This window comes from Desulfovibrio psychrotolerans, from assembly GCF_013340305.1.
Lineage (GTDB): Bacteria > Desulfobacterota > Desulfovibrionia > Desulfovibrionales > Desulfovibrionaceae > Halodesulfovibrio > Halodesulfovibrio psychrotolerans.
In genome coordinates, this window is sequence record NZ_BLVP01000007.1 from 1 (window position 1) to 230,686 (window position 230,686).

Below are 230,686 nucleotides of genomic sequence, written 5' to 3' on the forward strand. Positions count from 1 at the left end.
CCCCGTTCAGGGCAAAAACCTTCCCGCCGAAGCGAGAGGCAGCTTCTACCCGGCTTCGTGGCATCCGTCAAGCAGTTTTCGCAAACTTTCTTTCCGGTGTCCCTTCCGCCGTGCCAGCCCGATCAATGATCGTTTGCCAACTATATTAAGGGGATGCAAAACCCGTCGTGTCAATGAGCAGTCCCTTCCGAAGCAGGGAAGCGGGTTCTACGCAAATCCCACCCACCCGTCAACTGGTTTTTTGCGCGATTCTTTGCGCGATGAGCACATTGGTGGATTCTTTTTTTACACCACCCAGCAACATGCTGACTTATTTAGATTAACCACGCCACAACCTCAGCGTTCTCTCCGAACGACATTGCCACCGGGCAGCGGCATGATATACAGACCCACCACAAGATAAAAGACAAGCTGCCCAAGCACCTTACTGGCACCTGACGGGCGTTCGCCAAACATCCGGCAAACATCCGGCAAACTCCATACAACAGCTCTATGTTGAATGGGCATGGGCACAACGCAAAGGGGTTTTTTCATGACCATGAGCAAACAGGAATTGCAGGACATAGCAAGGCAGGTTCAGGAGGGGCGCTACGTAACCAAGGGTACGCTGTACACTGCCGTTATCATTGCGCTGGCGCTGGGCCTTTATATGGGTAACCTGCTTACCAGCGTCTACGCCCCCACGCCGGTATCATCAACATCCGCACCGCAGCCCGGCCAACCGATACAGCCGGCGCAGACGCAGGAAGTGGACCCCGGCCTTGCCGCCGCCATTCTCAAATACGAGAAGATGACGCGCGAAGCACCGGACAACGCCGATGCCTGGGCCATGCTCGGCCACGCCTACTTCGACACCAACCGCCCCAAGGCCGCCATCACAGCCTATACGAAGGCGCTTGAGCTGGCCCCCGGCAACCCCGATGTCATGACCGACCTTGGAGTCATGTACCGTCGTGACGGCCAGCCCGAGCGCGCCGTGGAGCTGTTTAACGAGGTTATCCGCCAGAATCCCGCCCATGAGCAGTCGCGTTTCAACAAGGGAATCGTCCTGTACCACGACCTTGACCGCAAGGATGAAGCCATTGCCGCATGGGAAGACCTGCTGCGCATAAACCCCAAGGCAACCGCCCCCGGCGGGCAGCCACTCTCTGCCATGATACAGCAGCTTTCGCGCTAACAGCGGCAGGATGCTCCCGCAGGTGAAGGACCACTGTTCCGGGAAGCATTTGCCGCCGGGCATATCCTCCGCAGCCTCTGCCCGTGCCACTGCACGCCTTTGCGTGCCGCCCCCGGCCATGCACTTATGGTCGGGGGCGGTGTTTTACCACCGGGGACGCACTGCGCCCGGCATATCGCCAGCATGGACAATTACGTGACAACCTTCTACAAACGACTATCTTCTCTCACGTAACCGAGACAGGAACCACATGACCGACCTTTACCCCTGCCGCAGGCTTGCCCTGATCCTCTTCCTGCTCCTGTTCCCATGGAATCAGCAGGCGCAGGCAACCGTTGCCAGCCAGCCGGTAGCCCTGTCTACCGTTCAGGATTCGTTGCGCCTCATTCCGCATCTGGATGCCCTCTCAGACCCCAAGGGGCTGTTCACTCCTGAGCAGGTAACTTCCGCAGCCTTCATCCGCAGTTTCGCCCCGCTCGCCCTGCGCGATGTAAACGCCAACTCCGGTGCCACATGGCTTCGCGTAAGGCTGGAGGCGGACAAAGGCGGAAGACTGGCGCAGGAAGGCCTGTACCCTGTCATGGATATGGGCGGCGCGCAGCCCGGCCCAGTAACGCTCTTTGTTCCTCAATACGATGACGACGCAGCCGCATGGCCCACGGGCTGGAAGGAGTTCTCCTCAGACGGTTCAAAACTGCTGCCGCTTCCCGCTCCGCAGTCCGGCTCTATAGTTTGCTACATTCGCATACCCGGCCCGCCCACACCGTGGTTCCACCCCACCCTGCACATGCGCAAGGCAGCCGAACCTGTACGGGAAGAACCGTTTATGCGAACCACCGTGGTGCAGGGCGTCATGGCGGGACTCATTCTGCTCAATTTTCTTCTCATGGCCATGGGCCGGGGCGAAAGCCGCTTCTGGCTGGCCCTGTACGGCGCGCTCGGGCTTATCCATTCCATAGCGGGCCCCGCTCCCGCCCCCGCCGGAGGCCTGCCCTTTTCCGCCGCGTGGTCCATCCTTACCCCCGGTCTTGCGCTTGTTCTGCTCCCCCACGTGGGAAGGCACATACTCGGCACATGGAAAAACAGCCCCGGCAATGACGAAATCTTCCGTGCCCTCTCCCTGCTGGGGGCGCTGCTTGTGGTTCTTCCGCTCATTCCCGGATGCGGCAGCCTTGTGCGCCTGCTCCCCCTGTGGCCGCTTCTCGCTCTCCTCGCGGCTTTTCCCGCTATTTCATGCAGCCTGCAACCCGTTCCGGGAGCCAAGCGATTCCTCCTTGCCTGCCTCATTACTGCATCGGGAGCCGTGCTTTCGCTGCTGCCCGCAGATTCACCGGATCAGGCGCGTCTGGCGTCGCTGCTGCCCCTGTGCGGAGTCGCTGCCGGACTGCTCCTGCTCACGCCGCTGGTGGGCATTCCCCGGGTAAGGGAGTCGGGCAAGCCCCTCCCCCTCTTTGCTGCACCTGCATTTTCAGAGCTTGACGATCTGCCGCCTGTGTTGCAGGGCATTCCCGCCACAGCCGCCACCCCCCAATCCGCGCCTGCTTCGGCTGCAGCGGCAAAAGCTCCTGCCCTCCTTGGCCAGAGCACTCCTAAGCAGGCTATGCCCGCCGCTGTTGTTCCCAACGTTCTGACAACTCCGACCAAGCCGAGTAAGCACGTGCCCCCCTCCAACTCAAACGGCTCAAGCGTCACGACCGATACAACCGTTCCCGCCGCCCGGCCCATGCGTGCAGCGCAGAACGCGCACACCGCGCAGCCTTCTGCCCCCGCTGCGTCACCCGGCCGGGAGCAGTTGCGGCAGGAGGCCATTCGGGAACTGCTTGCCCGTGTAAGCCACGACCTGCGCACCCCGCTGAACACCATCCTGCATGTTGCAGAAAACCTCACCCTCTCCGCACTGAACCACACCGGGCATGAACAGCTCCGTACGTTGCAGGCGGCAGCGGGCAATCTTTCCACGCTGGTCAACGACCTGCTGGACCTGAACCGTGCGGACAAAGGCCGCCTGCGGCTGCGCCACAAGCCTTTTGACCTGCAACGTCTGCTCATAGAAACCCATGACATCATCCTCCCGCAGGCAGAGCAGAAAGGGCTGAGTCTTATATGGTATATGGCCCCGCATCTGGGCATCCGCTACAGCGGCGATGCCGACCGGCTGATGCAGATTCTTCTGAACATCCTCGGCAACGCCATACGGTTTTCCGACAAAGGCACCGTCTCCATCCGTGTTACGCGGGTGCCGGATAGCGCGAACCCCGGGCATCTGCTGTTCCGCATACGGGACAACGGCATCAGTATTCCCCTGCAGAACCAGTACGACGTGCTCGGGGAATTCTGCCTCGATCCCGGCACGGGAACGGGGCGCTATGGTGCCACCGGACTGGGCCTGCCCATTGCCCGCGACCTTATCGGGCTCATGGGGGGCTGCATCTGTCTGGACTCCCGCCCCAATCAGGGCACGGAAGTATCCTTCTCTGTCCGGCTTTCGCCGCTGCCCGGCGACATGGTCGCCCCTGCCCCCGGCAGGCTTATGTCCGCTGTGAATGAAGAGGACGAAGCGCATCCCTTTGCCAAGCCTCCGAAACAGTTTGAAAATCATCTCCTCGTTGCGGACGATGTAGCCAGCAACCGCCAGCTTGTCCGCTTCTTTCTGGAAGGACTGCCGCTGGTCATGATAGAGGCGCGAACCGGTGAAGAGGCCGCAGCCCTGTATACCGCGCACCCCTGCGGCGTCGTTATGGTCGATGCCGACATGCCCGGCATGGGCGGCCCCCGCACGGTAAAGGCCATACGCGAATTCGAATCACGCAACGGACTCGACGCCGTGCCCATTCTGGCACTCACCTCCCGTCCGGAAGAGAGCGGCTCCATGCATGAGGCGGGCTGCACCGCCACGCTTCCCAAGCCCATTTCGCGCACACGGCTGCTGGAAATGCTCACGCGTCTTGTTCCGCCGCACATCCTGCGCCGCACGGCACAAGCTTCTGCAGCGCACGACGCGGAGACGGAGACGGAGACCGGAAACGCCGCCCCGCAATCCGCAGAACATCACATCCAGCCCTCTCCTTCCCATGCCACGCAGCCGGAACGCACCCGCTCCGGAAGCGCATACGCCCCCGGCCACCCGCACACCCCCGGCCCGGTGCATCCTCATACGCACGACAGCAGTGCACGCGGCGTTGCCCATACGGCCGGGCAGCAGATGCCGTATTCCGCCTTTGGTGGCAACGGAGCGTCAGAAACGCCCGTGTCATCGGAAACATCGGGAACATCGGAAACACAGGAAGCCGCAGCGGCCCGATTCAACCCGCCTTCTTATGCGCCCCCCCTCCTGCTCAACACTTCTGCCTCGCCAGAACAGCAAGGCGCACCAATGATACAGGCGTCTGAAGCAGCCATCCCCCCTGCCGCTTCTGCTCCCGCGCCCACTCCAGAAGGCACATCCCCCGCAGCTCTGGTGCCCAATCTGGATACCAGCCTCATTCCGCTGATACCGGGCCTGCTGGAGAGCATCGCCTCGGCCCTGAACGATGCGCACAGACACGCCTCTGCCGCCAACACATTCGGCGTGCAGGAGGCCACGGGCAGAATAGGCGGTTCAGCCGCCAGTTTCGGCCTGCGTGCCCTTGAACGCATGGCCCGCTGCGTAGAACGTGCCGCAACAGCGGACGATCTGGAAGCGGTTACCACTCTGCTGCCCGATCTGGAAAACATGGTCAGCCGGAACAGCCGGGCACTGGCAGACATCCACCGCATGCACCAGACTATGACGAAGCACTGATGCCGCGCGCCCGTACCGAAACCCCACAGGGCGCGCCTGGAGCCGATTTTTCCGCATGCGTTGACAACAGCAAAAGATGAAGGTATCCCTCACTGCGTGAGTGAACACTTAGAAATAATGGATTACCGCTGCTCGATATAACACTCGCAATCCGACACAGTGATTCAATCATACCACCCTGTTGCAACGGTATTTTTCAGCCTCTTCCGGCACTGCGGCACAGCCTGCGGAGTTTTGGCAGCGCGCAATACATGCTCGTTCAGGCTCGCGGCAGCCACACTAACCACCGGGCGCAACAGGACAAGCCATAAAAAGGGATAGCATATGAAACGCGATGTGATTCTCGACACCGCCGCCCGCCTGTTTGCGGAGCGGGGTTTCAACAACACCCCCACCAGCCTGCTGGCAAAAGAGGCCGGAGTTGCAGAAGGCACCATATTCCGCCACTTCCGCACCAAGGACGATATTTTTCTCACGCTCATCAACAACGTGAAGAACCAGCTTATCAGCGATATCGAAAAGTATCTTGAAGTACGCGGACCGGAAAACGCGCTGGAAAAGCTGGAATCCGTCATCAAGTCCTTCTATGTGTTCGTCAAAAAGAACAACATGGAGTTCTGCCTTATCTTCCGCGATGCCCCTACGCGGTACGGGCAACGCAATGATGATGTTTTTCTGAACATCAAAGAGATATACACGTACGTCACAAACTATATGAAAGACGCCATAGACGAGGGGAAAGCGGAAGGCACCATACGGGCCGATATCACCTCGCAGGAATTCGCCGACATGCTCATGAGCACCATGGTCGGTCTTGTCCGCGCTATGCACTTCGGATTCATCGAATCCTCTGATGACATTTTGAAAACTGTCATCGAAAGCTTCTCAAAACTGCTCACCAAGTAATCCGCCGTATGCCGCAACACAGGGCCGTGCTTCACGCACGGCCTTTTTTTTGTGCTCTGCTTTATCATACCGTAACGCCGTTATTATCATTTCAATATCTCGATAATTGAAGTACATGCATCTTTGAAGAACGCAACGATCCCGCATCTTGTATACTCTGGAGAAAGTGCATGAACTGGAAGGATATTACCCTGAAGGGCAAGTTCGCCGTTGGCTTCGGCAGCGTGCTCATTCTGCTCCTCGGCCTTGCCGCATGGTCTGTAACGGGCATAGGCACCATTGTGGGCAACGCCAAGGAAGTTATCTCCGGCAACAAATTGCGCGGCGATGCCGTGCAACGGACTGTCGACCATCTGAAATGGGCTGAGCAGGTACAGCTGCTGCTTTCTGACGATACAGTACATACTCTTACCGTGCAGACCGATCACACACTCTGCGGTTTCGGCAAGTGGTACTACGGCGAAGAACGCAAAGAGGCCGAACGGCTGGTTCCCCAGCTGATACCCGTCTTGCAGAAAATAGATGAGCCGCACGCCCGGCTGCACAAATCCGCCGTTACCATCAAGGAACTCTACCGCCCTGCGGATAATGCCCTGCTCAGCTTCATGTACGTTAAAAAACTTGACCATCTGGAGTGGATGAACAACGTCCTTGCCACCATTACAGATACGCAGGCAACCCAGTTGGGCGTACAGCTGGACCACACCCAGTGTTCACTGGGCCGCTGGATGTATTCTTCGGAAACACAGGAGCGCGCCCAAAAAGACCAGACCCTCGCCTCGCTGCTCACTGCCGTGCACGACCCGCATAAGCAGTTACACCAGAGCGGTTCACAACTGAACGACATGCTCCGCGCCGGAAGAAGGGATGAGGCAGTTCAACTGTACCATGCGGACACGCGCCAGTATGCGGCTGCCACCCTTGCCGCGCTGGATACCCTCATCCACGAATACGAAGCCCGCAACGAGGGCCTGAACAAGGCCAAAAGCGTGTTCGTGAACGAAACCACCCCCGCCCTGAACATGGTGCAGGCAAGCCTTGCCGAACTGGTAGACGTGGCCGCAAAACATGTCATGACGGATGAGACCATGCTCCACGCCGCCTCAGATACCCGCATGGTCGTGTTCGCCGCCAGCGGCGTGGCTCTTGTCATCGGCACCTTTCTGGCCTTCGTCATCGCGCGCGGCATCATCGGCCCCCTGCGCAAGGGTGTGGACTTTGCCGAACTCGTAGCCACCGGCGACCTCACCGCCCGGCTGGATGTGGAACAAAAGGACGAGGTAGGCACCCTTGCAAACTCCCTGCGCAGCATGGTCGTCAAGCTCAAGGAGGTGGCAGCGTCCATTGAGAGCGGCGCTTCCAATGTGGCTGCGGGCAGTGAGGAGCTTTCCGCCACAGCCCAGACCCTGTCGCAGGGTGCCACGGAGCAGGCGGCAGCCATAGAAGAAATCTCCGCCTCCATGGAAGAGATGACAGCAAACATTTCCCAGAACGCCCAGAATGCCACGGAAACGGAACGTATCTCCCGCGCTGCTGCGCAAAGTGCGGCTCAGGGCGGGCAGGCCGTGAGCCAGACCGTTGCCGCCATGAGGCATATTGCGGACAAGATCTCCATTGTGGAAGAAATTGCCCGCCAGACCAACCTGCTGGCCCTTAACGCCGCCATAGAGGCCGCCCGGGCCGGCGACCACGGCAAGGGATTCGCCGTTGTCGCGGCAGAGGTGCGCAAGCTGGCGGAACGCTCCGGCAACGCGGCGGCAGAGATAAGCGAACTGTCCACAAACAGTGTCAGCGTGGCGGAAAACGCAGGGTCCATGCTTGCCGCGCTGGTGCCTGAAATACAGCGCACCGCAGAACTGGTTCAGGAGATAGCCGCAGGCACTTCCGAGCAGTCCAACGGGGCACAGCAGGTGACCAAGGCTATCATCCAGCTGGATCAGATTATTCAGCAGAATGCCTCCGCCTCGGAGGAAATGGCTTCCACGTCAGAAGAACTTTCGGCACAGGCCATTCAACTGCAGCAGACCATCGGCTTCTTCAAGGTGGACACAGTACCGGGCCGGAGCACCCCGCAGGGCCCACGCAAAGCCGCCGCCCGCGTGAATACGGGATCTGCCCGCAAGGCACTTCCCGACAAGACGCAGGCTTCGCGCGGCAAGGCCGATTCGCTGCGGTTGGACATGAGCGACGACGACAGCGAGTTTGAACGCTTCTAGCCATCTGAAAGCACACAGGCCCGGAACGGAATACCCGCTCCGGGCCTGTTCTCATTTGCAGGCAGGTAGATCCGTTACTCTCCCGGCTGAACACCGGCAGGCGTTCCCCCTGTCCCCCCGACCACAAAGGCAGAGGCATCCGGCGTAACGCCTGAAGGCGCATGGGCAGAGTGTTCCGGCCCGTACGCCGCCACAAGGTCATCCACCACATTGCCCTCGCGCCCCTGCCGCAGCAACGCAGCCGGGTCTTCTCCTTTGCGGCGTGCCGCCGCCACAACGCCCAGCAGGGTACGCACGGCCTCGTCAGCCTTTGCCGCCCACCGGTTGCGGGTATCATCACCGCGTATACGCCCTTCCCCGTCTGCGCCCGCAGGGGAATACCCCTCGCCCGTTGCACCTTCTTCTGCGCTGCCCACCGCACTGCCTGCCATTCTGTCTGCCGCACCGTCCGCCGCACCGCCTTCCGCATCGCGCAAAAAACCTTGATACTGTGCTTCGCGCAGCTCCCGTATCTCTGCATGCGCCTCATCCCGCGCGCGCATCCGCAACCGCTCGGCATGAAACGCCATGCTGCCGCCCACCTGTCCCACAAGGGCGGCCTGCTCCAGCGGGTCTCTGGAATGTTCCAGCACGGCACGCGGCACATTGCCAAAGGCAGCCGCTGCGTCCTGCATCCTGCCGGGCTTGGATTCGTCCACAATGCTCCGCAGCCGCCCTTCAGCCTGCACGGCAAGCCGCAGCACGCCCGCCGCCCGCTCCGCATCGGAAACATCCCGGCGTCCGGCTCCGGCCGGTCCATGGAGACCCCCCGGTCCCGCGTCCAGTATCATGCCGCCTGCCCGCGTTGCACGCCCACCGCGAAAAGACGTGTCCACATCGCCCTGCCCGCCTCCCGCAACACCTTCCCGCTGCGGGGGAATGGATATGCGTTTCTGAAGACCTCGGTCCTCAGAAACTCCTCCGTGCTCATGGGCGCGGTCGCTGCCGCATACGCTCCGGGCTGTGCGGAAAAGGCATCCTCGCTGATGGATTCGCCGATCACGGCCATCATCTCCGCGAACACCCCGTTATTCCCCAACCCCGCCGCAAGCAGCGGACGCAGCCTGCCCCCCATCTGCCTGTCCAGCACATGCGTGGCATAGTTGGCCTGCGCCAGGCGTTCCTCAAACCGCCCCGCCCATGCTCCTTCGCGCAGCGAGCGCAACGAACTTTCCCGTTCCTCGCCCATGCGGCGGGCCTGTTCGGCAAGGTAGAAGTCCGCCGCCTCCTGCGCCTGCCGCGCGTTCAGCCCGCAGTCCACGCAGAACTGGCGGTAGCTGTTCAGCATGGACTCATCCACCGGCATCCCTTCGGGAAAGACGATGGAAACCGCTTCAGGATCAGCCAGCGGGGCCTCCTGCTGCGTGCCGTTTTCCGCCCCTCCGGTTCCCTGACCGGGCGTCCCGCCAGCGGCCGCGACAGCCTGCGTGGCACCCTGTTCGCGCCCCTGTTCGCTCCCCTGTTCGCTTCCCTGTTCGCTCCCCTGCCCAACGCTCCCTCCGCCGCTCTCCCCGCTGCCCGATACGGCACCCGACCCGGCTCCCGACCCGGCTCCCGACCTGTCCGCAACGGTGCGCACGGCCAGTTGCCTGTCAGCCAGGTGCTGCATACCACCGGGCAACTCGCCGGAAACCAGCGGGGCTCCTGCACTGCCCGCATCTTTCGTCCCGCTTCCCGCAACCCCGCCTGCCTGAGCAGGCACGCCGGGGGCGGAGCTTCCCTGAGCGGTGCCCTCCTGCCCGGCCATGCCGGAAAATGGATTCTTCATACGTTCTTCTCCCGTGTATGCACGCGGTCCGGCCCTTCAGGTTCCGAACCGCCGTTTTCCCGTCCCCGCGCCACATTTCCGCGCGCCGCTTCGTTTCCCGTCCTGCAAACCGGCGCAGGCTGCATCTTGGACATCGACCGGCAAGCCCACTGCCGCGCCCCCTCAAGCTGCATGCGCACGTGGCTCACGGGGTCGGCAAGGGCAATGTCTCCCATACGGTCGCGGGCGTAGTCATACAGAGCCGTTGCCCCGTAAACGGAAGCGTTGGTGCGCGAAAGCCTCTCGTTGGCGCACGCGCCGTCCAGCCAGTGCCGCAGCACCCGCACCCCCGCGCCCGAATCCACCCGCAGCACCTCGCGCAGGTCCGCCAGATACGAGAGCATCCTCGCCTCCTCGTCCCGCGCCTCCCGGCGCACCCGCTCATAATCGGTCGCCAGCAGGTCGGTCAGGGCCTCCTCGTCCAGTTCCAGCAACGCTCCCAATTCCCTGTCCTTGGCCATGTCCGTCATGCACCCTCCCCGCGCCGCGCAGCCAATCCCGCCTGACGCAGCACAATATCCACGGCGTTGCCCTGCTCCGTTTCCACGCCGGAAAGTTCCTTTGCCCCCCGCACCAGCCGCAGCATCTGTTCCTCCTGCGCCCGTTCCAACTGGGCCGCCTCGCGCGCCTCACGCACCCCGCGCACCTCGTCGGCAGAGCGGATAATCCGCGCAGGCGCACCCGCAATGGCAGCAAGCTGATCCACGCACTGGTCAAAATCCAGCTTGTCCAGCACCTGCGGTGCAACGGCGGCCATACGCTCCACATCCCCCGCCAGCTGCCGTATGGCATGCCCTGCGGACTGTTTCTGCGCCTGCGCCAGAACGGAAACGTATTCTATGTTCATCTCCTCCCCGGCCAGTTCCGGCGGCACGGGCGGCAGCGCCCCTGCACGGGAAAGAATCCCGAAGCTGCGCGAGATGAGCGGGTCCAGAATCTCGGTCTGATAGCGCTCAATGACAGGCCCGAGCATGAGCAGCTTCTCCTGACTGCGCTCCATCACCTCGGCCGCCGTCACGTTAGACCGCGCATCCCCGGCGAACATGAGAAACAGATCGTTGAAGAACCCCTCACGGATGGCCCGGCGCACGTCATCAATCTTGTAGCTCACCGCTTGAATATCGGGGTTTATCTGATACAGGGGTGCCAGCGCGTCCGGCTGGTTGGGGTTCACATAGTTCTGCGCACCGGGGATAAGGTTCAGCCGCTGCTTATACCCCGTGGGCACCCGCATGGGCGGATTCACCACCTTGTGCACGGCAAGCAGCTGACTTTTGGCCATCTCCTGCAGCATCTTCACATCGGGCAGGGCATCCATGCCCGGAGACCGCCCGTACACATCAGAGCCGTTTACGTCCCAGCGGGCGCACAGGTGCGGAAACTCCTCATAACCACCCTCATGCAGCAGGTCCGCTCCCGGCCCGTCTCCTGTCCGCGCCGCCTCAAACACCACCGATGCCCACGGCATATTCAGCCTGTCCCGTTTGGCAACATCACGTTCCCGCCGGGGCATGACCAGATGCACCACCTCCATGAAACCGTAAGGTTCCTTGCGCAGCATCCTGCGTGCGGCGGCGCTCATGGCCTGTTCCCCATAGCGTTCCGCCACCTGCCGCGCGGTCATTACGGAACGGCGGGCCACCGTATCCACCCTTCCGTGGGCGTTGGCGGCCCATGCGTATTCCCCGCAGGAAAGACAGGAAAAATTCATACCCCGTTCGGCATCATGCGCATGGTACAGGTCGGCAGAGCCGAACGCTCCCAGTTCCGTGTACATGCCGTGGATGGACTGGTAGAAGTTGGATCGCGCAAGCGCGTTGTAAACGCGCCCTTCCACGTCATCCAGCCACACGCGCACCGGGCCGAACTCCATGAGATCCCGGTCCGCCAGACGCAGCCGGAACCACGGGCGCGCGGGCGACGTCAGCCCGCCCTGCATGCCTGCCGCCAGCACACGCACGGCTCTGGTGGCCGTGGAATCAATAATTCTGGCTCCGCGCCTCTCGCCCCTGTCCGGCTCGCGCGAGGAAGCGCTCCCGAACCGCCCCTTGTAGGGCACCACATATTCCGCAATATCGCGCCACAGCGGTTCCCAGCCGGACCTGCGGGATTCCAGAAACGCCACAGTCTCACGGGCCATTTTCAGTCGGGTGGATTCCATACGTCACTGCCCCAGAAGCTGTTTTCTGTGTATGTTGGCCTGCGATGTATCGCCCAGCGCACCGGTAATGATGGTCGATTCGCGCCCCATAGCCGCAAGCTGCGCCTTGCGCTCGTCCTCACGCGCCTTGCGTGATGCCTCGGTCTCCCCCTGCGTCTCCGCCGGCGGGTCCGGCGGGGGTGGCGGTGCCACCGGTGCCGGGGGACTGTAGGATTTTCCGCCTCCGCCCATGCAAACCTCCTTTGCGTGAACCATGTGCCCGGCCCGCCCGGCCCGCCCGGTCTGCCCGGTCTGCCCGGTCTGCCCGGTCTGCCCGACCTGTCCGACCTGTCCGGTCAAGAACGCTGCCCGGCTACCAAGCCAGCCCGACTCAAGGCCGCCCTGTTCAAGGCCGTCCTGTGCATTACAGTACGCAGCGCCCCATGCGCCGCGCCGCCTCATGCGTGAACGGACCCTACACGGCCAGTTTTTTGTAAAACGGCGTCAGGCATGTCCCAAGGGGGTGTACGATGTGTCCCGGCACGGTGAGGATGGGGGTGGACGCCCTGTGCAAAACGGACTCATGTCCGTGCTGCGGGAATGTAAGACCGTGCAGATACGGGCATGAACCCTCTTGCAAAGCGTCATGTCCCACCCACCCCGGCGGCGATACGGCAATAATGATGATAGGATGGGAGAAGGAGGCGGAGAGTCCGGAAAAACGGGAATCGGCTGCCATATCTGACCGGACAAGACCAGGTCAGGCCAGACCAAATCAGATCAGATCAAACCAGATCAGGCACGACAGCACCCCAAAGCCCGTGCCCGTACCTCCCTGTGGCGCATAAAAGAAAATGCCCCCCGCAGAAAACTCTGCGGGGGGCGCGGTCATCGTGTCACGGCACAACAGCGCACAGCAGCGCACGCAGGGGCACGCAGGGGCACGCTGCGGCACTCTGCGTGCGCAAAGGCAGGTACAGAACTACAGCAGCGAGCCCAGAATATCGCCGAACTCCCTGCAGCCCACGGTCCGTGCGCCTTCCATCTGCGAGGCAAGGTCCACGGTCACGGACTTGGCGGAAATGGCCCGGTTCATGGCGTTATGGATAAGGGCAGCCGCCTCGTGCCAGCCTAAATGGTCCAGCAGCATGGCACCGCACAGGATAAGACTTCCGGGGTTCGCCTTGTCCTGCCCCGCTATGGTGGGCGCGGTGCCGTGGGTGGCTTCAAAGAACGCCAGCGTGTCAGACATGTTCACGCCCGGAGCAAGCCCCAGACCGCCCACCTGCGCGGCAAGCGCATCGGAAATGTAGTCGCCGTTCAGGTTGGTGGTGGCAATCACGCTGTACTGTTCGGGGCGGATGAGCACCTCCTGGAACATGGCGTCGGCAATGCGGTCCTTCACCACAATGCGGTCCGTGCCGGGAGCGGCGTCCTTTTCCGTCACCGTGCGGTCGCCGAACTCATCGCGCGCCACCTCGTAGCCCCATTCACGGAACCCGCCCTCGGTGTACTTCATGATGTTCCCCTTGTGCACAAGGGTCACACTGGATTTACCCTGCGCCACGGCGTATTCCAGTGCCTTGCGCACCAGCCGCTTGGAGCCTTTGGGCGTCATGGGCTTCAGCCCCACGCCTGCGGTAACATCCACATTCACACCCAGTTCGCTACGGAAAAAATCAATTATGCGCATTGCTTCCGGCGTACCGGAGGCATACTCAATCCCCGCGTACACGTCTTCCGTGTTTTCGCGGAACACAATCATGTCCACCTTTTCCGGGTGCTTCACAGGCGAAACAATGCCTTCAAAGTAGCGTATCGGACGAATGCAGGCATACAGGTCCAGCGTCTGCCGCATGGTCACGTTCAGGCTGCGGAACCCCTTGCCCACCGGGGTAGTCAGCGGTCCCTTTATGGCAAGCTCGGCACCGCGCAGGGCATCCAGCGTGCTCTGGGGCAGGTACTCGCCTGTCTCGCGGAAAGCCTTCTCCCCCGCCAGCAGTTCCTTCCACTCAAGCGAACGCTCCGATCCGTATGCCTTCTCCACAGCCCTGTTCACCACGGGCTGGGCAACCTTCATCACCTCGGGACCAATCCCGTCACCTTCAATAAACAGTACAGTCTTGCGCATTCGAGCGTCCTCCAGTTCAATATCCCCGCGCAAACGGGTCACGGAACCTAGCAAACGTTACCGAATTTGTAAAACGCGGAAAACGCCCTCTCCCCCCGCCCTTGCTTCCCCTTCTCCTTCTCCGTCGCCGCATCCGCACTGCATAAACCGGGCGCTAAAACGCTGCCGGAAATGCATCGCATCCGGTATCGCATTGCCTTTTTTCCCGCATCACGGTAAGCACCAGCACGCGCTCAACGTCCATGCTTCCTTCCCGCAGCCCGTTCCGACTCCCATTCCGCCGGAACGTCCGCCGGAAAATCAGCCGGAACGTCCGTCATACAACCCGGCAAAGCATGGCAACCGCGCAACGGCATTTTCCGGTCTGCTCCCGATAACATGAGTATACCGCGCCAACGGGTCCCCGCCTGCCCCGGGCAATACGCCAGCCGCCGACAGGCAGCGGGTAACGCACGGGGGGGCGCCTCCCCGTCACCGGGCGCGTCACGCGGAAGAGTTGCAATGCACGTAACGCTCACGGGAGGCGACGCCTCCTTCTTTACGACCGAAGCTGCTCCGCTTCTGCGCGCCATGCGCGAGGCAGGTCACTCCGTCACCGTCATGGCTCCCCGGTTCGATGCCCGTACCACCGCCGCCCTCACCGCCATGGGCGTTGATACGCACACCTTTGCCAGCCCGCGCGAGGGCATCATCCCCCTGCGCAACGCGGTTTCCGTCTTCTCCCTGTGGCGCGCCTTCCGCGCCCGGCGGTCAGATACGGTGCTCAACTGCGGCGTCCCCTGCATCATCCACGGTTCGCTCGCGGCGCACCTCGCCGGAACCAGACGCATCTTCGCGCTGGTAAACGATGCCGCCTCGGCGTTTCCCGGGCACGCCCGCACCCTGCTTGCAGACCGCTCCATACTTGCCGAAACGTCAAGCCAGTGCCCTGCCGGGAACAACGGCAGCACAGCGGAAGACGTTCCGGCAGCACGGCGTTCTGCGGAAATGACGCAGGCGGCAGCAAAAACCGCTCAACCCTGGGCAGATGACACTACGTTACGCCCGGCACAACCGTCCGCCGCAACCCCGTCTTCGCCCGACGGACCGTATGGGACGGGCGGCACGGGCGAGACGGACGGGACGGGTAACACGGGCGGCACAGATGAAACCAATGGGACGGAACTAAATTTACAGACACAACAGACAGAACAGGCAGAACAGACGGAACTCGAAGGACAGACCGAACCTGCAGGACAGGCAGACTCAGCGTTCGCCAAGCCCTTACGCCGTGCCCGCAAGGCACTCATCACACGGGCGGATAAAACCGCAGCCGAATCCGATACCGCAGCAGACCCCCATGCCCCGCTGGACCCGGATGCCCTTGCGGAACAGGCAGGCTATGCCGGGCGCGGGCAAAGCTTCGTCCGCCTTGCCAAGGCAACCTTCGCACGCCTTGCCGCCCATCTGCGCACGCGCTTCCGGGTTGCCTCCTGCAAGGCAGCCCTCAGCGCCAACCGCACCGTTTTCTTCCTGAACAGTGACGACAGAACCATCTTCACCAAAGGGCGCATCCTGCCCGTACATACCCGCCATTGCCTGACCAGCGGCTTCGGTGTGGACATACAGGCCCATGCCGCCACGCCGCTGCCGGACACCTCCCCCGGCATGGAATTTCTGTGCATAGCCCGCCTCACCCGTCTTTCCGGCGTAGAAGAATTCGCGGAAGCCGCGCGGCTGGTGCGGCAGCAATACCCGGAATCCCGCTTCCGGCTCATCGGGCAAACGGTAGAAGACCCCATGGCCCTTTCTCCCAGCGATCTCAGCCTGTGGAAGATGTGGCTGACCATTGAACCGCCGGATTCCGTCGCACCGGACGCGTCGGTCATGGAACGTGCCCTTGCCGGGGCCACGGTGTTTGTCCTGCCTTCCGTGCACGAGGCCATGCCCGCCGCCACCCTGCGTGCGCTGGCCGCAGGCCGTCCGGTCATCACCACAGACGCTCCCGGCTGCCGCGAAACCGTTCTCCACTGCGCAAACGGCTACCTCGTGCCCCCCCGCAATGCCCAGTCTCTGGCAGAAGCCATGCTGCGCTGCATCCGCGAACCCCAAATCCTTCCGGCCATGGGAGAAGCCTCCCGCCGGTACGCCGAGGAGCGGTTCGACATGCACAAGGCCACCCGCCCCCTGCTCAGGGAAATGCACCTCGCCCATGCCGGTCCGGAAACGGTGCTGCCGCAGACAGTCCTTTCCAGCGCGGTCAAACGCGCCTTCGACCTTGTTCTCGCCGTTCCCCTGTGCGTTCTGCTGCTGCCGGTCATGGCCGTCGTAGCGTGGAAGGTGCGCACCCGCATTTCCAAAGACGTTTTTTTCCGTCAGGAACGCCCCGGCAAAGAAGGCAAACTGTTCCGCATCCTCAAATTCAAGACCATGACCGATGCCGTGGACGAACACGGCGCCCTCCTGCCCGATGCGGACCGCCTTCCCCTGCTGGGCAAACGCCTCCGGGCTGCCTCGCTGGACGAGTTGCCCGAGCTGTGGAACGTCATCCGGGGCGAGATGAGCCTTGTGGGACCGCGCCCCTTGCTGCCCTCCTATCTGGAACGCTACTCCCCGCGTCAGGCCCGGCGGCACGAAGTGCGGCCCGGCATCACCGGATGGGCACAGGTAAACGGACGCAACAGCGCATCATGGCAGGAACGTCTGGAAATGGATGTCTGGTATGTGGACAACCACTCCCTGTGGCTGGACATGCGCATCCTCTTCCTCACGGTGTGGAATGTACTGCGGCGCAAGGATATCTCGGCCCCCGGCCATGCCACCTGCCCGGAATTCATGGGCAACGATCCCTCCGCCGCCTGCCCCGGCATGCCGGAAGAGGAACAGACAACCGGCACCTCCCCCGCTTCCGGAGCTTCCAGTGCTTCCCCGGCTTCAGATGGTTCCGGCAGCCACGGCAACTCCGGCGGCACGCAGCCCCAGCCTGCCACGCCGGAGGATACAGCCACGCAGGCCGCTGCCGCAGCGGACAGCAAACACCCCCCGGAGAAACCCTGACCAAAAACCGTCACGGCCTGCACGGGCCTGCCCCGGCCTGCCACGGCTTGCCCCGGCTTACCACGGACAGCACGGTCGTGCCCGGCCTCGCATGTCAATTCACGGCACCGCCCCGACACAAACTGCTGCTGGCCAAATCCGGTCCACGCTGCCGTATCTGCCGCGTCCCAAAGGGCAATGCCAACCGTTCCGCCCCGGACCGTGCAGCTCCCGGATGCCCCCGCTGCCCACCGTTTCCGGCAGCGATTGTGCGATTGCGATTTATCGTCTATAAGCGCGGGAAAAACTGCGGTCACACGCGGTTTTTCGCAAAAGGACAATACACATCTGCTGCTAGCGTGATGCGTTTCGCAGGCAGCACGTCACACAGCATGCCGGGCACCGTGCCAGGAAACATGCCGGGGAACGTGCCCAAAAACATGTTAGACAACATGCTTGGCACAGCAGAATACGCAGTACGGAATAATTCAGGGTCTCCATGCAGATAAACAGGCGCGGGATTCAAAGCACCCCGCAACAACACGATAATTCACCCATTTTCAACAGCCGGACACCGTTCACCCGGCAACAGGCGCAGGTATCCTTGTGAAATCAGTGCAGCCGCAACAGCGCGTCTATCTCTCCCCTCCCCACATGTGCGGGCGGGAACTGGAATTTGTGCAGCAGGCATTCGCCAGCAACTACATCGCCCCCCTCGGCCCCATGGTCACGGGGTTTGAGGAAGACTTCGCCGCCCATTCCGGCATCTCCCATTGCGCGGCCCTTTCCAGCGGCACTGCGGCCCTGCACATTGCCCTGCGTCTTCTCGGCATAGGCCGGGGAGATATCGTGCTGGCATCCAGTCTCACCTTCATCGGCAGCGTCTCGCCCGTCACCTTCCTCGGCGCGGAACCCGTGTTCATAGACAGCGACACCGCCACATGGAACATGGACCCCAACCTGCTTTCCGATGCGGTCAAGGACTACTGCCGCCAAGGCAAAACCCCTGCCGCCGTTGTGGTCACAGACCTCTACGGGCAATGTGCCGACTACGACGCCCTGCGCGAGGTGCTGGACAGAAACGGCATCCCGCTGGTCATAGACGCCGCCGAATCCGTAGGTGCCACCTACAAGGGCCGCCACGCGGGCAAGGGCGGCATCTGCGCCGCCTATTCCTTCAACGGTAATAAAATTATCACCACATCCGGGGGCGGCATGCTCGCCGCAGAAGACGGCGACTTCATCAGCCGCGCGCGCTGGCTTTCCCAGCAGGCACGGGAAAACGCCCCCCACTACGAGCATGTGGAGGTAGGCTACAACTACCGCATGAGCAACATCGTGGCCGCCATCGGGCGCGGGCAGCTCACGGCCCTGAACGAGCGTGTAAACGCCAAGCGGCAGCTTGCCGCACGGTACGAGCAGGCACTGAGTCACCTTCCGGGTATATCCTTCATGCCGGAAGCGTCTTACGGACGCAGCAACCGCTGGCTCACGGTCATGCAGGTGGACGAGCAGGCCTTCGGCGCAAGTCCGGAGACCATCCGCCTTGCCCTTGAGCGGGAAAACATAGAATCCCGCCCGGTCTGGAAGCCCATGCACATGCAGCCGGTGTTCCGTCAATGCGCCGTCTACGGCGGGCGCGTCTCCGAATCTCTTTTCGCCAAGGGCCTGTGCCTGCCTTCCGGCACCGCCATGACGGATCAGGACTTCGAAAGAGTTATTGCGACCATCCATTCCTGTGCCGGAGAAGGTGCCAAGTGACACTTTTCAACTTCCGCTCCCTGAACTTCTACATCATGGTGGGCATAGACCTGCTGTGCTTTGCGGCTGCACTGTTCTTTTCCTACTGTATCCGGTTCGACTTCAACATACCGCATCAGTACCTCGTCCAGTACATGAACCTGCTCATCCCCACCCTGCTCATCAAGTTCAGCGTATTCCTTGCGCTGGGCATGTACCGGGGCATGTGGCGCTACACCAGCCTGCACGATACATGGAAGCTGCTCCAGGGCATCGTCCTGCAAACGGGAATGCTGCTCATCTTCATCTTCTACATGTACGGAACACCGGGTTTCGCTCGCGCGGTCTTCATTCTGGACCCCTTCGCCACCTTCATCCTCACGGGCGGCGTGCGCCTCGCCATCCGCATGGCCTTCAGCCTGCGCGAAAACGGCACCCTGCCCTTCTGCGGCCCCCGGTGCCTGCTTTCCAAAGATGAACGCAAGCGCGTGCTGATCATCGGCGCAGGCAGGGCAGGCGAACAGTTCGCCCGCGAACTGCAGTCCGCTCCTCATCTGGGATACGAAGTTGTGGGCTTCATCGACCGCGAACCGGAACTCAAGGGCCGTACCATCCACGGCAAAACCGTGTTCGGCGGTCTGGATCTTCTGGCGTCCACCGCCCAGCTCACCCGCGCACATGAAGCGATCATCGCCCTCACCGAGGCCAGCGGCGATTCCATCCGCGAAATCGTCTCCGCCTGCAAATCCACAGAGCTTGCGCACAAGATTCTGCCCCCCATGAACGAGATTCTGGACTGGAAGCGGGGCATCAAGGCACTGCGCGAGGTGAACTACCTCGACCTCCTCGGCCGCACGCAGGTAGAGCTTGATACGCAGGCCATCGCCGCCTATCTGGAAGGCAGAACCATCCTCGTCACAGGCTGCGGCGGTTCCATAGGCTCGGAACTGGTCCGCCAGATAGTGCGCTTCCACCCCGCCAAACTGGTGCTTGTGGATTCCGGCGAACACAATCTGTACCAGATAGAGATGGAACTGCTCCACCGCATCGGCTTTAAAAGCTACGTCACCGTGCTCGGCAACATACGCGACAAGGCCCTCATGCAGTCGGTGTTCGCCGTCAACCAGCCCCACGCCGTATTCCACGCCGCCGCCTACAAGCACGTGCCCATGCTGGAACGCAATCCGTGGCAGGCCGTACACAACAACGTGTTCGGCACACGCACGCTCATGCAGGCCGCCGTAGATGCCGGGGTAGAACGCTTCGTGGTCGTCTCCACAGACAAGGCCGTGCGCCCCACCAACGTCATGGGCGCCACCAAGCGCATCACGGAAATGCTCATGCAGTCCTTCTCCGGCGGTGCCACCCGCTTCATGGCCGTGCGCTTCGGCAACGTCCTCGGCTCCTCCGGCTCGGTCATTCCGCTGTTCCTCGACCAGATCAGCAAGGGCGGTCCCGTCACCGTCACCCATCCGGAGGTTACCCGCTACTTCATGTCCATACCGGAAGCCGCCCAGCTCATCCTGCAGTCGGGCACCATGGCGCAGGGCGGAGAAATCTTCGTGCTGGACATGGGCGTGCCCGTACGCATCGCCGATATGGCGGCAGACCTCATCCGCCTTGCGGGTCTGGAACCCGGCAAAGACATAGACATCATCTTCACGGGACTGCGCGAAGGCGAAAAGCTGTACGAAGAACTCATCACCGACGGCGAAGGCATCCTGCGCACAGAGCACGACAAGATCATGGTTCTCGGCTGCTGCGATTCCCCCGTATCGGCACCGCACGAACGCAAGGCGTTCTACGGCGCTCTGGAAGAACTGGACAAGGCCGCAGCAGCGTATGATCCGGTCACCATCCGCACCATCCTCAGGCGTATCGTTCCGGAATACATCCCGGCAGACGAACTACGAAGGGGCAAGGCGGACTGACCTGCCCCGGCCCTCCCTGCCACGGTGCAGCCGGGCGCGCAGCCTTTTCGCCGCGCTTTTTCCTTGAATATTTTCGTACAGTTGGATACCTAATCCGTACATTTTTCCACCTTTCCCATTCAGGAGGCGTCATGTCCGCAGAAAAAATCGGGGCCCGTGTCCGCAAGTACCGCGAAGAAAGAAAGCTGACCCGCGAAGAGCTGGCCGGGACGGCAGACATATCCGTATCCGTGCTCACCGCGCTGGAAGAGGACAACCTCTGTCCCTCCATCGCCCCGTTGCAAAAGCTTGCCCGGGCCATGAACGTCCGCCTCGGCACCTTCATGGACGATCAGGTCTCCACAGACCCCCTCATCGTCCGCGCCTCCGCCCGTCAGGCGGACCTGACCATGCAGAAGGCGGGCAACAAGCGCCCCGCGGTCCGCTTCCACTCCCTCGGCAAGGGCAAAAACGACCGCAACATGGAACCGTTTTTCATAGAAATGTCCCCGGAACCGGAAGAAGACCGCAAACTCTCCTCCCATCAGGGCGAAGAATTCATCGTCGTGGTCTCCGGCTCGCTGCAGGTGGTCTACGGCAAGGAAGAATACGTCCTGCAACAGGGCGACAGCATCTATTACAACTCCATCGTTCCCCACTATGTGGGGGCTGCAGCAAACGCCCCGGCGCAAATCTACGCCGTCATCTACTACCCGTAGGATTGCGCCATGGAACAGTTCGAGATCCGCGAAAAAACGCTGGGGCAGATACTGGACGACACCATCGCCCTGTATCCGGACAACGATGCCGTCATCTACGTAGACCGCGACTACCGCCTCACGTACAGGGAGTTCGGTCAGGTGGTGGACGACCTCGCCCGGGGCCTCATGGCGCTGGGCGTGCAGCACGGTGAAAAGGTGGCAGTCTGGTCCACCAACGTGCCCTACTGGGTCGCCCTGCAGTTTGCCACGGCAAAAATCGGCGCCATCCTGCTCACGGTAAACACCAACTACCGCAAGAGCGAGGTCCAGTACCTGCTCAACCAGTCCGAGTGCGAAAACCTGTTCATCATGGACGGCTTCCGCGACCACGACTACGTGCAGACCATCTTCGATCTCATCCCGGAGCTGAAAACCCAGCCCCGGGGCAAACTCCAGTGCCCCAACTTCCCGCACCTCAAGCGGGTCATGTTCCTCGGCGCAGAAAAGCACCGGGGCATGTATTCCGTCCCGGAAATCATGTCCATGAAGGCCATGGTCTCCGGGCAGGAATATACGGAGAGGCAGACCATGCTCTCCCCGCACGATGTGGTGAACATGCAATACACCTCGGGCACCACGGGCTTCCCCAAGGGGGTCATGCTCTCGCACCTGAACATCGGCCTGAACGGCTACTGGATCGGCAAAAACCAGAACTTCACCAGCAAAGACAGGCTGTGCCTTCCCGTGCCGCTGTTCCACTGCTTCGGCTGCGTTCTGGGCGTACTCGCCGCCGTCAACCACGGTGCCGCACTGGTCATACTGGAAACATTCAGTCCGCTGCACGTCATGGCGTCTGTGGATCAGGAAAAATGCACCGCCCTGTACGGCGTGCCCACCATGTTCATCTCCGTGCTGGAACACAAACTGTTCGACAAGTTCGACTACAGCTCCCTGCGCACGGGCATCATGGCCGGGTCCATCTGCCCGGAACCGCTCATGCGCAAGGTCATAGACAAGATGAACATGCGCGAAATAACCATCTGCTACGGCCTCACGGAAGCCTCTCCCGTCATGACGCAGACCCTCCCGCACGACAGCTTCGAACGCCGCACCCAGAGCGTGGGCAAAAACATGCCCGGCATAGAGGTCAAAATCGTGGACCCCGATACCGGCCTTGAATGCCCTCCCAACACGCAGGGCGAGGTGGTCTGCCGCGGATACAACGTCATGAAGGGCTACTACAGCATGCCCGAAGCCACAGAAAAGGCCATCGATGCCGAAGGCTGGCTGCATTCCGGCGACCTCGGCACCATGGACGCGGAAGGCTACGTGGTCATCACCGGACGCATCAAGGACATGATCATCCGTGGCGGCGAAAACATCTACCCGCGCGAGATAGAAGAATTCCTCTACCGCATGGAGAGCATTCAGGACATTCAGGTGGTGGGAGTGCCCAGCCGCAAATACGGCGAAGAGGTGGGAGCCTTCATCATCCCCAAAGAAGGCTGCGAAATAGCCCCCGAGGATGTGCGCGACTTCTGCCGCGGGCAGATAGCATGGCACAAGGTCCCCCGCTACATCGCCTTCGTGAAGGAATACCCCATGACCGCCAGCGGCAAGATACAAAAATACAAGCTGCGCGAAATGGCTCAGGAGCTTTTCCCAGAAGCCATGCGCTAACCGCTCCGCACACAAACGCAGAAAGGCGGCCTCCGGTTCCGGAAGCCGCCTTCTTTCGTTCCTGCATCGCCTGTTGTCTCTGCAGCGGCAACGCGGTGCAGCTACTCGCCGCGCCCGTTCTGCCGGGTAAAATAGTCCTTCGTCTCACGCACAATGACCGGACTCAGACAAATAAGCCCTATCAGGTTGGGAATGGCCATCATACCGTTAAAGGTGTCCGCCAGTGCCCATACAAAGTCCAGCTTCACCTGCGTGCCCACCAGCACCGCGCACACAAAGAGCAGGCGATAGGGCTTCACCGCCTTCACCCCGGCCAGATACTCCACCGAACGCTCGCCGTAGTAGCACCAGCCAAGGATGGTGGAATACGCAAACAGCATAATGCCTATGGTCACCACATACTTGCCGCCCGCAAACCCCATCTCGAACGCGCCTGTGGTCAGCGGCGCACCGTTCAGGCCGGAATCCCAGTTGAACATAATGATGACCAGCCCGGTCATGGTGCACACCACCAGCGTGTCAATAAACGTCTGCGTCATGGAAACAAGGGCCTGATCAACGGGATGCTTGGTCTTGGCGGCAGCGGCGGCAATGGGCGCGGAACCCAGCCCCGATTCGTTGGAAAACACGCCCCGTGCCACCCCGAACCGTATGGCCATCATAATGGTGGCTCCCGCAAACCCGCCGGAGGCGGCAGCGGGGCTGAACGCATACTCAAACACCAGCGCAAGGGCGGCAGGCACCTTGCCCGCGTTCATAACCAGAATGAACAGTGCGCCGCTCATATAAAAGAGAATCATCACCGGAATAAGCACAGAGGTCACTTTGCCTATGCTTTTAATCCCGCCCAGCACCACCATGGCAGTCAGGGCAGAAAGGACAATGCCCACCACCAGCTTGTCCGCTCCAAAGGTGCTGTGCATGGCGTCCGCCACGGAATGCGACTGCACCATGTTGCCTATGCCAAAGGCGGCCACCGCCGCCAGCACGGCAAAAAGACTGCCCATACGCTTCCAGCCCAGCCCGCGCGAAATATAATACATGGGCCCGCCCGCCATCTCGCCGTTCTCGTCGGTCACGCGGTATTTCACGGCCAGCACGGCCTCGCCGTACTTGGTGGCCATGCCTACCAGCCCGGTCACCCACATCCAGAACAGCGCTCCGGGGCCGCCCAGGGCAATGGCCGTGGCTACCCCGGCAATATTACCCGTGCCCACCGTGGCGGAAAGGGCCGTCATAAGCGCCGCAAAGTTGGAAATATCCCCCTCTCCGGCATCCTTGTCCTTACGCTTCACCAGCGCCAGATACAGCGCGTGGCCCAGCTTGGTAAACTGCAACCCGCGCAGCATGATCGTCAGCAGCAGCCCTGTTCCCACCAAAAGCACCAGCATATACGGTCCCCAGACAAGGCCGTTCAGCCAATCCACTGCCGTGGCAAGCGATTCCATCAACTCCTCCCGTGTGTTTGCACAATCCATCGAAAGAACGTCTTTCCGAAAAATAATGTGCTTTTTCCATCATTATACATGTCATAAAATGACCTTAAATGCAGGAAAAACCACAACAGACCATACTGATCCGGGTTGGAAAAATACGCACATGCGCCCTTCATGGCAACCCAAAAAGCCGCCACGGCTTCAACCGCCACTTCCCGGCCATCCAGCGGCCACAGCATCAATGATTATTTCATCATTATTTTTTTAGATATTAATGAAAAGTTCACTATATAAAAAATATCTGAAGAAAAACTCCGGCACAGCATCAATGCGTTGCCGGAGTCCTGTCGTCATCTCCTCCCCTCAGGTGCCTGCTTCCCGCAAGCCACTCAGGCGCTCCCCGCGGCGCAGGCGTCACAGCACCAAAGGTCCAAGGCTTTCCCGCGTGCACACAGAAAGCACTCCCGCCTCAAAACGCTGCCCTCCCTCCGGGCGGCGCAGCGCAACTGCACCCGGTATCGCCCCCTGCACCCGAAACCCCAGCCGCCGGATAAACCGCAGCACATGCACGTAGGAGCCGGGCGTCATTCCGTACAGGGCATCCAGACAGTACCCGCCACCCGCCGTTTGCCCGTGCAGCATAAACCCCACCACAATCCGGCCTATGGCAGTCTTCATGGGCAGTCCCGCCCGCAGCACGGCAAAATGCACCATGGCAGCCCTGCCGGAAAAATTGTTCAGCCACGCCAGCGCAACGGGTTCCGGCTCTCCGCCCCCGCCCGCACCGCCGTCCGCACCGCCTGCAGCGGCATACACCGCATAGCAGTACACGTCGGGTGCCGTCATAAACGCCGCAAATCCCGTAGCGCAGGTTACGCCGCCATCATAGAACAGCCGCTCCGCAATATTCTCTGCAGCCAGCCTCTCCCACAGGCGGGCAAGCATCGCGGGGGTCAGGGTCAATGCACCGGGCACATGCGCCCGCACCACAAACCGCCTGTCGTCTCTGTCACACATACAATGCATACTCCATGTTTCCCACCGCTTCCTGCCCCTCTTCCTCCTCCCGTGCCGGAAACTCAGCGCACAGCGCCGGGTCCACAATACGCGCCATGCAATCAAGCATGTCGTCATGCGCCGCCACGGGAAAAGCCAGATACTCATCCTGCACAAACTCCCTTGTCAGGTCACGCCAGCGCCCCTCATGATCACGAAACGGGGCACGCACGGGCAAAAAGAACCTCCTGCGCTCGAACAGGGGCACCAGCTTGCGTATGCGGTCGTTCTTGGGCACACCGCCGCCCAATTCCAGAATCTCAAACCGGTAGTTGCGCCCCTGCATCTCGTAGCGGATATGCTCTATGTCCGCCTGCACCCCGTAGCGTTCATACCCCACGGCAAGCGGTGCATACCGCCTGTGCAGGCGAAAAAGCCATTCCGCGCGCTCGGTCAGGTTCAGCCTGTCGCGCACGCCGTCTATGAGGTAATAGTTGCCGTCCTCCCCCAGCCCGATAACCAGCATCACGGTATAGTCGCTGCGGCTCTTCTTCTCGCCCGCCGGGTCCACCACAATGTAGCGGTTCATGCCCTGCCAGTGGGCAGGCGACCGCACCTCCCAATATCCCAGCCACTCTTCCCGGAACCCCTGCGCCGCGTCCGCCCGCGGGTCCTGCAACATCTGGCAGCCGAACACATACGGCCCCATCTGCCTGCGCTTTTCCTCCACCTCCCCGCGGCTCAGCAGCACGGGCGGACCATCCGGCGTTCCGTCCGCCGTGGCGGCATGCACCCTCGGCACAGCCGCCTTACGGTCCATAATGGCTCTGTAGGTATCGTTGTAGTGGTAGCGGGTGCCTATGTACCGCCGCCTGCCGCCCCGCGCTCCCAGATTCAGCGAAAGTGCCCAGCAATCCGTCACCTTGGCGATCATTTCCGGCGTGGTCACGCTCTCGCGGGTTACCACATCGTCATAAACCAGCACGCTGAAGTGCTTGCCCGTGGGCTGTCCGTCCACCAACCCCCACGCCTCCACAGTGGCTTCCTTGGGGTTGCCGCTGCGCCGCACCACAATGCCGTGGTCCAGCGACCAACGCGGCGCCTGCCTCCGCGGCTCCTCCCACAGCACGTCCGGGTAGCACCGCCGCAGCAGGACATTGTTTTCAAATTCGTATTTGATCTGCGCCAGAAACCCCTTGGCTATGGGGCGTGAATGGGAAAAGATGCCGAAGGTCCGCTCCGGGTCATTCAGAATATCCTGAATGGTCAGGCCAAACGTGATGATGGTGGATTTGTAATGCTCACGCGCCCACAGGTCGAGCATACCGTCAGGGCGCGCCTGCACCTCCGCGCACCGGGCATGGTGCCAGTCTGTTTCCAGGTCCTTTCTGCCAAGAATGTGCGTCATCAGAAAATACAGATCACGCCTGCCCAGTTCCGCCATAACCGCCAGAACCGCCCGTTCGCCCTGCGCCTCTGCCATGCGCAGCACCTCGGCATACCGCGCCGCGTCCTCAAGTCTGCCTGTGCCTCCCAAAACCTGCCTCCCGTGTCATCCGGCTGTTGAGAATATCCTTCGCCGCAGGCCGTTCACTACCGGCCAGAAACAGGGCGCACAGCCCATGCAGCCCTGCGTCCCTGCACACGTGTTCAGGGCTGAACGAGCCAGTCACGCAGCGGCATGGTATGAGCCACGCGGCAGCATGCCGTTTTTCCATAACGGCACACCCTGCGCGTGCTGCCCCTCGCACGGCAGACGCTATCACGGGATTTCAGGGCATAACGATGAGAAGGGGGTCCTGACGGGGTGCCGGCACGGTCCCGGCATGGTCTGCGATACCTTGACGGCATTTCAGGACATTGAAAAAAGGGAATGCGTTGTGGCGCAGCGCAGTGCTCAACCCTGCATGCATGTCTCCATGCGCGTCCGCTGACAGCAGGACCTGAACGCTTTGTGCGTCTTGTGTCTCATGATCGTCTGATTGGCCCGCGATTCAGCGGCACCGTCCGGTCCGGGCATCGTAATCCAGCCCCACCTTCTGGCAGGCGAACACCCGCTCGCGGTGCGCAGCCTCACTGCAGGCTGTTTCCCGGCTGGCAACGTCCTGACCGGCAGCTTCCTGTTTGGCAGCTTCCTGTTTGGCGCAGGCATTGTGCCGTGCAAGCCACAACCCGTGCACCTCTTCCGCCATAACACCGCGCAGCAGGGCGAATTCGTAGTAATATTTATAAAAATACGGCAAATCCAGCCTGTCCACCTTCTCCCGGTCCGGCAGACGGCTCTCCGCCAGCAGGCCGGATACCGCCTCAAGCGTCCCCGTAGCACCCGCAGGGTCCGCTCCCGCCTCAAAGCGGGTCATGGCCGCCTCCGCCACCGCCCGCGCAACGGGAATAAACAGCTTGGTCACATGCCCGTGCTGTTTGCGGGCAATGGCCCTTACCTGCCGCTCCGCATCTTCCGGCCACGCATATCGCTCCGCAGCCATGCGCGCCATTTCAAACCCGAAAGGATGATCGCGAAAGTGCTCCAGCAGCTGCGCCATAAACCGCACATCCCCCCCGGCCCGCTTCACGCCGTCCAGCATATTCACGCGGAAAATAAACTCACTGCCCGGTGTGCGCAGGGCCCATTCCGCCAAATCCCCCAGATACTCCGGCGCAAACTTGTCCGGGTAGTCTGTGGTGCACACACGGCAGGCATATGGCCGCGCGGCATGGGCAAGGGGCATGGCCTCAAAGCAACAGTGCTGGCAGGGTCCGGCCACCTCACGGTGTGCGCCGTGCTGGTGTCCGTCTCCTCCAAGATGCAGAAATTCATGAAAAATAACAGACAGGACATACTCGTCCGGCTCGCCCTTCAGAACAGGGCTGAGAATAATGTACGGCGACCGGGCAGGGTCCTCGCTGCGCAGGCCCACCCCCTTCATATGGTCGGAGTAAAGCTCCCGGCATAAGAACACAGGCTGGGGAGCGCTCTGCTTCCCCAACACATGAGCCACCTCACGTACCAGACTCCGCGCCGATGCCGTGCCGTAGCCCCCCATGCACCGCACGCCCCGCGCCAACGCTTCATGCACCAGTTGGGGCAACTTGGGGCCAAAGACCGTCAGGCACTCTCTGTGCAATGCCACTCCGGTATCCAGCGCCACATACTCGTTATTCTGGGCCACAACCAGCCCCTGCCCCCGCAGCAGCCGGTCCAGTGCCCGCGCCTCCTCCGGGGAACAGTCGGGGCACAGCGCACCGGGCGTTACGCCTGCGGCAATGGCCGGGACAAGAACCAGCAGTGCGGCAAGCCAGCCACGGAGCACATGAAAAAACATTCCGCCTCCCGCGCGCGGCACTAAACCACAGCCGGACTACCCGTCCGAACGATAGCCGGACTATGCGTCCGAACCACAGCCGGACTATACGTCCGAACCACCAACGGCTTGTCCTCCCGGCCTTGCCCCGGCAATGGGAAACGCACCTATGGATGCATCGGGCACAATGCGGTTTCTGCCGTCCAGCTTGGCCAGATACAGCAGGCTGTCGGCCCGCTCCAGCAGTGCCGGAGCATCTTCCTCTTCGCGCAGCAGCACCATTCCCCCGCTCACGCTCACCGGCCTGCCCGTGCAGGGCACAAGCTCCTGTGCAAGCCGCTCGCGGAACCGCTCCATAAGCAGCCACGCCTCGCGCAGCGTCATCCCCGGCACAATAACCAGAAATTCCCCGCCTCCAAGTCGCGCGTACTCATCCTCCTCGCGCACACACGCAGAAAGGGTTTCCGCCACATGCAGCAGCACCTCATCGCCGCACGACCTGCCAAAGGCCTGATTCAAGCGCTTGAACATGTCCAGATCCAGCAGGCATACCGCCAGCGGAACCATCCGGTCACGCGCCTCCACCACGGCCCGGGCAAGCAGCGCATGCGCCTGCGCCCGTCCGCACACCTCGGCCCTGCCGGAAGACACATCACGCACCTGCGCCCGCCGTTCCCGGTCATGCAGTTCCCGCCGCAGCCGCCGCTCCTCAGAAGCCTCCTCAAGAGACACCACCACCCAGTCCGTGCCGGTTTCATCCTTAACAGGGGCAGCCTGCACCCGCAGCCATACAGGGGCATGCCCGGCAGACCGCTGCACCCCCAGCACACGCCACCCGCTGGCACGCCGTTCCCTCAGCGCCACCGCCACAGGGTGCTCGTCAGCGGCAACAGTGTCTCCGCATTCAGAAAGAAAAAAGTCCAGCGGGGCTGCCACCTCGGCCACAGCACCAAGCAGCACCCGGGCCGCAGGGTTGGCGTACACGGCCGAACCGTCACGGGAAAAAACCATGGTCCCGGAGGGCATCCCATCCAAAAATCGGTATATTGCGCGGGGCAGTTGCATACATACTCCTTACGTCGTCACGGCATATCATCAGCACATACTATCAGCACATAGCAAACGGTACCCTCTGAGTATCATCAGATACCATCGTGTATCTTCGCCCACCATCGGGTATCATTGGGTACCACCGTGAATCATCGGGCATCTTCGTCCATCATCGGGTTTCATCCGTATACCGGGAGAAACGCTGGCATGGCGACCGTTCCGCCCTGAGCGCATCATACGCCTTTTTCACAGGGCAGCATACCCTAAACCCGCCCGAAGCAACAGTCCGCAAGAAAAATTCGCAAACCGGGATGAACCGCAAACTTTTTATTGACAATGATTCCTGTTATCATGCTATAGCTGTGTTCACTCACTCACATCAAACGATTCCTTCAGGAGGATTCCCATGGATATCAAGTTTCCCCTCATCGGCGATGCCCTGCCCCGTCTTCAGGTCCGCACCACCCACGGCCCCATGACCCTGCCCGACGACATGCGGGGCAAATGGTTCGTCCTGTTCAGCCACCCGGCGGACTTCACCCCCGTATGCACCACCGAGTTTGTGGCGTTCCAAAAGCGCATAGAAGAGTCCGCGCCCTCAATTGCGAACTCATCGGCCTTTCGCTGGATCAGGTTTTCTCCCACATCAAATGGGTGGAATGGATCAAGGAAAAAACCGGTGTCGCCATCGAATTTCCCATTATCGCAGACTTCGGTGAAGTGGCAAACAGCCTCGGCATGGTGCATCCCGGCAAGGGCGGCAACACGGTCCGTGCCGTCTTCATCGTGGACCCGGAAGGCATCGTGCGCATCATCTTCTACTACCCGCAGGAACTCGGCCGCAACATCGATGAAATCCTCCGCGCCATAAAGGGCATGCAGACATCAGACGCCCACGCCGTCGCCATCCCCGCAGGCTGGCCCAATAACGAACTTATCGGCAGCCGCGTGATCATTCCTCCGGCCCAGAGCGTCCGTGACGCAGAAGAACGCCTGAAAAAATATGAAGGTTTTGATTGGTGGTTCTGCCACAAAGATATATAATCCGTTCCGTCTCCTGCCCCGCGCCGGTTCATGCAGCCGTCGCGGGGCAGGCTTGCCGCACGGGGCACTTCCCACTGATCAGCAAACCAAAGGAACGCACATGCGCTGGAGACAATTCCTCACCCCCGTTGAATCCATAGACTCCCATCAGGCCCGCTCCATGCTCGCCTCCGACCCCGCAGTGCAACTGCTGGATGTGCGGCAGGCCAAAGAGTATGAAGAAGGCCACATTTCCGGGGCCAAATTCATTCCGCTGGGCTCCCTCGGCGACATGCTCGACGATCTCGACCCCGCCCGTCCCGTGGTGGTCTACTGTGCCATCGGCGGCAGAAGCCGCATCGCCGCACAGATGCTCGCAGGCAAAGGCTTTGACAAAGTCTTCAACATGTCCGGCGGCTTCAAGGCATGGAACGGCTGGAAAGGCTACGGAGAATACGAACAGGGCCTGCATCTCTTCATGAACACGCAGGACCTCCGCGAAGTGCTGGAAGTGGCCTACGTCATGGAAAAGGCCCTGGGCGATTTCTACCGCACCATGTCCTCGTCCGTGCGAGACCCCAAAGCGTCCGACCTGTTCCGCAAACTGGCGGACGTGGAAGACAGGCACAGCGGCGCAGTGGCAGACCGCCTGCGTGCGGCCACAGGCAACGCTCCCCTGCCCGATGTGGGACCGGATGCCGCCCCGGAAGGCGGCCTGACCACAGAAGAATACATGCGCCGCCTCGGCACGGACACGGAATCCCCGCGCGACATCGTCGATTTCGCCATGGCGCTGGAGGCGCAGGCCATGGACCTTTACGCCCGCGCTGCAGAAAATGCCCCCGACGATGCCTCGCGCAAAGAACTCGAACGCATGGCGCAGGAAGAACGCGGCCACCTGAAGCATCTGGGCGTACTCATGGATGCCCTTATGGCCTGAACCGCCCGAATCACCCGATTCGCCGCCAATCCGCACACTTCCCGCCAACACCGCAACACGGAGAACGCCATGTCCAAACTCGTACTCGTGGGCGCAGGCCACGCGCACATGACCATCATGGACAACATCCCCGCCATCAGGGCCAAGGGGCACGATGTCGTGGTCATCGGCCCCGGCGAGCGCCACTACTATTCCGGCATGGGCCCGGGCATGCTCGGCGGCGATTACAAGCCGCAGGACATCAGCTTTCCTGTCAAGCGCGCCTGTGAACAGGCCGGAGCCACCTTCCTTGTGGACAAATGCGTCAGCGTCCGGCCCGATGAGAACATCGTGGTGCTGGAATCCGGCACAGAAATTCCCTACGATGTCGCCTCCTTCAACACGGGCAGCTCCATTGTGGACGATGTCGTCCGCCCCGGCAGCGAAGATATCTACACCGTCAAACCCATCGAGAACCTGCTCAAAGGGCGTGAACGCGTCCTTTCCCTCGCCCGCAGAGACCACGTGCGCATCGCGGTCATCGGCGGCGGTCCCGCCGGGGTAGAGGTCGCAGGCAACGCATGGGCCTGCGGGCAGGAAGCGGGCGGCAACGTCTCCGTCACCCTGTTCCACGGCCGAAATTTCATGTCCAAGGCTCCGGAAGGCGTGCGCCGCCGCTGCCGCGAAACCCTGCTCCGTCAGGGCGTGGAACTGGTGGGCAACGCCTACGTCACCGCAGTGGAAACCCGCCGCATCACGCTGGAAACAGGCGAACGCCATTCGGCAGATGTCATCTTCATCGCCATGGGCGTCCGCCCGCGCCCGCTTTTCGCCCCGTCAGGCATCCCGGCAGGTCCGGACGGCGGCCTGCTGGTCAACAAATACCTGCAAAGCCCCGCCTATCCGAATATCTTCGGCGGCGGCGACTGCATCTGGTTCGAACCGCGCCCGCTGGATAAAGTGGGCGTCTACGCCGTGCGGGAAAACCCCGTGCTCCATCACAACGTGCTGGCGCAACTGGAGGGTACCCCCCTGCAGGAATTCGACCCCGGCGGCGATTACCTGCTCATTTACAACACGGGCGGGCGCACCGGCGTCCTGCACAAATACGGCATCATCTTCGGCGGCAAGCCTGCCTTCTGGATCAAGGACCACATTGATTCCGCCTTCATGAAGGCGTTCAAGCCCGAATATGAGCGCACAGGCCGCTACGCCTGATATGATTCCGATATCCCGCACCCGCGAACGATGATGCTCACCGCATCCGCCACGCGCAGCCCCGCAAAGCACTATCAACGCTGCTTTGCCGCCGAATTCCAGCCGAAGTTTCTTCAAAGACAACACAAGGGCCGGGAAATCCTCCCGGCCCTTGTCGCGCCTAGCTGCCTCCCCCTCCGTCCGGCTCCGCACCGCGCAAGGGCGGCACCATGGCGGCATACACCGCGTCCAGCCGCTCCCGCAGGGCGGGCGGTATCGCGTCCTTCAAGTTTCCGTCCTCGTCCGTCCCGTGCAGCCGCTCCTCATACAACCCCACATGTCGGGCCAGCATCTCCAGCGCCTTGAGCTTGGAATGCAGCTTCACCCGCACCGTTCCCCCGCGCGATGTAGTTGTCTCCGTAATCTCGGCAATGGCCGCTGCCTGCTCCGTTGTCAGCAACGCCGAATCCAGCAGCTCCAGACTGTCGCCGGACCAGCGGCACACATCCGCCATAGAGGCAAACCCTATCGCCGCCAATTCCTGCACCACCCTGTCCTGCGTCACCCGCAGCCTGCATGCGCGCTCCTTCTTGGCCTCTTCTATGGCCCTGCGCACTTCCGGGCAGGCCATAATCCTCCGGGCATCACGGCGCACGTTGCACTTGTCATATCCGGCCCGCAGAGCAGCCGCCACAGGGTCCATATCCACCAAAAATTCTTCAACAAACCGTTCGCGTGCCGGGGTCATCCCGCTCATCGGCGCTCCTCCCTGCGCTGTCGCAACTCAGCCTTTATCTCCTCCAGCATCCTGTGCATGGCAATAATCCGCTCATCAATGCGTTCCACCTGCATGGCCGTGCGGCGCGATTCCTGCGCGTCCTCGCGCATCTGCCCCACCTGCCCCTCCACCGCGTCCAGCCGTGCCGCAAGCGATGCTATCATCCCCGCCGCAATGGCCAGACTGCTCAGGGCAGAAACAACCGTCCCCACGTTCACGCGGCGGTCAATGCACCAGCGCCCGCCTGCCTCACAACGCTCCATTACCGCCTCCCGGCTTCCTGTATGTGCCTGCCCGGTCGCCGCCCTGTCCTCCCAAACTGGCCAACCCGTCCTTGCGGTACGAACCAAGCGATGATCCCAGATAATAGTTCACCACCGCCCCAAAAGCGGTTCCCAGCGAACCCAGCAGCAACAGCGCAGGCTCGTTAACCGTCTGCATGGAAACCACCGCATGCAGCATCCAGAAGAATCCGGCAATCACCACCAGTGCCACTACTCCCGTCACCCACGCCCCGCCGTGCCCCAGCGCGGCAAGCGAAACCTCCCGCGCCCTCGCGTCCCGCACATTGGTAAGTTCCGCCTCCAGTTGCGTAGCCTGCCAATGCAGCAACTGCGTCATGCGCTCCTGCTCCAGTTCACGCATGCGCAGTGCCGTCTGCGGATCACGCAACGCCTCTGCCACAGCCTCCGGCTCCGCCTTCACTCCCAGAAACGACCCCAGCAAAGACCCCGCCGCCCCTGCCACCGCCCCCACCGGACCGCCCAGCACCGCGCCAAGCACAGGCGCCACCTTTGCAACCGTCCCGGCCACATCCCTCCATTCCATGCCACAATCCTCCTCTGTTACGCGCCTCCGCCTGCCGGAGCACGCTGTTCTGCACATGCACAGGCTCATACCACCCCCTTTTTTCCAAAACTCGCCATCGCACCGTCCCGGCTATGTCTACGCAGGGTCCCAAGCCCCTCTCCCACGGGGTGGACGCCTTTTCCAAAACACAAAAAAAAGACCGGACACCTCTCTGGCGTCCGGTCCTAATCGTCCGGTCCATCGTATTCTCACAGCACGTTCTTTACCCGTCGCAGCCCATATAGCGCGCATGCATCGGGCCTAGTAGATGCCGGGTACATGCCTAGTACATGCCTAGTACAGGCCGGTTACATGGCGGGGACATGGCGCGGGCATACCATACGGTCCGCCGCTATTCGCACCACCGTTCCTTTTTCGCGTTCTCCAGCCCCGTGCAGTCTCCCGCCTTGCAGCCCCGGGCAAAATCCTCACACGCGCCCGGCACATTACCGTTCAGCAATTTCGTGGCAGCCCGGAAGTTCCATGCCCGATGATAGCCGGGATTCATCTCCGCCGCCGTGGTCAGGTCCTGCTCCGCGCCAAGGTAGTTGCCCAGCCGCATCTGCACCAACCCCCGATAAGCATATGACTCCGGCGTGGGCGCAAGCCGCACCGCCCGGTTCAGGTCTTCCAGCGCAAGGTCGTACCACCGCTTATCAGAATAGGCCAATCCCCGCCGCAGCCACGCCTGCGCATATTCCGGCTCCAGTTCCACGGCTTCGGTAAGCAGGGTTACAGCCAGATCAGGATCAGAACACGTCTCGCCGCGCCACAGAATATGCGCCCTCGCAAAGGCGCGCTCCGCCTGTTCGTTGTACCTGCCCGCCGTGCCGCCCGGATTAAACCGTCCCAACTCAGGCTCCTTGCCGCCGCAGGCCGCAAGTCCAAGCAGCAGCACCGCGCACAGCATGCCCGCCGCCACCCTGCGCAACCGGCAGGCCCGAAGGTGCGCATGGCAAACCGGCCCGCCCCGCAGGCGCATCATCGTCATCATCATGTAAAACTCCTTGTGTGCATCTGCCCGATGGTAGCCTTATCCGCGCCCGAAGAAAAGACACCACTCCCAAAAAGCGCACGGAAGCGCAGTGGCACAATCAGAGAAAAAGCGGCGGGAGACACTTGTTCTCTGAACCGGGGACCACAGGCTTCCGTGCCGATTCATGCATGAAGCCCCTGCGGGAGACACTCCCGGTCACGTGCCGGAAGAATCAGGACTCCGATACAGACGAATCGTGCTCAAGCCATACCGTAACTGAATAGCTTTTCAAAGCTAAAAATAGCATTTCCCCTCACCCGCACTGTATCTTTGCCGAATCGTTTCTGTAAATCTTCAGGAAATTGCCATTTCATGTACCATCAGTACAAATCAACAGGCAGATACCGCAATACTGGCCCGCAGGGTAGAAATCCCGTTGCGTCAAACCGTGCAATGTTTTCCCTGCAACGCTCACATCGTCGCTTTTGCTGTAGCTGTCAAAACGCCAAACCAATCTGCGCTACGCATCACCCGGACAAAACGCCTCATCAGCATCGGGAACATGGAATACCTGAATCCCTTGACATAATCTCAGAATGCACATATCAAATATCACATTACTTATATAGATCAATGGAGAGATCGCCATGTCGTTCACCCGTCTGCACAGCCACATGCTCCGTCATCTTCAGGCACTCACAATGCATCTCGAAGAACAGACCCCGGCACACCTTTCGGAACATATCCCGGAACATATCCCGGAACAGAGCCATGCACAGCCGGTGCACATGCTGCACACCGCACTCTCGGCACTGGCCGGTCATGCTCCCGTCTACGATCTGCTCTGCACCCGGAAAAGTCCATTTTTCAGCCATTTCTCAGGCACGGTCGTCCACCCTGCCCTCAATGAAGACGATATCTTCAGCCTGCTTGAAGATTCGCTTATCTTCATCCGGGAAAAAACACTGCGCACATCACTGCTGCATGCCACCCCGTTCGAATCAAAGCTGCTGGAGTGGATGGAGTGCAGTGGTCACTGGTCTCCGGGAGACGGAACCCTCTTTTCCACCTCCTTTTATTTCGACATCCCGTTGCAAATCGTGCGGGAAATCATGTCGCAGATGCCGCTGGTCTTTTCTCCCTCCTGCTACCCGGTTGAAATCACAGCCTCCAGCCAGCAGTAATTCCTGCCACCGACGCAATCCCGCCGCTACGCCACATTGCCCAATCGTTCACTGCGGGCACGCCTCGCCTGTTTGCCTTCCTCGCCGCTTGTGCTAGGGTCTGCCCACAAACGGAAGCGCATTGTCTGCGGGAGCGGAGGCCATGACCCCAAAAATCAGACACTCCACGCGTCACCGCATCTCTGTGGTGCTCGTGTTCCTGCTTGCCACCCTCGGTGCCACAAGCCTGCAATTTGTCGCCCTCTCCGTGCTTCCGGAAGGCTCTCCCCTGCTGCTCGCCCTGCCTCTGGCAGGCGGTGCCCTCTTCACGGCGTTCATGCTGCTGCTCATCCGCAAGCAGTGCGCGCGGTGTCCGCTGCCGGAACGCAACGACCATCTTGAACACGCAAGAAACGACCGGCACGAAGAAATCCTCCGCCTGCGCCGGCAGGCGGCAGAAGCCGAGCGACAGACTCTGGCCCTGCAACGGCAGATAGCAGAGTGCACGCCGGGCGACTATTCCGAACGGCGCATCGAATCACGCTTTCAGGCCGCCTTCCATGCCACCCCGGACCCCATCCTCTTCATCAACGCCGCCACCGGACTGGTGGTGGAGGTAAACGAAAGCTTCCTGCGCCTGCTCCGCATGAGCTGGCGCGAGGTACTTGGTGCCCCTGTGCAAACCATCCTGCACTGGCGCACCCCGGAAGATGCGAAACGCTTCCGCAATGTCCACGCCACAGGAACAGCGAGCAACCTGCGCGCGGGCATTTCCGCCGGCAACGGTACACACAGGGAATTTCTCATCTCGGTACGCCGCATGGATCTGGAAGGCGTGCGGTGCGACATCATTATCGCCCGCGATATCACAGATATGGAACTGCTGCGCAGCGAACTGGCCGACAAAACGGAACTGCTCGAATCCATCCTGCGCCACATCCCCTACTATATTTACTGGAAGAACCCGCGCCACCGCTATGCCGGAGCAAACGACCTGTTCCGCAGGGCACTGCTGGGAGACCGCACCCTCCCGCTGGAAGGTCTTACGGACGATGAGATTCCGATTTCCCCGTTTGCCGGAGATGTAGCCGGAACGCCGCCCAACGCAATGGCGGGTGCAATGGCGGGCGCAATGGACGGAACACAATCCCGGGCAGAGGACGCACGTGTTCTGGAAACAGGCCAGCCCGTCATCCATGAAGAGCGGGCCATGTGGCTCGGCGGCAGGCTGGCGGACGTTCTGGTCAGCAAGGTTCCCCTGCGGGACAAGGCGGGCAGCATTTCCGGCCTGCTGGGCATCATGGCAGACATTTCCGACCTGCGCCGCTCAGAACGCCAGTTCGCCATGCTGCTCAACGGCATCCCGGACCCCGCGTGGATCAAGGACGCCGAAGGACGCTACATCGTGGCCAACCGCGCACTGTCAGAACTTACAGGCGTTCCCGCCGCAGACATTCCCGGCAGAACAGACGCAGATATCCTCCCGCCGGACATGGCCCGCCGCTGCATGGCCAATGAACGGGCCGTGGTGCAGCAGGGCGTCCCCCTGCGCAACGACGAACCCTGCGAGATAGCCGGACGCACAGCGTGGTACGAGGTCATCCGTCAGCCTCTCACAGAAACGGACGCGGACGGCACCGTGCGGGTGACGGGCACCATGGGCATCGCTCGCGATATCTCCCAGCGGCGCAAGGCCGAGGATGAAATACGCACCCTCTCCCGCGCTCTGGAACAAAGCTCCGCCGCCGTTGCCATCACCTCGCGTGAAGGAGACATAGAATACGTCAACCCCCGCTACACGGAAATCACGGGCTACCTGCCCGCAGAGGCAACAGGCCGTCCTCCGCACTTCCTGCGCAGCTTGCCGGACATGGAGCCGCAGGAAATATGGCAGCGCATCCATTGCGGCGACCAATGGCGCGGAGAGGTCAGAACCACCCGCAAGGGGGGCGAGCAGTGCTGGATATTCGCCTCCGTCTCCCCGCTCATGGACGATGCAGGCACCATTCTTCAGGCATTGGTGGTACTGGACGACATAACCGGCAAGAAGGAGCAGGAAGAATACATCCGCTTCATGGCCATGCACGACGGGCTCACCTCGCTGCCCAACCGCCGCCTGTTCATGTCGCAGCTGCGCCATGCCGTGGCCGTGCACCAGCGGGATGCAACACCCTTCGCCCTGTTGTTTATAGACCTCAATGACTTCAAAAAAATCAACGATACGCATGGGCATGATGCGGGAGATACGGTCCTGCGCACCGTTGCCCGGCGTCTTGTGGATTCCCTGCGCGAGGTGGATACCGCCGCACGGCTCGGCGGCGACGAATTCGTTGTGCTGCTGCACGGTGTGAGCGGACGGGAAGAGGTGCGCACCGCCAGCCACCGCATAGCGGAAGCCATATGCCGTCCGGTCAGAATAGGCGCGGAGCCGTGCGTGGTCACCCCGGCCATAGGCGTGGCCATGTGCCCGCAGCACGGCACAGACCCGGACGAACTTCTCAGCCTTGCGGACAAGGCCATGTATCTGTGCAAAAACGAACGGAACTGCCCTTACGTGGAATGCGGTATACAACCTGAAGGGTAAGCCCCTTCACTGCCGCCTTCAGCCATGCCCTTTCCAGCACGGCTCCGCTCCCGCCTTAGTCCGGTGGGCACAGGCAGGCTACAGATACAGGTCGGGGTCGGGCGGCATCCTGTCCCACTGAATCTTGCCCCGGCTCTTCTTGAACTTCCGAAGCATCACATACACCGCCCCTGCGCCGCCGTCCCTCGGCTGCGCCGTGCAGAAGGCCAGCACCACCCGCTTAAAAGGGTCGCGTGTCAGCCAGTGCTGCAAGTTCTCCCGCAGCACCCCAAACCCTTCCGGCGAGTTCTTCCCCCTGCCGGGAATAAGCAGCACGGTGCGCAGCCCTTTCACATACGCCCCCCGCATGAACCCCGTAAGCGCTTCATAGGCTTCCTGCGCCACCATGCCGTGCATATCCAGATGCGCCTCGGGACTGAACTGCCCCGCCCGCAGCCTTCCCAGCACCATGGGGTCAAATCCGCTCACGTGGCCCTGAATAAATTCCTCGGAATACTCCAGATGAAACTCCGCCCCGCCGTCCAGCACATCCTGTAACGCATCGGCAGACCGCGCCGCCTGCTGCACTCTGGCCGGTCTTTCCGGCTTTTTCTGCACATCCCGGCCCCCGGCGGTAATCCCCTCCACCCCCTGCATGGCGCGCAAAAAGGCTTCCGCATCCTCGTCACCGGCTCCTTCCACGTCATGGAAGGCCTCCCCGTCCATCCCCCCCCGGTCCGCCCCACCGGAACGGGCGGCGCTGGAAAAAACACCGGAAACAGCGCGTGCAGTGCCTGCAGCATTTTCCCTGCCCACGGGGGCGGCACGCATGGCCGTTTCCGGCTTCGCCTCCGTGTCATCCACCTTGCCCCGCTTTGCGGCAGCCTTAAACGCGTCCAGCTCCGCCATGAACAACAGAGTATCCTCTTCATCCTTTGCCGCAGAACGTTCTCTGCCGCCGTGTGCCCCATGAGAAGCCTGTCCCGGAGCACCCGCAGCCGCGCGGGGAACACTCTTCCCTCCGGGCGGGTCCTGCCTGCCGCGTCCGCCCACGGGAGCCACCCCGGCCATGGCGCGCAAAAAATCCGCCGCTCCCTCTTCTGGCCCGTCCAGATCAGGAGCCGCCATATTGCGCCCCTTTCCCTTACCGGGCGCGGCACTGCAGGGCTTTACCGCAGGCATCTCCGCCGGGTCAGTCTGCCCTTCTTTGCGAAACAGGGATTTATCTAATTTTTTAAACGGATTGTTCTCATCTGAAGACATGTGTTCCCACTCCTGCAAAAAGAAGGCGCAGCAGCCCGAGCGGGCGTATCCCGCTCTGAAAATTGTGCGCGCTGCGCCCCTGTCTCCCACACTCCCGCCGCAACCGCAAGCGCGGCACAGAGCATGGCATTGCTTGCGCACGCCACAGTCCCTTATCATGCGCTCCATGTCCGTAATGCGGTAACTCAGGCTTCCCGCCGCAGCGTCAGCACAAAGCCGGGCTGAAGCAGAATGGCGTCAGGCTCGGCAACTGGCTTGGCAACTGGCAACATACCGGGGTCGGATCAACATCCGGCATGGGGGCCGCCATAACGGGCCTGCTCTTGCTGCGGAAAAAAAGTTGCCGCGCGCAACGCCGTTCATGGGGCATACGCCGGGAATGCCGCTACCCCACAGGCAGGGTGATGATGAAGGTGGAACCTTTCCCCTCTTCAGATTCCACGCGTATGGTGCCCCCGTGCTTGTTCACCACCACATCGCGGGCAATGGCAAGCCCCTGCCCTGTTCCTCTGCCCACTTCCTTGGTGGTATAGAAGGGGTCAAAAATCATCGCCAGCTTGTCCTTGGGTATCCCCGTCCCGGTATCGGCAATACGCACCACCACATGCTCGTCCTCCAGACGGGTAGATATGGTTATGCGCCCCTTCTCTCCGGTCACGGCAAGCGCTGCACCGTCATGCCGCACCTGTGTCCGGCTCAGTTGCTCGGCAATGGCGTGGGCGGCATTGACGATGACATTCATGAACACCTGATTCAGTTCAGCGGGCAGGCACTGAATTTCCGGAATATTGGGAGCCATATCCAAATCCACATCGGCCACATATTTCCATTCGTTGCGGGTGACGGTCAACGTGTTCCGCAAAGCCTTTCCCAGGTCAGCGGGCTGTTTGTCTCTTCTCCCCGGGTGCGAAAATTCCTTCATGGCCCTGACAATTGTTGTAATCCGGGCCACCCCCTCTTCCGCCTGCGCAATGGCCTTGGGCAGTTCCTCATGGACAAAGTCAAAATCCGCCTCAGCCAGCTTTTCCAAAAAATGTTCCGACAGGTCACGCACACCGGCAGCCCCCTGCGCCTCCTTCCCCGCTTCCGCCAGCCCCCTGCCCGCCACGGCAACCTCCAGCAGCGACCGGAGCGCCTCATCCACAAACCGCAGATTATCGCCAACAAACTGAACGGGGGTATTTATCTCATGGGCAATACCCGCCGCCAACTGGCCTATGGATTCCAGCTTCTGTGCCTGCAGCAGGGTGGTTTCCATGCGCATCCGTTCGGTTATGTCGTTCTGCACAAACACATACCACGCCACCGCCCCGGATTCGTCATGAATGGAGGATATGGATGCCTCGGTTTCGTAGGCAGTACCGTCCTTGCGCATGTTTACCAGCCTTCCGGCCCACATGTTGCGCATGGCCACGGTCTTGAGCGTTTTGTGGAAAAACTCCTCACCCTGCCCGGAGCCGATAATCAGCAGAAACGGCTTGCCCACCGCCTCTTGGCGTGAATAGCCGGTATCCTCCTCAAAGGCGCTGTTCACATACTGTATGGTTCCTGTAACCGCATCGGTTATGCAAATGGCGCTGCTGGCCCTTTCCACGGCCCGCTCAAGTAAGGCTCGCGCCTGCTCTGACCGTTTGCGCTCCGTAATATCCACCATTACGCCTATTATGCCCGCCACCTTGCCATCCGCATCGCGGTACACGCTTTTGTCCACCACAAAGTCGTGCGCCGCCCCGTCCGCACACAAGATATGCATTTCCATTTTAGTCCGCTCGCCGGTGCGCAGCATGCGGGCGTCCAGTTTCTGCACCTCCCGTCGGAGCGCGGGAGAATACAGGGCAGGAAAATCGTCCATGCCCCTGCCCGGCACGTTGTCCGGGTCCACCCCCAGCACATCACGGGCGTAACTCCTGTTGCAGCCCACAAAGCGCCCGTCCAGCCCCCGGTAAAACAGCGGGCTGGGTATGGCGGACATAAGCGAATCCAGAAGCGCCACCTGCTGTTTCAGCAACCCCTCGGCTTTGGCCTTCTCGTTTATCTCCCGCAGATATTGCGTATTCAGCCGCGCCAGCTCCTCTGTCCGCGCATCCACCGCCCGCTCCATGCGCTCGGCGTGCTCCTGCAACTGCTCCATGAACCGGTTGAAGTACTCGCCCATCCTGCCCAGTTCATCCCGGCTGCTGCGCGTGCTCCGCACACTGTAGTCGCCCGTGGCTCCGGCCCGGAAACAGGTGACCAGACTCTGCAAGGGCTTCAGGAACGAGGTGCCTATAAGATGCGAGAGCAGGACAAGCACCGTGATCAGCAGGGCAAAAAAGACGGCTATCCATTTCCACAACTCGCGCAAAGGGCCTTCCATCTCGTCCTTGTAGCCGCATGCCGCCACAATCCAGCCCAGCTCCGGCAGGGAGCGGTAGACCACAACATGATCGCGGAACGCACCGGTTCCCGGCGCGTTCCAGCGGTATTCCAGCCGCCCGCTTTTCTTTTCCAGCATTTCGCGCATAAACAGATGGCCGGGGTGGGTGCCCTGTTCATGTTCCGCACCATGGGCGATCACGGTTCCGTCCTCACTCATCAGAAAGGTGAACCCGGAGGGGCTCAGGCGTACTCCTGCCAGCGCCTCCTTCAGGTCGTCCATCTGCACAAGGGTCAGAAACTCCTCAAGGTAGCCGGACACGCCTATAACCCATTCCCACGGCTGAAAATAGACCATGTATATGGCCTTATCGCGCGGAACGGTCTCACCGGGGTTCATCCAGCGGTATTCCATATACCCTGTCCGGCGGCTTATCACCTCCTGCACCACCTCCATGGCGTGCATGTCCTTTCCCACAAGATTGGGATTGGGGTGAGCCACCACGGTACCGGTTCTGTCCACGCTCAGCACATAGCCTGTCTCGCCTACCCTTTGCGACAGCAACAGATTCCCGGCCCGCCGCTTCGCCTCTTCCATGTCCGCACCGGCATGCAGGGCGTCACGGTATATGGCGTGCACCATCTGCAGGCTCGCTTCCGCCTGCCCCCGCAGATGGTTGCGTACGGAAATCTCCACAGCCAGATGCACGGTCTGTTCAATACTGTCGGTTATGCGGGCAATGTCCTGCTCCACGCCTCCGGCGATTTCCAAGGCATAATGCCTGTAGGCCAGACTGCCGCCGGCAAGAAAAAGTGCCATCAGCACGGTGGTATATGCGAGAAGCAGTTTGGCCCTCAGCCCCATGTCCCTGTACCATTGCAACATGAATATCACCCGAAATATTGAAGATGCGCTCCAGCAACACCCGCCATGCCCCGCCTGCGGGAAAACGGCTTTACAACGTCAATCGCCCGCCGTAGACTGTCTCCCCAGATTACCTTGAGGAGCATTATTCTTTCATGTACACGTTCACCCCTTCCGGCGTCTGCGCAAAACAGATTCTCTTCGAAATCACCAACGGCAAACTCCATAACCTGCAATTTGTGGGCGGCTGCCCCGGCTCCCTCAGTGCCATTACCCGCCTGCTGGAAGGGCAGGACATAGATAAGGTCATCGATGCGCTTAAGGGTCTGCCCTGCGGGAAGAAAAACACCTCCTGCCCCGACCAGCTCGCCCTTGTCCTGTCAGACATTGCCGACGGCAAGGGCGAAATGCACCGCCGCCACACCGGCCTTGCGGGCGCGTTCCGCTCGCTGAATCCCTTCGGATAGCGGTCCCCGCCTCCGTCTCCATCGCAACGCGACCCCCGCCCGCCGCAGCACCTCGCCTGCGGGTCTTCCGCCCTGCGGTTCCGGCAGCACCATAGCGGAATGCGCACGCACATGCTCCGCGCACGGCGTTACATCCGGCTCCTCATGCCCCCGTTGCGCCATTGGGCCCGTCCGTTCCGGAACCACGTGTGCCATTGTTACCCGCCGCCACGGAGCCTTGCTCACCGTTCCGCACCGTCATACCTGAATCATGCGCGCCGGTCTGCACCGTCATACCTGAATCATGGGCGCCGGTCTGCGCTGGCGTACCTGGATCATGCGCGCCGGTCTGCGCTGGCGTAACAGGACCACGCGCCCCGGAACCACGCCCGGCCATAGGCAGCAGGATGGTAAACCGCGTGCCGCTCCCCGGCTCCGATTCCACCTCCATGTGCCCCCTGTGGTTTTCCGTGATGATAAAATAGGAGACGGAAAGCCCCAGCCCTGTCCCCACTCCGGGGTCCTTGGTGGTAAAAAATGGCTCGAACACCCGCATCTTCGTCTGTTCGTCCATGCCGGGTCCATTATCTTCCACCTCCACCAGCACATGACGGCCGCTCACACCGGGCGTTCCATCCCCCTCATACATGCCCGTACGCAGCACAATACGCGGCCCCTCGCACGCCACCATCGCCTGCGCAGCATTGCGCAGCAGGTTCAGCAGCACCTGCTCAATCTCCGTGCGCGAACAGGTAATGGGCGGCAGATCAGCCGCGTACTCACGAACAATGTCTATGTGCCTGAAGTCAAAACTCTTTTTCAGGTCATAATCCGTAGATGCCAGCCGTATGGTGCTGTCCACAATTTCATTTATATCATGCGTGCTGTGCGCTGTTTCGCTCTTGCGCGAAAAACTCAGCATATTGGCCACGATATCCGCCGCGCGCACAGCAGAATCACGTATGCCTTCCAGCATACGCATAATCTGCCGTTGCTGCATGTAGGCGTGCACGGAATCCAGCGGGCATCCCACTGATTCCGCCGCCTGCACGTTGGCGGGCAATTCCGGCGAAAGCCTGCGCAAAATGTTCTGGGCACCCTGCAATATGCCGCCCAGCGGGTTATTTATCTCGTGGGCCATGCCAGCTGCAAGCCCCCCGACTGACATCATTTTTTCCGTCTGGATCATCACCTGTTCCAGCCGCACCTGCTCTGTCACATCATCCAGCCGCACCACCGCCCCGGCTGGCGCGCCACCAGCCTGCGCAGGCAGTGGAAAAATAGTCACATTCTCAAAGCGCAACCTGCTCCCGTTACGCACCTGATTCCGCGCAAGGCTTACCGGCTGGTCTGTCTCCATGGCCCGCCACACATCGTCCATCAGATGCGCCACCCTGGGCATCACCTCCGCCAGCGGTCGTCCCAACGCGGTCCTTGCGTCCGTGCCCGTCTCCACCGCTGCCTGCCTGTTCCACTGCACCACGTGCCCCTGCGGGTCCACCCCCACAAGAACGGAAGGCATGGCGTCCAGAATATTGGCCAGCAACAGGCGCAGCGAACGTTTCTCTTCCATATCCTCCAGCCGCTGACGTATGTCGCGCGCCACGATCACGGCATATCCCACCCCGTCCAGTTCATGCAGGCTTGCCGTCACCTCCACCGGTATCTCCGGGCACCCGAAGCGCGGCAGCATGGTCTGAAAGGTCACATGCTCCGTACGTTGCCGATGCGCGGCAAACAGGCGGATCTCTTCCGCCATATTCCAGCCCAGCACAGACTCCACATCCAGCATGTCCAGCGGAGTGCTGCCCTGAAAACACCCCATGGCCGCGTGGTTTGCATGCACCACACCGGGCGGGTCCAGCCGCATAAGAAAGATAAAGTCCATGGCGTTGTCCACCAACACCTGAAACCGCTCAAGCTCCGCTATCTTGCGGCGCAGTTCTGGGTAATAACTCTTGCGCAGCGAGCGTTCCCCAAGCCCCATAAGCTTTTCCAGTTCGGCATGGGAATCTTCACCGCCTGCGTCTGCTTCCGGGGTATCTGCTGCCTCCCGCCCTCCCGCCTGAAGGGCAGACGCATTTGAACCGGGTGCACCGGACAAGACAGGCTTTGCGGACGGGACAGGCACATCCTCCCCGCTCGCGTCGCCGGACGCAACCAGCGCATCCCCTTCAGGGTCTCTGTCCGGCCCGGCGCCTGCCCCGGAAAGTCGCCCCGGCAGAAGCGGTCTACCACGCCTCTTCATACAGACCTTCCACTTCCCGCTGCGTGAACACACGCGGATTCGTCAACATACAGGCGTCTGCCATGGCGGTCCTCGCCAGCCGGGGAATAACCTCACGGCTCATCCCCAGCGCACGCAACCCCTGCGGAATATCCACCTCTCTGCCCAGCGCGTCTATGGCCCCGCACAGGGCTTCTTTCACGGCGCGGTCATCCCTCTTCCTCACATCCACCCCGAATGCCTGAGCTAAGGCACGGTATCTGTGCGGCGCGGCATCAAAATTGGCCTTCACCACATACGGCAGCACAATGGCATTGCACTCACCGTGCGGGGCGTCCAGCACCCCGCCCAGGCTGTGCGCCATGGCGTGCACCGCTCCCAGTATGGCATTGGAAAAGGCATATCCGGCGTGCATAGAGGCGCGCATCATGCCCTCGCGGGCCACTGCGTCCAGCGGGTTATGCACGGCCTGAGCCAGATGCTCCCGCACAAGGCGCACGGCATCCAGCGCAAAAAGATCGGTGGTGGGCGAAGCAACGGTAGAGGCGTAGGCCTCAACGGCGTGCGTCAAGGCATCCATGCCCGTGGCGGCGGTAAGGGCGGGGGGCATGGAATAGGTGCATTCCGGGTCCACCAACGCCACATCAGGTATGGCGGCCTGCGCCACAATGGCGATTTTCACCTTCCGCCCCGTGTCGTTGATGATGCAAAACTGCGAAATATCGGCGCTGGTTCCGGCGGTGGTGGGTACGCAGATCATGGGCGGCCCCGGCACCTCCACCTTGTCCACGCCCTCGAAGGAAAGCACATCCGCTCCGTTGGTGGCCATAAACCCCATGGCCTTGGCGGCGTCCATGGGGCTGCCGCCGCCTATGGCAATAACGCCGTCGCAGCGGGCTTCCAGAAACGCCGCCGCACCACGCCGCGTCTGGCTGTCACGGGGATTGGGCGCAATGTCGTCAAACACTGTGGTCCGTATACCCCGTTCATGGAGCGGCGCAATAAGGGCATCCACCAATCCTGTGTCCCGCACGCCCTTATCCGTCACCACAAAGCAGTGCCCGAGGCTGAGGTTTTGCACATATTTGGTTAACATGTGTCGCGCACCGTTACCGAAGATGACCTCCGGCGCGGCAAATTTCCGCAAATCATGCACAGTGTCAGACATCCCCGCAACCTCCTGCGCTGATGGTTACCCTGTCACAACGCTAACACAATCTTCGCGGCTGTGATAGACGCAATATCCCAAACTTCTTTATAAGTTGCCGCCAATCTCCTTGCATCCCTCATGCTCCGGCACTTCATTGGCATACCGTTGCACCTCGTCCAGAAACCGCAGCAACGCTGCGGACTCGCCCGCCTTCTTCCACACCACCCGCAGTTCCGGGCGCGGCAGGTCTCCCACAAGCGGACGATATGTCACCCCAGGCCGTCCGGCAGCACTCACGGAAGCCGGATGGATGGAGCAGCCCAGACCTGCAGCCACCAGTGCTTTGCCGGTTTCTATGCGCGCCACGCTCTGCACCACATCTGGCACCACTCCTACGGCGCGAAAGCTGGCAATGAGCGAATCATGCAGCAACGGGTGCGCCTTGCGCGGGAAAAGAATGAGCGGCACCCCGGCCAGGCGCTCAAGGGGAATCGCCTTCTCCGCCGCCAGCGGATGTCCTTCCGGCAGGCACAGCATGAACGGCTCCTTGCGAAAAAGCATACTCTCCAGATGCATGGGCACCCCGCGCACGCAGCTTATGAGCCCCACGTCCAACTGGTCCGCTGCAATCATCCGCAACTGGTGCGCCGTGGAGAATTCCCACAAATCCATGCGCACCTGCGGGTACCGCTGCCGAAAAGCCCGTATGGCCTGCGGATACCCGGTCATGAGCGCGTACCCCATAAACCCCACGCGCAGCACGCCCTCCTCACCTCTGGCCACCGCCTGTACCCGTCGCACCGCCGCATGAACACGGGCTACAATGTCCCGCGCGTCCTCCAGAAACGCCACGCCCTCAGGCGTCAGCGCCACCCGGCGGCTGGTGCGGCTGAACAGGCTCACGCCCAACTCTTCTTCCAACTGCCGTATCTGCTGACTGAGCGGCGGCTGCGACATATGCAGCCGCTGAGCCGCCCGCCCGAAATGCAGTTCCTCTGCCACCGCGATGAAATAGTTCAGATGCCTCATTTCCATAATTGATACGTATAACATATCAATTATGAATTAAAGCGGTATTAGACATATCAATCATCAGGGCGCATTGTCCGGCAAGCCTCATGTACTTCCTAAACGTCCGCCGTGGACACAAGGAGCCCCCTCATGGCAACCCCTGCACTGCCCACCTTCACCCGGCTTATGGCTTTGATGGATAGGATGGCTGCGCCAAGCGGTACCCTCCGCGGCAGGCGTATTTGGCCCCGCCTGCTCTGCCGCATGGGCATTTCTGCGCTCATGCTTATTGCCCTTTCCTGTCCGGCAGCTTTTGCCGCGTCACCGGCTGACATGAAGAAGGGAACGGAAGATATGGCAGAGAAGACTGATACCACATACCTCCCGGCTATGCCCGGAAGCGCAACCCACGCCGATACACGGGACGGGAAGCGAGATGAGACAAGAAGTGGAACACGAGGTGGGACAAGGGATAGGGTGGACAAGGCGCAGCAGCTGAAAACGCTGCCTCCTGTCTCCGTTGCGTCCAAAGGAGATGAAGCGGACGGCCCGCATGCTCCGGCCATGTGCCTTGCGCTGGATGCCCACGGCGTGCTGTACCTTGCTGATGAGGGCACGGGCACCGTCCGCTGCATCACCCGCGATGGTGAATCTGCCGTGCTTGTACGCGGCCTGCGCGGGCCCAGCGCCGTGGCCGTGGACCACAGGCGCTGGCTCATGGTGGGTACCCGATACGGAGAAATCTGGCGCATAACGCCTAACGGAGAGGCCACACTGATTGGCAGCGGTCTGCCTGCAGTGCTCTCGCTCGCCATAGACCGCGACGGCGCTGCCCTGGTCGCCACACCGGAAGGCACTGTGGTACGTATTCCGGCGGACTGACATCCGAACCGGGCAGAAACCATTCGCCGTCCGCTCGCACTGCACGGCAGGCGGGAGAAATTATTTTTTCAGGCCATCCGGATGTGTCAGGAGGCAAGACCGGAACATGTTCAGCCCTTATACCCGGAAATGCCTACAGAGGCTTGACGTGAAGGCCTGACCGTCTGAAGCAGTGCGGCAGATGGCCGATCTGCATCCTGCGGGCGGACAGTCTAATCAGGCCAATCAGTCCAATCAGCCATCAGCCTGATCAGCCCAGTCCGGCAAACACGGTCCCGGTCATGGGCATGCCCCGTTCACGGTATGGCCGCCCTGCGGCGTCCATACCTGCCTCGGTTCCGGAAGCCCCAGCAGCATCCGCTATGCGGTCACTGTAGGCGTCCATGGCCCTTCGGAGCAACCATGGCGGAGCGGGCCGCGTTGCCGCTGCTCCCTGCGTCCGTTCCCCGGCGTCAGCCATCTCCTGCGTAATGTATGCCGTGTCCGTGCCCGGCGAGCTTCCGGCATTGCGCCCGCGATGCCCTGTGGTACCTTTGGCACCGTTCCGGCTGCCCGTACTTACGGCTCCGGCAACACCAGTCCCTGCGGTGTTACCCGGCCCGTTTGATTCGCCCGGGCCTCCCACGCCATCGGGTGAATCGGGCGCAGCAGGCGCACTGGACACATCTGCCAGCCCTACACGCTCAAACCGCAGTTCACCGCTGGCGGCCATGGAACGCGCCTTGGCAAGGCCGTGCTCCAGAACAGCCTGCATCTCCTCGGCGGAAACCACGCCGTCCCCGTTCAAATCCTGCGTCACTGAAGGACCGGAAGCCTTCTTCCGTTCTTCCTCACCAAGCGGATACGTTCCCTTGCGGTCGTCTCCTTCCGGCGGACTGTCCCCGTCCGCGGCGTTGCGCATGGCCGCTTCCAGCCCGCCATCGCCGCCGCCCATGGCCTGAACAAGTTCATCCTCGGTCAGGAAGCCATCGCCATCCTTGTCGCAGGCATCAAACTCCTCGTCGGAGAAAGAAGACTCCGCACGGGAAATCTTGCCGTCCCCGTCCGCATCCTGCTCCTGTATGATGGCGGCAGCCATGCGGCGCAACGCAGGGTTATCTCCCTTGCCGCTTTTTTCCAGATGCGCCGCCAACTCTTCCGGAGAAACAACTCCGTCGCCGTTGGTATCCAGATCGGCAAACCGCCTGCGCGACATGCCCAGTTCAGACGCGCTTAACGCACCGTCCCCGTTCTCGTCACGGTCCGCCAGCAGGTTGCGGGCCATCTCCCCGTAATCCGTCTCCCGTGACAGCCCGCGGGAAAGCCCGGACTGCCAGGTTCCGGTAAATCCTTGCGATACATCTATTCCGCTTACACTCATGGCATCCTCACGTCGTTGCCCCTTCCGGGTCACCGTTTCCATGCGGCAGAAACTGCCGATATCGGACAACGTGTGAGAATAAGCAAAAAACGGTCCGCAAGGGACCGTTCCGCATGATGGCTAAGAGTTTTTTGAATTGTTTCGCCTCCGGGGTGCAGGGAGCTGAGCCCCCTGCACCCCGCATAAGCGAGGTAAATCCGTTAGTTGACTTCAGATTCGGCTTTACGGAAATACAGTTTTTCGAAAAACAAGGTTTTTCAGCTAACTGGAACGGTCCGCAAGGGACCGTTCCAGTTCATGTTCAGTGAATTTTGCCACAAAGGGCGGACGCGCTACTCGGGCTTCCAGTCCTTGATGCGCAGATCCACGGTGGCTCCGCCGTTGTAGCGGTCTATGCGCGGGGAGTAGGCAAGGCGAATACGCCGTCCCTCAATCTGCGGCGACATCTCGTCCGCCATGCGCCACGCCTTGGCATGCAGGCTGATACCACTGCGCGTATCCAGCAGTTCCAGCTTGAGATGTTTACCCGCAAACACGCGCCGCGACTTGACCACAAGAGGAGGCGAGGCAAACACGGGTTCGCTGTTGCCCATGCCGAAGGGCTGCATCAGCTCCAGCTCTTTCAGCAGGGTGTAGTCGGAAGCCAGCTCAAACCCCATCTCGCCGTCCACACGCAGGTGCGCCGCCAGCGGCTCCGTGCCGATGGTCTTCTCCACAATGGCTGCAAACCGCTCACGGAAGCTGTCCAGATTGCCGGGCGGCATGGACATGCCCGCCGCAAGCCTGTGCCCGCCGAATGTCGTGAACAGGTCTGCGCATTGAGTGAGCCCCTCGTGCAGATGAAATTCGCCTATGGACCGCGCAGACCCTTTCACGGCCTCCCCTTCCCGGCACAAAATGCAGGTGGGCCGGTTATAGGCATCCACCACGCGTGAAGCCACAATCCCTATGACCCCGGAGTGCCACTCATCGCCATAGAGCACCAGCGCATTGCGGTGCAACTGCGCCTCTGCCTGCCGCATGGCCTCGGCCTGAATGCGCTCTTCGGTATTCTTGCGCTCCTCGTTCATGCCGTCCAGCAATGCGGCCAGCCGGCGCGCCTCTGCCGGGTCCGTGCACATGAGCAGGTCCAGTGCCAGATCGGCGCGCCCCATACGCCCTGCGGCGTTAATGCGCGGCGCAAGGCCAAAGGCCACCTGCCCGGCTCCCACAAACGCGGCGGGCGCATAGCCGGAAACCTCTTTCAGTGCCGCCATGCCTACACGCCTGCCTTCTGCCAGCACCAGCAAACCATTCTTCACCAGCACGCGGTTTTGCCCCGCAAGCTCCACCACATCGGCAATGGTGCCCAGCGCCACAAGGTCCAGCAATGGCCGCACATCCAGCCGCATGCCTGTTCCCTCGGCCAGCCGCGTATTCAGCGCGCACATGAGGAAAAACGCCACGCCCACTCCGGCAAGGGCGGGGCAGGGGCACTCGCGCAGCCGGGGATTGCATATGGCGTGGGCATCGGGCAGGCTCTCACCGGGCAAATGGTGATCGGAAACCACCACCAGCATGCCCAGTTCCCGTGCCCGTGCCACCGGGGCAAAATCCGAGATACCGCAGTCCACGGTCAGCAGCATACGCGCGCCCCTTTCATACAGAGCTTCCACACCCGCCACGTTCATGCCGTACCCCTCGGCCATGCGGTTGGGCAGGTGGTGCATGACAGGTATGCCGTGTCCCGCCAGAAAGCTCTTTACCAGTGCCGTGGAGGTAACCCCATCCACGTCATAGTCTCCCCACACGGCAAGGGGGCGGTTCTCGCGCAATCCCTGCGCCAGCACGTCCGCCGCCTCTTCCAGTCCGGGCCACTGGCACAGGGGAGCAAGAAGCCGCAGGTTGGGACTCAGATATCCCTGCACGGCCTCACGGCCCTGCATGCCCCGCTGCCATAGCAGACGGGCAAGAAATTCTGATATTTCCAACGATTCCGCATAGGCGGAAATATCCTCCGGGACAGGGTCAGATGAGCGGGAAAGCCAGACCTTGGGCAAGAATAACTCCGTTGCGCATACCGCGCCATCAGGTGCAATCGGGTGCAATCGGATGCAATCAGGTGCAGTCAGGCACCATCAGCCACCATCAGGCGCAGGACAGGTTACAGAAGGTGGGAAACAAGCGCGCGGATGTGCTCGGCATCCAGCCTGCTATCAAGCTGCTGTTCAAACCGCTGCGCATCACGCACAAAGCGCCTGAGCAGCGCAGAAGCGTTGTCACTCAAAGCTATACCTCCGTCCTGCCTGCTGTGCAACAGGGCGTCGGCTGTGTAGAGTATGGCCGCACCACGCTTATGCGAGGCGGCCAGATGTGGCTGATGATGCCAGCTTATGGGCTCGGTAAGCGCCTCAGGCAGATTCCAGTAGGAAAGCACATGGGCGGCGATGACCGCATGGTCCACGCCCCAGTAGCGGTCTTCAGCCTGCACATCCGAAAGACCATCGCGCTCCCGCATGTTGCGGATGGCAGCCCATGTGAGCGGCCTGAATGCGGCGATAAACAGTTTGCCGAGATCATGCAGCAAACCGGCAGTGTACAGGGTGTCCGGGTCCACCTGCTCGCCTGCTTCCATGGCGTGACGGGCGATAAGCCGCGCGGCTTCGCCCACGCTCACCTGATGCACCCAGTAATCGGCAAGGGCAAACTGCCGGGGCAGCTTTCTGCTTGCCGTCACATCAGAAATACTCAGTGAAAGCACAAGGTTGCGAACTTCTTTCATGCCCAGAACAGCCACGGCACGGGAAACGGAAGACACCTCGGACTGCAGGCCATAGTATGCCGAATTGGCCATGGAAAGCACCCGCGCCGCAATGCCCTGCCCGCGCGATATCGTCTGTGCCACCGCCTCCAGCGAGGCGGGAGAGGTATCGGATGTCTGGGAAAAAAGCTCACGCAACTGGCCCGCCTCGTAGGGCAGTTCCTGCATGCTCTGCAGCAGATCGCTCAGAAATTCCTGCGCTTCAAGATGATGCTGCATTATTCACCCCGCTCCCGATAAACCACAGAAAATCGCTCTCCTGCCTGCCCTTATGTTTCTCTGCACAGCGGCATCCGTTCATGCCAGCCCGGTGCGGGCATTCGGATACACGCAGAGTACGCCTGAACATTCACAAAAGCGCAGTTTCCTCCCCCTGAGAAAACGCCTTAATCGATGATAATGGGAGCGGATTTCCCGGCCTTCTTCTCAGCTTCCTGTCCGGCCTGCGCTTCACCTTTTTCCGCGGCAGATTTGCCGGGCTTTGCAGCGGCGTCTGCATCGGCGTGCGCGTTACCCTGTTCCGGGTCCTGCACGGTCGCCTCTGCGCCGGAAGCCCCCTCGTCCTGCGCCTTGCGCGCCTTTATGGCCTGTGCACACTTCACCAACTGGGCGTCCACATCGGCTGCCTTGTCTCTGGGCACCAGTTCCTTCTGTTTGAGCCACATAAGAAACTTCACAGCGGCATCCAGCGCAGGATTCAGGGCAAGGCAACGGAAAAGATAATCCACGCAGGCGGCGTAGTCCTGCTTGTCCAGACATACACGGGCGATATTGTAGAACAGGTTTTCGTCTTCGCCGGAAAGTTCCAGCGCCTTGGCATAGTAGTCCATAGCCTGCGTGTGCATCTTGTTCTTGCGCAGGTTGATGCCGAATTCGTTGAAAAGATGCTTGTGCTCCTCGTCAAACGCGGCCTCCAGCTTGACCAGCCGCTCAAAGATATTGTCCGCCTTGTCCGTCTCGCCCCTGTCCAGATAGGTCAGGCCGAGCCCGAAGTTGGCGCGCACGTTCTCTTCGTCCACCTTAAGGGCATTTCCGTATTCGAACTCGGCGCTGAACCCCTCGCCCCGCTGGCGATGCCGGTCGGCACGGGCAATGGTTTTGTTCAGCTCCTTCATCTTGGGGAACACGGTCTGCACATAAAATTCCGGTTCCGGCTGAAACTTCTCGATAACGTCTTCCAGCGTCACGGTTCGTTTGGGACCGGAGGGAACATAATTGGCATTCAGCGGCTGTATCATGATACTGCCATCCGACTCCTCCACAAACCAAAAAGCCTTCTGCACGGTTTTCCGCACAGTGGTGCCCGCGCCCACCTTTTTGACTTCCTGCGTGGAGAAAATGCCCTTGATGGGCTCGCGTCCCTTGCCCGCCTCAGAGTGCCCCGCTTTTGCACCCTGTTCCTTCCGGTCACCCTGTATTTCCTGCCCGGTCAGTTCTGCCATATCCGCTCCCAAGGGTCTGCGGGCCTGCTGCCCGCCGTTATTCCGCCACCCGCATGGCCTCCAGAATCTCCCGCGCCGCGCGGGCAGGGTCTTCGGCACCCGTTATGGGCCTGCCTACCACAAGAAAGTCCGAACCCGCTTTCACCGCCTCGCCCGGCGTCATGGTCCGCCGCTGGTCATCACCTGCGACATGCGGCCGTATTCCCGGAGTAAGACAAAAATATGATTTTCCACAACTCTTTTTTATTTCCGCCACCTCGTGCCCGGAACAGACCACACCGTCCAGACCCCAGGCGTGCCCCGAAACAGCCAGTTGGCGTACGGTGTCATCCAGCGAACCGAAACCGGCGGACAGGTCTTCCTGCGCCATGGAGGTAAGCACCGTCACCCCAAGCAGCAGGGGCCGGGGCCCTGTTTCCATAGCTCCCTCGCGCAATCCCTCCACGGCGGCGCGGGCCATGCGCTCTCCGCCCATGAGATGGATGTTCAGCATATCCACGCCGTGCCGCACGCCGGAACGCACCGCACCTCGCACGGTGTTGGGTATGTCGAAGAACTTCATGTCCAGAAAAACACGGAAGTCCATATCCTTCAACCGGTCAATGAGGTCCGGCCCCGTCGCCGTAAACAGCTCCAGCCCCACCTTTACCCACACACCGGAACCACGCAGCCTCCCGGCCATGGACAGAGCCTCATCAGCACCGGGATAATCCAGTGCCACCACAAGCTCAGACATCGTCCCTCCAATCCTTCATAATGCGCCCCACAAGGCCGGGATGACACGCTGGCGAGAGGGTTGCCGCAAGATAGGCGCTGCGCAGTTCGTCATACGCGCGGTCCAGTTCATCGTTCACAATCCAGGCGTTGAACCAGTGAGCCTGCTGCATTTCCTTTTCCGCATTGGCCAGCCGCTTGGCGATAACCGCCTCCGAGTCCGTGCCGCGCCCGCGCAGACGCCGTTCCAGCTCGCTGCGTGAAGGCGGCAGGATAAACACATAGCAGCCCTGCTTCAGGCTGCCCTGCAACTGGCTTGCCCCCTGCACGTCTATATCAAAGATGATGTCCCGGCCCTCTGCCAGCTTCTGCAAGGTGGCATCGCGCGGGGTGCCATAGTAGTTGCCGTGCACCTCTGCCCATTCGGCAAAGAATCCCTCTTCACGCTTTGCAAAAAATTCCTGTTCGGAAACAAACACGTAGTCCCGCCCGTGCACCTCTCCCTCCCGGGGCTGGCGCGTGGTGTGAGAAACGGAAAATTCAAACCGGGGAAACTCCGCAAGCAGCCGCTTGGTGAGCGTGGTCTTGCCCGTGCCTGAGGGGGCGCACATCACCAGTACGATGCCGGTGCGCTCGGCCTCCGCGCGTTCGCGCCGCGATGTCGGGCGCACGTCCGTGGTTTCCGTCGCGTCAAGCGCCATTATGCATCATCCTCCTGCGTGAATCGTTGCCCTACGGTCTCCGCCTGAATGGCGGACAATATGACGTGGTTGGAATCCGTGACCAGCACGGAGCGGGTCTTTCTGCCCTGCGTGGCATCTATGAGCCGCCCTTCCGCCCTTGCGTCCTCGCGCACGCGGCGCATGGGGGCGGATGTGGGGCTGTATATGCCCACAATGCGGTTCGCCACCACAAAGTTACCGAATCCTATGTTCAGAAGCCTGTTCGCCTTCATGCCGTCACTACTCCAGATTCTGCACCTGCTCGCGGCACTTTTCCATCTCGTTCTTAAAATCCACCACAAGGTGCGAAATCTGGGCATCCTGCACCTTGTTGCCGCAGGTATTTATCTCGCGGAAGCACTCCTGCAGGGTAAAATCCAAACGCTTGCCCGCATCGCCGCCGGACCGCATAAGCTCCTTCAGACGACCAAGGTGCGTGTTCAGACGGGTTATTTCCTCACTCACATCCAACTTGTCGGAAAGCAGGGTTATCTCCTGCAGAAAGCGCTGTTCGTCCAATTCCGACTCGTTGCGGGCAAGCACTTCACGCAGCCGCTCACGTACCTGGGCAAAGCGGTCTTCCTTTATCTGGGGCGCGCGCTCCTGAATCACGGCAGTCCATTCTTCCAGACGGACAATGCGCTCCAGCATGTCGCGCTCCAGCGCCACGGCCTCCGCCTCGCGCGAGCGGTTCCAGTCTTCAAGAGCATCGGCAAGGCCTTCTTCCAGACGGGTTATAAACGCCTCGTCCAGCTCCGCCCCTGCGTCATCCCACAAAAAATTCATGGACAACAGCCGGTTGTAGTCCGGAGAAAACGCATCACCCCGCGCCTGTGCAAACAAGGCAAGCCTGTCCAGCATGGCTGCAGCCTGAGGCGCATTAAAGGTCACGGCCATAAGCCCTTCGCGGTGCACCTGCAGGTTGAGCGAAATATCTACCCTGCCCCGCGAGGCAAACCTGCGCACTACTTTTTCGAACCGTGCCTCGGCAGAACGCACCATCACGGGCAGACGCCACTTCACATCCAGATGTCTGCTGTTCACGCTTCTGGCTTCCCATGTCATGGTAAAGCCGTCCCCTTCCATGAAGCTCCGTCCGAAACCCGTCATACTTCTCAGCATCGCACGCCTCGCAATATGGCAACGCCCCGCATCAGGCAGGGCGGTAAAAGGCTTGAATTAGGGGATATCCGAAATCCCGTTGGGGGCACCGCGTCCGTGGTGCATGTGTTTGTCCGCACATCTGCGCGGGCAATGGCACACCCAATGGTACGCCCAAAGGAATGCTCCCATACGCTACAACAGCCTGTTGTTCAAGCCGTACCCTAGCACACACCGCCTTTGCCGTCCGCTGTTTTCTCATGCCGCGCGCAGCGCAGCCGGGAACCTCCGGGCATGGCATCCGGTGCCGCCGTACCTGCGTTGCATTTTTACCAACCGTGCCAGCGTTACTTCTGCCAAACGCGCCAGCGTTACTTCATGCCAAGCGCGCCAGCGCTACTTCATGCCGGACGCACCAGTAACACCCCCTTACGCACGGCAACAGGCAAAGCCGCGCACATGCCGCGCGCACGGGCACCGGGGGGAAGTTCCGTAAACAGACACTCGGTATACATCTGCGAAATACCGCCCCGCACGCCGCCTGCCTGCGTCCGCGCAGCGTCTGCATCTTCACCCTCCCGCTCGCCCTCATCCCCGGTACCGGAGGCCTGCAGCACCACGTTCTGCGGCACACCGGCCGACACAAGCTCCTGCAGAAACGCGGCCTTCTTTTCCGCCACCAACTCCCGCAGCACTCTGGCCCGCGCCGTCTTCACGGCACGTTCCAGTTGTCCGGGCATGGCCGCAGCAGCCGTGCCGGGGCGTCTTGAGTAGGGAAACACATGGGCATAGGTCAGCGGCATGGTCCGCACCGCTTCCAGCGTGCGGGCAAATTCGTTTTCCGTCTCTCCGGGAAATCCGGCGAGAATGTCGGCTCCCAAGCCGAACAAGGGCCACACGCCACGCAATTCTTCCAGAAACGTCTGCAGAGAATCCACGGCATAATGACCGCGCCCCATACGCTTCAGCACCGCGTCATCGCCGGACTGCATGGAAATGTGCAGATGCGGTGCCACAAGACGCGATGCCGCCAGCGTGTCCAGCGCGTTGCGGTCCAACTGTCCCGGTTCGAGGGAAGAAAGACGCAGCCGCGCCCTGCCCGCCCACTCCCCGCCAAGCGCGTGCTCCAGCGTGCGCACAAGCATCCAGAAATCCGGCCGCCCCTGTCCGTTTCCCGTTTCCGGCAGGTCTCTGCCGTACTGACGCAAATTCACTCCAGACAGGATTATCTCGCGGAATCCGGATTCCAGCAGCGCACGCGCCTCGGCCACAATCTCCGCCATGTCACGGGAGCGCGACCGCCCGCGCGTGAGCGGAACAATGCAGTAGGTGCAGCGGTGGGAGCAGCCGTCCTGCACCTTCACCACGGCGCGGGCCCGGGAATACCCTGTAACGGCAAAGTCGGGAAAGCTGCTCGGAGTCGCAGGCGTTACAGACGGTGCACAGGAGCCTTCGATAAGGCGACCGACATCAGCCGATTCAGGCAATACAGGTTCCATGGCCGCCGCCCGTTCCGCAGCAGCACCGCCGGGCCATGCCTTAAGGCTGGCCTTTTCTTCCTGCGGCACCACAAGCGACACCCCCGGCAACGAGGCCAGTTCCTTGCGCATAACCTGCGCGGCACAACCAGTGATGACAATGCGCGCCTGCGGATTGTCTCTGTGCATCTTGCGCACAGCCGCCCGCAACTCACGCACCGCCTTGGCGGTCACGGCGCAGGAGTTTACCAGCACCACGCCGGCATCCTCTGCCCGGTTCACCTCGCAAAAGCCCCGGCGCAGCCATTCCTCGCGCAGGGCCTGCGTTTCATACTGATTGATCTTGCACCCGTGGGTAGACATGAAAAAGGAGAACGCTTCACGCATGCCGACTCCGGCTCCACGCCTCCATTGCCGTGCCCGCACGATGCGCTGTTACGCGCCTGACACATATAGTTCGGAATAACATTGTATCCTGCATACTTCACACGGTTCAAAACACAGCACGGCCAGATGCACGCACTGGCTGCCGTTCTGGCTGCCACTCAGATGACTGCACCGGCTGCCGGAAATCCTGCACCTCCGCATCGGTTCAGAAACGGAGTATGCACAACGAACAGCTAGCGGCGCTGTCCGCCGAAAGGCAGCACCACAAGCCCCATCATCCTGTCATAAAACCAGTCACGGCTCACGTCCGAGCGTTCCTCGGCAAAACGTACGGTGGTAATGACGGTTCTGCCCACCACAGCTCGGCCTTCCCTGCCTTCCCACTGGGTGCGTGCGCCCCATACGCTATGCAGCAGGAGCGGTTCCCCCGTCTGGGCATCCTGCCCCAGATACAGCCCTATGTGCCCACGGAACCAGATGAGGCTGTAGAACGGAATGCCCTGCTCCAGAATGATGTCCCGCTTGCCCGCCACGGTCATGCCTTCCAGCGAGACCAGCGTTCCGCCGCGCCTGCCCTGCTGGGCAGAATTACGGGGCAGCCAGACGCCAAAGACGGTAAGCATATCGCGCATGGCTGCGGAGCAGTCTCTGTTTTCCAGCATCCCACCCCAGCCGTACAACTGCCCCATCATACCGTTGGCTATGGTCGCCACGGCCTGCGCTGTGAGACGCAGCGGCAGACGCCCGGCAGCAGATGCCGAGAGCTCAGCCAGCACCATGACAGCGTTGCCGGCCACATCACGAGCAGGCACAAACACCGTGAGCGGAGCGGCCACAACACCGGAAGCGTCCGCCATCCCTTCCCGCGTAGTGCCTTCCGGGCTGCTTCCTGTACTGTCGATGCCACCAGACAACTGCTGGCCACCGCTTTCCGTCCCCGGCACCGCCTCTGCGGCTGGCACCAGCGGGAACACCGCGCCTATATGCGCCACGCCGGCAAAGGCTCCTTCCCGTGTACGCAAAAGCGTGCCGTCCCGCACAACAGCGGCGTACGCGCCGTTCCTGTAGGCGATGCAGAATGCCTCATCCGCCCAGCCGAAGGCGTCTGCGGGCAGCCAGCCGGAAACATGTCCCGCTTCCGCAAAGTACCATGCGCCATCCGCCGAAACGTGTGTCACCAGTACCGGAGTACCTATCCACACAGCAGAATTTTGCATGTAATCAAAGGGATACCCTTCGCCCGCATTGGACGGATTATAGAAAAAAGGCTTGTCCGTGGGCATTACCCGGAAGCTGGCATTGCGGGTCACAATGGCGCGGCGCGACAGGGAAGGATATGCATCGCTCCGCTGCATGGCCACCAGCGCCTCCCAACGGGCCAGCGACCATGGCTGCAGGTTTTCCGCATACCCTGTGCGTGCACCGAAAACAGAGGTGCCCCAGAAGGCGTCCGCCGCTGTAAAACTGGGACCGGTAGCCAGCCACGGAGCAAAGAACCGTTGCAGGAAACGGGTATACATTTCCTGCTGCGCTTCAAGGGAAACCAGTGGTTCAGTGGCCTTCGGCGGCAGATACGCCGCCGCGTTCTGGGGCAGGCGTTGCAGGTCGGCCACGCCATCCAGACGCACCGGCTCCACATCCCTTGCCGCACCACAACCGGAAAGCACTCCAACTCCCGCAGCAAGCACCATACACGCAATGAACCGCCCGCATATCCGCCATATTCTGGTCATGCTTTTCCTTCCATCCTCTTGTATACTTCCGCACCGGCAGGGGGCCGCTCACGTGCCGCCCCATACGGCATTCATTATTCCCGCACCGACAGGCCACGCCCATGGCCCCGTGTGCAGCACTACATACGGGCAGACTGTGCGGGTGGCAACCAGTCCGGGGGCGGCATGCTCCCTGCCCGGCTCCTTTCCCATACCATCTCCGGCTGCAACGCACCCCGCTCCCACGCTCCGTTCACGCCGCAGGCACACACAGCACGGCGCAACGGTTCCTTCTCCGGCTGCCTCTCCGCTGCCTGCGGGTACTCCACCGCCAGCAGGCCGTATACGCCCGCCTTGCAGTCACCGTCCCGCCGTGCATCAGAAGCCCAGGCCCGTGCCTCGCGCTCACTCGCACAAAGATGGAATTCCACATCGCCGTCAGGCCATACGCACCGCACCAAAAATTCGTTCATCTTCAGGCATTCCCCATACATTTCCGCCAACTGCACACTCCCGGCCCGTTCTTGCAGTCCGTCACTGTGCTTCTTCTCCACCCGCTGCAAAACCCGAAACACCGCGCCCGTGCAACAAGCCCCTTCCGCAGCAAACCGCGATACGGCATCGGCCCCACATAGCGAACAGACATACCAACGTCCTGCTTCGCACAAAATGTGCAAAACCTTCCGTGCCGCATCCGGACTCAGAACTCCTTGCCCGCCCAGATGACACGTCCGATTATCTCCCAGCTCAGGGATTCATCCGTCACATCCACCTCTATATCCTGATAAGCCAGTTCACGGTTGTCCCCCCGGAACAGATACCGCCCCGGAGCCCGGGAAAAACGCTTCACGTATATCTCGTCATGCACGCGGATAACGTAGATACGGTCCTCCACCAGCTCCCGGTCACGCTCGTTCACCAGACACATATCGCCGTTATGCAGGGTGTTTTCCATGGACCGTCCCATCACCTCCATAATTTTCAGGCGAGTGGTGTCCGTTGTTTTCTGCATTACCCAGTCCAGCCGGAAGGCATAGGCTCCCTCGCGTTCACCGCTGGTTTCCAGCGAACCGCCGCCTGCGCTGGGCCGGGCACGGGCCTTCTCCACCAGAACAAAGTCCTCGGCGAACTGCTCTTCATACGTCCGCTCAACGCGCTTTGCCCCGGCAGACCGACCGGGCAGAAGCGGCAGACTGCTGCGGTCCGCAGAAGCTGCCCGTCTGCCATCCATGCCGTCGGCATAGCCTGGCTCGTATGAGAATGGTCCGCCGCGCGGGCTGCCACCCACGGAACCGGCAGCCGCGGGGGGAGAAGCGGGAGAAGCGGGAGAACCACCGGGGTACCTTCCACCGGCAGGCGGTTCCGCGCCCCGTTCGCGCAAGCCTGCCCAAGGCGGCACAGGTGCCGCCTGCTGCAGCCACGCCTCATCCGCCATGTCCTCCAGATACTCTGTCACCCTGCCCAGATTAGCCCTGCTCGGGTGGCGTTCTCCGTTTTTCCAGGCGTACACGGTGCGCTCACTTACCCCGGCAATGCGCGCCAGTTCGGCAATACCGCCCACCAAGCCTATGGCCTCAACAATGAATTCCTGAATGCGCCAGTCAGAGCTAGCAGTATGCGTTGTATTCATATGCAGAAATAATAGCACATTAAGTGGAAAAGTAAATGCTTTTTTTGCACATTACGAGGTGATGCCTTGACGTTTATGTGCGAACATGAAATATTTGTTCAAACAATACAGACTAGACGTATCCGGTCGCGCCTGCCGGAAATTCAGGCGCACACCCCTTCGGCAGGCCGGGACGAAGTGCGGCAAACGGTCATTCCGGCAGGATTACAAGAAGTTCAGGCAAGGCTTTCCAGAGGAGTCCGAATCCCATGACACAGCAGTACCACACCGAACACGAGCACGCCGCCTGCGCCATATGTGGCCGCATGTTCCCGCACCCCCGCCCTGCGTTCAGCAGGCAGGCGCGCGCATGCCCCTCGTGCAGCAGGCCCGCTCCCGTAAGGGGCGGATACGAACCCATGGTGCAGATAGAGGCGGGCGAACATCAAAGGCTTCTGCATCTCTATTACGCCCATTTTGAACACGATGTGCACCCTTCACCGGAAACCGCAGCCACGCTCCGCAGTGCCATGCTGCGCTGCAACAAATTCTTTGAAGGAGGCACATCATGCCATTAGTCGTATGCCAGACATGCGGCAAAGAGTTCTCTGCCCGCCCCGGACGCGTAGCCTCCGGGCGGGGCAAGTTCTGCTCGCGGGAGTGCTCCGCCACGTCACGCCGGAACACAGATATTGTTGCCTGCCAGTGGTGCGGCAAGGAGACCCTGCGCAAAAGCACCCGCCAGAAGTATTGCTCACGCGCCTGCGCGGCTGCCTCGGCCCACGCCGCCCACTTCAGCAAGCCGCAGCAGACCATACGCTGCCGGACCTGCGGACGCCCGTTTGCTCCACGCACGGCAACGGATGCACACTGCGATGCCCGTTGCCGCATGGCCCGCAAACAGGAATCCGGACATGGATACGGTATGTTTGAAGATCCGTGGGCAAACGGCTCCATCCCGCCAGACCGATACGGCAAAGACCTGTACCGCATGCCAGATGCGGGACTGGGATTCTGACCAGCCCACCGGGCCGACTCCGCACAACAAACGCCGCAGAAACCGGTCGGCGCGGAAAGAGCACCCGCACGCTGCGCGGCTCTCTTTCCCGCCGGGGCAGACCGGCTTTCCGCTTCCCGCCCGCTCCGGGCAGAGGCGCAAGCACCGCGTTGCCATTGTCCGCAGGCGAGGCCCGTTCCGCCTTCATCTACCTTCAACGACCGGGGAAACCATCAGGGAAACACTGTTGCGCCCTTCACGGACGCAACGGCACACTCTAACGCTGCCCGCCGGATCGCGCACCATGCACGCCCCGGCAGGAGGGAGAAAGACATGTCGTTTGCTGATACCAAACTCACCTTCGGCGCACCGCATACAAACCGGCTCACACTCATGGGCCGCGTGGCGGAACCGCCTTTTGCCCGCCATGATGCGACAGGCGCGGCAATCATCGTTCCCTTGAACCTTCAGGCCCATCGCCCCGTAAGCGCATGCAGCCGCGGACATTCAGCCACCTCTGCCACCGACGCCTGCACGTGGAAAAATGACGACGCGCCCGATGCGGTCCTGCCCGTGCTGGTGCGGGGTCACGCCGCCCTGTGGTGCTCCTCCAATCTTCTGGCGGGCATGGTTATCCATGTGGAAGCGAGTATCCGGTCTCTGGGGGCCACGCCTTCCGGCGCGTGCCTCACGTATCTGGAAGCGGAGCGCATACACGTACTGCAAACCACCCCCCACACCTTCTCCGACCTGCCGGAGACACCCCACATGCCGCCTGCCGAGGATAATCATTTCGCTCCTCCCGATCATAGAACATTCTATACAACAGTCCGGACCACGCGGGATATGCCGCTGCCCTTCCCGCCGCATGCAGCAGATATCTGGACCGATCATCCCGCCAGCATGACAACCAACTGACCCGGGAGGATGCAGCATGTACACCACGGAATACTTTCGCATAGAGGAACTGGTGCCACCGGAAATGCACGTCGCATGGAAACAGGCTCCGCAACGCCTCTTCATGCTTTTCGATCTGGATGCCCTGCGCACGCTGGATAACCTGCGCCGCAGATACGGCCCCATCATCGTCAACAACTGGCATAAGAAAGGTAATTTCCGCCATTCAGGCTGGCGGCCGTGGGATTGCAAAGATGGGGCAGCCCTGTCACAGCACAAGCTGGGCCGCGCCTTTGACTGCAAATTCACGCAAGCAAGCGCCGAAGAGGTGCGCGAAGATCTCGCCCGCATGCCCTACTCCTCCGCCTTTTCGGCCATACGGCGCATAGAGGCGTTTGAGGGCATGAGCTGGTTCCATTTTGATACCGGGAACCATAACCGTGAAACGGACGGCATATTGGTGGTGGGCAACGGCAGCACGCCATCCACCACCATTCCCTGCCCCCCGGTGCGGGAGGCGGGCACGGCATGAACGCACGGCAGCCGAATGCGGAAGCCGCAGCGCAACCGCAGCCGCTCCACGACCACGCGGAGTATGGCCTGCCCTCTCCCCGTCCGGCCGGAGGGCCGGAAACTGACGCCATGCTGGTGTATGTGGGACTCGCCGCCATAGGCAGGGCTGTGGGTGCGGGACCGGGAACCGTAAAACGCTGGATACGCGAAGAGGCCTTCCCGGCGCGCCGCTGCTCGGACGGTATTTACCGGGCCACGGCAGAGGGCATGCGCTCGTGGTTCCAGCCGCCCTTTCCGGACGCATACCCCCAACCGCCGCGCGGAAGACGGCCCAACTGAACGAAGATCACGTCTGTAACGCGGGGATGACGCGGCGGAAAACGCCGTCCGTCTTGACGAAGAAAGGTGAATACGGACCATTGCCCCTTGTATCCCTGACAGCGATGCCACTTCCGCCGGGCTTAATGCAGGCCGAGCGGCAGGCTACCTGCCGGGATTAACGCAGGTCGGGGCGGCAGGTAAACCTGCCGCCCCGGCTTCATACGTCATGTGGAGCAGAAGGAACAGGCTACAAGGTGCAGCGCAGCACCTTCACGCCTTGCTTGAACAGCACTTCCATCTTGTCCGGACGGGTTGCGCTCTGCACCTCGCCCATCCCGAACACCGGATGGTCGACAATATCTCCCACGGCATAGCCTTCCGCCATGTTATAGGGGCGGGCGTCACGGGTTCCCTTGGAAACTATGACGGACTTCCACGCCACCATCACGGCTTCCGCTTCCTGCTGCGCCCTCTGGTTGGCGCGTGTCTGGGCGGCTTTCTTGGCGGCTTCCGAGCGGGCGAGCGAAACAGCCGCCTCGCGCGACTCGCCGGAACGCACCCGGCGCACGCCGGACGTTTCAGACTTCAGCTTGGGCTTACGCACCTCGCGGTATTTGTGAACGCTGCCGCAGGCCTGACACTCCACCTTGACGATAACGCCATCCACCATGGCAACGATGACATGCCCGGTTATGTCGTTACAGCGTGAACATGTCGTCTCAATCCGGCCGCCGGCGGTAAGTTCTTTGGGTATCATATCCTCAATCTCTTTGGCTGTGATGCACACGATCTGTGAAGGGGATGAAAAAAGCCACAGGACGAACCTGCGGCAGAAGATGCAAGCACGAAGGGGGGGACAATACAGATTTGCCCCCTGCATGGCAACCCCTTCCGCGCCGTTCAAAATATGAAGGACGAAACACGGAAAAACCGGCGAAAGCTCTCCGGACCGGAAGAAGAAGAAGAAGAAGAAGAAGAAGAAGAATCAGGAAGCCGGGTCTTTCCCGGCGGCTTCCAGCAGAGCCAGACAGCTCATGCGCATACTCTGCATCCGCGAGGTCAACCCCAGTGAGTCAATATACGCCGCATCCACCGCCGGCTTACGGTACTGCGGATTAATGATCACCAGCTCATGCTCCATAACGTTGGCAACATGCACCGCCGTAACAGGGGCAAACCCCTCGTGCGGCACCTGCACAGGCTCATGGTGCCCCAGCACCGCCTCCACCACCGGCGCGGGCATGCCCCACAACGCCAGCAGATATGCTCCCATCTCCGCATGCGTGGCGCAAAAAACCTCGCGCTCAGCATCATGCACGCTGTAATCCCTGCTGCGCACAAGCTCCAGCACCCCCGCATAGTCGTCCGCAAGGCGGGTCAGCAGCACCAGTTTGCCCACATCATGCATCAAACCCGCGATAAAGGCGTGGTCCATCACTTCCTTATCCGCATCGGCATGAACAGCAAGGCAACGTGCAAGGTGCCCGGTCTGCGTACAGTGCTGCCACAGCAACCCGGCGTTGAACCGCAGAGATTTCTTCACCACGAACCGCTTAACCAGTTCAATGACCAGCATCAGGCTTTTCACGGTGTCTGTTCCCAGCAGCACCACTGCCTGATGCGGACTGGAAACATGCCTGCGCAAGCCGAAGAACGAGGAATTGACCAACTTGAGCAGCGAGGCGGTCAGCCCCATGTCAGATTCGATGATATTCCCGATATGGTGCAGCGAAGGGTCTTCCTTGCCCAGCTCCGCCTCAAGGCTGGCATACACATCCGGCAGGGAAGGCAGGGTGTCCACATCGGAAAAAACAGCCCGCACCCGTTCATTGCCCAGCACGGTCCGCAACCGCATGGAACGCTCCACCACCTCTTCCAGTTCCTTGTGATTGCAGGGCTTGGTCAAAAACTGATGGGCGGGCTTGACCGTCTTCATGATCATTTTGTGATCGGAATAGCCCGAAAGGATGATGCGCAGGGTATCCGGATACAGCCGCTGCACCTCGCTGAGCAGGTCGCCGCCATCCATTCCCGGCATGCGCATGTCGGTAACGACCACATCGTACGGTTCACGCGCCAGAATCTCCAGCGCCTCCACCGCACCGCCCGCAAACGCCATGCTCCACTTCTCCCGCAAAGAGCGCAGCACCAGACGCAGACCGTTCAACACGTTCGGTTCGTCATCCACAAACAACACGCGCAATTTCATACCGCTTTTCTCCACATGACAACCGCGCCCAGCAGCCTGCCGCAAACACAAAAACAAGAGAGCCGCCACCGCCAACCCCGTGCACCGAACCAATACTCCCGCGCCCTGCTGCACCCTTGGCGGCCGCACGTGAAAGGCAGAAGACCTGAGCCGCTACACCAACCTGTCACACTCAGAGAACGAAATCAATGCGACACACGATACCGCACAACTGTTTCTTCCGATATGATAAAGGCCCGGAACCGCACGGTTCCGGGCCTTGGCATGCAGGGATACAGCGACCGGGCTATCCCGTAATCTCTATGCGGCGCGGCTTTGCCGCCTGCGCGCGCGGCAGAAACAGTTCCAGCACGCCGTCCGCCAGATTGGCGGTAATGGCATCCTTGTCCACCATGTCCGTCAGGGTGAAGGTGCGGGCATATTCCACATCGCAGAATTCACTGTGTACCGGGCGAACTCCCTCGCCCGTTGCGCAGCCTCCCCGTCCGGTCACGGTGAGCTCGTTTTCTTCTATCTGAATGGCCAGCGCCTCGCGGACCACGCCGGGCACATCCATAACGATGCGGAAGCCATCTTCCTGCTCAATGATATCGGAAGCCGGAACAACGCGGTGCAGCGTTGCCTCGGCCTTTGCCACATCCTTGTTCATTGTCTGCCTCCTTTATACGTCTATGGCTTTGGATTCAGCACCGGTCACGGTAATGCGGCGGGGCTTCACGCTGTCCGCCTTGGGCAGAGTCACCCGCATCACCCCGTCAGAGCCCGCGGCAGTCACCTTGTCCCTGTCCACGGGCACATTCAGGGTGATAATGCGCTGAAAAGACCCCATGCCGCGTTCACGGCGCAGATAGCGGCCCTCCGTCCCCTTCCGCTCCCCCTTGATGACCAGACTCCTGTCTGTCATCGTCAGTTCCACGTCCTTGGGAGGAATGCCGGGAACGCTGATCTCCACATAATAGTTGTGGTCATCTTCCGCGATATTGATGAGGGGATACGCAGGACGCCGGAATCCCAAGCCTCCGGTTCCCTGAAAGCGGGCCACATCGTCAAAGAGCTTTTCCATTTCCTTGGGGAAATCATACAATGTGCTGAAATCGATAACCATATGGACACCTCCTTTCTCTGCGGCCACGGCCGGACATGCCCGCCGGACAGCCGCTTCATGTTTTTCCGCCTTTCAGATAATACACTAAAAACTGCTGTCAACTCTCTCTTTGCATCTATATTACAGCACGTTACCCTGTGGATAACTTTTCTTGCCACATTGCCGCCCTTGCCGGAGCGTGCACATTCCCCTTGCGGCATTCGGCCCTGCGGGATACCGGAAAAACCCGGCCCATCCATTACAATGCCCAACCTTACGGAGACCGTATGCAGATACGCGCAGAGATAGGCGACAAAGCGCAACAGCAGGCAATAGTCAACGAACTCGGCATACTGGGAGAAGCTTCCCGCCATTATGCCATGGCGTTCCGCATAAGCGAGGTGGTGGTCCCGCACGACTTCGACACTGCCGTGAACGCCGCGCAGGGCACAGGAGACTACAGGTCCGTTCCCGGTATGGAACCCACATCCCGCGCGGTGTTCACCCCCAAGGGATATATCCTTATATTCCACCCCAAGCTCTATTCCGATGCGTACGACAACCACATCCGCTTCGCCATTTACTGGCATGAATTCACCCTGCTGGTGAACCGGAGCCGATTCCCCGTGCTCATGCGTCACAAGCTGGACCGCTTCGCCAACTATTTCATGAACCTGTACCAGCTGTACGACCAGTACACTGCTGCCCGCAGATCCTTTGAATTCCGCGACGCCATCATCCGGCAGGCACTGGGAGAGGAGCTTTCAGACCTCGCGCGGCAGGACCTTGAACACTCGCTCATGGGCAGCCTCGCCATCCTGCGCAACAAGGCGGAATACTACGACTGGATACGCTTCCAGATCATGGAATACCGCGAAAAAGGCGTCATCGCCGACTTTCTGGAGCAGGTGCGGGGCAAAATCGCCCAGCTTTCCTATTCCCTTGTTTTCGCATACGCCACCATGGACCATTACGAGCACCTGCGCGACCGCGAATCGCTCATCGCAGAGGCTCCCATGCTGAACAACAACACCCGCGCCTTTCTGGAATACCTGCGATTCAAATACCAGACGGATGCCGTGGACCTTTCGGACGGCATAGACCTCATGGAGGCGTTCTGGGCCAATTTCGGCATCCGCTTCAAAGACGGGGAAAAATGCATGGAGTGCGAGGTGCAGGACATTTAACCGGCGATGCAAAATCCGCAGGGCTGGGGGTGGCTTCCTGCCGCATCTGTGTTATATTTGCCCCTGTACGCAACAAACACATCCCGCTCACCCTACAGACACGCCGCCCTGCCGGGCGGAACACAGGTATCGCATGCGGAAACTGCCCATCCTTCTCGCCCTTTTGCTCGCTGCGGCAGGCGCCGGGGCCTGGTACTGGTCTTCTTCCCGCAACGTGCAGGAGACCAAGGTGCTCCAGACGGTGCGGCTCGGAAAGAATACCGTGCGGGCAACGCTGGAAGCCACGGGCATCATAAAGCCCGAGGTGGGTGCCATTGTAAAGACGGGCAGCCGCGCCACGGGCCTTATCAGAAAAATGTACGTCCGCGTGGGCGATACAGTGCGCAAAGGCGACCTTATTGCGGAAATAGATGACCGGGAACAGCGTGCAAGCCTTGCGGAGTCGGAAGCCACCCTGCGCAGGGCACGCGCGGAACTGGCCCGGGTGGAAAATGTCTACCCCCTGCAAATCAATGAAGCCCGCGCCCAGCTTCGCGCAGCAAAGGCAGAGGCCGACTATCTGAGCCTGAGCCTGCAACGCAAGACCGAACTGGTCCGGCAAAAGCTCGATTCGCAGGACAGTCTGGACGAAGCGCGCCAGAAACACGATGTGGCCACAAACACCTTCAAAGCGCGCGAGGCCACCCTGCGGCGGCTGGAGACCGAATACACGCAGGAACGCATCATGTCTCAGGAAAGCGTGCTCGCCGCCGAGGCAGCCCTGCAATCCGCAGAGGTGCGTATAACCTACGCGTCCATCCATGCCCCCATAGACGGCGTGGTGAGTCAGGTGGCCGCCCAGACAGGCGAAACCGTTGTGGCAGGGCTGGAGGTGGCGAACCTTATCACCATTCTGGACCCCACCCGCCTTGAAATGTGGATATACGTGGATGAAACCGATGTGGGCCAGATACGCCCCGGCATGCCGGTGGAATTCCGCGTGGATGCCTACCCCGGCCGCGTGTTTGAAGGCACGGTTAACCAGATTTACCCGGAACCGGAAGTGCGCGATAACATCGTGTACTATCAGGCACTTGTACGCATGACACCGGAAACTTCCGCCCAACTGCGACCGGAAATGACCACCCAGTGTACCGTTATTGTGGAGCGCAAGGATGATGTTCTGGCCCTGCCCAACGACGCCCTTAAATGGGTGGGCGGCGAGCAGTACGTGTTCGTACGCGGCACCGGCAACGCGGTTACGCGCGTACAGCCCCGTCTGGGCCTGCTGGGGCGCGACCACAGCGAGGTGCTGGAGGGCCTGTCAGAAGGCGACGAGGTGGCAACCCGCATCCTGCTTCCCGCTCAGGGAGCGGCCCCGGCCCGGAGCGGACAATGACAGCGGAGCAGACAATAACCCGCCCGGAACGGGGCATCGCTGCCCCGCATGACCGCTGGGTCATCCGCACCGAGAACCTTACCCGCACCTTCACGCAGGGCGATCTGGCGGTAGAGGCGGTTAAACCTCTTACCCTGAGCATCGCGCACGGCGAGATGGTGGCCCTGCAGGGGGCATCCGGTTCCGGAAAATCCACGCTTCTGCACCTGCTTGCCCTGCTGGATACCCCCACCGCGGGACACTATTACCTGAACGGCACAGACACAGCCAGCATGGATGACGATGAACGCAGCGCAGCCCGCAACCGGCTGGTGGGCATCGTCTTTCAGAGCTTCTATCTGGTTCCCTACATCAGTGCGCTGGACAACGTGCTGCTGCCGGGACTCTATTCCCCAACGTCCGGACGCGAACTGAAGGAGCGCGCCCGCACCCTGCTGGAACGCGTAGGGCTTGCGGACCGCATGCACTTCAAACCCGCCAGCCTTTCCGGGGGGCAACAGCAGCGCGTTGCCCTTGCCCGCGCCCTGCTCAACGACCCGCCTCTGCTGCTGGCGGACGAACCCACGGGTCAGCTGGATTCCACCACCAGCACGGACATTCTGGATCTTTTCCAATCTATCAACGCATCGGGAAAAACCGTGGTCATTGTCACCCACGATGCGAACACCGCTGCCCGCGCCCGCAGGCGTATTGAATTCGCAGACGGCAACGTCAGTGCCGACACGGAACAGCCCGCGCCCGCCCTGAATACTTACAGCAATAAATAACACCGCCGCAGCCTCAAGCTTTCCGGGCGGTTGTCGATACATACAACAGCGTCCGAACAAAAACGCCACACGAAATAAGAGCAACACTTTGACAGAACGCCAAGGTGTGCTTACGTATAAAGTTGGAAGGGGTTCCCGAAGGCGCCTGGTCGCACTTTTCCTGCTACGCCGCAGGATTCCGGCGCAATACCGGAGAGGGGAAACTGCTGTTGGGATACCCGCCGTCTTCAGGCCGTCCGCAAGGGCGGCCTGTTTTTTTTCGCAACCTTTCCGGCGTGTTGCGACGATAAGATCAACGGCCATATATCCGCAACCTGCTCCCATGCCGTCTGTCCAGATGACATGGGCAGACCATTCGCCAAGACCAGCCCCCGCCGCAAACAGCAGTGCCACTCTAATCTTTTACACCGCAGCCCAATTTTTCTTTCCCTCCCAACTTGACAAATATGAAAATACGGGCGTAGAACTTTGCCCATGAACACCCATACCGCAGCCGCGTTCGCGCTATTCTTTTTTGGCTTCTTCTTTTTTAGCGGCACGCCAGCCTGCGGAACCTGGGTGTGCGCCAAACGGCGCAACTGAAGAATAGCATCAGACACCCCGAAGGGCCGCAGGCACAAACCTGCGGCCCTTCTCGTTTTTGTGGCATGAAACCCGAGGAGGTACGTGATGTTGGGACTGGGAAGTTGGGAGACGGCACTGGCCTTCTGGCTGTGCATCATCTCTGCGGCGGGATGCGTGGTGTACGGCTACCTGAACTGGAACAATTCGGGCACGCCGGACACGGTTTCCATTGATGACATTCTACCGGACGATGAATACGCCGACAAATGAGGAATATGTTGTCATGACCATCAAATTTCTCACCACACTCGCGTACTTCGCCATCGTCTTCTATCTGGGCTACAAGGGCTGGAAGGAAACCAAGGGCGCAAGCGACTACATGCTCGCAGGCCGCCGCGTAAACCCCTTTGTCATGGCCATGTCCTACGGGGCAACCTTCATCTCCACCTCCGCCATCATCGGCTTCGGCGGTGCCGCCGGTCTCTTCGGCTTTCCGCTGCTCTGGCTCACCGCCTTCAATCTTGTCTTCGGCATTTTTGTAGCCATGGTCTTTTTCGGCAAGCGCACCCGCCGCATGGGCCTTGCCCTGAACTGCCGCACCTTTCCGGAACTTCTGGGCAAACGTTACCAGTCCCACTTTCTGCAAAGCTTCTCCGGCGGCATCATCTTTCTGTTCATCCCCGTCTATGCCGCCGCCGTGCTCATAGGCATATGCCGCATGGTGGAAGTCTCTTTCGGTCTGCCGTACACGTGGGTGCTGCTGGGCGTAACCGCCATTGTGGCCCTGTATGTCATCACCGGGGGCATGAAGGCCGTCATGTACACAGATGCCTTTCAGGGAGCGGTCATGGCGGTGATGATGCTCATCTTCATCATCTTTACCTACTCCATGCTCGGCGGCGTGACCGAGGCACACCAGACCCTCACAGACATGGCCCACCTTATGCCTGAGAAGTTGCAGAAGGGCGGCATGCTGGGCTGGACGCAGGGGGCCGTTCCCTTCTCGCCCCTCTGGCTCACCATTTACACCACCATTGTCTACGGCGTGGGCATAGGCGTGCTGGCGCAACCGCAGCTTGCGGTGCGCTTCATGACCGTACCCAGCGACCGCGAACTGAACCGCGCGGTGCTCTACGGCGGGGTGTTCATCCTGCTCATGACCGGTGTGGCCTTTACCGTGGGCGCGCTCTCCAACGCGGTCTTCTTCAAGGAATTCGGCAAGATCAGCATTGCCATGGCGGAAGGAAACATCGACAAGATCATCCCCATGTACATTGAGACCATGATGCCTCCGTGGTTCTCCGCCATCTTCCTCATGGCCATGTTCGCCGCCGCCATGTCCACCCTGTCCAGCCAGTTCCATGTGGGCGGCACCTCGCTGGGCCACGATATCTACGCCCGCGCCATGCGCACCCGTGTGCGCGCGGCGGGTAACTCCATGGCCATAAACCAGATGGGCGTCATCATCACCATCCTTGCCACCCTTGTGTGGGCGTGGATGCTGCCGCCCTCGGTCATCGCCCGCGCCACGGCCTTCTTCTTCGGCCTGTGCGGAGCCGCCTTTCTGCCTGCATATGTGCTGGGCCTGTACTGGAAGGGCATGACCAAAACAGGTGCCAAGGTCTCCATGGTGGGCGGCTTCTCCTTCTCCATGCTCTGGCTGCTGTTCATCATGGAAAAAGAAGCCTCAGCCATCGGCCTGTGCCAGTTCCTGTTCGGCAAGGCCACGCTGGTGGCTCACGCCACGCCCGGAAGCTGGCTGCACTTGCTCCAGTGGGTAGACCCCAATGTGGTGGCCCTGCCCTTCTCCTTTATGCTGGCGTGGGGCGTTAGCGTTTTCTCCACCAGCCTTGCGGAAGAACACGTGGAAGCCTGCTGGCAGAACTGCTGATACCATCCGGTTCCCCGGCGGGCTTCCTGCCCCGCCGGGGAACCTTCTCTCCCCTCCGTGCAGGGGGCGGCACCCAAGCCGTCCGAAAACAGGAAGACCCCATGACCATCAAAGTCGTCACCACTCTGCTGTATTTCGCCGTTGTCTTCTATCTGGGGTACAAGGGCTGGAAGGAAACCAAAGGCGCAAGCGACTACATGCTCGCCGGACGCCGCATCTCCCCCTTTGTCATGGCCATGTCCTACGGGGCCACCTTTGTCTCCACCTCCGCCATCATCGGCTTCGGCGGTGCAGCCGGCCTCTTCGGCTTCCCCCTGCTGTGGCTTACCGTGCTCACGGTGGTCGTAGGCGTATTTATTTCCATGGTCTTTTTCGGCAAGCGCACCCGCCGCATGGGCCTTGCCCTGAACTGCCGCACCTTTCCGGAACTTCTGGGCAAGCGCTATCAGTCGCGCTTTTTGCAGAGTTTTTCCGGCGGCATCATCTTTCTGTTCATCCCGGTTTATGCAGCCGCCGTGCTCATAGGCATATGCCGCATGGTGGAAGTCTCCTTCGGCCTGCCGTACACATGGGTGCTGCTGGGCGTAACCGCCATTGTGGCCCTGTATGTGGTAACAGGCGGCCTCAAGGCCGTCATGTACACAGATGCCTTTCAGGGCACCATCATGGCCGTGATGATGCTTGTGCTGGTTGCCTACACGTACTCCATGCTCGGCGGCGTGACCGAGGCACACCAGACCCTCACAGACATGGCCCACCTTATGCCTGAAAAGTTGCAGAAGGGCGGCATGCTGGGCTGGACGCAGGGGGCCGTTCCCTTCTCGCCCCTCTGGCTCACCATTTACACCACCATTGTCTACGGTGTGGGCATAGGCGTGCTGGCGCAACCGCAGCTTGCGGTGCGCTTCATGACCGTGCCCAGCGACCGCGAACTGAACCGCGCGGTGCTCTACGGCGGGGTGTTCATCCTGCTCATGACTGGTGTGGCCTTTACCGTGGGCGCGCTCTCCAACGCGGTCTTCTTCAAGGAATTCGGCACGATCAGCATTGCCATGGCGGAAGGAAACATCGACAAGATCATTCCCATGTACATTGAGACCATGATGCCTCCGTGGTTCTCCGCCATCTTCCTCATGGCCATGTTCGCTGCCGCCATGTCCACCCTGTCCAGCCAGTTCCATGTGGGCGGCACCTCGCTGGGCCACGATATCTACGCCCGTGCCATGCGCACCCGTGTGCGCGCGGCGGGCAACGCCATGGCCATAAACCAGATGGGCGTTATCATCACCATCCTTGCCACCCTTGTGTGGGCGTGGATGCTGCCGCCCTCGGTCATCGCCCGCGCCACGGCCTTCTTTTTCGGCCTGTGCGCCTCGGCTTTTCTGCCCACGTACCTGCTCGGCCTGTACTGGAAGGGCATGACCAAAACGGGGGCCAAGGTCTCCATGGTGGGCGGCTTCTCCTTTTCCATGCTCTGGCTGCTGTTCATCATGGAAAAAGAAGCCTCGGCCATCGGCCTGTGCCAGTTCCTGTTCGGCAAGGCCACGCTGGTGGCGCACGCAGCGCCCGGAAGCTGGCTACATCTGCTCCAGTGGGTAGACCCCAACGTGGTGGCCCTGCCCTTCTCCTTTATGCTGGCGTGGGGCGTAAGCGTTTTCTCCACCAGCCTTGCGGAAGAACACGTGGAAGCCTGCTGGCAGAACTGCTGAGCCACCCCGGTTCTGACGAGTCTCCGGATTCTATCCTATGCAGCCCCGCAGGGCAGGAGTCGACCGCTCCTGCCCTTTTTTGACCGCCTGACTGCGCTGTGCAGCCCAGGATATCTGGCATCGCCCCTTGCCCTTCCTGGGGAAGCGGTTATGCTACCCGTATGACGCACCGCCCGAGCGCACCGCCATCCGAAGCACCCCGCCGCCTCTTTGTGCCGCTGCATACGCTGCGCTTTTACTGGCGCGTGTGGGGCGTCTCCCTTGCCGCGCTCAGAGCATTCCGGCTGCGCGGCCTCTTCGTGGTTGCCGCCGTGTCTCTGGGCATTGCCGCCCTTACGGTCATTGTGGCCGCGCTGGACGGCGCCAACCGCAGGGCGGACGAGATAACCGCCTCCTTCGGACCGGACGCCCTGTTCATCCTCGGCGGCGACCTGAGCACCCGCGCCGTGGGCCAGCGCTTTCAGACCCTCACGTGGCAGGACGTGGACGCCATCCGCAGGTCCCTTCCCGGGGTCTATCTGGTGGTTCCCATGCAATCCATGCGCGACCACACCCTGCGCTACGGCAACCGCAACTGGTCCGTGGGCAGCACCATAGGCACCTCTGCCCATTATGGCGCATCATGGAACTGGCCCCTCACAGAAGGGCGCGACCTCACGGATGCCGACGTGGAACGCGGCGCACGCGTGTGCCTTCTGGGGAACATACCCGCCCGCGAACTCTTCGGGACCGAAAGTCCCGTGGGCAAGACCGTATACCTGCAGAAAATTCCCTTCACCGTGGTGGGCACGCTCAGCGAACGGGGCATGGCCGGGGGCGGCGGAAATCAGGACGACCGGGTCATCATTCCGCTCACCACCATGGCGCAGCGGTTCGGCATAGACAGGAAGTACTTCCGCGCCCTGCGCATCAAATTTCAGGATGTTTCGCGCATGGATGCGAACATCGCCAATCTGGAAAGCCTGCTCCGCCACATGCACGGCATACGGGAAGGACAACCCAACGACTTCACCATCCTTTCCGCGCAGGAGGTGCGCAAGTTCCTTTCCATGATCAAGGGCGGGCTGGCCGTGTTCCTCGGCATTACCGCCTTTGCCGCCATTCTGGTGGGCGGCTTTGTGCTCGCCAACCTGTTCTACCTTTCCGTTTCCGAACGCACGCGCGAAATAGGTCTGCGGCGCGCCATGGGGGCTTCGCAGGGGGCCATTCTGGTGCAGTTTCTGCTGGAAGCCGTGGCCCTTACCCTTGTGGGGGCCGTTGCAGGCATGTTTCTGGGCCTTGCCATGGGGCAGGCACTTTCGCGCCTCGGACTCATAGAAATCCGCCTCTCGTGGCAGGTCTTCAGCTACGCGCTTATGGCGGCAACGGCGGTGGGGCTTGTTTTCGGGCTGCGTCCTGCCCGCCACGCCGCAGGGCTGGACCCCATCCGCGCCCTGCGGGGAGATGAGTGATGTACGGCGGATTCGGCATAGCTGTGCGCGCCCTTGCCACGCACAAGCTGCGCACCGCCCTCGCCATGCTGGGCGTGTTTCTGGGGGCGCTGGCGCTCACGGGCGTGACCCACGTTTCCAAAGCCATGAGCCTGAAGGCCGAACTGGAAACCGCCAAACTCGGCCCCAACCTGCTTACGGCGGCAGCGGGAAAAACACGCTTTTCGCGTTCCGGCGATGTGCGCTTCGGGCGTACCGTCACCACCTTCACGCTGGCGGATGCACAAACCCTCATTGCCACAGTGCCGCAGGTGCAGGCGGGCGCTCCGTATATCATCGCCACCATGCCCGTGCGCTACCAGCGCACCGCCACCACCGCGCAGATAGTCGCCACCACGCCCGAATACGCGCATGTGCGCTCCGTTGCCCCGGCAACGGGCCGTTTTCTGACACAGGCGGAAACAGATGCCCGCGCCAAGGTCTGCGTGCTGGGCAGGGCCGTTGCTGTCAAGCTGTTCGGCACGCCGGAAGCGGCAGTGGGGCAGACGGTCTTCTTCTACCGTGCGGGGCTTCAGGTCGTGGGTGTTATGGAGGAAAAAGGCAGCGACCTTTCCGGAACCGATCAGGACGATCAGGTCTTTGTGCCCATTACCACCTACATGCGCCGCATGAGCAATCAGGATTTCATCTCCGGCGTCTACATGACCCTGCATGATGCGCGGGACGAGGCAGCCGCCAAGCGGGCGGCGGAAGCCCTGCTGCGGCAGCGGCACGGCATCTCAGACAGCCGTCAGGACGACTTTACCGTGCTTTCCGCCAAAGATGCCGCCGCGCTGCGCACACAGGCACTGGATCTTGTATGGACGCTGGGCGTCATGAGCAGCAGCATCTCTTTTATGGTGGGCGGGCTGGGTATTCTGTCCATCATGATCCTCATGGTCCGCTCCCGGCGGCTTGAAATCGGCGTGCGCCGCGCAGTGGGAGCGCGCAGAAAGGCTATTGTGCTGCAATTTCTGCTGGAGGCCGCTCTCATGTCTGGCACTGGAGGCCTTCTTGGTGTATTGGGGGCGCTGCTGTGCGTTACCGGCGTGTACCGCGTGGGAGACTTTCCCTACGTGTACGACGCCCCGCTCATTGCCATGGCCAGCGGCGCATCCGTTCTTTCGGGCATTCTTGCCGGAGCCTATCCGGCCTGGAAGGCTTCCCGCGTGGAGGTGCTCACCGTGCTGCACAGCCATGGCATGTAACCCTCTTGGAACCGACGAGGAATCTGCATGCCCGTTTACGGCACGGAAAACGTTGTGGTCCGCTGCTACGAAACCGGCCCCGGCGGCCTTGCCCGCCCGGCCACCTTTGCGGACTACTTTCAGGAAGCCGCCTCCAACAACGCCCGGGCGCTGGGTTTCCCCGGCGAACGCCTGTGGGCGCAGGGCATGGCGTGGGTGCTTGCCCGTCTTGCCCTGCACATACACCGCTATCCCGCCGCAGGCGAAACCGTGTGCATACGCACATGGCCTGCCGCACATGACCGCACCATTGCCCAGCGCTGCTACGAGGCAACGGACGTTCACGGACAACCGCTGGCGTGGGGCACAAGCGCATGGGTGGTGATGGACATATCCACCCGCCGCATGCTGCCCATCCCGGACTTTGTGGCTCAGGGCTACCCAAAGGACCAGCCGGACTGCCGCCCCTTTGCCACCCGCGCCGTTCCCAAGCTGCGGGAAACAGCACACGAAGCACTGCTGCGCAGCCGCCGCGCGGACATGGACGCCAACGGCCACGTAAACAATGCCCGCTATGTGGACTGGGTGCTGGAAGCCATGCCGCAGGACTTTGCCGCCGCGCACGAGCCGAGCATGGTGGACATTACCTTCCGCGCCGAATGCGGCGCAGGCGTGCCGCTGGTTTCGTTCTGCTCCGCACCGGAAGAACAGGTAAGCCTGCATTCGCTCCGCCTTGCGTCTGCCACCGCACAGGAACCCCGCGCGGACCACGGATCTTCCGTACAGCCGCAGCCTGCCGGTGCCACTCCAGAGAAGTCCGCCAAGCCTGACAGTTCCCCCGCGGAGCACGCCGCCGGAGAATCAGCCAACGCCACGGAACTGTGCCGCGCCCGCGTTATCTGGCGCGCACGCCCGGCACACCACGCACCGGAGCACAGAGCATGAGCACCTTTCCTACCCCGCAGACATGGCTTGCCCACCGCGTCTCGTATGGTGAGACAGACACCATGGGCGTACTCTATTACGCGGAATACCTGCATCTTTTTGAACGCGGCAGAAGCGAGTTCATCCGTGAACGCGGCATGAGCTATGCCACGGTGGAAGAGCGCGGCATCATGCTGCCCGTGCGCGAGGCGCAGTGCCGCTACCGTGCTCCCGCCCGGTATGACGATCTGGTGCAGATACGCGTGGGCATTGCCGAATGGGGCCGCGCCTCAATCACCTTTGTTTACGAAATCATGGATGCGCAGCGTGAAAAAATGCTGGCTTCGGGCATGACACAGCACGCCTGCGTCAACCCTTCCGGCCGCCCCGTGGCCGTGCCGGACTGGTTGCGCGCGCTGTTTACCGGGCAACCCGCATGACCTGTAACAAACGGTGACGGCCTGTTCCCCCAAGACGATACCGGGGGCGCGGTGTACTGATTATCATCTGCACAGATTGACACATATCCCGTCCTCTGTGCTAGGCTTTGTCACAAATCTGCAACTTTTTATGGCCTGCAACTTTTTTATGGCCGGAGGACTGGTATGAACGCGATGTCACAGGGCAGAATACGTTTCCGCAACGGAGCACTGAAGGCTGGGGAACTGGGATACGCCTTGCGCGATGAACTGCTCGCCGCCAAAGGCGTTCTGGACGTGCAACTGAACAAGCGCATCGGCAGCATGCTGGTCCTCTTCGACAAGGCCCGCATCACGGCAGAGACCATTCTCAAACGCATTGCCGCCCATCTGGACATCGACCTCGCCAAGGTCCGCGAAGGCCTGAACAACATGAACCGCATCATCGGCAGCCGTGCAGCCCGTCGCAATGTGAAGATAGGCATGGGGGTTGCCCTTGGCACCGCCATGGCCTCGCTTGCCTATTCCGGCAGATGGCACGCTGTGGCAGGCAGTGTATTCATGCTGTTTCTCGGGACGCACCTGTACCAGAACCGCAGAACCCTCACCAGCTGATACGACCGGCAGCCGCCGCTCCCGTAACGAAAAATCCCCGGCCCTGCATGTATATGCGGAGCCGGGGATTCTGTTTTCTGCCATGTTCCTGCCGTGCAGCCGGTGCTTCTGCGCGCCGTCAGTCCTCCTGCCCATACCCGCCGGAAAGCAGCGGGCGCATGCTGTGCACGCAGGTAAACACGGTGCCGGAATTGTGCAGCAGTGCCAGCATGGCCGGAGTGATAATCCCGGTCAGGCCCAGCCCTATGAACAGGGTGTTGCTCCCCACAATGAACATGAAATTACGGCGGATGCGGCGCATGGCCTTGCGGGAGATCTCCATGGAATCCATCAGGCTGTCCAGCCTGTCCCCCGTGATCATCACATCGCACGCCTCGCGCGCAATGTCCGCGCCATGCTTCATGGAAACGCCCACGTCCGCCCGCGTAAGGGCGGCGGAATCGTTTATGCCGTCCCCCACCATGGCCACCACGTAGCCTTCATCGCGCAGCCTGTCGATAAGCCCGGTCTTTTCGTCCGGCAGGGCCTGCGCGTAGAATTCCTCTATCTCCAGTTCGTCCGCCACGGCCTTTGCCGTGGGGTATCCGTCGCCCGTCAGCATAATGATACGGCGCATGCCCATGTTTTCCAGCCGCCGCACAAAGCGGTGCGCACTGGGTCGCAGAGGGTCTTCCAGCGCGATCACTCCCGCCAGCCTGCCGCCCACGGCAAAATAGAGCAGAGAATGCCCGGAATGGGAACAACGCTGGATGTAGGTTTCCGCATCGTCAATCTCTATGCCCTCATCCTCGTGTACAAAATGCCTGCTGCCCAGAATCATACGCTGCCCGTTCATGGTGGTGGAGATGCCGTGCGCGAGGATATACTCCACCTCGGCGTGGTCCTCCTCATGGTGCAGCCCTTCTTCCTCCGCTTTGCGGACAATGGCCTCCGCCACGGGATGCGGAAAATGCTCCTCCATGCAGGCAGCATTGCGCAGCACAAATTCCCGGCTGAAGCCGTTCACCGGGCAGATATCCACCACCATAGGCCGCGCCTCGGTGAGCGTTCCGGTCTTGTCCAGCACCACGGCGTCCACTTTGGAAAGTACCTCTATATGCCTGCCGCCCTTCACCACAGCGCCCCTGCGCGCAGCCTCCAGCATGGCCGCACGCACAGAAAGCGGCGTTGCCAGCTTGATGGCGCAGGAATAGTCTGCCAGCAACACGGAAGCCGCCTTCATCCAGTTGCGCGTAAGCAGGAACACCAGCCCGGAAAGCAGGAACGAGAAAGGCACAATCTTGTCCGCCAACCGCACCGCCTGCCCGTGGATATCGGCCTTCAGCCCTTCGGATTCGGAGATGATGCGCGCAATCTTGGCAAACCGCGTCTCGTCGCCCACCCCTTCGGAAAGGATGATGATGCGCCCCTCGTCCACCACGGTGCCCGCAAACACCTCGCTGCCTATGCTCTTTTTCACGGGCATGGGCTCACCGGTCATGGAAGACTGGTTCACCATGGCAGTGCCGTCCGCCACCACACCGTCCACGGGAATGCGCGAACCGCTGCGCACAATGACCATATCGCCCGCCACAAGGGCTGCGGGGTCCACGCTCACGGGGCCGTCTTTACGCATCACCCACACGGGACGGTTGTCTCCGCTGTACAGGGCGGCTATGTCCGCACGGGATTTCTCGCGCGTCCAGTCTTCCAGCGTTTCGCTTATATCCAGCAGCAGATGGATGGTGCCTGCGGTGCCGAAATCGCGCATGGTCAGCGAGGCACCAATGGCGGCGGCATCCAGCACGCTCACATTCACCTTGCCCCGCAGGAGTGACTTAAGCCCTTCCAGCAGCAGCGGCAGCACGGTAAACAGCGTCCAGTAAGGACGCAGCATGGGAGGCATGAACAGCCGTGTCAGGTAGAATCGTCCTACCTTGCGGGCAATGATCATAAAGGGCGATTCCAGCTTGCGCTCCTCGCCCGTATAGCTGCCGGGAGCGGGCAATGCGCAGGCTTCTTCGTCACCGGGGTCGGCCGTACGACACGGAGCAAGCTCCGGCTGACTCACGAGCAGGGCCACGTCCTCCACCACCAGCAGGACAAGGCGCGTAAGCTCCTCATCCGCCGTAAAGGTAAGCAGGCCGCGGCCTGTGCGCGGATTGAACACAAAGGCAATCTCCACCTGCCTGTCGCTGACAGCCTGATGGAGCTTCTGCTGAAGAAGGGGCATCACGCGGGGCGAATCCGCCGCAAATCGTATCCGCCCGGGAATGCTGCGTACTATATTCATGCCGTATCCTGAGTAATGTCTCCTGAGTAATGTCTCATGAGTGGTGTCACCCGTACGGTGTCACCTGAATGGTGGCTGCGCCGCCGCATCGTCAGCGAACAGCGAACATGCAAAATGCGAGCAGGAAAGCAGGGCTGACCGCCTAAACGGTCTCCGGCGAAGGCATCCCCTTGGGTGCAGACATTTTTGGCTTGGCAGCCTTGGACTTAGCCCCTTTAGCCGGTTTGGCACCAGATTTAGACGCAGGCTTTGTGCCGGACTTCGCGGCCTTGGCTGCTTTTGCGGCAGGCTTTCTGGAGCCCTTAGGCTTGGCCGCCGTTCCGGCCACCGCTGCCGCAGCGGCCTGTGCCGCTTCCTCGCGTTCCCGCGCCACCTCTTCCTTGACCTTCTGCTCGTGCGTATAACGGGCCTCGGCCATGTAATCCTCAATATCTTCCTTCAGGGTTTCCATGCGCGCCATAACCCCTTCGGTCAGGCCGTAGCCGCCCTGCACAAGACCAGAGAGCAATTCCTGCCCTTTGCCGGACCGGACCACGGCAACCCCCGCCGCGCCCAGCACTGCCCCTGCCAGAAAATAGGCGATTCTGTTCACTGCCATGGCTACCCCTCCTTACTCTGCGCCGCCTGAGAAGTCTGCTCCTCAAAATCGCGCACCTGCTCCTTAACCAGCTCCTGCCCCTTGTCCAAAGCCTTGTCGAGCAAGGCGTGCAGCTCGTCCCGGTTCTGCCACGCAAGGTATCCCAGTGCCCCCACGGCAGCTCCGGCTGCCACCAGCAGCAGCTTTTCCATCATATCCTGCATCCTGCCATCCTCCTGCCTGTTTGTGGCCCGTTCCGTCCTGCCGGTGTCCGTGTTTTCCGTCACGCCCTGCTGCGAACGTGCTGACCGGTCCGGGAAATTCATCTCTGCTCGGGTATATTCTCCGGAAGTTGCGCAGATTCAAGCGAATTGCGGCAGCTTCGAACGGACGAATAATCATCCTGACAATATACCCGACTGCATGCCCTATGTCACGGAAGAATGCACTTTCACACCGTCAGTGCGTCCGTTTATGCAACGCACACTGATAATGAACTTGAATTTCAATGTCAACGAAATCCCTGTTCCAGCGCAGCAGGCTTCGGCTGCAGCCACTCCGCAGCCTGCCGGCATTCTGGAAAAACAGCGCCTTCCCCTCCCCCGCACTTGCCTTTCACACCCAACAGAGATAAGCACGCCCTCATGTTTATTGATGTGCACACTCACGCCTTCCACCCCAAAATAGCCGACAAGGTGCTCCTTCAACTGGAGGAACACTACGGCATTCGGGGCGTTGGCAACGGCACGGTTGAAGACCTGCTGGCGCGCGCCGCCTCGGCAGGACTGGACCGCGTGGTGGTGCACTCCGCCGCCACGGCGGCTGCGCAGGTTATCCCCGCCAACAACTTTGCTCTGTCACTCAAAGAAGCCCACCCGGCGGTCATCCCCTTCGGCACCCTGCACCCGGATTTTGAAGACTGGGAATGCCAGTTGGAACGGCTGCGCACGCGGGGCATTACCGGGCTGAAGCTGCACCCGGAGTTTCAGGGCTTCCGGCTGGATGACCCGCGTCTGCACCCCATCATCGAAGCGGCACAGGAACACTTTCTGTTCATGGTGCACATAGGCGACACCCTGCCCCCGGACGAGAACCCATCCTGCCCCTACAAGCTTGCCCGGCTCATGGACCTGTTTCCCCGCGCCCGGTTCATCGCCGCGCACATGGGCGGCTACCTGCACTGGCGACATGCCCTTCGCAGCATCATCGGCAAAGAGGTGTACATAGACACCTCAAGCTCGCTCACGTTCATGGATGACGACACCCTGCGCGCCATATGGCGCACCCATCCGCGCGACCGCGTCCTGTTCGGCTCGGACTACCCCCTCTTCGACCCTGCGGATGAAATGCGAATGCTGCGCAGACGGCTCGCCCTGTCGGACACAGAGCTGGAAACACTGCTGCTCAACGGTGCCACCGCGCTGGGACTGTAGCGCGGAATACCGCGCCTTGCGTCCCGCTGGGCCACCCCGCCATGTGGATGCCTATCACCCGGAACACGAGGCACCCTCACCGAAAAAACACGAAAACAGCCCGACGACAGCCTTACGACAGCCCGACAAAAAAACACCCCGCACGGTACTCACCAGCGGGGTGTTCTGCTTCCATTTGCGGCAGCAGGGGAAAAATCAGCCCAGAATCTTCTCGGGCGGGCGGCGTTCCGGCACCACAATGGCGGTATCTTCGCGCTCGTTCACCTCTGCGGTGACATACAGACCGCAGAAGCACGCGCCATATTCCTTCATGTCCGCATCGCGGTATTCGCAGGGACAGACAATATCGCGGTCGGCTTCAAAGGTGCCGTTGGGCAGCCGGCAGGGGCACGCCATGTAGCCGTATTGCTCCCTGCACACCAGCAGGCTTTCCAGCAGGGGCATGGTCATGGTCATGTCCTTGTTGAAGAAATACCCCTTGGGCTCCTGAATCTTCTTGAGCATGGTATACAGCTCTTCGGCGGTCATCTGCTTGGTCATAGGTCCAGTGCCTCCTGCAATTCTTCTTTCTGGAATCCCACGATAACGCACACGCCCTCGTCCACCAGAATGGTGGGGAACGAGAGCTTGGGGTTGTGCTTCTTTATGCGTTCAATGGTTTCCTTGCGTTCGTCCCCGGTCAGCTGGTCCACAAAGACCACATCGAAGGGAATGCCGTTGTCTTCCAGAAATTGCTTCGCCTTCTTGCAATGAATGCAGGTGGAAAGCGCGAAAAGCGTGACTTTGCAGTTCTTTGCCATAGGTATCCCCTTACGAAAGTGTTCAATGTTCCGCCAGCATAGCAGCACTGCGCCGCAATGACAACGCGAACCGACAGGCGAACAGACAGTATATCGGGCATGCTTACCGACAGGCTATCGGGCACTCCTGTCAGTTCTGCACCTGCACGGCAATCTCCCGTGCCAGCAGGCGTATGGCTTCCTCATGGGTCACGGCTTCACGCGTATACCGGGAGCCGGTTTCCGTATTTTCAATCTCTATGAGAAACCGCTCGTACTGTGCCATTTCGGAACCCAGCTCATCAGGACTGCCGTCCACAGAAAAGCTCGCCAGTTGATACGTTACCGTAAGCACCGCCCTGTCCAGCCGCAGCCGCACGGCATCATCCGTCTCTTCCACGGCAAACCGCTGCGCCGCCAGCAGCGAGGCGTTCATCTCCCGCACAGCCTTGCGCACGGGCACAAGCCGCTCCATGGCACGGGCGCGCACACGTTGCAGGTTTTCCTGAATGCGCTGCGTCCGCCTGCGCCGCTCGTCCAGCTCTTCCTGCAAAATGGCGCGTGGCGAACGGAGCCTTCGCGCCAGTTCACGCCCCAGAAAATACAGCGCCGCCAGAACCAGAACGCCGAACACCAAATTTATGTACATACATACTCCTGCAATTATTACGGCAACATCATCCAACAGTTACTCCCCCGGGTCAACAGGCTTGCAGAACATGGAAGCCCCGCTTCAGACCGCTGCCGTGCCCGCAGCGTTGTCCATAGGTTTGGCTCCAGTTTGGGCACAGCCTTGGCGTAGCGGCGGGCTGTTCTGTTTGTTCGCCCAATCCGGCCGGTTTAGAAACGGGGTTGACAACTAGGTTCAGCTTCTTCAATGTGGCATCATCGGGAAAAGTCGGAGGGCACGCCGCACAGTTTTCCCCTCCGCGCGGATTCGCAATGGACCACACGCCCGCATGCCCACGGGGCAGGGCACAATTTCGTCCAAACCGTAAGGGAGAGGTTTATGTCCAAAGCAGTGGAGACCCAGAGAACCTATGCACTTGTAGGCACCGGAGGTTGTGGCAAGACCTCGCTGGCTGAAATGCTGCTCTTTCAGTCCGGCGTGGTCAGCCGACTCGGAAAAGTCGAGGAGGGCACCACCACCCTCGACTACGAACCCGAGGAGGTAAAGCGCCGCGGCTCCATCCAACCCGGATTCGCCACCTTCGAGTGGCAGAAGAACCGTCACTTCCTCATAGACACCCCCGGCGACAACAACTTCATCGGCGACATCCAGTACCTGCTCACGGGTGCGGATGCCGCCGTTTTCGTTGTGGACGCCGTGGACGGGGTGCGCCCGCTCACCAAACGGCTGTGGAACTACGTGAAGGAAGGCGGGCTGCCCGCCATGGTCTTCGTCAACAAGATGGACCGCGACAGGGCAGACTTTGATATGGCCTTTAACGGCCTCTCCTCCATTCTGGGCATGCGCCCCGTGCTGCTGTACATACCCATCGGCTCCAAACAGGAATTTTCCGGCCTCGTGGATGTGCTGGGCAACAAGGCCATCCTCTTCGGGGCAGACGGCAAATGGACCGAAGGCCCCGTCCCCGCCGACATGGAAGACGAACTTTCCATGCTGCGTGAGACAACGGTTGAGAACATCGCGGAAAGCGATGAAGAACTCATGGAAAAATATCTTGAGACAGGCGAACTTTCGGAAGAAGAAATAGCCCACGGCCTGCGCAAGGGCGTGCTTTCCGGCGATCTTGTTCCCGTGGTTCCCGGCTCGTCGCTGGAAAACCGGGGGGGCGCGCAGTTGCTGAACGCCATCCAGACCCTGTTCCCCTCTGCGCAGGACCATGCGCCGTGGAAAAACGAACAGGGCGAATCCCGCGCCAGTGATGCGGATGCCCCGTTAAGCCTGTTCGCCTTTAAAACCCTTGCAGACCCCTTTGCGGGCCAGCTTTCCGTAATGCGCGTGCTTTCCGGAACCCTGAACGGAGAAACGGGGCTGCGCAACGTAAACAAGGGCGAATCGGAACGCATAGGCACGCCCCTGTTCATGGTGGGCAAGGAAACCTCGCCCGCGCGCGGCGGGGTGGGCCCCGGCGCCATCATCGCCCTGCCCAAGCTCAAGTTCACCAAAACAGGCGACACCCTCGCCGAGGAAAAGAATCCCTTCCAGCTTGCTGTTCCCGCGCTTCCTCCGCGCCTTATCTCCTACGCTCTGGCTCCCAAAGAAAAGGGCGATGAAGACAAGGTATACGCTGCCGTACACCGGCTGCTTGACGAAGATATCACGCTGCACCTCGGCCGGTCAGGGGAGTCCAGCGACATCCTGCTTTCCGGCATGGGACAGATGCATATAGAAACCAGCGTGGAAAAGGCCATGCGCCGCTACAAGTGCGAGATTCTGCTGAAAACCCCCAAGGTGCCCTACAAGGAAACCCTCAAGGGCAAGGCGCAGGTGCAGGGCCGCCACAAAAAGCAGTCCGGCGGACGCGGCCAGTTCGGTGACTGCTGGGTGGAGATAGAAGGCATGCCCCACGGCTTCGGCTACGAGTTTGAAGACGCCATCGTGGGTGGCGTTATCCCCCGCCAGTATATCCCCGCCGTGGATAAGGGCATTCAGGAATCAGCACATCGCGGGTTCCTTGCGGGCTACCCGCTGGTAGACTTCCGCGCCAAGCTCTACGACGGCTCGTACCACAACGTGGACTCCTCCGAAATGGCGTTCAAAATCGCCGGCTCGCTGGCGCTCAAGGCAGCCATGGAAAAGGTTAAGCCCGCGCTGCTGGAACCCATTGTCCTGCTTTCCGTGCAGATTCCGGACGAGTACATGGGCGATGTCATAGGCGACCTTTCCTCCCGCCGCGGCAAGGTGCTGGGTTCCGATTCGCAGGCAGGCATAACGGAGATTAAAGCCCATGTGCCCATGAACGAGGTGCTGCGCTACGCACCGGATCTGCGCTCCATGACCGGCGGTCAGGGCGTGTTCACCATGGAGCTTACCCACTACGAAGAAGCCCCGCCGCCCGTTGTGGACAAGGTGGTGGCGGAATATCAGGCATCACGCGAATAACAGGATAGCAACGAGGCCCCGCCGGAAACGGCGGGGCCTCGATGCATACCGGCCCGCAGATTGCCCGCCCGGTACAATACGCCCCGCCCACCATTCCTTCCTCAATCCACTTGAGGCCACCGCCGTTTTCCGTTAGTTTGGCATACTTGACCCAAACTGGAAGGCATAATGATCCGTACCCTGTGGTTTTATCTCTCGTTCCTCACGGCGACTTTCCTCCTCAGTCTCGCCACGCTGGCAGTGGGCGCGTTCGCACCCGCAGGGCCTTTGTGCGCCCGCATTGCAGCACTGTGGAGCCGCTCTGCCATCGTGCTCTCCGGCATCCGGCTGGAGGCGGACATTGCCGCCGTGCCCCCGCCCGGCAAGGGGCCCGTGGTTTTCATGGTCAACCACCAGAGCCAGTTCGATATTCCCATCGCCACCCTGCTGCTGCGGGAGCGCTATCCCGCCTTTGTGGCAAAGAAGAGCCTGTTCGACATCCCCTTCGTGGGCTGGGCGTTCCGGCTGGGAAAACACATTCCCATAGACCGCAAGAACAGCCGCAAGGCCATGAAGTCCATGGAAAACGCAGCTGCCACAGCCAAAGCGGGCCGCTCCATTGTCATCTTCCCGGAAGGCACCCGGCAGAAGGATACCTCGCAGCTCGGGGAATTCAAGACCGGGGGCATCATCCTCGCGCTCAAGGCAGGTCTTCCCGTAGTGCCCGTGGTTCTGGAAGGCACAGGCGACATTCTGCCCAAGGGGCATGTTACCCTCAAGCGGCGGCACACCGTGCGCGTGCGCGCCCTGCCCCCCATAGATTCCTCCAGCTACGACATTAAAGAGCGCAACCGCTTCCGCGATGAATTGCACGCCCTTATGAACACCGCCTACATGGAGATGCGCGAATGCCGGACCAGCCAAACTTCCTGACGCTCACCCCGCTGGGGGGCTATGGCGAAATCGGCATGAACTGCACCATATGGTCCACAGCCGACACCGCCGTGCTGGTGGACTGCGGGCTCATGTTCCCGGACGACTACCTGCTCGGCATAGACGTGGTCATTCCCCAGTTCGACCACATTCTGCGGCGCAAGGACAAGGTGCGCGGCATTGTGCTCACCCACGGGCACGAAGACCACATAGGCGCGCTGCCGTGGCTCATGCCGTGGCTGCACGTACCCATCTTCGGCTCCCGCTTCACACTGGCGCTGGTGGAACACAAGCTGCGCGAGGCAAACCTGCTGGACCGCACGGAACTTGTGCCCGTGCATCCGGGACAGCGGCTGGTGCTGGGCGACCTGACCTTCAATTTCTTCCCCGTGTGCCACTCCATCATAGAAGGGTACGGACTCGGCGTGGAAACCCCCGTGGGCAAGGTGGTGCATACCGGCGACTTCAAGCTGGACGCCAACCCCATAGACGGGCACCACACGGACCTGGAAGCCTTCCGCCGGTTTTCGGAAGGCGGCGTGGAACTGCTGCTCTCCGACTCCACGAACATAGAGCGCGACGGCCATTCTCTGGGTGAGCGGGAAATCCGCGATACCTTCGATGGCATATTCCGCGACGCGCAGGGGAGGGTTATCGTCACCCTGTTCTCCAGCCATATCCAGCGCATACAGGAAGTTTTCGACATCGCCTTCAAATACGGGCGCAAGGTGGCGGTTTCGGGCCGCAGCCTGCTGAACAACATAGAAATTTCCCGCGAACTGGGCTTTCTGCGCGTGCCTGCCAGCGTGTTCATAGACTCCTACGACATGCCCGACCTGCCGGACAGTGAACTGGTGCTGCTGGTCACCGGCTCGCAGGGCGAACCGCTCTCCGCGCTTTCACGCATCACCAGAGGCGAACACCGCTCGCTGTCCATCACCCCCGGCGACACGGTCATCATGTCCTCGCGGTTCATCCCCGGCAACGCCCGCGCCATCACACGGCTCATCAACGACATGTACCGCCTTGGCGCAGAGGTTTATTACGAAAACTTCCGCAACATCCACGCTTCAGGCCACGCCTACCGCGAGGAATTGCGCACCATGCTGGAAACCGTGCGCCCGCGCCATTTCATCCCCGTGCACGGGGAATACCGGCATCTGGTCAAGCACTGCCGCCTTGCGCACGAGTGCGGCATTCCTCCGGAAAACACCATCATTCTGGAAGACGGCGACCCCGTCACCCTGCTGCCGGACGGCATACGCCGCGAACCGCGCATCCAGCTGGAAGCCGTGCTCGTGGACGGCAAGGGCGTGGGCGACGTGGGCACCTCCGTGCTCAAAGAACGCCATCTCCTCGGCGGCGAGGGCATGGTGGTGGTCTTCCTCGTGCTGGACGAACAGATATGGGAAATCCTGCACGGGCCGGACATCATCTCCAAAGGCTTCATCTTTGAGGCGCACTACAACCACGTGCTGGAAGACGCCAAGTGTATCGTTCTGGATATACTGGAAAACATGAGCCCAGGCGACATAGAAAAACTACAGGACCGCATCCGCTCCACCCTGCGCCGCTTCTTCCGGAAGGTTCTGGAACGCGACCCCGTGGTGCTTCCGGTCATCACCATGGTGTAACAGGCCGTACAGTACCTTGTTCCCGCCCGGCGGCAGGAAGAATCACGGACGCTTCACCCGCCGCCTGCTGCTCATACAGCAACCAGCCTTACGTCCCGCCGCAGGAGGAACCATGCGCGTTCTCAGGGTACGATACAAAGGAGCCGCGTTCTACGCCGCCCTCACCGACAACACCGTCCGCTGCCTCAACCCCCAGCTGGGCCTGCAAGACCCCATCCCGCTGGAAGAAATAACCGTGCTGCCCGTGGTCGCCCCGTCCAAGGTGGTCTGCGTGGGCCTGAATTACAGGGCGCACGCCGCCGAACTGGGCATGCCCGTGCCGGACGAACCGGCCTACTTCCTTAAGCCGCCGTCAGCCATCATCGGCTCCGGGCAGGCCATTCTGCTTCCGGAAACCTCCGCCCGCGTAGACTACGAGGCAGAGCTTGCCATCGTTATCGGCAGAGAAAGCAGACGCCTGCACCGCGACGACGTGCGGGAGCATATTTTCGGCTTCACCTGCGCCAATGATGTCACCGCCCGCGACCTGCAAAAAAAAGACATGATGTTCGGACGCTGCAAGGGGTTCGATACCTTCCTTCCCATAGGTCCGTGGATAGAGACCGATGTGCCGGACCCGGACAACCTGACCATCCGTCTCATCAAGAACGGCCAAGTAATGCAGGAAGGCAGCACCGCAGACATGCTCTTCTCTCCCTTCGACCTTGTGGCAGACCTGTCGCACATCATGACGCTGCTCCCCGGCGATGTGGTGCTCACGGGCACGCCCCCCGGCGTGGGCCCCATACAACCCGGCGATGAAGTGCGGGTAGAGGTGGAAAACATGGGCCTGCTCATCAATCCCGTGCGCGACAGTCTGGGCGGCGAAGACACGCCCCCGCTTCCCGTGCAATAATCCCTGCCCGCAGCAGGCGGCATGCCGAAAAAATCATGCAGAATGGGCAGAAACACTTGCCTATTCCCGCAAAGCGGCGTATTTATCCCTGCCTTTTACACAATAAGCACACTCCGAGTTTCGTCCTTGGGTGCCTGCAAGTAGGCGTATATACGTACCTACATGCAGGTCGAGGGTCATGGCTCGGGGTGGAAGAAAACCCATCTAAGGAGTTCGACCATGACTTACGTATCAATGAAGCAGATGCTGGAAACCGGCGTCCACTTCGGCCACCAGACCCGCCGCTGGAACCCCAAAATGCGCCCCTTCATCTTCGGTGCGCGCAACGGCATCCACATCATGGACCTGCAGCAGACCGCCAAGCTGTTCCGCCGCGCCCATGACAAAGTGGCTGAAACCGTGGCCAAGGGCGGCAAGGTAATTTTCATCGGCACCAAGCGTCAGGCGCATGAAGCCGTGCGCACCGAAGCCACCCGCTCCGGTCAGTACTTTGTGACCAACCGCTGGATGGGCGGCACGCTCACCAACTTCCAGACCATCCGCAAGTCCATAGACCGCCTGAAGAAGCTGGAAGCCATGTTCGCAGACGGCTCCGTAAGCCGCTACCAGAAGAAGGAAATCCTGACTCTGCGCCGCGAAATGGAAAAGCTTGAGCTTACCCTCGGCGGTATCAAGGATATGGAACGTCTGCCGCAGATGGCTTTCATCGTGGACCCCAAGCGCGAAGAAATCGCCGTGAAGGAATGCCGCAAGCTGGGTATCCCCATCGTTGCCATTACCGACTCCAACTGCGACCCCGACCTCATCGACTACGTCATTCCCGGCAACGATGACGCCATCCGTGCTATCAAGCTGTTTGTCGCCCACATTGCAGAAGCCTGCATGGAAGGCGCAGCCATGAGCAAGGACGGCAAGGACGCCGAACCCGAAGTGGCCATGGCCAAGGCAGCAGAAGCTGCAGAAGTAGCCGAAGCCGTTGCAGAGAAAGACGAAGAATAATTCACCCCGGGAGAACAAGCATGTCTATTTCCGCCGCAATGGTGAAAAGCCTGCGCGATAAGACCGGCGCAGGGATGATGGACTGCAAGAAAGCTCTTGCAGAAAACAACGGTGACGAGGAAAAGGCCATCGACTGGCTCCGCCAGAAGGGTCTTTCCAAGGCTGCCAAGAAGGCCGGACGCGCCACCACCGAAGGCCTTATCGGCTGTTTGGTGGAAGGCAAGGTCGGCGCACTTGCCGAATTCAAGTGCGAAACCGACTTCGTTGCCCGCAACGAAGCCTTCATCGCCCTGTCCCATAAGTTCGCCGCAGACGTGGCCGCCAACGGCGCAGAAGGCTTTGCCGACCGCGTTGCAGGCGATGTGACCGACTGCATCGCCACCCTGGGCGAAAACATGTCCGCAGGCCGCGCCGCCCGCGTTGAGCTGGCTGCCGACGGCATTATCGGCTCCTACGTGCACTCCAACGGCAAGATCGGCGTCCTGGTGGCCATAGAAGGTTCCGCCGATGCGGAACTGGCCAAGAACATTGCCATGCAGGTAGCTGCCACCAACCCCGTTTCTCTGGACGCCTCCAACATTCCGGCCGATCTCATCGCCCGCGAACGCGAAATCCACCGTCAGAAGACGCTGGAAGAAGGCAAGCCGGAAAACATCGTGGACAAGATCGTGGACGGCCGTATGCAGAAGTTCTTCAAGGAAGTGACCCTGCTCGACCAGCCCTACATCCGCGACGACAAAATGGCCGTCAAGGATCTGCTCAAGGGCGGAGCCAAGATCGTCCAGTTCGTGCGTTTCGCCCTTGGCGAAGACGCAACCCCGGAAGCCGAAGAAGCCGAATAGCCTCTTCGCCGCATATGCATCACAAGGGGGGTCGCAAGACCCCCTTTTTTTGGATACCATGCCCTGCGCCCGACACGGCAGGCCCCCATAGCAGCCCATTGCAGCCTTGACTTTCGGCCCCAAACGGCGCACACAATCGCAACACCGACCATGCGCCCCCCGGCACCCGCGCCCCCGGCGGCGCACACACACGCAGACAGCGGAGCCAATAATGCGTGACGCCTTTCTGGTCTTCGGACAGCCCCTGATAGAGCAGGCAGAAATTGACGAAGTGGTAGACAGCCTGAACAAGGCATGGATAGGCACCGGCCCCAAGGTGCACCAGTTCGAAAAAGATTTTGCCGCGTATAAGGGAGTGCCATACGCTGCTGCCGTAAACTCCTGCACCGCCGCGCTGCACCTTGCCTGCCTCACGCTGGAGTTTGCTCCCGGTGACGAGGTCATCACCACGGCCATGACTTTCTGCGCCTCGGTGAACTCCATCATCCATGCGGGCGGCACGCCGGTGCTGGCAGATGTGAACCCGCATACCCTGAACATAGACCCCGCCGCCATAGAGGCCAGAATAACGCCCCGCACCCGCGCCATCATGGTCGTGCACTATGCGGGACGCAGCTGCGACATGGACCCCATCATGGACCTTGCCGCACGCCACGGCCTCACGGTCATAGAAGACTGCGCCCACGCCATAGAAACGGAATACAAGGGACGCACGGCAGGCACCATAGGCCACATAGGCTGCTTCAGCTTTTACGCCACCAAGAACATCGTCACCGGAGAAGGCGGCATGCTCATCTCCAGCGACAAGGCCGCCATGGACCGCTGCAAGATCATGGCCCTGCACGGCATGAGCGCAGACGCATGGGCCCGGTTCTCAGACGCAGGCTACAAGCACTATCAGGTGGTGGACCACGGCTTCAAATACAACATGATGGATATTCAGGCCGCGCTCGGCCTGCACCAGCTGCCCCGTATAGACCGCTACTGGAACCACCGTGCCGCCATCTGGCAGCGGTACATGCAGGCTTTTGCGGATCTGGGCATCGGCCTTCCCGCGCCGGTGGAAGAAAACACCGTGCATGCCTACCATCTGTACACCATCCGCGTTAACCGCGAGTGCTGCGGCGTGGAGCGTGACCAGATGCTGGAAGCCCTGCGCGCCCGCAACATAGGCGTGGGCGTGCACTATCTGGCCATTCCCGAACACCCGTACTACCAGAAGCGTTTCGGCTGGCGCCCGGAAGAAACGCCTCACGCCACCGCCTATGGCCGCGAAACCATAAGCCTGCCCCTCTCCGCCAAACTGAGCGAACGGGACGTGGACGATGTTATCGAAGCCGTTCGCGAAATCTGCGGCGCATGCCCTGCGGCGCGCACCGGAGCCACGGCATGAAACCCTCGGTGACGGGACTGGTGCTCACCTACAACGGTGGTCGCCTGCTGGAAAAATGTCTCGCTTCCCTGTCCTTCTGCGACAAGGTGCTGGTGGTCGATTCCTTTTCCACAGACGACACGGTCGCCATTGCCACGGCAGCAGGCGCAACCGTGCTCCAACGTGCGTGGGAAGGGCCAGGTCCGCAGTTTCAGTTCGCCTTTTCCCAAATAGATACGGAATGGGTGGTAAGCCTTGATCAGGATGAAATATGCACCCCGGCCCTGCGGGAGCGCATCCTGACCGCTTTTGCTGAACAGGAGACAGTTGCATCCCCTGCCGGACAGGATGCAGCCGCATCCCAGGCCAGACAGGGAACGCAGCCCCCCCTGGCCGGATACTATGTGCACAGGCGCAACTGGTATTTTGACCGCTTCATGCAGCATTCCGGCTGGTATCCGGACGCCCTGCTCCGTGTCTTCCGTCCCGCGCTCATGCAGGTGCAGGTAAGCGGCGCGCACTATTCCTTCCATCCCGCAGGCACCACGCAAACCCTTGCGGCAGACATCCTGCACTACCCGTACGAAAGCTTTGCCCAGCATCTAGACAAGATCAATTCTTACGCCCAGCAGGGGGCGGATGACCTGCGCCGCAAAGGCAGAAAAGGCGGTGTGCTGCGGGGCATAGGCCACGGTGCCGTGCGCTTTGCCAAACTCTATTTTTTCCAGCGCGGCGTGCTGGACGGGCGCGCGGGTTTTATAAACGCGGCCCACGGGGCCTTTTACGCCTTTCTCAAATACGTGCGGGTGGAAGAAGGCTCGTGGGGCAAACCCTACGACCATCAATAATGTACACGTGGCGGCAAGACCGCCATATTTTTTGAGCATTCAGAGCAACGACAAAACCAGAGGTTCGGACATGAGCGAAAAGCGATTCCATCGCGTGCTGCTTAAACTCAGCGGCGAGGCCTTGGCTGGAGAAGAGAAATTCGGTATAGACCCTGTAACAGTGGCGAAGATATGCCGCGAAATCGCCGAAGTGGCAGACATGGGCATAGAAGTGGCCCTTGTCATCGGCGGCGGCAACATCTTCCGCGGATTAAGCTCCTCCGCCAAGGGCATGGACAGGTCCACGGCGGACTACATGGGCATGCTGGCCACGGTACTGAACGCTCTTGCCGTGCAGGACCAGCTGGAAAAGCTGGGCCATCCCACCCGTGTGCTTTCCGCCATCACCATGCAGGAAGTCTGCGAGCCGTATATCCGCCGCCGCGCCGAACGCCATCTGGAAAAAGGCCGTATCGTCATCTGCGCAGCGGGAACGGGCAACCCCTATTTCACCACGGATACGGCAGCGGCACTGCGTGGCATGGAACTGAAGTGCGACGCCATTGTCAAAGCCACCAAGGTGAACGGCGTATACGATAAAGACCCCGTCAAGCATGCAGATGCGGTCATGTTCAAACAGCTCACATTCATTGATGTGCTGCAAAAGAAGCTCGGCGTCATGGATAGCACCGCCATAACGCTGTGCATGGAAAACAACGTTCCCATTCTTGTCTGCAACATGTATACGGGTGACATAAAGCGCATGATGCTGGGTGAGAATGTCGGCACCATCGTACAAGGAGAATAACCCCCATGGATGAGATTCTGCTCGAAGCCGAAGAAAGAATGGAAAAGGCCATCACCGCTCTTGAACGGGAGTTCGGTAAGCTGCGCACCGGACGCGCGCACACATCTCTTGTGGACAATATTCTTGTGGACTACCACGGCACCCCCACGCCCATTAAGCAGTTGGCCTCGGTAGCCATCCCGGACAGCCGCAGCATCACCATTCAGCCGTGGGACAAAAGCGCTTTCGGATCCGTGGAAAAGGCCATCATCAATTCCAACCTCGGCCTCAATCCCATGAACGACGGCCGCCTTATCCGCATTAATATCCCCATGCTCACCGAGGAACGCCGCAAGGAACTGGTGAAGATGGCCAAGAAATACGTGGAAGAAGCCAAGGTGGCGGTGCGCAACGTGCGCCGCGATGCCAACGAGCAGATAAAAAAGCTGGAAAAATCCAAGGATATTACCGAGGACGAATCCCGCAACGGTCAGGATGAAGTGCAGAAACTCACCGATGCCTATGTGGCTAAATCGGACGAGCGCGGCGCGGCCAAAGAAGCCGAGATCATGGCTATTTAGCCTGTCAGTTCCGCAACCTGCCCCACGCATTCAAGGCCCCGCCTCTTTCAGGCGGGGCCTTCATGTTTTCCCGTCAACCGCGAAAATTCTTGGGCCTGCGCACTTTGGTGCTGTTCCTCATTCCGCAACTATGGTAACTCAAACAATCAGTATCATGCGTACAGCGCGCCCGGCGTTCGGCGGGCAGGGCGGCGTTTCCCGCAAACCCTCAAAGGCAGGTAGCACAGCATGGAATCGCAAGCACTTTACAAGACCATTTACAAGATCGCCAAAGTCGTCAACGCATCGCTGGAACCCAAAGAGGTTCTCGGGCAGATCGTGGAGCAGGTGGCCAAGGCCATGAGTGCCAAGGGCTGCTTTATCCGCCTGCTGGACAGAACAGGCACCATCCTCAAGCCGGACGCGTACTTCGGCCTGAGTGACCGCTACGCGCAGAAGGGACCTGTAGAGGTCTCCAAAAGCAAAATCGATCAGGAAGTGCTGCAGGGCAACCCCATCTACATAGAAGACGTACGCACCGACTCCCGCTTTCAGTACCCGCAGCAGGCATCCGAAGAGGGTATCATCTCGCTCGTGGTCGTCCCCCTTATCGGCAGGGGCAACAAGGTCATCGGCGTACTGCGCGTCTATTCCGCAGAAAACCGCCGCTTTACAGAAGACGAACTGGAATTCGTAAGCTGCATCGCCAACCTGTGCGGCATCGCGCTGGAAAACGCGCGCATGTACCATGCCCTCAAGCGCACAAGGGAGCTGGCGGACGCATACGTCTATCAGGTCTTCGAAGACTGATGCGCCTCCCAGGCACATCCCACATCCCGTTCTTCCCAACACAGCATCACCCCGCGCAGAACGCGCGACCGGAGGATACCATGAGCAAAATTCGGGTAGGCATAAACGGCTTCGGCCGCATAGGACGTCAGGTCCTCAAGTCCATCTGGAAATACCACCGCGACACCATAGAGGTGGTCGCCATAAACGACCTGTTCGATATCGCCACCAACGCACATCTTCTGGCACACGACACCAGCTACGGTGCCTTTGAGCCAAAGGTCACGGTAGAAGGCGATACCATCCATGTGGGAAATGATTTCACCGTCAAAAACTTCGCGGAGCGCGATCCCAAGCTCATTCCGTGGGGAGCCATGAAGGTGGATGTGGTGGTGGAGTGCACGGGCATCTTCCGCACCGGTCCCAAGGCTGCCATGCACATTGAGGCAGGCGCCAAAAAGGTCATCATCTCCGCCCCCGCCAAAGAAGAGGATATCACCATCGTCATGGGCGTAAACGATGGCGACTACGACCCCGCACGGCACCATATCATTTCCAACGCCTCCTGCACCACAAACTGCCTTGCCCCCGTGGTCAAGGTGGTGCATGAACGCTACGGCATAAAGAAAGGCGTTATGACCACCATCCACGCCTACACCAACGACCAGCGCATCCTGGACCTGCCCCACTCCGATCTGCGCCGCGCCCGCGCCGCCGCCTGCAACATGATTCCCACGTCTACAGGCGCGGCCAAGGCCGTTGCGCTGGTCATTCCGGAAATGAAGGGCAAATTCTCGGGCTACTCCGTGCGCGTGCCCACCCCCACCGTCTCGCTGGTGGACTTTGTCTGCGAACTGGAGCAGGAAACCACCACCGAAGACCTGCGCGCCCTGCTCAAGGCAGCAGCGGAAGGCCCCCTCAAGGGCATTCTGGGCTATTCCGAGCAGCCGCTGGTATCCTCCGACTTCATCGGTGATCCCCGCTCCTCCATCGTGGAGGCGGATTTCACCATGGTGCAGTCCGGCAACATGGCCAAAATCTACTCATGGTATGACAATGAATGGGGCTATTCCTGCCGCGTGGGCGACCTTGTGGCTCTCATGGCGCAGAAGGGCCTGTAACAGTTTTTCCGGCATACGCCCGTTATGGCCCGGCATCCGTTCCTGCAACGGTGCCGGGCTTTCCGCATGGTTTCGCCTGTTGCAACAGCGGTCTCTGCGCACACTGGACGCGCGCGTTGTTTGCGGCTACACACCATTTCATGAACACATCCGTCCATACCGAACTGATTGAGTTTGTGGAACAGCATATTGCCTTCCACCGCTTTCTGGGTGTGAAGGTGCTGGACGCCCGCCCCGGCTTTGCCAAGGTCTGCCTCCCCTTCCGCGAGGAATTCAAGGGCAACGAGGTCCGCGGCGTGGTCCACGGGGGCGTCACCGCCGTGCTGGTGGATATCTGCGGCGCAGTAGCCCTGTGGACGCACTTTGGCCCTGCGGACAAAACGTCTACCATAGACATGCGCGTGGATTACCAGCGCCCTGCCCCGTTCGAAGACATGGTGGCAGAAGGAGACGTGCGCATGCTCGGCAACCGCATAGCCAACGTGCATATCCGCGTCTATGCCGCCTCCATGCCCGATACGCTGGTAGCGGAAGGGCGCGCCGTCTACTATGTCAAACGCGAAGGCATGCCCAGTTGACCGTGCTGCCGCACCCTTGACGCAGGCACCCTTCCGGCCTAAAAAACAACCAGTCCATACGTTTCGGCAACCCCAACAGGAAAGGGACGAATGAAAAATTCCCGCTAAAACACCTGATTGAACAGTGTTTTGCGCCGTGATGAAGACAAGGCTCTGCCTTGGCACTTCTCCGGCTTGCGGGAATTTCGCTTTTCCGGTTCCGGGCTGTCCCCCCATTGCCCCTCTTTGAAGGGCATCGTGCCGTGCATGCAGGGACTGCGGAAAGCTATCTTCCGGCAGTCCTTTTTTCATGCGCTCACCGCGCCGCCGGTGTGCAGGACATTCGGGAGGCACCGTATGGCCCTTATCAACGTTTCACACCTCACCTTCGCCTATGACAACGGGCAAACCATTTTCAACAATGTTTCCCTGCAACTGGATACCAACTGGAAACTGGGCCTCATAGGGCGCAACGGACGGGGCAAGACCACCTTCCTCAAGCTTCTGTGCGGGACCTACCCGTTCCGGGGGTCCATACACACTCCGGTTGCCATGCAGTATTTTCCCTTCGCGATGCCCGACCCGGCAATGACAGGGAAGGAGATTGCCCGCGCCATATGCGCCGGCCCGGAAGACTGGCGTCTTGAGCGAGAAGCTTCACTGCTTGCTCTTGCTCCTGAAACTCTCAGTCGACCATACGCCACCCTCAGCGGAGGCGAAGCCACCAAGCTGCTGCTCGCCATACTGTTTCTGAATGAGCACAGCTTCCCGCTCATCGATGAACCGACCAATCATCTGGATAGCAAGGCCCGCGCCACGGTTGCCACCTACCTGAAGGCTAAGAAAGGATTCATCCTCGTCTCCCACGACCGCGCCCTGCTCGACAGCTGCACAGACCATGTTCTGTCCATCAACCGAACCGATATTGAGTTGCACCGCGGTAACTTCAGTTCATGGCAGGATAACCGCCAAAGACGGGACCGGCAGGAATTTGCGGAAAACCAAAGACTGGAAAAGGAGATTGCCCGCCTGGAGCAAAGCGCCAGACGGAGCACGGAATGGTCGCACAGGGCAGAGAAAGGGAAATATACCTCCGGACACGTAGACCGGTTTCTGGATCGCGGTTTCATAGGCCACAAGGCTGCCAAGATGATGCAGCGGGCCAAATCGGTTGAATCCAGACACACAAAGGCTGCCCAGGATAAAGCAGAACTCCTGCACAATCTGGAACACGATGCCCCCCTTGCCATGCGTCCGCTTACCTTCCACAGCAAACGGCTAGTCGAATGCAGGGAACTCTGCGCAGGGTATGGGAACACCTCCGTGCTGCGAAACATATCCTTCAGTGTCATGAGTGGAGACAGGCTGGCCCTTTGCGGCAGTAACGGCAGCGGCAAAACCACGCTCCTGTCTCTGCTCACAGGAAAAGGTTCCCCCGGTAGCGGCGTGCTGCATCTGCCCAAAGGACTCCGCGTTTCCTATGTTCCGCAGAACACCTCGTTTCTGAAGGGTAGCCTGAAGCAACTTTCTCAGGAACGTGGCATTGAAGAAAGCCTGCTCCGGGCTGTTCTGCATCGGCTCGGATTCGAACGCAGGCACTTCGAGACAGACATGGGCGGCTACAGTGCCGGACAGAAGAAAAAAGTCCTTCTTGCCGCAAGCCTCTGTGAAGAAGCGCACCTGTACGTCTGGGACGAACCCCTGAACTATGTGGACGTGCTTTCCCGCATGCAGATTGAAAATCTGATTCTGCACTACAGGCCGAGCATGATTCTGGTTGAGCATGACCGCATGTTTCTGGAGCGTGTTGCAACAGGAATTCTGGATCTGGATACGGCCTGTTCCGTTGCCCTTACACTTCCCTAAAAAGCACTGAAAAAGGCCGCCCCCCTGTGGAGCGGCCTTTTAAAGGACTGTGAGCAGGTCAGGAGAGGCGTAATTTCCGGGCCTGTTCACAGGGTCTACCTGATATGTCATCATACGCCGCTGCACCGCCGTGGGCGGGCGCGACCCCCTCCGGCTTTCCGTTCCCCTGCGGCCATAGCGGATATTGTCGCCATTGCAGGAGAGTGCCGGACAAATACACTGCTGAGCGGGCTGCTGAATAACAGGGCAGCCGTCCACAGCGTCCGAAGTGACGTTCAAACCAAATCCGTTTCGGCGTTCGCAATGCTGCCTGCACGGTTTTGCGATACGACAGGCAAGCTCCCTGCCGTTATGCAATACTCCAAACGCTCAAAATCACGACCTCACAGGCTCACGAATCCTTCTTTTCCGTTCACACGGAACGGAAAACGAAACCTCGTGCCTGAGGACTAGTCAGCTTGCTTGCGGATGAACGAGGGTATCTCGAACTCGTCTTCGTCGAACACAAAGTCATCCTCGCCGGGCTGATGCGCGCTGGCGGCCTGATGCGCCGTCTGCGCCACCTGCCCCTGCTTGCGCAGGTAGGCGGGAATGTTCCTGTCTTCTTCACTGAAGGTGCCAAGCCCCCGTGCCGGTGCCGGACGCACTATGGTCTCTCTGCGCTGCGGAGCCGGAGCAGAGACAGGCTGCGCCTGCTGCGCACGGGGTGCGGGAGCCGCCTTGGGAGCAGGTGCCGAACCGCGCATGGGCGAAACCTTGCCGCCCCCGCCGGAAGACATCACATTCTTGCCACCATTGCCAAGGGTTTCCGCTCCCACGGCGTCAATGCCGGTGGCAATGACGGTAATGCGCATCTCGTCCCCGATGCTGTCGTCAAACACGGTGCCGAAGAAGATGCGGGCATCTTCATGGGCAGCCTCCTGAATGGCACCTGCGGCCTCGGAAACCTCTTCGATGGTCAGGTCGGAAGAGCAGGTAATGTTCATGAGCACGCCGCGTGCGCCGTCGATGGACACATCCTCCAGCAGCGGACTGGTAATCGCCTTGATGGCGGCTTCGCGTGCGCGCGATTCGCCGCTGGCGCTGCCTGCGCCCATCATGGCAAGACCGGATTCACCCATCACGGCCTTCACGTCCGCAAAGTCCAGGTTAATGAGGCCGGGCACCATGATCAGGTCAGAAATACCCTTCACGGCAAAATACAGAATTTCGTCAGCCTTCTTCAGCATTTCCACAAAGGTGGCCTTCTTCGCCGCAAGGGAAAGAAGCCTGTCGTTGGGAATGGTGATGAGCGAGTCCACATGCTGGCGGAAGGCCTCAATGCCTTCTTCCGCCGCCATAAGGCGCTTTTTGCCCTCAAAGAAGAACGGCTTGGTCACAACGCCCACGGTCAGCGCGCCCATTTCCTTGGCAACCTGCGCGATAACGGGAGCCGCGCCTGTGCCGGTGCCGCCGCCCATACCTGCGGTAACAAACACCATGTCGGCTTCGCCTATAGCGGCGCGTATCTGATCAATGGACTCCAGTGCCGCGTCGCGCCCCACTGCCGGGTTAGCGCCCGCGCCGAGGCCCTTGGTCAGCTTGTCGCCGAGCTGAATCTTGTACTCCGCCTGCGAGTTGTTCAGGGCCTGCACATCGGTGTTGGCCACAATAAACGTAACCCCGCGCAGCACTGAGCTGATCATGTTGTTAACCGCGTTGCCCCCGCCGCCGCCGACACCGATGACTTTAATTTTTGCCATGCTGTCGTTTTCAATTTCCATAAATTCCATTTTCGCCTCTCCTTTTGCCGAAATGCATACTCAAAAAATACATACTGTGTAGACCAACCAGTTCAGGTTCCCGGACCACGCCTAAGAAACGTCCGAGAACCACTTTTTCATCCGGGACAGGACCCGGTTGAAAACGTTGCCGTCACGGATGCGGAACTTCAGTTCCAGCCCCTCCTTTTCCGCGCCGTACCGCAGGAGACCAACCGCGGTGGCGAATTTGGGGCTGTTTACCACATCCTTCAGGCCGCCCACATTGCGCGGATAGCCAATCCGCGTGGGCAGGTTGAAGATTTGTTCACCAAGCTCCTGGCAGCCGTCTATAAGGGCCGTGCCACCCGTGAGCACCACACCGGCACCGATAAGGTTCTTGTACCCGGAGCGCACAAGTTCCTGATCAACAAGGGAAAGTATCTCTTCCATGCGCGGCTCGCAGATCTCTGCCAGCACCTGCCGCGAAAGCCTGCGCGGTTCGCGGTCGCCCACGCTGGAAACTTCAATAACCTCATCGCCACGCACAAGGTCTGCCATGGCGCAGCCAAATTTGGTCTTTATCTTTTCCGCGCTGGCCATGGGAGTGCGCAGGCCGAAGGCGATGTCGTTGGTCAGGTTCTGCCCGCCAAGCGCCAGCACGCCCGTATGCTTGATAGAATCATTGGCAAACACGGCAATGTCTGTGGTGCCGCCGCCAAGGTCCACAAGAGCCACGCCTATCTCGCGCTCCTCTTCGGTGAGCACCGCCTTGGCGGATGCCAGCGCCTCCAGCACGATATCCGAAACATCCAGCCCGCTGCGGTGGCAGGAGCGCACAATATTCTGCGCGCTCGTCACCGCTCCGGTCACGATATGCACCTTCACCTCAAGCCGGACACCCGCCATACCCAACGGGTCGGCAATGCCGCGCTGGTCGTCCACAATGTATTCCTGCGGCAGAATGTGGATGACCTCGCGGTCCAGCGGAATGGCTACGGCCTTGGCGGCATCCAGCACGCGTTCCACGTCCTTGGGAGCCACCTCGCCGCCCTTCACGGCAATAACGCCGTGACTGTTGAAACCCTTAATGTGGCTGCCCGCGATGCCCGCATACACAGAGCGGATCTCGCAACCCGCCATAAGCTCGGCCTCTTCCAGTGCCTTCTTGATGGACTGGACCGTCTGCTCAATATTGACGACCACGCCCTTGCGCAGGCCGGTGGAAGGTGCAGTGCCAATGCCGACAATATCCACACCTTCGGCGGTTGCCTCCCCCACCACGGCGCAGATTTTCGTGGTGCCGACATCAAGCCCCACAATGAGTTCGGATTTGGCCATGCTTCATTCCTCCACGTAATCAATCTTAATTGCCTGCGGATACGGGCCTGTCTTCTCTGATCCACACATTGGACCCAGCCACCGTAACCTCGCGCACCCTTCTTATCTCGCCCCGCCGCTTCAGGTCTTCAAGAACCGCCGCCAGTCGGGCAAGGTTCACATCCCATTCAGCCACGGCAAGATTCAGAATCATGTCCGCATTCTCCAGATACAGCTCCACCCCCCGGCTTCTGCTCAATCTCACCCATGCGGCGTTGTTCACATCCAGCGGCAGACTTGCAGTCTCCAACACCCCCACCATGTCGGGCAACTGCCGCACCCACTCTTCCATTCCCGGGTCCACCATCAGAAAAGGCAGCGAGGTAAATTTGCCCGGCTCCACTTCGCTGATCACGCGCCCCTGCGCATCCGCGTAGGCAACCTTGTCGCCCTGTCTCACCCAGTACCGGGGAACACGCTCACGCACTTCCACAAAAAACTTGTCAGGCAGCTCCCGCTTCAGGGAAACCCCGGCAATCCACGGATCACGCAGCAACCGTGCTTCCACGTCCCCCATGCGCACCGCCAGATTGTTCATTCCGGTCCGCAGACCGGCCATTTTCAAAATTTCACCGCTCCCCAGCCGGACATTTCCGGCAACCTGTATCTCTCTCAGGGCAAAAAATTCGCTGATGGTGACATACCGATACAGATAGAGCAATGCGATGCTGATCATAACAACAAAAACGAAGGTTGTAAACAGAGCAAGCATACATGGTAGAAAATTCGGAACTTTTATTTTCCGTATCGAGCGGGTTCGTACTCCGCGATACGTGTTTGGAGAAGCCACTGTGGGCATCCGTTTTTTTTTGTTTGCTTTGCTCAGCTTCATGGTACTATTCTTACTTCTAATTCAAGCGCATATCCGTATTCTTTCTTTACTTTTTCCTGAGCTTCTGATAAAAGTTCCTTTGCTTGCACGCTTGTGCCTTCACCTGTATTTATTAAAAAATTGGCATGCATTTCAGAAAATGCCATACCGCCTCTTTTTTTCCCTTTGAATCCGGAACTGTCTAAAAGCTTTCCCGCACTCACATTATGCGCAGGATTTTTGAACACGCAGCCTGCACTGTATGCTGTTACAGGCTGCGTTGCCTTCTTCTTTGCGTAATTTTCCTGCATCGTCTTGTGAATAACATCGCGCGAACTGCGTTCTAGACGAAAAACAGCATCCGCAACCACTGTCCAGCCCGCACGTTCTCCGGCATCCGCAACAGAAAAATGCCTGTACGCAAAGTGCAACGCATCGCGCCGCAGTGTCCGCACGCCGTGCACCGGATCAAAAACCGTCACCCGCGTGACCAGCGCGCCAGTTTCACAGCCGTACGATCCAGCATTCATGGCAACAGCCCCGCCTACGGTGCCGGGAATGCCCGCCAGTCCTTCCATGCCGGATAACCCTCTGGCGCACAGCCACCCGAGCAGCCTGGGCAGCCGGAATCCCGCTCCCACCCGCACCAGCACGCCTTCAGCATCCTCTCCCACCACACGGGGAGCTTCACCTATGGCTGGCGTTACCACCACCAGCGGCAGCGGCGCGTCATCCGCAAGAATATTGCTGCCATAGCCAAGTATCAGCGGCCTTCCGCCAAGCCGTTCCAGCGTCGCCGGCAATTCCTCGCAGTCGCGCACATCACGCACCACCACCTCCGCCATGGCGTTACCGCCAAGCCGCAACGTGGTACGTGCCTTCAGGCTGGGACCGTTCAGAATAACCAGTGCCATACGTCCGCCTTCCTATTCGCCGTCCAGATATTTCTGGCCCACTGTCCAGATATTGCCTGCGCCCAGAGTAATAAACAGGTCGCCGGGCTGAAGCACATCGGGCAATGCCTGCGACACAGCCGCAAAATCCTGACAATACAGCACATCCGTATTCGATACCTGCCGTATGCCCTGCGCAAGGCTCTGCCCGCTCACGCCGGGAATGGGAGCCTCCGATGCCGGATAAATTTCCGTGAGCAAAAGCTTGTCCACGCCTTCAAAAGACTTGCAGAACTCGCCAAACAGCGCCTGAGTTCGGCTGAAGCGGTGCGGCTGAAACGCCACCACCAGACGCCGCGAAGGATAGCACTGCCGTGCCGTGGCTATGGTTGCAGCCACCTCTGCGGGATGATGCCCGTAGTCGTCCACCACAAGCACGCCGTTGCGCTCGCCCTTCCGTTCAAACCGGCGTCCCACGCCCGTGAACCCGGAAAGTCCTTCAAGGCAGGCTGCTGGTTCTATGCCCGCCTCCAGCGAAACCCCCACCGCGCCGAGCGCATTCAGAATATTGTGCCTGCCCGGCTGTGAGAGGCGCACTTCGCCTATGTCTTTGCCGCGCACAATAATGCGGAAATGGCTCACCTCGGCGCAGGCGATAACTTCTGCGCGGATATCGTTCTCCTTGCCAAACCCGTAGGTAATCACCGGCCGTTTCACCTTGGGCAGCAGGCGGCGCACACCGGGGTCATCCCCGCACACCACATTGGTGCCGTAAAAGGGCACGCTGTTCATGAACTGCGTAAAGGAGTCGTCTATCTCCTGCTGGTCCGCGTAAAAGTCCATGTGGTCGCGGTCCACGTTGGTCACCACGGTCATGATGGGCAGAAGGCACAGGAACGAACCGTCAGACTCGTCCGCCTCGGCAATAAGAAATTTGCCCTCACCCAGCCGCGCATTGGCCCCGTAGGCGTTCAACCTGCCGCCGATGATCACTGTGGGGTCGGTCTGGGCGGCATCAAAGATGGCTGCGGTAAGTGAAGTGGTGGTGGTCTTGCCGTGGGTTCCCGCTATGGCTATGCCCGTGCGCAGGCGCATCAGTTCGGCCAGCATCTCCGCACGGGGAATGATGGGAATACTCTTGGCCCGCGCGGCAACCACTTCCGGGTTGTCATCCTTCACGGCGGAAGACCGCACCAGCACCTGCGCATCCGTAACATTCTGCGAACCGTGGCCTATGAAAATCTCGGCCCCCAGATTCTTGAGCCGGCGCACCACCGGGCCATCGGAAAGATCGGAGCCTGCCACCTCATACCCAAGGTTCAGCAGTACTTCCGCAATGCCGCTCATGCCGGAACCGCCTATGCCCACCATATGAACTCTGCGAATCTTGATCATTCCCGCAACCTGCCTGTTTACTCTTCCACCAGCGAGGTAAGTGGAGCCTTGTGCACTATGTCCATAAGCCCGCTCGCCACATTGGCAGCCGCCTCCGGCCACCCCAGTCTGCGCGAAGCCACAGCCATTGCGTTCAACCGTTCCGGGTCTGCCAGCAGCCCCGTTACCTTTTCAGCCAGTCCGGCATGCCCGGCATCGGCCAAGCTGCGCTCCTCCACCACCATTGCCGCCCCGTGCCGCTCCAGAAAACGCGCGTTGTGCAGCTGATGGTCGTGCGTGGCAAAGGGAAAAGGCACAAACACGGCCGGTTTCCCCGCCACCGTCAGTTCCGCAAGCGTGGTCGCCCCGGCACGTCCCAGCACCAGATTGGCCCGCGCATAGGCGGCGGCCATATTGGTGATGAACGGTTCCACAGTGCAGTCCTGCATGCCTGCCTGCGCATACGCCGTCTGCACACGCTCAAAGTCTGCCGTGCCGGTCTGGTGATGCACCCGCACTCCGGCGTCCTGCAGCATCGGCAGCATATCGATAACCGCTGCATTCACCGCCCGCGCACCAAGGCTTCCGCCCAGCACCAGCAGGCGCCGTTCTCCGGCAGGCACCGGCGGCATATTCCGCAGGGTGCGGATTTCCGCCCGCACGGGGTTGCCGGTCAGCACGGTCTTGCGCGGCAAAAAATGTTCGTCCGGGTCAGGCATGGAGATGAACACCCTGTCCGCCACCTTACCGAGCAGCTTGTTGGCAAGGCCGGGAACACTGTTCTGCTCGTGCACGGCAACCGGCATTTCGCGCAGCTTGCCCGCCATGCAGGCAGCAAAGGCCGCATATCCGCCAAACCCGATTACGGCATCGGGCCGGAACCGCCCCAGAATGCGCATGGCCCGCAAGGTGGAAACCCCAAGCCCCGCCAGCGCTCCCACGGCGCGGAAGCCCCGTCCCAGCACGCCGCGCACGGGCAAGGCCTCAAAGGGAATGCCTGCGCGCGTCACGATATCGCGCTCCGGCCCGTACGCGCCCCCTATGAACAGAAACTCCACGCCGGGAAACCGTTTGCGCAGTTCTTCCGCAACAGCCAGCGCGGGGAAAATATGCCCGCCTGTTCCGCCGGTGGTGAGTACAACGCGTTTCATAGTGCCGGGCTCCCTTCAGCCGTTCTGGAAAAATTGAGCAGAAGTCCCACGCACAGGAACGAAGAGAGCAGGCTGCTGCCGCCGTAACTCATAAAGGGCATGGCAACCCCCTTGGGCGGTGCCGCTCCCATAACCACGGCCAGATTGAACACCGCTCCCAGCGTGAGCACCAGCGTCAGCCCGAAGGAGGTAAGCCTGTCACGCAGGTCATCCTGCCGGTAGGCAATGACAAATCCGCGCCACAGCATCACACCCATGATGATGAAAAAGAGCGAAACGCCCACAAAACCCATCTCCTCGCCCACTACCGCCATGATGAAGTCGTTATGCGCCTCAGGCAGGAAAAAGAGCTTCTGCTTGCCTGCGCCCAGCCCCTGTCCGGCAATGCCGCCGGACCCCATGGCATAGAGCGACTGCACAAGCTGATACCCCGTGTCCTGCGCATCTTTGAACGGGTCCAGAAAAGCAAGCAACCGACGCGAACGGTAAGGCGACTGCACAATGAGCAGCCAGCCAGCCCCCCCCGCCAGCAGCGCGGAGACGATGAGGTAGATAAGCCGCGTACCGCCCACAAGGCACATGAAGAACAGCAGCATGGAAAGCACGGCCGCCGCCCCGAAGTCCGGCTGCATAAGCAGCAGCAGGCATATCAGCCCCGTCACGAAGAAGGGAGGAATGACGCCCTTGGAGAAGGTTTTCACCAGCTCCTGCTTGGTACTGAGGAAGTAGGCCAGATACAGCACCAGCGCGATCTTCACAAACTCCATGGGCTGCACCGTAAACGGGCCCAGCGCAATCCAGCGGCGCGCGCCGTTAATATTCACGCCCAGCGGCGTAAGGGTGAGAATAACCAGCAACAACGCTCCGAAAAGTACCGGATACTGCAACTGATACAGCACCTTGCGCGGCAGCGATGCGCATACGGCCATAAGCCCGCCGCCCACCATGGCAAACAATATCTGGCGTTTGAAGAAGAAGTATTTATCCGAATAAAACTTCTCCGCCATAATCCCGCTGGCGCTCAGCACCATGGTCAGCCCGAAAGCCACAAGGCACAGTGCGGCAGCCAGCAGTATCCAGTCTGTCTGAAGAGCGGTTCTGCGGGTGGTACTCATTGTTCCGCCCCCTCCGCCGCCTTGAACTGCGCGTAGATGCGCCGGAAGTCCTCACCGCGTTCTTTGTAGTTGGCATACTGGTCAAAGCTGGACGTGGCCGGTGCCAGCAGCAGCACATCTCCGGGCTGTGCCTTGCGCATCAGCCCCGCTGCCGCCGCCTGCATGGTGGTGTCGTACGAAAGTTCCGCAGCCCCGGCCCATGCCTGTTCAAATATCTCGCGGCTGCCGCCGTACAACCCCACGGCCCTTACCCTGCCTTGCAGCAGTCCGCGCAGCGATGCCAGATCGCCGCCCTTGTATTTTCCTCCGGCAAGCAGCAGCACAGGCGTGTCAAACGCCTCCAGTGCCACCCGCACGGAATCCACGGTGGTCGCCTTGGAATCGTTGACAAAGAGCACACCGCCCGCCTCACCCACAGGTTCCAGCGTGTGCTCGGCGGCGCGGAAATCGCGCACGGCACGGGCGGCTTCTTCCTGTGTCACGCCAAAAATGGCACAGGCCATATAGGCGGCTTCCACGTTCTGGCGGTTATGCCTTCCCATGAGCCTGCTTTGCGGAAAAAGCGGAGCCGTGCCTTCAGGGGCGTCAAAACGCCGCACGGTCGCGCGCACGCCGTACTCCTGCGGCAACGCATCGAGTCCGGGCCCGAAAATGGCCGTATCCTCCGCCGTCTGCCGGGCAAAGAGGCGCATCTTGGCGTCCGTGTATTCCTGCATGTCGCTGTGATAATCCAGATGGTCCACGGTAATGTTCGTCAGCACGCCCACCTTGGGATGAAAGGCCGTGCAGGTCTGTAGCTGAAAACTGGAAACCTCCAGCACCAGCACATCCGCCTTGCCGCCATCCAGCACAAAACGGCTGAGGGGCGTGCCGAAGTTGCCCCCCAGAAACACCTTCTTTCCCGCCTGCTCCAGCATACGGGCGCACAGGCTCACCGTGGTGGACTTACCGTTAGTTCCGGTCACCGCCAGCACGGGAATCTGCCGCACGCACAGCCATGCAAGTTCGGTCTCTGCCATCACCAGCGCGCCTTCCGGCAGCAGCGGCGCAATCTTCTTCACCGGCACGCCCGGGCTGGGCACCACCAGTTCGGCTCCTGCAAACTGCTCTGCCGTATGCTCGCCAAAAACGGTTTCACAGCCCAGCCGCGCCATGGTTTCGCGCGCCCTGTCAGCAATCTTTGCGCCGTCACTGTCCACCACGCGCACCCGCGCACCCAGTGCATGCAGCAGTTCCGCCGCTGCCATGCCGGAACCGGCGGCTCCCACAACCACGGCGGTCATGCCGGGAGTGACGGGGCTGTGCGGGCAGATAAGGGTTGCGTTCGGTGTCATGTGCGCTGTCCTTGGTCCGGCTGTCCTAACGGAGTTTGAGCACGCTCAGAGCCACAAGGCCTAGCAGTGCCGATGTTATCCAGAACCGGATGATGATCTTGGATTCGGGAATGCCCTTAAGCTCGAAATGGTGATGCAGTGGTGCCATGCGGAAAATGCGTTTGCCGCCGCTGAATTTGAAATAGCCCACCTGCAGAATCACGGAGAGCGTCTCCACCACAAACAGGCCACCCACCACAAGGAGTATGAGTTCCTGCTTGCACAGCACGGCAATGAACCCCAGCGTGCCGCCAAGCGACAGGCTGCCCACATCGCCCATGAACACCTGTGCCGGGTAGGCGTTGAACCACAAAAAGCCCAGCCCCGCGCCCACCAGCGCACCGCATATAACCGTCACCTCGCCCACGCCGGGCACGGCAGGCACCTGCAGATAGGCAGACATCTGCGCGTGCCCCGCCACATACACAAAGACGGAAAAGACAATCCCGGCCACAACGGTCGGGCCTATGGCCAACCCGTCCATACCGTCGGTCAGGTTCACGCCGTTGGAGGCACCCACCATGACCATCATGGCAAAGGGCACATACAGCCAGCCCAGATCAGGACTGATGTTCTTGAAGAACGGCACGGAAAGATGCGTGGAGTACACGGGATCTTTGACCAGAACATACATGACCACGGCGGCTATGAGCATCTGCCACAGGAACTTGGCACGGGCAGAAAGTCCCTTGTTGCGTTTGCGGCGCAGCTTGGAAAAATCATCCAGAAAACCCACCAGCCCGAAGCCGCAGAAGACGAACAGCGTCAGCCAGACATACCGGTTGGTTATGTCGCACCACAGCAGGGAGCTTACCACCATGGCAAACCCTATGAGCAGGCCGCCCATGGTAGGGGTGCCCGCCTTGCTGCTGTGACACGAAACCTCTTCCTGAATGTACTGCCCGCACTTTATGCGCTGCAGCCAGCCGATGAAGCGCGGCCCCAGAAGGATGGAGATGAGCAGCGCGGTCAGCAACGCCCATACGGAACGGAACGTGATGTACCGGAACACGTTGAAAAGGCTGATGTCCTCACTGAGGGGGTACAGCAGATTATAGAGCATCGGGTTCTTCCTTTGCGCTGCATGGTCCGGCGCAGAATGCCTCTACCAGACGTTCAAGCCGGTTGCCCCGCGACCCCTTGAAAAGAACAAGGCCCGCCCTGAGCGTTGATTCCATGAACCTGTTGATAAATTCTTCCGGCGTATGCACCAGTTGCAGTTCGCCCTGCCAGCCGCCTTCCGTCAGTCCTGCGCGCACCTCGTCCGCATGCCCGCCCTTCCAGTACACAGCGGCAGGTGCGGTGCGGGCCATAACGATGCCGAGATCACGGTGGGCCTTTTCCGCCTCGTCTCCCAGTTCCAGCATCTCGCCCATAACCAGCATGAGCGGCTGCCCTGCCGCCATTTCGTGCGCAGTTTCCAGCATGCGCAGGGCGGAGAGCGGGTTGGCGTTGTAGCTGTCGTCTATGACCAGCCAGCGGTCACGCTGCTGGCAGCAGAAGCGCTTTTCCGGCAGCCGTGCCTGCGCAAATCCGGTAATGATCTCCTGGGTCGACAACCCCAGAATATCTGCGGCAGCCGCCACGGCGATTACATTCTCCGCCGCAAAAGCACCCCGGAACGGGGCCACCAGTTCAAATTCCTTCTTGTCCAGCCATACGCGGTAGCGTCCCTGCGTGGCGGACTGCGGCCCCGCATACTCGGCCCGGTACATGCACGAGGCATCGCGGATGCTGAAAAAGCGAAGTTCTGCGCAGTTGCTGCGGGCCTCGCGCACCAGGTCGGGATAGTCTGCGCTCACAAGCCCCACGCCGCCCGGCGCGATGTACGAGAGCAGCTTGGCCTTGTAGTGGGCTACGCCCTTGTCTCCCAGCCCCTGCGTGTGTCCCGCGCCCACGTTGAGCACTATGCCAAGGTCGGGCCGCAGCACAGAAGCCAGCTCGTCCATGTCACGGGGTTCGCTTATGCCCGCCTCCATCACCCAGAACCGCTCCTCACCCGTGGCGGCCAGCATGGAAACAGGCAACCCGATCTGATTATTCAGATTCAGGTGGTTGCGGGCGGTTTCTCCGCGAACGGAAAGAACCTGCGCCAGCATCTCCTTCACGGTGGTCTTGCCCGCCGTGCCGGTCACGCCCACCACGGCTGCCTTGGCCTTCTGCCTGTGATAGGCAGCCAGCCTGCCCAGTGCCTGCACGGAATCACGCACCATCAGCAGCGGAACTCCGCCCTCGTCACATTCCATGCCGCACATTTCGTCTGCGGAAAACGGCGGACGCTCCGCCACAACGCCGCACGCGCCGCGCTCCACGGCGGCTCTGGCAAAGGTGTGCCCGTCAAACCGCTCGCCGCTTATGCAGAAAAACAATTCGCCCTTCTGCAACATCCGGCTGTCGGTCTGCACGCCCGTCGGCACGGTCTCTCCGGCATCACCCAGAAAGCCGATGGCGCCCATGGCGTCCTGTATGTCGTTAAGCGTCAGCTTCACCCGAGCATCTCCCTGAGCACAGCCTGATCACTGAAAGAAATCTTTTCCGTTCCGATGACCTGATAGTCCTCATGCCCCTTTCCGGCCACGAGGATGCAGTCGCCGGGACGCGCCTCTGCCACGGCAAGGCCGATGGCTGTGCGGCGGTCCGGTTCGGTCAGCACGCGCGGGCAGGCGGCAAGCCCCGGCTTCACGTCTTCAAGAATGCTTACCGGGTCTTCGGTACGCGGGTTGTCGGAAGTAAGCACCGCTACGTCCGAAAGACGGGCCACGGCCTCGCCCATGAGCGGGCGTTTGCGGCGGTCACGGTCGCCTCCGCAGCCGAACACGGTGATAATACGGGCAAATCCCACCTTGCGCAGCGCTCCCAGCACGTTGTCCAGCGCATCCGGGGTGTGCGCGTAGTCCACAAAGGCGTGCACGCCCCGGCCATTGGGCACTCTCTCCAGCCTGCCGGGAACCCCGTTAAAGTGCTCCAGCCCCCGCATCTGTTCGGCGGAAAGGCCAAGGCAGCGCGCCATGCCCTGCACCGCCAGCAGGTTGGAAGCATTGTGGTAGCCCACCATGGGGGAGGTAATCTCCCAGTGCTCGCCGTCCAGATTCATGCGCAGGTGCAGGCCGTCCACGGTGCAGGCAAGCACCTCGCCCCGCAGCACGCGGCAGCCGTCCACGGCCACGTCGTGCAGAGTAAAGCCCAGCCCGCCGGGCACCATCGGCAGCAGTCGCCTGCCGTAGGGGTCGTCCACATTGATCACGGCAGGCTTGTCCAGCCGGGGCACCTGCGTGAACAGACGCGCCTTGGCGGCAAAATAGGTTTCCATGTCGCCGTGATAGTCCAGATGGTCCTGCGTCAGATTGGTGAGAATGGCTCCGCCGTACTCCACGCCCGCCGTCCGGTTCTGGTCAAGCGCGTGGGAAGAAACCTCCATGAACGCGGCGTCCACCTGCGCAGCCGCCATACGCGCCAGCAGGGCGTGCACCTTCAGGCAGTCCGGGGTGGTCATCTTGGCTTCCTGCTCGCCTCCGGGCCAGCGGTAACTCACGGTGCCTATAACCCCGGCCCTGCGTCCGGCCGCGTTGAAAAGATGCTCCAGCAGATAGGTCACGGTGGTCTTGCCGTTGGTTCCGGTCACGCCCACCACGGGAAAAGGCAGCTTCAGCGTGTTGAACCGCACTCCGGCAAGATACCCCAGCGTGGCACGGGGATCTTCCTCCACCACAAAGTGCGCGCCTGTTCCGCTTTTCGGCAGACTGGCTGCCCGGCACACCACATAGGCCGCCCCGCGTTGCAGGGCGTCGGCAATATACGCACCGCCATCGGCACTGGTTCCCGGCACGGCCACAAAAAGGTCTCCTGGCTGCACCTTGCGAGAATCCGCATGTACGCCCACGAGCCCTGTTCGAACCTGCTCCACCAGTTGTTCCAGCGTTATCGTCTGAACCATGCTAAAAACGCTCCGAAAGCCAGAGTATGTATTCCTGCGCCCCTTCCTTGGGCCACTGGGCACCGGGAAGCGGGCTCTGCTTTGACACCACAAACCCTTCGCCGCGCACAACGGGAATGACTCCCCTGCGCGCAAAGGCTTCCACCGCACTGCGCAGAGACTTGCCGCGCACATCAGGCACGGTGGTTTCCACGGCCATGGTTGCATGCGACACATCCTGCCGCACTTCGGTCAGTCCGGGCTGCGACGCAGGCCTTGCAGATGCCTGTCCTGCAGCCGTCTGACCAGCCTTGCCAGCCTGCTTTTCCGCCGCAGTTGCTACGGCAGCCGTGCCGGATTTTCCCGCCCCCGGAAGCTGCGCATAGCCCGTGTCCGGCAGGGTGCCCATGTAGGCAAGAGACTGCATGGCTATCTGCCGGAAAGCCGGAGCGGCAATGACGCCGCCGTAATGATTCTTCTTCGGCTCATCCACAATAACGGCAATGACGTAACGGGGGGCGTCCGCAGGGAAAAATCCCACAAAAGAGCCGGTATACTTGTCGCCGTAACCGCCCTGCGGGCTGGCCTTCTGCGCCGTGCCGGTCTTGCCGCCCACGGTTATGCCCGCAATTCTGGCCTGCGTTCCCGTGCCGTCCCCTTCCACCACAGAACGCATCATGGAAAGCACGGTCTGGCTGGTCTTTTCCGTGAACACCCGCTCATGTGCCTCTTCATCTGCCGGAGCGTCCATGAGCAGCCGCAGCGGCTTGCGCACGCCGCCGTTGGCAAGGCACACATAGGCCTGCACCAGCTGCGCGGTGGTAGCGGCAAACCCCTGCCCGAACGCGGCGTTGGCAAGGTCCACCTCGCGCCACTGCACAGGCGGACGCAGCAGGCCAAAACTCTCACCCCGCAGCGGCAGCCCCGTCTTCTCGCCGAAGCCGAGCCCGGCAAGGTACTTGTGATAGGCGGTGGCCCCCAGCTCCAGCCCTATTTTGGCCACGCCGATGTTGCTTGAGTACCGCAGCACCCGCTCCACCGTGAGCCACTCGTACTTGTGCGTGTCCTTGATGCGCACATTGTGCAGTTGCCAGCGCCCGTTCTCGCAGTAATACAGGCTCTCGGGCGTAATCTTGCCCTCATCCAGCGCGGCTGCCACAAGGAACGGCTTGATGGTGGACCCCATCTCCAGCGCGTCGGTGGCAAGGCGGTTCCGCCAGCGGGTGGCCGAATACCGCGCATAGGCATTGGGGTTGAAGGGCGGATATTCGGCCCACGCCAGAATGTCTCCTGTGCGCACATCGGCCATGATCACACCACCCCATTCCGCCTCAAAGGAGGTAACGGCTTCTGAAAGTGCCTCCTCCGCAAAATACTGTATCTGGGCATCCAGCGTGAGCCGGATATCCTGCCCGTCAATAACGCCGTCGCGCTCGGCACCGTTCAGGTACAACCGCCGTCCCGCAGCATCGCGCTGCACCACAAATTTGGAATCCTGCCCGCTCAGCAGCTGATCCTGTGTAAGCTCCAGTCCTTCCAGCCCCTTGTCGTCCATGCCCACAAACCCCATCAGCCTGCCTGCAAGCTGGTGGTTGGGATACAGCCGGCTGTACTCCGTGGTCAGGTACACGCCGGAAAGCTTGGCATCGCGTATGGCAACCGCCGCGCGATCACCTATCCTGCGGGCTATCCATGTAAACTGGCGGCGTTCGGCCAACTTGGCGCGCACGTCACGCAGGGGCAGGTCCAGCGCCTTGGAAAGCACCCGGGCAGCCTCCGCCATGTTCTGCACTTCCACCGGACGCACAAACACCGACTTGCTTGCCACACTGCGCGCAAGCACCTGCCCGTTGCGGTCCAGAATGGCTCCCCGGCGTCCTGTAACCAGTTCCGTGGCAAGGTGCTGACGCTTGGCCATGCCCGCCAGTTCCGGCCCCCGGTATACCTGCACGTAAAAGGCCCGGCCCCACAGCGCCACCCACAGAAGGCAGAACACCCCGCCCACAAACGCAAGACGAAAACGACCCCAGTCGCGACCGCTCACCCTCTGGGGAGCAGCCTTTCTGGGCGTCTTTGCGCGCGGGGTTATGCCTTTTCTGCTTTTGAACACGTTGTGCTCCGCAATCCTTTACTGCCTTTTTCTTATCCGCCTATTCCCCGCCGGACTGCCGCCTCTCGTCCATACGACGTATCTGGCCGGGCACGGCGGGCCGCATTTGCAATTCATCAGCCAACCTTCTCATTCTGTAGGGCGAAACCAGATTCTCACGTTCCAGTTCCAGCTTGGCGGTGTGCGCAGATTCATTGTCCAGTTCCGCCTGCAATTTCTGCAATCCGTAGGCTATGTCCATGCGCTCTATGTTAAGCCACACCAGCGTGAGCCCCAGAACAAGGCTGGTCACTGCGGCAAGGATCATCCCGAGAATCCACCCGCTCATCCCGTTGTCCATACCGTCCCTCACAGCCGCTCCGCCACGCGCAGCTTGGCGCTGGAAGCCCGCCGGTTACGCCCCAGCTCTTCCTCGCCAGCCATGACGGGTTTTTTGGTAACAATGCGCAGCCTCGCCTCATGGTTGCATATACACACGGGTATCTGGCGCGGACATATGCAGCCCTTGGCCTCCGCAGCAAAGGTGTGTTTAACCATCCGGTCTTCGAGGGAATGAAACGATATAACCGCCACCCGCCCTCCCGGCCGCAGCCGGGGGACAATGGTGCCGAGAAAGGCTTCCAGTTCGTCCAGTTCGCCGTTCACCGCCATGCGCAGCGCCTGAAACGTGCGTGTGGCGGGATGATTACGCGCCTGCGCGCGCCATTTGGCGGGATAGGCCATTTCCACTATCTTGGCCAATTGCAGCGTCGTCTCAATGGGGCTCTTGGCGCGGGCATCAATAATGGCGTTGGTAATACGGCCCCCCATGGGATCTTCGCCGTACTTGCCTATGATCATGCGCAGCCGCTCCGGGCTGGCCTTGTTCACAATGTGGCTCGCGGGTAGCGTGTCGCCGTCCGGGTCCATACGCATATCCAGCGGCCCGTCCGCAAGAAAGCTGAACCCGCGCTCCGGCTGGTCCAGCTGCATGGAAGACACGCCTATGTCAAGCAGCGCGCCATCCAGCAGGTCCCAGCCCAGCTCGTCCATGGCGGCTTCATAATCGCTGTAACGGGAGTGAAAAAGGTGCACCCGGTCGCCGAAGCGGGCAAGCCGTGTCCTCGCCTTGTCCAGCGTGGCAAGGTCGCGGTCCAGCCCCAGCAGGCTGGCTTCACCCTGTGCGGCGTCCATGATGGCTTCACTGTGTCCTCCCAGACCCAGAGTGCCGTCAAGATAGAATCCGCCGGGTCTGGGCGCGAGGTAAGAGAGCACCTCGGCCAGCAGCACGGGAACATGCTCACTCCATTCTGCCCCGGAGTGATTTCGTTCCTCGTCATATGTCACGGTTTCCCCTTCCTTGGCTTCCAGTTGAAAAATTCCGTTCCGCAGACGTTCGCGACCACATCATTATGAAGGGCGCGGGGCGCAATACCTGTTCAGGGCCGACACGTAAAGGGAGTATCCTGCGGGCTGAAACGCGCCCGAACCGCGCGGAACGTCACCCTTCGGGCAAAGTCCCTAAGGCTTCCGGCATCATATGGGAAAATCTATCCCGCTCTCCGCCAGTTCGTCCGCCACATCATCAAAGGAGTCTTCGGCCATCAGCGCCGCAAACCGCCCCTTGTCCCATATTTCAAACTTATTGCCCTGCCCGACGATGGTCACTTCCCTGTCCATCCCGGCATAGGCCATGTGGTCCGCAGAAAGCCGTATGCGACCCTGCTTGTCCAGCACGGCCTCCTCGGCACCGCCGATAACAAGACGGCGGAAGTTCCGAACCTTGAGCGAAGGGGTCTTCAGCTTCTGGAACTTCTGCTCAAACTCTTCCCAGTCCGGCAGAGGATAGCCCACTATGCAGCGGTCGTACGTGGTGAGCATGAGCCTGCCCTCCTGCGCGCGAGCGAGGAGAATGTCCCGTATTTCCGGGGGCAACATGAGCCTGCACTTGGGGTCAAGGCTGCGGTGGACTCTTCCTCTGAATAACATACCCACCCCCCTACCACTTTTTACCACACTTTACCACTTTTTCTTTTATATAGTTACAAGTGTCAAGCCAGCATGGTTTTTTTGTCTAGAAATGCTATAGAAGCGACCGCGCTTTCAGCACAAATCCGCTTGACAAAATTGGTCACATCCCCAAGAGTTTCCTGTATGAGAACAAAAATTATTGCCACCATAGGTCCGGCTTCCGACTCTCCGGAAGTCCTGACCCGGCTGATCCGCAACGGGGTTCGCATTTTCCGGCTGAACTTCTCGCACGGCAATGCGTCCATGTTCACAGACCTCATTGCCCTCCTCCGGCGGCTTGAGCAGGAGCACGGCGTGCCGCTCACCCTGCTTCAGGACCTTTCCGGTCCCAAGATACGCATAGGTGAACTGCGTCAGGGCACCCTGAATCTGGATAAAGGCGACCGGGTTGTTCTCGGCCCCCCCGGTGCGGAAATGGTGCGCGACCTGCCTTTCATCCCCTTTGACAATCCGCCCATTCTGGAATCGCTGGAAAAGGGAGACAAGGTGGTGCTCAGCGACGGCGTGATGCAGTTTGTCATCACAGAAAGCCTTCCTCTGGGCGCGTTTGAAATGGAATGCCAGAACACGGGCATACTCACCTCCCGCAAGGGCCTCGCCCTGCCCGGCAAGCCCGTGAACCTGCCCGCCATGACCGACAAGGATAAAAAGGACCTGCGCGACGGCCTTGCACTGGGCGTAGACGCCTGCGCCCTTTCCTACGTGCAGACGCCGGAAGACATCCTCACCGCCAAGGCCATCATCGCCGAGCACGGCAAAAACATTCCTGTGGTGGCCAAGCTGGAGCGGCAGAACGCCGTGGACCGGCTGGACGAGATTCTGGCTGTGACCGATGTGGTCATGGTGGCGCGCGGCGACCTTGGCGTGGAATGCCCGCTGCCCATGCTCCCCGCCATGCAGAAGCGCATCATCCGCGCCTGCAACCGTGCGGCCAAGCCGGTCATCGTCGCCACACAGATGCTGCTCTCCATGGTCAGCAATCCTGCCCCCACCCGTGCAGAAACGACAGACGTGGCAAACGCGGTGCTCGATGGTGCAGACTGCGTCATGCTTTCAGAAGAAACCGCCATGGGCAGCTATCCGGTAGAAACGGTCAAGTTCATGGTGGAAATAGCCCGGCAGGCAGAGCAGATTCATTTTGAGGAACGCAAGCTCCTCCCGCCGGCGGAAGAAAAAGGCACTCCGGACTTTCTGGCGTACTCCGCCTGCCTGCTGGCGGAAAAGACAGAGGCAGACGCCATTGTCTCCCACTCCATGTCCGGTGCGTCCGCGCGCATGATTTCCGCGCGCCGCCCACGCCAGATCATCTACGGGCTCACGCCCGACCAAGAAGCCCTGCGCGGGCTGAACTTTTCATGGGGTGTGCGGCCAGAGACGGTAGATACCAATCTCTCCGGCCACCTTGAACGCGCCGAGCATTTCATAGAAGGCTGCCCCGTCATCACGCCGGGGTCCAGCGTGGTCATCACGGCAGGCCAGCCCAAGCCGGGAGAAAAATCGCGGGGCACCAACCTCGTCAAAATCTATCACAAATAGTATGTGCGCAGCCAGCAGCCCCATACCGGACAACATTCAGGAAGAATACTACCAGATTGCCAAGCCCATTCTGGAGAGCTTTCCCAAATACCGGCCCCCCGTAGACCTCTTTGAATTCAAGGAGAGCGTCGCCCGTCTCCAGCCGTACTGCCGCAAGGGCGTTCGGCTGTCCAACGAGCAGGTGGAAGAGGTGCACCGCCTGTGTGACGATGGCAACATCTTTGTTTCGCGGGCAGACCACCCCATCTACTCCAAGCACATCATCAAACAGCTGGACCTTGTGCTGGTGGACAAAAATCTCAAGCAGGGAGAGATAGCCGATGTGCTCATGCAGGCGCTTGCCCTGCGGGTGAACGAGTTCGCCGAACAGCCGGTCATGCCCGTTTTCCAGCAGCTCTACGCAGACACCATGGTCTTCACGGAGTTTCTGCATCAGGACAGGCACCGCATAAAACTGTTCATGCGCCGCCTGAACAGGGAGCACTCACTGGCCGCCCACTCGGTAAACTCGCTGGCAGTGGGGCTGTGGCTGTTCTATGAATCGCGCAGCGACTACCGCAGGCGCGATCTGGACAAGGTAGCACTCAGCCTTTTGCTGCACGATATCGGCATGAGCAAGGTGCCCGCCTTCATCCTGCAAAAAAGCACCCCGCTTAAGGTTGAAGAAAAGGACAAGCTCACCCCGCACCCCCTTGTGGGGGCCAAGATCGCCCAGAAGCTGGGACTCGGATTCGATGAGTTGCAGCAGGCGGCACTGGAGCACCATGAGCGGCTGGACGGCTCCGGCTACCCCCGCAAGCTGAAAGGGGAAGAAATCAGCCGTCTCGGCAGGCTGGTGGCGGTGGCAGATTCTTTCAGCGCCATGATCACCCGACGGGGCTATGCCACAGCCATGGAACCCGTAGACGCCGCGCGCACGCTTGCAAACGACAAAAAACGCTATGACGAACGTTTTTCGGCCCTGCTGTTCCACGCGTTCCTTACGGATGCCTTCCGTATGAGCGCCGCTGCGACATCACGCCCCATGGTGCTGGAGAACGTCCCCGCCTGCGGAGACGAAGAAGAAGATATCCCGCCAACCGGTGCCACCGAGCAGTAGCCCGCCGCAAGCCAGCCACCCGTAGCCAACCGCAGCCTTCGGAGCCGCTGCCCCCGGATCAGCTACTCCTGCGGCAACTGCCCGTCCTCACGCAACACGGGCCAACACTCCTTCAGGTCTTGCCTCAAGCAACAGCAAAAGACGCCAAGCATACGCTAGACATACGTCAGGCATACGTTAGCCAGAAGGCAGCCACGCACGCGGCAGACACAGAGAGGCGGCCGGCACTACTTGCCGTGGCTGACTATCTGCCCGCTGATTTCCTTGAAGAGATCCGCAATCATAATCACGCCCAGCACGCGCGCCCCTTCCTTCACCACGGCATAGCTGCGCCCTTTCTTCACAAATCCTTCCAGCACAGAAAGCAGCGGATCGTCCGGTGCCACCACCGTCATGGACGAATCCATCACATCCTTCACGGAGGTGGACCCGGCAACCTTGCAGGCGTTCGTGTACATCTGGTCAAAGCGATTCTCATCAAACCCGCGCAGGCTTATCCCGTGCAGCAGGTTATCTTCCATAAACCGCACCGTGTCCCACATGGAAACGGCACCCTTCAGCCTGCCGTTGTCGTCCAGCACCAGCGCGCACAGGCAGCCGCTGTCGCTCACGCGGTTCAACTCCCGCATGGCGTCCGCCAACGAGCTGTCTTCCTTAAGAACAGGGTAATCTTCCCGAACAATATCCCAGGCTCTTGTCCGTAACAGCATGCCTTTCTCCCCGGAAGCGCCACCGCGCCCCCTGCTAGTGATATACGTAAGAAAAACTGTAACCGCTTGCGGGTGCTAGGTAAAGAACACGATCAGTCGAAATCGGCGAACAGCGCGCCCACATGTATGTTGCCGATAACCAGCTTGCGGTTCTGGTGCCGCAGCCGCCAGAGCGCCTGATGCAGCTCATCCACGGAAATACCGTTGCGCACGGCCGTATACGCCTCAATGAACGCCGCCATGGTGTCACATGCCTTGAGCATGGTGCCGTCCTTGGGGTCAAAGGCGTCCTGATTATAGTGGTTCTGCAGCTGCTCAAAGTCCAGACGCTTCACCACGCCGTCCACAACGATAGATTCATGAAACTCCGACCCGGTATCAAGACCGAGAAAATACCCCAACCGCCACGCAATGCGCCCATACCCCTCCTCACGCAGCGGCCCCAGCACCCGCCGTTCCAGTTCGGCGGCCTCGTATTCCTTGATAAAGCCGTCCAGGTTCTCCACCGACTTTTTCACCGGCGAGATGATATCGCGGGTGAGCAGTTCCGGCAGGTCGTGGAACAGCCCGCAAAAAAAGTTGTTCTGCCTGCGCGCGCCGCACGCCCCCTGCGCAATGGAAAAGAAGTAGCTGTAGCAGGCCACAAGAAACATGTGGCCTATGACAGATGTCTCCGGCACGCGCGGCGTCTGCGACCACCGCTTCTGAAACCGCAGCTGCCCGCACAGGTTGGCCAGCCTGCCAAGAACGTTGCCCGATCCGGCAAGCAGCTCGTTCACCCCCCGCAGATGGGCGTGCGCCTCCAGCCTGCGGGTAAACGTGGCGTCTATTTCCGGAATCTCGTCATCAAACCCGTTCAGCCCTTTCAGCAGGTCAAATTCCCACTTGCTGGCATACAGATGAGCGGCTTCCAGAATCTCATCCCCCAGCGTCTTCTTGCGGTCAGGGGCAAAGTAGGCCACAAACCGCTCCCATACGCCCTGCCCCAACGGGGCGAGCACGGGTTCCAACTCTCCCTGCACCCATTGCAGAAGCTGCGAATAATGCTGCGGATTCTCCCGTATCTTGTAAAAGATAGGCGGCTTAATGTCCGTTATGACAAGGCGGAAAAAATAGTCAAAGATACCGCCCTCCACAATGGTTTCGCCCAGCTTTATGCGCTCGCCCTGCAGCCGCCCCTCAGCATTCAGCATAAACAGCAGCCACGCCACGATCATCTTGTGCGCCTGCTTGTCCACCTCCAGCAATTCCATGGGCCTGAGCTTGTCATTCCAGCGCTTCATGTACGCACCGGCAAAGGTAAACTGCAACAAACTCTTGCGGATATTGGACATGGCGTGCTCCTGCGTTTTTTCCAAAAAATCACTTGGCAAGGTAGGCGGTCGTAGTATAAAGATCAACAGTTTCCACGAGGGATTGACGTTTTTTCCAGGGCCTCTCGGCCTGGACCCCCCCGTTACCCGTCGCTTTCGTGGTGCCATCAGCGGCAAGGCCATGCGTAATCCAACTCCGCAACGCCTGTGCAACTGCCCCATGCTGCCTTGGTGAGGGCGGCATACACCTGCCGGGAACGGTGCCCGGCGCATCGACGGCACGCAAGGTTCTCCGGAATTTTGCTGCGGATGCTATCGACTATTGACAACGAACTTAAAACTCCCTATGAAGTTCCCCTTTCGAGCTTCGCACTCAGGAGTATATTATTATGAAGACGTTCAGCCCCAAGCCGGAAGATATCAACCGCGAATGGTTCGTGGTAGATGCCGAAGACAGAATCCTCGGCCGCCTTGCAACCCAGATTGCCCACCGCCTGCGCGGCAAGCACAAGCCCGAATTCGCCCCCCATGTGGACAACGGCGACTTCATTGTTGTGGTTAACTGCGAAAAGATCAAAGTGACCGGCAACAAGCTGGCGGACAAGAAGTACTACCGCTATACCGGATACATGGGCGGTCTGCGCGAAACCAATCTGGCGCTCATGCTTGAGAAGAAGCCCGAAGAAGTTATCCGCAAGGCTGTTCAGGGCATGCTGCCCAAGAACCGCCTCGGCGCTGCCATGCTCAAGAAGCTGAAGATTTATGTCGGCCCCGAGCATCCCCATGCGGCACAGAATCCCCAGACCCTGGAACCCCAGTCCTAAGCGATAGAGGCAGGAGAAAAACATGTCCAACGAATTTGATTACGGTACAGGCAGAAGAAAGACCGCCACTGCTCGGACCCGCCTCTACGCTGGCACGGGCCAGATCCTGGTGAACGACCTGCCCTACGAGGAATACTTTCCCCGCAAGACCCTGCAGATGGTTGTGCGTCAGCCCCTTGAGCTGACCAGAAACCTCGGCAAGTTCGACATCAAGGTCAACGTGGCCGGTGGCGGCATGTCCGGTCAGGCTCAGGCAGTACGTCACGGCATTTCCCGCGCCCTGCTGGAAGTGGACGCCGAACTGCGCGGCGCGCTCAAGAAAGCCGGGTTCCTCACCCGCGACGCGCGTAAGAGAGAACGTAAAAAGTACGGCCAGCGCGGCGCACGCGCACGGTTCCAGTACTCCAAGCGTTAATCCCGCTCCGCCCTCTGCGGCGGCAGCATGTTCAGTGCATTCAGGCCGGGCCCTTTTCGGGTCCGGCCTTTTGCGTTCTCCCGCATGGGCCAAGGCCCTCTGGACGATTGACACAACCTCTGCGCAAAGGCACAACAACCCGTGCCGCATGGCGAATGTACCCTGTGCGGCCAACAGTCAGCGCGCCGCAAAACATACCCCCGTGGCACATCCGGCAGTGACCGGCTTTTTTGCAGGGTATTCTGATGGGGCTTGCAGTGGTCCGGCCCCGTTTCAGCGGCTGCGTATACGCAGGCGAGCCTTCTTTCAACAGCCTGACACGTGAGGTTCAGAGAATGTCAGACACTCCTCCGCTCCGGCAGCCCGTGGCCACGGATGAAAAGTGTATCAGCGTCATCGGCATGGCCGGTGCCGGAAAAAGCACCGTGGGCAAAGCGCTGGCAAACGCTCTGAGCTGGGCGTTCATGGATTCGGACCATATCATAGAGGCACACTACGGCACGCGCCTGCAAGACGTGGCAGACAGCATGACCAAGGATGACTTCCTTGACGTGGAGGGCGAGATAATCCGCCGTATCGGCGCACGCCGCACCGTCATTTCCACCGGCGGCAGCGTTGTCTACAGACAGGCCGCCATAGAGCACCTGCAGAGCCTCGGCCACGTGGTTTACCTGAATGTGGAACTGCCCGTCATTCTGGAGCGCATTCGCCACAACCCGGAACGCGGCCTTGCCATCGCGCCGGGGCAGACAGTGGAAGACCTCTATCACGAACGCAGAGCCCTGTACGAAGCCGCAGCCGACTTCACCGTCTCCTGTGCCGGGCTGTCACCGGATGAATGCGCACAGACCATCGTGCGCTGGCTGGAGTCGCAATCATGAAAGCTGCTGCCCGCAAAAAGGGACCGGGTGTCTTCGCCCGTCTGGCCGACCTGTACGAACGCATGTCCGCCGCTTACGCGCACACCGCTGCGCAGGCAGGACTCAGCTGTCAGGACTGCGACAGAAACTGCTGCGTCAGCTATTTCCAGCACCATACCTATGTGGAATGGAGCTACCTGTGGCGTGGCATGAACGAACTCTCCGCCGCACAACGCGACGAGTATCTGAACCGTGCCCGCAACGTGGTGCAGCAATACCGCTTTGCGCTGAACGCAGGGGTCCAGCCCACCGTCATGTGTCCGCTGAATGATGACGGCCTGTGCGGCCTCTACCGCCACCGCCTTATGATCTGCCGCCTGCACGGCACCCGCAACACCATGATGCTGCCCAACGGCGAGCGCAGGGTATTTACGGGTTGCTTCCGCTTTGCCGACAATGTTAAGGAATTACCAGAGGCGCAGATTCCCGCGCTGGACAGGACGGAACTGTACAGGGAACTCGTGCAGCTGGAGATGGAATTTGCCGGGCCCAGACTGCGCGTTCTTCCCAGAGTAAACATGACCCTTGCAGAAATGCTCGTGCAGGGTCCGCCTTCCATGCGCTAACCTGAACAGGGTACTCTTCCATGAAACGAGCCGGGCTTCTCATCCTCCTTCTCATAACGTTTGTCCTTCAGGGCTGCGCGCAGCTTTCCGTCAGCCATCTGGACAAACGCCCGTGGATAGCGGAGGCCCCGCAGACCATACATATGCGCTTCTGGCGGTTCGAATTCATGAATATGCCCCTTAAGGAAGGCGTGGGGCTGCAGGGCATGGCCTACCCCAATACCGAGCTTTTCCCGGACTGGGCGCGCTGGTATGACCAACTGGCCTTCACGGTCTACCTCAGCGAAAGCTCAGGCACCGTGGTATCCAGTGCCCAGCTGGACGTGCTGCCGCGCGAGCTGGGCAAGGAACCGGCCATCCCCTTCGAATTCCGCCTCCCTTCCGGCGGCGCGGATACGCCCCTGTACGTCTCCTTCGGCTACCGCATGGTGCTCGCCGAAACACCGTGGAAACCCGGAGCCAGACAGGAAGGACGCATCTATTTTGCCCACGAGGGCGCGCTCTCCCGCTAGCCGCCTGCTCCTCCGCAGCTTTTTTTGCGTTTCTTCCATTCCAAAGAGTGCTATACTCCTCCCAACTGCAGAACCACATGTTCCGCACGCGTGTGTTCGCTATCGTCAGCCGGATGCAGGGGAGCAGGGAACACAGGGGGAGGAAGCCATGACATCGTACGTCGCCAGAACATTCCTCAAATATTCCGTCATCTTTGCAGAAAACAGCAAGGGAGATTCAGCCTACCTGCTTCAGGAAGGCCGGGTGGAGCTGTCCAAAGAGGTGAACGGCAGAAAAAAAGTGCTGGCCATTCTCTCTCCCATCAACATGTTCGGCGAAATGTCGCTGGTGCTGGACGATAAAAGGCGCACGGCCACCGCCATCGCCCTGGACGATGTTCGGGCCGTGGAAGTGAAGCAGGAGCATTTTGACGGGTTTATCCGCGAATCACCGCAGATCATGCAAACCCTTATAGATGTGCTGGTCCACAGACTCCGCAGCAGCACACGCAAGTCCATGCAGGTTCCCAGCCTGTTTCAGGGCACATGCAGAACCATTGAAATGCTCGCCCGCAACGGCGTCCGGCAATTCGATTACATGCACGCGCTCATGTCGCTCAAGGATGCCTTTGTCAGTTCCGAGGACCGGGTTCTGGACATCCTGAGCAAACTGGAACACCTCAAGCTCATAAAGATAACCTCCACGCCCGAGGGCGTGAAGGTCGTGGATATTCTCGTTCCGGAACACTTTACCATGGAAGCGGCACAACGCCTGCAAGCATGGGGACGGGGAGAAGGACCGTAAAAAAGGACATACTCAGGCGGCAGGTTCCTGCTTACGCCTTTTTTCCCACAGCTCCATAGACTTCATTTTCTTACGCCGTTCGCGCTGCAATGCCTTGCACACCAGCGGCGTATTCTTTTTCATGCCCCATTTTTCGCGATACTCCGGTGTATCCAACCCATGCACGGCAAGATGCTTTCTGGTGATTATCTTGAAAGCCTTACCGCATTCCAGGCAGGTAATGGACTTTTCGCGTATGGACTTCTTGGGATCAATCTCCCCTTCCACCCGCACGCTTTCAGCGGCCTCGCCTTCACTCATCCCCCGGATGCTGTCCGCAAGGGTACGCACCATGGACAGAATCTCTTCCTCGTTCATAGTACGCACACTTGCCTGTGCTTTGACAATTTCCAATGCCCCTTTCAAACAATCATCCACGATGCACCCCGAAATACAGGAAAATTCAATGTTGATGAAAATGAAATACAGTAATTATGTATTACAGTAAGTAGCATATACATGGGGGCAACGCATCCGTCAACAGAGAGACAAGGCCCTCCTCATGCACAACCGCACTATTTCCGGCATGAATCCACGCTCGCACTGCGCTCAAATCAGAGACGAGAAGCAATGCATTCATCGATATCCGCAGAACGAAAGACCGCAGCAGCGACAAGAGTGCCCACCCTATTTCAGCATGGCACCTTACAAAAGCTGCCTGTCAGCAACGTCATCCTGCAGGCAAAAAAGGCGGCCCCGCATGCGGGGCCGCCTGTAACAAACACAAAACACCGGCGCGCTACAGCTTCTTCGCCAGCAACTCGTTTACCAGAGCAGGATTTGCCTTGCCCCGGGTCTTGCGCATGACCTGTCCCACGAAAAAGCTCACCAGCTTTGTCTTGCCGCCGCGATACGCCTCCGCCTCGGCGGGGTTTTCCGCAATCACCTCATCCACGGCACGCTCCAGTTCAGAAGAGTCGGAAATCTGCGCCAGCCCCTTCTCTTTCACATACGCTTCCGGCCCGGCATTGCTGACAAACAGGTCGCTGAAAATGTCGCTGCCTATCTTGGCGGAAATAAGCCCTTCTTCGATAAGACGCACCAGCTCCGCCAGCGTTTCCGGGCGCATGGGAGCATCCTTGGCAGCCATACCGCGCTCATTCAGCTCCCGCTGGAAGGGGCCCATCATCATGTTGCTTATCTTTTTCGGACTGTTGTACACGGCTGCGGCAGCTTCAAAAAAGTCTGCCATATCCCTGTCCTGCGTCAGCACTTCCGCATCATATTCCGGCAGGGCGTAGTGCGTGACAAACCGCGTCCGCCGCTGCACCGGCAGTTCCGGCAGTTCCGCGCGCCATGCCTCTATCTGCTCTGCGGAAAGCATAATGGGAATAAGGTCCGGGTCCGGGAAATAGCGGTAATCGTGGGCCTCTTCCTTGCCGCGCATGGCGGCGGTGCTGTTCTTTTCCGCGTTATACAGGCGTGTCTGCTGCACCACGGCTTCGCCGTCTTCCAGCAGGTCCTGCTGCCGCGCAATTTCGTATTCTATGCCCTTCTGCACATGCCGGAAGGAGTTCATGTTCTTCAGTTCCACGCGGGTTCCGAACTCTTCCTGCCCCGCAGGGCGCAGCGATACGTTGGCGTCACAGCGGAAGCTCCCTTCCTCCATGTTCCCGTCGCATATCCCCAGATAGAGCAATATGGCGTGAAGCGATTTCAGATACGCCACAGCCTCTTCCGCGCTGCGCATGTCCGGATCGGAAACGATCTCGATAAGCGGCACGCCCGTGCGGTTCAGGTCAACGTACGAAACGTTCTCGGTGGAAGAGTGGATGGATTTGCCCGCATCGTTTTCCAGCTGAATGCGGGTTATCCCCACCCGGCGGGTGTAGTCCCCCATGTTCAGGTCCAGATGCCCGCCGTGGCAGATGGCGTCTCCCAACTGGGAAATCTGGTACCCGTTGGGCGAATCCGGATAAAAATAGTTCTTGCGCTCAAACACCGAATGCCGGCGCACCTTGCAGTTCATGGCCAGCCCCATCTTGGCGGCATATTCCACGGCGCGCCTGTTCAGCACCGGCAGCACGCCCGGCATGCCGGAGCACACCTCGCACACGTTCTCGTTGGGGTCGTTGCCAAAGCGGGTGGAGCAGGAGCAGAACAGCTTGGATTCCGTCTTCAACTGCGCGTGCACTTCCAGCCCGATGACAACCTCATACTTCGCCATGACTCTACACTCCTTCACTGACAACCCTGCCGGGATTCACCCCGCGCACGGCCTCTTTCTGCCTGTCTGCGCCCAGCTTGCGCCCAGCTTGCACCCTGTTTGCGCCCAGCTTGCACCCTGTTTGCGCCCAGCTTGCACCCTGTTTGCGCCCTGCCCCGGCCCATATGCCTCCGTGGCCATACGGGCCGCTGCCCTGCCTGTCACGGCAAACCCGCAACATCCGGGCTCTCCCGGAATTCCGCCCTAGCCCTTCGCCTTTTCCGCGCCGTACAACTGCGGATTGAGCGAAGGGTCGTTGTACATCTTGCACTGGTAATACACCTTGGGCTGCTTATGCCCGCTCCGGTAGTCTTCCAGCAGTTCCAGCACCGCGCGCGCAAGGTCTCGCCGCTGCTCCGTAAGCACGGCCAGCTTTTCCGCACAGCGGGCCACATGGGCTGCGTCCGCGTCCTGCCGTTCCGTCTGCTCCCGCATGTGATACATCTTCAGGCTCAGAATGGACAGCCTGTCCACAGCCATGCCTGCCGATTCAGAGTTGTAGCGCACAGGGCCCTGCGCCTGCACAAGATGCGGCGTCACGGCATTCACCAGCCACGCGTCCACCTTTTCCATGTAGTCGTTGCGCCGCTGGTTGTATCCGTCTATGCGCCGCTTGCAGTCGGCAATAACCTCCGGCCCCACATCGGTACGCCGGGCCACGTCTTCCACATGCCAGAGCTTGAAGTTCATCAGGTGCTGCGCAAGCACCAGCGGCAGCAGCCCCGCCGCGTCATCCCCGTCTGCGGCACAGTCTGCGGCACAGCATGCCGCCACCGCCTCCACAGATTCCGGCTCGCTTTCATGCCACTGTTCCGTTGCGCTGTGCTGCGCCGCAAAACACCGTTCCATCCCGGCGATAATATCCTCAAATCGTGTCATGCCTGTCCTTATCTGTTCCTCCGCAACGGAGGCATTGCATCGTGCGTATTCCTGCACCCGGCTAGGGGGTCTTTATCCCCGCGTCATAATACTTGCCCACGCCGTATTCCGCCCGGCGGAAAAACTTGTCGGAGCTGGGGCCGATAATCTGGAGTTCCGGGTGCGCCTTCTGCAAATCCAGCGCAATCCGCATCTCCTTGGTGCAGCCCGTGGAAAAGGTGGAATCCTTGCCCGACCACACAGAGGGCACCTTGCGTCCCATAAGCGTGAAGCTCGTCTCTATATCCTCAACGGTCTGAAAACGCCAGATGTCCAGCAGCCCGCTCCTCTGCACCCTTTCCCACATAAACATCAGGTCGTCGCCGTCCATCCCCTCTTCAAAATACTCCGCCGGATTGATGATAAACGAGTTCTCCTGCCGCTCGCGCAAAAACCGCACAAAGGTGTCCACCACCCGTATAGCCGTGGATGTCTGCCCCGGAATGGACCCGATGATGGCACTGTAGAACATCACGCTCTTGCCGTGCCGCTTGGCATCACGCATGGCGTCAATAATCTCCTTGGCCTTGTCGTGCAGGTCCGCCTCGGCAAACTTGCGCACAGATTTGGCCCGCGGCTTGGCGTTCAGTATAAACTCCCCGCTCTCCGAGCGGTAAAAACACACGATATCCCGCGTAAATTCGTGGCTGCACCCTATCAGGTTCTGGTAGTTGCGCCCGCCCTTGGCGATGATGAGGTCGCACTCCTTCCAAGCCCGCGCAAAGGTCACGCTGGTCTTGTACAGATTAAGCTGCTCCCGGGTGCCATCGGAAATGACCAAAAAACGATGCTCGCGCAGCAGGCGCAGCAGTTCGTTCTTGCTCACGGTGTCATCGCTCAGAATATGCGCCCCTGCGGCGGCAGACTTAAGAACCGGATCGCTGTCCAGTTCCCACAGGGTGGGGGTATTGAAATAAAACCCTTCCTTCAGCGCCAGTATCACCTGATGCCCCTGCCGCATGAGCGCCCGTATGATCTCCAGATCAAAAACAAAGGCACCGCTCACGTCCGGCAGATAGAGCACCTTCTTGCGCTCCTCCCCCTGCGGGCCGAGCAGCAGCCGCAGGTGGCTGCACTCACCGCACGGCTTGCGCAGTTCTTTTTCCACTTCCAGGGGCGAAGGGTCGGCGTCCTGCCACAGGTCGGACATGGTGGAAAGATAGAGCAGGCGGCGCAGTTCAAGAAAATCCAGCTCCCAGCGCAGTTCCTTTATGTCGGTAATCCCCTCGCAGCCGGGCGGATTACCGTAGATGAGCCGCTCGGTGGAAGGCTTGCGCAAAAACTCCCCTGCCAGCCGGTTGGCCCTGCGCTTGCTATCCCGATACGGGTCCGGCTTGGCGCACTGGGTAAGCACAATGCTTATGAGCCGTTTGGCAAGCCGCGAGGGAATCATGATCTTGGAGGCCAGATGCAGCCGGAAACGGCGCTTGCAGAACTGTATGACCCGCCGCTCGTTGTACTTGTCAAACCCGTGCTGGCGGATAAGCCGCACAATGAACCGCCACGTGCGGTTATATTCCATCTGCAACGCTCTCGGGCGCTCCCTGCGCAGCAGCATGGTAAAGATATCGTCGGAACAGGGAATGTATACCTGCGCCTCGTCCAGCGCCACCATAAACCGCACCTGCTCATCCGTGGCCACATGCTCCGGGTTCATCAGGTGCTCTATGTTGTTTTCGGTCTTGAAGTGGTGCAGCCACGCATCAAGAAACGGGTCCTTGCCCCAGCGGACATCACGCACATACTTCAAATCCGGCAGCATACTCATGGGGTCCTCCGAAATCCGTATGAAAAGGCCGCAACGCGGCCTTCGCGTTTTCATTCCGCCCTGCCGGTTCCGTTCCCGCAGAGCCGCGCGGCCCTTCCCGCCGCCTGTCAAAGCCTGCTTCCGGCCTGCCGCCGCAGGCTGGGCTACCGCTGGTCTTTGTAGAATCCGCGCGTCCGCAAGCGGTCAAAATAGCTCGCGCACCCCAGTTCGGCAAATACCAGCCCGCCCGGTGCACTGGTCACACGAATGCGGTCGCCGCAGCGCAGCGCCACCCCTTCCTGCCCGTCCTGGGTCAGATGCAGGTCCGCGTCCGTATCGTGCACCACAAGAGAAAACTCCATGTCCCCGCGCAGCACAAAGGGCTTGAGCGCATTCATGAACGGGCAGATGGGCGTCACGGAAAAGGCGTCCAGATCCGGGTGCAGCAGCGGTCCGTTGGCAGATACCGCATACCCCGTCGATCCCGTGGGCGAAGAAACAATAAGCCCGTCCGCCCGCAAATCGCCCAGACGCTCGCCCTGCACAGCCAGTTCCAGCCGCACCACCCGCGCCAACGCTCCCCGGTGCACCACCACATCGTTCACCGCCACCCCGCTGTGCAGAAGGGTTCCCTCCCGCTCCACCGTGCAGGCAAGCGCCACGCGCCGCGCAAATCCGGCCCTGCCGTCCAGCAGGCGAACAAGCTGCTCCTGCCAGTGTTCGGAAGAAACCTCCGCCAGAAATCCCACCCGGCCCAGATTCACACCCAGCACCGGCACCCCGGTTCCCACAAGGCGGCGCGACACGCTCAGCATGGTGCCGTCGCCCCCCAGCACCAGCACAATGCCTTCCGGGGCAAAGGCAAGCTGCTTCCACGCCGCCGAGCCGTTTTCAAAGACATCGGCGACAATTCCCTGTCCACGAAACCATGCATGCATGCTTCCGGCAAGTTCCAAAGCCGCAGCCTGTCCGGCCTTGGTCACGATATATACGGACGATATGGTACGTTTCATCGCCATTCCCTAGTAAAATCCGGCGATTCATTCAAGGATGAAAGCCCTTCCGCCCCCATATTTTTCGCGCGCGCCAAATCCACACCCGCACACCGTTGTCAGCCGGACGCATTTAGGGTACTCGGTCAGGGATTAGGCCGCAAAGGGTGCAACACCTTGCGGCAGCACAGCAGAATGATTCGTCCAAAAAGACGCTTACAGCCTGCCAGAAACGGAGTCTGAAGATTCGATGACGGAAACCGCACGGAATATCGTTCTGGAACACGCCGCAGCGGGCGCACGCCTGCGCGAGGTATTTTTCGAAGCCAACGCGGACAAGGTGGTGCACCTTGCCAAGACCATGGCCCTGTGCCTCGCCCGGGGCGGCAAAATCCTCTTCTGCGGCAACGGCGGCAGCGCGGCGGACGCACAGCATCTGGCAGCGGAATTCGTAAACCGCTTCCTCATGGAACGCCCTCCCCTTCCCGCCATCGCCCTCACCACAGATACCTCCATCCTCACCGCCGTGGGCAACGACTACGGCTTTGATTTCATTTTCAGCAAGCAGGTGCAGGCGCTTGCGGCAGAAGGCGATATTCTGGTCGCCATATCCACCTCCGGCAACAGCGCCAATCTGGTGGAAGCCCTCAAGGCGGCGCGCGAACGCTGCGTCACCACCGTAGGCATCACGGGGCAGGGCGGCGGACGCATGGCCTCCCTGTGCGATCAACTGCTGGAGGTTCCGCACCGGCACACCCCCCTGATTCAGGAAGTGCAGCTCACGGTTGGCCACCTTCTGTGCCAGCTCACCGACCATTACCTGTTTGAAAACGTGATGGAACTGCAGCCGTACCTCAACGGTGCAGAAGCCGCCTGCGGAGAATAACGTCACACTCCGGCAGGGGAAGAAAGCGCCCCGGCGCGGTCTCCACGCCTTTGTTTGACGAATGCGCCATCACGCATTATCTCAAGCCGTGACCATTTCACGGAGGAAGAACATGCCCTTATACGAATACAAATGCGAAGAATGCGGCAAGATTTTTGAAGAACTCGTTTTCGGAGACGATGCCCCCGCCTGCCCCGGCTGCAACTCCACGGCCACGCACAAGCTGCTTTCCGCCGTCAAATTCCGCATGCCCGGCGGCTCCTCCTATGATTCGGGCGGCAGTTCCGGCACCAGTTCCGGCGGCTCGGGCTGCTCGGGCTGCTCAGGCGGCAACTGCTCCACCTGTCACTAACCCTGCCCTGCGGCACCAGCACGCGCGAACCCTCAAGCTCAAGCGGACGCCTCATGAAGAACATCGTCATCGCCACACGCGGCTCCAAGCTCGCCCTCTGGCAGGCAAACCATATCAAGGACTGTATAGAACGGCAGCACTCCGGAGCCGTTTCCGTAGACCTGCTCGTTCTCAAGACCAAGGGAGACATCATTCTGGATGTGCCTCTGGCCAAGGTGGGCGGCAAGGGGCTGTTCGTCAAGGAGATAGAGGAAGCCCTGCTGGACGGCCGCGCCGACCTCGCCGTGCACTCCATGAAGGACGTCCCCATGGAACTGCCGGAAGGGCTGGTGCTGGGCACCATTCCGCAGCGTGAAGACGCTTCGGACACCTTCCTCTCCGTGCACCACGATTCGCTGGACGCCCTGCCGCAGGGTGCCACCGTGGGCACCAGCAGCCTGCGCCGCCAGTCGCAACTGCTGACCCTGCGCCCGGACCTGAACGTGGTGTCCCTGCGCGGCAACGTGGATACGCGCCTGCGCAAACTCATGGAAAACCAGTTCGATGCCATCATCATGGCCACCTCCGGCCTGAAACGGCTGGGGCTCACCGCGCCCAGGCACGAAATTCTGGGGCCGCCGCGCTTCCTCCCCGCCGTGGGACAGGGCGCGCTGGGCATTGAATATCATGCGGAACGGGAAGACGTGCGCTCCCTGCTCGCGTTTCTGGAGCACACCCCCACCCGCATCTGCGTGGAGGCGGAACGCGGCTTCCTCTTCGGACTGCAGGGCGGCTGTCAGGTTCCCATCGCTGGCCACGCCGTCATGACCGGAGAAGAAACCTTCTCCCTCACCGGCTTTGTGGCCGACCTTGAAGGACGCCGCATCATCCGCCACACCGTTTCCGGTGCCGCGCAAGAGGCCCGTGCAGTTGGGCTGCGCCTTGCGGAAACCGTCAAGGCGGAAGGCGCAGGTGCCATACTGGAAGAAGTGTACGCGGCAGGCAATGCCGTGCGTCAGTAGAACCCTAGTAAACCCCGATTGAACCTTCATTGCTGCCGCAACAGGAACGCATGACCAGCACAGCCTATCCCCCCCTTGAGCATCTGGGCTGGGACACCTTTTTCCAAGCCCGGCTGCCGCAGCCGCTCCCCGCAGAGGACACCATCGTCCGGGTGGTGAGCGTGCACAGCATGGTCATGAACGTCATAGGCGCGCAGGGCAGACGCCAGCTTGCCATTCCGGGCAACTGGCTTTCCGGCCCTGCGGAATCCCGCCCCACCGTGGGCGACTGGCTGGTGCTGGACGATACAGCCCAGTGGCCCGTGCAGTTGCTGGACAGACGCACCCTCGTCACCCGCCGCGCCCCTACAGACATCACCGGGGTGCAGCTGGTGGCAGCCAATCTGGATACCCTGTTCATCGTCTCGTCGCTGAACGATGATTTCAATCCTTCCCGGCTGGAGCGGTATCTGGCCATCGCCTTCCAGTCCGGCGTGGAACCGGTGGTGGTGCTCACCAAGGCAGACCTCGTCACCCCGGAACACGCGCTCGCCTGCGCGGAAGAGGCACGCGGACTGTGCCCCGGCCTTGCCGTGCTGGTCGTCAACGCGCTGGACGAAACCACCGTGAACCTTCTCTTCCCGTGGGTCGCACCGGGCCGCACCGCCACCCTTGTGGGATCTTCCGGCGTGGGCAAGTCCACACTGGTGAACACCCTCAGCCGCGAGGAACGCACCCCCACCGGAGCCATACGTGATTCCGACGGCAGGGGACGCCACACCACCTCCAGCCGCACGCTATATACCCTGCCCAACGGCGGGCTCATCATGGACGTTCCCGGCTTCCGCGAACTCCGCCTGCCCCCCTGCCCTCAGGGACTCTCGCAGGTGTTCAGGGACATAGAGGAACTGGGTATCCGCTGCGGCTTTGCAGACTGCCGCCACGATGGCGAACCGGACTGTGCCGTGGAGAAAGCGGTCCGTCAGGGCACGCTTACGCAGCGGCGGGTGGAAAACTACCGTAAGCTGCTCAAGGAACAGGCCATGCAGGATGACGAGAAGCAACAGGCCAAAATCTACGCCCGCCAGCGCCGCGCCGCCGACAAGGTGCTTGGCCGCCCGGCCTCGAACAAACGTCGCAGAAAACGCTGATTCCGCCCTTGCGGTGCTGCGGCGTATGTCCGCCCCCCGGCACACGGTATTCCTCCAACTGCTCTCCGGTATTCTGGCGGAATCAAAGCGCTCCCGCTGACAGGCCATACCGATAACGCAACTGCAGGGAGATACAGGCACCTCCTTTGTCCCATCAGATCATCCGACTGCCACATCAGACTACCAGATCACCAAACTGCCAGATTATCAGACTTCCAGATCATCAGACTGGCGGACCATCGGTTAACAAAGGCGGAATACTGCAATGAGATTGTGACTCATTTCACAATCGTGTTGCATTTTTGCGTCATCCATCCCGCCTTTCCGTCTGCACTTCGTTCTTTTCTTCCCATGCTCCAAATGCGCTGACACCCATGCCCCCGCCGGGTATAATGATACTCTTTTTCTGGAGAGTTTTCGGGGGCAATCACGGCGAGATGCGTTCGCAACCATTCCTCCTGCCGCCATGGCGTTTCCTGCGGCTCTCCGTGTACGGGAATTCTATAATATGTCCCCGTTCACCACATGCAGTACCGTACGGTATAACCCTTTCCCTTGAGGAGAAACAGCATGCGTCTCATATGGAAGCTCTCCATCCCCCAGGTTCTGGTCGTGCTCGTGCTGGGGCTGATCAGCTACCTGACCATCCACGCCTCGTTTTCGGAAATGAAGCAGCGCTACGTCACAGACCTTGTGGATATCCGCTTCAAACGCATTGCGGCAGACGTGGAAACAGGGGCTGCGGCTGCCACCAATCTGGCGGCCATTTTCGCCCGCATCCCGGAAGTGCTGGATGCCTATGCCATTGCGCACAGCGGGAACATGGACGATGAAAACTCCCCCCATTCACAGGCAGCGCGCGAACAGTTGCGCACCGCCCTCGCTCCCATGCTTGACAGCTACAAGGAGTTCGCGGGAGAGGGCATGCAGCTGCACTACCACCTGCCCAACGGACGCAGCCTTGTCCGGCTGTGGCGCGACAAGCAGACCCGCGTGAAAAATGAGTGGGTAGACATCTCAGACGACCTTTCCGGATTCCGGCCCACCGTCATGGATGTGAACCGCAACGGCAGGGCCGTGCAGGGCATAGAGGTGGGCAGCGGCGGCTTTGTGGTGCGCGGTGTTGTTCCCGTGCGCACGGCGCAGGGCAAACACCTCGGCTCGGTGGAAATGCTGCACAACTTCGACGCCATCCTTGCCGCCGCCACAGAGGAAGGCATGAACGAGATGGTGCTCTACATGAACGCCGACCTGCTCCCCGTTGCCACCGCCATGCAGGATACCGCCAAGTTCCCCCATGTGGGCAACTTTGTGCGTGCCACCACGCCGCGTGATGCGGAAATTGAACAGATAGTCACCGCCGACCTGCTCACGCGCGGGCAGAAGGAACGCACCTTCGCCTTCCACGGCTCACTGGCGCTTGCCACCTCTCCCATCACCGACTACCGCGGTGCCCAGATAGGCGTGCTGGTCTGTGCGGTGCGCATGAACGCCCTCACGGCGCTGGCAGCCCGGGCGGATACCACCCTCGCGCTCATGCTGGCGGGCATGGCCCTTGTGCCCATGCTCATCTTGCTGGTGGGTCTGCGCATGCTGGTCACGCGCCCGCTCACTGCCATCAGAACCAAGATTCAGGATATAGCCGAAGACCGCGCAGACCTCTCGGAAAAAATCGTCTGCCGCCAGAAGGACGAAATAGGCGACCTTGCCAACTGGTTCAACACCCTCACCACCAAGCTCGCCTCCATGTTTGACAAGATGGAAGGCTACGTGAATGTGCTGAACACCGTGCCCGACCCCATCTTCGTGGTGGACGAAAACTACAAGATGCTGATGGCCAACAAGGCCACGCTGGACTTCTTGGGCATGAAGGAGTCCGACCTTGCTTCCTGCCGCTGCCATGAACAGTTCGATACCGCCGTCTGCAACACGCCGGGCTGCCCCATTGATCTCGTGAAAAAGCTGGGCAGGAAGGCAGAGGCAGAAATCATTGAACTGAAGCGCGACGGGCAGAGCGTGTTCATCAAACCCTCGGCCAACATGCTCAAGGATTCCAAGGGCAACAAAGTCGGCTACGTGGAAGTGGCCCGAGTGGTGACCGATCTTGTCCATTCAGAACGGGAAGTGAACGATAAGCTCGAGCGCATAGCCAAGGTCAATGCGGCCACCCGCGAGGCAGCGGCGCAGCTTACCGGAACCACCGGCGGACTGACCCGGCAGTTCGACGATGTGCAGAACGCACTGGAACGGCAGCAGAACCGCCTGCACGAGACCGTGGCCGCCATGGAACAGATGAACGCCGCCGTACAGCAGGTTGCCCGCAGTGCCTCAGATGCTGCGGAGCAGTCACAGTCCGCACGCCAGCAGGCACTGGAAGGTGCAGGCATCGTAGAGCAGTCCGTCAGCGCCATCCTGCAGGTGAGCGAGCAGGCTTCCGCCATGAAGGTGTCCATGCATCAGTTGGGCAAGCAGGCAGAAGAAATCGGCGCGGTGCTGGGCGTTATCTCCGACATTGCGGACCAGACCAACCTGCTGGCCCTGAATGCGGCCATAGAAGCCGCCCGCGCGGGCGAGGCAGGACGCGGATTTGCCGTGGTGGCGGACGAGGTGCGCAAGCTGGCGGAAAAGACCATGCAGGCCACCAGCGAGGTGGAAAGAGCCATTGCCTCCATCCAGCGCGGCGCGCAGGACTCCATCCGCATGGTGGACGACACGGGCGGACTGGTAGAAAACGCCAGCGGCCTTGCGGAACGCTCGGGCGAGGCGCTAAAATCCATTGTCGCGCTCGTCACCGCTTCGTCGGATCAGGTGCAGAGCATCGCCACGGCTGCGGAAGAGCAGTCCACCACCAGCGATCACATCAACCGCACGCTGGATGAGGTGGCGGATATGGCGGCCGATGTGGGCCACCGCATGGAAGACTCCTCGGTTTCCGTCAAGGAGCTTGCCACCCTGGCCACCCGGCTGGATACCCTCGCCGCCGGCTAAAGCCGGTATCCATCAAAAAATCAGCCGCCGGATGCCATGCACCCGGCGGCTTTTTTTGTCACAACGGTACGGTTCCCTATGGCCTACCGCACACCCTTGGAGCGCAGAAACTGCGAGTAGCGGCGGTCGGTGCCGTTTATGTGCTTCATGAGCCATTCCTTCAGGAACCGCATCACGTCCATGGTCACGGTCACCTTGCCGGACTTCAGCCCCTGCTCAAAATCCAGCACCTTGTCCACAAACTTCTTGTGCTGCGCCACATGCTCCTTGGTTTCCGCATAGCCGTAGCGGGCAAAGAGGTCTTCTTCGAACTTGAAGTGGGTAACGGTGTAATTCTTCAGTTCGTCCACAATGCGCTCAAGCTCGTTCTTGCTGCGCCGCTGCTTCATGGCCTTATGCAGGCTGTTGATGAGATGCACCAGCCGCTTGTGCTGATCGTCAATGGACGGAATGCTCAGGGAAAGATCGTTCGTCCACGTAAACAGCTCGTCCGATTCCCCGGTATTTACCCCCGTGGCCTTGCCTGCGGCAAGGGACTGGATAACCGTATCCAGTTCTTCCACCAGCCCGGAAATCTCCACAAGCGCACGGGCAGAAACCGCCATGCCCTCCGCCGTCTCAGAGGCAACCCGCGTCACTTCGGACACGGCGCGGTTTATCTGTTCCGATGCGGCAGACTGCTCTTCAGACGCCGTGGCAATGGAGGAAACCTGCATGGCGGTCTCATCCACTATATGCACAATCTCATCCATAAACCTGCCGGATTCGCTGGCAGCCTCCGTGGAAACCACAATATCCTGCGCAGCCAGTTCCACGGCCTGCACGTTTTCACGGGCGTGGCTCTGTATGCGCTGCACGGCATCGCCCACCTCCTTGGTGGCATGCATGGTCTTCTCCGCCAGCTTGCGCACCTCGTCCGCCACCACGGCAAACCCTCGCCCTGCCTCGCCCGCGCGGGCGGCTTCTATGGCCGCGTTCAAGGCCAGCAGGTTTGTCTGGTCGGCAATGTCGGAAATGGTGGTCATGATCTGGCTGATGGAATCCGCCTGCTTCCCAAGCTGCCCCATGGTCTCCTTCAGAGACATAATGCGCTGCTGAATCTTTTCTATGGAATCCACAGCCTTGCGCACGCCCTTCGCGCCCGTCTCCGCGTTATCCTTGGAGCGAGCGGCAGACTGCGCCGCGCTGGAGGCGTTCTGCGCCACCTCGTACACGGTGCCGTTCATCTGTTCCATGGCCGTGGCGGTTTCCGTCATGCGGTCGCGCTGCACGTCCACACCCTGATTCACTACCTCTATCTGGTGCGAAAGCTCCTCAACGGAGGCAAACACCTTCTGCGAAACGCCCTGTGCCTTGTTGGCCACGGCAGACATGGTGTCAAACAGCGTCTGTACCGTTTCGCGCTGGGTGCGGGCTTCTTCAAGGGCGGCCTGCGTCTCCTCGGCCCGCGTCTGGGCCTCCCGGCCATAGGCGTCCGCCTCGGCCATCTTGGCTTTCAGGTTGCCCACCATGACCTGCATGTCTTCCCGCAGCGAAAAGAGCTCATGCCGGTAGTCTCCTTCCGGCACGGCATCCAGATATCCCTTGGCCACGGCCTGAGAATAGGCGCGCAGCCTGTCCATGGGGCCGAACATATCCCTGCGCAGCCCGAACAGGATAAGCAGCAGCGCTATACCGCCCGCAGCGGCCACCACCGCCTGAAAAATCAGCAAGCCCTGTACCCGGCCTTCCGCGTCATGCTGCAGAATGACCACGGCTCGGTTCATGGCCGCCACCACCGCATCGCTCTGCGCGGGAATGGCCCCCCCTGCCTGCACGTCTCCGGCAAGGGCCTTTTCCACCGTATCACGCAGGCTGCGCCACGCCTCCTGCACCTGCCGCAACTGGGCTGCGGCCTGCTCGCCCGCTGCGGGCAGCTTGGCGGCAGGGCCGGACTGCGCCAGCGTGAGCGGTGCCGCCCCGCCGTTCAGCAGCGCCGCCTGCGAGGCATCAAACACACGCACGGCGTTGTTCATGGCGTCACGGTGCGCCGTGTTACGGGTAGACAGATACGCCAGCGCGTCCTTGGCAATGGTCTGGCTCAACATACGCTGGCGACCGGCAAGGTTTATGACCAGTCCGTCGTCCTTCTGCGCAGAAGTCACAACCCATGTCCCCAAAAACATGGCCACAGAAATCAGAATCAGCAGCACAACGGATGCGATAATTCTTGTCTTGATAGACATGGTTCCCCCAACTGAGTGTCTCGCACTGAGTGTCTCGGGCTCAGTGAATCGCAAAGACGAAATGTCTCTGCGTAGACGAATATAATGAGAGCAAATCTCATTAGCAACCTAAATCTCAAATTTCACAGAATAGATTAGTTGCAGTTGCAGAGAATGCACTATATCCTCCCGTGTGTCTTACCGTCGGTCTTATCGGCAGAGTCATGAATTGCAAATAGGTTACGGACAAAGCGGGATTGCATGATTGCCAGAGTTGCCTGTGCCGCCCTGTTGGGCATAGACGCCTTCCGGGTGGATTTGGAAGTGGACCTCGCGCGGCAAGGATTGCCCGCCTTCACCATGGTCGGCCTTGCAGAAGGAGCCGTGCGCGAAGCCAAGGAACGTGTCTTTGCCGCCCTGAAAAACTGCGGCCACAGACTGCCTCCTTCACGCATCACCGTAAACCTTGCCCCGGCAGACAGACGCAAGGGAGGCAGCGGCTACGACCTCCCCCTCGCACTCGCCCTGCTCGGTGCCGCAGGCGTGCTCCCGCAGGAAAAGCTGGAAGGCTGGCACGTGGTGGGCGAACTCTCGCTTACCGGAGAACTCAAGCCCATTCCCGGCATCCTGCCCATGGCCATCCTTGCCCGCAACGAAGGGGCAAAGGGATTCATCGTTCCGGCGGATAATGCCGCCGAAGCCGCGGTGGTGGAAGGCCTGAACGTCTACGGCGTCCGCACGCTGGGCGAGGTGGCGGGCTTTCTTTCCGGCGAAACGGCCCTCTCCCCCACAATTTCAGACCCCGCCGACCTGCGCTGCGAAGCCGCACTGAGCTTTCTGGACTTCTCCGAGGTCAAAGGGCAGGAACACGCCAAACGCGCCATAGAAATAGCCGCGGCAGGCGGCCACAACTTACTGTTCCTCGGCCCTCCCGGCAGCGGCAAGACCATGCTCGCCCAGCGCATCCCCACGGTGCTGCCCCCGCTCTCTTTCGAAGAGGCGCTGGAAGTCACCAAGATTTACTCCGTGGCAGATATGCTGGGGCACAACCAGTCGCTCATGACCACCCGCCCCTTCCGCTCGCCGCACCACACCATTTCCGATGTGGGCCTCATCGGCGGCGGAGCCTACCCGCGTCCCGGCGAGGTCTCGCTCTCCCACCGCGGGGTGCTGTTTCTGGACGAACTGCCGGAATTCAAAAAGCCCGCGCTGGAGGTCATGCGCCAGCCGCTGGAATCCGGCAGCGTCACCATTTCCCGTGCGGCCATCTCCCTCACCTACCCGGCAGACTTCATGCTGGTCGCCGCCATGAACCCCTGCCCCTGCGGCTACCAGACCGATGACCGCCACGCCTGCGTGTGCAGCGACTTCCAGATACAGCGCTACCGCGCGCGTCTTTCCGGCCCGCTTCTCGACCGCATAGACCTGCATGTGGAAGTGCCCGCCGTACCCTACGAAGACCTGCGCAACGAAAGCCCCGGCGTAACCTCCGCCCAGATGCGCACCCGCATAGAAGCCGCGCGCCGTCTGCAATCAGCCCGGTATGAGGGCACTCCCTGCGTGACCAATGCAGACCTCTCCGGCAGATGGCTGGAAGATTTCTGCCGTCTGGGCGCGGCAGAGCACACCTTTCTGGGCAAGGCGGTCAACGCCCTCGCCCTGTCCGCCCGCGCCTACACCCGCATTCTGCGCATCGCCCGCACCATAGCGGACCTTGCGGAAGAAGAATCCATCGCCGTTCCCCACATAGCGGAAGCCATAAACTGCCGCACGCTGGACAGGCAACACGCCGCCTGACCCGCCGGCAGAACGGCAGACACAGCAAAAAAACCCCGCCCGGTCAGAAACCGGACGGGGTGTATGCGTTCCAAAACAACGGCTGCCGTTACAGATCGTGCACAGACCTGCCTATGCGGTCCCAGCGTATGGAGCTTATGCCGTCCATGGACCAGTAAAGAATGAACGCCTTGCCCACAATGGCAGAACGATCCACAAATCCCCAGAAGCGGGAATCATACGATTCATCGCGGTTGTCACCAAGGCAGAAATACTTGCCGTCCGGCACCACTTCCGGCCCAAAGTCGTCACCGGGACCGGGAAAACTGCGCACATACTGCACATACGGCTCATCCTGCAACTCGCCGTTCACATACAGCTTCTTGTCGCGCACCTCCACCGTATCGCCGGGCAGTCCCACCACCCGCTTGATATAGTGGATGGACGGGTCCTTGGGATACTCAAACACCACTATTTCGCCCCGCTGGGGGTCGTTCATCTTCACAATCTCCGACCCGAGCACAAACGAATGGCGCGACCACCACGAATTGCCGGAAGGATTGGTCTCCTTCACGGCCAGCGGCAGCCTAATGCCGTAAGTAAACTTGTTCACCAGCAGGTAGTCACCTATCTGCAACGTCTGGAGCATGGACCCGGAAGGAATGGTAAAGGCCTGCACAATAAACGAGCGGATGAACAGGGCCAGCAGAATGGCTACAAACAGCGCCTCAAAGTATTCCGCAATGCCGCTTTTCGGATTTATATCAGACATGTATGCTTCCCAATGCGTACCGCCCGGCATGCGCCGGGCGGGGTGATGATGCCAAACAGGGCAGAGTACTAGTCCTCTCCCACCTTGAGGGCGGCGAGAAATGCCTCCTGCGGAAGCTCCACGTTGCCCATGCGCTTCATGCGCTTTTTGCCTTCTTTCTGCTTTTCCAGCAGCTTGCGCTTACGTGTAATGTCACCGCCATAGCATTTGGCGGTCACGTTCTTGCGCAGCGGGGCGTTGCGTTCCCGCGCAATAACCTTGGTGCCAATGGCTGCCTGAATCACCACCTCGAACATCTGCCGGGGAATGGTGCTCTTCAGCTTCAGCGCCACGGCACGCCCATGGTACTGGGCCTTGTCGCGGTGAACAATGATGGAGAGCGCGTCCACGGCTTCGCCGTTGATGAGCATATCCAGCTTCACAAGGTTGGAGGAACGGTAGTCTATGATCTCGTAGTCCATAGAAGCGTACCCGCGCGTGTACGATTTCAGTTTGTCAAAGAAATCATACACTATTTCCGCAAAGGGCAGCTCGTAGGTAATGATAACCCGGTTGGTGGTCAGATACTTCAGGTCCTTCTGAACGCCGCGCTTTTCTTCGCACAGCTTAAGCACGTTACCCACGTACTCGTCCGGCACGTGAATCTCGCAGCGCACAAAGGGCTCGAACAGGGTGTCTATCTTGGTGGGGTCCGGCAGCTTGGCGGGGCTGTCCACGTCCATGGTCTTGCCGTCCACGGTCTTCACCTTGTAGATAACGGAAGGCGCGGTGGCGATAAGGTCCACGTTGAATTCGCGCTCCAGCCGCTCCTGAATGATCTCCATATGCAGCAGCCCCAGAAATCCGCAGCGGAAGCCGAATCCCAGCGCCTGCGATGTTTCCGGCTCGTAGGAGAAGGCGGCGTCGTTGAGCTGCAGCTTTTCCAGCGCATACTTTAGCGGCTCGTATTCGTTGGCGTCCGAGGGGTACAACCCGCAAAAGACCATGGGCTTCACCACCTTGAAGCCGGGAACAGCCTCTGCGGCAGGATTGCTCACCAGCGTGACGGTATCGCCCACCTTGGCATCGCCCAGTTCCTTGATGGTGGCGCACAGATAGCCCACCTCGCCCGCAGAAAGACTCTTCATCTCCTTCATTTCCGGGCTGAAGGCACCCAGCTTGGTCACCTCGTAGTCCTTGCCCGTGGCCATAAGGCGAATCTTGTCCCCCTTGCGCACGGTGCCGTCCATGATGCGGAACATGATGACCACGCCCTGATAGGAATCGTACCACGAATCGAATATCAGCGCCTTGAGCGGCGCATCCGGCTCACCCTCGGGCGCGGGCAGCCGCTCCACAATGGCTTCCAGCACCTGCTCCACGTTCAGGCCGGTCTTGGCACTCACGCCAAGGGCGTTGGTGGTGTCCAGCCCTATAACTTCCTCAATCTCGGTCTTCACCCGGTCAATTTCCGCGCTGGCAAGGTCAATCTTGTTCAGCACGGGAATGACCTCAAGGTCGTGGTCCAGCGCAAGATACACGTTGGCAAGCGTCTGCGCTTCCACCCCCTGCGAGGCGTCCACCACCAGCAGCGCGCCTTCGCACGCCGCCAGCGAACGGGAAACCTCATACCCGAAGTCCACATGGCCGGGCGTGTCGATGAGGTTGAGAATATACTCGTTACCGTTCTTCGCCTTGTAGGGAATGCGCACCGCCTGCGCCTTGATGGTAATGCCGCGCTCGCGCTCTATGTCCATGCGGTCCAGATACTGCTCCCGCTTGTCACGGGCCTCCACAAGGCCGGTGATGTCCAGAATGCGGTCCGCAAGGGTGGACTTTCCATGGTCTATGTGCGCTATGATGCTGAAATTGCGTATGTGTTCCTGTTTCGCCATATCTCTCTCGGACAGCACTCCCGCAGGGTGCCGTACCTCCTGTTAATGTCGCCGTTATGTCGTCGTAACTCTCCGGCCCCGCCTGCGTCCCGGAACGCATCCCTGCGGAACTGACAAGACTGCCCGCACATCCCGCACCCATGTAGACGGGAACACCAGCAGAACATCCCTCTATACGCCATTCCGGTGCGAAAGTCTAACCCTGTCCACGGCCCTCCGCACCGGGGCATTCCGGCCATCGGATAAGCCCGCTCCGGCGTGCCCGGACGTCACAACAGGCACTGCAACCCGCCAAGACACCACGGGCAATGCCCGCAGGGCACGGTCACTCCGTGGCAGTCCGCCTCAAAGGGGCCCATCTCGCCGGTCATGTCGTCGCACGGCCCCATCGTGCAGGAGGAGCAGTCCGGGTAGTCATACGCGCACACCTCCTGCCGAAAACGACTGTACTCCGCCGACCGCCAGATATCTTCCAGCGGCTGCTCCCGCACGGAACCGAACCGCTGGGGCCGCACAATCTTGCGCTGCCCGTCCAGATGGCAGGAATAGGCGTGCCATAAAAAATAGCAGGGATGCACGCCCCCGTCGGAGGTAATGAAGACGCTGCCGTCCTCCACAAAATCGCATCGCCGCTCCGCCCGGGTGGAAACAGCGGGCAGCCGCACCTCCACGCCGCATTCTTCCCCGGCTTCGCGCGCCCGGTCAAACACCGCCGCCACCTCTTCATGGAGCAAGGTGTCCGCCCGCGCCTCACGCTCTATAAGGCGCTTCAGATGCAGATATATCCCCTGTTCGCTGGCCTCCTGCTGCATTGCCTGCACCAGCGCCACCAACCGCTTTTCCTCTTCGGTACGGTGAAAACGGCGGAAAATGGCATAATACTCGGCAAGGTTCAGCCCCTGCGCTGCCGCAGCATCCCGCCAGCGGCCATACAGGGCGCGGGCTTGCGGCGTATCCGGCGTAAAAACAGATTCCTCCGCAGCGTGGACGTCATAGGATAGCACATGGCTGGCAAGCAGAAACGATGCCCCCTGCTCCCCTGCCCAGCGCACCACGTCAGGCAGCTCATGCAGGTTCTTGCGCATGATGACAAACTCCGCCCCGATGCGAAAATCCTTCCTGCCCGTGTTCTCGCGCGCTTCGCGCAGCAGGCGGAAAGCACGCTCAAGCCCCGGCGTATTGCCGCCCCCGTGCAGCGTATCCCGCTCCCGCAGGGCAATGGAATCCACCGAAAGACACATGGTGTCCAGCCCCGCCCGCAACAGGTCCGCGGCAAGTCCGGCAGTCAGCATCAGCCCGTTGGACTGAAACCCTATCCACGCACCGGCGGGCATACGGCTGCGCGCACGGGCCACCATCTCAACCAAATCGGGATGCAGCAGCGGCTCGCCTATGCCGTTGAGCAGCAGGGCACGCACATGCGGCAGCACGGAATCCAGCCGCGCAAACGTCTCAAAGCTCATGTCGGCGTCTTCCAGGCAGTTGCCCTGCGTGTGCTTCATGCACATGGTGCAACGCAGGTTGCAGCGGGTGGTTGTCTCCACATACAGCCGTTCGGGATACTGCCCGGTATCAAACAATTCTGCGTCCGCAGAAGTCATAATGCTCACATATCCTCCGGTATCACAGCTCCGGCTGCGTGCAGGCGGGTCTTCCCGCCCGCAATGTCTCGGGCACCCCGTCCCGGCGTTAGCCATCTCGCCACGGGATTACCCGGCCACCCGCACACGCCGGATACCTGAAGGCATCCGGCTGCCGCAGTTGGGGAAATACACAATACACGGTGAAAACAGGTCCCGGCACGCCCTTCCTGCCTCAGCACCGTTCTGTCTGATAGGCACGGATGCCCCACAAGGCAAGCCTCGCCAAGTGACAAGAGGACAAGGGGACAAGGGGACAAGAAGACAAGAAAGCAGGGAGAGAACAGGAAGCCCAATACCGAAGATCAATAATTGATATTGACATTCATTACAAACTCATTCACGCATACGCCATACCCGCCGAAAAACACCGAGTGCGACCCTTCAGGCCCCTACGCAGGCTGTGTCCGGCGGCATCTTCCCCCTACCGGCGGGATAAAGAGGAACACCAATGGCAAAAATCATCCGTTTCGCCCTGTCTCTCCTGTTTCCGGGGGTTGGACAAATGCTCGGGAACAACTGGAAAAAGGGAATCCTCTTCTTCCTTCCCATGGTGCTTGTAACGGCATTGGCAGGCGCTGCATCCCTCCACTCCGGCAATGATACAATACTGCTGCTCATGCTGCTATTGGTGCCCAACATTGTCTTCCGCATATGGGCTGCCTGCGATGCCGCAGCCAGCAGCGCCCTTCCCGATACACGCATACGTCCGACGCAAAAAGTTGCCATCATAACCTGCTGCATCGCGCTTTCTGTTGCGGTAAACGCGTACGGTGATGAAGAAAGGATCACATCCTTCAAGATGGCCGCCGGAAGCGAGATCATGGAACCGGTTCTCCCGGCAGGAGCCAGAATCCTTGCCTCAGGCCCCAATCACTGGAAGGATGATACGCATACCGGCGACTTCGTCATCGTCCGCGTCCGGAACGCGCACTCCCGAAATGACAATCATTTTGTGCTAAAAATCCACGGCGTGGCAGGCGAGCCGCGCCCTCTCTCCGCCACTCCGGGTACGCCGGACACGCCGGAAGGGCCGGAAAACATGATACCGGCGGGGCACTATCTGGTCGGTGCCACAGACCCCCAGCGATTCCACATCATTGTCCCTGAAGAGGATATCCGGGCAAAAGCGCTGTGCGTGTACTGGCCTCCGAACATTGCCGAAAAGCTGTGACCCCGGTCCGGAAACGCCTGCTCCGCGGCACAGCATGTACAACGTTTTTTTCATGCAGCGCCCCGCCCCCTCTTGGCTTTTCCGAAACAGGCATTAGGTATCACAAAGTTCTTCTGCGATGCACACCCCGCACACGCCGGAACACTGGACAAACGGGAAAAAAAATCGCAGTCTGAAAAGAACCGCACAAGGCAGCCCCTTTTTGCGGGCATTTCCGGCACCGCGCCGTGCCTGTCCTGTGTGTTTTCCTGCGGCTCACCACAAGCGCAGGAAACCGGCAAAGCAGTTGAGGCAACGCATACGGCACCCGCCGCCGCGTACCCACAAACCGACAACCTCCTAGACAGGAAAGGCCCATGGATTCTGCATCGGACATACCCGGCAGTCCGGTGGCATGGAACGGAGTATTCCTTACCGTGCCCAAGGACTGGACCCCCGCGACCATTGAACCCAGATATATCTCGTTCACACGCAACGCCACGGCCACGCTCGAATGCAAGTGGAGCCCGGAAACAGGCACCATCTCGCTGCCGCGTAAGCGCAAGGCCCTTGAAAGACAGATGAAGCGGGCAGAAGGATTCACCTTCGCCCCGCAAGCCATTCCGCCGCACTGGCTGCGCGCGCTGGAGCGGCTTTCCGCAGACTTCGAAATTCTTCCCTTTGCCCACGCGCTGGGCACCGGCGCGCTCTGTCTGCACCGGCCCACCAACACGTCCCTGCTCCTGAACTGCTACATCCGGCCGGATGAACCGCAACACGACCTGCATGCCGTTCTCGCCAGCCTCGGCGTTTCCGCCCCCGGCACCCCCGTCCCCTTTGCCATTCAGGACATGCAATTCACCGTTCCCGCAGGATACGTGCTGCAAAAAGCCGAATTCAACCCCGGCAACACCTGCCTGCGTTTCGCGCGTGAGCGGTGCACTCTTACCGTGCAGCGGCTCACCCCGGCCAACGTCGTGCTGCAGGGGCGGCCCTTCCGGGCGTGGATTCAGGAAACGCAGGATGTCCCGCTGTCTCACATCCGCAAAGACAAAACCACCCTGCCGCAAGGGGCGCACAAGCGCTACCTGTGGCGGACTACCCCGCGTCCCTCGCTGCTGCAACGGCTCACCAGCTTCAGGAACGGGCTCAAGTCCGCCCGCGCCATGCAGGGCACAGCATGGGTCGCGGACGAAGAGAACAAGCTGCTGCTGGTAACGCACGAATCAGCCACCACCAGCCACTGCGACGAACAGGCCTTCCGCACCCTGTGGCAGAGCGTGCGCGTGTTCTGATGCCGCGCCCTATTCCGGGGAACCGTCCCCCGGAGTCTCCTGCCCGAACAGCATGGCACGCAGTTCGGGCAGGCTGCGCCCTGTTTTGCGTGCAAAGGCAGCCATAGCCTCGTGCTCCGGCCGCGAGACCGCCACATCGCCCAGCGCATACTCCTTGGTCGCCAGCGGCCCGAGACTCGTCTCGCGTACCCCGCCGCGCCGCCGCACCAGCACGCGCTCCACGCGGGTGCGGCGTATGCCCAGCGTGTGCGTATGCCGGAAAAAGGACTCCTGCACCCCGGCCAGCCGCGCAGGCTCGCACAGCACCCGCAGCACGCCGCCGGGCCTGTTCTTCTTCATCACCCCCGGCAGATACAGCACATCCAGCGCCCCCGCGTCCATGAGCACCCCAAAGCAGTATCCCAGCTCCTCGCCGGAAAGGTGGTCAATATTGCTTTCCAGTTGCACCACCTCATCACGCTCCAATCCCTCCTCAGCACCGGCAACTCCGCAGGCAGCGCGGCATGGCTGCGCTTCCAGCAGCAACACCCGCAGGCCGCCGCCTGAATCACGGCTGCCGTAGCCCAGCCCGCTGCGCAGCAGCACCCCTTCCGGCCCGTCGGCAAACCGGTCCGCCATCGCATCCACCAGCAACGCCCCCGTGGGTGTTATCATCTCCTGCGTGAACCGGGTGGGATACACGGGCTTGCCCTCCAGCAGACGCAAGGTCGCAGGGGCAGGCAACGGCATGGTACCGTGGTCGCACTCCACAGTGCCCGTGAACCACGGCAGCGGCGAGCAGACCACCTCGCCAACCTCCAGTTGCTCCAATGCCCAGAAGCAGCCCGCCACATCCGCCAGCGTGTCTATGGCTCCCACCTCATGAAAATGCACCCGTTCCACGGGCACGCCGTGCACAGCCGCCTCCGCCTCTGCCAGACGGCGCAGTGCCGCAGCGGCACGTCCGCGCACAGCGGCAGAAAGGGGCATCCTCTCCAGAATATCCGTCAGGTCAGCCAGATGCCGCAACGGCTGCGCGTCATCCCACACCACATCCATGCGTCTGCCTGCCACTCCGCTCCTGCACACATCATGCACCTCCAGCCGGGCGGCTATGCCCGCCCCGTGCAGCATGTCCTGCAACGGGGCAAAATCCACACCCATATCCGCCAGTCCCGCCAGCACCATGTCTCCGCCCAGCCCGTAGGCACAATCCAGATAGAGTGAACGCATTCCTTTCCCCATTGTCTGCCAGCGGAAAAACCACTTCCTCAGACGGTCTGAATAATACAAGGGTCACAGTCCTCACACAAACCTGCCGCCCATATGCACCCCATACGGGCCTTCCATACACCCCATATGCGCAATACCTGCGCCCTGCATTCAAAAAAGCGCGCATGAGTGCGCACGGATACGCACGGGTACGCACGGGCACCGGAGCAATCCCCATCGACACGCAGAACAACCGCTCTCCCGCCGTCCGACACAACAGTGCCGCTACAGCCCCGATACAGCGCTGTGCGGCCGACAAAGGTGCCGGGCAAAGCATCAGGGCACGGCATCTGAGCAAAGCATCTGGGCACACCATCTGGGCAAAGCATCTGGGCACGGCATACTTGCCCATGCCCCCGTTTCTCCCGCTGAAAGGCGAGGAATTTATCTTGTTTGCCGCGCAAAAACGTGATTATACTAAACGTAAAGGAAATGAAACCAAAGGCATATGTGCCTATACCCGCAGCCTGTGCAGTTCCGCCGCGTTCCGCCGGACAACGTACCGGCGCAACCGGCTGACAACAGGAATTTTTTAGGAGGAACCCCATGCTTATCAGAGACTGGATGACCAGAAACGTCATCACCATAACCCCCGAAACGTCCATGATGAAGGCCTCCAAGCTGCTCAAGGAGCACGACATCAGCCGCCTGCCCGTAGTGGATGACGCGGGCCGCGTGGTGGGCATCGTTTCCGACCGGGACATCAAGGAGGCCTCGCCCTCCAAGGCTACCACCCTCGACGTACACGAACTCTACTACCTGCTGTCCGAAATCAAGGTCAAAGACATCATGACCGTAGACCCCTACTGCGCCAAGGAACTGGACACGGTAGAAAACGCGGCCGTGACCATGATCGGCAAAAAGATAGGCGGCATGCCTGTGGTGGACGAAAACGGCCACATTCAGGGAATCATAACCGACAGCGACATCTTCGAGGTTCTCATCACCATCACCGGCGTGCGGTACGGCGGCGTGCAGTTCGCGTTTGAACTGCCCAACGAACCCGGCACCCTCAAGCCCATCGTGGACGCCCTGCGCGAATACAACGCGCGCATCGTCTCCATTCTCACCTCCATGGGCAACCGCGAAGGCAGTGCAGCCTTCCGCGTGGTGAACATCCGCATCATGCCCATGGAACGGGCCATTGAGAACAAGATCGTGGAAGACCTGAAGTCCCGCTTCAAAATGCGCTTCTGGGCGCGGGACAACGTGCATCCCCTGAGCTAGAACTTTTGTGATAAACCAACGGGGCGCGGCACACGCGCCCCGTTTCTTGTGCGGCCCCACCTTCGCGCGCAAGGCCTCCCCCGCGCCGCCGACATTTCAGGGGTTGAAATTCCAATTTCTTTGTGGCATGTAAGTCTTCGTTCACAGCGGAGCAGGACGCCGCCTTCTCCCCCGCTTTCAGGGGAACAGGTCGAGTTCAATTTGTTGCCGTCAACCATTGACAAAACCCTTTGTCCGGTTTTAAGCAAACCATGGTTGGTATAGAACCACCGTCCTGCTCTTGAACGGATCCGTGTAATCATCTGTGTGGAAACAAGTAGCGGATAGCTACTTACTTTGGTTGCCGCGAGCTGAATGGCTTTCGGCATTGTATAGGCTCGATACATCGCTGAAGAGCATGTCCAAGGAGGACACAAATGGCTAATGTTTCTTTTAAAGGCAAAGATTTCGAAGTTGATGAAGACGGTTTCCTCTTGCGCTTTGAAGAATGGTCCCCCGAGTGGGTTGACTTCGTGAAGGAATCCGAAGGCATCGCAGAAATCACCGAAGACCATCAGAAGATTCTCGACTTCCTGCAGGACTACTACAAGAAGAACGGCATCGCACCCATGGTGCGTATCCTTTCCAAGAACACCGGCTTCAAGCTGAAGCAGGTATACGAACTGTTCCCCTCCGGCCCCGGCAAGGGAGCATGTAAGATGGCTGGCCTGCCCAAGCCCACCGGCTGCGTGTAGTACGCAACGGCCTTCATGCGATTGCACGGCGGGAGCTTCGGCTCCCGCCTTTTTTCTTTTCCGCTGTCTGGCCGCAGACGCAAAACACCCCCGGCATTCCAATCAGTGCCGGGGGTGTTTGCACGCATCCCGCCGCATCAGCAATATGTCCGGCGAAATACGTTCGGTGTCATACGTCGTACGCAGGTCCGGAGCGGTCAGTGTTCAGCTGTCAGTAAATGCACAGCTTTCAGTGCTCAGCCTTCAGTGCCCGACGATCAGCGATCAGTGCTCTGTGCCGGAATCCGTCTCCAGCAACAGCCTGTTCCACTCTCTCTCCCGCGAAAGATGTTCGTTCTGCAACGCCGTTTTCACAGAATCCTGCGTACGGCGTACCGTGCCGAAAAGTTCCTCCACGTGCCCCACCAGCGAAACCATGACATCAGGCGGCACAATAAAATGCCCCTCTTCCGTCCGTTCCACATCCCTCAGGGTACCGGCAAACTCCGCAAAATTGCGCCCTAATCTCTCCAACATCTCGTCCATGGAATTTTTCACCACGGCTCCTCCTGAAAATACAATATCGTTCGGCAGTCCCTGTCGTGCCGCTCGGAAAACAGCGTAACGCCGGGCGCATGCGGCGGAACATTCAGACCGGGCAGCCATGAAAAGGCAGTTCTGCAAGCCCCTCTTCCGGCAGCCTGCTCCGTGCCATCGTGCACCTGTCCGAGACCCTAGTCAGGAGAGGTCGGACCAACAAGTATATTTTTTTCCCCACCTGCGGCCAAAGTTAGGAACATTCCCAAACATCCCGACAGGCGGGGCTATGAAAAAAACATCCGTCACTTGCGCAGCACATTGTCCAGCCACCCCTGCTCCAGCGCCTCCAGCCACTGGGCGGGAATCTCAGGCACTGCCACCGCTCCCAGAACCTCGGTTCCCAGCGTTGCCGCGCCAAGGTCCACCGCGGCAAAACGCGCCGCCTCTTCCGGCGCAAGCCGCTCCATGTCTATGGCGGGAAAATCCCCCCAGTTCGCAGGGTCCAGCTTGGAAACCTGCGCGTCGGGCGAAAGCAGAAAATTCATCACCACCAGAGCCCCGTTCACATTGGGCGCATTGAACGGAACAGCGGTAAAATGGGTGTTGAATATGGACCCTTCCCGCATGACAAACGTCCGCGTCGTAGCCGGATACGTCCCTTCCAGAATTCTGGACTGCGCATGCACCGGATGGTACGCCATCATAAAATCCACCTCTCCGCGCGCAAAGAGCAGTGCCTGTGCCGCAGGGTCTTTGGGGTACGTCTGCCCGCCCTGCCACAGATACGGTTCAATCTCATTCAGGTACGCCCACAGTCTGGGGGCGTTCCGGTCATACAGCTCCTGACTGAACCCCTCCATGTATTGCTCGTGTCCGCCCGTCAGGGCGTAAAACGCCTGCCGCACAAACGCAGACCCCGTGAAATCCGGCGGCTGCGGATAGGTGAACCTGCCGGGATTCACGCGCACCCACTCCTTCAACGCCTCCAGGGAATCGGGCGGAGTCGCCGTGCGCGAGCTGTCATATTCCAGAACGAACTGTGCCCTGCCGTATGGCGCCTCATAGCCGTCCACAGGATAGCCGAAGTCCGTAGCCGCCTCCGCAGGGTCCGCATAAGCCGCAAAATTGGGCAAAAGATGTGTCACCGGGCCGTATAACAGGTCCGCTTCGCGGGCATTGCGAAAGTTCTCCCCGTTTATCCATAACAGGTCCATGGTCCCCTGCGCCCTGCCCGCCGCCTTCTCCGCAAGCAGCTTGTTCACAAAAACCGGGGCGTCCATGGGCACACGTTCAAGCGTAATCCCGTACCGCCTGAGCACTTCGGGTGCCACATACTCGTCCACCCAGCGGTTGGCGTTGGCCATGCCGCCATACATATACCACGCCACCCGGCTGCCGCGCGCCTTCTCCAGAATCTCCTCCCAGCTCCCCCCTTCCGGGGCTGCCGCCTGCGGGCGCGCCTTGTCCTCGTCCGCGCCGCACCCGCCCACCAGCAGGCTGCCCGCCACCAGCAGGCACAGCAGAACCTTCTTCATCAGCATCCGGATACCCTCCCGTTTTTCCGTGGAACAAATAAAAAAAGCATGGCCCGGCACCTGTATGCCCCTGCCTTGCTCTACCAACACTTCCGGCATTTCCCGACATTTCCCGGCACTTCCCCGCACGTCCTCCCACATCCTCTCACGTCGAAGCACATCAGTGCACATCGGTGTAAACCGGGGACACCGGGGACACCGGGGTACATGTCACACATCAACGATTCAGAGTACGGCAGAGACCCGCCTCACCCCATTGGCAACCACCAATCAATGCCACAAATAGGCGACATCGGGCAACATAATAGATAGGCCCAAGAAATCCCGCCCGCACACCGGCACAGGAACTCCCCGGGGCACAGGAACTCCCCGGATCTCAGCGTCAGGCGTTACGCTGATACGGCAGGCGAATGGTGAACCGTGTTCCCCTGCCGGGAACTGTATCCAGACTCACCGACCCGCGATGATTATTGGTGATGATGAAGTAGGAAACAGAAAGCCCCAGCCCCGTGCCCTCTCCGGCCCGCTTGGTGGTAAAGAACGGCTCGAACACACGCCGGGCCACGGTCTTGGGCATGCCGGGTCCGTTGTCTTCCACCTCAAACACGGCCATGTCGTCCTGCACCATGGTCCGCACGGTAATGACGGGGTTCTCTATGGGGGGCGAAGCATCGCCCATGGCCTGAGCGGCATTTTTGAACAGATTCAGGGCCACCTGCTCTATCTCGGTGCGCACGCAGTGCACAGGGGGCATATCCTCCGCATACTCGCGGACAATGGTCACGGACTTAAAATCATACCGCTTGTTCAGGTCATAATCGGCCATGGCAAGGTCCAGCGCCCTGTCCAGCAGCTCATCAAGCCGGGCAGCCAGATAGACAGACTCCCCCCTGCGGCTGAAATCCAGCATGTTGGACGTTATCCGCGCCGCCCGTTCCGCACACTCCCGGATACCCGATAAAAACCGCAGAATTCCACGTTCTTCCAAATATTTCCGCACATCGTCCAGCGAAACGCCCACCTGCTCGGCGGCAGTCCTGTTCGCGGGCAGCTCCGGGTCGAGCCTGCGATGAACATTCTGATATCCCTGAAGAATACCGCCAAGCGGATTATTTATCTCGTGGGCCATCCCTGCCGCCAGACCACCCACAGAAGCCATTTTCTCACTCTGCACCATCATGTCTTCCATGCGCTGGCGCTCCGTTATATCCAGCGCAAACGAAACAATCTGCGGCAGCCCTTCCGCACTGGACATGAGCGAACAATGCACCAGCACGGTGCGCAGTTCATCGTCCTTTCGCCGCATGGTCCACTCGCGGCTCGCGTCCTCGCCTTCCTGCAGGAAAAGATGCAAGAATCTGGTGAATTCACTCAGATCTTCGTCCCGGAACAGCAAAGAAAAAGCCGTTCCCGGCATCTCCTGCGGCGCATACCCGAACAGGGCTGCAAACGCCGGATTCACATACACAAAACGCCCTGTGGCATCGCATATGGAAAGAGCAACGGGCGCCTTTTCCACAATACTGCGCAGATGCTGTTCGCTCCTCGCCAGCGCAGCTTCCACCTGCTTGCGCCGCGTAACATCGTAAAGTGACAGGAACAACCGTGTGCTTCCGTCCATTTCAATGGGCGCGGCATGCACCTCCACATCCTTCTCCTGCCCGTCCGCCGTGCGTTGCCGTGTTTCCAGAACATGCCCGCATGTACGCAGGGCGCGCCGGTACAAGGCCCGCACGGCAGCCTCGCCTGCCACGTGCAGGTCCCACAGGCTCATATTCAGCAGCGCGCTCCTGTCATGGCCAAAAAATTCCACCGCCGCGATGTTGGCGTCCAGAATGTCTCCCGTCTGCGGGTCAGCCAGCAGCTTGGCAAACCCCACATTCTCAAACATGCCCCGGTACAGCGACTCCTGCACATGCAGGGCCTCTTCCATCCGCTTGTGGCTGATGATGCGCGAAAGGGCAAACGCCGCCTGCTCAAACAGCGTCTCAAGTGCCTCGTCGTCATAGGCTTCCGCTGCAGAATTGTCATTGCGGGCAAAAAAAGCGCCGAATACAAGCCTGTTGTCCGGTTCGACAAAAGGCACAAAGCAGCCACGGCCCACAAGCCTTTCCACCTCTCTATCCCCCCCGAAAACAAGGGGATACGCCGCCACATCCGGCATCCGGAGCGGCTCGGCAAGGGTGCGCACATATTCAGTGTGCAAGGCGTGCTCAATGCCTGCCCTGAGCGGGTCATAGGTCTGCCCGCCTTCAAGGTGCCAGTGAATATCCGGTCGCGAACGCTTCTCCATGGTAACAGATACCGTGCACAGGTCCGGTGCGGCAGGCACTCCCGCCGTTCCACCACCATCCTGCCTCCTGTCCCCGTGTACACCTACGGGACACGAGGGCGAAAGCCCGAACAAGGCAACCACAACAACCGGAGCCTGAACAAATCCACTCGCATTCTTCAGGAAGACAGCCACCACCTCGTCCACGGTTTCCCTTTCACCCGCCTGCACCACGGTTTCCCGCAGCATCTGCATCTGGCGCGCAAACAGTTCACTGCCGCGCAGGGCTTCCACAGCCTCCATGCGCCTGCGCGAAAGCTGCACCACAAGCAGCAGGCAGCCGCCGGTCACAACAGAAAGCAACGCGGCTATCCACAACGCGTTTATCCTGTTCCGTTCCCATCCCGCCAGCAATGACTCCAGCGGATACGCGGCGGCAAAATGCACGGGCCAAACGCCCTCAACGGGCATAACGGCGATAACGTGGGTTTCCACATCCGTCACCGTGGCCCCTCCCAGTTCCAGAAACTCACGCGGTATGCGGGAAAAAGGGTAGACATCGCGCAGCAGAACAGAGGGAAGGACTGGGGCAGCCTGCCACACGGCATACAGGACGCCTCCGGTTCGTGAGGGCACCCGGTTTTGTTGCGAAAGACTCGCCCCTCCCGCCTTGAACAGCGCGGCAAAGGACAGCTCAGGGCCAAGCACGCTGCCGGCATGAACGCCCATGGGGGCCAACTGCAGTTCTGCCACAGCCACTCCCCGCGTTCCGCCCCTGCCGGCGAGGGTATTGTCCATCCGCACCGTCCGCCAGACAAGAACAGCGGGCTGCCCGTCATGCCGGTCCGCATCCCACGTCTCGGGACAGGCAAGCAGGCGCGTTTCACCTTCGTCGCCACCGTCATCGGGATCAATCCGGGCAAGGTCCGCGCAGGGCTGGCGCGTGGGCACCATGCTGTACAAGATAACGCCCTCTTCCCCGACCACATAAAAATTTCTCAGCCGGGAAAATTGCATTACACTGAAATGCATGGAAATTTCTTGAAGAAACACAGCAAGGGCACGGTCTGCGCCCCCTTCTGCATCGTTTGCCGGCTGGTTCCCCAGTGTCTCGGGAAGCTGCGCCAGCAGCATCTGGGCATGGCTCAAGTCGCGCGCAAGGTCCGCTGCCACATGCGCAGCATGAGCCTGCGCCCGGGCCTGCGCCTCCGCCACAATCCGGCCGCGTTCTGTCCGGGCATCTTGCACGGCATACCACGAGGCGCAGGCAAAAAAGCCCATGCCCGCCAGAAGCGCCAGAAAGATGCTGCTACCTCGATGCATACTCGCCGCTCCTCCCCCAAGCCGCAACCGCCCCTGCCCGCGCCCTGTCCGCCCTGTCCGCCCTGTCCGCCCTGTCCGACCTGTCCGACCTGTCCGGGCTGTCCGGGCTGCCCGTGCTGTTCCCGCAATGTGCCTGTCAGCGCAGAAGGCACCAGGACCATATCATATGCCTTTCACGATACGCCAAACAGCATCGCATGTCACCCGCCACACAGAAACATGAAGACACCAAGCCCCGCACGCGGCCAAGTGCCGGAAACAGTACATGAGCAGCCGTTTAAAAACGATCCGGCAGGTGCACTTCCAATACGGCAGACGGGCAGCAGGCGGCTGGCAGATACGGCAGATACGGCAGAATAAAACAGCCCGCTAATGGCCCAATTCTTTCAGGGCCAGCTGCTCCACATAGGCAATATGATCGTGCATTTCCCGGAAGGCGGCATCCGGGTCCCTCTCCTGCAACGCTTTAAGAATGCGTTCGTGCGTTTCTATGGCCCAGTCCCGCCTGTGGTCGTTCTGCAGGGTAAAGTCACGGCTCTCTTCCACAAGGTCATGAATACGGCTCACCATTTCCAGCAGCACGCTGTTCCCTGTGGCTGCCGCGATAAGCTTATGAAATTCGCAGTCCGCTTCAGACCCGGAGTTCCCCCCGCGTATTTCCGCTATCTGCACGTCCAGTTGCGCCCGCAGCCCCGCCAGTTGGGCATCCGTTACGTGGCGGGCGGCAAGCGAGGCTATCTGGGGTTCTATCAGCTTACGCAGCTCAAGCACCTCGGCCAGCTTTCCCCTGCACTTCTCCAGAGCAGTGGCCAGCGGTTCTATGACCTGCTCTTCCTTCTTCTCCAGCACATAGGTGCCGTCGCCCAGCCTGCTGGTCACTATCTGCTGCTGCTCCAGAGCCCGTATGGCCTCCCGCACCGAATGGCGCGAAACGCGGAATATTTCCGCAAGTCTCCGTTCGGCGGGCAACCTGTCGCCGGACTTGAGCTCACCCCGTTCGATCAGTTCGCGTATCTGGGCCACAATCTCCTCGTGCAGCCTGACCCGCCTCACCGTCTTGGGCGTCTCTTCTGTTCCCGGTTTCATCGCTTTCCTTCCTGTGCACCGGCAAGCATGCCCGGCCTTGCAATCTGCCGCAGCACGCCCGTGTGCCTTCTCGAATTGGTCCAACCGATATGGAGCGCAAAAATAAAGCCTGTCAATGGCAATTCGACATGCGCGAGCAGTATGCGACATATCCCCTGCCATCACAAGAGAATCCGATGACAAACGCAGAAATGTGAATTACAATTCACAAACAGGCCGCGCGACTCTGCAGGCACCTCCCTCTGGTTGCGGCGCTGGCTTCATGGTAAACAGAAAAGAAAATGCGGCACGGTGAAACCGGACCCCCTGTCCTCCCGACTATGCCACGAGGAACAACACGCATGAACATACCCTTCTCAAAGAAACTGCTCATTCTTCCGGCCATCGGCATAGGCATTGTCATCTTCATAATTCTGGCCCGCACGGCGCGGGAACCGGAGCGGACAGAGTATTCCGAGCGCGCAGCCGCTGTACGGGTCATGCCCGTGCAGCGGCTTGCCGTTGTGCCCCGGGTCATCGGCTACGGCTATATCCAGGCCGGGCAGGAGTGGCAGGCGGTCACAGAGGTCGCGGGGCAGATAGTGGAAATGCACCCCAACCTCAAAAAAGGCGCTCTGCTTTCCAAAGACACGGTTCTGGTGCGCATAGACCCGGCCAAGCGGCTCACCGCCCGCGAACAATCCACGGCAGACGTGAACAGCCTCCTGGCCCAACTCCGGGAACTGGAGCAGACAGAACTGGATACCCGCCGCTCCTTTGAGGTGGAAAACAAGTCGCTGGAACTCTACCGCAAAGATTTTGAACGCATGAGCAAGCTCATGGAATCCGGCACCATCTCCCGCTCGGAAATGGACGCCACGGAACGGCAGCTGCTGACGCAGGAAAACAAGGTGCAGAGTTACAGGGCCACGCTGAACAACCTGCCTTCCCAGCGGCAGTCCCTGCTGGCAAATATCACCGCCAGCCGCAGCCGCCTGCAGGAAGCGGAGATAGACCTCTCCAAAACCGTCATCACCGCCCCCTTCGACAGCCGCATAACGGAGGTCACCATAGAGCGCGGGCAGGCCGTCTCGCAGGGGCAGACCATCGTAAGGGCAGACTCCATAGGCCTTTCCGAGGCAGTGGCCCAGATGCCGCTGTACATGTTCCGCCATGTGGTGCCGCGCGGCGGCAATCCCATAGCGCAGGACGGCAAACTGAGTGCCGAGGCGTTCCAGCGGTTCATGCGGCTCAGCGCCAAGGTCCGCATAGACCTTGGCAGCGACAGGGTTACATGGACGGGCCACGTCACGCGCATGAACGATTCTGTCGATGCCGCCACCCGCACCATAGCCATCTATGTGGCGGTGGAAGATTCCTACATCAAGGCCGAACCGGGCAAACGCCCGCCCCTGCTGCCCAACATGTTCTGCGAGGTGGAACTGCAGGGCGAACCGCTGGAGCCCTCCGTCACCATTCCCCGCTCCGCCCTGCACGGCAACGTGGTCTACGTGATGACGGCAGAAAACCGCCTGCAACGCCGCACGGTGGAAACAGATTTCGCGCAGGGCAACTTTGTGGTGGTGCGTTCCGGGCTTGAGGAGGGCGAAACCATCATCCTGTCCGACATCATTCCCGCTGCGGAAGGCATGCTGCTCTCCCCCACAGAAGACCGGGAAGCCACTGCCGCCATGACCCGCGAAGCGCTGGGCGAGGGGAGCGTCCGATGAAGCGCATTCTTGAATACTTTGCCGCGCACCCCACAGCGGCCAACCTGCTCATGGGGGCCTTTCTGCTCATGGGCCTGCTGGCTGCCCCCAAACTGCTGCGGGAAACCTTTCCCCGCTTCACCCCCACACAGGTGCAGGTTTCCGTGGCCTATCCCGGGGCCACCGCGCAGGATGCGGAAGAGGCCATCTGTGAACGGGTGGAAGAGGCGCTGGAATCCATTGCAGACGTGGCAGAAGTCACCTGCGAGGCGCGCGAAGGTCAGGCGACCATCGTGGCGGAAATGGTGGAAGGCGGCAATATGGACCGCTTCCTCAATGACGTGAAAACGGAAGTGGAAGCCATTAACGACTTTCCCGAAAAGGTTGAAGATCCCATCATCTCACAACTCAACCGCATGGATTTTGTCATGTCCGTGGCCGTATACGGCCCCATGTCGCCCACGGACCTGAAGGCGTACTGCGAGCAACTCAAAAAACGGCTCATGACCGCCACGGAGATAACCCAGATAACCATCGCCGGGTTCTCCGATCATCAGATACGCATAGAGGTTCCCGCCCGCGCCCTCATGCAGTACGGCCTTTCGGTGGCGGACATTGCCTCCACCATTGCCTCCCAGAGCGTGGACCTGCCCGGCGGCACCCTGCAGACGGAATCCGGCGACCTTCTCATCCGCTTCATGGACCAGCGCAGAACCATAGCGGAGTTTGAAGACCTCATCGTGGTGGCGGGCAGTTCCGGCGCAGAGGTGCGCCTTGGCGATATCGCCTCCATCACCGACAGGTTCGAGGTGGACGAGGACAAGGTCATCTTCAACGGACAGCGTGCGGGCATCCTGCAAATAAACAAAACAGAAAATCAGGACGCCCTGCGTCTGGTGGAACAGGCACAGACCGTGCTGGAGCGTGAACGGCAGGAAGCACCTCCCGGAACAGGCATCGTCATCACCCGCAACGTCTCGGACATCGTGGGTGACAGGCTGAACATGCTGCTGGAAAACGGCATGCAGGGGCTGGTGCTGGTCTTTCTCACCATGTGGCTCTTCTTCAGCTTCCGGTATGCATTCTGGGTTGCCATGGGTCTGCCTGTCTCCTTTCTTGCCGCGCTCTACGGTATGCAGATCACGGGCATGACAGTAAACATGATGACCATGGTGGGCCTGCTGCTGGCCACGGGCCTCATCATGGACGACGCCATCGTCATTGCGGAGAACATAGCCGCCCACATCCGCCGCGGCAAACGCCCTTTCGAGGCGGTGGTGGACGGCACAGCAGAGGTAGCCGCAGGCGTCATAGCCTCCTTCGCCACCACCGTGGTCATCTTCGGCACACTGGCCGTGTTCATGGAGGGTAATATCGGCAAGGTGCTGTGGGTCATGCCTTTCGTGCTCATTCTCGCGCTGGCCGTCAGTCTGGTGGAAGCCTTCCTCATCCTTCCGCACCACCTCGCGCACTCGCTCGAAGGCATGCGCGCAGAGCGGCAGTCGCGGTTCCGGCAGGCCTTCGACCGGCGGTTCGAAGCCTTCCGCGAACAGGTTCTGGGCCGGTTGGTGGATACGGCCGTGACGTGGCGCTATCTGTTCGTGGGCGCGGTCATCGCCCTGTTCATTGTCAGCGTGGGCATGCTGGCGGGGGGGCGGCTCAAGTTCAAGGTCTTTCCCGCGCTGGAAGGAGACCAGATAGAAGCCCGCGTGCTGCTGCCGCAGGGCACCCCCCTTGCCCGCACAGAAGCCGTAGCGGAACAGCTGGTCGCCGCCATGCGCGAACTGGATGCCGAATACACGCCCGCGCAGCCGCAGGGCCTGCCGCTGGTGAAAAACATAGCCGTTTACTACAACAAGAACTCCGACGCCAACGAAACCGGCCCCCATGTGGTCACCGTTTCCGTGGATCTGCTGGCCTCGGACCTGCGCACCATGCGGCTGGATGAACTCACCGCAAAGTGGCGTGAACGCACGGGCACTGTACCCGACGTCATCTCCATGGTGTGGAAGGAACCCGTGCTTGGCCCCGGCGGCATGGCACTCAGCTTCCGGCTCATCGGCGAAGATCTGGAACAGCTCAAGGCCGCCTCACTGGACCTGCAGCACTGGCTCAGCCAGTATACAGGCGTAGTGGACCTGCAGGACGACCTGCGCCCCGGCAAGCCGGAACTGCGGGCCACCCTGAAAAGCGGAGCCACCGCACTGGGCATGGACGCCAAGACCATCAGTTCCCAGTTGCGTGCCGCCTTCTTCGGCACCACGGCAACGGAGCTGCAATACAGGGGAGAATCCTACGAGGTGGATGTACGCCTTGCGCCGGAAGACAAGAACAGTCTGGCCGACCTGGACTACTTCCACATCACCGACAAGTCAGGCAACCAGATTCCGCTGGGCAACGTGGCCAATCTGGAGCACGGGCGCGGCTGGGCCCGCATTGCGCGCACCAACGGCCTGCGTACCGTCACCGTGGAAGGCGATGTGGACTCCGCCGTAGCCAACGCCAACCAGATACGATCCGACACCACGCGCCACTTTATGCCGCAGTTACTGGAAAAATACCCCGGCGTGCGCACCTCCCTGCAAGGCGAGGCCAAGGAAGGCGCAAAAACAGGCGGTTCCATGCAGACGGCGTTTCTGGTGGGCATTGTGGGGGTATTCATCCTGCTGAGCTTCCAGTTCAGCAGCTATGCCGAACCCATATGCGTGCTCACCGCCATTCCCATGGCCCTTGTGGGAGTCATATGGGGCCACCTGCTCATGGGGCTGGACCTCACCATCCCTTCGGTCATGGGGTTCATCTCACTGGCGGGCATTGTGGTGAACGATTCCATCCTGCTGGTGGAATTCCTCAAAATGCGCATGACAGAGGGCATGGAACCTCTGCGGGCCGCGCCTGCCGCCAGCCGCAACAGGCTGCGGGCGGTGCTGCTCACCTCGCTTACCACCATTGCCGGTCTTGCCCCCCTGCTGGCGGAAACCAGCGTGCAGGCGCAGTTGCTCATCCCGCTGGCGTGCAGCATCATCTTCGGGCTGGCCATGTCCACGGTCATGGTGCTGCTGCTGGTGCCCGCGCTGTACTGCATTCTGGACGACTGCGGCCTTACCGTGCGCTCGCGCGAACGCAGGCGGCAGCAGCGGCTTGACGCGCAGCAGGCCATCTGAAAAAACGGGCCGCCGGATGCACCGGCGGCCCGCCTCAAGCCATACTGTTACCCGTTCACCCTGCGCCAAAAATCCGGCCACTGGGCCAGCAGGGCGCGCAGGGCCTTGCCCCGGTGAGAACGCCTGTTCTTCTCGTCCTTGGGCAGTTCTGCGGAATGCCTGCCGTCGGCGGGGTCGATGAACAGCGGGTCATACCCGAATCCGTTACCCCCCTTGAAATCGCGGGCAATACGCCCCTCCCACGCGCCTTCGGCCACAATATGCGCGCCGTCCGGTGCGCAGGCTGACATGACGCACCGGAACCGCCCGGTGCGCTCTGCCTCCTGCACAGGGGCAAGAGCCTCCAGCAGCTTCTGGTTGTTCCGGTCATCGATTGAAGGACCGGGCAGATCGGGCCTGTCGTCGCTGTACCGGGCAGAATACACGCCGGGTGCGCCTCCAAGGGCATCCACCTCCAGACCGGAATCGTCGGCCACGGCGATATGCCCGGTCAGCTCGGCCACGGTACGCGCCTTTTTCAGCGAATTTTCCTCAAAGGTTACCCCGTCCTCCTCAATTTCCCCTATCTCCGGAAAGGCATCCAGCCCCAGCACGGTCAGTCCGTATCCGGCAAGCAGGTGCTCAAGCTCAGCTATTTTTCCCTTGTTCCGGGTCGCCAGCACTATGGTCGTCATGCACATCCTCTGTTGTTATCGGGCAGGCAGACGGCACGGGGCCGTTACCGCCGTTCTTCTTCCCTTCCGCTCCGCCGGTCGAAATTTTTCCCGCCCCGGCACCACGGTTTGCTGCATTACCGTTGGCAGCCGTTAGTACTTCACCGCCTACATGGGCCAAAATCTGTTCGTCTGTCACAAAATCCCTGTCCGCGTCCTTCACCGCCAGCACCGGAAGCAGATGCAGGGTTATGGAGGTACCCACTCCCTCTTTGCTGACCAGCTCCACAAAGCCGCCCATCTCTTCCACAATCTTCTTGGTCATGGCAAGTCCCAGACCGGCTCCCTTGTCCTTGGTGGAAAAGAAAGGCGAAAAAACCTTCTCCCGCAGCGCGTCCGGTATGCCGTGCCCGGTATCCTGCACGGTCACAAACACATGGGTCTGCGTCATGCCCGTGGTCACAGTCAACGTTCCGCCCGTGATCATGGCTTCTATGGCGTTCTTCACCAAATTGATGAGACACTGCTTGAACATGTCAGGATCGCCTTTGGCCTTGGGCAGCGATTCCCCCAAATTAACAAAAAAGCGCAACCCCCTGTCGTCGCAGCCTATACGCATAAGCTCCAATGTTTCGGATGTTATGCGGTTCAGGTCCACCTCGCTTATGGAGGCGTCTGTGGGGCGGGCAAAATTGAGCGTGGTCTTGAGTATGGCGTCCAGCCGCTTCGATTCCTTGAGGATGATGTCCACCTTCTCCCGCGCCGCCTCGTCCAGCGATGCCGACCGCAGCAACGAGTTGGCAAATCCGCCTATGGCGAACAGCGGGTTGCGTATCTCGTGGGCAATGTAGGTGGAAAGCTCGCCTATGGCGGCCATCTTCTCCGCCTGTTGCAGCCGCTGTTCCATATGCGTGCGGTGGGTTATATCCCGCCGCATCTCGATAATGCGGTTTATGTCGCCGTCCTGCCCGAACACGGGATAGGTGTAGATGCGGTAAAACCGCACCTTGCCGTCTTCCGTCACCTTGGTGTGTATGCGTTCCGCCTTGTGCCCGGTCTGCAAGGTCTCGCGGAAGGTACAGCCCCCCTTTTCAGGCGGACAACAAAAACTGCCGCCGTCCAGTTGCCAGCAGCAAAGACCTATGTAGTCATCTTTCGTGCCACCGCGCTGGACCACAAGCGAACGGTTCACATCCACAATGCGCCCGTCCGTGTCCATAAGCAGAATATCCTCGTCCACCTGATCAATGAGCGTGGCAAAAAGGTCCTGCGCCTCCCGCAGATCCGTCATGCAGGTGCGGCACAGCTTTTCGGAAAGCAGCAGTTCCCATATAAGCCCCGCCGCATCTCCGTGCAGCACGGAACACCCTTCCGGGGCATCCCGTCGCAGGGCACTCATGTAGGTTCCGTCATCGGAAAGGTCTATGGCAAGGTTGACATCCGGCAGCGCCTGAAATAGGGCCGTGTGAGTCGCAAATCTGGGCAGACCGGCAAATCCCGGCACCTCTTCCAGCACCTCATCCGGCACATGGGCAAGCCCTGCAACGGCTATCCACGGGAATCCTTCAGCAAAATCGGGGCGGCTCACAAGCTGCGCAAACGGTCCGAACGGCTTGCCCCCCCCTACGATAGCCACCAGAAACACCCTTGCACTTTCCTGCCCGCTGCCATATTGCGCGAGTTTGATTACCATACAGCCTCCACTTGTGGCACACTGCGGTAGAAGAACATTCACAGCCTGCAAGACGGACACCCCCGCCACCCGCAGCCCCCGCGCTGCCCCTGCGGAGACGTTTGCACGCACTATACCCGGATTACACGCACATGATAAGCATTTATTCTGTAAGCCTCGGATGTCCCAAGAACAGGGTAGACACGGAATGGCTGCTTGGCGCCGTGCCCGGCCCCGTCACCGCCGTAAACCGTCCCGAAGAGGCTGATCTGGTGCTCATAAACACCTGCGGCTTCATCCGTCCCGCCGTGGAAGAATCGGTACGCACCATCGTGCAGGCCATAGACGATGTGGACACCGCCTCCAAACGTCCCTTGCTGGCCGTCACCGGCTGCCTTGTGGGCCGCTACGGGCAGGAGGGACTGGCTGCGGAACTGCCCGAGGTGGACCTGTGGCTCACCAATCTGGACATGGTCCGCTGGCCTGTCATGGTCGCACAGGCATTGGGCAGGGCACCCAACACAAACCCCATGCGCCTGCTCTCCACCGGTCCCTCATATGCCTACCTGAAAATCAGCGATGGCTGCGACCACAACTGCGCCTTCTGCACCATTCCTTCCATACGGGGCAGTCTTGCCAGCACCCCGGCTGAAACGGTGGAGCGCGATGCGCGGCACCTTCTGGCGCAGGGCGTCAAGGAACTGGTCTTCGTGGCGCAGGACGTAACCGCCTACGGACGCGAAACAGGCCTCAAACACGGCCTGCGGGAACTGCTGGACCGCATTCTGCCGCTGGAAGGCCTGGCCCGCCTGCGCCTCATGTACCTGTACCCCGCCGGGCTGACCAAAGATTTTCTGCACTACCTGCGCGATGCGGGCAGCCCCTTCGTGCCTTACTTCGATGTCCCCCTGCAGCATGCCCACCCCGACGTACTCTCCCGCATGGGCCGCCCCTTTGCGCGCAACCCGCGCGAGGTGACAGACCGCATCCGCGAGGTATTCCCCCACGCGGCCCTGCGCACCAGCTTCATCGTGGGCTACCCCGGAGAAACGCAGGAACACTGGGAATACCTGCGCACGTTCATTGAGGAAACCCGCTTCCACCATATGGGCGTGTTCGCCTACATGGCAGAGGAAGGCACCCCCGCCGCCGACATGCCGGACCAGAGACCGGACGCGGAAAAAGAATGGCGGCGCGATGCACTCATGGAAATGCAGGCGGAGATAAGCGAAGACATCCTCTCCGCCCACGAAGGTGACCGCATGGAGATTCTGGTGGACGCCGGGCACGAAGAATGGCCGGGCCTGCACGTGGGCCGCACGTGGTTTCAGGCACCGGAGGTGGACGGCGTGACCTACATAAGCGGTCCGGAAGTAGCACCCGGTGCCCTTGTGGAAGCCGACATCGTGGAAACCCGCGAATACGATCTCGTGGCGCTGGCCTGACCGGCTGTTGAAAACGCTGCTGCGCAATGGTCCAACCCATCGCGCATGCCTCCATGCGCCCCCCGGAAGCAGACCGGAACATTTCTTGCGTCCTGCGTCGTCCATTTGTGAGCGGCCGGAAAAAATATTTTATCCGCGGCTGGCACGTGCAACCATACGGGGTTGCAGGGAATGGACGGCATGCCCTGAGCGCACACTCGCACATATCGAAAAACTGCGGCTGCAAATGCGCAGCAGCGGGCTTTTCCGGTTGAGTTTCCTTGCGCAATCTGCTAATACACCCAATCCCGACATAAAGGCCGGGAAATTTTTGTTGGTTGGAGGATTTCGTATGGAAACCATGGAAAATAACAATTTCGACGCTGACATCAGTTTCGAAGCTGCCCTTGAGGACTACCTCAGCTCCGATTTCGGCGATCTGGACGAAGGCTCCATCGTCAAGGGTGAAGTTGTCCGCGTGAGCGGCGACTACATCCTCGTCGATGTGAACTTCAAGTCCGAAGGGCAGATCCCTGCCGCCGAATTCGTCGGTCCCGACGGGACCGTCACCATCAAGGTCGGCGACAAGGTCGACGTCTTTGTCGTTCGCAAGAACGAAATGGACGGCACCATCACCCTCTCCTTCGATAAGGCGAAGCGCATGCAGCTCTTCGACCAGCTCGAAGAAGTTCAAGAAAAAGAGACCACAATCAAGGGCCGCATCATGCGCCGCATCAAGGGCGGATACACGGTGGATCTCGGCGGGGTGGAAGCCTTCCTGCCCGGCTCCCACGTGGACCTGCGCCCCGTGCCGGACATGGATGCCCTTGTTAACGAAGAATTCGAATTCCGCGTTCTCAAGATCAACCGCCGCCGCAGCAACGTCATCGTATCCCGCCGCGTGCTGCTCGAAGAAGAACGCGATTCCAAGCGTTCGGAACTGCTGGTTAATCTCGATGAAGGCCAGATAGTGAAGGGCAAAGCCAAGAACATCACCGAATACGGCGTGTTCGTGGACCTTGGCGGTCTGGACGGCCTGCTGCACATCACCGACATGTCGTGGAAGCGCATCCGTCACCCCAAGGAACTGGTCTCCCTCGGACAGGAACTGGAACTGAAGATCCTCAGCTTCGACAAGGAAAACCAGAAGGTTTCCCTCGGCCTCAAGCAGCTGGTCTCTGACCCGTGGCAGGACATCACCTCCAAGTTCCCCGAAGGCGAACGCCTGAACGGCAAGGTGACCAACCTTGTGGATTACGGCGCGTTCGTGGAGCTGGAACCCGGCGTGGAAGGTCTTGTGCACATTTCTGAAATGTCATGGACCCGTAAGCTGCGTCATCCTTCCCAGATGGTTCGCGTGGGCGATGAAGTGGAAGTCGTCATCCTCGGTGTGGATGAAGACAAGAAGCGCATCTCCCTGGGCATGAAGCAGATCAAGCCCAATCCGTGGGAAGTGGTTGCCGAAAAGTACCCCGAAGGCACCGTGCTGGAAGGCGTTATCAAGAACATCACCGAATTCGGCATGTTCATCGGCATAGAGGACGGCATAGACGGCCTCATCCACGTTTCCGACATCAGCTGGACCAAGAAAATCCGCCACCCCAACGAAATGTACAACGTGGGCGACACGGTACAGGCCAAGGTGCTCACCGTGGATCAGGAGAACGAAAAGTTCACCCTGGGCGTGAAGCAGCTTACCGAAGACCCGTGGACCAAGGTGCCCACCAACTACCCCGTGGGTGGCATCATCGAAGGTCTGGTGACCAACATCACCGACTTCGGCCTGTTCGTGGAAGTGGAAGAAGGCATCGAAGGCCTTGTCCATGTCTCCGAAATCAGCCAGAAGAAGGTCAAGTCTCCGAACGAAATGTTCAAGGAAGGCGTGACCATTCAGGCTAAGGTCATCCATGTCAGCGCAGAAGAGCGCCGCCTCGGCCTCTCCATCAAGCAGCTCAAGGACGAAGAGGATCGCAAGAAGCCCCGCGATTTCCGCACCGGCTCCTCTGAAGCCGGACAGAACCTCGGCGACCTGCTGAAGCAGAAGTTCGAAGAGGATGCAGCCGAATAAGCTGTCTTTCCAGCAGAAGCACCCGCTTCTGTTCGCCCTTATGCTCATATTGGCGGCCGTGGCCCTTTTTTCAGGGGTCATGGCCGCTTTGCGTCATTCAGGCACCAGCGCACGGGGCGGCCTCTTCCGGGAGGACCGCCTCGGCCTGTGCCGCATAGAAGGCTTCATCGCCGATTCCGCAAAGGTAAACGACTGGCTGCGCGAACTGCGTGAAGACCCCGCCATCATCGGCGTCATGCTGCGCATAGACTCCCCCGGCGGTGCCGTGGCTCCCTCGCAGGAAATCTACAATGCCGTGCGCCGTCTTGCGCAGATCAAGCCCGTGGTCGTCTCCATGGGCACCGTTGCCGCCAGCGGCGGCTACTACATCGCGGCTGCGGCAGACCATATCGTGGCCAATCCTTCCACCCTCACCGGCTCCATAGGCGTGAAGATGGAACTGGCGAACATGGAAGGCCTCATGGACAAGCTCGGCATCGCGCACGATGCCCTGACCAGCGGCGACCTGAAAAACGCCGGAAGCCCCTTCAAACCCATGACGGATAAAGAGCGCGCCTACCTGCAAGGTCTTGTCTCGGACATGCACGAGCAGTTTCTGGAAGCCATTGCAGCGGGCCGCAACATGGATCTGGAAGAAGTGCGCAAATCGGCGGACGGACGCGCCCTGACAGGCAGACAAGCCATGCAGCTCGGGCTTGTGGACTCTCTGGGCGATTTGGAAACCGCCTTTGAACGACTGGCCGAACTGTGCAACGCAACGCAGTCAGCCCCCCTGCCGTATGTGGAAGGCCCGCCCAAGGAGAAAAGCTTTCTGCGTGACCTGCTCAGCTCCTATCTGGGCATAGAACTGGACTCCTCCCTGCGACGACGATCGGAAATACGGTTCCTCTACCTGTAGCCTTCCGTCTGTCCGCAGTCCCGCCCGCGATTCCAGTCACACCGGAATATGCGGCCATACAGCAACTCTCCCGCCTTTGCCGCCCCTGCTGTCGCCGTTTGCCATACAACGCAGCAACGGGCACAGCCTGCGGGCGCAGCAACGGGTAGCCCGCCGTGCCATACCGCACGCCGGCTGTACAGGAGCTTCAGCATGTCCCTTCCGCTCCCCGCCCCTTCCGCAAGCACAGAAGAAATCCTCGCCCTAGAACACGCCTCCCTGTGCGCATGGCCCGCGCTTGCAACCGCCGCGGCAGGCCCCTTTCTCCTGCGGCATGCCAACGGATTCACCAGACGCGCCAACAGTGCTGTGCTCGCCTTCCCGCTTCCCTCCCTGTCCGTTGTCTCCGGGGCTGATTGCAATGCTGCACCCGGTCTTGGATCTGACATTACGCCCGGCACTCCTCCAGGCACAGCCAAGACAGAACCACCGCAGAACGGCTTGCAGGCACGTGTGCAGCAAAAAGGGCCACACGAAGATGCAGCCACCCCCATCCTGCCCGATGCACTGTTCCGCGACATATGCGCGTGGTATGCCGCGCGCAACCTCCCTCCTCTCTTCCGCATACCGCAGGCGGCCGACCGGGGACTGGATGCCGCCCTTGCCGCGCGCGGCTGTCCCGTTCAGGAAGTCTCGCTGGTCATGAGCCGCCCTCTCCATGCCTTTGCGCATCCCCAGCCCTGCCCTCCCGGCACCGCCTTCGGCGAAATGCCTCAACGCCAGACCGCTCCCGACTGGCAGGTTGCCTCCCTTTCCCGCGAGGAATGGCTCAACGCCGCCCGGCACCTGCTCACGGAAACACCTCTGGCGCAGGCCACGCTGGAACGCATGCTCGCCCTGCACACCGGACATTGCGACTTTCACGCCATACACCACGGCAGCGCGATTGTTTCCTGCGCACTGGGAGTATTTATGGAGGGCATGTACGGCCTCTACAGCATCCGCACGGCGGAATCGTGCCGCAGGCAGGGGTGCGCCACAGCCCTTGTGTCCGCCATGATGCAGCACGCGCGGCAGCTTGGCGCGCACACAGCGTGGCTGCAGGTGCTTGCCGCCAACGCCCCGGCCATCCGGCTGTATGAACGATTCGGATTCGTGCCCCGGTACCGTTACTGGTACCGCTCGGCCTGATCCCTTCCACCGCCCACACCTGCCGGCACCGCACCTGCCTGAACAGACCTGAACCGATCTGAACCGGCACCGCCCCGCACCTGCCTGCGCCTTGCCGCTGGCGGGCCATGCAGGGCTGTGCTAGATTACACGGGCATGGAACCCATGAATGCCCCTTCACGGGCACGCATGCGCCAATGCTCACGCTTTCCCGGAGGACTTCATGTTCACGCGCGCCAGCGGTCTGCTTCTGCACATCACCTCGCTTCCGTCCCGATACGGCATCGGCGACATGGGCCCCGCCGCCCATGCCTTTGCCCGCCTGCTCCGCGAAACCGGCCAGTTGTACTGGCAGTTCCTGCCTCTCGGCCCCACCTCTCCCGCCATCGGCAATTCTCCTTACTCCGGCTGTTCGGCCTTTGCGGGCAATCCGCTGCTCATCAGCCCGGAAAAAATGGTGGAAGACGGCCTCATCTCATGGGCAGATGTAGACTTCCCCGCTCTGGGCACCCCCGGCAGGGCAGACTACGCAGCAGCGGAGCTATGCCGCAGCAGGATTCTGCGCGCCGCCTTTGAGCGCAACCGCCACCGGCTGGAAAGCGATCATGATTTCACATCGTTCCGCGCCCGCAACAGCTGGTTGCAGGAATACACCCGCTTCGTCACCATAAAAAGCTACCACGGTGGCGCCATGTGGTCGCAATGGCCGGATTCGCTGCGCTTCCGCGACGAGCAGGCCCTTGCCCGGTGGGATGAAAGCCACGCGCAGGAAATTCTGTACGAAACCTTCATCCAATACGTTTTCTTCCGCCAGTGGCAGGCCCTGCACGACTATTGCAAAAATCTGGGCGTGCGGCTGGTGGGCGATGTGCCCATCTACGTCACCTACGACAGCGCAGACGTATGGGCCAACCCCCAATTCTTCAAGCTGGACGAGCAACTGGCTCCCGTCAGCGTGGCCGGTGTGCCGCCGGACTACTTCAGCAAAACCGGCCAACGCTGGGGCAACCCCGTCTATGACTGGGAAGCACTGGCGAAAGACGGCTTTGCGTGGTGGGTTCAACGCATGGCGCATAACTTCGCCATGGCAGATGTGGTGCGCGTAGACCACTTCCGGGGCTTTGCCGGATACTGGGAAATTCCCGCCGATGAGGAAACCGCCATCAACGGCCAGTGGGTGGATGCGCCGGGCATGGCCCTGTTTTCCGCCCTTAGCCGCCATTTCACCGCCCTGCCGCTCATCGCGGAAGACCTGGGAGTCATCACGGCGGACGTGCGGGAACTGAAAAATGCCTTCCACCTGCCGGGAATGAAGGTGCTGCAATTCGGCTTCGGCGGCGACCGGCTCATTGAGAACCCGGACTCCCCCATGAACCACGAACGCCACTGCGTGCTCTACACGGGCACGCACGACAACCCCACCATGCGCGAATGGTTTGCGCGTGATGCGGGCGAACAGGGCCGCTCAAACTTTTCCACCTTCGCAGGCTGCGCGGTGGACGAATCCACCGTGGCAGAGGTGGCCATGCGCATGGTTATGTCCAGCGTGGCAAACACGGTCATCCTGCCCGTGCAGGACGTGCTGGGTCTCGGCGAAGAGGCGCGCATGAACACGCCTTCCGTTCCTGCGGGCAATTGGGAATGGCGTCTGCGCCCGGAGGAAATGGAACCGGCATTCTATCGCCAGCTTGCCCGCATGACCACATTCTATGGCCGCCACACGTAGCGTGCCACAAAAGCTGCCCCTGCGCACACACGGAGGATAACATGGACAAACTCTATATCGCCATGGTCGGCCTGCCCGCACGGGGCAAGACCACGGTTGCCTCCAAGTTGCAGGAAGGCCTTGCGCAGGAAGGCCTGAACGTGCGCATCTTCAACAACGGCGACCTGCGGCGCGAGATTCTGGGCGCAGCCTCCTCGCGTCCGGAATTCTACCACCCGGATAATCAGGACGGACGGGAGGCCCGTGATGAACTGGCGCGCATGAACATGGAGCGCGCACAGGCCTTTCTTGCGGCGGACGGCCATGTGGCCATTCTGGACGCCACCAATGTGAGCACCCAGCGCAGACGCATGCTGGAATCGGCGCAGGAAGATCACACGGTGCTCTGGGTGGAGTGCGTCAACGATGATCAGGAACTGGTGGACGCCAGCATCCTCCGCAAGACAAGGCTGCCGGAATTTTCCGGCCTCACGGAGCAGCAGGCCATAGCCAGCTTCAAACGGCGCATAACCTATTATGAGGATATCTACGCCCCGCTGGGGCGTGAACGGTTCTGGGTGCGGGTGGATTCGCTGACCAACCGCATCATCGACGAACAGGTGTTCCATTCTGTGCCGTACTACGTGACCATCCGCGACATCCTTGTCTCGGACTGGATACGCAACCTCTATCTGGTTCGGCACGGGCAGACCCTGTATAATCAGGAGGGACGCATCGGCGGCGATTCAGACCTCACCCCGGAAGGCTTCGAGCAGGCAGAGGCGCTGGGCCGCCACTTCCACGGCTTCAGCATTCCCTACGTCTTCACCAGCACCCGCAAACGCTCGCACCAGACAGCCGCCCCCATCCGCAAGGGGCAGACCCGCTGCACGGTTACCGCCCTGCCGGACTTCGACGAAATAAACGCCGGCGTCTGTGAGCATATGCGCTACGAAGACATCAAAAACACCCTGCCGGAGGAATATCGCAGCCGCCAGCGCGACAAATACAACTACGTGTATCCCGGCGGCGAAGGCTACGTCACGCTCAAGCCCCGCGTGGACAGGGGACTGAAAAAGGCCCTGTTCCTGTCTGGAAACGCAGAAGCGCTCATGATTGTGGGGCATCAGGCTATAAACCGGATGATTCTCTCGCACTTCCTCTTCCGCAGAACGGAAGACGTGCCCTACATCTACATTCCGCAGGACCAGTACTTCCACATCACATCCACGCAGAAGAAGAAGCTGTTCGAGCAGATCCGCTTCACGGGCAGGCGCGAACAACACAGCCCATCCGCGACCTAGCGCAGTGAGCGTGTGATCGCGGTGAGCGCAGTGATATGGCCGATCGTAACCCTATGGGTCGTTTCACCCGGCCGGAATCAGAACACCTTGCCGGGATTGAGCACGCCGTTGGGGTCAAACACGCGGCGGATGCCCCGCTGCAGACGGATGGACTCCGGCGAAAGCTCCATGGGCAGCAGCCCCTTTTTGGCCTCGCCTATGCCGTGCTCACCGGAAAGCGTTCCGCCCATATCCAGCACCTGCTGCACAATAGCGCGGATGCCGTCATCCACACGGTGTTTTTCACTGCGTTCCGGCGCGGTGACAATAAGATGAATGTTGCCGTCTCCCGCATGCCCGAAACAGAAAATATCCAGGCCGAACTCCTCCTCAAATCCCGGCACCAGTTCAATGAACGGGGCAATGCGCCCTATGGGCACGGCAATATCCTCGGAGATGGTGATGGGAGCATGCGCCCGAATACGGGTAGAGGTGCGCCTGCGCACGCCCCATATGCGCTCCCGCTCTTCTTCCGTGCCTCCGGGCATGGTGTGGGTGGCTCCCGTGGCAACACATATGCCCTTCACCGCTTCCATTTCAGCGGTTATCTGGTCGCGCGCTCCGTCCAGTTCCACAATCAGCAACGAGGCAGTGCAGCCCGGAACGCTGAACGGCAGATCATCTCCCGCCAGTTGCAGGCACTTGTGGTCAAGAAATTCCAAGGCAGAAGGCAGATGCCCGGCAGTAAGAATGGCGGTCACGGCGCGCATGGCGTCCGCCATGGAGGCAAAAACCGCCGCCAGCCCCACCGTGGCGGCAGGCAACGGAATGAGCTTGAGCGTCAGCCCGGTAATAACCCCAAGGGTTCCTTCAGAACCGCACAGCAGGTGCGCCATGTCATAGCCCACCACGCCCTTGCGGGTCTGCACCCCGGCACGTATGCGCTCGCCCGTGGGCGTAACCGCCTCCACCCCCAGCACGTAATCGCGGGTCACGCCGTACTTCACACAGGCAGGACCGCCTGCGTTGGTCGCCACGTTTCCCCCGATGGTAGAAGCATCCATGCCCGCAGGGTCCGGCGGATAAAACAGCCCCTTGGCTGCTGCGGCGTCACGCAGGGTCTGGGTAATCACACCCGGCTCCACCACCGCCACCAAATTTTCCGTATGAATGGACACAATGCGGTTCATGCGCTCCAGCGAGAGCACCACCCCGCCGCCCAAAGCCACGCAGCCGCCGGAGGTTCCGGTGCCGCCTCCGCGGGGAATCACGGCAAACCCATGCTCGTTGGCAAGGCGCATAACCTGCTGCACATCCTCCACGCACTCGGCCAGCACCACAAGGTCCGGCACCGCCGTGTAGCTGGAGGAATCGCGGTCATAAGGCTCGCCGGGGTTTTCCAGAATCTTGGCGGCACCAAGGGCGGCAACAAGCGCCGCCCGCGCCCTGCTGTCCGGGGAAAGGGAGGGAGAAGAAGTCATGAGCGCACTCCTGCGGCTGACGCAAAAACGGGTAAAAAGCTACTTCTGGCGTCCGAAACCCGGAATGTACAGGGCATCCTCGATACGCTTCAGCAGCCACGTGGCAATGGAGACAAGAAACAGGTAATACAGGGCCAGCACCATAAAGACCTCGGCAAAACGAAAGGTCTTGGCGGCAATGGCGCGTGCCTCGCCCGTCACTTCCATGCAGGAAATAAGGTAGGCAAGCGAAGAATACTTGATAAGGTAGATAATCTCGTTCCCGCATCCCGGCAGTGCCCTGCGAAAAGCCTGCGGCACCACTATCCAGGCCACGGTCTGCACCCGGCTCATGCCCAGTGCCGCCCCGGCCTTAAGCTGCCCGTCGCGGATGGAATGCAGCGCCCCCCGGATGTATTCCGAGTGATACGCCGCGCTGCACAGGATGAAGCAGGTGACTGAAGCACCATACGCTTCAAAATAGATGCCGAAGGCCGGAAGCCCGAAATAAAAGATGAACAGCTGCACCATGAGCGGCACCCCCCGGAACAGGGCGGTATACCCGTCAAAGAAGCGGCGCACTGCCGTGCCCCCGAACACACGCAGCGTTCCCACCACAACGCCCAGCAGCGTGCCGAACACGGCAGAGGGCACTATCAGCTTGGCGCTCATCCACAGCCCCTTGTTCAGGGCGGGCAGGAGCATATCCAGAAACTCGGCGTCCACTAGCACATCTCCTGATACAGGTCGGAAAGACGGCTGCAAAAATCCGCCGTGCGCGTTCCGGAGCCTGCGGCAAGCAGTGCGGCGGGACTCCCCTGCTCAATGATGGCTCCCTGCTGCATAAAGACAATCTCATCCGCCAGCGCACGGGCAAAATCCATCTGGTGCGTTGCCATAACCATGGTCAGCCCGCTCTGGGCAAGGTCGCGGATAACTGCCAGCACCTCGCCCACCAGTTCCGGGTCCAGAGCAGAAGTAGGCTCATCCAGCAACAACACGTTGGGGTCCATGGCAAGGGCGCGGGCAATGGCCACACGCTGCTTCTGCCCGCCGGAAAGCTCCGCCGGATACAGGTGCATCCTGTTACCCAGCCCCACCCGTTCCAGCTCTGCCACGGCGCGTTCCTGCGCCTGTTTGCGGCTCATGCCCTTAACCTTGCGCAGGGCTATGGAAACGTTGTCCACGGCGCGCAGATGGTCAAAGAGATTGAAGTCCTGAAAAATCATGCCCACATGCTGGCGATACTCGAAAAGCCGCCTCTTATGGTCCATATCCACCTTTTCGCCATCCAGCCATATCTCCCCGGAATCCGGATGGATAAGACAGTTTATACTTTGCAGAAAGGTAGACTTTCCCGCACCGGAGGGGCCTATAAGCACCTTCAGCTCCCCTTTGTTCACGGACAGGGAAACATCCTTCAGAATACTCTTGCCCCCAAGGGTCACACGAATATTTTCAACACGCAGAACAGGCGTCTGTGTCATGCTATGCATCCTTACTGGGTATAACCGGGAATACGGACTTTCTTCTCAAGGGCGAGCAGCAGCTTCACGCCCACAAGGGTGATGATGAAGTAGAGCACCCCCGCGTTGATGAACAATGCCAGATGCTCATACGTGCGTGAGGCCACGAAATGCGTGCGCGTAAAAATATCCATGGCGCCCACCACGTAGGCAAGCGCAGAATCCTTGAGAATTATGGAATACTCGTTGGACCAGGCGGGAATGGAAAGCCGCAGTGCCTGCGGCAGGATTATGGAAACAATGCCCTGCCTGTCGCTCATGCCCAGTGCCCGTGCAGCCTTGAGCTGTCCCTGCGGCAGCGACTGGATGGCCCCCCGGAATATCTGCGATTGATACGCGGCACTGGTGAGTCCCAGCACCAGCGAAACGGCGGAAATGGCGTTCAGGTCCAGATCCAGCAGATCAAAGATGCCGAAATAGAACAGGAACATCAGCACCAGAATGGGTACGCCGCGGAAAAACCACACGTACAGGCCGATGAGCCAGCGCACCGGGGCAGGACCATACACCAGCCCCACCGCCATGGGCACGCCCATAAGCAGACCCAGCCCCATGGAAAAGCAGACTATGGCCAGAGAAACGCCTGCCCCCTGCAAAATGAAGGGCAGGGCGTCCATGATTACGGAAAGTTGCTGCATGATTCGTTGTGTGGAAAACCGCGCCACGCGGAAAAAACGGCTTTCGCGCTCCGTGCTTGTATCGTTGTGCGTGCACGGACGCTATACAGAAAAAAAGGCCGGAAGGCGACAGGAAATCTCCCCCACCTTCCGGCCCGAAAAACTGCAAAACTCAGGAATTAGTGGGAGCCGTCCTTCAGGTGCTTGGCCTTCAGTTCTTCCCAGTAGGGGTCAGCCATGAGCAGCTTAAGCCCCTTGTTGATGGTCTCAAGCAGTTCGGCATCGTCCTTGCGCACTGCCACGCCAAAGAACTCGGGTTCGCCGAACTCACCCGCAATCTCAATGTCCTTGCCGTGGGCAATAGCGTCATTGGCAGGGGCAATGTCCATGGCGGCTGCGGGAACGCGGCCGTTCAGGATATCCATAATGGCGAGCGGGGCGGAATCATAGTACTTCAGATCATAGCTGTAGCCGTCCTTGCCCACCATGTTCTGCAGGGAATCCGCTTCGGAGGTGCCGGACTGCACGCCTAGAGCTTTGCCGCCCTTCATCGCGCCGTCAACGGTAAGGCCGGAGTCCTTCTTGGCCACGATAACCTGCGCGACCTTCCAGTAGGGGTCGGAGAAGTTTACCTGCTTGGCGCGTTCTTCCGTGATGGACATGCCGGAGTACACAAGGTCAATCTTCTTGGAAACCAGGCTCTGCACGATGGTGGACCATTCCATGGGCTTGTGCTCCACGGTAAAGCCCATCTTCTCGGCAATCCAGTTCAGGGAATCCACATCAAATCCGGCGGGCTTGCCGCTGGCGTCAATGTAGCCGAAGGGAGGGTAGTTGGCGTCAATGCCGTTCACATAATGCTTCTGTGCAAAGGCCATGGAACCAAAGAGCAGAACAAAACTGAGGGCGGCAACAAGCAAAGTGCTTTTTCTGAGCATATCCTTCTTCCTTCCTGAAAAATGGTGACGTCCAAAAGGGACCGGACGGCTGGCAAAAATTCACTGAACCGCCCGAAAATCCTGTACATCAGAATCCGCTAGCAGAAACCCGCACAGCACGCAAGCATCGCAGGCGACAAATTTGGCAATTTGGGATATCCGTGGTATGCAGCGCCATGAGCGCGTGCCCGAAGGGCATGGCAAAGGTAACGCCCCCGCAGGCTGCCGTGGCACCATCACCACATTTGTCCTTTTTTCGCCACACGATTATGCTACGGATACAGCGCGCTGTTCGGCATGCCCCCTGAAGACCGTCCGGAATCCCGTTTCCTAAGGAGATAGCAAGATGAAGACATCCATCGGTGCCAAAACCATAGCCTACCCCGCCCCTCTCTTCCTCGTGGGTTCCTATGACCGGGAAAACCGCCCGAACATCATGGCCGCCGCATGGGGCGGCATCTGCTGCTCCAAGCCGCCCAGCGTGGCTGTTTCGCTGCGCGCTGCCACCTACACCCACGGCAGTATCATGGAACGCGGCGCGTTCACGGTTAACATCACCCCCCGCGCCTTTCTGGAACAGGCGGACTACGCAGGCATTTTTTCAGGAAGAGATGAGGATAAGTTCGCCGCGCTGGGGCTTACCCCCATCAAGGCAGAATTTGTGGACGCCCCCTACGTGAACGAGTTTCCCGTGGTGCTGGAATGCGCCCTGACCCAGACCGTGGAAGTGGGACTGCACACCCAGTTCATCGGCGAAATCAAAGACGTAAAGGTAGAAAAGGGCGTACTGCGCGAAGACGGTCTGCCGGACCTGCTCAAGGTAGACCCCGTCATCTTCACCCCTGTCAGCCGCGAATATTACGCCGTGGGCGATTTTCTGGGCAAGGCCTTCTCCATGGGCAAACGGCTCAAGCGCTGAAAGACTGTACGTTGCGCGCAGCCGCATGCAGCGACTCCTGACCGTGCTGACCGTGCCGCCCAAGTAGCCTGAGTAACCCGGATATCCACTACAATCATGCGTCGCACTCCGAAAAGTGCGGCGCATTTCTCATTGCTCCGGACCAACAACCCTGTATGATGGCGACAAACGACATCATACGGAGGAATTCTCATGGCCGAACTGCTGGAGCAATACGGCGACACACTGGTCCTGTGGGCCGCCAAAAATGGCACAAACTTCGTTGTTGCGCTGCTCATCCTCATCATCGGCAACTGGATAGCCAGACGCCTTGCCAACCTGCTGCGCAAGGCCATGGAACTGAAGGCGCTGGACCTGCTGCTCATCAACTTTCTGCGCGGCGTGGCCTACTACGTGCTCATGGCCACGGTGCTCATCGCGGCAGCCTCGCAGGTCGGCATAGACACCACCTCGTTCATCGCCATTCTGGGTACTGTGGGTCTGGCTGTCGGTCTGGCCATGAAGGACAATCTGGGCAACTTCTCCTCCGGCGTCATGCTGGTGCTCTTCCGCCCCTTCACCTTCGGCGACTTCGTTCAGGTAGCCGGCATATCCGGCTCCGTGGTGTCCATAAACCTGTTCAACACGGTGCTCAAATCGCCGGATAACCAGCGAATCATCATTCCCAACAGCCTCATCATGGGGCAGGTCATCACCAACGTCACCGGCAACGACACCCGGCGCATAGACCTGACACTGGGCATCGGATACGCAGACGACACGGCCAAGGCGCGCGAGGTCATCACCGCCGTGCTGGATGCAGAGCCAAAAATTCTCAAGGACCCTGCCTACACCGTGGCACTTGCGGAACTGGCAGACTCCAGCGTCAACTTTGTCATCCGCCCGTGGGTGAACACATCAGATTACTGGGATGTGCGGTTCCGCCTGACAGAGGCCCTCAAGCTGGCACTGGACGCCAACGGCATCAGCATCCCCTTCCCGCAGCGCGACGTGCACATCTACCAGCACAGTGCCGCAAAAGAGGCTTAGAGCGGGGCACCACAAAACCCCGGAAGCGGGATGGCATCTTGCAGCGTGAAGCTATTACGGACACTCACTCCACCCAGAGCATCCGTTCCCGCGTTTTGGGATCAGGAACAATGCCCCAGCGGGCCATCTCCCTTTTGCTGAACACCAGAACGGGCTGTGTCGTTTGCGGCACAGCCCCACCTTGATTGCCCTCAAGCAATACACGGGCAAGTACCGCTGCCGCCCGCCCCTGTTCCTCACCCCGCATGACAAAGCCTCCGGCAGCCTTACCCGCTCCTATGCTGAAATCCCACAGCGCAAAATAAGGCACCGGAGAATGGGCATGCATCCACGACATCACAGCCTCGTCCGCCACCACATCCCCGTCCTGTTCATGCAACGTGAAATACGTTCCCAGCAAAATGGCATCGTACCCGTTTTCCGCACTGTGCAGCACCATCTCCTGCCATTCATGGTAAGAGGCCACCAAGTGCATCCTGCATTCGGCGTTTTCCACATAAAAATGCTCTTCGCCGTCCAGCAGCTCCACCAGTACGGCGGCAGCCGTAGGGCTTGCGTCAAACAAGGCAAGTACCTTGCGAAGCCCCGGATGCAGTTCCGATAGCAACAACACAGAACGTTTAACGAGTGGGCGCTCCAGCACCCCCAGCACGTTGGGTGCCCCGTAAAGGCCGTACCCGCGCGGATTTCCGGTCACTCCAAGGTAGACCACAGGCACTCCCTCGTTCACGAGACGACTGCCCAACATGGCTGCCGCGTTGTCGTCCCCAATAATCACGAGGTCGGGCTTCAATTCGTGGTAAAAGGCAAGCGCGGCTTCCGCTTGTTCCAAAAACCGCTCTCGCGGTAGCCGCTTGGTGTCCATCTGAAAAGAGTGCAGGTCCACTCCGTCGCCCAGTCCGGCACGGATGCCTGCAAGATAGGATTTATCCCATTGAAATTCGGCGTGGTAACTCTCTATGACCAATACGATCGAACGATTGGCCCCGTCCGGTTCGCCTTGCCCGCCCATGTCAACCCGTTCATCCTGCTCACCCGGTTGCGCCTCATGGGTTCCGTTTCTGGGCGCATAGGCGCCCTCGGCACCAGCCATCGCCACTCCGGCCCAGCACACTGTACTCAACAGCATCGCTACCAGCCATATCGGTTGCCGCCCAATTCCTTGCCCGAACAGCTTCTTCACGGTTCCTCCCGGCTGTCTCAAGACCCGCCTCACCTCATGACGTGCCTAGCCGAATGATACCACATCCGCTGCGGGGTACAATCCGCCAGCCAGATTCGTTCTCCCCGTTTCCGGCAGAAACATTCTTTCGTCTTCCGCCCCTCTCTCCTCCGTCTCCTTCTACGCCGGCCCCCTGTTTCTTCCGATGAGCGGACGCAGCAGGGGGCCGTCTTGTGCTGGCCTGCCCACCAGTTGCGGCAGATACCGGCGCAGAAACACCACGGCAGGCACGCAGCAGGCCAGACTCAGCACCGTAAAGCCGCTTCCCGCCGCCGTGACCGTGACCGGATTAACGGGCAGGCTTGCCATAAACCATTCGGCAAACGGCCCGTTGAAGAAATGATAAAACACCCCGTTCAGACAGAAGAAAATAAGCGTATTCTCTCCCAGATACCGCAGCGATCTGCTGTTACCGCACAAAGAGCCTGCCAGCAGAAGCATCACGCTCCCCGCCAGCGCCGTAAAGGGAAACCAGAATAGATGCCCGTGCCCGCCCAGCACAATGACCACGGCATCAAAGAACCGGAACGGCCCCTTGTTCAGGGTAAAGGTCAGTGCCACGACAAACGCGCATGCGGCAATCCCTCCCAGCAATGCGGAAACAGAAGGCCTGCGCAATAAAAACCCCTTCCTGCGCAAAAACACCCCTGCCAGATAAAAGGCATACACCACAGGCGCTTCATATACGAACCACAGGTTCGCTCCCGGAAAGAACTGCACCTTCAGGGTCAGGTAATAGCCGCCTATATAAAAAAGCACGGCAGCCGCCAGCAGCCTGAAATCCGTGTTCAAAAACCTGCCCGTCCCGTAATGCAGCAGCTCCACGGCAAACAGGCTTACAAAAAACCAGAGCGGAATGTTGAAAACGGGAAAGCCCAGCAAGGTGGTGAGCATCCCTTTCATGTATCCCTGTGCCGAGGTCACGTCTGCCAGCACAAAATGCCCCGGCAGCACAAGACTCATCAGTATCAGCAAGGCAGAAAAGAACAGATACGGGACCAGCCGCGATGCCGCCTGCCGCCTGAGAAACAGCCGCAGAGGCAGATGCCCCTTGCCCGCGTCCGCCACATACCCCGCCAGCAGAAAAAAGAACGGCATGTGGAACGAATAGATGAGCTTGTAGTGCATAGTCGCCGTGGGGTCATGCAGATACATCACCCGTTCTATGATATGCCCGTAATACACCAGAACAATGCCCAGAAAACGGGCAATATCCGGCATGGGCATACGCTGGTTCAGCGCAGTTATCCCGTTCATGGCGGCAGACAGGCTCCCGCCCTGCCCGGCGGTACGTGTAGCGTGATCAGTGCTCATTGCAGGCTCCTTTTCCTTCATGCGCCCGGCCGTTTTCCGGTTCCGCAGCATCGCAGAAACCCGAAACACGCCTGCGGACGACAAAGACGGGATGAATCGTGTTGCAGAAGCGGAATACGGTAAAGATTGACCGACACCATATCCTAATGCGGCAGAGACACAAGCCCCGTATGGTCGGCACTCTCTGCACGCAACGAGCATCCTGCGCAAACAACCGCTCCACCCGACACAAGGACACTTTTTGTAATCTATGGTTCACATTGGCACCCTGCACGTGGCAAAAGAGACTCATTCTTACGCATACAAACAGATATGGTGCAAAATCAAGATTATGATTTTTTCACATTGAAATTTCGCCGTTCGTGGCTACTATGTCCTATCGCGCGAACTACATTTTCATCATTCCCCATCAGGAGATCTCATGAAATTCGAACTGGAAAAGGAACAGAAGCAGTTGGAACGCAAGCTCACCTCGCTCCGCAAGAAAGATTTCCTGCCTGCCGCCCTGCTCGACATCGTTTCCGACACCGCCGCGCTGCAACTGGCTTCGCGCGCCGCCGTCAGCGTGCAGTTACCCGAGCATCTCGCCACGCCGGACGCCCATGTGCAGGGGCTGCCCCTGCTCCCCCGCGAACAGTTTCCCTACGATGCCAAGCAGACAGCCATTCTCTTCGGCAAGCTGCTGGCGTTGATGGAGGCTTCCGGCGGCCCGCTGGCCCAATCCGCCGTTATCGTACGCAAGGCACTGGAAGACGGCAGCTTCCAGCTCGCCGATGCCTGCACCGCCTTTCTGCACGACAGCTCCGAATTTTTCGCAGACTGGGCCGCACGCCTGCCGGACGCCCCCAGCCTTGTCCGCTTTCTCGTGCAGGGCAGCATCACGCCTTCGCTGCAAGCCACAGGCCTGCTTCTCGCAGAACTGCACAATAATGACGAACCGTGGGCGTTCGGGCACTGTCCGTGCTGCGGATCCATGCCCATCATGGCTTCGCTGCACGAAAAAGAAGGCTTCCGCCACCTCACCTGTTCGTTCTGTCGGGCGGAATACCGTGCCAAGCGCCTGCAGTGCGCGTTCTGCGGCGAAGAAGACCACAAGAAGCTGGAATACTTCAAGGCAGAAGGCGAAACAGGCTTTGAGGTGCACGTATGCAGAACCTGCAACTGCTACATCAAAACAACCGATTTCCGGGAACTGGACGCTGTAAGCATTCCCGTACTCGACGATCTGGAATCGCTCACACTGGACATACTCGCCCGGGAGCAAGGACTCTCCCGGCCCACACTTTCCGCCTGGGGGTTCTGACATGCCTACCGAAACCATTTCCGGCCTGCAGGGGGGTCCTGCCGCTGCACCGCGGGAAGAGGCCATAAGCCGCTTCCGTGACGGCCTTTGGGAACAGTGCGGCGACATCGTAAGCCGCGAGGTTCCCGTTCTCGTCCATACCGACTTTGCCCCGCCTAAACGCCTGTGGGCCTGGCCCTGCGACCTGCCGGACCTTGCCCTCGGCCACGTTCTGCTGGATATGGGCGGCATGGGCCGCGCCGCGTCCGTGGAACCTCTGGCCGAAACAGAATTCCGCGTCCGGCTCGGCGAACAGCTCTCCCGCACGGAACTGCCGGTTCCCAGCGTTCCCGCGCAGCAACTTCTGGACGCCATGGCCCTGTTCATGGGCAGCGAAGGCCTGTGGGACGATACCGGCTGCTTCCACAGGGCAGGCATTCTGGATGCAGGCAGCATGCGCATTCTGCACCGCACAGAAGACATAGGCAGGCACAACTGTCTGGACAGGCTTGCAGGCTGGGCCAGCCGGAATAACGTCACCTGTTCCGGCGCGGTCATGCTGGTTTCGGCCCGTGTCACTGCCAGCTTGTGTGCCAAGGCGCTCCGGGCAGGTTTCCGGTTCATCGTCAGCCGCTCGGCTGTTACCACGGCCTCCGTGGATATGGCCCGTGAGCACGGAGCCACGCTCGTAGGCTTTGCCCGTGACCGCGAAACCCGTTTCTCCGTCTTCGAAGACAAGGCGGGCAGGGTACTCAGGTGAACGCCTCGCGCCCTGCCAACGGCATAACGGGCGTGGTGCTTGCGGGCGGCCTGAGCACCCGTCTCGGCAACGACAAAACAGCCATACGGCTGTACGGCGAAACAGAACCGGACATGCTCACCCGCTCCTGCGCATTGCTTGCGGAAGTGGCGGACGAGGTCTGGATATCCGGCCGGGCACATAAACCGCACGCTCCGGGCTATTTGTGGCTGTGTGATGAGCAGGAAGGATTTGGCCCTATCGGGGGTGTCATGACCGCATTACGCGCCGCGCAGGGGCCGGTCATGGTTCTGTCCTGCGACCTGCCCTTCATGGACACCGAAACCCTGCGCAAGCTGATCGCAAGGCGTAATGACCGCACAGAGACAACCCTTATGACCACCTTCCTGCAGGTGGAAACAGGCTTCATAGAATCGCTGGTGGCCATATACGAATTCGCCGCCCTGCCCTATTTCGAGCAGGCAGTAAAAAACGATGTCTATAAACTCAGCCGGGTCATTGACGCATCGGCCAGATTATACATACCGTACACCAGCAGGGAGTCGCTTCCTTTCTTCAACATCAACTATCCGGCGGATCTGGAAATGGCCCGCCGCATCATAGCCGCATTATGACCAAAACCACGTCCGCCACCCCTCTGGTTCCCGCTGCGCAAGGCGTTGCAGATGCCCACGGACGCAGCGTGAACTACCTGCGGTTTTCTGTCACCGACCGCTGCAACCTGCGCTGCCTGTATTGCTGGAGCGGCGGAGAGCCACAGTTCCTTCGCCATGACAATATCCTCAGCTATGAGGAGATGATCAGGCTGGTGGATATCGCCGTGGACATGGGCATCTCCAAGGTCCGGCTCACCGGCGGCGAACCGTTTGTACGCAAAAATCTGCTCCACCTCATCGGGCAGCTTCTCAATCGCCACCCGGCGCTGGACCTGCGCATCACCACCAATGCCACCATGCTTTCCGGCAAGATACGCCCCCTGCGGGATATGGGGGTGCGCCACCTGAACATCTCGCTCGATACCTTCGACAGGGCCAAGTTCCAGCACATCACAGGTCGGGACATGCTGCGCAACGTCACCCGCGCCATTGACGAATGTCTGGAAGAAGGCATGCGCGTTAAGCTGAACGCCGTGGCCCTGAGAGGCATCAACGACGATGAGCTGCCGGTGTTCGTCAACTTTGCCCGCCATAATCCCGTGGACGTGCGCTTCATCGAGTTCATGCCCATGGGCCAGTGCAACCGCTGGACACAGGATAATTTCTGGGCCGCTGCGGATATTCTGGAGTCCGCGCGCTCCCTCGCCACGCTCACCACCCTTGCCCCCGGCGAACGCAGGGCCGGTCCCGCCCGTCTCTACGGCATAGAAGGCGGTCTCGGGCGTCTTGGCTTCATCTCTCCCATGTCCAACCACTTCTGCGCCGAATGCAACCGCCTGCGCATCACATCGGACGGCAAACTGCGCACCTGCCTCTTTTCCGATAAGGAATACCGTCTGCGGCCGCTGCTCAGAAACCCCAAAATCTCCCCGGCCCAGATACGCCGCGTGCTGGAAACAGCCAACCGCAGCAAACCGCTGGGCTACAAACTGCTTCAGCACATGCGGGAGCACACCGTTGCAGACAAACGCATGAACGCCATAGGCGGCTAACAACGAACAAGCCCCCGCGTGGGGGGCTTTGTCAGCATGCTAAAAAACCCGGTCCTCGCGGACCGGGTTTTCTATCGTCGTCTGTCAAACGCGGTTCGCTTAGAAGCCGAAACCGTCGTCTCCGGAACCGGAGGCTCCGAAACCGAAGGTATCCGGCACAGCACCGCTGCTGTCGGTGGAACCAAAGTCGTCAGCAGGAGCGGCTGCCTCAGCAGCCACAGCACCGGCTGCGGCACCCGCAACGGCTGCGCCCACGGGCAGGTTGGCAAGAGCTTCCTTCACAGCCTTGGAAACCATATCCTTCACGGACGATTCGATTTCCTTTTCGCTGATGGCAACCTTGCCGTCAAAGGTCTTCAGTTCCTTCTGTGCGGCAGTCAGGTCAGCCTTGGACTTGTCCAGCTTGCCGTTCAGATCGGCAACCTGCTTTTCAAGGGTCGCGGTCTTGCCTTCAAAGGGAGCCAGTGCGGCCACTTTGGCCTTCAGATCGGCAATTTCTCCTGCCTGGGCCGCAATGGCGGCCTTGGAGTCCGCCATCTTGTCCAGCACAACGGAAATTCCGGACATTTCGGCTGCGGGAATGGGTTCAATGGAAACATTGTCGCCCAGTTCGGCGGCCTGCTTCTGTGCCCACTCTTCAAACGCCACGTTCTCGGAATACTCACACTTCATGAAACGCGGCTCAAGGCTGTACAGCCATCCCTTGGCAATGGGAGCCACGGCACCCAATTCTTCCGGGGAAAGGTCGCGCTGCGAAAGATAGCCGAGCAGATCGGCAACATCGGCACCGCTTTTACCGGCGATGACACCAAGAATGGTTTCCATCTTGAAAACCCTGCGTGCTTCTTCAGACATTTGGGCCTCCTATACTCAAGGAAAGATTATTTTCTGTAAGAGTCGTTCAAAGCGCGCTCCCGCCGTGCGGGAGCGCGCTGTCGTTCCTAACGGCGTCCCATGTGACGTACATAGGTAAGCGCGGCGGTGCGATACACCAGATGCCCCAGCTTGGACCACGGCAGGTATGCAAAGAGCATCCACACCGTGACCAGATGCAGGTAGTACACAACGTACGCAATCTGGGGAATGCCTGCCAGGCGGGTCAGTTGGGAAAGCACGCCGGTCAGGGCGACAGCCCAGATGACATTAAGCAGGTACCAGTCGTAATAGTTGGACTTGGTCTTGGCGTCGTCCTGGCTGCGGCGGTTGTTGGTCAGAATGGCCAGACCCACGATCAGCATGATCGCGCCCACGTTCGCCAGAATCTTCACCGGGTTGGTAAGATTCAGGGGGGTGTGCAGCAGGTCTATGGCCGGAATAACCTTTCCGCCCCAGTGGGCAACCGCGATAAGGCCGGTAACCACCATCAGGGCAAGGAAGGCGTAGAAGACCAGCATGTGCCCGGCCTTGCGGTCGGAACGGTCATCGCCGCAGTCCTTGAACTTCTTGTGGGTCATCACTTCTTCAAGCAGCACGTCCTTCAGGCACATGAGCAGCGGCTTCTGCTTGCCCAGAACCAGTGTCGTCCCCTCAGGTTTGAAGGAGTCAATAAGGTTCTTCGTGCCTTTGAAGAAGCAGAACACCATGCCGAAGAAGGTCGCCATGAAAATGGGGTCAATGGTGAAGTCGCCCGGGAAAAGCAGCCCGAACACAATGTCACCGGACGGAGTGACCGGGAACGCGGTACCAAGCTGCGATGCGCGGATGAACCACACAATCGCCCATATGATCGCCGGAATGGCGATGAGATGAATCAGATACTTGGGGCTGCTCATCCACTTCCCTATGGCCGGGAAGAGGTTCACGCGCTGGTACGCCATGTTGCGCAGGGCGCTGAGCAGGTCACCGGGCTTGGCACCCCGCGGGCACAGGTCGGAGCAGGTGCCGCAGTTGTGGCAGAGCCAGATGTCGGGGTTGTTTATGAGTTTTTCCTTGAGCCCCCAGGAGGCCCATACCATTTCCTTGCGGGGGTACGGGTTGCTCGCAGGAGAGATGGGGCAGGCCACACTGCAGGTAGCGCACTGATAGCACTTTTTCAGCGAGTCCCCACCAACAGCTTGCAACTCTTTTACAAACTGAAGATCAGGTTCTATTCTTACGGGCTGAGCCATGTTCCGTCTCCTCCTAGTAGCCCTTGAACGGGTTCGGACCCTTTTCGAAGATCATATTCATGAACTCTTCGATCATATCCGGCACCTTGTCGTACTCGTCTATGGCGACTTCGTACTGTTCCACGCGGTCAGGTTCCACGCCGAGACGGTTAAGCGTTTCGGCAATGTTGTCCTTGCGGCGGTTGCAGATTTCCGATCCCTTGACAAAGTGGCACTGGTAGTCGTCACCGTATTTGCAACCGAGCATCATCACGCCGTCTATGCCCTTGGACATGGCATCCGCAACCCAGATGGCATTCACGGAGCCAAGGCAGCGCACGGGAATAATACGCACGTAGGGGCTCCACTTCTTGCCGCGGATAGCGGCCATATCCAGCGCGGGATATGCGTCGTTCTCGCAGGCGAGGATGATGACGCGCGGACCGCCGGTCTCCATGTTGTCCGGAACGTATACTTCGCGGATCATGGTGCCTATCTGGTCGACGTTGTAGTTGTCGAAGGAGATAACGCGCTCGGGGCAGGCACCCATACAGGTACCGCAACGGCGGCAGCGGCTGTAGTTGGGCAGCGGCGTTCCCTTTTCGTCGTCATCCAGTGCGCCGAAGGGACATTCTTCCGTGCAGCGCTTGCACTGGGTGCAGCGCACAAAGTTGAACACCGGGTAGCTCAGGTCGCCGGAACGCGGATGCACAGCCACGCCGCGGTTGGCAGACTCAATGCACTGAATGGCCTTCAGGGTGGCGCCTATGGCGTCTTCTTCGGCTGCATCCAGCATCATGGGCTGACGTACGCAACCGGCGGCATACACCCCGGTGCGGCGGGTTTCGTAGGGGAAGCAGATATAGTTGGAATCCGCATACCCTTCAAACAGTTCCAGATCCGGGAAGTTCGGTCCCTGACGGTACACGAAGTTCATAATGGGATCCTTTGCCGTGGCGGGCACTATACCCGTGGGCAGAACCACCATATCCACCGGAATATCCACATCGCCGCCCATAAGCGTGTTGGCTGCGGAAACGAGAACGCCATCGCCTTCGGCGGTAACGCTCTTGATGTCCGCCTTGGACATCATAATGCCCAGACGGTTCTGGGCAGCCTTGTAGTAGCGCTCATGAATGCCCTGCACCACCATGGAATCATAGAGTATGAAGGCCTGTCCGTCTTCAAAGGTATCGCACACATAGTTGGCCTGCTTCAGGGCAACCACGGAGCTGATGGCGTTGGAGATGGGCAGGTGACGTACGGACTCAAGGTCCTTGTGCACATACTTGGGAGCTTCTTCCTCGCCTTCTTTCTTGGCTGCCGGCTCGGCTTCCTCAGCGCACACGGGGGCGTAAATGTCACCACCGTCCACAAGGCTCGTGTTCAGGATAAAGGCCACGCGCTTGGCGGAAAGGGTTCCTTCCTTGGCCATCTTCTCAAACTCGGCGGCGGTTACCACGTTGGGTACCGAGCCGTAGCCCAGCGGGCCGAGCACCTTGGTATTCTGCGGAACCCAGCCGGCGGCCAGCACCACGGCACCCACAGAATATTGCTCACCCTTGACGGTGGCGGTGTACTGTCCGGGCAGACCTTCCAGCATTTCAAGACGCGCGCCGGTAATAACCTTGATCTTGGAATTCTCGGTCACAGCGGCAATCTTGTTTTCTATGCCTGTGGCATGGGCGTCGGTGTAGGGATATTCCAGCGGAACGGTCTTGAGCATGCCCTTGGCGCGGCCGCCCAGTTCAGCCTCCTTCTCCACCACAATCACGTCATACCCGTAGTCCGCCGCCTGCTTGGCAGCGGTCAGGCCCGCCCAGCCGCCGCCGACAACGAGAATGGTCTTCACCGTCTCGAACTCGGGCGGAGTGGGAATTCCGGTCTTCTGCATCTTGAAGATGCCCATGTTCACATAGTCTTTTGCCATGAGCATGAGCAGTTCGGGGGCATCGTCACCGGCCTCGGGCACGGAGCCGTCTGCGTCGCGGAACGACATGACACACTGCTCGCGCAGGTTCACGCGGTCGACGATCACCCCTTCAAAGTTGTAGATATCCCAGTCAACGCGGGGAGAAGAACCGCACAGCAGCACGCCGTTCAGCCCGTTCTCTTCTATGTCCGCGCGGATTTCCGCACGGGCACTTTCCGCGGCAAGCACCGGGAAGACCTTCACGGCGGGACATGCACCGCCGAACTTCTTGGAAACGTGTGCAGCAAGCTCCTCGCCGTCAATGATGCCGAGAGCCGACTGGTCAAAGTATACGCCAATTTTATCGGCCATTATGAACTACCTCCCTCGCACCGTCTGGATAGCTTTAAGCGCGGCACTTGTGCCGGATTGCGCGGTGCGCATGACATCCAGGGGCTTCGTGGCGCAGCCGGCTGCGAAAATACCCTTGGCCTCGCCGCCGATAACGAAACCATCTTCATCAAGCTGGACGCCGAACGGATTCTTTTCACCTGCCAGACTGGGCTGCATGCCGGTGGCAAGCACAACCATATCGTGGCGAACTTTCTTCTTCTCGCCCTTCACGGCGTCTTCCACTTCAACAATCACATCGCCGGTGGCGGCATCGCTCTCCACGCCGGCAACCTTGCCCTTGACCAGATGAATCATCTCGTCGGCGGTCACCTTGCGCATGAACTTGTCGTAGCGTCCGGGGGTGCGCAGGTCGATGTAGTAGATGGTGACTTCCGCATCGGGATACTGTTCACGAACATACAGAGCCTGCTTCAGGGAGGCCATGCAGCAGATGTAGGAACAGAAATTCAGGTGATTCTGGTCACGGGAGCCCGCACACTGCACAAAGGCGATCTTTTTGGGAGCCTTGCCGTCTGTGCGACGGGTGATCTTTCCGTCGGTGGGGCCGTTGGGAGAAGCCAGACGCTCAAGCTGCATGTTGGAAACGCAGTTCTTGATCTTGCCTGCCCCAAGGTTGGAAAGCCGGGTCACGTCGTAGGGCTTCCATCCCGTGGCAAGCACAATGCTGCCCACGTTCAGCACCACGTTCTTTTCCGATTCGTTCAGGTCACAGTGCGCATTGGAGCCTATCTTCAGCTTGTCAGCCTTGGAAAGGTTGTCCTTTTCCAGCACATAGCGGTTGGGGAATCCGAAAGGGGTGTCCATGTACAGAGGCTTGCGGGTGGAGAGGCCGAAGTTGAAGGCATCGCTCACTTCCCCTTCAAGGCTTTCTGCAAGTTCGCCAAGGTTGGCGCTGCTGGGAGCGGTGCAGCGGGGGGCGACATTCAGTGTCACCGTAAAATTGCCCGCCTCGCCCGCCACGGATTCCACCGTGGCCTGGGTAAAGAATTTCACATTGGGGTTTTTCTTGATGCGCTGGAACTGGATTTCCAGGCCACAGGACGGAGGGCAGAGCTTGGGAAAATATTTGTTCAGCTGTGCCACCCGGCCGCCAAGAAATGGGCTTTTCTCGACGATGTACACTTCGTAGCCGAGTTCCGCAGCCTCCAGCGCGGCTGTAATACCGCTGAAGCCGCCGCCGACGACGAGTATGGAGTTCGACATTCTTGCAATCCTCCCTACGGATGTTTCAGGCCTCTTCATCAAAACGGCCTAAGCCCAGACAATAAGGCGCATTTACTTACTGCCCCGGCTTAGACCGTCTGGGTCAGGGAAGGAAAAGGGCGGTTGCGGTTTCCCGCAACCGCCCGGGGGTTCTCTAGCCTACTTCAGATGATTAGGCAGTGGGAATGATCTGGTAGTAGGGCTTCTTGAAGATGGTGGTTTCACCGGTCTTCACGTCGTACCTGGAGTTCACGAAGCACTTCCACTTGGCATCGTCCAGACCCATGAAGTCTGCGCGATAGTAGAAGCCGGGGTAACGGGATTCCGTCCGGAAGGAGATGTGCTGCATGTGCAGGCGCACGGTCCACAGACGGTGGTAGTTTTCCCAGCAACGGAGCAGTTCGTGCAGGTCGCGGGCGGCCAGCTTCAGGGAGTCTTCTTCCAGCATGTCCATCAGATGGAAGCCGGTGTTCAGAGCTGCTTCGGAAGTGGTGTAGTAGGTACCCACGCCACCGCCGTATTCGTCGGTGCACTTCATGAGACGCATCATGAAGTTCTTGGGCGAGATGTACTCGGGGTTCACCACGGGGCAGGTGGAAGCGTCCTTGCCAGCCATGTAGTTCTTGTAGGGGCGGTAGATCAGGTCAGCCAGAGCCTTGGAATCTTCAGCTATGGTGGGCTTGAAGTCCTTGTGGTCTACGCACCAGCGCACCATCTGCTTGCCGCAGATACGGCCTTCAGCATGGGAACCGGAGGAGAACTTGTGGCCGGAAGCGCCAACGCCGTCTGCGCAGGTCCACAGGCCCATAACGGTGGTCATACGGTTGTACACCTTACCGTTGGCAGCGCGAACCTTGTAGTCTTCGGGCACCCAGGGCTCGTCGGGGCCGGAGGCCCAGATACCGCAGCAACCGGAGTGGGAACCGAGCAGGTAAGGTTCGGTGGGCATGATTTCAGAACCGGTTTCTTCGGGCTGAATGTTCATACAAGCCCAAAGGTTGGCCTGCCCCACGCACATGTCGAGGAAGTCTTCCCATGCTTCGGCTTCGAGGTGCTTCTGCTGAGCAGGAGTCATGGTCTCGAAGGTGGACTGCAGGGCGGTCTTGGTGTCCATGTAGATGGGACCGCGACCTTCGCGCATTTCGCGAAGCATCATGTGGTTACGCAGGCAGGTGGGAATAACGTGACCCTTAGCGTAGCCACGATCTTCGTAGGGCTTCAGCATTGCGCGGTTGGTTGCGCAGTAGTCTTCACCCTTGTAGTTGGTGGCTTTGGCCTTGAAGAGCAGGAACCATGCGCCAACCGGGCCGTAACCGTCCTTGAAGCGGGCGGGCACGAAGCGGTTTTCCATCATGGTCATTTCTGCGCCGACCTGTGCGCACATGGTGTAGGTGGAACCTGCGTTCCAAACGGGGTACCATGCACGACCCAGGCCTTCACCGGTGGAGCGGGGCTTGTACACGTTAACGGCGCCGCCGCAAGCCACAACCATGGCGTTGGTGCGGAAGATGTGCACTTCGTTGGCGCGCAGGTTAAAGCCCACGGCACCGGCGATGCGGTTTTCTTCCTTGGCGTCGAGCAGCAGCTTCACAACAAAGATGCGCTCCATGATGCGGGATTCGCCCAGAACGTTCTTGGCGGCTTCTGCAACGATACACTTGTAGGACTCACCGTTGATCATCATCTGCCAACGGCCGGAACGAACGCATTCGTCGCCGTTACGCAGGGACTTGCCGGCTGCCTTGGCGGCTGCGCCGTCCAGGTTGTGGCCGTGCTCGTCCTTGATCCAGCAGGGCAGGCCCCACTCTTCGAACAGGTGAACGGAATCGTCAACGTGACGGCCAAGGTCGAAGATAAGGTCTTCGCGAACCAGGCCCATCAGGTCGGTACGAACCATGCGGACGTAATCGTCGGCATTGTTCTTGCCAAGGTAGGTGTTGATGGCGGAAAGGCCCTGTGCAACGGCACCGGAACGCTCAAGAGCGGCCTTGTCCACAAGCAGGATCTTCAGGTCGGGAGCAAACTTGTCTGCCCAGCGCACAGCTTCGAAAGCTGCGCCGCAGTTACCCATACCACCACCAACCATCAGGATGTCAACGTCGTGTTCCTTGATCACCGGTTCGGCAATCGCAACACCACGGGGCTGTTCCTTAACGGGAATCATCGGCATGATAATATCTCCTGTAGGAAATTTTTTCGTTTGTTACGCTACGCTGCGATTAAACAGCGGAAGCCTTCTTGACCATGGTGATGTCGGCTTCAGCGACTTCAAACTTCTGGCACAGGGCTTCGATGGGCTTTACAAGTTCCTTTTCGGTGAACAGCAGTTCGTCGTCCAGGTTGGTCGGCTCCGGCTTGCCTTCGAAGGGCTTGAGGGAACCTTCGGGGGTGGTGCGGATGGGGAACTTGAAGCGCTTGACGTTGCCGTTACGGAACTTGACGGTCCACATGATGGAATCAGCGGAGCGCATGGGAATACAAGTGCCGCCCATGGGAGCGAAGTCAGCGTAGGGGCGAGCGGTGATTGCGCCCTGAGGACAAATCTTCACGCAGGAGTAGCATTCCCAGCATGCTTCGGGCTCCTGGTTGAATGCACGCATGGCTTCGGGGTCCAGGATCATGAGGTCATTGGGGCAGATGTACATGCAGGCGGTCTTTTCGCCACCCTTGCAGCCATCGCACTTAGACGGGTCTACATAAGTCGGCATACCTTAATCCTCCAACACAACGAAATTAAAGGTTTTACCTAAAAGCCTTTTTCCCATTTCAGGGTCCATCTTTCCGATGGAGACTAAAAAGCAGGTACGAACTGTGTCCCCCTGCCTTTTGGGGCTCCATCGAAAACTCAAACCGCTACGGGCGACTACTCCGCAGCATTTGTGAGAGATTTAACAAAGCAGGCGGCATCTGGTCAAGAGGCTTGTGCGTTTTTTTCACAAACACCTCCAGCACCCAATCAACCACATGGAATAATACAACTTTGCCCATCTCCGAAGACCCAAAACCCTACGGCTGATGCCGGATGGTCCATAGGCATTTACATGGATTGAGCAAAGGTTGCAAGCAACTCTGGCATCCAAATGCATATTTTCACGAAATGGAAGCACATCTGACATATCTAGACTTTTTCACGACGCCCCTTCCTTTTTTGCCATCTGTCTTTCGGAACACCCTGAGCGCTCAATCAAACTTGCCTTTTCTTTCCCCCACATACGTAACCAGAACACCTTTCAGGCGCCTGCCACCGTGCCCGCCCACGCAAGCACTTCCCCGAAAAACCTCGCCGCCCGGCCATTGTGATTTTTGTCACATACCCTATCCCTTGCCACTCCTGCGCCGCGGACAGATATCATATATACTTGCACGCCCCCTGTTACACGGTCATGCTCGCACCATGGCAACCCCGTGGCACCGATTATTCTTCTTGCGGGTCAAACGGTTTCACGCTACGGGAACGCCACACAAACCAATGCAAGGCACCACGTGATGATAAAAAAGAATATTACGCTCGTCGAAGAGATCAGCGAACTCGATGTGGAACTGATGAAGCTTCTGGCCCGTCGTTCCAAGCTCCTGCAAAAGACCCGCCGCCCCAAAAAGGAAGGCTCCGGCACCTCCGGCATCGCCAGCGAAAAGCAGCTGCGCCTGCTTTGGGAAGCCAATGCCACCAAGTTCAGCAAGGACCCGCGCCTTGCCCGCCAGCTTTTCACCCTGATTCAGGATATAGATTTCACCACCAAGGCCGCGTCGGATGAGCAGACGGAATTCGTTCTCTCCCCAAACCGCAAACCCGTACAGGTAGACCTGCCCGGACCGGCATCGTTGCGCGCGTCCCGGCTCTGGATGACCCTTGCCGCCTCCTCCGGCACCTCCTGCAGGCTGCGCAGCGTCCCTACCGCCGACCCGGTCCATGAACTGGTTAAGGCACTCAATCAGGCGGGTGCTTCCCTGCATCGGCAGGATGACGACATAGTTTCGCGCGATGCCAGCGTTCTGGAATTCGCGGACAAAGTTATTTTTGCCGGGGACGATGCTCTCAACTTCTACCTGCTTGCCCTCATGGCTGCGGGCCGCCACGGCACCCTTAAATTTACGGGCGGCTCCGTCCTCAAGGATGCAGACCTCACGGCCTTCCGCCATTTCCTGCCGCAGATAGGAGCACGCATGGCCCACGTGGTGCCCCGCTCCAACGGGCTGCCCGTCCGGCTGGAATGCTCCGGCGTTATCCCTGATGCCATCGCCCTTCCGGCCGACCTTCCGGCAGAGGCTGTGTGTGCCTGCCTCGTGGCTGCCACAACGTGGGACCTGCGGGTCACCCTGAACCTGATCAACAATCCCCACGGCGAATCCTGCCTGCTCGAAGTGCGCAAAATGCTCGAACAGTGCGGCATACAGGCAGAAGGTACCGCCAGTGCCTTCACCATTTATCCCGGCCCCGCCGCCCTGCCCGCAGAACCCGGCCTCACACTGGACCCGAGCATCAGCGTCAACCTGCTTGCCCTGCCGGTGTTCGCTGCCGGAACGGTACGCCTGAGCGGTGTCTGGCCTTCCGGCACCGCAGAAGGTGACGACGCCCTCAACCTGCTCCGCTCCGCAGGCCTGCGCGTCGAGGTAACCGCCACTTCGGTCACTTCTTCGCACACCCCCGAAGTGGCACGTGCCATCGGGCTTGAAACAGGCAGCCTGCCTGCCCGCTATCTGCCGCTGTCCATAGCCATGGCCTGCGCGCGGGCAAAGGCCACCGGCACCCCCGTGCCCCTTCCCCCGCTCCCGGCAGACATGGATACCGTACTGGTGGACGGTTTCGTGGCACAGGCGAACATGCTGCTGGACGAGGGCAAGGTGTTTCCCTCAGCCGATGTTCCAGCTGCCGCAGTCTGGTCCAGTCCCGATGCCTTCTGGACTATGGCTGTTGCCATGCTGGCCTTTCTGCGCCGTTCCATCAAGCTTTCCAACCCCGGCAGTGTAACAGACCTGATGCCGTCCTTCTGGACGCTCTACAATGGTCTGCCGACTCCCGACATGTCCCGCAAACCACGGCAGGAGATCACAGATGAGCAGCCCAAACGCCGCAGAATTATTGCCGGATAACATTCCCGCGCTGCAGGAGTTTATCACCTCCTTCGACCGGCAGTTGCAGGAGCTTGATGCCGAACTGAAGCGCCTATTCGCTATGGAAGACCCGGCAAAAGGCATTTTCTTCTCACAGGAGATCCACCTGAACCGGCAGCAGAAGAACCAACTGCAGGTCCACAGGCAGTTTGCGCAAGTGCGCTTAAACCGCCTGCGGCTGGAAGCCTCTCCGTTCTAACCCGCCATGCACCACGTAAAAAAGCCTTCGGCTCCCTGCCGAAGGCTTTTCACGTTGCGCCCGCCACGCGCATCTCTGCGCGCATTATTTCAGCCAGAGCACAAAAATATACCACCTGAAGCCCTTCCTTTTCAGCACCGCTTTTCTCCGCGTGTCATTTTTGTGACATTTTGACATATCCAGCGAAGCGAGTGCTCACAAGGAGATGTTTCTCAACCTTATGTCATGAAACAACAGTCTGAAATAAAACAGTAAAATTGACTTTTACGACGAAATTGTCGCCATAAAAGGATGCGTAAAAAAAATTTGACTCCCCCCCCTTGCGACACATTGCCTTTGGCAGTATAGCTCGTCTTCAGGAAGGTTAACGGTCACCCGCGTCAGGACCGCACACACAGTAAAAGAAGGAAGGATTACAATTATGAATCGCATCATTACTCTGATGCTCGCCCTCTGTCTGGTTTTCGGTGCTGTCGCCAACAGCTCCGCTGCCGACATCAAGGCCAAGGGCTCGTTCGCCATGGAATATGGCTGGATGGACAACACCAACTTCGAGAAGGGCTCCTCCACCGGTGGTGACGGCACTTCCGAAGACGACTTTGTCGCCCAGCAGCGTTTCCGCACCCAGATCGACATCGTTGCCAGCGAAAACCTGTCCGGTGTCGTGTTCTTTGAAATCGACAACGTATGGGGCCGCAACGACGCTGGCGATACCAAGGTCAAGGGCGGCGCCCTCGGTGCCGACGGTATCAACATCGAAACCAAGCGCGCCTTCATCGACTGGACCGTGCCGAACACCGACCTGGCGTTCCGCATGGGTATCCAGGGCGTAGCCCTGCCCGGCGCAGTTGCCGGTTCCCCCATCCTGAACGACGACGTGGCTGCCATCCTCGCCACCTACAAGTTCAACGACATGTTCACCCTGAACGCCTTCTGGGCACGTCCCTATGATGCCCGTCAGAGTGACACTCTGTCCGGCGTTGGCCGTAACCACAACGACGAAATCGACCTGTTCGGTCTCATCGCTGGCGTCAAGCTGGACGGTATGAAGATCAACCCCTGGGCCATGTACGGCGCAGTGGGCGGCGGTGCTCAGGCCGTTGGTGGCTTGCAGTCCCTGTTCGCAGCCAACGTGCCCAGCGGGGTCATCTCTGGCAACGCTACCAACAACTGGGGTCCGGCTACCCACACTGCCCTCCCCGCCTTCATTTACAATTCCTACAACGGCACTGAGAACATCGACAACCATCGCGCATGGTGGCTCGGCCTCGGCTATGAACTGAACATGTTTGATCCCATCGTGTTCAAGTTCGACGCCGTATACGGCAAGGTTGACGGCGGCGATCTGAACTACCGCCTGACCGGTGTCAACGGCACTGATCCCGCGAACGCTTTCGCGAACGGTACCGTCTTCCACACCGACAGCGACATCCTTGACCGCGAAGGCTGGGCCCTTGCTGCCAAGCTGAGCTACAAGATGGACATGCTCACCCCCGGCGTGATCGGCTGGTACGGTTCCGGTGAAGACGACGACATCACCAACGGTTCCGAGCGCCTGCCCTTCATCAAGGGTGCCTTTGCTCCCACCTCCTTCGGCTACTACGGCTACAGCGGCGGCTTCACCGTGGGTACCGGCGAAATGATGGGCGCAACCATGGACGGCAAGTGGGGCGCAGGCCTCCTGCTGGAAGACATCAAGGTCATCGAAGACCTGACCTCCCAGGTCCGCGTCGTGTACATGGAAGGTACCAACGATCACGACGTGCTGGACAGCCTGGTCAAGTACACCTCTACCTCCAAGGCCACCTTCCTGCGCAACAACGTTGGCAAGTTCATGACAGACAAGGACCATGCTTGGGAAGTGAACTTCGACCACAAGTACATGATCTATGAAAACCTGGCCATGATCGTCGAACTGGGCTACATCAACCTGGACCTCGACGACTCCACCTGGGGCCTGAACGGCGCCAATGCCGTCAAGTACGACGAAGATGCTTGGAAGGCCAACGTGATCTTCCAGTACACCTTCTAAGGCGTACTGCGCATAAGCACACTGCGGCAAACCTGACGCTTTGACAGCCGGGGGCTCAGGCCCCCGGCTTTATATTTTCCCAAGGATTTTCCGGGCACCAACTCACCCCTGACGACCCACCCCCTGACTCAAAACCTGACTCTGGCCTTGGCTCTGCAGAGCGCGCTTAAGCATGCCGGAAACAAGGGCATCCGTTCAGGCTAGCCCCGGCCATTCTCCTCACATCATCCATCCGCCCAGTTCCTGCAGACGGCTTACAAGCACTCCCGTCTGGCGGCTCGCACTCGACTTTTCCGCCGCGCTCCTATAAGGATACGCCCATACCGAAACACCACAAGGAGCCGCCATGCCCTGTCGCCTTCTACACTACCGGTCCGCGCAGGACGGCATTCCCCTGCGCGGCATGCTCGCCGGGCGGGACGATCCCGGCAATTCCGTGGAACCGGTCGTGCGGGACATCCTCGCCGCCGTGGCCTCGGACGGAGACGCGGCTCTTATCGAGTACACCCGCCGCTTCGACTGCCCCGATTTTTCAGCGGATATGCTCCGGGTAGCCCCGGAGTCTCTGGCCCAAGCCGCGAAAGAGGTGCCTGCCGACGACCTCGCCATCATTCTGGAAGCCGCGCAGAACATCCGCGAATTCCATGAACGCCAGAAACAGAACTCGTGGTTCACCACCCGGCCGGACGGCACGGTGCTGGGCCAGATGGTCCGCCCGGTAGACCGCGTGGGCCTCTACGTGCCCGGCGGGCAGGGCGGCAACACCCCCCTCATTTCCAGCATGCTCATGAACGCCATCCCCGCACAGGTGGCCGGGGTTCCCGCCATCGCCGTGGTCTCTCCGCCCAGCGGGGACGGCTCACCCAATCCATATATTCTCGCCGCGGCACACGCACTGGGCCTTAACGAGGTATACGCCTGTGGCAGCGCATGGGCTGTGGCCGCCCTTGCCTACGGCACCGGCACCATCGCGCCGGTAGATGTCATCGCCGGTCCCGGCAACATCTTTGTCGCCACGGCAAAACGCATGCTCATCGGCAAGGTCGGCATAGACATGATCGCAGGCCCCAGCGAAATCCTCATCCTTGCCGACAAAACAGCCCGTGCCGAGCACATCGCGGCAGACATGCTCTCGCAGGCAGAGCACGATGCTCTGGCCTCCGCCATTCTCGTTACGGACCACCCCCCCCTTGCGGATGCCGTCCTTGCCGCGCTGGAGGCGCAACTGGCAACCCTGCCCCGTGCGGACATCGCCCGCAAGGCTCTCTCCGACTGGGGTGCCGTGGTCGTGGCAAACTCCATGGAACTGGCGCTGGAACTCTCCAACGCCATCGCCCCGGAGCATCTGGAGATCATAACGGCAGACCCGTGGTCCATGCTCCCGGCCATCCGCAACGCGGGGGCCATTTTCCTCGGCACGCACTCACCGGAACCTGTGGGCGACTATTTCGCCGGTCCCAACCATGTGCTGCCCACCAACGGCACGGCGCGGTTCTCCTCCGCCCTGTCCGTGGACACCTTTACCAAAAAGTCCAGCATCATAGCGGCATCTGCGGCGTTCACGCAGCACAGCGCCGCAAAAATAGCCCGCCTTGCCCGCCTTGAAGGGCTGGAAGCCCACGCCCGTTCGGCAGAATCGCGCTCCAACACGCAACATCAGGAGTAATCCCATGCAGGTTGTCACCAAAACAGAGATTACCGAGTATCCCCTCCTCTCCAGAGGCAAGGTTCGCGACATTTACGCCATTGACGACCAGACCCTGCTGCTCGTCACCACAGACCGCATGTCCGCCTTTGATGTCATCATGAACGAGCCTATCCCCTACAAGGGCGTGGTGCTCAATCAGATAACCCTGTTCTGGATGGAAAAATTCAAGGATATCCTGCCCAACCACCTCATCGCCTCGGAAGTGAAGGATTTCCCCACCCCGCTGCACAAATACGCCCCGCAGCTTGAAGGCCGCTCCGTGCTGGTGCACAGAGCCAAGCCCCTGCCCGTGGAGTGCATTGTCCGCGGCCACATTACCGGCTCCGGCTGGAAGGACTACAAGACAACCGGAACCGTGTGCGGCCACGCCCTGCCCACAGGGCTTGTGGAGTCGCAGAAACTGGAAAACCCGCTGTTCACCCCGTCCACCAAGGCGGAACTGGGCGAGCATGACGAAAACATCACGGTGGAACAGGCGGCAGCCCTGCTTGGTCAGGAACTCGCCCGCAAGGTGGAGGCCGTTTCCATAGAAATCTTCAGCAGGGGCCGGGAATATGCGGAAGGCTGCGGCATCATCATTGCCGACACCAAATTCGAATTCGGCCTGCTGAACGGCAACCTCATCCTTATTGACGAGGTGCTCACCCCGGATTCCTCCCGCTTCTGGCCCATGCAGGGCTACACCCCCGGCAAGGGGCAGCCCAGCTTTGACAAGCAGTATCTGCGCGACTGGCTCTCGGCCCAGCCGTGGGACAAAACCCCGCCTCCGCCCACTCTTCCGGAGGATGTGATCGCGCAGACCCGTAAAAAATACGAAGAAGCATATTCCATTTTGACGGGCAGGGCACTTCCCTGCTAGTGTAAGCATTGCTCTCACATCACCCTAAACCGCAGAACAGCCCGCACAACACGCCAAAAGGCGTTTTCCGGGCCTGAACCAACAATTCGGAGAACTACATGCTGCTTGAAGGCAAAAGAGCCCTCATCTTCGGTGTGGCGAACAACAAAAGCATCGCGTACGGCATTGCCAAGGAATTTAAGGCACAGGGCGCACGTCTTGCTTTCAACTTTCTCGGCGATGCGCTGAAAAAGCGGGTGGAACCCATTGCCGAAGAACTCGGCGGCGACTTCATCTTCCAGTGTGACGTGACGAGCGACGAAGAAATCGCCGCCGCCGTGGAGCGCGTGAAGCAGGAATGGGGCGGCGTGGATATCCTCATCCACTCCGTGGGATTCGCCAACCGCGACGACCTGCAGGGCCGCTACATAGACACCTCCCGCGACGGCTACAAGCTGGCGCTGGACATATCCGCCTATTCGCTCACCGCACTGTGCAAGGCGTATGAAGAACTGCTCACAGATAACGCCTCCGTCATCACCCTTACCTACTACGGTGCGGAAAAGGTTATCACCAATTACAACGTCATGGGCGTTGCCAAGGCAGCGCTGGAGGCAAGCGTCCGATACCTTGCGGTGGACCTCGGCACCCGCAACGTACGCATAAACGGCATCAGCGCCGGCCCCATCAAGACGCTGGCGGCTTCCGGCATATCCGGTTTCCGCAGCATCCTCACTTACATTGAAGAGCAGGCCCCCCTGCGTCGCAACGTCACCATAGAAGATGTGGGCCGCAGCGCCGTCTATCTTGCCAGCGACCTGTCCAGCGGCGTCACGGGAGAAATTCTCCATGTAGACAGCGGCTACAACGTCATGGGTATAGGCCTGTAAAGACTCCCGGAGGGTGCTACCATGCTCGGCGTCATCATTTCCGTAGTGGGCTTCATCGTCCTTGCGCTCATCTGCATCAAGGTGGTGCCCAAGGACTACGTGCCCAAGGGCGGCTGAATCCCCACATTCGACGGACGGGGAGGTTCCTCGTCGGGCGGCTGTGCGTGCGGTGCCGGGCTGCGTAAGCAAAAAGGCTGCAACAAATGAAACAACGGGGCGGTGCCGAAAGGCCCGCCCCGTATCCTTTCAGACTCCCCGCGTATCAGAACGTTCCGGCTCGCACGCAAAAGCTGTGCGGCACTGCATTTCTCCTTGCCAAGCATTCCCCCTTCTGCTAGGTACTCCCTTCCTGAAGTGGTGAGGTGTCCGAGTCCGGCCGAAGGAGCACGATTGGAAATCGTGTGTACCTTAACAGGGTACCGAGAGTTCGAATCTCTCCCTCACCGCCATTTTCCCCTCTTGGGGCAGGAAACCGGGAGTCGGGCGGCGGACACGCTGCCAACCCGGTCAGGTCTGAAAAGAAGCAGCCGTAACAGTTGTTTCCGGGTGCCCGACTCCCAGAAGGCGCAAATTCCACGAATTTGCGCCTTCATCATTTCGGGCTTGCGCAAATCAAACCACCTGCACCTTCATCCCCATCTGTGGTAATGTATGGCAACGTGTGGCCATATGTGGCCATGCATCACAGGCTTAGGCTCGCACCTTACGCAATACCATTTCTCCCGCAGCCCCTGCCATCCCCCGCATTCCGCCCTCCATACACCTCATATCCACGCTTTTGCGTATTTTTCTCTTGCAAAGCCTACGCCCCTTTGCTAGCTATCACTCCGCGTTGGTGAGGTGTCCGAGTCCGGCCGAAGGAGCACGATTGGAAATCGTGTGTACCTTAACAGGGTACCGAGAGTTCGAATCTCTCCCTCACCGCCACACAAAAGCAGAAGCGGCGCAATCGTCAGATTGCGCCGCTTTTTCCTTAGTATTTCAGCTTACTATTGAAAAAACTACCACTCAGGCTCTTTTTCCTCATCCAGCTTGCAGGCAATCCAGCAGGTCAGGCGTTTCAGCGGGGCAAACAGCAGACACGCCGCCACTCCCACCACAAACCCCTGAAAAGCCAATCCCGGCAGGGGCACAACTCCCAGCTTGTGGAAAGCAGCGCCGGAGAAAATGGCAATGCCCACGCCCAGCGCAAGCAGCCACGCCGCGCGCAGCCCCACCTCAGCACCCTGCCGCAACGTTGCCAGCATCCATCCATACAGCCCCGCAGCCGCAACAAAGGCGACTGCGGCAATGGCACCGGCATACGGCCCGGTGTACAGAAACATCAGCAGCAATACGGCGGCAACACCGCACAGCCACAGGCCGGTCTGAATGTTCATGCCTGTTTCGCGGTCAAGACGGCGCAAAAGCAGCGCCAGCAGCAACCCTGCGCTCACAAGGCATCCCAGCACCACAGACCATTTCCCCGGCAGCACAAAGGCCGCACCGGCCAGCCCGAAGGAAAGGATGGCCATCCCCGCACTGCCGGGAACAAACCGTCCGTCACCTGTGCGGAACTCCGAAACAGCGCCCAGCATAAGCGCAAAAATACATCCCAGCACACCGCCCAGCCCTATGACCACAAAGGAAGCCCCGCCCGTCACCAGAGCCGTGAGCAGCAGAACGCCGCATACGCCCCAGCGCAACCAAAACGCGCCGTCCCTGCTCTCCAAAACCTGCCGCACCGCATCTCTGCGTCCGGCCAGCCTGCTACGAATCGTCATGTCATCTCCCGTCAGTAAGCCGTACAGCCCATGACTGTCCGGCCTGTTTCCAGCGCCGCAGCGCTCCGCCCCCGCTAAATGCAGGAGTCCGCAAGCAGCTTTTCCAGCAATCGCTGGTCTATGTCCATGCCGTTGCGGAAACACACCCCGAAGGATTCTTCCCCCACCCACGCCACCACGGCATGGGCATTGGTTATCACTCCGTCCAGTTGCACCGGCGGGTCCACAATGGTCAGCACATCCCCTTCGCGCACGCGCACGTTGCGTTCGCCGGGCGGCAGCGCCACCTGCGCCCCTTTAAGGCTCACATCGCGCAGCAGGCAGTATACCTCCGCACCATCCACCATGCGGATGGTGGCAAAAACGGGGCAATCCAGCGGCACACGCGGGTCCTTTCGTCTTTCAACCATTTCCGTCTCCTTGCAGGCTCCGACACTCAATGGAAATCAACCCCACTTTCCGCCCCGTCATCCCGCGCTGGAGGCGTCCAGATACCTCAAAAACCGGCGCGCCACCTCAAGCTCCGGGTTCACCTCCAGAGCCTGATACAGCATCCCGCGCGCCTCGTTGAACTTTCCCATTTCAAAATACGCCCGCGCCAGATTGAACATGATGTGATCGTTCCCGCTGTCCAGCACAAGCGCCTTCTGGTAGTAGGTCACGGCGGCTTCAAAGTTGCGCTTCTTGCGCAGTTCAATGGCGGCGTCCGTGATAACCCGCTGATACTCAAACACCAGATTCTTCGTCTGCCGCATGGCATCCAGCATGGTGCGCACAGACAGCATGTCGGCATCGGAAGGAGGAATATCGGGCTTGGCATGCAAAAAAGCCATAAGCCCCCTGAAAAGCATGGCCTCCTCGCGCGGCAACGTCTTCACTGCAAGCACAGAGTCCATGCCGTTCATCCTGTCCCGCAACGCATTCACCACGCCGCGCAGCGACTCGTCATACACCTGCGGCACCGGGTGGTAGCCGGAAAGGAACACGTCCCTCTCCACCGGCTGCACAAACCCCGAGGGCAGATGCTGGTCCGTAAGCGGCTGACACGCGATATCCCCCCCGGGCATCTGCGCGGCAAACCAGAGAATCCGCAGGTCCGTGGTCTGGCGCGTTGTTCCCGTGCCCACCGTATCGGTCTTCTGCGATTCGTACACTCCAAGCACTATGGGAATCATTCATTTCCTCAGTCAAAAAACCACAGGTTGCATAATGAGAACCATATGGTTCCCCCCCTCTGCCATTGTCTGAATAGACCCGCAAACCCCAAGAAAGTCAAACCTGTCACCGCTCCCCGAATCAGCATGATTTCCTTGGCGAAAACCGCTTAATGCGTCATAGTGGCAACCATACTTGTTACACATCCGGCACGGCGGAGCAGGGCAACGGTTTTACGGCAGGCAGCAAACAGGGCACACGGAAGCAGCATGAGCACGCGCAGCAATCCCTTTCAAAGCAAGCAGGAACTGGAAACGGTCTTCGCTCTGGTAAACAGGCGCATCGCCGAAAAGGTCGGCGATTACAAACGGTACGACTTCAGCCAGAACCAGTCCCGGGCATTCAACGTCTTTTTCGACCTCGCTCAGGAATTCGACCTGCTGGAAGACCTGCTCACGCTGGCGGTGCTGACCCTGCGCTCCCTGTTCCACATCCACGCAGAAATTTACGTGCTCACCCGTTCCGCCAGCCTGCTGCGTTACTGCTGTTCCACCGGGGCAGACTGCACCATCCCCCCCATGGATACGGAAGGCCTGCCCCTTACCGACGGTCCGTTCATTCACGAAGGCCGCTACTGCATCCCCATCCGCGGCAAAAAGATGGATGTGGAACTGCTGCCCATAACCCCGGTGGGCGAAACGCTGGGGCTGCTTGTTCTGCACCCGCGCCTGCCGCTTTCCCCCAAGAAGCAGCTTTTTTACGAAAAATTCGCCAACCGCGTGGGCTACCAACTGCATAACAGACTTGTGGCCTGCAAGCACCGCGAGCATCTGGAATTCATCAAGAGCCTCGTGCACGATATCGGCCACAACGTCATCGTGCCCAACATGTACTTCAAGCTGCTGTTCCGGCAACTGGACGGCAAAATGAAATCCATGCGCCACGCCATAGAAGACCTGCTGGAAACCTCCGAGTGCTCAAACGCCCTCGCCCAGCTCAACTATATCCAGAACCGCATGGACGAGCAGTATCAGGAGGTCTACAAGCACTTCCAGCAGACAAGCCTTTTTCTGGAAACCCTGCTCCGGCAGAGCCATTTCGAAAAAGGACGCTACGTGCTGCACAAAACAGTGGTCCACCTGCACGACAGGATAATGGCCCCGCAACTGGAGCGGTTCAAAACCCGCTTCGACGAAAAGGACATCGCCCTCGTGCCCTTCTGCGATGCCTCCGCAGCCACGGAAAAAGACATCACCGTCACCGCAGACGTAGGCCTCATCAGTCAGGTGCTGGCCAACCTCTTCTCCAACGCCGTCAAGTATACGCGCCCCTCACCAGCCCCCGAAGACGCAAAAGGCCACGCACTTTCGGGCATGCCCGCAAAATTCCTCTGCTACGGCATATCCCGCCTGCGCGGCTACCTTGAAGGCGACCGGGATGCCGCGCGCATAGACATCATCACCTCCGGCCCCCATCTGGACAGCGACGATGCCCCCCGCATTTTCGATGCCGACTACCGCGGCAAAGACGTCGGGCAGGAATACGGCACGGGGCACGGCCTTTTCTTCGTGCAGGAAATAACCCGCCTGCACGGAGGCGATGCGGGGTACGAACAGCACCCCAAGGGCAACTGCTTCTACATCATCCTTCCCTGCGACGATTCTGAACCAAAACAGCCTTTTTGACGGGCAGACTGAAGGAACCATCACCATATTGCACATTTGTAAAAATATTCCGCAATAACCGCACAAACATTGCAAGTTTGAAGCATCCCGCCCGCCCTTTCCGGCACCTGCACCCGCATTCCCCAAAATTCCCCCTTAAATACTGGCCGGGTAGCGTCTTTCATCAGACTTTCCCCCGATATTTCAGCCAAAACGCAGCAGACAATATTGTAAACCGTCCAGTTTTTCGTTGCCCCATTGCAACCTTTTTTGGTAGCACCCTTGTGCGGGATTGAGGCATCCCGCGCCTATGCCATTACTGGGAGAATCATGTGATCCGTTTTGAACAGGTGAATAAGTGGTACGGCAGCGACCATCATGTGCTCAAGGACGTCAACCTTGAAATTGCCCAAGGCGAGGTCGTGGTCATCTGCGGCCCTTCCGGCTCCGGCAAAAGCACACTCATCCGCTGCATCAACAAGCTGGAACCGATCCAGAAGGGGCGCATCATCGTGGACGGGCTGGACCTCCACGACCCCCGGCTCAATCTTACCAGCCTGCGCGCCGAGATAGGCTTCGTTTTCCAGCAGTTCAACCTGTATCCGCACATGACGGTTCTGGAGAACATCACCCTCGCCCCCACCATGGTGCGCAATACCCCGCGCGCCGAGGCGGACAGGCTGGCCATGGAACTGCTGGAAAAGGTGAACATCCCCGACAAGGCGGGTGCCTACCCCAGCCAGCTCTCCGGCGGCCAGCAGCAGCGCGTGGCCATTGCGCGCGGCCTTGCCATGAAGCCGAAGATCATGCTCTTCGACGAACCCACCTCCGCCCTCGACCCCGAAATGATCAACGAAGTGCTCGACGTCATGAAAGCCCTTGCCCGCGAGGGCATGACCATGGCCTGCGTGACGCACGAGATGGGCTTCGCGCGTGAGGTGGCGGACCGGGTCATTTTCATGGATTTCGGCGAACTCATAGAGGAAAACACCCCCAACGAGTTCTTCAACAATCCCAAGCAGGACCGCACCAAGGATTTTCTCAGCAAGATTCTCTCGCACTAGCATGGACACCGGGCACCGGCCTGCGCCGGAGCCTTCCGTATGTTGAGGCGTGCACCGGGGCACCGGGCACAGAGGAAACTGAAAACACTGGGAGTAGAACATGCGTATCGGAAGAATTATCGCCCTCGCGCTGGCCATCACCATGGTGGCGTCGGCCGCGTTTGCAGGCCCGGTCTATGACCGCATCATGCAGGAAAAGAAAATCCGCATCGGCATCATGACCGACTCCATCCCCGGCGCCTTCTTTGACGAAAAGGGCGAATGGACCGGCTTTGACTACGACATCTCCACCGAACTTGCCAAGCGCATGGGCGTGGAACTTGAGCGCGTAAAGGTCAACAACAAGACCCGCATCGCCTTCATCCAGCAGAACCGCATAGACGTGTCCGTTGCCAACATGACCCACACCCGTGAACGCGACAAGTCCATCGACTTCTCCATCACCTACTTCTTCGACGGCCAGAAGGTGCTTGCCAAGAAGGGTGCCTTCGCCTCTCTGGAAGACATGAAGGACAAGAAGATCGCCACCATGCAGGGCACCACGTCCGAAATCAACATCAAGAACGCCCTCAAGGCCCTTGGTGTTGCCAACCCCGATGCCAACGTCATCTCCTTCCAGAAGGAATCCGAGTGCTTCCAGGCACTAGAAATGGGCCGCGTGGCCGGCTGGACCACCGACGCAACCATCCTCCTCGGCTATGCCGCCAAGAAGCCCGGCGAATTTGAACTCGTAGGCGATTTCCTCTCCGACGAACCCTACGGCATGGGCCTGCCCCAGGACGATTCCGCCCTGCGTGACGCAGTGAACTTCGCCCTGCAGGATATGTGGCTCGACGGCACCTACATGGCCATTTACAACAAGTGGTACGGTCCTGAGACCCCCTACGCCATGCCCATGACCGACCAGATCGAAATCTGGCCCTAACCGTCTGCTGAAATCCGTTTCGACAGGCCGTTCAACAATGGCAGAATGCAGGGCGCGCAAAATGTTCAGTTCCAAAGCGTATGCAGGCATACGCGAAGATAGGAACGTTTCGCTGCAACACAGCAGACCGCCTTTCCCCAACGGCCGCATACCATCTGGTTGCTATTGATAATCGCCGTGCGCCCGGCTCAGCCGGGCGCACGCTTGTCTGCACCAGATAACGGGCCATGCGCCCGTCCGCGCACCTCAACACAATGGTTTGCTGTTCATGATACGCTTCTGGCTGGAAAAGAACTGGGTCCAAAACGCCGTGCTGTTCACGCTTGCGGCACTCATGGTCTATTACTGGGGCTGGGTTTTCGACTTCGGCTACAAGTTCGAATGGTCCATGCTCTACACGGTGAACGAGACCTACCAGATCAATCTGGGCTACGAGATCCTCCGCGGCCTGTGGGTCACGGTAAAAATCACCGCCGTCAGCGCCGCCATCGGTCTTGTTCTGGGCACCGCCCTCGGCCTCTCCCGGCTTTCAGACTTCAAGCCCCTGCGCTACACCGCCACCTGCATCATAGAATTTTTCCGCAACACCCCGCTTCTGGTGGTGCTGTTCTTCTTCTATTTCGCCCTGCCCCGTGCCCTGCCGGACACCCTGCGCGAATGGGTGTTCAGCATGCAGTTCGAATTCTGGACAGCCGCCGTGGCCGTGGGCATGTACACCAGCGCCTTCATGGCAGAAGTCATCCGGGCGGGCCTGCAATCCATCCCCAAGGGCATACTGGAAGCATCCTACTCTTCGGGCCTCTCCTACGTACAGGTGCTGCGCACCATCATCCTGCCCCTGGCCTTCCGCGAAATCATCCCCCCGCTGGGCAGCGAGTTCCTCAACAACATGAAGAACACCTCGCTGGCCATGTTCGTGGGCGTGGCAGATATGACATGGCAGGCCCAGCAGGCAGAGGCACTCACCTTCAAGGGGTTCGAGGCCACAACCGCCGCATCGGTCATGTACCTCTCCTTCTCGCTGATCATTTCTTTTGTGCTGAACGGCGTAAACTCCCGCCTGCGCACCGTGGGCAACACCGGAACCTCCGTCCCGGCACTCTTCGTCAATGCGCTCTGCTGGCCTTTCGGAACAGCCAGCCGCCTGCTGCTCAACCCGGTGGGGCGTTTCCTGCGTGCCCGCAAACGCAGGCAGGCAGCAAGCACCTATCTTTCCAGCACCCGCGCCGCATGGCTGGCCACGCTGCGCCGGGGCAGGCAGGCACTCATCCTTGCTTCCAAGGCAGCCTTTCTGGCCTTTCTCGCCGCCTGCCTCTATACCGTGGTCAAGGGCGTGCTCGGCTTTGACTGGGCAGTCGTCGCCCGCGAATTTTCCAATCTCATCCTCTGGCAGTTTCCCAACGAGGTGGCAGACCCCTTCCTCGGTCTCGGCGGGTTCGCACTCTCGTTCATCATCGCCGTGGTCGCCATTGCGGCCAGCTTTGTCATCGGGCTGCTGGTGGGCCTCGGCCGTTGCTCAACCAACCGCATTTTCCGCATTCCCAGCCTGCTGTACATAGAAATCATCCGCGGCAACCCGCTCATAATCGTCATCTACTGGGTCTATTTCCTCATTCCGGTGCTGTTTAACACCTTCTTCAACACGGTCTGGTCCGCCTCCATCGCGCTCACCCTGTTCACCGCGGCCTACCTTGCGGAAATCGTGCGCAGCGGCATCCAGAACATCCCGCCCGGACAGGTGGAAGCCGCCACCGCTTCCGGCCTTTCCTACTGGCAGACCATGCGCAAGATCATCCTGCCGCAGGCCCTCAAGCAGATGATTCCGCCCATCGTGGGCCTGTTTATCGCCATTTTCAAGGATACCTCGCTGGTCTCCATCCTCGGCGTCATGGAACTCACCTCCGTAGCCAAGGCCGTGGATAACCGCCTTATGGTCAACTCCATGGAAATCTGGACCCTCGCCGCCCTGCTCTACTTTGTCCCCTGCTTCTTCATGTCCAAATACGCAGACGCGCTGGAGCGGCGGCTCAGCCCGGAAAAAGTGAACCTCAAAATGTAGGGTTTCCCCTTCCCGGCACACACGGCCCCCGGACATCTCTCCGGGGGCCTTCTTTTACGCTTGCCTCCATCTCCCGCAGCCCTTCTAAGGACATAGAAATTTATTGCGACGCAAACGCATACGAATTTTAAAATTGTAACAACGAAACATAAAATGCCCCATTTTTATCAAGTCAAAAAAAATAAAAATAGTTGCAACACAAATTCCAGGCATGATAATCACATTAGGTAATTCATAAAAAAATCTCGCGCAGTTCCTTCTCACTTATAGCGATCAACGCAGCACTACCTATAATATCACATTATCTTTAGGCGGCAATAATTCATGCACGTTACCAAACAGCGTTTGTACATTTAAAAATGGAACTACTATGAAAAACGTTTCAATAAAGACAAAACTTATAGGTGGCTTTGTAAGCCTTCTCCTTCTTGTGTGCTCCGGAGTCGGATACATAGCATATGACAGAGCATTTCAGTCGTCGCTTGAGCAGGTGCAGGAGAATATTCCAAGCATCGCGGTAGATGGCGCAAAGCTTGTACGAAGCAGATTGGACTACTACATGCTTGCCTTGGAGGGTGTCGCCAACAGGCATGTGATCCGTTCCATGGATTGGGGGCAGCAACAGCCCGCCCTCGTTGCTGAAAATTCACGGCTGGGCATGCAGCAAATGGCCTTTGTCACGCCGGATGGGCATGCAAAGCTCCATGACGGAACAGAAGCGAATGTCAGTGAACGAGAGTATTTCAAGCAGGCAATGAATGGTAAGACGACTTTTTCCGATGTCATCATTCATAAAGTCCTCAACAAGCCGATTATGGTTGTCGCGTCTCCTGTCAAAGACGAAAACGGCAAGGTTGCAGGCGTAGTCTTCGGCATTTTGGATGCTGTAATGCTCAGTGAAGTCACTGACGGAATCCGGTACGGAAGATCGGGTTACTCGTACATTATCGATGGAAAAGGCGCGCTTATCGCACACGCAAATCGACAGTTCGTGCTCGACCAACGCAACTTTATTGAAGAATCCAGAACGAACAATGACTTTAAAAGACTCGCCGTTATGCTTCAACGAATGGTGCGTGGAGAGTCCGGATTTGATGAATATAGCTTTATGGGCTCTGACCGTTTCTTCGGGTTCTCTCCTATTGAAGGAACAGCATGGTCTATAGCGGTCGGGGCGATTAAGGATGATGTCCTGGCCCAAGTGTATCAACTACGGTGGACCATTGCCTTGGCTTCAGCCGTATTTCTGGCCTTTGGCATCGGTGCGGGATATTTCATCAGTCGTGGCATCATCCGGCCCATCCAGTTGCTGATGCAGTATGCAGGTGAGATCGAAGGTGGCAATCTGCAAGCGAAGTCCGGAATCGATCAGGGCGATGAACTGGGAAGACTCAACCGAAGCATTCAGGCAATGGTAGGCAAACTGATCGAAAAAATGAATGAAGCTGATCAGAAAACTACAGAAGCTGCCGCCGAGGCCCGTCGTGCCCAACTTGCCACGGAAGAGGCAAACGAAGCCAAAAACCGTGCTGAGCGCGCCAAGGCAGAAGGCATGATGCAGGCGGCAGCCCAGCTTGAAGGCGTTGTGGAAATCATCAGTACAGCAAGCGAGGAACTTTCCGCCCAGATCGAACAGTCCAGCAGAGGCACCGAAGTGCAGTCGCAACGGCTGGGCGAAACCGCCACCGCCATGGAGCAGATGAACGCCACCGTGCTGGAGGTTGCCCGTAATGCTTCCGAAGCGTCCGAAGCCACAGGGGTTGCCCGTTCCAAGGCTGCTGAAGGGGCAACTGTTGTCTCCCAGGCCGTACAAAGCATAACCGAAGTGCAACAGGCTTCCGTCGTCATGAAAAACGATATGGGCACCCTCGGCAAACAGGCCGAGGGCATAGGCCAGATCATGAACGTCATTTCCGATATTGCAGACCAGACCAACCTGCTGGCCCTGAACGCCGCCATTGAAGCTGCCCGCGCAGGTGATGCCGGGCGCGGATTTGCCGTGGTGGCTGACGAGGTACGCAAGCTGGCGGAAAAGACCATGACCGCCACAAAGGAAGTAGGGCAGGCAGTTGGCGACATTCAGCAGGGTACACGCAAAAATCTGGATAACGTGGAAAATTCCGTCAGCGCCATCGGGCGGGCCACAGAACTTGCGGAAAAATCAGGACTGGCCCTGCAGGAAATTGTCACGCTGGTGGATCGAGCCGCTGATCAGGTACGCGGCATAGCAACCGCCAGCGAACAACAGTCCTCTGCGAGCGAACAGATTAACCGCAGCGTGGAAGAGATTGACCAGATTTCGCAGGAAACAGCCAGTGCCATGAATCAATCCGCACAGGCCATAAGCGAACTGGCGGAACAGGCTATCAGGCTCCGCAGGCTTATCGAAGACATGAAAAAAGGGTAGCCCAACGATCATACAAAGCCTCCCCCTGCGCACTCTGGCTCCGGGGGAGGCTGTTCTCTCATTTCATCTGCCAGTACCTATCTCCCTGTGATAAAGAGCTTTTTCCCGCCAACTCTATACTTCCGCTTCTCCGGTACAATGGCTATAGAATGGTAAAGGAGAGTCCCCATGCGCCCATCCGTCCGCTCTGCCTTCATCGCCCTGCTTGCCGCCGGGTTGCTCAGCGTGCTGGCCTACCCCCTGCTCTCCGCTCGCCCATCCTTAACCCTTGTCTGCGATATCTGGCCGCCGTATCAGTATGAAACGGAATACGGCGTAGACGGCTTCTCCGTTGCGGTCGTAAGCCGCGTGTTCGAGGAGATGGGCATCGAAATGAAGCCGCTTCAGGCCTTTCCATGGAAGCGGGCCATGGAGATTCTGGAACACGGCCATGCAGACGGCCTCTTTTCCGCCAACTTCACCCCGGACCGCGCCCTCTTTGCCCACTTCCCGCAGGAATCACTTGTCGATACCCCGTGGGTGATATGGACCCGCAACAGCCCCATCCGGTCCATGGAAGACCTCAAGGGCAAGCGCATCGGCGTCGTGCTGGGCTACAGCTACACACAGGAATTCTGGGACTTCATAGAAACCTACTGCGTGGTGGAACAGGTGCACGCAGACTTCCTCAATTTCCGCAAACTGCAGTTAGGCAGGCTGGACGCCACCGTAGCGGAACTGGGCAACGGCCTGCACATTCTGCGTATGCTGAAGGATGAAACTATCCGCCCCCACATGGACATCACGGTCAAAACAGACGGCCTGTTCCTCATTTTCAGCAGACGCGGAGTGCCGGAAGAAACCGTCAATGACTTCTCCGCGCACCTGCGCCGGTTCAAAGAAACGGAAGCCTACCGGAAACTGCACGAACATTACTTTCCGCTCCCCCCTTCTCTCTGAGCAGAGGCAGACGCAATCTCCGGCCTCTGGCGGCTCTTCCCGGCTCCCGCATAGTGCTGGAAAAGCTCCTGCCGCCTTCCCGCCAGTGCCTCACAGCCCCTCCCCCCGTCCCCTGTATTCCTGATTCTGCTCGCTAACATCCCGCACTCATGGTACTCTCAAGGTACAAGGAACCAAGGAGCACCACCATGTCATCCGAAGTCCGCGAACTCATACGCACCCACCTGCCGGAATTTCCTCTCCGTCACTGCCGCCATCTCGTCACGGACACCACGCAGTTCATGTCCATTGACTACGGCGATGTCATCCGCGTGGCCAACCGCCACTACCTTGTCTACAAAAACGAGATGGAACGCCGCTTCGGGCTGGAAGACCCCAAGTACTGGGTCAAACGCTGCCATGAACTGGAAACCGGCGAGCGCAAGATTCTCAAGCTGGAATTCTTCGAAACCTTCCCCATTCAGGTGGGCAGGCTCAATGTGGAATGCTTCCGCAGCCCCGATAAGGAAAGCCGCATACTGGATCTGGTGCGGGGCGATATGCGCTTTATGCAGGGCTTCACCGCGCGCGATGCCGTAGACCGCAACGTGCGCGTGCTGGATATTGTCTCCGGCAGAAGACTGGACATAACCGTAGACCGACTGGACGCGGACCACGCCACCTATTTCCGCACACACCTTCCGGGTCTGCTGCGCACCTATCTGGGAGCCATCAGAGCCATCGGCACCCTGCACGAACATGGTGAACGCCACGGCGATATCCGCCGCGACCACCTCTATGTGGAGTTCGAAACAGGCCAATGGCGGTGGATAGACTTCGACTACACCTTCAAGTCCTACGAACACCCCTTCGGGCTCGACCTGTTCGGGCTGGGCAACATACTGGTCTTTCTGGTGGGCAAGGCCAATATCACGGTGCAGTCGCTGGAATCGCTCGGCCTGCCGGAAGAGCGCACGGAAAAGCTCACGTCAGACGACCTGTCCATCGTCATCCCCAACCGCATCGTCAACCTGCGCAAGCTCTACCCTTACATACCGGAACAGCTCAACCGGGTGCTCATGCATTTTGCCGCCGGTGCCCCCGTGTTCTACAACACCACCACCGAACTGATGGAAGACCTCACCCCCTGCGTGGAAGAACTGGAACGGCTGGCATCCCGCTGACCACCCCCTCCGGAACCGCCATGCGACCGGCATAAGGAGAACAGACATGCAAACCCAAAAGATCCTGCTCGCGTTCGATTCCTCAGAAAGCTCATACAATGCCGTGGCCTACGCAGGCAGCATGCTCGCCCATGTGCCGGACGTACACGTCACCCTTGTTTTCGTGGAACGCCTGCCGGACCGCGACTTCTTTCCGGACGAGGCATCGTGGCGGGCAGAGTGCGACAGCAGGACGCAGGCCCACCACCGCCACCTGTCTGCGGCACGCACCCGCCTTACGGAATACGGCATTCCCGCAGCAGCCATAGACGAGCGCTACCTTGCCAGCTGCAAATCTCCCTTCGGGCAGGCAACGGTGTGCAGCACGGGCGAAAGCGTGGTGGAAGACATCCTGCGCATTCAGCGTGAGGAAGGGTACGGAACCGTCATCGTGGGCAAGCGGGGGGTTTCCAGAACAGAGGCATTCCTCTTCGGCAGCGTCTCCAACCGCATCATTCAGGAAACGCAGGGCTGCACCGTCTGGGTAGTGGGATAAGCCTACCCCAGCCTGCCCGTCCCTGCGTCCAGCACCATCTGCACGCTGCGGGGCAGCAGGGTTTCCAGATTGTAGTGCTCCGCAATGGTCTGCCGTGCGCGTTTGCGCATGGGCACAAAGTCTGCGGGCCTCTCCAGTGCGCCGCACACGGCATCCGCAATGGCGCGCGGCGAAAAAAAGTCCACCAGCACGCCGTTTACGCCGGAGGTAATCACCTCTTCCACAGGCGGCGTGGCAGAGGCAATAACAGGCGCGCCGCAACTCATGGCCTCCAGCATCGACCACGAGAGCACAAAGGGCCGTGTCAGGTACACATGGGCCATGGAATGCTGCAATACCTGCCGGTACTGCCCATAGGGCAGTCCGCCCGTAAAATGCACCCGGTCCATGCCGGGAACCCCTTCCAGCTTTTTCAGCATCACAGACTTCCACGTCCCCCCGCCTTCCGGCGGACGTCCGTAACAGACACGGTCTTCCCCCACAATAACCACATGCGCACCGGAACGCCGCTCCAGAATATCCGGCAGCGCCTCCATAAACTGGGGGAACCCCCGATACGGCTCCATGCCCCGCGTGGCATAGGTGACTATCTCCCGCACACCGCCAAGGTCCAGACCGGGCAACACCAGCCCGCGTCGCCGTTCCTCCGCAGAAAGCGGCGCAAAGAACTGCGTATCCACCCCGTCATGGCACACGGTCAGCTTGTCCCTGAAGGCGGGCGGAAACTGCGCCGCCTGCCACGTTGTGGGCAGCTGCCCCGCGCAGCAGGCCTCAAGGTCGCTCAGAATGGGCAGGTTGCGCACACGCAGATTCATGCGCAGGGCATCGTTTACCGGTTCGGCGGGATCAAACCCCACATCGGCCCCCTGCGCCCGGTAATACCACTCAAAGTATCCCAGAAAGGGCGTACGGGGCAGCGCATCACGCACAAACAGGCTGGCCCCCCAGCCGGAATGGGCCACCACCACGTCCGGCACAAAACCGGCATCAGCCAGCTTGCGGCAGAGCACGTATCCGGCCTCTCCCTGCGCCGCCACGGTCTCGAAATGCAGGGCAAACCGGTGCACCCCCTTGGGCGGCATGAACCGGGTGGCAAACTGCACCTTGCGCACGCCGGGAATAACCCATTCCGGGCGGGGATTGGTGCAGGCAAAAACCACCTCATGGGCGGGATCACGCCCCAGCGCCGCCGCAACATGCCGGAACTGTGCAGGAAAATTGGGATGTATGAACAAAATCTTCAAACGCCGCCTCCGTGTCTGAACCGCCCTCCCCTCCGCACGGGGACAAAGAACCTAATACAGCAGGCCCACCACGGCCCCTGTCATGCAGGTTGCCAGGGTACCTGCCACAATGGACTTCATGCCCAGCGAGACAACCTCGTCTTTCCGCTCCGGCGTCAGTGCAGCAAGCCCTCCGATAAGAATACCAAGACTCCCCAGATTGGCAAACCCGCACATGGCATAGGTCATAATGGTCACGGAGCGGGGAGAAAGGGCATCCGGCGGCAGGGCAGCCAACTGCAGATAGGCTATAAACTCGTTCAGAATCGTCTTGGTGCCCATGAGCTGGGCCGCCTGTGCCGCTTCTGCGGCAGGAATGCCCATCAGCCACACCACGGGCCACATCACAAACCCCAAAAGCCGTTCCAGCGTAACAGGCTTTCCGCCAACATGCGGCAAAAACTCCAGCAACTGGTTGCCCAGCGCCACAAGCGCCACAAGCACCAGCAACATTGCCACCACGTTGATCAGCAGCTTCACCCCCTCCGCCGTGCCCTTTGTTATGGCATCCATGGAGCTTACTGCGTCCGACATGGGGTCTGCATCTCCGGCGGTTCGGCCTTCCCGCTCCGGCACCATGAGCCGGGAAACAAGAATGGCCGCAGGGGCGCTGATAATGGATGCGGTAAGAATATGCCCGATGGCACCGGGCAGCACGCCGTTCAAAATGCTGGCATACAGAACAAGCACAGTGCCGGATAACGTAGCCATACCGCTGGTCATAAGCGTAAAGAGTTCACTGCGCGTCATGCGGCGCACATAGGGAGCAATAATAATCGGTGCCTCAACCATGCCGACAAACACGTTGGCTGCCACGCCCAGCCCCAACGCACCGCCCACGTCCATGGTTCTTTGCAGCACCAGCGAGAATCCGCGCACCACAAGGGGGATAATGCGCCAGTAAAACAGCAGAGCGGAAAGGGCGCTCACCACAAGAATGAGCGGCAGTGCCTGAAATGCCAGAATCCAGCTTCCCCCGGGCACTGTTTCGTCATAGGGCAGCGCTCCGCCTCCCAGATACCCGAAGATGAACGACGTACCTGCCATGGTAGCCTGCTGCAGCGCATCCACCAGCCCGTTCAACCCCATGAGCATGGACTGGAACACAGGCACCTTAAGGAGCAACAGCGCGGCGGCGAACTGAAGCAGCAACCCTGCAACAATGACGCGCGGCTCCACCTTCCTCCGGTCTTCGCTTATGGCCCATGCCAGCACGGTAAATCCTATCACGCCTGCCAAACTCTGTATCATGCCCGCTCCGATTGTGCCCGTCCATGCGGTCTTATGCAGTCTTCATCTCCCATAAATCCTGCGCCAACCTATTGTATTTTCACCTGCCGCACAATGCCTGTACTGTGCCTGCACGGTGCCCGCACAATACCTGCACCATGTCTGCAAGAGCCCGAAACAAAAACGGGCACCGGCACAAAGCCGATGCCCGCACGGGAATCATCATACGAAACAGCCCATGCCGCCCGTAAGCATCACGCGAAGACCAATCGATTACCCGCCGGTACTGGCCGGTTACCAACCGGTTTCCAGCAAATTACCAATTAGTCGCCTTCTTTTCAAAATGCGCCTGCGGATGGATACAGGCGGGGCAAAGCTCAGGTGCCTCGGTACCCGTGTGGTTGTACCCACAGTTGCGGCAACGCCAGACAATGCTCTCTTCCTTGCGGAACACCAGCCCCTTTTCCAGATTGCTTATCAGGGCGCGGTAACGCTCCTCGTGGTATTCTTCCGCAATACAGATGCTGCGGTACATCTTTGCCACATCCGGGAACCCTTCCTCGTCCGCCACGCGGGCAAACTCGGGATACAGCTCCACAAACTCCTCGTGCTCACCATGGGCAGCCGCCTTCAGGCACTCCAGCGTGGTGTCCAGCTTCCCTGCGGGGAAGGAGGCGGTAATCTCCACATCGCCGCCTTCAAGGAACTTGAACATGCGCTTGGCATGTTCCTTCTCATGGTTGGCGGTTTCTTCAAAGATGTGGCTGATCTGCACATACCCTTCCTTCTTGGCAATGGCGGCAAAGTAGGTGTAGCGGTTGCGCGCCTGCGATTCTCCGGCAAAGGAGGTGAGCAGGTTCTTTTCCGTACGGGATCCCTTGATGGATTTAGACATTCTATTCTCTCCTTACAGTAGAGACACGGGGTTACATGACAAAAAGGGCGGAACACTCTCTCCGCCCGCAAATAGCATACGCTCGCCGTAGGCGACTGCAGAAACGTCACTTCCGGGGGCCGTTCATAAATGGTTGTACATGTTGCAGGAAATGTTCAGAATTGAAGCGTATGCAGGCATACGTGCAGCTCTGAACATTTCGAAGCAACACAACAGAGTGCTTGCAGTAAACGGTCCGTCAGCGGTTAATGACGCACGCGCGCCGAACCGTCGCTGGCGCGCAGCACGCGCACCCGGTCGCCCACGGCAAAAAATTCGCCGCCCGCTTCCTGCACCACGGTCACAATCTTGCCGTCATCCTGTTCCACGGTCAGCTCAAGTGCTTCCTTGTTACCCACGGCATGTTCCGTTGCCGCACCGGCTGCACCGCCAAGCACAGCACCGCCAAGCACAGCAAGGGTCTTGCCGGAACTGCGCCCCATGGTGCTGCCTATCACGCCACCCACCACCGCTCCGCCAAGCGCGCCCAGTCCGGACTGCTCAGCCTGCATGGTCACACTCCGCACATCCGTAATCTTGCCGTACACCACCGTGTGTTCCACCCGCGCCTGTCCGGGCGAGTAGACGTTGCCGCTCCTGTTGTAACACCCGGTCGCAAGCAGCGACAGAGCCAACAGGGCCATAACGAGAACGGTCGGTATTCTTTTCATTGCTCTCTCCGTTTGCATAATGGGGGTTCACTCCCGCCGCACCGGCAATGGTTCGCCAGACGCGCGGGCCGGGGTGCCGCAAAGCACGTATTCATACCCTATTTTTAGATAGTAACTCCCGTGGCACCCGTGTCAACCGAATTACATCCTGAGCAAAAAAGGACAACAAAACAATACGACACCGCAGCCCGCCTACGCAGCCGCGTGCGTCTTTCCTTAGCCAGTGCACAGGGCGCGGCGTTGGCCCCGCCACATGTTCCGTCCGCCCCTTCCGGGCGCTCCGATCATTCCGATCATCCCGGGCACTCCGATCATTCGGACCATTCCGGGTGCCCTTCCGGATGCTCATCCCTGAATGCTCAACCAATATCAAGGCTTATTGACAGTCTGCTTCCCCCTTTGTATGAGTAACATGCTTTTTAAAATAATAGCACGTTCTCCCACTATTTCAAACTGAGGTGCCACCATGAGAACACTGTTTCGTCTGGCATTCGCCACACTGCTGGCTTGCGCCATGCTGCTCCCCGTCCTGTCCGTCCAGTCTGCCCATGCAGCCGACAAAGACACCCTCACCTACTCGTGGGCGTCCAACGTAGGGCCGCTCAACCCGCATCTGTACTCTCCCAGCCAGATGTTTGCGCAGGCGCTGGTGTACGAACCGCTGGTGCGCTACGGCAAAGACGGCACCGTGCAGCCGTGGCTGGCCGAATCGTGGGAAATTTCTCCGGACGGCAAGGTTTACACCTTCGCCCTGCGTAAAAACGTCACCTTCTCAGACGGCACCCCCTTTGACGCCGATGCGGTGAAAAAGAACTTCGATGCCGTTCTGCGCAACGCCGAAAGCCACGACTGGCTGGAATTCATCGCCCAGATTGACAAGACAGAGGTTGTGGATGCGCACACCTTCCGCCTTACGCTGAAAAACTCCTATTATCCCGCGCTTCAGGAACTGTGCCTCATCCGTCCCATGCGCTTCCTTTCCCCTTCCGCCTTCCCCGATGACGGCGACACCGGCAAGAGCATAAAGGCTCCCGTGGGCACCGGACCGTGGAAGCTGGTAGAAATCCGCAGGGGCGAGCACGACATCTTCGAGGCCAACGAAAACTACTGGGGAGAAAAACCCAAGTTCAAACGGCTGGTCGTTAAGGTTATCCCCGATTCCGACGGCCGCGCAGTCGCCTTTGACACCGGCGTCATCGACCTCATCTACGGCGCAGGCGGTCACGGCGCGGGCCAGATAGGTCTGGATACCTTCCGCCGTTATGCAGAAATGCCCGGCCTGAAAACCGATGTGTCCAAGCCGCTGGCCACCCGCAACTTTGCCCTCAACTCCAAGCGTTTTCCCACCGATGACCTTGCCGTGCGCACAGCCATCCTGCACGGCGTGAACAAGGCCGCCATCGTCAAGCATATCTTCCTCGGTGTGGAACCGCAGGCAGACACTCTCTTCTCCCCCAACATGCCCTACTGCGACCTCGGCCTCGCCCCCTTCACCCACGATCTGGAAAAGGCAAAGGCCGGACTGGAAGCCGCAGGCTGGAAGACCGTGGCAGGTTCCGAATACCGCATGAAAGACGGCAAGGAACTCGCGCTGGACCTGTGCTTCGTGGGTAACGACAGCCTGCAGAAAACCGTGGCAGAGGCTGTGCAGGGCGACCTCAAACGTCTTGGCATGAAGGTCCGCCTTGTGGGTGAAGAGGCCGATTCCTTCTACACCCGCCAGCGCACAGGCGAATTCGGCATGATCTTCGGCGATACGTGGGGTGCCCCGTATGATCCGCATTCCTTCTGCAGCGGCATGCGCGTGCCCTCCCATGCAGACTATCAGGCACAGCTGGGCCTGCCCATGAAGGAAGAAATAGACCGCGCCATCGGCGAAGTGCTGGTGAGCGTGGATGAGGATAAGCGGAGCGAACTCTACCGCTACATCATCACCACCCTGCACGAACAGGCGGTCTACCTGCCCCTGTCCTACATGACCAACATCTACGTCCACCGCCCGGACCTCACCGGTGTGGACTTCGGCCCCACCAAGTACGAAATGCCCTTCGATTCCATAGGCAGGCAATAACGGCGGAGCCATGCTCAAATACATAGTAAAACGACTTCTGTTGCTCATTCCCATCCTCCTCGCCGTGTCCGTAGTGGTCTTCCTGATCCTGCGGCTCGGCGAGGGGGACCCGGCCATGTCCTACCTGCGGCTTTCCAACATCCCGCCCACGGACGAAGCACTCGCCGTGGCCCGCACAGCACTGGGGCTGGACCAGCCCCTGCCCGTGCAATACGCGGCATGGCTCGGCAAGGCACTCACGCTGGATTTCGGCCGCTCGTACGTAACAGGCAACCCGGTACTGGGCGAGATACTCTACTACCTGCCAAACACCCTCAAGCTGGCCGGTTTCTCGCTGCTGCTCACCCTCGCGATCAGTCTGCCGCTGGGTATCTGGTCCGCCCTGTACAAAGACAGGCTGCCGGACCACGTCACCCGCGTGCTTGCCTTCACCGGCGTTTCCATGCCCAGCTTCTGGCTCGGCTTCCTGCTGGTGTGGCTGTTCTCCATCCACCTCAAGTGGCTGCCCCCCATGGGCATGGGCACCATGAGCCACATGCTCATGCCTGCCGTCACCATGTCGCTCATGTCGCTGGCCATAAACACCCGCCTCATACGCGGCAACATGCTGGATAACATGCACGCCCGCTACGTGCTTTACGCCCGTGCGCGCGGGCTGCCCGAGCGGGTGGTGGTGGGCCGCCACGTGCTGGTCAATTCCCTCATCCCGGTCATCACCGCCGTAGGCATGCACGTGGGCGAACTCTTCGGCGGCGCGGTGGTGGCAGAATCCATCTTCTCATGGCCCGGCGTGGGGCGCTACGCAGTCTCCGCCATCTATAACCGGGACTTTCCCGTCATGCAGTGCTTCATCCTCATCATGACCACCATCTTCGTCCTCATGAACCTGTGCGTGGATATTCTCTACGCATGGCTTGACCCGCGCATCAGGCTGGAAGGAGGCACCAGACAATGAGCATGACTATGAACACCCTGCGCACCGCGCTGCGTCGCGGCGTGGTGGCCCTTTCCGTGCTCATGGTGCTGGGCATAGCCGTCACGGCCGCCTTCGCCCCCGCCATAGCCCCCATGGACCCCACCGAAGTGGTACTGGAACGCAAGTTCGCCCCGCCCAGTTCAGAACACCTGCTCGGCTGCGACCATCTGGGACGCGATGTCTTTTCGCGTCTGGTCCACGGCACGCGTGTCTCCGTAAGCTCCGTGGGAGCCATTCTGGGCATCGTGCTGGTGCTCGGCTTCGTGGTGGGCGCCACCGCAGGCTATGCCGGAGGCGCGGTAGACACGGCCCTCATGCGGTTCTGCGATGTGTTCCTCACCTTCCCCACCTTCATCCTCGCCATGTTCCTCATCGGTGTGCTGGGCACAGGCATGACCAACGTCATCCTCGCCGTGGCCCTCACACACTGGGCGTGGTACGCGCGCATCATCCGCAGCATGGTGCTCTCGCTGAAAACGCGGGAATACGTGCTGGCGGCCCGTGTGGCGGGCACAACCAGGCTGCGCATCCTGCAACGCCACATCCTGCCGCCCGTCTCCGCGCAGCTGCTCATCCTGTGCACGCTGGACATAGGCCATATGCTGCTGCATGTGTCCGGGCTTTCGTTCCTCGGGCTGGGCATCACCCCGCCCACCCCTGAATGGGGTGTGATGATCAACGATGCCCGCCAATACATCTGGTCCAGACCGGAACTCATCTTCCTTCCGGGCATGATGATATTCCTCACGGTCATGGCCTTCAATCTTCTGGGCGATGCCATGCGCGACGCCCTCGACCCGGCACTGCAGGAGGATTCCGCGCGATGAGCCAACAGACACGCCCCCCTCAGGCTCCCCCGCAGACGTCGCCACCCGCTACGTCAACAGGCGTTCAGAACGCCTGCACCACCTTCTGCCGCGATGCCTTCCTCACCGTGCAGAACCTGCACGTACGCACCGCCGCCAAGGAACTCGTTTCCAATGTCACCTTCAGCGCCGCCAAGGGCCGCGTTCTCGGTCTGGTGGGCGAGAGCGGCAGCGGCAAGTCCCTCACCTGCCTTGCGGCTCTGGGGCTGCTGCCCAAGGGGCTTTCCGCGCAGGGCACCGTCACCATAGACGGCACAGTCATAACCGAAGCCACCCCCATGCACCGCATCCGGGGGCGGCGCATCGCCATGATCCTGCAAAACCCCATGAGCTGCTTCGACCCCGTCTTCACCATACGCACCCATTTCCGGGAAACCCTCACCGCCCACGGACTGGGCAAGGATATCTCGGACACCCGTCTGGAAAGCGTCCTCACAGAGGTAGGATTCCCGGAACCGCGCGGCGTGCTGGACCTCTATCCCTTCCAGATGAGCGGCGGCATGCTGCAGCGCGTCATGATCGCCCTTGCGCTGGTGCTGGAAGCCCCCTTCCTCATTGCGGACGAGCCCACCACCGACCTCGATACCGTGGCGCAGGCCAAAGTCCTTGATCTGCTCGCCTGCCTCAAGGAACGCTGCTCCATGGGCATGCTGCTGGTCACGCACGACCTCGGCGTCATCGCGCGCCTTGCGGACGATGTGGCCGTCATGCGCCACGGCGTCCTTGTGGAACAGGGCAGCGTGACAGACCTGTTCAGTGCCCCCCGGCACCCTTACACGCAGGAACTCATCGGCACGCACCTGCGTCTGGCGGGGCTGGATTTCGCCCTGCAGGGCCGCAACTGAAGCCACGGAGAATATGCCATGAATGTCATAGAACTGCGCGATATACACAGAACCTACCGCCGTGGCGGATTTTTCGGCAAGGCGGAATGGCTGCATGTGCTGCGCGGCATTGATCTGGACCTGCGCCAAGGCGAAAGCCTCGGGCTGGTAGGCCGCAGCGGTTCAGGCAAAAGCACGCTGGGCCGCATCATGCTGGGGCTGGAATCGCCCGACTCCGGCACCGTGCGCATCATGGGCCGCGAAACCACGGGCATGCGCACTCTGCCGCCGGATGTACGGCGCGCCGTGCAGGTGGTGTTTCAGGACGCCATCGGCTCCTGCAATCCCCGCCTCACGGCGGGAGAGATCATCGCAGAACCCCTGCGCAATTTCGACCGCCTGTCAGGCACCGCGCTCCGGCAACGGGTGGCGGAACTGCTGGAACAGGTGGGCCTCTCGCCGGACGATGCAGGCAAACTGCCCGGCAGGTTCAGCGGCGGGCAGTTGCAGCGGGTGTGCATTGCCCGCGCCCTTGCCCCGCGTCCCCGCGTCATCGTGCTGGACGAGGCGGTAAGCAGCCTCGACATGCTGGTGCAGGCGCGCATTCTGGACCTGCTGGAAGACCTGCGCCGTGAACACGACACAGCCTACCTCTTCGTCACCCACGACCTGCGTCTGGTACGCCGCTTCTGCGACCGGGCCTTCATCATGGCGGACGGCGTGCTGGAATCCTTTGCCCCGTCCAACATCCACACGGAATTCGCCCCGGCAGCGCTCTCCGAACTGTCCGGCGCACTGCTGCCGCCGCTTCCCCCCTCCCTGTCACCGGAAAAGCTGCAACGCCCCGCCGGAGCCTGATACTGGATGGAACCAGACAATACCAAACAATACAGCCAGGCATGGCCCGATATAGCCCCGACATGGCCCGATATAGCCCCGACAGGGCCTGACATACCCTGACCGGGCAGGCTGCCGCACAACAAACACTCCCCCGCATAGTCAGCCTATGCGGGGGAGCATCCGTTTCTGCGCACTCGGCACATGAAAGTATTATGGAAAAGGCGTGGTCGCGCAGCCGCAGGCATATCCGCGCCGCATAAAAGGCCCGTGTCTCACCCCGCGTTCTGCACACGCAGATACAGCACCAGCCCCAGCAGGGTCAGAGCCATGCCCGCCCATCCCATGGAGTGGGGCAGCGCGCCTCCCAGCAGCAACGCCTCTCCCGCAAGAGAAAAAACCACCTCCATAGACTGCGTGCAATCCGCCGCCGCAAGGTCCGCAGGGGTTTTGGCGGCATGACGCGCACTGAGAAACAGGCTTGTAGCAGCAACGCCGGAAAAAACAGCCACCAGCAGCGTCATGAGCACCTGCCCGCCGGAAGGCGCAGGCGGCGCAAACCAGACCGCCAGCACCACCCACAGGGGCAGCGACCC

195 protein-coding genes, 2 tRNA genes, 1 other RNA gene and 1 pseudogene (1 of these 199 cut by a window edge) are annotated in these 230,686 nt (G+C 60.2%); 102 read left to right on the plus strand and 97 right to left on the minus strand.

Going from position 1 to position 230,686, the window contains the following annotated elements:
• From HUV26_RS16675 to HUV26_RS06180, 5 genes are all read left to right on the plus strand, one after another.
• The coding region (locus HUV26_RS16675; protein ID WP_205245126.1) for a hypothetical protein at positions 1-403 on the plus strand (403 nt) is incomplete at its 5' end.
• A gap of 129 nt (positions 404-532) precedes the next feature.
• Positions 533-1,177, plus strand: coding sequence for a tetratricopeptide repeat protein (locus tag HUV26_RS06165; protein ID WP_174409252.1), 645 nt, complete (start codon positions 533-535; stop codon positions 1,175-1,177).
• A gap of 250 nt (positions 1,178-1,427) precedes the next feature.
• Positions 1,428-4,958 carry an ATP-binding protein gene (locus HUV26_RS06170; RefSeq protein ID WP_174409253.1) on the plus strand — a complete coding sequence of 1,177 codons (3,531 nt, stop codon included), beginning with the start codon at positions 1,428-1,430 and terminating at the stop codon, positions 4,956-4,958.
• 324 nt (positions 4,959-5,282) lie between these two features.
• Positions 5,283-5,864, plus strand: a complete 582-nt coding sequence (locus HUV26_RS06175) for a TetR/AcrR family transcriptional regulator (protein WP_174409254.1) — start codon at positions 5,283-5,285, stop codon at positions 5,862-5,864.
• Between the two features lie 170 nt (positions 5,865-6,034).
• Positions 6,035-8,080, plus strand: coding sequence for a methyl-accepting chemotaxis protein (locus HUV26_RS06180; protein WP_174409255.1), 2,046 nt, complete (start codon positions 6,035-6,037; stop codon positions 8,078-8,080).
• A gap of 74 nt (positions 8,081-8,154) precedes the next feature.
• On the opposite strand, the gene HUV26_RS06185 is transcribed toward HUV26_RS06180, so the two are convergent.
• The 6 genes from HUV26_RS06185 to icd all read right to left on the minus strand — a co-directional run bounded on the left by HUV26_RS06185 (position 8,155) and on the right by icd (position 14,197).
• Complete coding sequence (locus HUV26_RS06185) at positions 8,155-8,910, minus strand: hypothetical protein (protein ID WP_174409256.1); 756 nt, start codon at positions 8,908-8,910, stop codon at positions 8,155-8,157.
• Positions 8,907-9,887 carry a hypothetical protein gene (locus HUV26_RS06190; RefSeq protein ID WP_174409257.1) on the minus strand — a complete coding sequence of 327 codons (981 nt, stop codon included), beginning with the start codon at positions 9,885-9,887 and terminating at the stop codon, positions 8,907-8,909. The genes HUV26_RS06185 and HUV26_RS06190 overlap by 4 nt, the downstream gene beginning before the upstream one ends.
• Complete coding sequence (locus tag HUV26_RS06195; protein WP_174409258.1) at positions 9,884-10,396, minus strand: hypothetical protein; 513 nt, start codon at positions 10,394-10,396, stop codon at positions 9,884-9,886. The genes HUV26_RS06190 and HUV26_RS06195 overlap by 4 nt, the downstream gene beginning before the upstream one ends.
• On the minus strand, positions 10,393-12,087 hold the full coding sequence (locus tag HUV26_RS06200) for a portal protein (RefSeq protein ID WP_174409259.1): 1,695 nt from the start codon (positions 12,085-12,087) through the stop codon (positions 10,393-10,395). Before HUV26_RS06200 ends, HUV26_RS06195 begins: the two co-directional genes overlap by 4 nt.
• 3 nt (positions 12,088-12,090) lie before the next feature.
• Positions 12,091-12,318: a hypothetical protein gene (locus HUV26_RS06205; RefSeq protein ID WP_174409260.1), complete on the minus strand. Its 228-nt coding sequence runs from the start codon at positions 12,316-12,318 to the stop codon at positions 12,091-12,093.
• Between the two features lie 730 nt (positions 12,319-13,048).
• Complete coding sequence (gene icd / locus HUV26_RS06210; RefSeq protein ID WP_174409261.1) at positions 13,049-14,197, minus strand: NADP-dependent isocitrate dehydrogenase; 1,149 nt, start codon at positions 14,195-14,197, stop codon at positions 13,049-13,051.
• Positions 14,198-14,698: 501 nt separating this feature from the next.
• Between icd and HUV26_RS16925 the strand changes: the two genes are divergently transcribed.
• From HUV26_RS16925 to HUV26_RS06235, 5 genes are all read left to right on the plus strand, one after another.
• Entirely contained in the window at positions 14,699-17,233 is a 2,535-nt protein-coding gene (locus HUV26_RS16925; RefSeq protein WP_174409262.1) for a sugar transferase, read from the plus strand.
• Positions 17,234-17,818: 585 nt separating this feature from the next.
• Positions 17,819-18,973: a DegT/DnrJ/EryC1/StrS family aminotransferase gene (locus HUV26_RS06220; protein WP_308483150.1), complete on the plus strand. Its 1,155-nt coding sequence runs from the start codon at positions 17,819-17,821 to the stop codon at positions 18,971-18,973.
• A complete protein-coding gene (locus HUV26_RS06225; RefSeq protein WP_308483151.1) occupies positions 18,970-20,883 on the plus strand; it encodes a nucleoside-diphosphate sugar epimerase/dehydratase in 1,914 nt (637 codons plus the stop codon). The genes HUV26_RS06220 and HUV26_RS06225 overlap by 4 nt, the downstream gene beginning before the upstream one ends.
• Positions 20,884-21,014: 131 nt before the next feature.
• Complete coding sequence (locus tag HUV26_RS06230; RefSeq protein WP_174409263.1) at positions 21,015-21,581, plus strand: helix-turn-helix domain-containing protein; 567 nt, start codon at positions 21,015-21,017, stop codon at positions 21,579-21,581.
• A 9-nt stretch (positions 21,582-21,590) separates the two neighbouring features.
• Positions 21,591-23,243 (plus strand): AMP-binding protein, encoded by a 1,653-nt coding sequence (locus tag HUV26_RS06235; RefSeq protein ID WP_174409264.1) that lies wholly within the window; start codon positions 21,591-21,593, stop codon positions 23,241-23,243.
• Between the two features lie 101 nt (positions 23,244-23,344).
• On the opposite strand, the gene HUV26_RS06240 is transcribed toward HUV26_RS06235, so the two are convergent.
• The 5 genes from HUV26_RS06240 to HUV26_RS06260 all read right to left on the minus strand — a co-directional run bounded on the left by HUV26_RS06240 (position 23,345) and on the right by HUV26_RS06260 (position 29,988).
• Positions 23,345-24,691, minus strand: coding sequence for an alanine/glycine:cation symporter family protein (locus HUV26_RS06240; RefSeq protein ID WP_174409265.1), 1,347 nt, complete (start codon positions 24,689-24,691; stop codon positions 23,345-23,347).
• Positions 24,692-25,093: 402 nt separating this feature from the next.
• Positions 25,094-25,696 carry a hypothetical protein gene (locus tag HUV26_RS06245; protein WP_174409266.1) on the minus strand — a complete coding sequence of 201 codons (603 nt, stop codon included), beginning with the start codon at positions 25,694-25,696 and terminating at the stop codon, positions 25,094-25,096.
• Positions 25,689-27,158 (minus strand): hypothetical protein, encoded by a 1,470-nt coding sequence (locus HUV26_RS06250; RefSeq protein WP_174409539.1) that lies wholly within the window; start codon positions 27,156-27,158, stop codon positions 25,689-25,691. Before HUV26_RS06250 ends, HUV26_RS06245 begins: the two co-directional genes overlap by 8 nt.
• Positions 27,159-27,669: 511 nt before the next feature.
• Entirely contained in the window at positions 27,670-28,998 is a 1,329-nt protein-coding gene (locus tag HUV26_RS06255; RefSeq protein WP_174409267.1) for a hypothetical protein, read from the minus strand.
• Positions 28,999-29,082: 84 nt separating this feature from the next.
• Positions 29,083-29,988, minus strand: a complete 906-nt coding sequence (locus HUV26_RS06260; RefSeq protein WP_174409268.1) for a sensor domain-containing diguanylate cyclase — start codon at positions 29,986-29,988, stop codon at positions 29,083-29,085.
• A gap of 514 nt (positions 29,989-30,502) precedes the next feature.
• Between HUV26_RS06260 and HUV26_RS06265 the strand changes: the two are divergent.
• The 3 genes and pseudogenes from HUV26_RS06265 (at position 30,503) to HUV26_RS06275 (ending at position 33,187) form a co-directional block, all read left to right on the plus strand.
• Positions 30,503-31,071: pseudogene (locus HUV26_RS06265) on the plus strand (peroxiredoxin).
• A gap of 100 nt (positions 31,072-31,171) precedes the next feature.
• On the plus strand, positions 31,172-31,990 hold the full coding sequence (locus tag HUV26_RS06270; RefSeq protein WP_174409269.1) for a rhodanese-like domain-containing protein: 819 nt from the start codon (positions 31,172-31,174) through the stop codon (positions 31,988-31,990).
• A gap of 69 nt (positions 31,991-32,059) precedes the next feature.
• Positions 32,060-33,187 carry an NAD(P)/FAD-dependent oxidoreductase gene (locus tag HUV26_RS06275; protein ID WP_174409270.1) on the plus strand — a complete coding sequence of 376 codons (1,128 nt, stop codon included), beginning with the start codon at positions 32,060-32,062 and terminating at the stop codon, positions 33,185-33,187.
• 160 nt (positions 33,188-33,347) lie between these two features.
• On the opposite strand, the gene HUV26_RS06280 is transcribed toward HUV26_RS06275, so the two are convergent.
• The 4 genes from HUV26_RS06280 to HUV26_RS06295 all read right to left on the minus strand — a co-directional run bounded on the left by HUV26_RS06280 (position 33,348) and on the right by HUV26_RS06295 (position 35,790).
• Positions 33,348-33,923 carry a terminase small subunit gene (locus HUV26_RS06280; RefSeq protein ID WP_174409271.1) on the minus strand — a complete coding sequence of 192 codons (576 nt, stop codon included), beginning with the start codon at positions 33,921-33,923 and terminating at the stop codon, positions 33,348-33,350.
• Entirely contained in the window at positions 33,920-34,207 is a 288-nt protein-coding gene (locus HUV26_RS06285; protein ID WP_174409272.1) for a hypothetical protein, read from the minus strand. The genes HUV26_RS06280 and HUV26_RS06285 overlap by 4 nt, the downstream gene beginning before the upstream one ends.
• Entirely contained in the window at positions 34,194-34,772 is a 579-nt protein-coding gene (locus tag HUV26_RS06290) for a hypothetical protein (protein WP_174409273.1), read from the minus strand. Before HUV26_RS06290 ends, HUV26_RS06285 begins: the two co-directional genes overlap by 14 nt.
• 373 nt (positions 34,773-35,145) lie before the next feature.
• On the minus strand, positions 35,146-35,790 hold the full coding sequence (locus HUV26_RS06295) for a tetratricopeptide repeat protein (RefSeq protein ID WP_243451293.1): 645 nt from the start codon (positions 35,788-35,790) through the stop codon (positions 35,146-35,148).
• A gap of 626 nt (positions 35,791-36,416) precedes the next feature.
• On the opposite strand from HUV26_RS06295, the gene HUV26_RS06300 reads away from it, so the two are divergent.
• Positions 36,417-36,953: a hypothetical protein gene (locus tag HUV26_RS06300; RefSeq protein WP_174409274.1), complete on the plus strand. Its 537-nt coding sequence runs from the start codon at positions 36,417-36,419 to the stop codon at positions 36,951-36,953.
• A gap of 142 nt (positions 36,954-37,095) precedes the next feature.
• The gene (locus HUV26_RS06305) at positions 37,096-39,516 is read left to right on the plus strand and encodes a GGDEF domain-containing protein (protein WP_174409275.1); all 2,421 of its coding nucleotides are present in this window, start codon (positions 37,096-37,098) and stop codon (positions 39,514-39,516) included.
• 78 nt (positions 39,517-39,594) lie between these two features.
• Here the strand turns inward: HUV26_RS06305 and HUV26_RS06310 are convergent, their stop codons facing one another.
• Together HUV26_RS06310 and HUV26_RS06315 are read right to left on the minus strand one after the other, a co-directional pair.
• Entirely contained in the window at positions 39,595-40,758 is a 1,164-nt protein-coding gene (locus HUV26_RS06310; protein ID WP_243451294.1) for a Smr/MutS family protein, read from the minus strand.
• Between the two features lie 385 nt (positions 40,759-41,143).
• Positions 41,144-43,999, minus strand: coding sequence for a cache domain-containing protein (locus HUV26_RS06315; protein ID WP_174409277.1), 2,856 nt, complete (start codon positions 43,997-43,999; stop codon positions 41,144-41,146).
• Between the two features lie 134 nt (positions 44,000-44,133).
• On the opposite strand from HUV26_RS06315, the gene HUV26_RS06320 reads away from it, so the two are divergent.
• The gene (locus tag HUV26_RS06320) at positions 44,134-44,445 is read left to right on the plus strand and encodes a TIGR03905 family TSCPD domain-containing protein (protein ID WP_174409278.1); all 312 of its coding nucleotides are present in this window, start codon (positions 44,134-44,136) and stop codon (positions 44,443-44,445) included.
• Between the two features lie 142 nt (positions 44,446-44,587).
• Here the strand turns inward: HUV26_RS06320 and HUV26_RS06325 are convergent, their stop codons facing one another.
• From HUV26_RS06325 to HUV26_RS06335, 3 genes are all read right to left on the minus strand, one after another.
• The gene (locus tag HUV26_RS06325) at positions 44,588-46,672 is read right to left on the minus strand and encodes a PAS domain-containing sensor histidine kinase (RefSeq protein WP_174409279.1); all 2,085 of its coding nucleotides are present in this window, start codon (positions 46,670-46,672) and stop codon (positions 44,588-44,590) included.
• The gene (locus tag HUV26_RS06330) at positions 46,656-47,819 is read right to left on the minus strand and encodes an iron-containing alcohol dehydrogenase (RefSeq protein ID WP_174409280.1); all 1,164 of its coding nucleotides are present in this window, start codon (positions 47,817-47,819) and stop codon (positions 46,656-46,658) included. The genes HUV26_RS06325 and HUV26_RS06330 overlap by 17 nt, the downstream gene beginning before the upstream one ends.
• An 87-nt stretch (positions 47,820-47,906) precedes the next feature.
• Positions 47,907-48,836 (minus strand): LysR substrate-binding domain-containing protein, encoded by a 930-nt coding sequence (locus HUV26_RS06335; RefSeq protein WP_174409281.1) that lies wholly within the window; start codon positions 48,834-48,836, stop codon positions 47,907-47,909.
• A gap of 126 nt (positions 48,837-48,962) precedes the next feature.
• Here HUV26_RS06335 and HUV26_RS06340 point away from each other — a divergent pair, with 126 nt between their 5' ends.
• Positions 48,963-49,694 (plus strand): hypothetical protein, encoded by a 732-nt coding sequence (locus tag HUV26_RS06340; protein ID WP_174409282.1) that lies wholly within the window; start codon positions 48,963-48,965, stop codon positions 49,692-49,694.
• Positions 49,695-49,944: 250 nt separating this feature from the next.
• Here HUV26_RS06340 and HUV26_RS06345 read toward each other — a convergent pair whose 3' ends face one another.
• From HUV26_RS06345 to HUV26_RS06400, 12 genes are all read right to left on the minus strand, one after another.
• Positions 49,945-51,054, minus strand: a complete 1,110-nt coding sequence (locus HUV26_RS06345; RefSeq protein WP_174409283.1) for an EF-hand domain-containing protein — start codon at positions 51,052-51,054, stop codon at positions 49,945-49,947.
• A gap of 332 nt (positions 51,055-51,386) precedes the next feature.
• Positions 51,387-53,093, minus strand: coding sequence for a single-stranded-DNA-specific exonuclease RecJ (gene recJ / locus HUV26_RS06350; RefSeq protein WP_174409284.1), 1,707 nt, complete (start codon positions 53,091-53,093; stop codon positions 51,387-51,389).
• 104 nt (positions 53,094-53,197) lie between these two features.
• Positions 53,198-54,073 (minus strand): HDOD domain-containing protein, encoded by an 876-nt coding sequence (locus tag HUV26_RS06355; RefSeq protein ID WP_174409285.1) that lies wholly within the window; start codon positions 54,071-54,073, stop codon positions 53,198-53,200.
• Positions 54,074-54,240: 167 nt separating this feature from the next.
• On the minus strand, positions 54,241-55,296 hold the full coding sequence (locus tag HUV26_RS06360) for a tetratricopeptide repeat protein (RefSeq protein ID WP_174409286.1): 1,056 nt from the start codon (positions 55,294-55,296) through the stop codon (positions 54,241-54,243).
• A gap of 37 nt (positions 55,297-55,333) precedes the next feature.
• Positions 55,334-56,032, minus strand: coding sequence for an orotidine-5'-phosphate decarboxylase (gene pyrF, locus HUV26_RS06365; protein ID WP_174409287.1), 699 nt, complete (start codon positions 56,030-56,032; stop codon positions 55,334-55,336).
• Positions 56,025-56,621: a guanylate kinase gene (gmk, locus tag HUV26_RS06370; protein WP_243451308.1), complete on the minus strand. Its 597-nt coding sequence runs from the start codon at positions 56,619-56,621 to the stop codon at positions 56,025-56,027. Before gmk ends, pyrF begins: the two co-directional genes overlap by 8 nt.
• 89 nt (positions 56,622-56,710) lie before the next feature.
• Positions 56,711-56,965 (minus strand): DUF370 domain-containing protein, encoded by a 255-nt coding sequence (locus HUV26_RS06375; RefSeq protein WP_174409289.1) that lies wholly within the window; start codon positions 56,963-56,965, stop codon positions 56,711-56,713.
• A gap of 7 nt (positions 56,966-56,972) precedes the next feature.
• Positions 56,973-57,854 (minus strand): YicC/YloC family endoribonuclease, encoded by an 882-nt coding sequence (locus HUV26_RS06380; RefSeq protein WP_174409290.1) that lies wholly within the window; start codon positions 57,852-57,854, stop codon positions 56,973-56,975.
• 380 nt (positions 57,855-58,234) lie between these two features.
• Positions 58,235-59,698, minus strand: coding sequence for a tRNA (N(6)-L-threonylcarbamoyladenosine(37)-C(2))-methylthiotransferase MtaB (mtaB, locus tag HUV26_RS06385; RefSeq protein WP_174409291.1), 1,464 nt, complete (start codon positions 59,696-59,698; stop codon positions 58,235-58,237).
• A 233-nt stretch (positions 59,699-59,931) separates the two neighbouring features.
• A complete protein-coding gene (locus tag HUV26_RS06390) occupies positions 59,932-61,431 on the minus strand; it encodes an SH3 domain-containing protein (protein WP_174409292.1) in 1,500 nt (499 codons plus the stop codon).
• Positions 61,432-61,550: 119 nt separating this feature from the next.
• A complete protein-coding gene (locus tag HUV26_RS06395) occupies positions 61,551-61,883 on the minus strand; it encodes a hypothetical protein (protein ID WP_174409293.1) in 333 nt (110 codons plus the stop codon).
• 227 nt (positions 61,884-62,110) lie between these two features.
• Positions 62,111-63,040: a LexA family transcriptional regulator gene (locus tag HUV26_RS06400; protein WP_243451295.1), complete on the minus strand. Its 930-nt coding sequence runs from the start codon at positions 63,038-63,040 to the stop codon at positions 62,111-62,113.
• Between the two features lie 248 nt (positions 63,041-63,288).
• Here HUV26_RS06400 and HUV26_RS06405 point away from each other — a divergent pair, with 248 nt between their 5' ends.
• The 5 genes from HUV26_RS06405 to HUV26_RS06425 all read left to right on the plus strand — a co-directional run bounded on the left by HUV26_RS06405 (position 63,289) and on the right by HUV26_RS06425 (position 65,765).
• Positions 63,289-63,597 (plus strand): hypothetical protein, encoded by a 309-nt coding sequence (locus tag HUV26_RS06405; protein WP_174409294.1) that lies wholly within the window; start codon positions 63,289-63,291, stop codon positions 63,595-63,597.
• Positions 63,588-64,037, plus strand: coding sequence for a hypothetical protein (locus HUV26_RS06410; protein WP_174409295.1), 450 nt, complete (start codon positions 63,588-63,590; stop codon positions 64,035-64,037). The genes HUV26_RS06405 and HUV26_RS06410 overlap by 10 nt, the downstream gene beginning before the upstream one ends.
• A gap of 312 nt (positions 64,038-64,349) precedes the next feature.
• The gene (locus tag HUV26_RS06415; protein WP_174409296.1) at positions 64,350-64,934 is read left to right on the plus strand and encodes a hypothetical protein; all 585 of its coding nucleotides are present in this window, start codon (positions 64,350-64,352) and stop codon (positions 64,932-64,934) included.
• A 16-nt stretch (positions 64,935-64,950) separates the two neighbouring features.
• Complete coding sequence (locus HUV26_RS06420; protein ID WP_174409297.1) at positions 64,951-65,445, plus strand: D-Ala-D-Ala carboxypeptidase family metallohydrolase; 495 nt, start codon at positions 64,951-64,953, stop codon at positions 65,443-65,445.
• Entirely contained in the window at positions 65,442-65,765 is a 324-nt protein-coding gene (locus HUV26_RS06425; RefSeq protein ID WP_174409298.1) for a hypothetical protein, read from the plus strand. Before HUV26_RS06420 ends, HUV26_RS06425 begins: the two co-directional genes overlap by 4 nt.
• Before the next feature lie 229 nt (positions 65,766-65,994).
• On the opposite strand, the gene HUV26_RS06430 is transcribed toward HUV26_RS06425, so the two are convergent.
• The 4 genes from HUV26_RS06430 to HUV26_RS06445 form a co-directional block, all read right to left on the minus strand.
• Entirely contained in the window at positions 65,995-66,504 is a 510-nt protein-coding gene (locus HUV26_RS06430; RefSeq protein WP_174409299.1) for a hypothetical protein, read from the minus strand.
• Positions 66,505-66,732: 228 nt separating this feature from the next.
• Positions 66,733-67,956: a response regulator gene (locus HUV26_RS06435; RefSeq protein ID WP_174409300.1), complete on the minus strand. Its 1,224-nt coding sequence runs from the start codon at positions 67,954-67,956 to the stop codon at positions 66,733-66,735.
• A gap of 286 nt (positions 67,957-68,242) precedes the next feature.
• The gene (locus HUV26_RS06440; RefSeq protein ID WP_174409301.1) at positions 68,243-68,605 is read right to left on the minus strand and encodes an Hsp20/alpha crystallin family protein; all 363 of its coding nucleotides are present in this window, start codon (positions 68,603-68,605) and stop codon (positions 68,243-68,245) included.
• Positions 68,606-68,617: 12 nt separating this feature from the next.
• Positions 68,618-69,061 (minus strand): Hsp20/alpha crystallin family protein, encoded by a 444-nt coding sequence (locus HUV26_RS06445; protein ID WP_174409302.1) that lies wholly within the window; start codon positions 69,059-69,061, stop codon positions 68,618-68,620.
• Between the two features lie 266 nt (positions 69,062-69,327).
• On the opposite strand from HUV26_RS06445, the gene HUV26_RS06450 reads away from it, so the two are divergent.
• The 11 genes from HUV26_RS06450 to HUV26_RS06500 all read left to right on the plus strand — a co-directional run bounded on the left by HUV26_RS06450 (position 69,328) and on the right by HUV26_RS06500 (position 81,150).
• Entirely contained in the window at positions 69,328-70,227 is a 900-nt protein-coding gene (locus HUV26_RS06450; protein ID WP_174409303.1) for a hypothetical protein, read from the plus strand.
• Between the two features lie 133 nt (positions 70,228-70,360).
• Positions 70,361-71,605 carry an efflux RND transporter periplasmic adaptor subunit gene (locus HUV26_RS06455; RefSeq protein WP_174409304.1) on the plus strand — a complete coding sequence of 415 codons (1,245 nt, stop codon included), beginning with the start codon at positions 70,361-70,363 and terminating at the stop codon, positions 71,603-71,605.
• On the plus strand, positions 71,602-72,372 hold the full coding sequence (locus HUV26_RS06460; protein ID WP_174409305.1) for an ABC transporter ATP-binding protein: 771 nt from the start codon (positions 71,602-71,604) through the stop codon (positions 72,370-72,372). Before HUV26_RS06455 ends, HUV26_RS06460 begins: the two co-directional genes overlap by 4 nt.
• Before the next feature lie 669 nt (positions 72,373-73,041).
• Positions 73,042-73,206: a symporter small accessory protein gene (locus HUV26_RS06465; RefSeq protein WP_174409251.1), complete on the plus strand. Its 165-nt coding sequence runs from the start codon at positions 73,042-73,044 to the stop codon at positions 73,204-73,206.
• A gap of 13 nt (positions 73,207-73,219) precedes the next feature.
• Positions 73,220-74,827, plus strand: a complete 1,608-nt coding sequence (locus HUV26_RS06470; RefSeq protein WP_174409306.1) for a sodium:solute symporter family protein — start codon at positions 73,220-73,222, stop codon at positions 74,825-74,827.
• Positions 74,828-74,928: 101 nt separating this feature from the next.
• Positions 74,929-76,536 carry a sodium:solute symporter family protein gene (locus HUV26_RS06475; protein WP_174409307.1) on the plus strand — a complete coding sequence of 536 codons (1,608 nt, stop codon included), beginning with the start codon at positions 74,929-74,931 and terminating at the stop codon, positions 76,534-76,536.
• A 161-nt stretch (positions 76,537-76,697) separates the two neighbouring features.
• Positions 76,698-77,987 (plus strand): ABC transporter permease, encoded by a 1,290-nt coding sequence (locus HUV26_RS06480; RefSeq protein WP_174409308.1) that lies wholly within the window; start codon positions 76,698-76,700, stop codon positions 77,985-77,987.
• Entirely contained in the window at positions 77,987-79,213 is a 1,227-nt protein-coding gene (locus tag HUV26_RS06485; RefSeq protein ID WP_174409309.1) for an ABC transporter permease, read from the plus strand. The genes HUV26_RS06480 and HUV26_RS06485 overlap by 1 nt, the downstream gene beginning before the upstream one ends.
• A gap of 27 nt (positions 79,214-79,240) precedes the next feature.
• Positions 79,241-80,137, plus strand: coding sequence for an acyl-[acyl-carrier-protein] thioesterase (locus HUV26_RS06490; RefSeq protein ID WP_174409310.1), 897 nt, complete (start codon positions 79,241-79,243; stop codon positions 80,135-80,137).
• Complete coding sequence (locus HUV26_RS06495) at positions 80,134-80,556, plus strand: acyl-CoA thioesterase (RefSeq protein ID WP_174409311.1); 423 nt, start codon at positions 80,134-80,136, stop codon at positions 80,554-80,556. Before HUV26_RS06490 ends, HUV26_RS06495 begins: the two co-directional genes overlap by 4 nt.
• A 165-nt stretch (positions 80,557-80,721) precedes the next feature.
• The gene (locus HUV26_RS06500; RefSeq protein ID WP_174409312.1) at positions 80,722-81,150 is read left to right on the plus strand and encodes an HMA2 domain-containing protein; all 429 of its coding nucleotides are present in this window, start codon (positions 80,722-80,724) and stop codon (positions 81,148-81,150) included.
• Between the two features lie 118 nt (positions 81,151-81,268).
• Here HUV26_RS06500 and HUV26_RS06505 read toward each other — a convergent pair whose 3' ends face one another.
• From HUV26_RS06505 to HUV26_RS06515, 3 genes are all read right to left on the minus strand, one after another.
• Complete coding sequence (locus tag HUV26_RS06505; RefSeq protein WP_174409313.1) at positions 81,269-83,422, minus strand: heavy metal translocating P-type ATPase; 2,154 nt, start codon at positions 83,420-83,422, stop codon at positions 81,269-81,271.
• 142 nt (positions 83,423-83,564) lie between these two features.
• The gene (locus tag HUV26_RS06510; RefSeq protein ID WP_174409314.1) at positions 83,565-84,020 is read right to left on the minus strand and encodes a DUF6110 family protein; all 456 of its coding nucleotides are present in this window, start codon (positions 84,018-84,020) and stop codon (positions 83,565-83,567) included.
• A 2-nt stretch (positions 84,021-84,022) separates the two neighbouring features.
• Entirely contained in the window at positions 84,023-84,325 is a 303-nt protein-coding gene (locus HUV26_RS06515) for a hypothetical protein (RefSeq protein WP_174409315.1), read from the minus strand.
• A gap of 318 nt (positions 84,326-84,643) precedes the next feature.
• On the opposite strand from HUV26_RS06515, the gene HUV26_RS06520 reads away from it, so the two are divergent.
• Positions 84,644-85,432 (plus strand): amidohydrolase family protein, encoded by a 789-nt coding sequence (locus HUV26_RS06520; RefSeq protein ID WP_174409316.1) that lies wholly within the window; start codon positions 84,644-84,646, stop codon positions 85,430-85,432.
• 195 nt (positions 85,433-85,627) lie between these two features.
• Here the strand turns inward: HUV26_RS06520 and HUV26_RS06525 are convergent, their stop codons facing one another.
• The 3 genes from HUV26_RS06525 to HUV26_RS06535 form a co-directional block, all read right to left on the minus strand.
• Positions 85,628-85,972, minus strand: coding sequence for a ferredoxin-thioredoxin reductase catalytic domain-containing protein (locus HUV26_RS06525; RefSeq protein ID WP_174409317.1), 345 nt, complete (start codon positions 85,970-85,972; stop codon positions 85,628-85,630).
• Positions 85,969-86,232, minus strand: a complete 264-nt coding sequence (locus HUV26_RS06530) for a glutaredoxin family protein (protein WP_174409318.1) — start codon at positions 86,230-86,232, stop codon at positions 85,969-85,971. Before HUV26_RS06530 ends, HUV26_RS06525 begins: the two co-directional genes overlap by 4 nt.
• A gap of 130 nt (positions 86,233-86,362) precedes the next feature.
• Positions 86,363-86,860 carry a hypothetical protein gene (locus HUV26_RS06535; RefSeq protein WP_174409319.1) on the minus strand — a complete coding sequence of 166 codons (498 nt, stop codon included), beginning with the start codon at positions 86,858-86,860 and terminating at the stop codon, positions 86,363-86,365.
• 360 nt (positions 86,861-87,220) lie between these two features.
• Here HUV26_RS06535 and HUV26_RS06540 point away from each other — a divergent pair, with 360 nt between their 5' ends.
• The 14 genes from HUV26_RS06540 (at position 87,221) to abc-f (ending at position 102,442) form a co-directional block, all read left to right on the plus strand.
• Positions 87,221-89,281: an elongation factor G gene (locus HUV26_RS06540; protein ID WP_174409320.1), complete on the plus strand. Its 2,061-nt coding sequence runs from the start codon at positions 87,221-87,223 to the stop codon at positions 89,279-89,281.
• A 168-nt stretch (positions 89,282-89,449) separates the two neighbouring features.
• Complete coding sequence (locus tag HUV26_RS06545) at positions 89,450-90,193, plus strand: lysophospholipid acyltransferase family protein (protein ID WP_174409321.1); 744 nt, start codon at positions 89,450-89,452, stop codon at positions 90,191-90,193.
• Positions 90,169-91,827, plus strand: a complete 1,659-nt coding sequence (locus tag HUV26_RS06550; RefSeq protein WP_174409322.1) for a ribonuclease J — start codon at positions 90,169-90,171, stop codon at positions 91,825-91,827. The genes HUV26_RS06545 and HUV26_RS06550 overlap by 25 nt, the downstream gene beginning before the upstream one ends.
• Positions 91,828-91,939: 112 nt before the next feature.
• Positions 91,940-92,722, plus strand: coding sequence for a fumarylacetoacetate hydrolase family protein (locus HUV26_RS06555; protein WP_174409323.1), 783 nt, complete (start codon positions 91,940-91,942; stop codon positions 92,720-92,722).
• A 219-nt stretch (positions 92,723-92,941) separates the two neighbouring features.
• Positions 92,942-93,721, plus strand: a complete 780-nt coding sequence (gene rpsB / locus HUV26_RS06560; protein ID WP_174409324.1) for a 30S ribosomal protein S2 — start codon at positions 92,942-92,944, stop codon at positions 93,719-93,721.
• A gap of 20 nt (positions 93,722-93,741) precedes the next feature.
• Positions 93,742-94,563: a translation elongation factor Ts gene (tsf, locus tag HUV26_RS06565; RefSeq protein ID WP_174409325.1), complete on the plus strand. Its 822-nt coding sequence runs from the start codon at positions 93,742-93,744 to the stop codon at positions 94,561-94,563.
• 211 nt (positions 94,564-94,774) lie between these two features.
• Positions 94,775-95,956: a DegT/DnrJ/EryC1/StrS family aminotransferase gene (locus tag HUV26_RS06570; RefSeq protein ID WP_174409326.1), complete on the plus strand. Its 1,182-nt coding sequence runs from the start codon at positions 94,775-94,777 to the stop codon at positions 95,954-95,956.
• Entirely contained in the window at positions 95,953-96,783 is an 831-nt protein-coding gene (locus HUV26_RS06575; protein ID WP_174409327.1) for a glycosyltransferase family 2 protein, read from the plus strand. Before HUV26_RS06570 ends, HUV26_RS06575 begins: the two co-directional genes overlap by 4 nt.
• Positions 96,784-96,853: 70 nt before the next feature.
• Positions 96,854-97,570: a UMP kinase gene (gene pyrH, locus HUV26_RS06580; protein ID WP_174409328.1), complete on the plus strand. Its 717-nt coding sequence runs from the start codon at positions 96,854-96,856 to the stop codon at positions 97,568-97,570.
• 5 nt (positions 97,571-97,575) lie between these two features.
• Positions 97,576-98,130, plus strand: a complete 555-nt coding sequence (gene frr / locus HUV26_RS06585) for a ribosome recycling factor (RefSeq protein ID WP_174409329.1) — start codon at positions 97,576-97,578, stop codon at positions 98,128-98,130.
• 228 nt (positions 98,131-98,358) lie between these two features.
• The gene (locus HUV26_RS06590; protein WP_174409330.1) at positions 98,359-98,919 is read left to right on the plus strand and encodes a GAF domain-containing protein; all 561 of its coding nucleotides are present in this window, start codon (positions 98,359-98,361) and stop codon (positions 98,917-98,919) included.
• An 80-nt stretch (positions 98,920-98,999) separates the two neighbouring features.
• The gene (gene gap, locus HUV26_RS06595) at positions 99,000-100,019 is read left to right on the plus strand and encodes a type I glyceraldehyde-3-phosphate dehydrogenase (protein ID WP_174409331.1); all 1,020 of its coding nucleotides are present in this window, start codon (positions 99,000-99,002) and stop codon (positions 100,017-100,019) included.
• Positions 100,020-100,159: 140 nt separating this feature from the next.
• On the plus strand, positions 100,160-100,597 hold the full coding sequence (locus tag HUV26_RS06600) for a PaaI family thioesterase (protein WP_174409332.1): 438 nt from the start codon (positions 100,160-100,162) through the stop codon (positions 100,595-100,597).
• A gap of 336 nt (positions 100,598-100,933) precedes the next feature.
• Positions 100,934-102,442, plus strand: a complete 1,509-nt coding sequence (gene abc-f / locus HUV26_RS06605) for a ribosomal protection-like ABC-F family protein (protein WP_174409333.1) — start codon at positions 100,934-100,936, stop codon at positions 102,440-102,442.
• 449 nt (positions 102,443-102,891) lie between these two features.
• On the opposite strand, the gene ftsZ is transcribed toward abc-f, so the two are convergent.
• From ftsZ to mraZ, 15 genes are all read right to left on the minus strand, one after another.
• A complete protein-coding gene (gene ftsZ, locus HUV26_RS06610; RefSeq protein WP_174409334.1) occupies positions 102,892-104,214 on the minus strand; it encodes a cell division protein FtsZ in 1,323 nt (440 codons plus the stop codon).
• A gap of 81 nt (positions 104,215-104,295) precedes the next feature.
• Complete coding sequence (gene ftsA, locus HUV26_RS06615; protein ID WP_174409335.1) at positions 104,296-105,522, minus strand: cell division protein FtsA; 1,227 nt, start codon at positions 105,520-105,522, stop codon at positions 104,296-104,298.
• 25 nt (positions 105,523-105,547) lie between these two features.
• Entirely contained in the window at positions 105,548-106,237 is a 690-nt protein-coding gene (locus HUV26_RS06620) for a cell division protein FtsQ/DivIB (RefSeq protein WP_174409336.1), read from the minus strand.
• A gap of 152 nt (positions 106,238-106,389) precedes the next feature.
• A complete protein-coding gene (gene murB / locus HUV26_RS06625; protein ID WP_174409337.1) occupies positions 106,390-107,286 on the minus strand; it encodes a UDP-N-acetylmuramate dehydrogenase in 897 nt (298 codons plus the stop codon).
• 12 nt (positions 107,287-107,298) lie between these two features.
• Positions 107,299-108,660, minus strand: coding sequence for a UDP-N-acetylmuramate--L-alanine ligase (murC, locus tag HUV26_RS06630; protein ID WP_174409338.1), 1,362 nt, complete (start codon positions 108,658-108,660; stop codon positions 107,299-107,301).
• 17 nt (positions 108,661-108,677) lie between these two features.
• Positions 108,678-109,790 carry an undecaprenyldiphospho-muramoylpentapeptide beta-N-acetylglucosaminyltransferase gene (gene murG / locus HUV26_RS06635; protein ID WP_174409339.1) on the minus strand — a complete coding sequence of 371 codons (1,113 nt, stop codon included), beginning with the start codon at positions 109,788-109,790 and terminating at the stop codon, positions 108,678-108,680.
• Complete coding sequence (gene ftsW / locus HUV26_RS06640; RefSeq protein ID WP_174409340.1) at positions 109,787-110,905, minus strand: putative lipid II flippase FtsW; 1,119 nt, start codon at positions 110,903-110,905, stop codon at positions 109,787-109,789. Before ftsW ends, murG begins: the two co-directional genes overlap by 4 nt.
• A complete protein-coding gene (murD, locus tag HUV26_RS06645; protein WP_174409341.1) occupies positions 110,902-112,239 on the minus strand; it encodes a UDP-N-acetylmuramoyl-L-alanine--D-glutamate ligase in 1,338 nt (445 codons plus the stop codon). Before murD ends, ftsW begins: the two co-directional genes overlap by 4 nt.
• A gap of 25 nt (positions 112,240-112,264) precedes the next feature.
• On the minus strand, positions 112,265-113,341 hold the full coding sequence (gene mraY, locus HUV26_RS06650) for a phospho-N-acetylmuramoyl-pentapeptide-transferase (RefSeq protein WP_174409342.1): 1,077 nt from the start codon (positions 113,339-113,341) through the stop codon (positions 112,265-112,267).
• Positions 113,331-114,767, minus strand: coding sequence for a UDP-N-acetylmuramoyl-tripeptide--D-alanyl-D-alanine ligase (locus tag HUV26_RS06655; protein ID WP_174409343.1), 1,437 nt, complete (start codon positions 114,765-114,767; stop codon positions 113,331-113,333). Before HUV26_RS06655 ends, mraY begins: the two co-directional genes overlap by 11 nt.
• Positions 114,764-116,212, minus strand: a complete 1,449-nt coding sequence (locus HUV26_RS06660) for a UDP-N-acetylmuramoyl-L-alanyl-D-glutamate--2,6-diaminopimelate ligase (protein WP_174409344.1) — start codon at positions 116,210-116,212, stop codon at positions 114,764-114,766. Before HUV26_RS06660 ends, HUV26_RS06655 begins: the two co-directional genes overlap by 4 nt.
• Position 116,213: 1 nt before the next feature.
• Positions 116,214-118,301 (minus strand): penicillin-binding transpeptidase domain-containing protein, encoded by a 2,088-nt coding sequence (locus tag HUV26_RS06665; protein ID WP_243451296.1) that lies wholly within the window; start codon positions 118,299-118,301, stop codon positions 116,214-116,216.
• 40 nt (positions 118,302-118,341) lie between these two features.
• Positions 118,342-118,653 (minus strand): FtsB/FtsL family cell division protein, encoded by a 312-nt coding sequence (locus HUV26_RS06670; RefSeq protein ID WP_243451297.1) that lies wholly within the window; start codon positions 118,651-118,653, stop codon positions 118,342-118,344.
• Positions 118,650-119,627, minus strand: a complete 978-nt coding sequence (gene rsmH / locus HUV26_RS06675) for a 16S rRNA (cytosine(1402)-N(4))-methyltransferase RsmH (protein WP_174409345.1) — start codon at positions 119,625-119,627, stop codon at positions 118,650-118,652. The genes HUV26_RS06670 and rsmH overlap by 4 nt, the downstream gene beginning before the upstream one ends.
• A gap of 189 nt (positions 119,628-119,816) precedes the next feature.
• The gene (gene mraZ / locus HUV26_RS06680; protein ID WP_174409346.1) at positions 119,817-120,269 is read right to left on the minus strand and encodes a division/cell wall cluster transcriptional repressor MraZ; all 453 of its coding nucleotides are present in this window, start codon (positions 120,267-120,269) and stop codon (positions 119,817-119,819) included.
• 165 nt (positions 120,270-120,434) lie between these two features.
• On the opposite strand from mraZ, the gene pyk reads away from it, so the two are divergent.
• Together pyk and HUV26_RS06690 are read left to right on the plus strand one after the other, a co-directional pair.
• Entirely contained in the window at positions 120,435-121,847 is a 1,413-nt protein-coding gene (pyk, locus tag HUV26_RS06685; protein WP_174409347.1) for a pyruvate kinase, read from the plus strand.
• Between the two features lies 1 nt (position 121,848).
• Complete coding sequence (locus tag HUV26_RS06690; RefSeq protein ID WP_174409348.1) at positions 121,849-122,946, plus strand: HD-GYP domain-containing protein; 1,098 nt, start codon at positions 121,849-121,851, stop codon at positions 122,944-122,946.
• Between the two features lie 227 nt (positions 122,947-123,173).
• Here the strand turns inward: HUV26_RS06690 and HUV26_RS06695 are convergent, their stop codons facing one another.
• Both HUV26_RS06695 and HUV26_RS06700 read right to left on the minus strand, forming a co-directional pair.
• Positions 123,174-123,656 carry a CBS domain-containing protein gene (locus tag HUV26_RS06695; RefSeq protein ID WP_174409349.1) on the minus strand — a complete coding sequence of 161 codons (483 nt, stop codon included), beginning with the start codon at positions 123,654-123,656 and terminating at the stop codon, positions 123,174-123,176.
• Between the two features lie 92 nt (positions 123,657-123,748).
• The gene (locus HUV26_RS06700) at positions 123,749-124,990 is read right to left on the minus strand and encodes an HD domain-containing protein (RefSeq protein ID WP_174409350.1); all 1,242 of its coding nucleotides are present in this window, start codon (positions 124,988-124,990) and stop codon (positions 123,749-123,751) included.
• Between the two features lie 368 nt (positions 124,991-125,358).
• On the opposite strand from HUV26_RS06700, the gene rplM reads away from it, so the two are divergent.
• The 6 genes from rplM (at position 125,359) to HUV26_RS06730 (ending at position 128,990) form a co-directional block, all read left to right on the plus strand.
• Complete coding sequence (rplM, locus tag HUV26_RS06705; RefSeq protein ID WP_174409351.1) at positions 125,359-125,793, plus strand: 50S ribosomal protein L13; 435 nt, start codon at positions 125,359-125,361, stop codon at positions 125,791-125,793.
• A 22-nt stretch (positions 125,794-125,815) separates the two neighbouring features.
• Positions 125,816-126,208: a 30S ribosomal protein S9 gene (gene rpsI, locus HUV26_RS06710; RefSeq protein WP_174409352.1), complete on the plus strand. Its 393-nt coding sequence runs from the start codon at positions 125,816-125,818 to the stop codon at positions 126,206-126,208.
• Positions 126,209-126,543: 335 nt separating this feature from the next.
• Complete coding sequence (gene thrB / locus HUV26_RS06715; RefSeq protein WP_243451298.1) at positions 126,544-127,089, plus strand: homoserine kinase; 546 nt, start codon at positions 126,544-126,546, stop codon at positions 127,087-127,089.
• A complete protein-coding gene (locus HUV26_RS06720) occupies positions 127,086-127,694 on the plus strand; it encodes a hypothetical protein (RefSeq protein ID WP_174409353.1) in 609 nt (202 codons plus the stop codon). The genes thrB and HUV26_RS06720 overlap by 4 nt, the downstream gene beginning before the upstream one ends.
• Before the next feature lie 20 nt (positions 127,695-127,714).
• The gene (locus HUV26_RS06725; protein ID WP_174409354.1) at positions 127,715-128,206 is read left to right on the plus strand and encodes a hypothetical protein; all 492 of its coding nucleotides are present in this window, start codon (positions 127,715-127,717) and stop codon (positions 128,204-128,206) included.
• Between the two features lie 148 nt (positions 128,207-128,354).
• Positions 128,355-128,990, plus strand: coding sequence for a Crp/Fnr family transcriptional regulator (locus HUV26_RS06730; RefSeq protein ID WP_174409355.1), 636 nt, complete (start codon positions 128,355-128,357; stop codon positions 128,988-128,990).
• Positions 128,991-129,002: 12 nt separating this feature from the next.
• On the opposite strand, the gene HUV26_RS06735 is transcribed toward HUV26_RS06730, so the two are convergent.
• The 6 genes from HUV26_RS06735 to HUV26_RS06760 form a co-directional block, all read right to left on the minus strand.
• A complete protein-coding gene (locus HUV26_RS06735) occupies positions 129,003-129,407 on the minus strand; it encodes a Ros/MucR family transcriptional regulator (protein ID WP_174409356.1) in 405 nt (134 codons plus the stop codon).
• Positions 129,408-129,768: 361 nt separating this feature from the next.
• A complete protein-coding gene (gene gatB / locus HUV26_RS06740; protein WP_174409357.1) occupies positions 129,769-131,196 on the minus strand; it encodes an Asp-tRNA(Asn)/Glu-tRNA(Gln) amidotransferase subunit GatB in 1,428 nt (475 codons plus the stop codon).
• Between the two features lie 4 nt (positions 131,197-131,200).
• Complete coding sequence (locus HUV26_RS06745) at positions 131,201-131,416, minus strand: hypothetical protein (protein ID WP_174409358.1); 216 nt, start codon at positions 131,414-131,416, stop codon at positions 131,201-131,203.
• 23 nt (positions 131,417-131,439) lie between these two features.
• Positions 131,440-132,114: a DUF4254 domain-containing protein gene (locus HUV26_RS06750; RefSeq protein ID WP_174409359.1), complete on the minus strand. Its 675-nt coding sequence runs from the start codon at positions 132,112-132,114 to the stop codon at positions 131,440-131,442.
• A 61-nt stretch (positions 132,115-132,175) separates the two neighbouring features.
• The gene (locus HUV26_RS06755; RefSeq protein WP_174409360.1) at positions 132,176-133,921 is read right to left on the minus strand and encodes an ARMT1-like domain-containing protein; all 1,746 of its coding nucleotides are present in this window, start codon (positions 133,919-133,921) and stop codon (positions 132,176-132,178) included.
• Between the two features lie 143 nt (positions 133,922-134,064).
• Entirely contained in the window at positions 134,065-134,913 is an 849-nt protein-coding gene (locus HUV26_RS06760; protein ID WP_174409361.1) for an NAD(+)/NADH kinase, read from the minus strand.
• Positions 134,914-135,142: 229 nt separating this feature from the next.
• Between HUV26_RS06760 and HUV26_RS06765 the strand changes: the two genes are divergently transcribed.
• The 5 genes from HUV26_RS06765 (at position 135,143) to HUV26_RS06785 (ending at position 141,249) form a co-directional block, all read left to right on the plus strand.
• Complete coding sequence (locus tag HUV26_RS06765; protein ID WP_174409362.1) at positions 135,143-135,778, plus strand: D-sedoheptulose 7-phosphate isomerase; 636 nt, start codon at positions 135,143-135,145, stop codon at positions 135,776-135,778.
• A 112-nt stretch (positions 135,779-135,890) separates the two neighbouring features.
• Positions 135,891-136,130 (plus strand): FmdB family zinc ribbon protein, encoded by a 240-nt coding sequence (locus HUV26_RS06770; RefSeq protein ID WP_174409363.1) that lies wholly within the window; start codon positions 135,891-135,893, stop codon positions 136,128-136,130.
• Positions 136,131-136,183: 53 nt separating this feature from the next.
• On the plus strand, positions 136,184-137,131 hold the full coding sequence (gene hemC, locus HUV26_RS06775; protein WP_174409364.1) for a hydroxymethylbilane synthase: 948 nt from the start codon (positions 136,184-136,186) through the stop codon (positions 137,129-137,131).
• A gap of 50 nt (positions 137,132-137,181) precedes the next feature.
• On the plus strand, positions 137,182-138,261 hold the full coding sequence (gene rsgA, locus HUV26_RS06780; protein WP_174409365.1) for a ribosome small subunit-dependent GTPase A: 1,080 nt from the start codon (positions 137,182-137,184) through the stop codon (positions 138,259-138,261).
• A gap of 570 nt (positions 138,262-138,831) precedes the next feature.
• Positions 138,832-141,249, plus strand: a complete 2,418-nt coding sequence (locus HUV26_RS06785; RefSeq protein ID WP_174409366.1) for a methyl-accepting chemotaxis protein — start codon at positions 138,832-138,834, stop codon at positions 141,247-141,249.
• Between the two features lie 83 nt (positions 141,250-141,332).
• On the opposite strand, the gene HUV26_RS06790 is transcribed toward HUV26_RS06785, so the two are convergent.
• The gene (locus HUV26_RS06790) at positions 141,333-143,474 is read right to left on the minus strand and encodes a bacteriohemerythrin (protein WP_174409367.1); all 2,142 of its coding nucleotides are present in this window, start codon (positions 143,472-143,474) and stop codon (positions 141,333-141,335) included.
• A 240-nt stretch (positions 143,475-143,714) separates the two neighbouring features.
• Here HUV26_RS06790 and HUV26_RS06795 point away from each other — a divergent pair, with 240 nt between their 5' ends.
• Positions 143,715-145,250 carry a YifB family Mg chelatase-like AAA ATPase gene (locus HUV26_RS06795; protein WP_174409368.1) on the plus strand — a complete coding sequence of 512 codons (1,536 nt, stop codon included), beginning with the start codon at positions 143,715-143,717 and terminating at the stop codon, positions 145,248-145,250.
• Positions 145,251-145,338: 88 nt separating this feature from the next.
• On the opposite strand, the gene lepB is transcribed toward HUV26_RS06795, so the two are convergent.
• The 3 genes from lepB to HUV26_RS06810 form a co-directional block, all read right to left on the minus strand.
• Positions 145,339-145,992 carry a signal peptidase I gene (gene lepB / locus HUV26_RS06800; protein WP_174409545.1) on the minus strand — a complete coding sequence of 218 codons (654 nt, stop codon included), beginning with the start codon at positions 145,990-145,992 and terminating at the stop codon, positions 145,339-145,341.
• A gap of 77 nt (positions 145,993-146,069) precedes the next feature.
• Positions 146,070-147,875: a translation elongation factor 4 gene (gene lepA, locus HUV26_RS06805; protein WP_174409369.1), complete on the minus strand. Its 1,806-nt coding sequence runs from the start codon at positions 147,873-147,875 to the stop codon at positions 146,070-146,072.
• A gap of 269 nt (positions 147,876-148,144) precedes the next feature.
• On the minus strand, positions 148,145-149,476 hold the full coding sequence (locus HUV26_RS06810; protein WP_174409546.1) for a radical SAM/SPASM family putative metalloenzyme maturase: 1,332 nt from the start codon (positions 149,474-149,476) through the stop codon (positions 148,145-148,147).
• Between the two features lie 490 nt (positions 149,477-149,966).
• Between HUV26_RS06810 and HUV26_RS06815 the strand changes: the two genes are divergently transcribed.
• On the plus strand, positions 149,967-150,689 hold the full coding sequence (locus tag HUV26_RS06815) for a S26 family signal peptidase (protein ID WP_174409370.1): 723 nt from the start codon (positions 149,967-149,969) through the stop codon (positions 150,687-150,689).
• A 356-nt stretch (positions 150,690-151,045) separates the two neighbouring features.
• Positions 151,046-151,963: a hypothetical protein gene (locus HUV26_RS06820; protein ID WP_174409371.1), complete on the plus strand. Its 918-nt coding sequence runs from the start codon at positions 151,046-151,048 to the stop codon at positions 151,961-151,963.
• A 9-nt stretch (positions 151,964-151,972) separates the two neighbouring features.
• On the opposite strand, the gene larC is transcribed toward HUV26_RS06820, so the two are convergent.
• A complete protein-coding gene (gene larC, locus HUV26_RS06825; RefSeq protein WP_174409372.1) occupies positions 151,973-153,175 on the minus strand; it encodes a nickel pincer cofactor biosynthesis protein LarC in 1,203 nt (400 codons plus the stop codon).
• Between the two features lie 585 nt (positions 153,176-153,760).
• Here larC and HUV26_RS06830 point away from each other — a divergent pair.
• Positions 153,761-154,441 carry a CBS and ACT domain-containing protein gene (locus HUV26_RS06830; protein ID WP_174409373.1) on the plus strand — a complete coding sequence of 227 codons (681 nt, stop codon included), beginning with the start codon at positions 153,761-153,763 and terminating at the stop codon, positions 154,439-154,441.
• A gap of 416 nt (positions 154,442-154,857) precedes the next feature.
• Positions 154,858-155,175: a TusE/DsrC/DsvC family sulfur relay protein gene (locus HUV26_RS06835; protein WP_174409374.1), complete on the plus strand. Its 318-nt coding sequence runs from the start codon at positions 154,858-154,860 to the stop codon at positions 155,173-155,175.
• A gap of 264 nt (positions 155,176-155,439) precedes the next feature.
• Here HUV26_RS06835 and HUV26_RS06840 read toward each other — a convergent pair whose 3' ends face one another.
• From HUV26_RS06840 to HUV26_RS06855, 4 genes are all read right to left on the minus strand, one after another.
• Positions 155,440-155,715: a hypothetical protein gene (locus HUV26_RS06840; protein ID WP_174409375.1), complete on the minus strand. Its 276-nt coding sequence runs from the start codon at positions 155,713-155,715 to the stop codon at positions 155,440-155,442.
• Positions 155,716-155,996: 281 nt separating this feature from the next.
• On the minus strand, positions 155,997-157,235 hold the full coding sequence (locus tag HUV26_RS06845; RefSeq protein ID WP_373869054.1) for an ABC transporter substrate-binding protein: 1,239 nt from the start codon (positions 157,233-157,235) through the stop codon (positions 155,997-155,999).
• A 376-nt stretch (positions 157,236-157,611) separates the two neighbouring features.
• A complete protein-coding gene (locus HUV26_RS06850) occupies positions 157,612-160,824 on the minus strand; it encodes a PAS domain-containing sensor histidine kinase (RefSeq protein WP_174409376.1) in 3,213 nt (1,070 codons plus the stop codon).
• A 369-nt stretch (positions 160,825-161,193) separates the two neighbouring features.
• A complete protein-coding gene (locus HUV26_RS06855) occupies positions 161,194-161,910 on the minus strand; it encodes a FadR/GntR family transcriptional regulator (protein ID WP_174409377.1) in 717 nt (238 codons plus the stop codon).
• A gap of 341 nt (positions 161,911-162,251) precedes the next feature.
• Between HUV26_RS06855 and HUV26_RS06860 the strand changes: the two genes are divergently transcribed.
• Together HUV26_RS06860 and HUV26_RS06865 are read left to right on the plus strand one after the other, a co-directional pair.
• Positions 162,252-163,619 (plus strand): efflux RND transporter periplasmic adaptor subunit, encoded by a 1,368-nt coding sequence (locus HUV26_RS06860; RefSeq protein WP_174409378.1) that lies wholly within the window; start codon positions 162,252-162,254, stop codon positions 163,617-163,619.
• On the plus strand, positions 163,616-166,762 hold the full coding sequence (locus HUV26_RS06865) for an efflux RND transporter permease subunit (protein WP_205245127.1): 3,147 nt from the start codon (positions 163,616-163,618) through the stop codon (positions 166,760-166,762). Before HUV26_RS06860 ends, HUV26_RS06865 begins: the two co-directional genes overlap by 4 nt.
• Before the next feature lie 47 nt (positions 166,763-166,809).
• Here the strand turns inward: HUV26_RS06865 and rdgB are convergent, their stop codons facing one another.
• Positions 166,810-167,442: an RdgB/HAM1 family non-canonical purine NTP pyrophosphatase gene (gene rdgB, locus HUV26_RS06870; protein WP_174409379.1), complete on the minus strand. Its 633-nt coding sequence runs from the start codon at positions 167,440-167,442 to the stop codon at positions 166,810-166,812.
• Positions 167,390-169,108: a two-component system sensor histidine kinase NtrB gene (locus HUV26_RS06875; RefSeq protein ID WP_174409380.1), complete on the minus strand. Its 1,719-nt coding sequence runs from the start codon at positions 169,106-169,108 to the stop codon at positions 167,390-167,392. The genes rdgB and HUV26_RS06875 overlap by 53 nt, the downstream gene beginning before the upstream one ends.
• 131 nt (positions 169,109-169,239) lie before the next feature.
• Between HUV26_RS06875 and rimO the strand changes: the two genes are divergently transcribed.
• The 6 genes from rimO (at position 169,240) to HUV26_RS06905 (ending at position 177,635) form a co-directional block, all read left to right on the plus strand.
• The gene (rimO, locus tag HUV26_RS06880) at positions 169,240-170,532 is read left to right on the plus strand and encodes a 30S ribosomal protein S12 methylthiotransferase RimO (protein WP_174409381.1); all 1,293 of its coding nucleotides are present in this window, start codon (positions 169,240-169,242) and stop codon (positions 170,530-170,532) included.
• A gap of 331 nt (positions 170,533-170,863) precedes the next feature.
• Positions 170,864-172,579 (plus strand): 30S ribosomal protein S1, encoded by a 1,716-nt coding sequence (locus tag HUV26_RS06885; RefSeq protein WP_174409382.1) that lies wholly within the window; start codon positions 170,864-170,866, stop codon positions 172,577-172,579.
• Positions 172,566-173,477: a signal peptide peptidase SppA gene (sppA, locus tag HUV26_RS06890; RefSeq protein WP_174409383.1), complete on the plus strand. Its 912-nt coding sequence runs from the start codon at positions 172,566-172,568 to the stop codon at positions 173,475-173,477. Before HUV26_RS06885 ends, sppA begins: the two co-directional genes overlap by 14 nt.
• 192 nt (positions 173,478-173,669) lie before the next feature.
• Positions 173,670-174,647, plus strand: coding sequence for a GNAT family N-acetyltransferase (locus tag HUV26_RS06895; protein WP_174409384.1), 978 nt, complete (start codon positions 173,670-173,672; stop codon positions 174,645-174,647).
• Positions 174,648-174,849: 202 nt separating this feature from the next.
• A complete protein-coding gene (gene malQ, locus HUV26_RS06900; protein WP_174409385.1) occupies positions 174,850-176,352 on the plus strand; it encodes a 4-alpha-glucanotransferase in 1,503 nt (500 codons plus the stop codon).
• A 41-nt stretch (positions 176,353-176,393) separates the two neighbouring features.
• The gene (locus HUV26_RS06905) at positions 176,394-177,635 is read left to right on the plus strand and encodes a bifunctional nucleoside/nucleotide kinase/histidine phosphatase family protein (RefSeq protein WP_174409386.1); all 1,242 of its coding nucleotides are present in this window, start codon (positions 176,394-176,396) and stop codon (positions 177,633-177,635) included.
• A gap of 77 nt (positions 177,636-177,712) precedes the next feature.
• Here HUV26_RS06905 and HUV26_RS06910 read toward each other — a convergent pair whose 3' ends face one another.
• The 5 genes from HUV26_RS06910 to HUV26_RS06930 all read right to left on the minus strand — a co-directional run bounded on the left by HUV26_RS06910 (position 177,713) and on the right by HUV26_RS06930 (position 182,155).
• Positions 177,713-179,095 carry an FAD-binding oxidoreductase gene (locus tag HUV26_RS06910; RefSeq protein WP_174409387.1) on the minus strand — a complete coding sequence of 461 codons (1,383 nt, stop codon included), beginning with the start codon at positions 179,093-179,095 and terminating at the stop codon, positions 177,713-177,715.
• 39 nt (positions 179,096-179,134) lie between these two features.
• The gene (locus HUV26_RS06915; RefSeq protein WP_174409549.1) at positions 179,135-179,779 is read right to left on the minus strand and encodes an amino acid ABC transporter permease; all 645 of its coding nucleotides are present in this window, start codon (positions 179,777-179,779) and stop codon (positions 179,135-179,137) included.
• Positions 179,780-179,799: 20 nt separating this feature from the next.
• Positions 179,800-180,561, minus strand: a complete 762-nt coding sequence (locus HUV26_RS06920; RefSeq protein ID WP_174409388.1) for an amino acid ABC transporter ATP-binding protein — start codon at positions 180,559-180,561, stop codon at positions 179,800-179,802.
• A gap of 11 nt (positions 180,562-180,572) precedes the next feature.
• Positions 180,573-181,241 (minus strand): amino acid ABC transporter permease, encoded by a 669-nt coding sequence (locus tag HUV26_RS06925; protein WP_174409550.1) that lies wholly within the window; start codon positions 181,239-181,241, stop codon positions 180,573-180,575.
• Between the two features lie 155 nt (positions 181,242-181,396).
• Complete coding sequence (locus HUV26_RS06930; protein WP_174409389.1) at positions 181,397-182,155, minus strand: ABC transporter substrate-binding protein; 759 nt, start codon at positions 182,153-182,155, stop codon at positions 181,397-181,399.
• Positions 182,156-182,501: 346 nt separating this feature from the next.
• Here HUV26_RS06930 and HUV26_RS06935 point away from each other — a divergent pair, with 346 nt between their 5' ends.
• Positions 182,502-183,074, plus strand: coding sequence for a flavin reductase family protein (locus HUV26_RS06935; protein WP_174409390.1), 573 nt, complete (start codon positions 182,502-182,504; stop codon positions 183,072-183,074).
• Positions 183,075-183,266: 192 nt separating this feature from the next.
• Positions 183,267-184,103 carry a mechanosensitive ion channel family protein gene (locus tag HUV26_RS06940; RefSeq protein ID WP_174409391.1) on the plus strand — a complete coding sequence of 279 codons (837 nt, stop codon included), beginning with the start codon at positions 183,267-183,269 and terminating at the stop codon, positions 184,101-184,103.
• Positions 184,104-184,167: 64 nt separating this feature from the next.
• Here HUV26_RS06940 and HUV26_RS06945 read toward each other — a convergent pair whose 3' ends face one another.
• Together HUV26_RS06945 and HUV26_RS06950 are read right to left on the minus strand one after the other, a co-directional pair.
• On the minus strand, positions 184,168-185,196 hold the full coding sequence (locus HUV26_RS06945) for an ABC transporter substrate-binding protein (RefSeq protein ID WP_174409392.1): 1,029 nt from the start codon (positions 185,194-185,196) through the stop codon (positions 184,168-184,170).
• A 249-nt stretch (positions 185,197-185,445) separates the two neighbouring features.
• Positions 185,446-186,639, minus strand: coding sequence for an acyltransferase family protein (locus tag HUV26_RS06950; RefSeq protein ID WP_174409393.1), 1,194 nt, complete (start codon positions 186,637-186,639; stop codon positions 185,446-185,448).
• Positions 186,640-187,060: 421 nt separating this feature from the next.
• On the opposite strand from HUV26_RS06950, the gene HUV26_RS06955 reads away from it, so the two are divergent.
• The 4 genes from HUV26_RS06955 to moaA are packed head-to-tail and all read left to right on the plus strand — an operon-like array spanning position 187,061 to position 190,329.
• Positions 187,061-187,942, plus strand: coding sequence for a formate dehydrogenase accessory protein FdhE (locus HUV26_RS06955; RefSeq protein ID WP_174409394.1), 882 nt, complete (start codon positions 187,061-187,063; stop codon positions 187,940-187,942).
• Position 187,943: 1 nt separating this feature from the next.
• Positions 187,944-188,681 carry a formate dehydrogenase accessory sulfurtransferase FdhD gene (locus HUV26_RS06960; protein ID WP_174409395.1) on the plus strand — a complete coding sequence of 246 codons (738 nt, stop codon included), beginning with the start codon at positions 187,944-187,946 and terminating at the stop codon, positions 188,679-188,681.
• Positions 188,678-189,295, plus strand: a complete 618-nt coding sequence (mobA, locus tag HUV26_RS06965; protein ID WP_243451299.1) for a molybdenum cofactor guanylyltransferase — start codon at positions 188,678-188,680, stop codon at positions 189,293-189,295. The genes HUV26_RS06960 and mobA overlap by 4 nt, the downstream gene beginning before the upstream one ends.
• Positions 189,292-190,329: a GTP 3',8-cyclase MoaA gene (gene moaA / locus HUV26_RS06970; RefSeq protein WP_174409396.1), complete on the plus strand. Its 1,038-nt coding sequence runs from the start codon at positions 189,292-189,294 to the stop codon at positions 190,327-190,329. Before mobA ends, moaA begins: the two co-directional genes overlap by 4 nt.
• Before the next feature lie 99 nt (positions 190,330-190,428).
• Here moaA and HUV26_RS06975 read toward each other — a convergent pair whose 3' ends face one another.
• The 6 genes from HUV26_RS06975 to aprB form a co-directional block, all read right to left on the minus strand.
• Positions 190,429-191,184: a hypothetical protein gene (locus HUV26_RS06975; RefSeq protein WP_174409397.1), complete on the minus strand. Its 756-nt coding sequence runs from the start codon at positions 191,182-191,184 to the stop codon at positions 190,429-190,431.
• An 86-nt stretch (positions 191,185-191,270) separates the two neighbouring features.
• Positions 191,271-192,437 carry a quinone-interacting membrane-bound oxidoreductase complex subunit QmoC gene (qmoC, locus tag HUV26_RS06980; protein ID WP_174409398.1) on the minus strand — a complete coding sequence of 389 codons (1,167 nt, stop codon included), beginning with the start codon at positions 192,435-192,437 and terminating at the stop codon, positions 191,271-191,273.
• 13 nt (positions 192,438-192,450) lie between these two features.
• Positions 192,451-194,700, minus strand: coding sequence for a hydrogenase iron-sulfur subunit (locus tag HUV26_RS06985; RefSeq protein WP_174409399.1), 2,250 nt, complete (start codon positions 194,698-194,700; stop codon positions 192,451-192,453).
• Between the two features lie 6 nt (positions 194,701-194,706).
• On the minus strand, positions 194,707-195,945 hold the full coding sequence (locus HUV26_RS06990) for a CoB--CoM heterodisulfide reductase iron-sulfur subunit A family protein (protein ID WP_174409400.1): 1,239 nt from the start codon (positions 195,943-195,945) through the stop codon (positions 194,707-194,709).
• Between the two features lie 172 nt (positions 195,946-196,117).
• Complete coding sequence (gene aprA, locus HUV26_RS06995) at positions 196,118-198,115, minus strand: adenylyl-sulfate reductase subunit alpha (protein WP_174409401.1); 1,998 nt, start codon at positions 198,113-198,115, stop codon at positions 196,118-196,120.
• A 49-nt stretch (positions 198,116-198,164) separates the two neighbouring features.
• A complete protein-coding gene (gene aprB, locus HUV26_RS07000; RefSeq protein WP_174409402.1) occupies positions 198,165-198,653 on the minus strand; it encodes an adenylyl-sulfate reductase subunit beta in 489 nt (162 codons plus the stop codon).
• Between the two features lie 778 nt (positions 198,654-199,431).
• Between aprB and HUV26_RS07005 the strand changes: the two genes are divergently transcribed.
• The 9 genes from HUV26_RS07005 (at position 199,432) to HUV26_RS07045 (ending at position 207,651) form a co-directional block, all read left to right on the plus strand.
• Positions 199,432-201,036 carry a carboxyvinyltransferase gene (locus HUV26_RS07005; RefSeq protein ID WP_174409403.1) on the plus strand — a complete coding sequence of 535 codons (1,605 nt, stop codon included), beginning with the start codon at positions 199,432-199,434 and terminating at the stop codon, positions 201,034-201,036.
• On the plus strand, positions 200,999-201,256 hold the full coding sequence (locus tag HUV26_RS07010; RefSeq protein ID WP_174409404.1) for a hypothetical protein: 258 nt from the start codon (positions 200,999-201,001) through the stop codon (positions 201,254-201,256). The genes HUV26_RS07005 and HUV26_RS07010 overlap by 38 nt, the downstream gene beginning before the upstream one ends.
• A 421-nt stretch (positions 201,257-201,677) precedes the next feature.
• Positions 201,678-203,288 (plus strand): outer membrane homotrimeric porin, encoded by a 1,611-nt coding sequence (locus tag HUV26_RS07015; RefSeq protein WP_174409405.1) that lies wholly within the window; start codon positions 201,678-201,680, stop codon positions 203,286-203,288.
• 346 nt (positions 203,289-203,634) lie between these two features.
• The gene (gene hisD / locus HUV26_RS07020) at positions 203,635-204,954 is read left to right on the plus strand and encodes a histidinol dehydrogenase (RefSeq protein WP_174409406.1); all 1,320 of its coding nucleotides are present in this window, start codon (positions 203,635-203,637) and stop codon (positions 204,952-204,954) included.
• Between the two features lie 4 nt (positions 204,955-204,958).
• Positions 204,959-205,855: a phosphoribosylaminoimidazolesuccinocarboxamide synthase gene (locus HUV26_RS07025; RefSeq protein WP_174409407.1), complete on the plus strand. Its 897-nt coding sequence runs from the start codon at positions 204,959-204,961 to the stop codon at positions 205,853-205,855.
• A gap of 98 nt (positions 205,856-205,953) precedes the next feature.
• Entirely contained in the window at positions 205,954-206,724 is a 771-nt protein-coding gene (locus tag HUV26_RS07030; RefSeq protein WP_174409408.1) for an enoyl-ACP reductase FabI, read from the plus strand.
• A gap of 356 nt (positions 206,725-207,080) precedes the next feature.
• Positions 207,081-207,173, plus strand: a tRNA-Ser gene (locus tag HUV26_RS07035).
• Between the two features lie 21 nt (positions 207,174-207,194).
• Positions 207,195-207,290: signal recognition particle sRNA small type (ffs, locus tag HUV26_RS07040), an RNA gene on the plus strand.
• 268 nt (positions 207,291-207,558) lie between these two features.
• Positions 207,559-207,651 (plus strand) — tRNA-Ser (locus HUV26_RS07045).
• Positions 207,652-207,725: 74 nt separating this feature from the next.
• Here HUV26_RS07045 and HUV26_RS07050 read toward each other — a convergent pair.
• The 3 genes from HUV26_RS07050 to HUV26_RS07060 all read right to left on the minus strand — a co-directional run bounded on the left by HUV26_RS07050 (position 207,726) and on the right by HUV26_RS07060 (position 209,662).
• Complete coding sequence (locus HUV26_RS07050) at positions 207,726-208,487, minus strand: hypothetical protein (protein WP_174409409.1); 762 nt, start codon at positions 208,485-208,487, stop codon at positions 207,726-207,728.
• Between the two features lie 74 nt (positions 208,488-208,561).
• A complete protein-coding gene (locus HUV26_RS07055; RefSeq protein WP_174409410.1) occupies positions 208,562-208,897 on the minus strand; it encodes a PilZ domain-containing protein in 336 nt (111 codons plus the stop codon).
• 57 nt (positions 208,898-208,954) lie between these two features.
• Positions 208,955-209,662 (minus strand): tetratricopeptide repeat protein, encoded by a 708-nt coding sequence (locus tag HUV26_RS07060; RefSeq protein WP_174409411.1) that lies wholly within the window; start codon positions 209,660-209,662, stop codon positions 208,955-208,957.
• A 249-nt stretch (positions 209,663-209,911) separates the two neighbouring features.
• Here HUV26_RS07060 and HUV26_RS07065 point away from each other — a divergent pair, with 249 nt between their 5' ends.
• The 8 genes from HUV26_RS07065 to HUV26_RS07100 all read left to right on the plus strand — a co-directional run bounded on the left by HUV26_RS07065 (position 209,912) and on the right by HUV26_RS07100 (position 220,398).
• Positions 209,912-211,327: a sensor histidine kinase gene (locus HUV26_RS07065; RefSeq protein ID WP_174409412.1), complete on the plus strand. Its 1,416-nt coding sequence runs from the start codon at positions 209,912-209,914 to the stop codon at positions 211,325-211,327.
• A gap of 311 nt (positions 211,328-211,638) precedes the next feature.
• Positions 211,639-212,370, plus strand: coding sequence for an amino acid ABC transporter ATP-binding protein (locus tag HUV26_RS07070; RefSeq protein ID WP_174409413.1), 732 nt, complete (start codon positions 211,639-211,641; stop codon positions 212,368-212,370).
• A 100-nt stretch (positions 212,371-212,470) separates the two neighbouring features.
• A complete protein-coding gene (locus HUV26_RS07075; RefSeq protein WP_174409414.1) occupies positions 212,471-213,295 on the plus strand; it encodes a transporter substrate-binding domain-containing protein in 825 nt (274 codons plus the stop codon).
• Between the two features lie 268 nt (positions 213,296-213,563).
• Entirely contained in the window at positions 213,564-215,354 is a 1,791-nt protein-coding gene (locus HUV26_RS07080) for an amino acid ABC transporter permease (RefSeq protein WP_174409415.1), read from the plus strand.
• 370 nt (positions 215,355-215,724) lie between these two features.
• A complete protein-coding gene (locus HUV26_RS07085; protein ID WP_174409416.1) occupies positions 215,725-217,761 on the plus strand; it encodes a methyl-accepting chemotaxis protein in 2,037 nt (678 codons plus the stop codon).
• A gap of 168 nt (positions 217,762-217,929) precedes the next feature.
• Positions 217,930-218,700: a substrate-binding periplasmic protein gene (locus HUV26_RS07090; RefSeq protein WP_174409417.1), complete on the plus strand. Its 771-nt coding sequence runs from the start codon at positions 217,930-217,932 to the stop codon at positions 218,698-218,700.
• Positions 218,701-218,888: 188 nt separating this feature from the next.
• Complete coding sequence (locus HUV26_RS07095; RefSeq protein ID WP_174409418.1) at positions 218,889-219,863, plus strand: serine/threonine protein kinase; 975 nt, start codon at positions 218,889-218,891, stop codon at positions 219,861-219,863.
• Between the two features lie 46 nt (positions 219,864-219,909).
• Positions 219,910-220,398, plus strand: coding sequence for a universal stress protein (locus HUV26_RS07100; protein ID WP_174409419.1), 489 nt, complete (start codon positions 219,910-219,912; stop codon positions 220,396-220,398).
• 2 nt (positions 220,399-220,400) lie between these two features.
• Here the strand turns inward: HUV26_RS07100 and HUV26_RS07105 are convergent, their stop codons facing one another.
• The 4 genes from HUV26_RS07105 to HUV26_RS07120 all read right to left on the minus strand — a co-directional run bounded on the left by HUV26_RS07105 (position 220,401) and on the right by HUV26_RS07120 (position 224,516).
• Positions 220,401-221,642 carry a glycosyltransferase gene (locus HUV26_RS07105; RefSeq protein ID WP_174409420.1) on the minus strand — a complete coding sequence of 414 codons (1,242 nt, stop codon included), beginning with the start codon at positions 221,640-221,642 and terminating at the stop codon, positions 220,401-220,403.
• Between the two features lie 51 nt (positions 221,643-221,693).
• Complete coding sequence (locus tag HUV26_RS07110; protein ID WP_174409421.1) at positions 221,694-222,932, minus strand: NupC/NupG family nucleoside CNT transporter; 1,239 nt, start codon at positions 222,930-222,932, stop codon at positions 221,694-221,696.
• Positions 222,933-223,227: 295 nt separating this feature from the next.
• On the minus strand, positions 223,228-223,806 hold the full coding sequence (rbr, locus tag HUV26_RS07115) for a rubrerythrin (protein ID WP_174409422.1): 579 nt from the start codon (positions 223,804-223,806) through the stop codon (positions 223,228-223,230).
• 245 nt (positions 223,807-224,051) lie between these two features.
• Positions 224,052-224,516 carry an outer membrane lipoprotein gene (locus HUV26_RS07120; protein WP_174409423.1) on the minus strand — a complete coding sequence of 155 codons (465 nt, stop codon included), beginning with the start codon at positions 224,514-224,516 and terminating at the stop codon, positions 224,052-224,054.
• A 466-nt stretch (positions 224,517-224,982) separates the two neighbouring features.
• Between HUV26_RS07120 and nikA the strand changes: the two genes are divergently transcribed.
• Genes nikA through HUV26_RS07145 form a run of 5 tightly spaced genes read left to right on the plus strand, consistent with a single transcriptional unit; the run spans position 224,983 to position 230,111 of the window.
• Complete coding sequence (gene nikA / locus HUV26_RS07125; protein WP_174409424.1) at positions 224,983-226,587, plus strand: nickel ABC transporter substrate-binding protein; 1,605 nt, start codon at positions 224,983-224,985, stop codon at positions 226,585-226,587.
• Between the two features lie 10 nt (positions 226,588-226,597).
• Positions 226,598-227,542, plus strand: a complete 945-nt coding sequence (nikB, locus tag HUV26_RS07130) for a nickel ABC transporter permease subunit NikB (protein ID WP_174409425.1) — start codon at positions 226,598-226,600, stop codon at positions 227,540-227,542.
• On the plus strand, positions 227,539-228,390 hold the full coding sequence (gene nikC / locus HUV26_RS07135) for a nickel ABC transporter permease subunit NikC (RefSeq protein WP_243451300.1): 852 nt from the start codon (positions 227,539-227,541) through the stop codon (positions 228,388-228,390). Before nikB ends, nikC begins: the two co-directional genes overlap by 4 nt.
• A complete protein-coding gene (locus HUV26_RS07140) occupies positions 228,387-229,274 on the plus strand; it encodes an ABC transporter ATP-binding protein (RefSeq protein WP_174409426.1) in 888 nt (295 codons plus the stop codon). The genes nikC and HUV26_RS07140 overlap by 4 nt, the downstream gene beginning before the upstream one ends.
• Before the next feature lie 18 nt (positions 229,275-229,292).
• On the plus strand, positions 229,293-230,111 hold the full coding sequence (locus HUV26_RS07145) for an ABC transporter ATP-binding protein (protein ID WP_174409427.1): 819 nt from the start codon (positions 229,293-229,295) through the stop codon (positions 230,109-230,111).
• A gap of 254 nt (positions 230,112-230,365) precedes the next feature.
• Here HUV26_RS07145 and HUV26_RS07150 read toward each other — a convergent pair whose 3' ends face one another.
• Positions 230,366-230,686 carry the 3' portion of a DMT family transporter gene (locus HUV26_RS07150; RefSeq protein WP_174409428.1) on the minus strand. It continues 699 nt past the right edge of the window, so only the last 321 of its 1,020 coding nucleotides appear in the window; the start codon falls outside the window, past its right edge; it ends in the stop codon at positions 230,366-230,368.

Excerpts from the sequence above, each read along its gene's own strand:
- HUV26_RS06165 (WP_174409252.1), top strand. The coding sequence starts at position 533 with ATGACCATGAGCAAACAGGAATTGCAGGACATAGCAAGGCAGGTTCAG.
- HUV26_RS06170 (WP_174409253.1), top strand. The coding sequence starts at position 1,428 with ATGACCGACCTTTACCCCTGCCGCAGGCTTGCCCTGATCCTCTTCCTG.
- HUV26_RS06175 (WP_174409254.1), top strand. The coding sequence starts at position 5,283 with ATGAAACGCGATGTGATTCTCGACACCGCCGCCCGCCTGTTTGCGGAG.
- HUV26_RS06180 (WP_174409255.1), top strand. The coding sequence starts at position 6,035 with ATGAACTGGAAGGATATTACCCTGAAGGGCAAGTTCGCCGTTGGCTTC.
- HUV26_RS06185 (WP_174409256.1), bottom strand. The coding sequence starts at position 8,910 with ATGATACTGGACGCGGGACCGGGGGGTCTCCATGGACCGGCCGGAGCC.
- HUV26_RS06190 (WP_174409257.1), bottom strand. The coding sequence starts at position 9,887 with ATGAAGAATCCATTTTCCGGCATGGCCGGGCAGGAGGGCACCGCTCAG.
- HUV26_RS06195 (WP_174409258.1), bottom strand. The coding sequence starts at position 10,396 with ATGACGGACATGGCCAAGGACAGGGAATTGGGAGCGTTGCTGGAACTG.
- HUV26_RS06200 (WP_174409259.1), bottom strand. The coding sequence starts at position 12,087 with ATGGAATCCACCCGACTGAAAATGGCCCGTGAGACTGTGGCGTTTCTG.
- HUV26_RS06205 (WP_174409260.1), bottom strand. The coding sequence starts at position 12,318 with ATGGGCGGAGGCGGAAAATCCTACAGTCCCCCGGCACCGGTGGCACCG.
- icd (WP_174409261.1), bottom strand. The coding sequence starts at position 14,197 with ATGCGCAAGACTGTACTGTTTATTGAAGGTGACGGGATTGGTCCCGAG.
- HUV26_RS16925 (WP_174409262.1), top strand. The coding sequence starts at position 14,699 with ATGCACGTAACGCTCACGGGAGGCGACGCCTCCTTCTTTACGACCGAA.
- HUV26_RS06230 (WP_174409263.1), top strand. The coding sequence starts at position 21,015 with ATGTCCGCAGAAAAAATCGGGGCCCGTGTCCGCAAGTACCGCGAAGAA.
- HUV26_RS06235 (WP_174409264.1), top strand. The coding sequence starts at position 21,591 with ATGGAACAGTTCGAGATCCGCGAAAAAACGCTGGGGCAGATACTGGAC.
- HUV26_RS06240 (WP_174409265.1), bottom strand. The coding sequence starts at position 24,691 with ATGGAATCGCTTGCCACGGCAGTGGATTGGCTGAACGGCCTTGTCTGG.
- HUV26_RS06245 (WP_174409266.1), bottom strand. The coding sequence starts at position 25,696 with ATGTGTGACAGAGACGACAGGCGGTTTGTGGTGCGGGCGCATGTGCCC.
- HUV26_RS06250 (WP_174409539.1), bottom strand. The coding sequence starts at position 27,158 with ATGGCAGAGGCGCAGGGCGAACGGGCGGTTCTGGCGGTTATGGCGGAA.
- HUV26_RS06255 (WP_174409267.1), bottom strand. The coding sequence starts at position 28,998 with ATGTTTTTTCATGTGCTCCGTGGCTGGCTTGCCGCACTGCTGGTTCTT.
- HUV26_RS06260 (WP_174409268.1), bottom strand. The coding sequence starts at position 29,988 with ATGGTTTTTTCCCGTGACGGTTCGGCCGTGTACGCCAACCCTGCGGCC.
- HUV26_RS06270 (WP_174409269.1), top strand. The coding sequence starts at position 31,172 with ATGCGCTGGAGACAATTCCTCACCCCCGTTGAATCCATAGACTCCCAT.
- HUV26_RS06275 (WP_174409270.1), top strand. The coding sequence starts at position 32,060 with ATGTCCAAACTCGTACTCGTGGGCGCAGGCCACGCGCACATGACCATC.
- HUV26_RS06280 (WP_174409271.1), bottom strand. The coding sequence starts at position 33,923 with ATGAGCGGGATGACCCCGGCACGCGAACGGTTTGTTGAAGAATTTTTG.
- HUV26_RS06285 (WP_174409272.1), bottom strand. The coding sequence starts at position 34,207 with ATGGAGCGTTGTGAGGCAGGCGGGCGCTGGTGCATTGACCGCCGCGTG.
- HUV26_RS06290 (WP_174409273.1), bottom strand. The coding sequence starts at position 34,772 with ATGGAATGGAGGGATGTGGCCGGGACGGTTGCAAAGGTGGCGCCTGTG.
- HUV26_RS06295 (WP_243451293.1), bottom strand. The coding sequence starts at position 35,790 with ATGATGATGACGATGATGCGCCTGCGGGGCGGGCCGGTTTGCCATGCG.
- HUV26_RS06300 (WP_174409274.1), top strand. The coding sequence starts at position 36,417 with ATGTCGTTCACCCGTCTGCACAGCCACATGCTCCGTCATCTTCAGGCA.
- HUV26_RS06305 (WP_174409275.1), top strand. The coding sequence starts at position 37,096 with ATGACCCCAAAAATCAGACACTCCACGCGTCACCGCATCTCTGTGGTG.
- HUV26_RS06310 (WP_243451294.1), bottom strand. The coding sequence starts at position 40,758 with ATGTCTTCAGATGAGAACAATCCGTTTAAAAAATTAGATAAATCCCTG.
- HUV26_RS06315 (WP_174409277.1), bottom strand. The coding sequence starts at position 43,999 with ATGTTGCAATGGTACAGGGACATGGGGCTGAGGGCCAAACTGCTTCTC.
- HUV26_RS06320 (WP_174409278.1), top strand. The coding sequence starts at position 44,134 with ATGTACACGTTCACCCCTTCCGGCGTCTGCGCAAAACAGATTCTCTTC.
- HUV26_RS06325 (WP_174409279.1), bottom strand. The coding sequence starts at position 46,672 with ATGAAGAGGCGTGGTAGACCGCTTCTGCCGGGGCGACTTTCCGGGGCA.
- HUV26_RS06330 (WP_174409280.1), bottom strand. The coding sequence starts at position 47,819 with ATGTCTGACACTGTGCATGATTTGCGGAAATTTGCCGCGCCGGAGGTC.
- HUV26_RS06335 (WP_174409281.1), bottom strand. The coding sequence starts at position 48,836 with ATGGAAATGAGGCATCTGAACTATTTCATCGCGGTGGCAGAGGAACTG.
- HUV26_RS06340 (WP_174409282.1), top strand. The coding sequence starts at position 48,963 with ATGGCAACCCCTGCACTGCCCACCTTCACCCGGCTTATGGCTTTGATG.
- HUV26_RS06345 (WP_174409283.1), bottom strand. The coding sequence starts at position 51,054 with ATGAGTGTAAGCGGAATAGATGTATCGCAAGGATTTACCGGAACCTGG.
- HUV26_RS06355 (WP_174409285.1), bottom strand. The coding sequence starts at position 54,073 with ATGCAGCATCATCTTGAAGCGCAGGAATTTCTGAGCGATCTGCTGCAG.
- HUV26_RS06360 (WP_174409286.1), bottom strand. The coding sequence starts at position 55,296 with ATGGCAGAACTGACCGGGCAGGAAATACAGGGTGACCGGAAGGAACAG.
- pyrF (WP_174409287.1), bottom strand. The coding sequence starts at position 56,032 with ATGTCTGAGCTTGTGGTGGCACTGGATTATCCCGGTGCTGATGAGGCT.
- gmk (WP_243451308.1), bottom strand. The coding sequence starts at position 56,621 with ATGTGCGCCCCCTCAGGCACGGGCAAGACCACGCTCACCAAGCGGCTG.
- HUV26_RS06375 (WP_174409289.1), bottom strand. The coding sequence starts at position 56,965 with ATGAAGGCGAACAGGCTTCTGAACATAGGATTCGGTAACTTTGTGGTG.
- HUV26_RS06380 (WP_174409290.1), bottom strand. The coding sequence starts at position 57,854 with ATGCTGAGAAGTATGACGGGTTTCGGACGGAGCTTCATGGAAGGGGAC.
- mtaB (WP_174409291.1), bottom strand. The coding sequence starts at position 59,698 with ATGCGTGAAGCGTTCTCCTTTTTCATGTCTACCCACGGGTGCAAGATC.
- HUV26_RS06390 (WP_174409292.1), bottom strand. The coding sequence starts at position 61,431 with ATGACCAGAATATGGCGGATATGCGGGCGGTTCATTGCGTGTATGGTG.
- HUV26_RS06395 (WP_174409293.1), bottom strand. The coding sequence starts at position 61,883 with ATGAACGAATTTTTGGTGCGGTGCGTATGGCCTGACGGCGATGTGGAA.
- HUV26_RS06400 (WP_243451295.1), bottom strand. The coding sequence starts at position 63,040 with ATGAATACAACGCATACTGCTAGCTCTGACTGGCGCATTCAGGAATTC.
- HUV26_RS06405 (WP_174409294.1), top strand. The coding sequence starts at position 63,289 with ATGACACAGCAGTACCACACCGAACACGAGCACGCCGCCTGCGCCATA.
- HUV26_RS06410 (WP_174409295.1), top strand. The coding sequence starts at position 63,588 with ATGCCATTAGTCGTATGCCAGACATGCGGCAAAGAGTTCTCTGCCCGC.
- HUV26_RS06415 (WP_174409296.1), top strand. The coding sequence starts at position 64,350 with ATGTCGTTTGCTGATACCAAACTCACCTTCGGCGCACCGCATACAAAC.
- HUV26_RS06420 (WP_174409297.1), top strand. The coding sequence starts at position 64,951 with ATGTACACCACGGAATACTTTCGCATAGAGGAACTGGTGCCACCGGAA.
- HUV26_RS06425 (WP_174409298.1), top strand. The coding sequence starts at position 65,442 with ATGAACGCACGGCAGCCGAATGCGGAAGCCGCAGCGCAACCGCAGCCG.
- HUV26_RS06430 (WP_174409299.1), bottom strand. The coding sequence starts at position 66,504 with ATGATACCCAAAGAACTTACCGCCGGCGGCCGGATTGAGACGACATGT.
- HUV26_RS06435 (WP_174409300.1), bottom strand. The coding sequence starts at position 67,956 with ATGAAATTGCGCGTGTTGTTTGTGGATGACGAACCGAACGTGTTGAAC.
- HUV26_RS06440 (WP_174409301.1), bottom strand. The coding sequence starts at position 68,605 with ATGAACAAGGATGTGGCAAAGGCCGAGGCAACGCTGCACCGCGTTGTT.
- HUV26_RS06445 (WP_174409302.1), bottom strand. The coding sequence starts at position 69,061 with ATGGTTATCGATTTCAGCACATTGTATGATTTCCCCAAGGAAATGGAA.
- HUV26_RS06450 (WP_174409303.1), top strand. The coding sequence starts at position 69,328 with ATGCAGATACGCGCAGAGATAGGCGACAAAGCGCAACAGCAGGCAATA.
- HUV26_RS06455 (WP_174409304.1), top strand. The coding sequence starts at position 70,361 with ATGCGGAAACTGCCCATCCTTCTCGCCCTTTTGCTCGCTGCGGCAGGC.
- HUV26_RS06460 (WP_174409305.1), top strand. The coding sequence starts at position 71,602 with ATGACAGCGGAGCAGACAATAACCCGCCCGGAACGGGGCATCGCTGCC.
- HUV26_RS06465 (WP_174409251.1), top strand. The coding sequence starts at position 73,042 with ATGTTGGGACTGGGAAGTTGGGAGACGGCACTGGCCTTCTGGCTGTGC.
- HUV26_RS06470 (WP_174409306.1), top strand. The coding sequence starts at position 73,220 with ATGACCATCAAATTTCTCACCACACTCGCGTACTTCGCCATCGTCTTC.
- HUV26_RS06475 (WP_174409307.1), top strand. The coding sequence starts at position 74,929 with ATGACCATCAAAGTCGTCACCACTCTGCTGTATTTCGCCGTTGTCTTC.
- HUV26_RS06480 (WP_174409308.1), top strand. The coding sequence starts at position 76,698 with ATGACGCACCGCCCGAGCGCACCGCCATCCGAAGCACCCCGCCGCCTC.
- HUV26_RS06485 (WP_174409309.1), top strand. The coding sequence starts at position 77,987 with ATGTACGGCGGATTCGGCATAGCTGTGCGCGCCCTTGCCACGCACAAG.
- HUV26_RS06490 (WP_174409310.1), top strand. The coding sequence starts at position 79,241 with ATGCCCGTTTACGGCACGGAAAACGTTGTGGTCCGCTGCTACGAAACC.
- HUV26_RS06495 (WP_174409311.1), top strand. The coding sequence starts at position 80,134 with ATGAGCACCTTTCCTACCCCGCAGACATGGCTTGCCCACCGCGTCTCG.
- HUV26_RS06500 (WP_174409312.1), top strand. The coding sequence starts at position 80,722 with ATGAACGCGATGTCACAGGGCAGAATACGTTTCCGCAACGGAGCACTG.
- HUV26_RS06505 (WP_174409313.1), bottom strand. The coding sequence starts at position 83,422 with ATGAATATAGTACGCAGCATTCCCGGGCGGATACGATTTGCGGCGGAT.
- HUV26_RS06510 (WP_174409314.1), bottom strand. The coding sequence starts at position 84,020 with ATGGCAGTGAACAGAATCGCCTATTTTCTGGCAGGGGCAGTGCTGGGC.
- HUV26_RS06515 (WP_174409315.1), bottom strand. The coding sequence starts at position 84,325 with ATGAATTTCCCGGACCGGTCAGCACGTTCGCAGCAGGGCGTGACGGAA.
- HUV26_RS06520 (WP_174409316.1), top strand. The coding sequence starts at position 84,644 with ATGTTTATTGATGTGCACACTCACGCCTTCCACCCCAAAATAGCCGAC.
- HUV26_RS06525 (WP_174409317.1), bottom strand. The coding sequence starts at position 85,972 with ATGACCAAGCAGATGACCGCCGAAGAGCTGTATACCATGCTCAAGAAG.
- HUV26_RS06530 (WP_174409318.1), bottom strand. The coding sequence starts at position 86,232 with ATGGCAAAGAACTGCAAAGTCACGCTTTTCGCGCTTTCCACCTGCATT.
- HUV26_RS06535 (WP_174409319.1), bottom strand. The coding sequence starts at position 86,860 with ATGTACATAAATTTGGTGTTCGGCGTTCTGGTTCTGGCGGCGCTGTAT.
- HUV26_RS06540 (WP_174409320.1), top strand. The coding sequence starts at position 87,221 with ATGTCCAAAGCAGTGGAGACCCAGAGAACCTATGCACTTGTAGGCACC.
- HUV26_RS06545 (WP_174409321.1), top strand. The coding sequence starts at position 89,450 with ATGATCCGTACCCTGTGGTTTTATCTCTCGTTCCTCACGGCGACTTTC.
- HUV26_RS06550 (WP_174409322.1), top strand. The coding sequence starts at position 90,169 with ATGCCGGACCAGCCAAACTTCCTGACGCTCACCCCGCTGGGGGGCTAT.
- HUV26_RS06555 (WP_174409323.1), top strand. The coding sequence starts at position 91,940 with ATGCGCGTTCTCAGGGTACGATACAAAGGAGCCGCGTTCTACGCCGCC.
- rpsB (WP_174409324.1), top strand. The coding sequence starts at position 92,942 with ATGACTTACGTATCAATGAAGCAGATGCTGGAAACCGGCGTCCACTTC.
- tsf (WP_174409325.1), top strand. The coding sequence starts at position 93,742 with ATGTCTATTTCCGCCGCAATGGTGAAAAGCCTGCGCGATAAGACCGGC.
- HUV26_RS06570 (WP_174409326.1), top strand. The coding sequence starts at position 94,775 with ATGCGTGACGCCTTTCTGGTCTTCGGACAGCCCCTGATAGAGCAGGCA.
- HUV26_RS06575 (WP_174409327.1), top strand. The coding sequence starts at position 95,953 with ATGAAACCCTCGGTGACGGGACTGGTGCTCACCTACAACGGTGGTCGC.
- pyrH (WP_174409328.1), top strand. The coding sequence starts at position 96,854 with ATGAGCGAAAAGCGATTCCATCGCGTGCTGCTTAAACTCAGCGGCGAG.
- frr (WP_174409329.1), top strand. The coding sequence starts at position 97,576 with ATGGATGAGATTCTGCTCGAAGCCGAAGAAAGAATGGAAAAGGCCATC.
- HUV26_RS06590 (WP_174409330.1), top strand. The coding sequence starts at position 98,359 with ATGGAATCGCAAGCACTTTACAAGACCATTTACAAGATCGCCAAAGTC.
- gap (WP_174409331.1), top strand. The coding sequence starts at position 99,000 with ATGAGCAAAATTCGGGTAGGCATAAACGGCTTCGGCCGCATAGGACGT.
- HUV26_RS06600 (WP_174409332.1), top strand. The coding sequence starts at position 100,160 with ATGAACACATCCGTCCATACCGAACTGATTGAGTTTGTGGAACAGCAT.
- abc-f (WP_174409333.1), top strand. The coding sequence starts at position 100,934 with ATGGCCCTTATCAACGTTTCACACCTCACCTTCGCCTATGACAACGGG.
- ftsZ (WP_174409334.1), bottom strand. The coding sequence starts at position 104,214 with ATGGAATTTATGGAAATTGAAAACGACAGCATGGCAAAAATTAAAGTC.
- ftsA (WP_174409335.1), bottom strand. The coding sequence starts at position 105,522 with ATGGCCAAATCCGAACTCATTGTGGGGCTTGATGTCGGCACCACGAAA.
- HUV26_RS06620 (WP_174409336.1), bottom strand. The coding sequence starts at position 106,237 with ATGATCAGCATCGCATTGCTCTATCTGTATCGGTATGTCACCATCAGC.
- murB (WP_174409337.1), bottom strand. The coding sequence starts at position 107,286 with ATGGCACTGGTTATTCTGAACGGTCCCAGCCTGAAGGCACGTACCACG.
- murC (WP_174409338.1), bottom strand. The coding sequence starts at position 108,660 with ATGATCAAGATTCGCAGAGTTCATATGGTGGGCATAGGCGGTTCCGGC.
- murG (WP_174409339.1), bottom strand. The coding sequence starts at position 109,790 with ATGAAACGCGTTGTACTCACCACCGGCGGAACAGGCGGGCATATTTTC.
- ftsW (WP_174409340.1), bottom strand. The coding sequence starts at position 110,905 with ATGAGTACCACCCGCAGAACCGCTCTTCAGACAGACTGGATACTGCTG.
- murD (WP_174409341.1), bottom strand. The coding sequence starts at position 112,239 with ATGACACCGAACGCAACCCTTATCTGCCCGCACAGCCCCGTCACTCCC.
- mraY (WP_174409342.1), bottom strand. The coding sequence starts at position 113,341 with ATGCTCTATAATCTGCTGTACCCCCTCAGTGAGGACATCAGCCTTTTC.
- HUV26_RS06660 (WP_174409344.1), bottom strand. The coding sequence starts at position 116,212 with ATGGTTCAGACGATAACGCTGGAACAACTGGTGGAGCAGGTTCGAACA.
- mraZ (WP_174409346.1), bottom strand. The coding sequence starts at position 120,269 with ATGTTATTCAGAGGAAGAGTCCACCGCAGCCTTGACCCCAAGTGCAGG.
- pyk (WP_174409347.1), top strand. The coding sequence starts at position 120,435 with ATGAGAACAAAAATTATTGCCACCATAGGTCCGGCTTCCGACTCTCCG.
- HUV26_RS06690 (WP_174409348.1), top strand. The coding sequence starts at position 121,849 with ATGTGCGCAGCCAGCAGCCCCATACCGGACAACATTCAGGAAGAATAC.
- HUV26_RS06695 (WP_174409349.1), bottom strand. The coding sequence starts at position 123,656 with ATGCTGTTACGGACAAGAGCCTGGGATATTGTTCGGGAAGATTACCCT.
- HUV26_RS06700 (WP_174409350.1), bottom strand. The coding sequence starts at position 124,990 with ATGTCCAATATCCGCAAGAGTTTGTTGCAGTTTACCTTTGCCGGTGCG.
- rplM (WP_174409351.1), top strand. The coding sequence starts at position 125,359 with ATGAAGACGTTCAGCCCCAAGCCGGAAGATATCAACCGCGAATGGTTC.
- rpsI (WP_174409352.1), top strand. The coding sequence starts at position 125,816 with ATGTCCAACGAATTTGATTACGGTACAGGCAGAAGAAAGACCGCCACT.
- thrB (WP_243451298.1), top strand. The coding sequence starts at position 126,544 with ATGTCAGACACTCCTCCGCTCCGGCAGCCCGTGGCCACGGATGAAAAG.
- HUV26_RS06720 (WP_174409353.1), top strand. The coding sequence starts at position 127,086 with ATGAAAGCTGCTGCCCGCAAAAAGGGACCGGGTGTCTTCGCCCGTCTG.
- HUV26_RS06725 (WP_174409354.1), top strand. The coding sequence starts at position 127,715 with ATGAAACGAGCCGGGCTTCTCATCCTCCTTCTCATAACGTTTGTCCTT.
- HUV26_RS06730 (WP_174409355.1), top strand. The coding sequence starts at position 128,355 with ATGACATCGTACGTCGCCAGAACATTCCTCAAATATTCCGTCATCTTT.
- gatB (WP_174409357.1), bottom strand. The coding sequence starts at position 131,196 with ATGGCGAAGTATGAGGTTGTCATCGGGCTGGAAGTGCACGCGCAGTTG.
- HUV26_RS06745 (WP_174409358.1), bottom strand. The coding sequence starts at position 131,416 with ATGTTGCGGGTTTGCCGTGACAGGCAGGGCAGCGGCCCGTATGGCCAC.
- HUV26_RS06750 (WP_174409359.1), bottom strand. The coding sequence starts at position 132,114 with ATGACACGATTTGAGGATATTATCGCCGGGATGGAACGGTGTTTTGCG.
- HUV26_RS06755 (WP_174409360.1), bottom strand. The coding sequence starts at position 133,921 with ATGAGTATGCTGCCGGATTTGAAGTATGTGCGTGATGTCCGCTGGGGC.
- HUV26_RS06760 (WP_174409361.1), bottom strand. The coding sequence starts at position 134,913 with ATGAAACGTACCATATCGTCCGTATATATCGTGACCAAGGCCGGACAG.
- HUV26_RS06765 (WP_174409362.1), top strand. The coding sequence starts at position 135,143 with ATGACGGAAACCGCACGGAATATCGTTCTGGAACACGCCGCAGCGGGC.
- HUV26_RS06770 (WP_174409363.1), top strand. The coding sequence starts at position 135,891 with ATGCCCTTATACGAATACAAATGCGAAGAATGCGGCAAGATTTTTGAA.
- hemC (WP_174409364.1), top strand. The coding sequence starts at position 136,184 with ATGAAGAACATCGTCATCGCCACACGCGGCTCCAAGCTCGCCCTCTGG.
- rsgA (WP_174409365.1), top strand. The coding sequence starts at position 137,182 with ATGACCAGCACAGCCTATCCCCCCCTTGAGCATCTGGGCTGGGACACC.
- HUV26_RS06785 (WP_174409366.1), top strand. The coding sequence starts at position 138,832 with ATGCGTCTCATATGGAAGCTCTCCATCCCCCAGGTTCTGGTCGTGCTC.
- HUV26_RS06790 (WP_174409367.1), bottom strand. The coding sequence starts at position 143,474 with ATGTCTATCAAGACAAGAATTATCGCATCCGTTGTGCTGCTGATTCTG.
- HUV26_RS06795 (WP_174409368.1), top strand. The coding sequence starts at position 143,715 with ATGATTGCCAGAGTTGCCTGTGCCGCCCTGTTGGGCATAGACGCCTTC.
- lepA (WP_174409369.1), bottom strand. The coding sequence starts at position 147,875 with ATGGCGAAACAGGAACACATACGCAATTTCAGCATCATAGCGCACATA.
- HUV26_RS06810 (WP_174409546.1), bottom strand. The coding sequence starts at position 149,476 with ATGACTTCTGCGGACGCAGAATTGTTTGATACCGGGCAGTATCCCGAA.
- HUV26_RS06815 (WP_174409370.1), top strand. The coding sequence starts at position 149,967 with ATGGCAAAAATCATCCGTTTCGCCCTGTCTCTCCTGTTTCCGGGGGTT.
- HUV26_RS06820 (WP_174409371.1), top strand. The coding sequence starts at position 151,046 with ATGGATTCTGCATCGGACATACCCGGCAGTCCGGTGGCATGGAACGGA.
- larC (WP_174409372.1), bottom strand. The coding sequence starts at position 153,175 with ATGCGTTCACTCTATCTGGATTGTGCCTACGGGCTGGGCGGAGACATG.
- HUV26_RS06830 (WP_174409373.1), top strand. The coding sequence starts at position 153,761 with ATGCTTATCAGAGACTGGATGACCAGAAACGTCATCACCATAACCCCC.
- HUV26_RS06835 (WP_174409374.1), top strand. The coding sequence starts at position 154,858 with ATGGCTAATGTTTCTTTTAAAGGCAAAGATTTCGAAGTTGATGAAGAC.
- HUV26_RS06845 (WP_373869054.1), bottom strand. The coding sequence starts at position 157,235 with ATGCTGATGAAGAAGGTTCTGCTGTGCCTGCTGGTGGCGGGCAGCCTG.
- HUV26_RS06850 (WP_174409376.1), bottom strand. The coding sequence starts at position 160,824 with ATGCATCGAGGTAGCAGCATCTTTCTGGCGCTTCTGGCGGGCATGGGC.
- HUV26_RS06855 (WP_174409377.1), bottom strand. The coding sequence starts at position 161,910 with ATGAAACCGGGAACAGAAGAGACGCCCAAGACGGTGAGGCGGGTCAGG.
- HUV26_RS06860 (WP_174409378.1), top strand. The coding sequence starts at position 162,252 with ATGAACATACCCTTCTCAAAGAAACTGCTCATTCTTCCGGCCATCGGC.
- HUV26_RS06865 (WP_205245127.1), top strand. The coding sequence starts at position 163,616 with ATGAAGCGCATTCTTGAATACTTTGCCGCGCACCCCACAGCGGCCAAC.
- rdgB (WP_174409379.1), bottom strand. The coding sequence starts at position 167,442 with ATGTGCATGACGACCATAGTGCTGGCGACCCGGAACAAGGGAAAAATA.
- HUV26_RS06875 (WP_174409380.1), bottom strand. The coding sequence starts at position 169,108 with ATGGTAATCAAACTCGCGCAATATGGCAGCGGGCAGGAAAGTGCAAGG.
- rimO (WP_174409381.1), top strand. The coding sequence starts at position 169,240 with ATGATAAGCATTTATTCTGTAAGCCTCGGATGTCCCAAGAACAGGGTA.
- HUV26_RS06885 (WP_174409382.1), top strand. The coding sequence starts at position 170,864 with ATGGAAACCATGGAAAATAACAATTTCGACGCTGACATCAGTTTCGAA.
- sppA (WP_174409383.1), top strand. The coding sequence starts at position 172,566 with ATGCAGCCGAATAAGCTGTCTTTCCAGCAGAAGCACCCGCTTCTGTTC.
- HUV26_RS06895 (WP_174409384.1), top strand. The coding sequence starts at position 173,670 with ATGTCCCTTCCGCTCCCCGCCCCTTCCGCAAGCACAGAAGAAATCCTC.
- malQ (WP_174409385.1), top strand. The coding sequence starts at position 174,850 with ATGTTCACGCGCGCCAGCGGTCTGCTTCTGCACATCACCTCGCTTCCG.
- HUV26_RS06905 (WP_174409386.1), top strand. The coding sequence starts at position 176,394 with ATGGACAAACTCTATATCGCCATGGTCGGCCTGCCCGCACGGGGCAAG.
- HUV26_RS06910 (WP_174409387.1), bottom strand. The coding sequence starts at position 179,095 with ATGACTTCTTCTCCCTCCCTTTCCCCGGACAGCAGGGCGCGGGCGGCG.
- HUV26_RS06915 (WP_174409549.1), bottom strand. The coding sequence starts at position 179,779 with ATGCTCCTGCCCGCCCTGAACAAGGGGCTGTGGATGAGCGCCAAGCTG.
- HUV26_RS06920 (WP_174409388.1), bottom strand. The coding sequence starts at position 180,561 with ATGACACAGACGCCTGTTCTGCGTGTTGAAAATATTCGTGTGACCCTT.
- HUV26_RS06930 (WP_174409389.1), bottom strand. The coding sequence starts at position 182,155 with ATGCTCAGAAAAAGCACTTTGCTTGTTGCCGCCCTCAGTTTTGTTCTG.
- HUV26_RS06935 (WP_174409390.1), top strand. The coding sequence starts at position 182,502 with ATGAAGACATCCATCGGTGCCAAAACCATAGCCTACCCCGCCCCTCTC.
- HUV26_RS06940 (WP_174409391.1), top strand. The coding sequence starts at position 183,267 with ATGGCCGAACTGCTGGAGCAATACGGCGACACACTGGTCCTGTGGGCC.
- HUV26_RS06945 (WP_174409392.1), bottom strand. The coding sequence starts at position 185,196 with ATGGCTGGTGCCGAGGGCGCCTATGCGCCCAGAAACGGAACCCATGAG.
- HUV26_RS06950 (WP_174409393.1), bottom strand. The coding sequence starts at position 186,639 with ATGAGCACTGATCACGCTACACGTACCGCCGGGCAGGGCGGGAGCCTG.
- HUV26_RS06955 (WP_174409394.1), top strand. The coding sequence starts at position 187,061 with ATGAAATTCGAACTGGAAAAGGAACAGAAGCAGTTGGAACGCAAGCTC.
- HUV26_RS06960 (WP_174409395.1), top strand. The coding sequence starts at position 187,944 with ATGCCTACCGAAACCATTTCCGGCCTGCAGGGGGGTCCTGCCGCTGCA.
- moaA (WP_174409396.1), top strand. The coding sequence starts at position 189,292 with ATGACCAAAACCACGTCCGCCACCCCTCTGGTTCCCGCTGCGCAAGGC.
- HUV26_RS06975 (WP_174409397.1), bottom strand. The coding sequence starts at position 191,184 with ATGTCTGAAGAAGCACGCAGGGTTTTCAAGATGGAAACCATTCTTGGT.
- qmoC (WP_174409398.1), bottom strand. The coding sequence starts at position 192,437 with ATGGCTCAGCCCGTAAGAATAGAACCTGATCTTCAGTTTGTAAAAGAG.
- HUV26_RS06985 (WP_174409399.1), bottom strand. The coding sequence starts at position 194,700 with ATGGCCGATAAAATTGGCGTATACTTTGACCAGTCGGCTCTCGGCATC.
- HUV26_RS06990 (WP_174409400.1), bottom strand. The coding sequence starts at position 195,945 with ATGTCGAACTCCATACTCGTCGTCGGCGGCGGCTTCAGCGGTATTACA.
- aprA (WP_174409401.1), bottom strand. The coding sequence starts at position 198,115 with ATGCCGATGATTCCCGTTAAGGAACAGCCCCGTGGTGTTGCGATTGCC.
- aprB (WP_174409402.1), bottom strand. The coding sequence starts at position 198,653 with ATGCCGACTTATGTAGACCCGTCTAAGTGCGATGGCTGCAAGGGTGGC.
- HUV26_RS07005 (WP_174409403.1), top strand. The coding sequence starts at position 199,432 with ATGATAAAAAAGAATATTACGCTCGTCGAAGAGATCAGCGAACTCGAT.
- HUV26_RS07010 (WP_174409404.1), top strand. The coding sequence starts at position 200,999 with ATGAGCAGCCCAAACGCCGCAGAATTATTGCCGGATAACATTCCCGCG.
- HUV26_RS07015 (WP_174409405.1), top strand. The coding sequence starts at position 201,678 with ATGAATCGCATCATTACTCTGATGCTCGCCCTCTGTCTGGTTTTCGGT.
- hisD (WP_174409406.1), top strand. The coding sequence starts at position 203,635 with ATGCCCTGTCGCCTTCTACACTACCGGTCCGCGCAGGACGGCATTCCC.
- HUV26_RS07025 (WP_174409407.1), top strand. The coding sequence starts at position 204,959 with ATGCAGGTTGTCACCAAAACAGAGATTACCGAGTATCCCCTCCTCTCC.
- HUV26_RS07030 (WP_174409408.1), top strand. The coding sequence starts at position 205,954 with ATGCTGCTTGAAGGCAAAAGAGCCCTCATCTTCGGTGTGGCGAACAAC.
- HUV26_RS07050 (WP_174409409.1), bottom strand. The coding sequence starts at position 208,487 with ATGACGATTCGTAGCAGGCTGGCCGGACGCAGAGATGCGGTGCGGCAG.
- HUV26_RS07055 (WP_174409410.1), bottom strand. The coding sequence starts at position 208,897 with ATGGTTGAAAGACGAAAGGACCCGCGTGTGCCGCTGGATTGCCCCGTT.
- HUV26_RS07060 (WP_174409411.1), bottom strand. The coding sequence starts at position 209,662 with ATGATTCCCATAGTGCTTGGAGTGTACGAATCGCAGAAGACCGATACG.
- HUV26_RS07065 (WP_174409412.1), top strand. The coding sequence starts at position 209,912 with ATGAGCACGCGCAGCAATCCCTTTCAAAGCAAGCAGGAACTGGAAACG.
- HUV26_RS07075 (WP_174409414.1), top strand. The coding sequence starts at position 212,471 with ATGCGTATCGGAAGAATTATCGCCCTCGCGCTGGCCATCACCATGGTG.
- HUV26_RS07080 (WP_174409415.1), top strand. The coding sequence starts at position 213,564 with ATGATACGCTTCTGGCTGGAAAAGAACTGGGTCCAAAACGCCGTGCTG.
- HUV26_RS07085 (WP_174409416.1), top strand. The coding sequence starts at position 215,725 with ATGAAAAACGTTTCAATAAAGACAAAACTTATAGGTGGCTTTGTAAGC.
- HUV26_RS07090 (WP_174409417.1), top strand. The coding sequence starts at position 217,930 with ATGCGCCCATCCGTCCGCTCTGCCTTCATCGCCCTGCTTGCCGCCGGG.
- HUV26_RS07095 (WP_174409418.1), top strand. The coding sequence starts at position 218,889 with ATGTCATCCGAAGTCCGCGAACTCATACGCACCCACCTGCCGGAATTT.
- HUV26_RS07100 (WP_174409419.1), top strand. The coding sequence starts at position 219,910 with ATGCAAACCCAAAAGATCCTGCTCGCGTTCGATTCCTCAGAAAGCTCA.
- HUV26_RS07110 (WP_174409421.1), bottom strand. The coding sequence starts at position 222,932 with ATGATACAGAGTTTGGCAGGCGTGATAGGATTTACCGTGCTGGCATGG.
- rbr (WP_174409422.1), bottom strand. The coding sequence starts at position 223,806 with ATGTCTAAATCCATCAAGGGATCCCGTACGGAAAAGAACCTGCTCACC.
- HUV26_RS07120 (WP_174409423.1), bottom strand. The coding sequence starts at position 224,516 with ATGAAAAGAATACCGACCGTTCTCGTTATGGCCCTGTTGGCTCTGTCG.
- nikA (WP_174409424.1), top strand. The coding sequence starts at position 224,983 with ATGAGAACACTGTTTCGTCTGGCATTCGCCACACTGCTGGCTTGCGCC.
- nikB (WP_174409425.1), top strand. The coding sequence starts at position 226,598 with ATGCTCAAATACATAGTAAAACGACTTCTGTTGCTCATTCCCATCCTC.
- nikC (WP_243451300.1), top strand. The coding sequence starts at position 227,539 with ATGAGCATGACTATGAACACCCTGCGCACCGCGCTGCGTCGCGGCGTG.
- HUV26_RS07140 (WP_174409426.1), top strand. The coding sequence starts at position 228,387 with ATGAGCCAACAGACACGCCCCCCTCAGGCTCCCCCGCAGACGTCGCCA.
- HUV26_RS07145 (WP_174409427.1), top strand. The coding sequence starts at position 229,293 with ATGAATGTCATAGAACTGCGCGATATACACAGAACCTACCGCCGTGGC.